This window comes from Micromonospora sp. NRRL B-16802, assembly GCF_001279555.1.
Lineage (GTDB): Bacteria > Actinomycetota > Actinomycetes > Mycobacteriales > Micromonosporaceae > Micromonospora > Micromonospora profundi.
In genome coordinates, this window is sequence record NZ_LGEB01000121.1 from 1 (window position 1) to 230686 (window position 230686).

At 70.4% G+C, this 230686-nt stretch carries 180 protein-coding genes and 2 pseudogenes (1 of these 182 cut by a window edge); 78 read left to right on the plus strand and 104 right to left on the minus strand.

Annotation, left to right across the window (positions count from 1 at the left end; all coding sequences use genetic code 11):
- From ADK66_RS28230 to ADK66_RS28240, 3 genes are all read right to left on the minus strand, one after another.
- Positions 1-288: endo-1,4-beta-xylanase (locus ADK66_RS28230; RefSeq protein ID WP_197281663.1), on the minus strand; the 288-nt coding region annotated here is incomplete at its 3' end.
- Positions 289-581: 293 nt separating this feature from the next.
- Entirely contained in the window at positions 582-1034 is a 453-nt protein-coding gene (locus ADK66_RS28235) for a hypothetical protein (protein ID WP_053660672.1), read from the minus strand.
- A complete protein-coding gene (locus tag ADK66_RS28240; protein ID WP_231640228.1) occupies positions 1031-1543 on the minus strand; it encodes an anthrone oxygenase family protein in 513 nt (170 codons plus the stop codon). The genes ADK66_RS28235 and ADK66_RS28240 overlap by 4 nt, the downstream gene beginning before the upstream one ends.
- Positions 1544-1738: 195 nt before the next feature.
- Between ADK66_RS28240 and ADK66_RS28245 the strand changes: the two genes are divergently transcribed.
- Both ADK66_RS28245 and ADK66_RS28250 read left to right on the plus strand, forming a co-directional pair.
- Positions 1739-2887 carry a sensor histidine kinase gene (locus ADK66_RS28245; protein WP_157553013.1) on the plus strand — a complete coding sequence of 383 codons (1149 nt, stop codon included), beginning with the start codon at positions 1739-1741 and terminating at the stop codon, positions 2885-2887.
- On the plus strand, positions 2884-3546 hold the full coding sequence (locus tag ADK66_RS28250; RefSeq protein WP_053660674.1) for a response regulator transcription factor: 663 nt from the start codon (positions 2884-2886) through the stop codon (positions 3544-3546). Before ADK66_RS28245 ends, ADK66_RS28250 begins: the two co-directional genes overlap by 4 nt.
- 157 nt (positions 3547-3703) lie before the next feature.
- On the opposite strand, the gene ADK66_RS28255 is transcribed toward ADK66_RS28250, so the two are convergent.
- Positions 3704-4447, minus strand: a complete 744-nt coding sequence (locus tag ADK66_RS28255) for an alpha/beta hydrolase (protein WP_231640229.1) — start codon at positions 4445-4447, stop codon at positions 3704-3706.
- 224 nt (positions 4448-4671) lie between these two features.
- On the opposite strand from ADK66_RS28255, the gene ADK66_RS28260 reads away from it, so the two are divergent.
- Positions 4672-5280 carry a TetR/AcrR family transcriptional regulator gene (locus ADK66_RS28260; protein ID WP_053660677.1) on the plus strand — a complete coding sequence of 203 codons (609 nt, stop codon included), beginning with the start codon at positions 4672-4674 and terminating at the stop codon, positions 5278-5280.
- A gap of 74 nt (positions 5281-5354) precedes the next feature.
- Here ADK66_RS28260 and ADK66_RS28265 read toward each other — a convergent pair whose 3' ends face one another.
- The 8 genes from ADK66_RS28265 to ADK66_RS28300 all read right to left on the minus strand — a co-directional run bounded on the left by ADK66_RS28265 (position 5355) and on the right by ADK66_RS28300 (position 15025).
- On the minus strand, positions 5355-6794 hold the full coding sequence (locus ADK66_RS28265; protein WP_053660679.1) for an NAD(P)/FAD-dependent oxidoreductase: 1440 nt from the start codon (positions 6792-6794) through the stop codon (positions 5355-5357).
- Between the two features lies 1 nt (position 6795).
- On the minus strand, positions 6796-7353 hold the full coding sequence (locus ADK66_RS28270) for a hypothetical protein (RefSeq protein WP_053660681.1): 558 nt from the start codon (positions 7351-7353) through the stop codon (positions 6796-6798).
- Positions 7354-7411: 58 nt separating this feature from the next.
- Positions 7412-7711 (minus strand): hypothetical protein, encoded by a 300-nt coding sequence (locus tag ADK66_RS28275; protein ID WP_053660683.1) that lies wholly within the window; start codon positions 7709-7711, stop codon positions 7412-7414.
- Positions 7712-8028: 317 nt separating this feature from the next.
- Complete coding sequence (locus ADK66_RS28280; protein ID WP_231640230.1) at positions 8029-9132, minus strand: low temperature requirement protein A; 1104 nt, start codon at positions 9130-9132, stop codon at positions 8029-8031.
- A 200-nt stretch (positions 9133-9332) separates the two neighbouring features.
- Positions 9333-10781, minus strand: coding sequence for a multicopper oxidase family protein (locus tag ADK66_RS28285; protein ID WP_053660686.1), 1449 nt, complete (start codon positions 10779-10781; stop codon positions 9333-9335).
- Positions 10782-11011: 230 nt separating this feature from the next.
- Positions 11012-12049 carry a hypothetical protein gene (locus ADK66_RS28290; RefSeq protein ID WP_053660688.1) on the minus strand — a complete coding sequence of 346 codons (1038 nt, stop codon included), beginning with the start codon at positions 12047-12049 and terminating at the stop codon, positions 11012-11014.
- Positions 12046-14013, minus strand: a complete 1968-nt coding sequence (locus tag ADK66_RS28295; protein ID WP_082377713.1) for a CRTAC1 family protein — start codon at positions 14011-14013, stop codon at positions 12046-12048. The genes ADK66_RS28290 and ADK66_RS28295 overlap by 4 nt, the downstream gene beginning before the upstream one ends.
- Positions 14014-14386: 373 nt before the next feature.
- The gene (locus ADK66_RS28300) at positions 14387-15025 is read right to left on the minus strand and encodes a MerR family transcriptional regulator (protein WP_082377714.1); all 639 of its coding nucleotides are present in this window, start codon (positions 15023-15025) and stop codon (positions 14387-14389) included.
- Positions 15026-15704: 679 nt separating this feature from the next.
- On the opposite strand from ADK66_RS28300, the gene ADK66_RS28305 reads away from it, so the two are divergent.
- On the plus strand, positions 15705-16505 hold the full coding sequence (locus tag ADK66_RS28305; protein ID WP_053660694.1) for a helix-turn-helix domain-containing protein: 801 nt from the start codon (positions 15705-15707) through the stop codon (positions 16503-16505).
- Between the two features lie 196 nt (positions 16506-16701).
- On the opposite strand, the gene ADK66_RS28310 is transcribed toward ADK66_RS28305, so the two are convergent.
- The 7 genes from ADK66_RS28310 to ADK66_RS28340 form a co-directional block, all read right to left on the minus strand.
- Entirely contained in the window at positions 16702-18060 is a 1359-nt protein-coding gene (locus tag ADK66_RS28310) for a cytochrome P450 (RefSeq protein ID WP_053660696.1), read from the minus strand.
- Complete coding sequence (locus ADK66_RS28315) at positions 18057-18593, minus strand: flavin reductase family protein (protein WP_053660698.1); 537 nt, start codon at positions 18591-18593, stop codon at positions 18057-18059. The genes ADK66_RS28310 and ADK66_RS28315 overlap by 4 nt, the downstream gene beginning before the upstream one ends.
- A gap of 26 nt (positions 18594-18619) precedes the next feature.
- Positions 18620-19063, minus strand: coding sequence for a thioesterase family protein (locus ADK66_RS28320; RefSeq protein ID WP_053660700.1), 444 nt, complete (start codon positions 19061-19063; stop codon positions 18620-18622).
- A 2-nt stretch (positions 19064-19065) separates the two neighbouring features.
- Complete coding sequence (locus tag ADK66_RS28325) at positions 19066-24870, minus strand: type I polyketide synthase (protein ID WP_053660701.1); 5805 nt, start codon at positions 24868-24870, stop codon at positions 19066-19068.
- A gap of 74 nt (positions 24871-24944) precedes the next feature.
- The gene (locus ADK66_RS28330) at positions 24945-25916 is read right to left on the minus strand and encodes a DUF1702 family protein (RefSeq protein WP_053660703.1); all 972 of its coding nucleotides are present in this window, start codon (positions 25914-25916) and stop codon (positions 24945-24947) included.
- 140 nt (positions 25917-26056) lie between these two features.
- Complete coding sequence (locus tag ADK66_RS28335) at positions 26057-27052, minus strand: DUF1702 family protein (RefSeq protein WP_053660705.1); 996 nt, start codon at positions 27050-27052, stop codon at positions 26057-26059.
- A gap of 138 nt (positions 27053-27190) precedes the next feature.
- On the minus strand, positions 27191-28249 hold the full coding sequence (locus ADK66_RS28340; RefSeq protein ID WP_157553016.1) for a carboxymuconolactone decarboxylase family protein: 1059 nt from the start codon (positions 28247-28249) through the stop codon (positions 27191-27193).
- A gap of 461 nt (positions 28250-28710) precedes the next feature.
- Between ADK66_RS28340 and ADK66_RS28345 the strand changes: the two genes are divergently transcribed.
- The 7 genes from ADK66_RS28345 (at position 28711) to aroH (ending at position 36510) form a co-directional block, all read left to right on the plus strand.
- Positions 28711-29274 (plus strand): DUF5987 family protein, encoded by a 564-nt coding sequence (locus tag ADK66_RS28345; RefSeq protein WP_053660709.1) that lies wholly within the window; start codon positions 28711-28713, stop codon positions 29272-29274.
- The gene (locus tag ADK66_RS28350) at positions 29271-30923 is read left to right on the plus strand and encodes an FAD-dependent oxidoreductase (protein ID WP_053660711.1); all 1653 of its coding nucleotides are present in this window, start codon (positions 29271-29273) and stop codon (positions 30921-30923) included. The genes ADK66_RS28345 and ADK66_RS28350 overlap by 4 nt, the downstream gene beginning before the upstream one ends.
- Positions 30924-31021: 98 nt before the next feature.
- The gene (locus tag ADK66_RS28355; RefSeq protein WP_231640231.1) at positions 31022-32083 is read left to right on the plus strand and encodes a carboxymuconolactone decarboxylase family protein; all 1062 of its coding nucleotides are present in this window, start codon (positions 31022-31024) and stop codon (positions 32081-32083) included.
- A complete protein-coding gene (locus ADK66_RS28360) occupies positions 32080-33810 on the plus strand; it encodes a DHA2 family efflux MFS transporter permease subunit (protein ID WP_053660716.1) in 1731 nt (576 codons plus the stop codon). Before ADK66_RS28355 ends, ADK66_RS28360 begins: the two co-directional genes overlap by 4 nt.
- Before the next feature lie 91 nt (positions 33811-33901).
- A complete protein-coding gene (locus tag ADK66_RS28365; protein ID WP_053660718.1) occupies positions 33902-35119 on the plus strand; it encodes an acyl-CoA dehydrogenase family protein in 1218 nt (405 codons plus the stop codon).
- A 73-nt stretch (positions 35120-35192) separates the two neighbouring features.
- Positions 35193-35990, plus strand: a complete 798-nt coding sequence (locus ADK66_RS28370) for a TIGR03084 family metal-binding protein (protein ID WP_053660720.1) — start codon at positions 35193-35195, stop codon at positions 35988-35990.
- Positions 35991-36099: 109 nt separating this feature from the next.
- Complete coding sequence (gene aroH, locus ADK66_RS28375; protein ID WP_053660722.1) at positions 36100-36510, plus strand: chorismate mutase; 411 nt, start codon at positions 36100-36102, stop codon at positions 36508-36510.
- Positions 36511-36606: 96 nt separating this feature from the next.
- On the opposite strand, the gene ADK66_RS28380 is transcribed toward aroH, so the two are convergent.
- From ADK66_RS28380 to ADK66_RS28420, 9 genes and pseudogenes are all read right to left on the minus strand, one after another.
- Positions 36607-37950 carry an extracellular solute-binding protein gene (locus ADK66_RS28380; RefSeq protein ID WP_053660724.1) on the minus strand — a complete coding sequence of 448 codons (1344 nt, stop codon included), beginning with the start codon at positions 37948-37950 and terminating at the stop codon, positions 36607-36609.
- Positions 37951-38089: 139 nt separating this feature from the next.
- Positions 38090-38776, minus strand: a complete 687-nt coding sequence (locus ADK66_RS28385) for a hypothetical protein (RefSeq protein WP_082377716.1) — start codon at positions 38774-38776, stop codon at positions 38090-38092.
- 2 nt (positions 38777-38778) lie between these two features.
- A complete protein-coding gene (locus tag ADK66_RS28390) occupies positions 38779-40128 on the minus strand; it encodes a dihydrolipoamide acetyltransferase family protein (RefSeq protein WP_197281664.1) in 1350 nt (449 codons plus the stop codon).
- A 2-nt stretch (positions 40129-40130) separates the two neighbouring features.
- Positions 40131-41084, minus strand: coding sequence for an alpha-ketoacid dehydrogenase subunit beta (locus ADK66_RS28395; RefSeq protein WP_255353061.1), 954 nt, complete (start codon positions 41082-41084; stop codon positions 40131-40133).
- Positions 41085-41177: 93 nt separating this feature from the next.
- Positions 41178-42254 (minus strand): annotated as a pseudogene (gene pdhA, locus ADK66_RS28400) (pyruvate dehydrogenase (acetyl-transferring) E1 component subunit alpha); the annotation flags it as partial.
- A 37-nt stretch (positions 42255-42291) separates the two neighbouring features.
- On the minus strand, positions 42292-42507 hold the full coding sequence (locus ADK66_RS28405) for an MbtH family protein (protein WP_053660976.1): 216 nt from the start codon (positions 42505-42507) through the stop codon (positions 42292-42294).
- 29 nt (positions 42508-42536) lie between these two features.
- A complete protein-coding gene (locus tag ADK66_RS28410) occupies positions 42537-44273 on the minus strand; it encodes a non-ribosomal peptide synthetase (RefSeq protein ID WP_053660728.1) in 1737 nt (578 codons plus the stop codon).
- Positions 44274-44406: 133 nt separating this feature from the next.
- On the minus strand, positions 44407-45795 hold the full coding sequence (locus ADK66_RS28415; RefSeq protein WP_082377734.1) for an FAD-binding oxidoreductase: 1389 nt from the start codon (positions 45793-45795) through the stop codon (positions 44407-44409).
- A gap of 49 nt (positions 45796-45844) precedes the next feature.
- Positions 45845-47083, minus strand: a complete 1239-nt coding sequence (locus ADK66_RS28420; protein WP_053660731.1) for an acyl-CoA dehydrogenase family protein — start codon at positions 47081-47083, stop codon at positions 45845-45847.
- Between the two features lie 401 nt (positions 47084-47484).
- Between ADK66_RS28420 and ADK66_RS28425 the strand changes: the two genes are divergently transcribed.
- From ADK66_RS28425 to ADK66_RS28440, 4 genes are all read left to right on the plus strand, one after another.
- The gene (locus tag ADK66_RS28425) at positions 47485-48861 is read left to right on the plus strand and encodes a condensation domain-containing protein (RefSeq protein WP_053660733.1); all 1377 of its coding nucleotides are present in this window, start codon (positions 47485-47487) and stop codon (positions 48859-48861) included.
- A 173-nt stretch (positions 48862-49034) separates the two neighbouring features.
- Positions 49035-50636, plus strand: coding sequence for a 4-hydroxyphenylacetate 3-hydroxylase family protein (locus ADK66_RS28430; protein ID WP_053660735.1), 1602 nt, complete (start codon positions 49035-49037; stop codon positions 50634-50636).
- Between the two features lie 201 nt (positions 50637-50837).
- The gene (locus tag ADK66_RS28435) at positions 50838-52418 is read left to right on the plus strand and encodes an MFS transporter (RefSeq protein WP_053660738.1); all 1581 of its coding nucleotides are present in this window, start codon (positions 50838-50840) and stop codon (positions 52416-52418) included.
- Positions 52419-52783: 365 nt separating this feature from the next.
- Positions 52784-54037 carry an acyltransferase gene (locus ADK66_RS28440; protein WP_053660740.1) on the plus strand — a complete coding sequence of 418 codons (1254 nt, stop codon included), beginning with the start codon at positions 52784-52786 and terminating at the stop codon, positions 54035-54037.
- Between the two features lie 197 nt (positions 54038-54234).
- On the opposite strand, the gene ADK66_RS28445 is transcribed toward ADK66_RS28440, so the two are convergent.
- The 5 genes from ADK66_RS28445 to ADK66_RS28465 form a co-directional block, all read right to left on the minus strand.
- Entirely contained in the window at positions 54235-55008 is a 774-nt protein-coding gene (locus ADK66_RS28445) for an SDR family oxidoreductase (protein WP_053660741.1), read from the minus strand.
- A 95-nt stretch (positions 55009-55103) separates the two neighbouring features.
- Positions 55104-56624: an FAD-binding oxidoreductase gene (locus ADK66_RS28450; RefSeq protein ID WP_053660980.1), complete on the minus strand. Its 1521-nt coding sequence runs from the start codon at positions 56622-56624 to the stop codon at positions 55104-55106.
- A 144-nt stretch (positions 56625-56768) separates the two neighbouring features.
- On the minus strand, positions 56769-57926 hold the full coding sequence (locus ADK66_RS28455; protein WP_053660743.1) for an epoxide hydrolase family protein: 1158 nt from the start codon (positions 57924-57926) through the stop codon (positions 56769-56771).
- 16 nt (positions 57927-57942) lie between these two features.
- On the minus strand, positions 57943-59310 hold the full coding sequence (locus tag ADK66_RS28460) for an NAD(P)/FAD-dependent oxidoreductase (protein WP_053660745.1): 1368 nt from the start codon (positions 59308-59310) through the stop codon (positions 57943-57945).
- Between the two features lie 33 nt (positions 59311-59343).
- Positions 59344-59748, minus strand: coding sequence for an SgcJ/EcaC family oxidoreductase (locus ADK66_RS28465; RefSeq protein ID WP_053660982.1), 405 nt, complete (start codon positions 59746-59748; stop codon positions 59344-59346).
- A 413-nt stretch (positions 59749-60161) separates the two neighbouring features.
- Here ADK66_RS28465 and ADK66_RS28470 point away from each other — a divergent pair, with 413 nt between their 5' ends.
- Together ADK66_RS28470 and ADK66_RS28475 are read left to right on the plus strand one after the other, a co-directional pair.
- Entirely contained in the window at positions 60162-61400 is a 1239-nt protein-coding gene (locus ADK66_RS28470; RefSeq protein ID WP_053660747.1) for a cytochrome P450, read from the plus strand.
- A 42-nt stretch (positions 61401-61442) separates the two neighbouring features.
- Positions 61443-62459 carry an alcohol dehydrogenase catalytic domain-containing protein gene (locus ADK66_RS28475; RefSeq protein WP_053660749.1) on the plus strand — a complete coding sequence of 339 codons (1017 nt, stop codon included), beginning with the start codon at positions 61443-61445 and terminating at the stop codon, positions 62457-62459.
- A 52-nt stretch (positions 62460-62511) separates the two neighbouring features.
- Here ADK66_RS28475 and ADK66_RS28480 read toward each other — a convergent pair whose 3' ends face one another.
- From ADK66_RS28480 to ADK66_RS28525, 10 genes are all read right to left on the minus strand, one after another.
- A complete protein-coding gene (locus ADK66_RS28480; RefSeq protein ID WP_053660751.1) occupies positions 62512-63183 on the minus strand; it encodes a TetR/AcrR family transcriptional regulator in 672 nt (223 codons plus the stop codon).
- A gap of 164 nt (positions 63184-63347) precedes the next feature.
- Positions 63348-63857 carry a hypothetical protein gene (locus ADK66_RS28485; RefSeq protein WP_053660753.1) on the minus strand — a complete coding sequence of 170 codons (510 nt, stop codon included), beginning with the start codon at positions 63855-63857 and terminating at the stop codon, positions 63348-63350.
- Positions 63858-63900: 43 nt separating this feature from the next.
- Positions 63901-65133 (minus strand): ATP-grasp domain-containing protein, encoded by a 1233-nt coding sequence (locus ADK66_RS28490; protein ID WP_053660755.1) that lies wholly within the window; start codon positions 65131-65133, stop codon positions 63901-63903.
- Positions 65133-66122, minus strand: a complete 990-nt coding sequence (locus ADK66_RS28495) for a DMT family transporter (RefSeq protein ID WP_053660757.1) — start codon at positions 66120-66122, stop codon at positions 65133-65135. The genes ADK66_RS28490 and ADK66_RS28495 overlap by 1 nt, the downstream gene beginning before the upstream one ends.
- Positions 66119-67489 carry a TrpB-like pyridoxal phosphate-dependent enzyme gene (locus ADK66_RS28500; RefSeq protein WP_053660759.1) on the minus strand — a complete coding sequence of 457 codons (1371 nt, stop codon included), beginning with the start codon at positions 67487-67489 and terminating at the stop codon, positions 66119-66121. The genes ADK66_RS28495 and ADK66_RS28500 overlap by 4 nt, the downstream gene beginning before the upstream one ends.
- Positions 67461-68174, minus strand: coding sequence for a transglutaminase family protein (locus tag ADK66_RS28505; RefSeq protein WP_053660761.1), 714 nt, complete (start codon positions 68172-68174; stop codon positions 67461-67463). Before ADK66_RS28505 ends, ADK66_RS28500 begins: the two co-directional genes overlap by 29 nt.
- Positions 68171-69352, minus strand: coding sequence for an acyl-CoA dehydrogenase family protein (locus tag ADK66_RS28510; protein WP_053660763.1), 1182 nt, complete (start codon positions 69350-69352; stop codon positions 68171-68173). The genes ADK66_RS28505 and ADK66_RS28510 overlap by 4 nt, the downstream gene beginning before the upstream one ends.
- Before the next feature lie 12 nt (positions 69353-69364).
- Positions 69365-69742, minus strand: a complete 378-nt coding sequence (locus ADK66_RS28515) for an ectoine synthase (protein WP_053660765.1) — start codon at positions 69740-69742, stop codon at positions 69365-69367.
- A gap of 18 nt (positions 69743-69760) precedes the next feature.
- Positions 69761-70021, minus strand: a complete 261-nt coding sequence (locus ADK66_RS28520; RefSeq protein WP_053660767.1) for an acyl carrier protein — start codon at positions 70019-70021, stop codon at positions 69761-69763.
- Positions 70018-71478, minus strand: a complete 1461-nt coding sequence (locus tag ADK66_RS28525) for an AMP-binding protein (RefSeq protein ID WP_197281665.1) — start codon at positions 71476-71478, stop codon at positions 70018-70020. Before ADK66_RS28525 ends, ADK66_RS28520 begins: the two co-directional genes overlap by 4 nt.
- Positions 71479-71705: 227 nt before the next feature.
- Between ADK66_RS28525 and ADK66_RS28530 the strand changes: the two genes are divergently transcribed.
- The 4 genes from ADK66_RS28530 to ADK66_RS28545 all read left to right on the plus strand — a co-directional run bounded on the left by ADK66_RS28530 (position 71706) and on the right by ADK66_RS28545 (position 76576).
- On the plus strand, positions 71706-72296 hold the full coding sequence (locus tag ADK66_RS28530) for a dihydrofolate reductase family protein (RefSeq protein WP_053660772.1): 591 nt from the start codon (positions 71706-71708) through the stop codon (positions 72294-72296).
- A gap of 218 nt (positions 72297-72514) precedes the next feature.
- Positions 72515-73714, plus strand: coding sequence for an aminotransferase class III-fold pyridoxal phosphate-dependent enzyme (locus ADK66_RS28535; RefSeq protein ID WP_197281666.1), 1200 nt, complete (start codon positions 72515-72517; stop codon positions 73712-73714).
- Positions 73711-75081: an aminotransferase class III-fold pyridoxal phosphate-dependent enzyme gene (locus tag ADK66_RS28540; protein ID WP_053660776.1), complete on the plus strand. Its 1371-nt coding sequence runs from the start codon at positions 73711-73713 to the stop codon at positions 75079-75081. The genes ADK66_RS28535 and ADK66_RS28540 overlap by 4 nt, the downstream gene beginning before the upstream one ends.
- A 112-nt stretch (positions 75082-75193) precedes the next feature.
- Positions 75194-76576, plus strand: coding sequence for an FAD-binding oxidoreductase (locus tag ADK66_RS28545; RefSeq protein ID WP_197281676.1), 1383 nt, complete (start codon positions 75194-75196; stop codon positions 76574-76576).
- Between the two features lie 12 nt (positions 76577-76588).
- On the opposite strand, the gene hisC is transcribed toward ADK66_RS28545, so the two are convergent.
- From hisC to ADK66_RS28565, 4 genes are all read right to left on the minus strand, one after another.
- Positions 76589-77641, minus strand: a complete 1053-nt coding sequence (gene hisC / locus ADK66_RS28550; protein ID WP_053660780.1) for a histidinol-phosphate transaminase — start codon at positions 77639-77641, stop codon at positions 76589-76591.
- Positions 77638-78933, minus strand: coding sequence for an ATP-grasp domain-containing protein (locus ADK66_RS28555; RefSeq protein WP_231640232.1), 1296 nt, complete (start codon positions 78931-78933; stop codon positions 77638-77640). The genes hisC and ADK66_RS28555 overlap by 4 nt, the downstream gene beginning before the upstream one ends.
- On the minus strand, positions 78930-79829 hold the full coding sequence (locus ADK66_RS28560; protein ID WP_053660783.1) for a TauD/TfdA family dioxygenase: 900 nt from the start codon (positions 79827-79829) through the stop codon (positions 78930-78932). Before ADK66_RS28560 ends, ADK66_RS28555 begins: the two co-directional genes overlap by 4 nt.
- A gap of 340 nt (positions 79830-80169) precedes the next feature.
- Positions 80170-81039 carry a LysR family transcriptional regulator gene (locus ADK66_RS28565; protein ID WP_231640233.1) on the minus strand — a complete coding sequence of 290 codons (870 nt, stop codon included), beginning with the start codon at positions 81037-81039 and terminating at the stop codon, positions 80170-80172.
- Between the two features lie 194 nt (positions 81040-81233).
- Here ADK66_RS28565 and ADK66_RS28570 point away from each other — a divergent pair, with 194 nt between their 5' ends.
- The 5 genes from ADK66_RS28570 (at position 81234) to ADK66_RS28585 (ending at position 86063) form a co-directional block, all read left to right on the plus strand.
- A complete protein-coding gene (locus ADK66_RS28570; protein ID WP_231640234.1) occupies positions 81234-82460 on the plus strand; it encodes an ATP-grasp domain-containing protein in 1227 nt (408 codons plus the stop codon).
- On the plus strand, positions 82457-83701 hold the full coding sequence (locus ADK66_RS28575; protein ID WP_053660790.1) for an MFS transporter: 1245 nt from the start codon (positions 82457-82459) through the stop codon (positions 83699-83701). Before ADK66_RS28570 ends, ADK66_RS28575 begins: the two co-directional genes overlap by 4 nt.
- The gene (locus ADK66_RS28580; protein WP_053660792.1) at positions 83698-84861 is read left to right on the plus strand and encodes an aminotransferase class V-fold PLP-dependent enzyme; all 1164 of its coding nucleotides are present in this window, start codon (positions 83698-83700) and stop codon (positions 84859-84861) included. Before ADK66_RS28575 ends, ADK66_RS28580 begins: the two co-directional genes overlap by 4 nt.
- Positions 84862-84940: 79 nt before the next feature.
- Complete coding sequence (locus ADK66_RS31130; protein ID WP_197281667.1) at positions 84941-85363, plus strand: response regulator transcription factor; 423 nt, start codon at positions 84941-84943, stop codon at positions 85361-85363.
- Positions 85275-86063 carry an NAD(P)-dependent oxidoreductase gene (locus ADK66_RS28585; RefSeq protein ID WP_053660794.1) on the plus strand — a complete coding sequence of 263 codons (789 nt, stop codon included), beginning with the start codon at positions 85275-85277 and terminating at the stop codon, positions 86061-86063. Before ADK66_RS31130 ends, ADK66_RS28585 begins: the two co-directional genes overlap by 89 nt.
- Positions 86064-86078: 15 nt before the next feature.
- On the opposite strand, the gene ADK66_RS28590 is transcribed toward ADK66_RS28585, so the two are convergent.
- The 12 genes from ADK66_RS28590 to ADK66_RS28645 all read right to left on the minus strand — a co-directional run bounded on the left by ADK66_RS28590 (position 86079) and on the right by ADK66_RS28645 (position 104571).
- Positions 86079-86276, minus strand: a complete 198-nt coding sequence (locus ADK66_RS28590) for a ferredoxin (RefSeq protein ID WP_053660984.1) — start codon at positions 86274-86276, stop codon at positions 86079-86081.
- A 28-nt stretch (positions 86277-86304) separates the two neighbouring features.
- Positions 86305-87543: a cytochrome P450 gene (locus ADK66_RS28595; RefSeq protein ID WP_053660796.1), complete on the minus strand. Its 1239-nt coding sequence runs from the start codon at positions 87541-87543 to the stop codon at positions 86305-86307.
- Positions 87540-93668 (minus strand): non-ribosomal peptide synthetase, encoded by a 6129-nt coding sequence (locus tag ADK66_RS28600; protein WP_053660799.1) that lies wholly within the window; start codon positions 93666-93668, stop codon positions 87540-87542. The genes ADK66_RS28595 and ADK66_RS28600 overlap by 4 nt, the downstream gene beginning before the upstream one ends.
- Before the next feature lie 12 nt (positions 93669-93680).
- Positions 93681-94124: a nuclear transport factor 2 family protein gene (locus tag ADK66_RS28605; protein WP_053660801.1), complete on the minus strand. Its 444-nt coding sequence runs from the start codon at positions 94122-94124 to the stop codon at positions 93681-93683.
- A complete protein-coding gene (locus tag ADK66_RS28610; protein ID WP_157553022.1) occupies positions 94121-96295 on the minus strand; it encodes an aminotransferase class III-fold pyridoxal phosphate-dependent enzyme in 2175 nt (724 codons plus the stop codon). Before ADK66_RS28610 ends, ADK66_RS28605 begins: the two co-directional genes overlap by 4 nt.
- Positions 96296-96344: 49 nt before the next feature.
- Positions 96345-97352, minus strand: coding sequence for a proline dehydrogenase family protein (locus tag ADK66_RS28615; protein WP_053660805.1), 1008 nt, complete (start codon positions 97350-97352; stop codon positions 96345-96347).
- Positions 97349-98491, minus strand: coding sequence for a fatty acid desaturase family protein (locus ADK66_RS28620; protein ID WP_053660807.1), 1143 nt, complete (start codon positions 98489-98491; stop codon positions 97349-97351). The genes ADK66_RS28615 and ADK66_RS28620 overlap by 4 nt, the downstream gene beginning before the upstream one ends.
- Before the next feature lie 472 nt (positions 98492-98963).
- Entirely contained in the window at positions 98964-101090 is a 2127-nt protein-coding gene (locus ADK66_RS28625) for a radical SAM protein (RefSeq protein ID WP_053660809.1), read from the minus strand.
- A 10-nt stretch (positions 101091-101100) separates the two neighbouring features.
- Entirely contained in the window at positions 101101-102498 is a 1398-nt protein-coding gene (locus ADK66_RS28630) for a TfuA-like protein (RefSeq protein ID WP_053660811.1), read from the minus strand.
- Positions 102491-103657 carry a YcaO-like family protein gene (locus ADK66_RS28635; RefSeq protein ID WP_082377719.1) on the minus strand — a complete coding sequence of 389 codons (1167 nt, stop codon included), beginning with the start codon at positions 103655-103657 and terminating at the stop codon, positions 102491-102493. Before ADK66_RS28635 ends, ADK66_RS28630 begins: the two co-directional genes overlap by 8 nt.
- A gap of 27 nt (positions 103658-103684) precedes the next feature.
- Positions 103685-104059, minus strand: a complete 375-nt coding sequence (locus tag ADK66_RS28640) for a class IIb bacteriocin, lactobin A/cerein 7B family (protein WP_053660815.1) — start codon at positions 104057-104059, stop codon at positions 103685-103687.
- A 149-nt stretch (positions 104060-104208) separates the two neighbouring features.
- The gene (locus tag ADK66_RS28645) at positions 104209-104571 is read right to left on the minus strand and encodes a hypothetical protein (protein WP_053660817.1); all 363 of its coding nucleotides are present in this window, start codon (positions 104569-104571) and stop codon (positions 104209-104211) included.
- A 368-nt stretch (positions 104572-104939) separates the two neighbouring features.
- On the opposite strand from ADK66_RS28645, the gene ADK66_RS28650 reads away from it, so the two are divergent.
- Positions 104940-105686 carry a MerR family transcriptional regulator gene (locus ADK66_RS28650; RefSeq protein WP_053660819.1) on the plus strand — a complete coding sequence of 249 codons (747 nt, stop codon included), beginning with the start codon at positions 104940-104942 and terminating at the stop codon, positions 105684-105686.
- A gap of 7 nt (positions 105687-105693) precedes the next feature.
- Here ADK66_RS28650 and ADK66_RS32045 read toward each other — a convergent pair whose 3' ends face one another.
- The 7 genes from ADK66_RS32045 to ADK66_RS28685 form a co-directional block, all read right to left on the minus strand.
- Positions 105694-108726, minus strand: a complete 3033-nt coding sequence (locus ADK66_RS32045; protein WP_197281668.1) for an ATP-binding cassette domain-containing protein — start codon at positions 108724-108726, stop codon at positions 105694-105696.
- A 26-nt stretch (positions 108727-108752) separates the two neighbouring features.
- Complete coding sequence (locus ADK66_RS28660) at positions 108753-110936, minus strand: NHLP family bacteriocin export ABC transporter peptidase/permease/ATPase subunit (protein ID WP_053660821.1); 2184 nt, start codon at positions 110934-110936, stop codon at positions 108753-108755.
- Complete coding sequence (locus ADK66_RS28665) at positions 110933-111742, minus strand: HlyD family efflux transporter periplasmic adaptor subunit (RefSeq protein ID WP_053660823.1); 810 nt, start codon at positions 111740-111742, stop codon at positions 110933-110935. Before ADK66_RS28665 ends, ADK66_RS28660 begins: the two co-directional genes overlap by 4 nt.
- The gene (locus ADK66_RS28670; RefSeq protein WP_053660825.1) at positions 111739-113190 is read right to left on the minus strand and encodes a SagB family peptide dehydrogenase; all 1452 of its coding nucleotides are present in this window, start codon (positions 113188-113190) and stop codon (positions 111739-111741) included. The genes ADK66_RS28665 and ADK66_RS28670 overlap by 4 nt, the downstream gene beginning before the upstream one ends.
- Positions 113191-113242: 52 nt before the next feature.
- Positions 113243-115513, minus strand: coding sequence for a TOMM precursor leader peptide-binding protein (locus tag ADK66_RS28675; RefSeq protein WP_053660827.1), 2271 nt, complete (start codon positions 115511-115513; stop codon positions 113243-113245).
- A 132-nt stretch (positions 115514-115645) separates the two neighbouring features.
- Positions 115646-116674, minus strand: a complete 1029-nt coding sequence (locus ADK66_RS28680) for a hypothetical protein (protein ID WP_157553028.1) — start codon at positions 116672-116674, stop codon at positions 115646-115648.
- 151 nt (positions 116675-116825) lie between these two features.
- Positions 116826-119705, minus strand: a complete 2880-nt coding sequence (locus ADK66_RS28685) for an AAA family ATPase (RefSeq protein ID WP_082377721.1) — start codon at positions 119703-119705, stop codon at positions 116826-116828.
- A gap of 805 nt (positions 119706-120510) precedes the next feature.
- Between ADK66_RS28685 and ADK66_RS32510 the strand changes: the two genes are divergently transcribed.
- The 6 genes from ADK66_RS32510 (at position 120511) to ADK66_RS28715 (ending at position 126364) form a co-directional block, all read left to right on the plus strand.
- Positions 120511-122100 (plus strand): ABC transporter substrate-binding protein, encoded by a 1590-nt coding sequence (locus ADK66_RS32510; protein ID WP_053660834.1) that lies wholly within the window; start codon positions 120511-120513, stop codon positions 122098-122100.
- Complete coding sequence (locus ADK66_RS28695) at positions 122070-123089, plus strand: ABC transporter permease (RefSeq protein WP_231640236.1); 1020 nt, start codon at positions 122070-122072, stop codon at positions 123087-123089. The genes ADK66_RS32510 and ADK66_RS28695 overlap by 31 nt, the downstream gene beginning before the upstream one ends.
- Positions 123082-123960, plus strand: coding sequence for an ABC transporter permease (locus ADK66_RS28700; protein ID WP_053660835.1), 879 nt, complete (start codon positions 123082-123084; stop codon positions 123958-123960). Before ADK66_RS28695 ends, ADK66_RS28700 begins: the two co-directional genes overlap by 8 nt.
- Positions 123957-124961 carry an ABC transporter ATP-binding protein gene (locus tag ADK66_RS28705; protein ID WP_231640237.1) on the plus strand — a complete coding sequence of 335 codons (1005 nt, stop codon included), beginning with the start codon at positions 123957-123959 and terminating at the stop codon, positions 124959-124961. Before ADK66_RS28700 ends, ADK66_RS28705 begins: the two co-directional genes overlap by 4 nt.
- Entirely contained in the window at positions 124958-125626 is a 669-nt protein-coding gene (locus ADK66_RS28710; RefSeq protein WP_053660837.1) for an ABC transporter ATP-binding protein, read from the plus strand. The genes ADK66_RS28705 and ADK66_RS28710 overlap by 4 nt, the downstream gene beginning before the upstream one ends.
- 144 nt (positions 125627-125770) lie before the next feature.
- Complete coding sequence (locus ADK66_RS28715; protein WP_082377723.1) at positions 125771-126364, plus strand: sigma-70 family RNA polymerase sigma factor; 594 nt, start codon at positions 125771-125773, stop codon at positions 126362-126364.
- A gap of 231 nt (positions 126365-126595) precedes the next feature.
- Here the strand turns inward: ADK66_RS28715 and ADK66_RS28720 are convergent, their stop codons facing one another.
- Entirely contained in the window at positions 126596-127777 is a 1182-nt protein-coding gene (locus ADK66_RS28720) for a cytochrome P450 (RefSeq protein ID WP_167944308.1), read from the minus strand.
- A 326-nt stretch (positions 127778-128103) separates the two neighbouring features.
- On the opposite strand from ADK66_RS28720, the gene ADK66_RS28725 reads away from it, so the two are divergent.
- Positions 128104-128679: a sigma-70 family RNA polymerase sigma factor gene (locus ADK66_RS28725; RefSeq protein ID WP_053660839.1), complete on the plus strand. Its 576-nt coding sequence runs from the start codon at positions 128104-128106 to the stop codon at positions 128677-128679.
- Between the two features lie 109 nt (positions 128680-128788).
- Here the strand turns inward: ADK66_RS28725 and ADK66_RS28730 are convergent, their stop codons facing one another.
- Positions 128789-130111 (minus strand): BTAD domain-containing putative transcriptional regulator, encoded by a 1323-nt coding sequence (locus tag ADK66_RS28730; protein ID WP_167944310.1) that lies wholly within the window; start codon positions 130109-130111, stop codon positions 128789-128791.
- A gap of 507 nt (positions 130112-130618) precedes the next feature.
- Here ADK66_RS28730 and ADK66_RS28735 point away from each other — a divergent pair.
- A complete protein-coding gene (locus ADK66_RS28735; RefSeq protein ID WP_197281671.1) occupies positions 130619-131056 on the plus strand; it encodes a thioesterase family protein in 438 nt (145 codons plus the stop codon).
- Between the two features lie 183 nt (positions 131057-131239).
- A complete protein-coding gene (locus ADK66_RS28740; protein ID WP_053660845.1) occupies positions 131240-133396 on the plus strand; it encodes an MMPL family transporter in 2157 nt (718 codons plus the stop codon).
- Between the two features lie 79 nt (positions 133397-133475).
- Here ADK66_RS28740 and gdhA read toward each other — a convergent pair whose 3' ends face one another.
- The 5 genes from gdhA to ADK66_RS28765 form a co-directional block, all read right to left on the minus strand.
- Positions 133476-134822 (minus strand): NADP-specific glutamate dehydrogenase, encoded by a 1347-nt coding sequence (gene gdhA / locus ADK66_RS28745; protein ID WP_053660848.1) that lies wholly within the window; start codon positions 134820-134822, stop codon positions 133476-133478.
- 282 nt (positions 134823-135104) lie between these two features.
- Positions 135105-136112 carry a methylmalonyl Co-A mutase-associated GTPase MeaB gene (meaB, locus tag ADK66_RS28750; RefSeq protein ID WP_053660994.1) on the minus strand — a complete coding sequence of 336 codons (1008 nt, stop codon included), beginning with the start codon at positions 136110-136112 and terminating at the stop codon, positions 135105-135107.
- A gap of 11 nt (positions 136113-136123) precedes the next feature.
- Complete coding sequence (gene scpA, locus ADK66_RS28755; protein ID WP_053660850.1) at positions 136124-138349, minus strand: methylmalonyl-CoA mutase; 2226 nt, start codon at positions 138347-138349, stop codon at positions 136124-136126.
- Positions 138349-140205 carry a methylmalonyl-CoA mutase family protein gene (locus tag ADK66_RS28760; protein ID WP_053660996.1) on the minus strand — a complete coding sequence of 619 codons (1857 nt, stop codon included), beginning with the start codon at positions 140203-140205 and terminating at the stop codon, positions 138349-138351. Before ADK66_RS28760 ends, scpA begins: the two co-directional genes overlap by 1 nt.
- A 123-nt stretch (positions 140206-140328) precedes the next feature.
- Positions 140329-140559, minus strand: coding sequence for a hypothetical protein (locus ADK66_RS28765; protein WP_053660852.1), 231 nt, complete (start codon positions 140557-140559; stop codon positions 140329-140331).
- Positions 140560-140728: 169 nt separating this feature from the next.
- On the opposite strand from ADK66_RS28765, the gene ADK66_RS28770 reads away from it, so the two are divergent.
- From ADK66_RS28770 to ADK66_RS28790, 5 genes are all read left to right on the plus strand, one after another.
- Positions 140729-142021 (plus strand): sensor histidine kinase, encoded by a 1293-nt coding sequence (locus ADK66_RS28770; protein WP_082377727.1) that lies wholly within the window; start codon positions 140729-140731, stop codon positions 142019-142021.
- Positions 142009-142668: a response regulator transcription factor gene (locus ADK66_RS28775; RefSeq protein WP_053660854.1), complete on the plus strand. Its 660-nt coding sequence runs from the start codon at positions 142009-142011 to the stop codon at positions 142666-142668. Before ADK66_RS28770 ends, ADK66_RS28775 begins: the two co-directional genes overlap by 13 nt.
- 112 nt (positions 142669-142780) lie before the next feature.
- A complete protein-coding gene (locus ADK66_RS28780; protein ID WP_053660855.1) occupies positions 142781-143554 on the plus strand; it encodes an ABC transporter ATP-binding protein in 774 nt (257 codons plus the stop codon).
- 3 nt (positions 143555-143557) lie between these two features.
- Positions 143558-146080: an FtsX-like permease family protein gene (locus ADK66_RS28785; protein ID WP_053660857.1), complete on the plus strand. Its 2523-nt coding sequence runs from the start codon at positions 143558-143560 to the stop codon at positions 146078-146080.
- A gap of 330 nt (positions 146081-146410) precedes the next feature.
- A complete protein-coding gene (locus ADK66_RS28790) occupies positions 146411-147238 on the plus strand; it encodes an SAM-dependent methyltransferase (protein ID WP_053660999.1) in 828 nt (275 codons plus the stop codon).
- Positions 147239-147394: 156 nt separating this feature from the next.
- On the opposite strand, the gene ADK66_RS28795 is transcribed toward ADK66_RS28790, so the two are convergent.
- Entirely contained in the window at positions 147395-147925 is a 531-nt protein-coding gene (locus ADK66_RS28795; RefSeq protein ID WP_053660859.1) for a MarR family winged helix-turn-helix transcriptional regulator, read from the minus strand.
- Between the two features lie 161 nt (positions 147926-148086).
- On the opposite strand from ADK66_RS28795, the gene ADK66_RS28800 reads away from it, so the two are divergent.
- The 5 genes and pseudogenes from ADK66_RS28800 to ADK66_RS28820 form a co-directional block, all read left to right on the plus strand.
- Entirely contained in the window at positions 148087-150390 is a 2304-nt protein-coding gene (locus tag ADK66_RS28800) for an LLM class flavin-dependent oxidoreductase (RefSeq protein ID WP_053660861.1), read from the plus strand.
- Positions 150380-151462: an LLM class flavin-dependent oxidoreductase gene (locus tag ADK66_RS28805; protein WP_053660863.1), complete on the plus strand. Its 1083-nt coding sequence runs from the start codon at positions 150380-150382 to the stop codon at positions 151460-151462. Before ADK66_RS28800 ends, ADK66_RS28805 begins: the two co-directional genes overlap by 11 nt.
- A 121-nt stretch (positions 151463-151583) precedes the next feature.
- On the plus strand, positions 151584-153107 hold the full coding sequence (locus tag ADK66_RS28810; RefSeq protein WP_053660866.1) for a GMC family oxidoreductase: 1524 nt from the start codon (positions 151584-151586) through the stop codon (positions 153105-153107).
- Positions 153108-153594: 487 nt separating this feature from the next.
- Complete coding sequence (locus ADK66_RS28815) at positions 153595-153891, plus strand: DUF1540 domain-containing protein (RefSeq protein ID WP_053660868.1); 297 nt, start codon at positions 153595-153597, stop codon at positions 153889-153891.
- Positions 153892-154018: 127 nt separating this feature from the next.
- Positions 154019-154786 (plus strand): annotated as a pseudogene (locus ADK66_RS28820) (DUF2470 domain-containing protein); the annotation flags it as partial.
- Here ADK66_RS28820 and ADK66_RS28825 read toward each other — a convergent pair.
- Positions 154734-155861: a Gfo/Idh/MocA family protein gene (locus tag ADK66_RS28825; protein ID WP_053660870.1), complete on the minus strand. Its 1128-nt coding sequence runs from the start codon at positions 155859-155861 to the stop codon at positions 154734-154736. The pseudogene ADK66_RS28820 and the gene ADK66_RS28825 sit on opposite strands and share 53 nt — an antisense overlap.
- Positions 155831-156541, minus strand: coding sequence for a ThuA domain-containing protein (locus tag ADK66_RS28830; protein WP_053660872.1), 711 nt, complete (start codon positions 156539-156541; stop codon positions 155831-155833). Before ADK66_RS28830 ends, ADK66_RS28825 begins: the two co-directional genes overlap by 31 nt.
- Positions 156542-156733: 192 nt before the next feature.
- Between ADK66_RS28830 and ADK66_RS28835 the strand changes: the two genes are divergently transcribed.
- The 5 genes from ADK66_RS28835 (at position 156734) to ADK66_RS28855 (ending at position 161563) form a co-directional block, all read left to right on the plus strand.
- The gene (locus ADK66_RS28835; RefSeq protein ID WP_053660874.1) at positions 156734-158275 is read left to right on the plus strand and encodes a phenylacetate--CoA ligase family protein; all 1542 of its coding nucleotides are present in this window, start codon (positions 156734-156736) and stop codon (positions 158273-158275) included.
- Complete coding sequence (locus tag ADK66_RS28840; RefSeq protein ID WP_053660876.1) at positions 158272-158718, plus strand: hypothetical protein; 447 nt, start codon at positions 158272-158274, stop codon at positions 158716-158718. The genes ADK66_RS28835 and ADK66_RS28840 overlap by 4 nt, the downstream gene beginning before the upstream one ends.
- Positions 158715-159797: a hypothetical protein gene (locus ADK66_RS28845; RefSeq protein ID WP_053660879.1), complete on the plus strand. Its 1083-nt coding sequence runs from the start codon at positions 158715-158717 to the stop codon at positions 159795-159797. The genes ADK66_RS28840 and ADK66_RS28845 overlap by 4 nt, the downstream gene beginning before the upstream one ends.
- A complete protein-coding gene (locus ADK66_RS28850) occupies positions 159794-160690 on the plus strand; it encodes a hypothetical protein (RefSeq protein WP_053660881.1) in 897 nt (298 codons plus the stop codon). The genes ADK66_RS28845 and ADK66_RS28850 overlap by 4 nt, the downstream gene beginning before the upstream one ends.
- A gap of 69 nt (positions 160691-160759) precedes the next feature.
- Entirely contained in the window at positions 160760-161563 is an 804-nt protein-coding gene (locus tag ADK66_RS28855) for an SGNH/GDSL hydrolase family protein (RefSeq protein WP_053660883.1), read from the plus strand.
- Positions 161564-161656: 93 nt separating this feature from the next.
- Here ADK66_RS28855 and ADK66_RS28860 read toward each other — a convergent pair whose 3' ends face one another.
- A complete protein-coding gene (locus ADK66_RS28860) occupies positions 161657-163390 on the minus strand; it encodes a cellulose binding domain-containing protein (RefSeq protein ID WP_053660884.1) in 1734 nt (577 codons plus the stop codon).
- Between the two features lie 542 nt (positions 163391-163932).
- Between ADK66_RS28860 and ADK66_RS28865 the strand changes: the two genes are divergently transcribed.
- Positions 163933-164973: a LacI family DNA-binding transcriptional regulator gene (locus ADK66_RS28865; RefSeq protein WP_053660886.1), complete on the plus strand. Its 1041-nt coding sequence runs from the start codon at positions 163933-163935 to the stop codon at positions 164971-164973.
- 8 nt (positions 164974-164981) lie between these two features.
- Here the strand turns inward: ADK66_RS28865 and ADK66_RS28870 are convergent, their stop codons facing one another.
- Positions 164982-165431, minus strand: coding sequence for a MarR family winged helix-turn-helix transcriptional regulator (locus ADK66_RS28870; protein ID WP_053660889.1), 450 nt, complete (start codon positions 165429-165431; stop codon positions 164982-164984).
- A 56-nt stretch (positions 165432-165487) separates the two neighbouring features.
- On the opposite strand from ADK66_RS28870, the gene ADK66_RS28875 reads away from it, so the two are divergent.
- Positions 165488-166582 carry a bifunctional NAD(P)H-dependent oxidoreductase/GNAT family N-acetyltransferase gene (locus ADK66_RS28875; protein ID WP_053660891.1) on the plus strand — a complete coding sequence of 365 codons (1095 nt, stop codon included), beginning with the start codon at positions 165488-165490 and terminating at the stop codon, positions 166580-166582.
- Positions 166583-166668: 86 nt separating this feature from the next.
- On the plus strand, positions 166669-167358 hold the full coding sequence (locus ADK66_RS28880; RefSeq protein ID WP_053660893.1) for an alpha/beta fold hydrolase: 690 nt from the start codon (positions 166669-166671) through the stop codon (positions 167356-167358).
- Positions 167359-167732: 374 nt separating this feature from the next.
- On the opposite strand, the gene ADK66_RS28885 is transcribed toward ADK66_RS28880, so the two are convergent.
- The 6 genes from ADK66_RS28885 to ADK66_RS28910 form a co-directional block, all read right to left on the minus strand.
- Positions 167733-168971, minus strand: coding sequence for a hypothetical protein (locus tag ADK66_RS28885; RefSeq protein ID WP_053660895.1), 1239 nt, complete (start codon positions 168969-168971; stop codon positions 167733-167735).
- Positions 168958-169491, minus strand: a complete 534-nt coding sequence (locus tag ADK66_RS28890) for a SigE family RNA polymerase sigma factor (RefSeq protein WP_053660897.1) — start codon at positions 169489-169491, stop codon at positions 168958-168960. Before ADK66_RS28890 ends, ADK66_RS28885 begins: the two co-directional genes overlap by 14 nt.
- Positions 169492-169597: 106 nt before the next feature.
- Positions 169598-171553, minus strand: a complete 1956-nt coding sequence (locus tag ADK66_RS28895) for a translation factor GTPase family protein (RefSeq protein WP_053660898.1) — start codon at positions 171551-171553, stop codon at positions 169598-169600.
- A 277-nt stretch (positions 171554-171830) separates the two neighbouring features.
- A complete protein-coding gene (locus ADK66_RS28900; RefSeq protein ID WP_053660900.1) occupies positions 171831-172667 on the minus strand; it encodes a TIGR02452 family protein in 837 nt (278 codons plus the stop codon).
- A gap of 141 nt (positions 172668-172808) precedes the next feature.
- Positions 172809-173174 carry a DNA polymerase ligase N-terminal domain-containing protein gene (locus ADK66_RS28905; RefSeq protein WP_053660902.1) on the minus strand — a complete coding sequence of 122 codons (366 nt, stop codon included), beginning with the start codon at positions 173172-173174 and terminating at the stop codon, positions 172809-172811.
- A 91-nt stretch (positions 173175-173265) separates the two neighbouring features.
- Positions 173266-176454, minus strand: a complete 3189-nt coding sequence (locus tag ADK66_RS28910) for a penicillin acylase family protein (RefSeq protein WP_053661001.1) — start codon at positions 176452-176454, stop codon at positions 173266-173268.
- 438 nt (positions 176455-176892) lie between these two features.
- On the opposite strand from ADK66_RS28910, the gene ADK66_RS28915 reads away from it, so the two are divergent.
- Positions 176893-178248, plus strand: coding sequence for a glycosyl hydrolase family 18 protein (locus ADK66_RS28915; RefSeq protein WP_053660904.1), 1356 nt, complete (start codon positions 176893-176895; stop codon positions 178246-178248).
- A gap of 46 nt (positions 178249-178294) precedes the next feature.
- Here the strand turns inward: ADK66_RS28915 and ADK66_RS28920 are convergent, their stop codons facing one another.
- Positions 178295-178570 carry a DedA family protein gene (locus tag ADK66_RS28920; RefSeq protein WP_053660906.1) on the minus strand — a complete coding sequence of 92 codons (276 nt, stop codon included), beginning with the start codon at positions 178568-178570 and terminating at the stop codon, positions 178295-178297.
- Between the two features lie 233 nt (positions 178571-178803).
- Between ADK66_RS28920 and ADK66_RS28925 the strand changes: the two genes are divergently transcribed.
- Complete coding sequence (locus tag ADK66_RS28925; RefSeq protein ID WP_231640238.1) at positions 178804-180027, plus strand: MFS transporter; 1224 nt, start codon at positions 178804-178806, stop codon at positions 180025-180027.
- 76 nt (positions 180028-180103) lie between these two features.
- Here the strand turns inward: ADK66_RS28925 and ADK66_RS28930 are convergent, their stop codons facing one another.
- From ADK66_RS28930 to ADK66_RS28940, 3 genes are read right to left on the minus strand one after another with little or no spacing between them, the layout of a single operon-like run.
- Positions 180104-180562 (minus strand): hypothetical protein, encoded by a 459-nt coding sequence (locus ADK66_RS28930; RefSeq protein WP_053660908.1) that lies wholly within the window; start codon positions 180560-180562, stop codon positions 180104-180106.
- A gap of 25 nt (positions 180563-180587) precedes the next feature.
- The gene (locus tag ADK66_RS28935) at positions 180588-182225 is read right to left on the minus strand and encodes a thiamine pyrophosphate-binding protein (protein WP_053660910.1); all 1638 of its coding nucleotides are present in this window, start codon (positions 182223-182225) and stop codon (positions 180588-180590) included.
- Between the two features lie 12 nt (positions 182226-182237).
- Positions 182238-182999: a cyclase family protein gene (locus tag ADK66_RS28940; RefSeq protein WP_053661003.1), complete on the minus strand. Its 762-nt coding sequence runs from the start codon at positions 182997-182999 to the stop codon at positions 182238-182240.
- 477 nt (positions 183000-183476) lie between these two features.
- Here ADK66_RS28940 and ADK66_RS28945 point away from each other — a divergent pair, with 477 nt between their 5' ends.
- Together ADK66_RS28945 and ADK66_RS28950 are read left to right on the plus strand one after the other, a co-directional pair.
- On the plus strand, positions 183477-185918 hold the full coding sequence (locus tag ADK66_RS28945; protein ID WP_369814850.1) for a non-reducing end alpha-L-arabinofuranosidase family hydrolase: 2442 nt from the start codon (positions 183477-183479) through the stop codon (positions 185916-185918).
- 206 nt (positions 185919-186124) lie between these two features.
- Positions 186125-187414 (plus strand): ricin-type beta-trefoil lectin domain protein, encoded by a 1290-nt coding sequence (locus ADK66_RS28950; protein ID WP_053661007.1) that lies wholly within the window; start codon positions 186125-186127, stop codon positions 187412-187414.
- A gap of 114 nt (positions 187415-187528) precedes the next feature.
- Here the strand turns inward: ADK66_RS28950 and ADK66_RS28955 are convergent, their stop codons facing one another.
- Complete coding sequence (locus tag ADK66_RS28955; protein WP_231640239.1) at positions 187529-188017, minus strand: MarR family winged helix-turn-helix transcriptional regulator; 489 nt, start codon at positions 188015-188017, stop codon at positions 187529-187531.
- Between the two features lie 8 nt (positions 188018-188025).
- On the minus strand, positions 188026-189273 hold the full coding sequence (locus ADK66_RS28960) for an NAD(P)/FAD-dependent oxidoreductase (protein ID WP_053660914.1): 1248 nt from the start codon (positions 189271-189273) through the stop codon (positions 188026-188028).
- Between the two features lie 118 nt (positions 189274-189391).
- Between ADK66_RS28960 and ADK66_RS28965 the strand changes: the two genes are divergently transcribed.
- The 3 genes from ADK66_RS28965 (at position 189392) to ADK66_RS28970 (ending at position 198808) form a co-directional block, all read left to right on the plus strand.
- The gene (locus ADK66_RS28965) at positions 189392-192382 is read left to right on the plus strand and encodes a helix-turn-helix transcriptional regulator (RefSeq protein ID WP_053660916.1); all 2991 of its coding nucleotides are present in this window, start codon (positions 189392-189394) and stop codon (positions 192380-192382) included.
- A gap of 81 nt (positions 192383-192463) precedes the next feature.
- Positions 192464-192616, plus strand: coding sequence for a hypothetical protein (locus ADK66_RS31710; protein WP_157553040.1), 153 nt, complete (start codon positions 192464-192466; stop codon positions 192614-192616).
- A 15-nt stretch (positions 192617-192631) separates the two neighbouring features.
- Positions 192632-198808, plus strand: coding sequence for a carboxypeptidase regulatory-like domain-containing protein (locus ADK66_RS28970; protein WP_053660918.1), 6177 nt, complete (start codon positions 192632-192634; stop codon positions 198806-198808).
- A 100-nt stretch (positions 198809-198908) separates the two neighbouring features.
- On the opposite strand, the gene ADK66_RS28975 is transcribed toward ADK66_RS28970, so the two are convergent.
- Entirely contained in the window at positions 198909-200435 is a 1527-nt protein-coding gene (locus ADK66_RS28975) for a methyltransferase (protein WP_053661009.1), read from the minus strand.
- 116 nt (positions 200436-200551) lie between these two features.
- Positions 200552-201331, minus strand: a complete 780-nt coding sequence (locus ADK66_RS28980) for an SDR family oxidoreductase (protein WP_053660920.1) — start codon at positions 201329-201331, stop codon at positions 200552-200554.
- Between the two features lie 216 nt (positions 201332-201547).
- Here ADK66_RS28980 and ADK66_RS28985 point away from each other — a divergent pair, with 216 nt between their 5' ends.
- Positions 201548-202369 (plus strand): helix-turn-helix transcriptional regulator, encoded by an 822-nt coding sequence (locus ADK66_RS28985; RefSeq protein ID WP_053660922.1) that lies wholly within the window; start codon positions 201548-201550, stop codon positions 202367-202369.
- A gap of 25 nt (positions 202370-202394) precedes the next feature.
- Here ADK66_RS28985 and ADK66_RS28990 read toward each other — a convergent pair whose 3' ends face one another.
- Complete coding sequence (locus ADK66_RS28990) at positions 202395-205244, minus strand: BTAD domain-containing putative transcriptional regulator (RefSeq protein WP_197281672.1); 2850 nt, start codon at positions 205242-205244, stop codon at positions 202395-202397.
- Positions 205245-205687: 443 nt separating this feature from the next.
- Here ADK66_RS28990 and ADK66_RS28995 point away from each other — a divergent pair, with 443 nt between their 5' ends.
- Positions 205688-206170, plus strand: a complete 483-nt coding sequence (locus ADK66_RS28995; RefSeq protein WP_167944377.1) for a sigma-70 family RNA polymerase sigma factor — start codon at positions 205688-205690, stop codon at positions 206168-206170.
- A gap of 53 nt (positions 206171-206223) precedes the next feature.
- Here the strand turns inward: ADK66_RS28995 and ADK66_RS29000 are convergent, their stop codons facing one another.
- The gene (locus ADK66_RS29000; RefSeq protein ID WP_053660928.1) at positions 206224-206970 is read right to left on the minus strand and encodes a DNA polymerase beta superfamily protein; all 747 of its coding nucleotides are present in this window, start codon (positions 206968-206970) and stop codon (positions 206224-206226) included.
- Entirely contained in the window at positions 206967-207641 is a 675-nt protein-coding gene (locus tag ADK66_RS29005) for a DNA polymerase beta superfamily protein (RefSeq protein ID WP_053660930.1), read from the minus strand. Before ADK66_RS29005 ends, ADK66_RS29000 begins: the two co-directional genes overlap by 4 nt.
- 347 nt (positions 207642-207988) lie before the next feature.
- On the opposite strand from ADK66_RS29005, the gene argS reads away from it, so the two are divergent.
- Entirely contained in the window at positions 207989-209707 is a 1719-nt protein-coding gene (gene argS / locus ADK66_RS29010) for an arginine--tRNA ligase (RefSeq protein WP_053660932.1), read from the plus strand.
- Positions 209708-209729: 22 nt separating this feature from the next.
- On the opposite strand, the gene ADK66_RS29015 is transcribed toward argS, so the two are convergent.
- A complete protein-coding gene (locus tag ADK66_RS29015; protein WP_053660934.1) occupies positions 209730-210107 on the minus strand; it encodes a hypothetical protein in 378 nt (125 codons plus the stop codon).
- A 164-nt stretch (positions 210108-210271) separates the two neighbouring features.
- Here ADK66_RS29015 and ADK66_RS29020 point away from each other — a divergent pair, with 164 nt between their 5' ends.
- The 7 genes from ADK66_RS29020 (at position 210272) to ADK66_RS29045 (ending at position 215536) form a co-directional block, all read left to right on the plus strand.
- Positions 210272-210517, plus strand: a complete 246-nt coding sequence (locus ADK66_RS29020; RefSeq protein WP_157553043.1) for a hypothetical protein — start codon at positions 210272-210274, stop codon at positions 210515-210517.
- Positions 210511-210660, plus strand: coding sequence for a hypothetical protein (locus ADK66_RS31715; protein ID WP_157553046.1), 150 nt, complete (start codon positions 210511-210513; stop codon positions 210658-210660). The genes ADK66_RS29020 and ADK66_RS31715 overlap by 7 nt, the downstream gene beginning before the upstream one ends.
- A gap of 123 nt (positions 210661-210783) precedes the next feature.
- A complete protein-coding gene (locus ADK66_RS29025) occupies positions 210784-211116 on the plus strand; it encodes a hypothetical protein (RefSeq protein ID WP_231640240.1) in 333 nt (110 codons plus the stop codon).
- 1 nt (position 211117) lies between these two features.
- Positions 211118-213550: a DUF4132 domain-containing protein gene (locus ADK66_RS29030; RefSeq protein WP_053660939.1), complete on the plus strand. Its 2433-nt coding sequence runs from the start codon at positions 211118-211120 to the stop codon at positions 213548-213550.
- A 194-nt stretch (positions 213551-213744) separates the two neighbouring features.
- The gene (locus ADK66_RS29035; protein WP_053660942.1) at positions 213745-214287 is read left to right on the plus strand and encodes a GNAT family N-acetyltransferase; all 543 of its coding nucleotides are present in this window, start codon (positions 213745-213747) and stop codon (positions 214285-214287) included.
- A gap of 83 nt (positions 214288-214370) precedes the next feature.
- Entirely contained in the window at positions 214371-215234 is an 864-nt protein-coding gene (locus tag ADK66_RS29040; RefSeq protein WP_053660943.1) for a TIGR03620 family F420-dependent LLM class oxidoreductase, read from the plus strand.
- A 113-nt stretch (positions 215235-215347) separates the two neighbouring features.
- A complete protein-coding gene (locus tag ADK66_RS29045; protein WP_053660945.1) occupies positions 215348-215536 on the plus strand; it encodes a hypothetical protein in 189 nt (62 codons plus the stop codon).
- Between the two features lie 178 nt (positions 215537-215714).
- On the opposite strand, the gene ADK66_RS29050 is transcribed toward ADK66_RS29045, so the two are convergent.
- Positions 215715-216212 (minus strand): LURP-one-related/scramblase family protein, encoded by a 498-nt coding sequence (locus ADK66_RS29050; RefSeq protein WP_053660947.1) that lies wholly within the window; start codon positions 216210-216212, stop codon positions 215715-215717.
- A gap of 290 nt (positions 216213-216502) precedes the next feature.
- Here ADK66_RS29050 and ADK66_RS29055 point away from each other — a divergent pair, with 290 nt between their 5' ends.
- Positions 216503-217489 (plus strand): carboxypeptidase-like regulatory domain-containing protein, encoded by a 987-nt coding sequence (locus ADK66_RS29055; protein WP_231640241.1) that lies wholly within the window; start codon positions 216503-216505, stop codon positions 217487-217489.
- Positions 217490-217989: 500 nt separating this feature from the next.
- Here ADK66_RS29055 and ADK66_RS29060 read toward each other — a convergent pair whose 3' ends face one another.
- Entirely contained in the window at positions 217990-218652 is a 663-nt protein-coding gene (locus tag ADK66_RS29060) for an MOSC domain-containing protein (RefSeq protein WP_053660949.1), read from the minus strand.
- A 162-nt stretch (positions 218653-218814) separates the two neighbouring features.
- Here ADK66_RS29060 and ADK66_RS29065 point away from each other — a divergent pair, with 162 nt between their 5' ends.
- A complete protein-coding gene (locus tag ADK66_RS29065; protein WP_053660951.1) occupies positions 218815-220074 on the plus strand; it encodes a glycoside hydrolase domain-containing protein in 1260 nt (419 codons plus the stop codon).
- 146 nt (positions 220075-220220) lie between these two features.
- On the opposite strand, the gene ADK66_RS32050 is transcribed toward ADK66_RS29065, so the two are convergent.
- On the minus strand, positions 220221-220388 hold the full coding sequence (locus ADK66_RS32050) for a hypothetical protein (RefSeq protein ID WP_167944397.1): 168 nt from the start codon (positions 220386-220388) through the stop codon (positions 220221-220223).
- Positions 220389-220737: 349 nt separating this feature from the next.
- Between ADK66_RS32050 and ADK66_RS29070 the strand changes: the two genes are divergently transcribed.
- From ADK66_RS29070 to pflA, 4 genes are all read left to right on the plus strand, one after another.
- Positions 220738-220947: a hypothetical protein gene (locus tag ADK66_RS29070; RefSeq protein ID WP_053660953.1), complete on the plus strand. Its 210-nt coding sequence runs from the start codon at positions 220738-220740 to the stop codon at positions 220945-220947.
- A gap of 299 nt (positions 220948-221246) precedes the next feature.
- On the plus strand, positions 221247-223649 hold the full coding sequence (locus ADK66_RS29075; protein WP_053661011.1) for a phosphoketolase: 2403 nt from the start codon (positions 221247-221249) through the stop codon (positions 223647-223649).
- A 98-nt stretch (positions 223650-223747) separates the two neighbouring features.
- Positions 223748-225985, plus strand: coding sequence for a formate C-acetyltransferase (gene pflB, locus ADK66_RS29080; RefSeq protein ID WP_053660955.1), 2238 nt, complete (start codon positions 223748-223750; stop codon positions 225983-225985).
- The gene (pflA, locus tag ADK66_RS29085; protein WP_053660957.1) at positions 225985-226737 is read left to right on the plus strand and encodes a pyruvate formate-lyase-activating protein; all 753 of its coding nucleotides are present in this window, start codon (positions 225985-225987) and stop codon (positions 226735-226737) included. The genes pflB and pflA overlap by 1 nt, the downstream gene beginning before the upstream one ends.
- 112 nt (positions 226738-226849) lie before the next feature.
- Here the strand turns inward: pflA and ADK66_RS29090 are convergent, their stop codons facing one another.
- The 5 genes from ADK66_RS29090 to ADK66_RS29105 form a co-directional block, all read right to left on the minus strand.
- A complete protein-coding gene (locus ADK66_RS29090) occupies positions 226850-228115 on the minus strand; it encodes a PHB depolymerase family esterase (RefSeq protein WP_053660959.1) in 1266 nt (421 codons plus the stop codon).
- Between the two features lie 148 nt (positions 228116-228263).
- Entirely contained in the window at positions 228264-228644 is a 381-nt protein-coding gene (locus ADK66_RS29095; RefSeq protein ID WP_231640242.1) for a hypothetical protein, read from the minus strand.
- A gap of 27 nt (positions 228645-228671) precedes the next feature.
- Positions 228672-228917 carry a DUF1028 domain-containing protein gene (locus tag ADK66_RS32795; protein ID WP_369814851.1) on the minus strand — a complete coding sequence of 82 codons (246 nt, stop codon included), beginning with the start codon at positions 228915-228917 and terminating at the stop codon, positions 228672-228674.
- 35 nt (positions 228918-228952) lie between these two features.
- Entirely contained in the window at positions 228953-229561 is a 609-nt protein-coding gene (locus ADK66_RS29100; protein WP_053660961.1) for a response regulator transcription factor, read from the minus strand.
- A gap of 93 nt (positions 229562-229654) precedes the next feature.
- A complete protein-coding gene (locus tag ADK66_RS29105; protein WP_197281673.1) occupies positions 229655-230500 on the minus strand; it encodes a helix-turn-helix transcriptional regulator in 846 nt (281 codons plus the stop codon).
- Between the two features lie 102 nt (positions 230501-230602).
- On the opposite strand from ADK66_RS29105, the gene ADK66_RS29110 reads away from it, so the two are divergent.
- Positions 230603-230686, plus strand: partial view of an SDR family NAD(P)-dependent oxidoreductase gene (locus ADK66_RS29110; protein ID WP_053660963.1) — the beginning only. It continues 597 nt past the right edge of the window; the window shows 84 of its 681 coding nt (coding positions 1-84); the start codon lies at positions 230603-230605; the stop codon falls past the right edge of the window.

Here is a 230686-nt window from a genome sequence, read left to right on the forward strand (position 1 = left end):
ACGATCACCACCGGAATAGCTGAACCGACCCTGCTGCGGCTCGGTGGCATCCCACTTCATCTCATTCTCAGCCACCACACTGTTGAACTCGCGGTTCAGGATCCCGACGTACTGGCTGTCGGAGAGCTTGCCCGTCGCGACGGCCGCACCGAAGTAGCGGCCCTTCTCGGCGGCGGCCTGTTTGAGGGTTGTCCCGGCGCTGGCGGTGGGGGCCATGGCCACCGCCATGCCCGCGGTCAGGGCGACGGCGAGTGTCGCCGTCGACAGCAGAGTTCTCAGGGGTTTCATGTCGTTCCTTCTCACTCTCGGAACCGGTGGTGGTCTGCCAGAGCCGGGCGCGGCGGAACCGGCGCCGAGACGGAGCCCGGATCGTGACGTGACGTCCACATGCCCTGGGGGACGCCGTGCTCGAAGGTGCCAGCGGGCTCGCCCGGTGAGCCACAGCTGCGCCATCCTCGACATCGAGAGTGAGCGATAACATGTTGTTCGTCAAGACGTAATGAATCGCCCCTTGCCTATGCCTTGAAGCTGCGCTCCATCCGAAGCCCCACCATCAACGCCACGGCACCGAACCGTCACTGTTACCGCTCACACACAGAGTGCGAGCGCGGCGGCAGCAGCCGGCTCAGCGCCGCCGCCACCGCCCCGGTCACCACTCCGACGAGCACGCCGGTGACCAGGCTGGAGAACACCGCCGCCACGCGCAGGATCCCTTCCTGCGCCCGGGGATCGACCTCCCCGAGGCTCGGCGCGACTCCGTCGAACGCCTGGTTCCACAGCACCTGGTGGCCGACGGCGAGAAGGACACCGTAGATCCCCCCGATGACCACAACGGTCAGGAACGGACGCGGCGGACGCCGCCACAACACGGCGGCCACCCAACAGATCGACGGTACGACCGCCAGCAGCACTGTGGCGACGCTTCCTTCCTCCACGACGTGCAGGTCGTGCAGGACCACCCGCGGCGCGGCCAGCGCGGCGAGCGCCACCAGAGCAGGCCAGGAAAAGCCGAGGGTACGACGTCCGAGGCTCATCGCTCGACCCGCGCCGGTGCGGTGTCCCTGGTGAAGCGCAGCAGCGCGGTGAACGCCAGCGCGGCAGTCACCGCACCGCCGGCGACGCGCACCCAGTGCCCGGCGACGAACTCCTCGGCGACCTGGCGCAGGTACTCCGGCGAGTGCGTGCCGACCGGGTCGACGAACATGATCTCGTTGCGCGGCCAGAAGAACACCACCGAGAACAGGAACTCGCAGACGATGAAGACCGCTGCCGCAGCGGCGACATACCAGCGCAGCCGGCGGTTGCGCCAGGTGAGGACGGTCGCGGCGAGGCTGGTCAGCACCACCGAGGCGCCCAGCGGCGGGAAGTAGTCACTCGGACCGCCCGCGACCAGGAACTCACGGGCCCGGTCCAGCGACGCGGGTGCGTCGCCGAAGACGTTCGGGTAGAGCATCACGGTCTCGGCGGCGACCCCACCAAAGGACATCATCGCCGTCCAGACGAGCACGATCAGGACGATCCACGTCAGCTTGATACGGGACACAGCAGCACTTCTCCTTGGTTTCCGCCCTCTGCGGGCACGGTCTGTGATGTCGCTGTCGACGCTAGGTCGCCACATGGGGGTCGTCTGCCGCGCAGACGCGCGAGCTGGTGTCGCTTCTCGACGTACGTGCCGGGGCGCGGGATGATGCCTGCGGACGGCAGCGGCCCGGGCCAGCGCCGACCTAGGCTCACAGACGTGCAGGCCACACCACCCACCCGTACCGAATGGCTGCTGGCCGTGGCCATCCTCGGCCTGATCACGGCGGCGGTCGTGACAGATGACGCGTCGGCCGCCCACGCGGTGATCGCCTGCGGTTTCGGGGTCGGGTTGGCCGCACTGCTGCTGGTGGCCCGGCGTTGGCCGGTTCCCGCGCTGCTGGCGACGGCCGCCGGCATCCTCGGCTACTACGCACTGGACCTGCCGCCGGTAGGCGTGGCCGCCCCGGCCGCCGCCATCCTCTACGTGGTCGCGGAACGCGGCCGGGTGGTCCCGGCGGCCGTCGTCGGCGGAAGCCTGCTTGCCGTTTCGGTGGCCGCCCGGCTGGTCGAGGGCGACGACACCTCCGTCGTGATCGGTGCCGGCCTGGGCTCGGAGGCGGCGCTGATGCTCGCCGTCATCGCGCTCGGCGACGCCGTTCGCAACCGGCGTTCGCTGCGCGCGGCGCTGGCCCGGCAGGCGGCAGCGGCGGCCGAGGAGCGCCGACGGGAGGCCGCCCGGGAGGTCGAGGCGGAGCGGATCCGGATCGCCCGGGAGGTGCACGACACCCTCGGACACACGATGTCGGTGATCACCCTCCAGTCCGCGGTGGCGCGGGAGGCGCTCACCGACGCCGAGCCCGAGCAGGTCGACACGGCCCTGGCCGCGATCCAGTCGGTGAGCGGCAGCGCCATGGCCGAACTACGTGCGACGCTGGGTACGCTGCGTCGCGAGCCTGGACCACGCGCACCGGCCCCCGGCTTCGCCCAGCTGGGCACGCTCGTCGACGGCGTCCGCCGCGGCGGGCTCCCGGTCGAGTTGCGCGTCGACGGCCCGGTCGACGCGTTGCCCACGGTTGTGGGCAGCACTGTCTACCGGATCGTGCAGGAGGCGCTGACAAACGTGGTGCGACACGCGCAGGCCACCCGCGTCACTGTGACGATCCGGGCGACGCCCGCCCGACTGTCCGTGGAGATCATCGACGACGGCCGCGGATCCGCCACCGGCGCGGCAGGCGAGCCCGGTGAAGGGCTGCGGGGCATGTCGGAGCGGGTCGCCCTGCTCGGCGGAACCCTCGACGCCGCCGACGTCGCCGGGGGCGGCTTCCGGGTCTCGGTCCGCCTGCCACTGGCCGGGGCAGCCGCATGAGCGACGTACGTGTCGTCCTCGTCGACGACCAGCACCTGGTGCGCACGGGCCTTCGTGCACTGCTGGAGCGCGCCGCCGACATCACAGTGGTCGGTGAGGCGCAGGACGGCGGGGCCGCCGTTGCGGTCACCCGCGACCAGCGGCCCGACGTAGTCCTGATGGACGTTCGGATGCCCGGCGGCGACGGTATCGAGGCCACCCGGCGCATCCGCACCGATCCGACGCTTGCCGACGTCCGGGTGGTCATGCTCACCACCTTCGACGACGACGAGTACCTCTTCGAGGCCATCCGCGCCGGCGCCTCCGGCTTCCTGCTCAAGGACACCCCGCCCGACGCGCTGCGCGACGCCGTCCGCGTGGTGGCCGGCGGGGACGCGCTGCTGTCGCCGGCGGTGACCCGGCGGGTGATCGCCGCGGCGGCCCGCTCCCCCGTTGCGGATCCGACGCGGCTCGCCGGCCTCACCGGACGGGAACGCGACGTCCTCGCCCAGGTCGGCACCGGACGGTCGAACGTCGAGATCGGGGCGGCGCTGCACCTCAGCCCGGACACCGCCCGAACCTACGTGAGTCGCCTCCTGCACAAGCTGAACGCCCGCGACCGCGCCCAACTCGTCGTCATCGCGTACGAGAGCGGGCTTGTCCGCCCGGGTGACAACTGACGCGGAGGCGGGCAGCATTGTCCGCCGCTGTTAATTGCCGACACGCAATCCAACGGTGGCGACCTTGGAAAACACCGTCAGCGGCGCACTCGCCGATTCGTCGGCGAAATGGCGATCACGGGCCCGGCGCTATTCCCGTAATGGCCGGACCGGTCGACTAGCTCGCCGTGGCGCTGGCGGCGGTGTCGATGAGGTCTGCGACGACGCCGGGCTGGGAGACCGCCACCGCGTGCGACGCCTCGACCTCCACCACAGTGGACCCGGCGCGTTCGGCGACGAAGCGCTGAAGGTCCGGCGCGATGGCCTGGTCCTGCTTGGTGATGAGGGTCCAGGACGGGATGGTCTTCCACGCGGCCTTTGTCACGCCGTCCTGTTGGGCGTCCGCCGAGGCCGGTCGCTGCGTGACAGCCATCACCTCGGCGGTCCCGGTGTCCACGTCGGCGGCGAAGACCTCGGGGAACTTGGCCGGATCGACGTACTGGTCCATGCCCGTGCTGCCGTCGGGAAGGGTGAACGGCACGCCCTTGATGGCCTGGAAGAGCTTACTGACGGCGAACTTGGCCCCCAGCGTGGCGACGCTCTCGCCGGTATCCGGGCTGACACTGGCGACGTACACCAGTGCCTTGACCTTGGAGACGCCGTCCGCGGCCTCGGTCATCACCACTCCGCCGTACGAGTGGGCGGCCATGACGACCGGCCCCGACACGGTGTCCAGCACAGAGCGCACGTATGCCGCGTCGTTCTGCACACCGCGCAGCGGGTTGGCGACAGCCAGGACCGGATAACCCCGGCGCTTGAGGTCGGCAATGACGCCGTTCCAACTCGACGATTCGGCGAATGCGCCATGGACCAGAACAATTGTCGGCTTGCCCTGCCCGGACATATCAGAAGCGACGCTCATGTGGCGGTCCTTTCGAGAGGCCCCACTGCCCGGGAACACGGGTCGGCGAGGACGGTCGACGGGCGATTCACCGCAGCACGCACCGGCCCGCATTTCCGGCCCCGGTGCGGCGTAGCCTCCAATATTCAGCACGGATAAGGCTGCTGTCAGCGGGACGCAGAAACGGAGTGGATCATCAACCGTGTAGCGGCTCAGACCGAACGTTCTATCGCTAAGATGGGTGCATGACTCGCGGCGCACCCGAACCCCGGCCCTCCGAGGCGCGGCTCCGGCTCCTGGCCACCGCGACCAGGATCTTCTACGCCGAGGGCATCCACTCCGTCGGTGTCGACCGGATCATCGCGGAGGCGAAGGTGACCCGGGCCACCTTCTACCGGCACTTCCCCAGCAAGGACGACCTCATCCTCGCCTACCTGCGCGAAATCCACGGGATGGAACGCGGCAGGGTCGAGGCGGCTCTCGCGGCCGACCCGTCGCCGGCCGGCGCTCTCCTGGCCATCGCCGGCTCGATCGCTGAGAGCATCCAGTCCTCCGGCTTCCGCGGATGCGCGTTCCTGAATGCCGCAGCGGAGTATCCCGACCCGAACCATCCCGTGCACCAGGAGGTCATCGGCCACCGGCAGTGGTTCCTGGACACGCTCACCGCGCTCATGGCGCAGGTCCACGAGGAAACGGCCGGTCCTGCCGCGCGCCACTTCGTCATGCTCCGCGACGGGGCAATGGCGGCCGGGTGCCTCTTCGATCCCGCGTTGGTGTCGGAGACGTTCCTGCGCGGGGTCGAGGGACTTCTGGACATCAACTCCGAGCGTCAATCGGCGCAGTCACACCGCTAGCCTCCAGGCCACAGCGGGGGCGAGAGCGGCGATGGCCGGCCGTTCGGGACGGCCGGCCATCGGTACGACCCAGGTCAGCGGCCGTACGCCTCCAGCAGGCGCAACCAGACCTCGCTGACCGTCGGGTACGAAGGGACGGCGTGCCACAGTCGGTCCAGCGGAACCTCGCCGACGATGGCGATCGTCGCCGCGTGCAGCAGTTCCGCGACGTCCGGGCCGACGAGGGTGAAGCCCACTATGACGCTGCGGTCCTCGTCGACGACCATCCGGGCGTGCCCCTGATAGCCGTCGGCGTGCAGCGCGGATCCCGCCACGGCCGCCAGGTCGTAGTCGACGACCCGGACCCGCAGCCTGGCGGCCTCGGCGGCGGCTGCGGTCAGCCCCACGGAAGCGACCTCCGGATCGGTGAAGACGACCTGCGGCACGGCGCGCTGGTCGGCGGTGGCGACGTGCCGGCCCCACGGGCCGTCCTCGACCGCTTCGCCCTTGGCCCGTGCCACGATGACGTCGCCCACCGCGCGGGCCTGGTACTTGCCCTGGTGGGTCAGCAGCACGCGCCGGTTGACGTCACCGGCCGCGTACAGCCAGCCGTCGCCGACCAACGCCCCGGCGTCGTCGACGACCCGCAGCGTGTCGTCGACGGTGAGCCAGGCGCCGGGCTTCAGCCCGATCGTGTCCAGGCCGATGTCCTGGGTGTTCGGCGTACGGCCGGCAGCGACAAGGACCTCGTCGGCGTCGACCTGCTCGCCGTCGGTGAGCGTGATGTGCACTGTGCCGGCGTCGTCCCGGCTCACCGACGTGGCCTCGACACCGAGACGTACCGTCACGCCGGCTTCCCGCAGGGACTGCGTGACCCGCTCGCCGACGAACGGCTCCGCCTGTTGCAGCACACCGTCGCGGACCAGCACCGTCACAGTGGATCCGAAACTGGCGTACGCGGTAGCCATCTCCGTGGCCACCACTCCCCCGCCGATGATGGCGAGGCGGCCAGGGACCTCGCTCGCGGATGCCGCCTCACGGCTGGTCCACGGCGTCGCCTCGGTCAGACCGGGGACGTCCGGCACCCGGGCGCCGCTTCCGGTCGCGACGACGACGGCGTGTCGAGCGGTGAGCGAGATCGTGACACCCTCCGCGCCGCTCACCTCGACGACCCGGTCGGAGCTGATCCGTCCGTGGCCGCGATACAGCGCGATCCCCGCGGAGTCGAGCCAGGACACCTGCCCGTCGTCCTTCCAGTTCGAGGCGAAGGAGTCGCGGCGGCGCAGCACGGCGGCCACGTCCAGGTCGCCCGTCACCGCCTCGCGGGCTCCAGGCAGCCGACGTGCCGCCTGGAGCGCGGTCTGACTGCGCAGCAACGCCTTTGTCGGCATGCACGCCCAGTAGGAACACTCACCACCGACCAGTTCCCGCTCGACGATGGCGGCGGTCAGGCCGCCCTGCACGACGCGGTCGGCGACGTTCTCGCCGACCGGCCCCGCGCCGATGACGATGACGTCGTACGTGGCGTTGTCCATGTCAGTTTCCCTTCGCACCGCGGCTGAGGCGGATGGCGGAGATCAGAAAGAAGATGGCGCCGGGGATCGCGTAGCCGACCGCGTTGGTCAGCACCGGGTTGTCCGCGGAGGCGGCGGCGATGAACGACCCGCCGGCGAGAACGGAGATCCCACCACTGATGATCATCGGCCACTGCCCACCCATCTTGCGTCGGCTGACGGCCACGAGCAACTGCACAAGGCCGGCCACAACCGCCCAGGCGCCCCAGACACGCAGGGCCGCCGGGATGCCGGACGTGCCCGCGACGGCCAGGCCGACGGCGGCGAGCAGGCTGATCGCGACGTTCACGTACAACAGGGTGGGTGTTCCGGTGGCCCGGGAGGACCGGGCGTCGACGACGGCGGCGGCCACGTCGAACAGCGGGTAGATGACGAGCAGCGCCACTGTGAGCGGGGTGAGGTCCCTGGCGAGCGGGAACGTCACGGCGGCCCAGACGATGGCGAACGCGAAGCGGCCGAAGTGCAGGCGACGCAGGGCGTCCGCCGTCGTCGAGACGCCGGAAGGGGCAAGGGTGGTCATGTCATCCTCTCGAGATCACTTAACGAACGGCCGTCGACGGGAGTGGCGTGGCACGGGGCTACTCGATCTCCGAGAACAGCCCCGTGATCTCCACCTGAGCGCCTTGGAGCCCGCCGAAGACGGCGCCGGCGGCGGGCGTCGCGACCGCGGCGGACGCGTCGTCGTAGGAGGCGAAGTAGAGGTCGAGCGTCCGGTACGCAGGGGTCGGCGTGCCGTCCTCCTTCGGCCACACCTTTGCCGATTCGACCCGCTGGAGCTTCGGGAACGCCTCCGCGGCCCGACGCACATCGGCGTAGACCTTCTCGAACTCGGCGGGGTTCGCGGGGTTACCAACGATCAGCGTGATCTTGGTGGGCAACGGCCTTCTCCTTCGATGCTTCTCTACGCGGGAGGGAGTGGCACGGCGCCGAGGAGGTGAACTCCCCGCTGCTCAGGACCACACTCGCACTGCCGCCGGAGGCGTAACGAACGTTCTGTCTCGTCGTACGCTACTGGCGCGGAGCACTATCGTCAAGACCGATCGTTCTACCTACTGCGGCGCAGGGACCTCACGCCTCGCTGACGCGCCCCCGGGCGCTTCCCGCCCGATCGGCGAGGCGGGGCGCTCCACCGGCCGTCCCCGGCTCCGCAGGGCGTCGAGCAGCGCGACCAGGGCAAGCACTCCGGCCACCACGCTCAGCCCACCATCCGCTCCGAGCTGGCCAACGCCGGCGTCACCAGCAACAGAGCCACGAAGCCGATCACCTTGGGGTGGGAAACCCGGCCGAAGATCTCGTAATCCAGCCGAATACGAGCGACGAGGAAGAGCATCGGACCGCCCACCACGAAGAGAAGCCAACTGAGCTTCGGCGGCCCGTACGGATGGTCGATGACCAGCTCGTAACCGACCGAGGTGACAAGCACGCTGAGCACGATCACCAGATGCGTCCGCTCCGACGCCGCGCCCAGCCGACCGGGCGTCGTCGCCTGCTCCAATGCCTCGGTCAGCAGCAGACCGGCGCGGTAGAAGTAGATCCGCCAGAGCAGCGCGCTGGTGGCGAAGGCGACAGTGAAGGCGGCGGCCCTTTCCCCGGAGTAGTCATTGCCGCTGAAGACCACGCCGATGACGAGGATCGATTCACCAAGTGCGATGAGGAACATCTGCTGATAACGGTCGGCGAGATGCGTACCGGCGATCCGCCAACGTCCCACCTGTGAGGCCCCGAGCCGCGGCAGGGGCCAGCCGAGGGCCCACGCGAGGTAGTCGACGGCGAGGGCGGCAGCCCAGAGCGACGTGCGAAGGTGTTCCGGGCCCAACGCGCCGGCCAGCCACAGCGGCGCGCTCGCCGTCGACCACGCCGCCAGCCGGAACGGCACCAACCGCCGCGGATGGCCGCGCAGCGCGGCGGCGACCACCAGCGGCCGCACCACCATCACCATCAGGTACGCGGCCGTGAACGGCAGCGCCCGCTCCTCCATCGCGCGTGGCAGCGCCACCGCCATGACCAGGCCGGCGAACATGGTGCCGACCACCACGGCCTGGATGATCGGCTGCTCCGGCTCGTAGCGACTCGTGATCCAGGCGGTGTGCGACCAGATCAGCCAGAGCGCCAGAAACAGCAGCAGGGTACGACCGAACCCGGTGACCAGCGCCCAGCCGGTCTCGTCGTGCAGGCCGGCGAATCGTTGCGAGACCCTACTGAGGGCCACCACGAAGGCCAGATCGAAGAACAGCTCCAGGAACGTCGCGCGGCCCGAACTCGCGGGGGGACGTAGCAGCTCGGCCCGCGCTGCCGCCATCGTCCGCCCCCGCCTACCTCCGTCCGCCCCTTGTCGCACCAACGAGCACGCCGCCGGACAGGTTGCGTCGGCCCTGACGGCGCACAGTCACGCCGCGCCGCATGGGCAGCTAGCCGACGATCCGACAGCGCTTCTGTGGCACGGCAGGCGGCCCGCCACCGCCGCGGCCGTGGCGGGCCCTCCGCACGCGGAGACAGCGCTCAGGAGCCCGGGGGGACGACCTCCATCTGGCCCATCATTCCGAAGGCGGAGTGGTCGAGCATGTGGCAGTGGTAGAGGTAGCGGCCCACGAACCCGTCGAACGTGGCCTGCACGCGGACGGACTCCCCCGGACGTACGTAGATGGTGTCCTTGAACCCCGACTCCCCGGGTGACGGTGGGGCACCGTCGCGGTCCAGCACCCGGAACTGCGCCAGGTGCATGTGGAAGGTGTGTTCCAGATTGAGGCCGGCGTCCCCGTTGACGATCTTCCAGATCTCGGTCGTGCCCCGCGTGATTGTCGTGTCGACCCGTGCCGGATCGAACGCCTTGTCGTTGATCAGGCTCGCGAAGGTGACCGGGTCCACTCGCATCACGAACAGCCGCTCCGCGGTGGCACGCGGCATCGGCGGCAGCGGTCGCAGCTGCGGGGGGACGCGACTCGAGTCGGTGGCACGCCGTACGACGTCGAACCGCACCAGCGGGCCACCGGTGGCGTCGGCCAGGAAGACCTGGTCACCGATTGCGTTACCGGAGAAGTCGATTACCACCTCGGCGCGCTCGGCCGACCCGAGCAGGATCGACGTGCGGGGCACCGGTGCCGGCAGCAGGCCACCGTCTCCGCCGATCTGGAGCAGGGTCGCCCCATTCGCGTGGACCTCGAAGGTCCGGTGGGTTGAGGCGTTGAGCAGGCGCAGCCGATAACGCCGGGCCGCCACCGGGAAGTACGGCTGGTGCCGATTGTTTGCCAGAAGCGTGGTGCGGCTGAACGGATCGGCCTGGTTCCACACGAGCGTGCCGTCCTCGGCGAAGAGCGAGTCACGCAGCGCGATCGGGATGTCGTACTGCCCCGACGGCAGGCGCAGACCGGCCTCGTCCGAGCCCTCGATGAGATAGAAGCCGTAGAGCCCGCGGTAGACGTGCTCGGACTCGGTGTGATGGCTGTGATCGTGGTACCAGAGCGGGGCGCCCGCCTGCTGGTTCGGGTAGTCGTACACCCGCTCCTGTCCGGGCTGGATGAGGTCCATCGGGTGACCGTCGTCCGCGGCGGCGACGTGGCCGCCGTGCAGGTGCACGTTCACCGGCTGGTCCAGCCGGTTGCGGTAGGTGACCCGCACTCGGCGGCCCTGTCGGGCGCGGATGGTGGGGTTCACCGCGTGGCCGCCGTAACTGAGCATCCGGCTGCGCAGCCCAGGAACGATCTCGACGTCGGCGGTGGTGACGTCGAGTCGGTAGTGGTCGGTGGTCGCCGTGACGGCCACCGGCCGCAGAACGGGCGGCACCACCAACGGACGAGTGAACGGCTCGCCGGTGTCCGCCGACGGCACCGGGCGCGACGGGCGGCGGTGGTGGTGCCGGGGATGGCCGCCCGGCGCGGCGACCGCTGGTTCAGTCGTCTCGGCGGTGGGGATCACCAGCGCGACGCCGGTCGCACCCCCCAGCGCCAGCATGGCTCGTCGGTCCACAACGCCCCCGAATCGTCGGTTGCGGTCGACCACCTCCCCGGCCGTCCGCGTCGCGGTTGATGGTGGCACCCCGTCGACGTCGAATCTTCTCCCAGATTGCGCTTCCGGCCTCCGCTGCGGCGCCTCGCGAGCGAGGGTGACGTCGACAGATGCGACGACCGCGCCGGCCCCGGTGGTCCGCCCTAACAGGGCGGTTCCGGAGCCGGCGCGGCGGATCAGCGCGAGGCCGTGGCCAGTGTGGCTGGCACGCCCGGGGAGACAGGTGCCCGCCGGTCACGCCGCCGCTCGGTCCACCAGACGAACCACCAGTAGAGGCCGCGGATCAGACAGACGATGGTGACCGCGAAGAACAGCGTGTAGACGATGTTGAACACCATCAGCACCCCGTAGACGATGCCCACCGACGACCCGAACATGAACTGGTTCTTGAACGAGGTCGGGGTGGTGCCGGGGTCGGTGATCATGTAGTTCGTGAAGAGGACGAACGCCACACCGGTCATCGGGACCAGCGCAGCCCAGAGCGCGACGTCCCAGACGAAGTGTCGAATGAGCGCCTGGATCACGAACGCGCCGACCCAGCCCATGATCAGCGGAACCTTCTTGGTGAGGACCGCGTTGAGCACCGTCCCGGAGGTGATGATCACCAGCGGCACCACGATCCGGATCACGTCCGGCACGTTCTCGGTGAAGTGGTACGGCGGTGCGATGTTCACCCAGGAGAACGCCAGCAGTGTGATGGTGATGCCGAGGTTCGACGGGTTCATGTAGTGCCGCATCCGGCCGCGGATGGGCGCCTGGAGAACCGCCTTCTGTCCGATCGCGACCACCACAGCGAACGCGATGGGCCAGAAGTTGTCATTGGCGTACAGGAGCATGTTCGCCGCGAGCGCGGTGATGTGGGTGGGGAGCAGGAAGGTGTAGAGACCCCACATCCCGTTGCCGCGATAGGCCGGGGCGCGCCTCCGCGACCACGCCACGATGGCCTCGATCCCGATCTCGGCGGCGTAGCCGACGGCCAGCGCCAGGAACGGCCAGGTCCAGGGCTGCTCGAAGCCGAGGACGGTGTAGCCGAGGATGTTGAAGATGCTCATCGAGATGGCGAAGTTGCGCAGCGCGATGTAGCGGGGATCCTTGGGGTCCACCCGGGGCGGGGCGCCACTGGTGGCCTGGGTGGAGCCCGCCGGTGCGGGGGTGGTGGTCGCCGACGCCGGCACCCCGACGGCTGTGGAGCCGGGTTGATAGGTCTGCGTCATGACGGCTTCACCTCCTGAACCTGAGTCGTGAGCATGAGGTCGTGCCAACCCGGGGAGAGTTGCAGCTGCTGGCGGTGCGCGACGCCGTCCAGGTCGCGCCAGCAGATCTCCGCCGAGACCGGCTTTGCGCCGTTCTGGCCGAGGCCGAAGAAGACGTCGAAGCTGCGCTTGCCGGAGTGGCCGCCACCACCGTCGAGCTGACCCACACGGGTGCTCCCGTCGGCGAGCGTGAGCTTCACCTGGGCTCCGTACGCGGGTGTGCCGACCGGTCCGGCGCCGCCGGCGGTGGCGCCGAGCGCGGGACGGTGGAGCCGCAGCCCGAGGAAGTCGCCCCGCTTGTCGCTGGTGTTGCGGTAGTACGCCGGGGGACCCCACTGCCGGGCGATGGCGAAGTCCTGACCGCCGTCACCGTCGACGTCGGCTACCGCGACGCCCCGGGTCGGGATGGGCGCGTCCAGCTTCAGCTCGTGGCTGAGATTGACGAACCGCCCGTTGTCCTCGCGGACCCAGAAGCCGACCGGCTCGGAGCCGGCGATGTCGTCCCCGGGCACCGCCTTGGGCCACATGTCCGGCTCGCGGAGCATCAGGTCGTTGCTCATCGCGAGTTCCTGGAGCCAGTTGAATCGGTTGATCTCGCCCTTGACGAACCCGCTCGCCTGCACGACGGACAGGTTTCCGCTGTTGTCGAAGTCCGCCATCTTGGCGTCCCAACCCCAGCCGATCCAGGCCATGTTGAGCCGGGCCGCCTTGTTCTCGAACGGCGCCCGGCCCGCGGCGAGCTGGGTGCGGGCGTCGGCGGCGTCCTTGGCGGTGTTCTGCCAGACGAAGTTGCTCTCCTCCAGGCCCCAGGAGACGGTGATGTTGCTGACGAACATGTCGAACCGACCGTTACCGGATAGATCGGCGAAGTCGATCGACATGCCCTTGAACGAGTCGTGGCCGACCACAAGCGACTTCGGCGTCGCCGGCCCGCGACTTCCCTCCACGAGGGAGAAGCGGATCTGGCCGGGAGTGGAAACGTTGTGGAACAGTCGGTCGTTGCCGAAGTCGTTGGCCAGGTACAACTCTGGCAGCAGGTCACCGTCCAGGTCGGCGGACGCCGCGCCGAGGGTCCACCCGGTCGCCACCTTCGGGTCCAGGGCGAGCTGCTCCTCGAAGAGGACCGAGTCGGCCGACGCGGACTTCCACCGCAGCAGATGCGCCCCGCCGCCGTTGCGGGCGGTCGACATGGAGTGGTTCATCTCCACGTTGGGCTGACCCTGCGGATTGAGCACCTCGCTGTCCCGGAAGTAGTTGAACACTCCGAGATCCGGGTGGCCGTCACCATCGAAGTCCGCTACCGCCACGGCGTTGGTGTTCCACAACTTGCCGTGGTACTGGCGGTCCGGCGTGGGCTGCTCCGGCACGATCTCCACCGGACGGAAGCTGGCGAGGCTCAGTTCGGCCTGGGTCGCGCGGTTCAGGAAGAGCACGGGCGTCCGGCCCCAGTAGTAGACGACCAGGTCGTTCCACCCGTCGCCGTTGAAGTCACCGGGAACGCAGCCCATCGGCGCCATCGTGGTGCTTGTCGGCAGCGGGGCCGGGTCGAGCACGAACGGCTCGTAGGTGCCGCCGCTGCCCGGGGCGGGGGTCACGATCGCCGCGTCACTGCGGGTGTCGACCAGGCAGAGGTCGTTTGCCACCCCACCGCCGTCGAGGTCGTTGACGGCGACCGCCGCGCCGACCGACGAGACCCACGACTTGATGTGCTCGTACTTGGGGTTGACCTCGCGGACCGTCCGCTCGGGCAGGCCGGGCGGCAGGGCGATCGGCAGCTCGGTGAACCCGAACCGGGACGCCAGGGTGGCACGGTCCGCGGCCGACGCCTCCGGCAGGCGTGCCACCTGGAACAGTGCCGCCAGGAGCACGAGCACGAAGATGGCGGGAGCGAGGCGGCGGAGCTTTTCGACGGGTTTTGTTGGCATCGATTCCCCTTGCTTAGACGGCGTGCGGCACGTCCGGCTTCCGCTGCCCGGTCTCCGACCTGAGGCCTGACGCGCCGGCCGGCCGGGCTACCACCAGGCGGTGCCGTGGGCACGGCACCGCGCCGGCGACGACGCGGCGGATGGACGGGAGTCGGCACTGGATGACCGGGGCGGATCACCGCCACCCTGCCGGAAGTGCCGACGGACGACATCGGGACGAATTGCGGTCCTGACGCTGGTTATCCTCGGGCCCGGCCACTCGGCATGTCTTCTCGATAATTGCTCTGCAAACCTCGGTAACGGCTGTTTCGCAATTCTGGAGAAACGTTTTCGGTCGTGACGGCCCGTCGGCCGGACCGAGCTGGTGCGCCGTTCAGCGCTCGGGAGAGTCGCCCTGGTCTGCCTGGCGGGCGGCGAGGCGGTGCTCGTAGGCCATGCGCCTCATCACCGCGAAGGCCACCTCGAGCAGCACGGTGCGGGCGACGACAGTCGCGGCCGTGGACTCCGGAGGCACGTTCTCGGTGCTGCGAGCGAGGCGTTCGGCGGCCTCGGCGTACGGTACGAACGCCTCCGCCCCGCAGGAGCAGCCGAGCCCTTGGAGGGCTGCGAGAACCTGGGCGAGGGTGTCGCGCTCCCGGGCGTCGGCGGAGATCTGCCAGCCGACGGTGTCGATGAACTGATCGGCCTGCTCCCGAGCGGTGCGCAGCGACCGCGCCTCCGCGTCCGGCAGCGGGTGTTGCGGCAGCAGACGGTCGTTGACGACCCGGGCCAGATCCTGCGGGGACAGGCAGTTGGCATCGATCGCCACAAGCACCTCCCGCACCGAGGCGAGGCTCATCATCCCGATCCCGGTGAGCAGGCGGATCAGCCGAAGCCGGACAAGGTGCGACTCGTCGTACTCGGCCTGGTTGCGGGCTGTGGGCGTGCCAGGCGGAAGGAGCCGCTCACGGAGGTAGAACTTGATGGTTGCCACGGAGACACCGCTCTGCCTGCTGAGATTCGAGATTTTCATCGAACTCCATCAGTTGTTCAGCGATGACCTTGGCTCATGTTGCCACACCCTACCTGGGAGCGACAGGGCTGCCGAAGCGTCGCCCTCCCGACAGCATCCGAGGGGAATTCCGGACACTTGACCAGTAGCGGCATCATTCGCCTTTAACCCAAGGTCGCTGCACTAGCACTGTGCGTAACTGCCGCGAAATGCCTGCTCAACGGGCACGGCACGCCACCTCAACGGAAGTTGCACGCAGTCGCCAAGAAGATCGAGCGTCACGCTCCGTAGAAATTACCGGATAGTGGAAATTGCCAACTTCTCCTTTCTGAATGATTGCTCTCTTTGCCTGCTGCGCACCCCCACCAGGAGGACGTTTTCCCAGCTCAGAAGGGACTCGGGCGGTCCGGCACCCACGCGCGGCCAGTCCCGCCTGCGGGTGTCCCGGATGAGCTATTGCCGCCGAGGGCCTTCGCAACTAACATCAATTTCCGTCACTCGGCGCTACGACGGGGGGAAGAACGTGCGCGTGGCGTTTCAAGGACCACCCACGCGCCGCACTTCATCCCCAGGGAATAGGGCCAGCAATCCGGCAATTCGTCAGTGGATCCCCGCTGGAATTGCACGGGCTGCGTTCGCCACTGGCTCGCCTTATCCCCCGCCGTTGACACAGACCTTTAACTGGGGAGGTACAGAGGTCATGGACAAATCTGCAGAAAAAGCCGTCGAGCGCGTCATCGCCGCCATGCACGACAACCTCGGTGAACAACTCACAATCGACGACATGGCCCGCGTCGCGATGTTCAGCAAGTTCCACTTCTCGCGAATCTTCCAGCGGGTGACCGGGGTGTCCCCCGGCAGGTTCCTGTCGGCCCTTCGACTCGAACAGGCAAAGGAACTGCTGACCTCCACATCATTCAACGTGTCGGACATCAGCCTCCGGGTGGGTTACACAAGCGTCGGCACGTTCAGCTCCCGGTTCACCCGAAGCGTGGGGCTCTCCCCGACCACCTATCGCCGGATGCGGGGCATCGCGCCCCAGATCCAGCCCGAGACCGACCTCGACCCGACGAAGACCACAGGCGTCGTCCGGGGCACCGTGACCCCCGCCGACGCGGACCGACCCGGCCTCACATTCATCGGCCTGTTCCACGAACGCATACCGGAGGGCCGACCGGTGAGCTGCACGGTGCTGGACGAACCGGGTGGGTTCCTGCTCGACAAGGTGCCGCCAGGATCGTGGTACCTGCTCGCCCACTCCGTCGAGGAAAGCGCCGAGCAGGCCGTCGAGGCGGTGTCGTTGCGCGGCGTGGGCCTGGCCGCGGGCACGGTCGGCCCGATCAGCATCGGGCATTCGACGGTCATCGAGAACGCCGACCTCGCCCTGCGACCGATGCGCTCCCTCGACCCGCCCGTGCTGCTCGCCCTGCTCGACGTACGCAAGACGGCCCTCGCACGGGCCGGTCGGACGCTGCCGGAGCGGTACCCCCTGGCGGCCTGACCACCCGCCGGCGCCCTGTGGGCCGGCCACCGGTTCTCCGGTGGCCGGCCACACGCGTGTCTACCCCACACGGCGGTCGAGCTGGGCCGAAAGCTGGCTGAATGCCCGCAGCGGTACCCGAGGGTCCAACGGGCGCGACGGGCGGACAACGACGTGGCCGGCGCCCGTAGGCGCCGGCCACGTGCGGGTCCAACCGTCAGTGCACCGGTCGGACCGTCATCGGCAGGCCGCCCCGCACCCGCAGGGACAGCATCGGCTCGGCTGTCACCGGGTAACCCGGCTTCAGGACCAGGTCCAACTCGCGCACCAGCATCGCGATGACGAAGGTCGCCTCCATCATCCCGAGGTGATTACCCACGCAGAACCGGGGCCCGGCGCCGAACGGTATGTAGGCGTACCGGGGCCGGTCGGTCGGCCGATCCGGGTCGAAGCGGTCCGGGTCGAACCGCTCCGGCTCGTCCCACAGATCAGGGTGCCGATGCAGGGTGTACGGGCTGATCAGCACATCCGATCCGGCGGGCACGTGGTAGCCGTTGACCTCGTCGTCCTTCAGCGCGAGGCGGGGCAGCAACCACACCGGCGGGTACAGCCGCATAGCCTCCTCCACCACCGATGTCGTGTAGGGAAGACGGTGCAGGTCCTCGTACGTGGGCGGCCGGTCACCGAGCGCGGACGTCACCTCGGCCCGCAACCTCTCACGGACCTCGGGGTGCTTGTCGACGAGGTAGAGCGTCCAGCTCAACGTGCTGGCCGTCGTCTCGTGCCCGGCCAGCATCAGCGTGACCAGCTCGTCACGCAGCCGCTGCCGCCCGACCCGCCGGTCCTCCTCGGCCGCCGTGGACACGACGAGCCGGGACAGCACGTCGTCACGCCCGTCGCCGGCGGGGTCGCGATCGGCCACGAGCCGGTCCACGACCCGCTCCAGGTCCCGACGGGCACGCCGAAACCGCACCTGTCGCGGTAGGGGAATCCACGTGGGAACGGCACTCAGCGTCTCCAGCTCGAACATCGCCTGATCCTGCACCGCGGCGAAGGACGCACCCACCGACCCGAAGGCACTGGCGTCCGCGTCCAGCAGAGCCCGGCCCAGCACCCCGAGGGTCAACCCGGTCATCTCCTGGACCACGTCCACCGGCCCCTGCCCCGCGTACCGACGCAGACGCTCGACGAGCAGCGCCCCCTCCTCGGCGATCACCGGCGCCATGGCGGCGACGCGACGGCTCTGGAACGTCGGTTGGATGACGCGACGCTGCTTGCGCCAGAGCTCACCCTCACTGGTGAGCAGGCCGTCGCCGAGCGCCCGCTTGGCGTGTCGCAGGCCGACGCCCTTGTGGTAATTGGCGCTGTTGTCGGCAAGCACGTGCTTGGCGTGGTCAGGATGGTTGAACAGGTAGAGGGTGATCGGCCCGACCGGCAGCCGGACGGCGTCGCCGTACTGTGCCGCGGCGGTGGTGAGCATGCTGAGCCGGTCCCGCCGCATCGCCGCGAGCAGACGCAACGTCGCGGTCCGGGGTGGCCCCGGCGGTACGCGCCGGCGTATCTGGTCGAGAGTCATATCGCCACATCGCTTCGCTTGGGTTCGACCTGCCGGAAGCCGCCGTTGACGAACAGCAGCGCGTCGTTCTCGAGACTGCGGTCCATCGACAGCAGCTCCCCCAGGAAGATGCTGTGGTCGCCCCCCTCGTACGTCCGCCGCAACTCACACTCGAAGTGGGCGAGCGCCCCGCTGATCAGCGGGGCGCCCGTCTGGGGTCCGGGCAGCCAGTCGACGCTGGCGAACTGCTCCCGGCCCAGCGGCCGACGGCGGTCGGCGAAGTAGCGCGCCACGGCCTCCTGCTCGGCGGCCAGCACCGAGACGGCGAAGACGCCGGCGCGGGACAGCACCTGGTGCATGACCGCCTCCCGACCCACGCAGATCAGCACCAGCGGCGGTTCGAGAGACACGGTGGCGAACGAGTTGGCTGTCATCCCGTGCGGGGTGGCGCCGCCGACCGTCACCACCGTGACGCCGGTGGCGAACGCCCCGAAGGCCCGCCGGAGCAGTTTCGCGTCGGTCACCTGAGCGGGCGGCCTGGCATGAATATCCATGAGCGCCTCCTATCGGCTCGGACGCCTCACCCGCGGACGGGTGCGCGTTGGTACGGCTCGAGTGCGCGGGCGAGTGCCTCCGGCACCCGGGCCGGAAGGGTTCGAGTGTTCGGGCCGCGCATGCAGGCCACGCGTTGACTGCCGCGGGCGATAAGCGTCTCCGTGCCGTCGGCGTCGAGCCGGACGTAGTCGAAACCGAACTCGATCTGCGTCTGCGCCAGCTCGACCAGGCGCATCCGGATGGCGAGGTCGTCGAAAGCGGTGATCTCGGCGAAGAACTCGCAGTCCACCCGGAGGGTGAACAGCTTGAGATCGTCCTGAAGGTCGGCCAGGATCGCCGGGGCCCGCTCCCGCAGGAACATCTCCCGGCACCGTCCCTGCCAGCGCAGGTAGTTGACGTAGTAGACGTTCCCGACGATGTTCGTCTCCTCGAACCCGACGGTGTGCCGGATCTCGTAGTAGCTCTCCACGGTCAGTGGCTCCCCTCGGTCAGCACCGCGATCACGACGGGTCCGCCGACGTCGCGCAGGGTCGTCGCCGTCACGGCGATGCGGTGGCCAGCCGCGGCGAACACCGTCCACCCCGGACGTGGCGTGGACAGCAGCGTCAGCGGCTCCCGGTTGGTGTGGCCGACCTTCTGCAGGCACTCGACGGCGGTCCAGGCACGGGTGGCGGCGGTCGACAGGTCCTCACCTGTCGCCTCGCGGATCGCCTCCGCCAGCGCGAGGTGCTGCCCGAGCAGGCCCTGCCATACCGAGTCCGGACGCTCCTCGACCAGTTCCAGGTCGCAGGCGACGGGACCGTCGGCCACCACGGCCAGGGTCACCCCGGCGCCGTGGCTGCTCGACACCACGCGACCATCGTCGAGCTCCGGCCGACCGTCCGGCCGGTATCGCACCGGCACCGGCTCGCCGCAGGCCCGGCTGACGGCCGTCGCGGTCTGCGCCCGACGGGCGGCTACGAAGTCGCCGGACGCCGCCTCGCCGTCCGGCTCCACGGCGGTGGCCACGTCGACCCCGAGGAGATCGGCCACCGTACGCTGCAGGTAGGGGCCGAGCAGCGGCGGCGCCCACGGTCCGCGGCCGTCGTTCTTGCGTACCGCCCGCAGACGCAGCCCCTCCCAGCGCTCCAAGGGTTTCCCGGCACCGTCGCGCAGCACCACGTCGTAGACGTAGGTGTCCCCGTCACGCTGCCGTTCGGTGGCGCAGAAGCGCAGCCCTTCGGCGTCGAACACGGCTGGCCCGGCCGCCTGGACCCGGGCGATCCCGGCCGGCAGCAGGGTCGCGTCGGGCACACAGACCTGAAGTCCGTGCATCAGCGCGTCCCGGGTGCCCGGGTCGCCCAGCAGGAGCCGACCCGGCAGGAACCCGGCGAACCAGTCCGTCGTCGGGTCCACCGCCACCGCAACGTCGACGTCGCGGGCGGCGACCCGGTGATAGCGGCGCAGGCGCTGGAAGCGGTCGCCCTGGAACAGCACCGGGCCGTACAGCTCGGCGGCCGGGTCCAGAGGCACCGTCGGCAGTTCGTCGTGGACCTGGGCGGGCGGCCCGTCGGCGACGGCGACGGCGCCGGTGCGCAACTGTGCCCGGAAGTGGTCGACCACGAATCCGGTCTCCTCGCTGTGCAGCGCCACCTCCACCGTGTCCGGGCCGGTCACCACCGCCGCGATCCGGATCGTGGTGGTGCCGTCCGGTGGCACCACCACCGGACGGAGGAACTCGGCCCGCTCGATCACCGGCACCGCTTCGTCGCCGGTGAGCGCGGCGGTGACCTGCGCCATGGCCTCCATGCCGAAGACCGCCGGGAAGAGCAGGTTGCCGTCGAGCAGGTGGTCGGCCAGGTAGCGGTCGGTGCCCGCGTTGAGCGCGACCTCGGACACCAGCTCCACCCCGTGGTAGCGGATCAGCGGACGTTCGACGAAACGCAGCAGCGGCAGCTCGGGCAGGTCGTACCGGACCGTGTCGACGCCCTCCGTACGGCCACTGATGACCACCCGGTCCGGGCTGTCCTGGTCCGACAGGAGCCGGCGCAGGATCGCGATGCCCTGGTCGGGAGTGATCGGCGTGACGCCGTCGCGGGTCAGCGACTCCACCACCGACAGCCGCTCCCCCATGCCGACCCCGGACCAGACCGACCACTCCAGACACCGGGTACGGCATTGCGGGTGTTCGCGACCGAACTCTCGGGTGAGGTCGGCCAGCCACTCGTTCGCGGTGGCGTAATGCCCCTCGCCCCGCAGACCGGCACGACCGATGATGCTGCCCAGGGTGACAAGCAACCGCAGCCGGGCCGGGTCGACGGCGGCGAGCACCGCGCGCAGACCGTCGATCTTGGGAGCGAAGGTACGCCGGAAGGCGTCGCGGTCCAGCTGCGTGATCGCCGCCGGCTCGTTGCGTCCCGCGCCGTGCAGCACGCCGGTGACCGGACCCAGCTCCGCCACCATCTCGTCGACGGCCCGCTTGACCTCGTCGGCGTCGGTGACGTCGGCGCGGGCGTACCGCACCCGCACGCCGGCATCGGCCATCCGCTTCAGGTTCGCCTCCAGCTCGGCGTCCTGCGCCGGGTCGCTGCGCCCGAGCAGCGCCAGCGCCGCACCGGTGTCGACGGCGACGGCGAGCGCGCACTCGGCGGTGATGCCCTTGCCGCCGCCGCTCACCAGCAGCACGTCAGTGGCGGCCAGCGGCAGGTCGGTACGGGTCGGCTCGACGGGCAGCACCCGCAGCGTCGGAACCCGGCGAACCCCCGCCTCGTCGTAGTACGCCTCGGTGAACTCGCCCGTCGCGGCCACCTCGGCAACCACCCGCTCGACCTCGGCGTCGCCGACCGGCAGGTGCACGATTGTCACCCGCAGCCGTGGCGCCTCCAGCCGCAGAGTCTTGGCCAGCCCGGCCGCGCCCCGGTCCCGCTGGACGAGCACGAACCGGTCGCCCGCGACGCCGGCCAGCGCTGCCTTCGCCCCGTCGAGCGCCAGCCCGACCTGGTCCTCGGTGCACCCCGACGGTAGGCAGACCAGCACTCCGCCGCCGACCCCGGCCGACTCCAGCGCCGTACGCAGCGCCGGGCCGAGCGGATCTGACGCGTCCGCGTACATCTGCCACGTGCCGCGCTGTCCCGTCGGGACCGGCGGCGGCAGTGGCACCTCGTCGAGGTCGACCGACCACGGCCGGGCCCACCCGGCGGCGCCCGCGACCGGCGCGCCCGCCGCCGCGTCGCCCGGCTGCGCCGTCTGCGCGAGGGTGTCGAGCGCCTCGGCCAACTCCCGCACCGTGGCGGTGGCGAAGTTCGTCGGTGTCTGCGCCGGCGGCACCGCGAGCTGCGCCGCGACCTGGTTGACGACCTGGCCGACGGTGATCGAGCTCAGGTGCAGGTCGTCGAGGAGCCGGCTGTCCTGATGGACGAGTTCCAACGGCAGCTCGGCGCGCTCGGCCGCGAGACGTCGGAGCAGTTCGATTGCCGGTTCCGAAGCGCCGCCGGGCACGGGTGCCTGCGCGATACCGGGCAGGGACGCCGTCGTTTCCGTCGCCGCCCCGAGCGGCCGGGTACGGGCCGGCAGGTGGACCGGCGGTGCGGCCGAGCACGGGCTGGCGAAGAAGCTGAACTCCTGCCCCAGCCGCAGCGGACGCACCAGCCGGCCGTGGAACAGCGGGGCCTCGTTCACCGGGGCGCCGACCACGTACGCCGCGCCGACCACCCCGAGCAGCCCGGCCAGCGACTCGCTGTCGGTGTCCAGGGCGACCGCGGGGGTGTCGGTGATCGCCGTGGCCAGCCCCGTGAGCACCCGGCCTGGGCCGACCTCGACGAAGAGGTCGATGTCCTTGGCCGCCACGGTCACGGCCTGGGCGAACAGCACCGGGTCGGTGATCTGCCGGTGCAGCAGCGCCCGCACGTCGGTGTCGGCCGACAGCGCGTCACCGGTCACCGTGGAGACGACCCGGCGGGTCACCGGACCGAACCGCTCGTCGGCAAGCGTGGCGGCGAACGTGGCTGCGGCCGGCGCCACGAGCGGGGAGTGGAAGGCGTGCGAGACGTTCAGCCGGGTCGCGCCGACGCCCGCCTGCCGGGCGCGCTCGCACACGGCCTCGATCTCGTCCACCGACCCGGCGACCACCGTCTGGTTCGGCCCGTTGTGCCCGCCGATCACCACCGACGTGCCGGCGATGAGCTGCGCGACGGCGTCCGCCGAGGCGCTGATGCCGGCCATCGTGCCGGACGCGCTGTGCCGGCTCATCGTCGAGCCGCGGACGGCGGCCACCCGCAGCAGGTCCTCCTCCTGCATCGCGTCGGCCCAGTGCAGCGCGGACAGCTCGCCGAGGCTGTGCCCGACCGCCACCGTCGCCTCCAAGCCCAGGGTGTCCAGCACCCGCAGGCCGGCCATCGAACCGGTGACGATGCGCGGCTGAGCCACCTCCGTCGCCACCGCGTCGGCGCCCACCGGCAGGGCAGCCCGCACGTACACCTCCTCGGCTTCGGCGAAGCGTCGCCGCAGCGCGCCTCCGCTGAGGCCGCGACCGGAGCCCTGCCCGGGGAAGAGGTAACCGATCCGGCCGGGGCCGGTGGCGTGGCCGAGGAAGCACCGGCCGTCCGAGCCGAAGTAGCTCGTCTCACCGGAGGTGATCTTCTCGCGCAGTGTCCGCAGCCGCCGCTCGGCGTCCTCCGGTGAGGACACCACCGTCGCCGCCCGGAACGGCAGGTCGCGCAGCTCCTGGTGCAGGGTGGCCGACAGGTCGGCGAGCTGGCCGTACGCGACGCCGGGCACGAACGCCAACAGCTGGTCGATCCGCTCACCCAGCTCGTCCAGGGTCGACGCGTCCACGACCAGCAGCTCGACGTCCTGCAGGGACGAGGCCAGCGCGGCTGTGCGGGTGTCCAACCGGCCGCGACGGCGGGCGTCGGTGTTCTCCAGCACGATGTGGGTGTTGATTCCGCCGAAGCCCATCGCGGTGACACCGGCCCGGACCGGCACGTCGGTCGGGAAGGGCTCGGCCTTGCGCAGCACCCGCAGCGCGGCCCCGTCCTCGGTGAGCAGGTCGTGCGGCTCCACGCAGCCGATGGCCGGCGGCAGCACCCGGTGGTGCACGGCCATGGCGGCCTTGATCAGGCCGGCCACCCCGGCAGCCGCCTTGGTGTGGCCGATCATGCCCTTGACCGAGCTGATCGCGGCGGGGGCGGCGGCCGGGCCAGCCGACCGGCGGGCCAGCGTCAACGCCCGTAGCTCGGTGGCGTCGCCCACCGCCGTGCCCGTGCCGTGGCCCTCGAACAGCGCGACGGTCTCGACGCCGAAGCCGGCCCGCTCGTATGCCCGCCGGAGGGCCAGCTGGTAGCCGCTGACCTCGGGGCGGGTGATCCCGCCCTTGCCGTCGGAGGAGATGCCCCAACCGGCGATCGTCGTGTAGATGCGGTGCCCGGCGCGGCGTGCCTCGTCCTCGCGCATCAGCACCACCATGCCGCAGCCCTCACCGGGCCAGAACCCGTTGGAGCCCTGGTCGTACACCCGCATCTCGCCGGTGGCGAGGGCGCCGGTCTTGGCGAAGCCGATCACCTCGAACGGGTCGATCGAGAGGTCGACACCGCCGGCGACGACGACGTCGAGTTCCCCGTCCACCAGACCCTTGCAGGCCGTCGCCACCGACAGCAGCGAGGACGAACAGGCTCCGTCGACGGTGTAGCCGCCGCCCTTGAGGTCGAAGTGGTTGCAGATCCGCCCGGCGATGGTGTTCGACAAGCCGCCGGCCAGGGTGTCCTCGTCGATCTCCGGGAACGGGCTCTTGAATGTGGACTCGAAGTCGTCGAGGAACGTCGTGAGCTGGTCGTCGTCCCAGTTCTGGTCCTTCAGGGCGGCGGCCACCATGCGCCGCACGAAAGGCCAGCGCAGGCGCAGCTGGTTCGCGCGGGAGAACTCGCCGGTCAGACTGTTGCCGACGATCACGCCGGTCCGCTCGCGCGGCACCCCCTCGGCCATCGGGAAACCGGCGTCGGCCAGGGCCATCGCCGCGACGTCCAGAGCCAGCCAGTGGGTCAGGTCCGTGGAGCGGTAGGTGCTGCCGGCCACCTTGTAGGCGATCCGGTCGAACTCGTACCCCTCGATCACGGCGGCGTTGCGGGAGTAGAACTTGTCCGGGGCCTTCGGGTCGGCGTCCCAGTACTCGTCGAGGGACATGCGTTCGTCGGGCATGCGGCGGAAGGCTCGGCGTCCCGCGATCGCGTTTTCCCACAACTCGCGTGGTGAGGTCGCGTCCGGGTATCGGCATGCCATGCCCACGATGGCGATTCTTGTCATGTGCTCAGGACCCTCCTTGTACCTGAACCCGGCCGTCGCCGGCCGGGGTCCTGCGTGAGTCGTCGTACGGGGCGTCAGCACTGCCCGAGCGACACGAACGATGCGGTGATGCGCTGCCGCCAGATCTCCCAGGACGGCAGGGATTCGCCGTCGGGCAGATCGACCAGCGCCTCGTCGGTCACCTTCTGCGCCTGTTCCGCCGACATCCCGCAGAAGATCTGGGTGGCCAGTTCGGTGTGCGGGCCGAGCAACCCGGCCCGTACACGCGCGCCGGCGGCGAACGCGGCCCCCTGGGCTAGCTGTGGCCGGTGCTCGCCGGCGAGGCGCCACAGTGCCCGCAGCTCCTCCTCGTCGCCGCCACCGGCGTAGGTGGCGGCGAGCCCGGTGCCGCTCCAGAGGTCAGCTCGGCGTTCTGGCTGGTACGCCTCGATCATGCGCGCGACCTCGCCGGGGTCGGTGCCGCCGACGAACCACAGTGCCCGGCCGATGCCCTGGTCGATGGCGTGGTCGGCGTACCAGCGGTACTCGTCGAGCGGCCAGGGGAAGTTCTTCTCGCGGTACTGCTGCCGCACGTACCTGTCGGTGTGGAAGTAGGCCTGGTGGAAGCCGTAGCCGTCCAGTACCAGCCAGCGCAGCAACCGGTCCGGGGCGGTGAGGGTGGACCAGCGCAGCCGGGGCAGCCGGGCCATCGCCCAGCCCACCCCGACGTACGCCATGTAGACGTGCGCGTCACCGCGCCCGGCCAGCATCTCCGACACGTACCGGGGTCGACCGAGACGCAGCCCGTCCCGGATCGCGAATCCCATCGCCGCGCCCTCGTAGGCGAATCCGCGGAATCGGAAAGGCACACTTTCCAACTCCCGTTCGGCGTCTGCCACGGCGGACGCCTCGGCGGCGTACCCGAAGCCGCGCAGGAAGCTGGCGCCGACCGTCTCCAGCAGCTCACGTGCCTGCGGGTTCTTGACGTGGAAACCTCGTACGTCGAGTTTCGTCTCCGAAACGTCCGGCGTCAGTATTCGCCGCCTCAGCTTCCCGGACACACCCATGAAACGCTCCCTGCATCGTCGCGCCAATCGGAAAGAGTTTCCGGGGAAATCGTCCCAAGTAATCGACGGAAACTGCTTCTTCGAATGTGCCGAGCAGGCGTTCGGCAATTTCGCGACAACGGCGTGGGGCAAGCGCTCCGTCAGCCGTGCCGCAACGACGCGTCGACCGGCAACCGATCGCGGACCAGGCTGCGCCAGGTCTCGTAGTGCGGCTCCGCGGCCGGGGCGGTGGAATCGACCACCACGTCGTCGGCCAGCGCCCCTGCGGCGTCGGCGGACAGGTCCGCCAGCGCGCGCACGCCGGCCTCGGTGTGCGCGGGCACCGTGCCCGCCCAGGTGCGCGCCTTCGCGGCGAAGACGGCGCCCTGGGCCAGATCCCGCGCGTGCCCACCGGCCTGGCGGCGCAGCGCCGCGAGCCCGTCGGGGCCGCACTGACCGGCGAAGGTGGCGGCGAGCCCGACGCCGCTCCAGAGATCCGCCCGGCGTGCCGCGGCGAAGCGGTCCACGGCGGCGACGACCTGCGGCACCTGTCCACCGTGGATGAACCAGAGTGCGCGACCGACACCCTGGTCCCAGGCGCGCGCGAAGTACTCCGGGTGGCCGTCCCACGGGTACGGCTTCGGCCGGCGCTGCCCGTCGACCCAGCGCGGCGTGTCGAAGTAGGCACGGTCGAAGCCCAGGCCGTCGACGGCCAGCCAACTCATCGTCGGGTGGTAGGGCACGTCCGGCAGGTCGGGCAGCACCCGGGCCCACAGCGGCCGGGGCAGCCGGGCCATGGCGAACCCGATGCCGATGTACGCGAGGAAGATGTGCCGGCGCCCCGGCCCCCGCAGCAGCGCCTCGGTGCGCCGCCCTCGGCCGCCGGCCATCGCGTCCCGGACGGTGCACGCCATCGTGGCGCCCTCGTAGGCGAAGCCTCGCTGCTCCGGGTCGACCAGTTCGAGGCGCCGTTCCAACTCCCACAACTCGCGCACGTCGATGCCCCACTCGAAGCCGCAGATCACCGCCTGCGGGATCGCCTCCAATCGGCGGGTCACGTCCTCGGGCGCCGGGGGGAAGCCCCTACGCTGGAAGCTGACCTCCGCCATGGACGGCGTCATCATCAGGCTGCGCACTGCACCCATTACGGTCGGCATGGTTCCTCCTGCCCCGGTGTCGGGTAAGACGGCCCCATCGTCGTACGCGCCTGCGTGGCGGGGCGTCTCCTGCCGTGCGCTGTGACGCCTCAGGCGGGCTGCGGGCGTCCCGGGTGCGCTCCTCGGCGCCTGGGCCGGTCACCCGGTCGCCCGGTGCCAGGCGCCGACCCGGCGGGCCGCGGCGAAGCTCGCCCAGGCTGTCAGCTCCACAAGGGCGACGTCGTCGGAATGCTGGTCCCGGAAGGCGGTCACCACGTCCTCGTCGACCTGGTAGGAAGCCACGGCGGTGAGCAGGGCGAGCCGTCCGGCCGCACGGTCGGCGGGCTCCAGGTCGGCGACCAGGAGATCGCACCAGCGCCGGCTCAACCCGGTCTCCTCCCCCTGCCAGTCGGCAAGACGATCCAGGACCACCTGTCGGACCGCCGGGGACACCGACCGCGCGCCGGCCGCGTCGAACACGGCGGCGGAACGGGCCACCGCGGCAGCCACCGTGGGGCTGGTACGGGCCCAGTCGGCGTCGGGCGGCAGCGGCGCGTCGGGCAGCAGCGGCACGGACAGTCCGGCGGCGCGCGGCTGCCGCAGCGTCGGACGCAGCACGCGACTGACCCCGCGCTTGAACCGGCGCCGCGCCTCCGGGCTGAGCCGCGGCGGCAGCAGGAAGCTGGACAGGAAGACATTCACCATCCGGGTCAGGTAGTGCATGGCGACCAGGACGCCGACCAACTCCGGGCGGTGCCGGTCGTCGAACGGCGCGGGCAGCGGAGCCCGCCCCGGCTCGGCGGCGGTACGCGCCCAGGCCGCCAGCGACCGCAGGCCCCCGTCGCGCAGTTCCTCGATGCGGTCGGCGACCAACGCCTCGGCGTCGTGCTCGCCGGTCAGGTCGTACATGCCGGTGCTGTGCATGTCGACGCAGTAGGGGCAGATGTTGGCGGTGGAGACGGCAGTCGCCACCGCCTCCTTGACGTCGCGGCCGATGGTGTTGCTCGGCAGCATCGGCTCACGCATGAGCATCCAGTACGCGGCGGCCAACTCCGGCACCGGCGAGTGCAGTTGCACAGGCGGGCTGACCAGGCCCATCTCGTCCGCGGTCTGCTGGTAGACGGTCCGCAGCAGCCCGGTGGCGGCGCCGACCGGCACCGGCGTGACGTACTTGACCTGCCGCTGCGCGACCGACGCCGCGATGCGTCTGGCGACCATGCCGTCCTCCTCGTGCACGGGCCGCGCCGCACTCGGCGCGAGGGTGCCTGTGGACCTGGATACTGGCGGCACGGACGGCGCCGCAAGCGTTCGTGGCGGTCAGAGCACGCTCGGAGAAACACCGGCGTCCGGCGTTTCACGACGACCACTCCCGCTGCCATTCATCGCGTTTACCTGTGTGCTATCCATATCGCTTCGACGTCGGGGAATACCGGCGCGGCCCGGTTACCGCACAGACGATTCCGCGCGCTGTTGCCCGACCGTATTCCTGCGCACGCCGGGAGATGCGTGGCGTGCGACGCCGATCGCACGATGTGGCGGCAGCGGACGGGCTGACGCGCCCCGGCGCCGCCGGGCGATCCACCCACGGCCGCAGGCCGACAGCCCGCCCAGGAATCCGTAGACGGCGGGCACAAACGGCCGGCAGACGCCGGAAAGAGTCCCGTCGAGGAGGTGACGTGATGAGTTCCGAACCCGAATCCCACGGCTGGACGATGACGCTCGAGGCGTTTGCCGACACGATCATTCCGGGCGAGAAACGCTTTCCCGAGGACCGTGCGATTGCCGGGGTTTCCACCGGCGGAGGCGCGGTCGCGTCCGGCGCCCTCGACATGCTCACCCACCCGGCCGGCGGTCTCGCCGAATCGCTGGACGGCCTGGTGGCGCTCCTGAACGGGCACGCGGCGGAGTACGCGGCGGAGCGCGGTCTGGACCTGGACGCCGACCTGCCCGCGTTCGTCGCGCTGGACTATTCGCACCGGGCGGCACTGGTGCAGATCCTCACCGCCCCGGAGCACCCGGAGAAGAGCATCTGGGTGGGGATGGCCCTGTTCAGCAACATGGCCTTCGACAGCGCCGCGCACCTGAGCACGCCGCAGGCCCTCGCCGAGGGTCACCCCGGCCTGATGACCATCGGATACGCGCCGCCCGGGCCGGACGGCCTCTGGCGCTTCGGACAGTTCTCGTACGGACGGCAACTCGCCGCCCTCCACCCGCGGACCACCACGACGGGGAGCCCTTCATGACCAGTATCGAGAGCACCGACGTCGTCGTGATCGGCAGTGGTTTCGGTGGGGCGATCGCCGCCTACCACCTGGCCGCCGGCGGGGCCCGTGTGGTCGTCCTCGAACGAGGACCGTGGTTGGACGCCGACGAGTTCGACCACGACTTCAAGCTGGGCGCCTCGTACACCCGGATCTTCGACTTCGTGGTCGGCGACGGGATGAGCGTGCTCAGCGGCAACTGCGTGGGCGGTGGCAGCGTGGTCTACTTCGCCACCATGCCGCGCGCGCCGCGCTTCGTCTTCGAGCGGCGCGGCAGCATCGGCCGCCGCATGTGGCCTGCGGCCATCAACCGGGACACCCTCGACCCCTGGTACGACGTGGTCACCGAGTCCCTGCCGGTGACGCCGCAGGGCTGGGAGACGGTGCCGTACGGCGGCGGACTGTGGGCGGCGGCCTGCGCACACGCCGGCCGGACGGCCAACCCGGTGCCGTCGGCGGTGAACGTCGACGAGTGCACCAACTGCAACTGGATGATGGCCGGCTGCCGCTTCGACGCGAAGAAGTCGTTGCTGCTCAACTACCTGCCGGGTGCCGTCGCCCACGGAGCGCAGATCCGTCCGCTGCACGAGGTGCAGCACCTGTCCCGCACCGACGACGGCGGCTACCGGGTGCACTTCCGGATCGTCGACGACGAGGATTACCGGGTGTTGCACGACACCGGCGCGATCGACGCGAAGATCGTCATCTTGGCTGCCGGCGCGGGCGCGACGCCGGTCATCCTGCAACGGTCGGAGGCGACGCTGGGCCGCATGCCGCATGCTGTCGGGCGCTACTTCTCCGGCAACGGCGAACGCCTCAACACCGCCGCGTTCGACGAGGACAAGGTCCGTGAGGTGCTGGGGCTGAGCCGTCCGGACGGGGTGCCGTACGAGGCGCACCAGATCGGCCGTGGACCGGTCGTGGCGAGCTGGGACCGGCTCGACCCGGACCTTCCGGAGTACGAGCGGTACTCGCTGGAGCAGCTCTACTTCCCGCCCGGGCTGGGCACGATCCTGGCACAGGCCCCGGACGCCAGCGGCCCCACCTGGTTCGGCGTCGACAAGAAGGACTTCCTTCGCAAGTGGAAGTCCTGGCTCACCATCTTCACGATGTCCGAGGACGACAACGAGGGCGTGTTCGGGGCACCACCGGAGACCGGCAACGCGCGCCGCTTCTCGCAGCAGATGCTCGGCCACGGCCCGCTGAGCTACCGGCCGACGTCCAACACCCTGCGCGGCTGGGGGCTCGCCGACGCCGACGTACGGGACATCCTCGAACGCGACGGCCTCGCGAAGGTCATGCCGTGGACAAATGACCTGGTCGGCGCGTACACCGTGCACCCGCTGGCGTCCTGCCGGATCGGCGACGATCCGGAGACGTCCGCCCTGGACGACGGGCACGAGCTGCGCAACCATCCCGGCATCTTCGTCACCGACGGCTCGGCGGTGCCCGGCGCGCTCACCGTCAACCCGGCACTCACCATCTCGGCCCTCGCCGAGCGGGCCATGCCCGGAATCGTCCGCGCCGCACAGGAACGCGGCGTGCGGGTCACCTACGGGGCACCGCCGCCCGCGCCGGTGGCCAGCTCGCGCGTCGCCGCCGGCTCGCCACATCCGGCAGCGGCCCGCTGATCCCCGCGCGGCGCCCGTGGCCGGGCCACGGGCGCCGCGCCGCACAGGAGAGGACCGCCATGGCTCTACTGATCGCTCGGGCGACTCGGGGCGCTGCGATGAGGCAGATCCGCTACGTCGCCCCGGTGCCACCGCACGCGGCCACCGGCCTCGTGCGCACTGTGTACCGGCAGATGGAGCGGGATTTCGGCATGCTTGCCACACCTGTCGCGCTGCACGCCGCCGCACCGGACGTGCTCGCCGCGTGCTGGTCCCTGCTGCGCGAGACACTGCTCGCCCAGGGGACCGTCAGCCGCGCGACCAAGGAACTCGTCGCGGCGGCGGTGTCGGTCGGCAACGCCTGCCCGTACTGCGTGGACGTACACGGCGCGGCACTGACCGGACTGGCCGGAACGGACCGCGACGCCGCGGTCTTGGCGGCGGACCGGATCGACGACCTCCCCGACGCCGGGACGAGGGCACTGGCCCGGTGGGCGCGGGCCAGCGGCCAGATCGAGGGTCGCCCCACCCCGCCGTTCGCGCCGGCCGACGCGGCGGAGCTGATCGGCGTCGCCGTCGCGTTCCACTATCTCAACCGGATGGTGAACATCTTCCTGCCGGACTCGCCGGTGCCCGCGCCGATGCGCCGGCTCGGCGCGGACCGCTCGCGCCGGATGGCCGCCCGGCTCCTCGGCCCGCTCGCCCGCCGGAGGGTCGTGCCCGGCACCGTTCTGCCGCCGCTGCCGCCGGAAGCCTCGCCACCCGACCTTGCGTGGGCGGACGGGCACGCCACCATCGCCGACGCGGTGGCCCGGACGGCGGCGATCGACGCGGCGGGAGAACGCAGCGTGCCGGTCCGGGTCCGCTCGCTGGTGCTCACCCACCTGGTCCGGGGCACCGCGCCGCCCGGCCCAACTGAACGGCACCGGATCACCGAGGCTGTCGCCGAGCTTCCACCTGGCGACCGGGCCGCCGGCGAGTTGGCCCTGTTGACGGCGCTCGCCTCGTATCGGGTCACCGAACGGGAGGTCGAGGCGTTCCGGCAACAGCAGCCGGCCGACGCCACGCTTATCGACCTGACGTCCTGGGCGAGCCTGGCCGCCGCTCGGCAGGTCGGGCTGCGGCTCCGCGCCGATCTGGTCGCCGTGTCCGAGGCACGGGTCGAGGAGGCCGGCCGGTGAGCGAGCCCGCCGCGCGGCGCAATCCGTGGGTCGCGCTGGCGGTGCTGTGCCTGGGCAACTTCCTCATCCTGCTCGACACGAGCATCGTCAACACCGCAGCACCGCAGATCATGCGCGATCTCGACACCGGCATCGACGAGATCCTCTGGGTGTTGAACGCCTACCTCCTGGCGCTGGCGTCGTTGCTCATCGTCGCCGGCCGGTTGGGTGACCTGCTGGGCCCGCGCCGGGTGTTCGTCGCCGGACTCGCCGGATTCGCGGTGGCCTCCCTGCTGTGTGGGGCGGCGCGGACCCCGGGTGAGCTGATCGCCGCCCGGGCCGTGCAGGGTCTCGCGGCGGCCACCCTGCTGCCCCAGGCGCTGGTGCTCATCTCCGCTATCTTTCCGCCGGCCCGGCGGGGAGCCGCGTTCGGCATCTTCACCGCCGTGGCCGGGCTGGCGGCGGTCAGCGGACCCACGCTGGGCGGGCTGCTCCTGACCGACCTCGGCTGGCGCTGGATCTTCCTGATCAACATTCCGCTCGGCGTCGCCGGGGTGGTGGCCACGCTACGGCTGGTGCCGGATCTGCGATCACCCCGCCCGTCCGGCTTCGACCCGGTCGGCGTGCTGCTCGCCACGGCCGGTCTGGTCGCCGTCGCCTACGCGCTGGTCGAGGGCGAACGACTGAGTTGGGGTCCGGCGATCGGCGCCGTGACGGTGCCGATGATCCTGGTCGCCGGCGTGGTGATGCTGCTCGTCTTCGTCGGCTGGGAACGCCGGCACCGCGCACCGCTGGTGCCGACCCGACTGTTCGGCGACCGTACCTTCACCGTCGCGGTCGTCATCACAATGAGCACGTCGTTCGCGCTCTACGGCTTCCTGCTGGTCTTCGTCATCGAGACCCAGACGTTGCTCGGCATGAGCCCGCTGCTGGCCGGGGTCACCGCGCTGCCGTGGACGCTGACACTCAGCGCCGTGGCCCCCGTCGCCGGTCGCCTCACCGACCGGGTCGGCGGTCGGCTCCTGCTGATGGTCGGGCTGGCGGCGTTCGCGGCCGGGGTGTTCGCGGTGGCCGTCGTCCCGGGGACGGACGCCACCCCGGCGACGTTCGTGCTACCGCTGATGCTGGTGGGGGTCGGGATGGGGGCGGCCATCGCACCCACCACGACCGAGGCGATGCGGGCCGTACCACAAGTGCTGGGCGGGGCGGCGTCCGGCGTGCTCAACACCGCGCGTCAGGTGGGCGGGGTGCTCGGTGCCGCGGTCGCCGGCGCGCTGCTCCAGCACCGGCTGGTCGACGGACTGCACGCCAGCGTCACCGCCCGCGCCGAGCAACTGCCGCCGGAGTTGCGTCCCGCCTTCGTGGACGGCTTCGAACGGGCCGCCGCGCACGGACTGAATCTGGGCGCGGGCCAGCACGGTGGGGTGAGTCCGCCGCCCGGTCTCGCCGCCGGCCCGGCACAGCGGTTCTCGACGGCGGCGGCGGACGCGTTCGCCGACGCCTTCCTGCCGGCGGCGCGGGCGACGCTCACCCTGGTCGCCGTCGTCCTGCTGTGCGCCGCCGTGCTCGCCGCGTTCGTCAGGCGTCGGGCCACGGTCGCGCAGCCACCCGCCGTCGTACCCCCTGTCGCCGTGTCCACAGCCGGTGCGTCCACCCGCGACCAGCGCGATCGTCGACGACCGGCACCGCACCGGCACGTCCGCACGTCGGAAGGTGCGGCGGGAACAGGCCCGGTGCCAAGGTCGTGATGCGGATCGGCGCGCACCGGCCGGCACGGGTTCCTCCGCCACACGTCTTCCCCGCGAAACCCGTCCCGCCCGCCGATCGACGCGCCGCACCATGTCCTGCCCACGCCGTGACCCGAAGGAGCATTCTGTGGATCTCACCAACGCCCCGCCCCGGGCGGAGCTCGTGCGCCGCGCCGCCGAGCTTGCGCCGCTGCTTCAGAAGAACGCCCTCTGGCAGGAGGAGAACCGCCGCCTGCACGACACCACGATCGAGGCGTTGACCGACGCCGGCCTGCTGCGGATGCGGGTGCCCACCCGCTACGGCGGCTACGAGTCGGACATGCGCACCGTCGTGGAGGTGATCGCCGAGATCGCCCGGGGCGACGGCTCGACGTCCTGGACCCTGTCAGTCTGGGCGATCAGCACCTGGATGGCCGGCCTGTTCCCCGACGAGGTGCAGGACGAGATCTTCTCCGTGCCGGACGTGCGGATCAGCGGCATCCTCAGTCCGTCCGCGGTCGGCGTACCCGCCGACGGCGGCATCGTCCTCAACGGCAAGTGGTCGTTCAACAGCGGCGTCCAGCAGAGCTCGTGGAACACCAACGCGGCGGTCCTGGCCCACCCGAACGGCGAGTACGAGCCGATCATGGTTGCCGTGCCGATCTCCGAGCTGGAGATCATCGACGACTGGCACACGGCCGGTCTGCGCGGCTCGGGCAGCGTGACCACCGTGGCGAAGGACCTCTTCGTGCCGCAGGCGCGCGTACTACCGATGGGCCCGGTCCTGCAGGGCGTCCACCGGTCGGTCCTCAACGCCTCCTCGCCGGTCTTCCAGGCGCCGTTCATGCCGACCGCCTGCACCACCATCGGGGCCACCGCGTTGGGCCTCGGCCGCGCCGCACGGGACGCCTTCTTCGAGCGACTGCCCGGCCGCAAGATCACCTACACCAGCTACGAAAGTCAGGCGGAGGCGCCGCTGACGCACCTTCAGGTAGCGGAGGCGACGACCAAACTCGACGAGGCCGAATTCCACGCCTACCGGGCGGCGGACCGGCTGGACGGCAAGGCCGCCCGGTCCGAGCAGTGGACGCTGGAGGAGCGCGCCCGTACCCGGCTCGACCTGGGTGCGACGTGCCAGCGGACCAAGGAGGCCGTGGACATCCTGAACACGGCCAGCGGCGGCTCGTCGATCTACAACACGGTGCCGATCCAGCGCATCGAAAGGGACGTGCAGACCCTCAACCTGCACGCCATCATGCACCCCAACACCAACCTCGAGCTGTACGGGCGGATCGCCTGCGGCCTGGAACCCAACACCCTCTATCTGTGACGGGCCGGGTGGCCTCGACCGGACCGACCCGCCGAGGCCACCGTCCCTGCCCGACGAGCGGAAGGACCGACCCGTGACCCAGCAGGACGTCATTTCCGACCTCACGGCCGAAGGCGACGACATCGACCGTCTCGTCGCCGACCTCGACCCGGCCGAATGGTCGCGCCCCACCCCCGCCCCCGGCTGGACCATCGCCCACCAGATCGCCCACCTCGCGGCGACGTTCCGACTCGCGGGGACGGCGGCGGCCGAGCCCGAGGTCTTCCGGGCGATGACCGCCCGCCTCAGCAGCGACTTCGACGCCAACGTCGACGCCGCGATGGCGCCGTACCTCGCCGAGCCACCGGCGACCCTGCTCGACCGGTGGCGTGCCGAACGCGCCACCGCCGAAAAGGCACTCGCCGCGGTGCCGGCCGGTGAGATGGTGCCCTGGCTGGTCCGGCCACTGCCGGCCCCGGTGCTGGCCGCCGCCGGCATGATGGAGCTGTTCGGTCACGGCCAGGACATCGCCGACGCTCTGGCGGTACGTCGGCAGTACACCGACCGGATCGGTCACCTCGTCGGATTCGCCGTCCGCACGTGGGACTTCGGCTACCAGGCCCGCGGCCTGTCCACGCCGGACGTGCAGTTCCACTGGTCGCTCACCGGCCCGTCCGGGCAGCAGTGGGAGTTCGGGCCCGCCGACGCGGAGCAGCGGATCAGCGGGCCCGCCGCGGACTTCTGCCTCCTGGTGACCCGCCGGCGGCACCGCCAGGACCTGTCCCTGGTGGCCAGCGGACCGGACGCCGACCAGTGGCTGAACATCGCCCAGGCGTACCGGGGCCCGGCCGGAGCCGGCCGCACTCCCGGCCAGTTCACCGTCGGCGACTGACCGCCTCGATCCCGCCCGTCACGGCGCCCGGTTCCGCTCGGAGCCGGGCGCCGTCCTGACGGCCCCTGGCGACGCCGGCGTGCAACGGCCGGCGTGGAGAGGAGAATCCGTGTCCGCGCGCCGCAGCGGTCCGACCGGACCCGAGACCAGGCCGACGGTACGGGCGCTACGCGGCGCCGTGCAGGTGCCCCGCGACAGCCCTGATGACATCGCGCAGGCCACCGTCGAGCTGCTCACCGCAGTCCTCGAACGCAACGGGCTGACCGGGGACGACCTGATCAGCGTCCTGTTCACCGTCACTCCGGACCTGCGCACCGCCTTTCCGGCCACGGCTGCCCGCCGGATGGGCCTGCACGACGTGCCCCTGCTGTGCGCCACCGAGATCGGCGTACCCGATGCCCCGCCCCGGATCATCCGGCTGCTGGCACACGTGCACACCGACCGCCCGCGCGACGGCCTCCTGCACGTCTATCTCGGCGGAGCGGCAGCACTACGCCCCGATCTGCCTACCCTCGCCTGAACCCACCTCACCCGCGCCGCGCGCCGCGGCGCGGGTGCTGGGAGCACAGTCGGTCGCCCGGCGGCGGGCTGCCGCCGGGCGACCGGTGGGTGGAGATCAGGAGACGCGCAGGCAGGGCGGGTTGCGGCGGGTGCCGTCGGCGGCGACGCAGTGGGCGTTGTACTCGTCGAGGAGTCGCTGCGCCTCCTCGGTCGCCTGGGTGAAGCGCTCGGCCGGGTCGGCGTCGTGCAGGAGCACGTCGTGCATGGCTCGCGCGTTCACGTCCTGCATGCCGCCGAAGTCGCCGAAGAGCGCGCCCCGGGCGGCCGGCGAAGACCCGGACGCGGCGAGCTGGTCGACACCGACGCGGGCGTGCGGGTTCTGCGCGAACCAGCCCTCCCGCTCCAGCAGGTCCACAGCGCTGAGGGTGATCGGCAGGTAGCCGCTGACCCGGTGCCGGTCGGCCGCGTTGCGCGGGCTGTTGAGGTACTGCATGAACGCCAGGGCGCCGTCCTGCACCGCCGGGTCGAGGCCTGCGGTGAGCCAGAGGGAGTCCCCGCCGATCAGGTTGCCCACGTACGGCGCCGCCTCGTTGTGCGGCAGTCGGGCGGCAACCACGTCGAAGCCACCGTCCCGGCCGGCTTGCACCAGGTGCGGCGCGGCCACCGAGGAGCTGACGGTGAGCGCGGCCCGCTGCTCGGCGAACGCCATGAAGGTGCCACCCCAGCAGGTGCTCGGGTCCATGTCCTCGGTGTAGAGGAAGTAGCCGTCCCGGTGCAGCTGTCGCCACCAGCCGACGAACGCGAGCATCTCCGGGGAGGACAGGTCGACCGTGCGGGCCCGTCCGGACCGGCCGTTGTCGTGGTCGGCCAACAGGCCGCCCTGCTGGGCGATCGCCTGTTGGAAGATCCAGCCGTGGTTGGGCCAGGTGATGGCGTACTCCGGGCCGTCGGGCAGGGCGGCCACCGACTTGCACGCCGCCGCCACCTCGGCCCAGGTGGACGGGACGGAGGTGACGCCTGCGGCGGCGAGCATCGTGGTGTTGGCGTACAGCAGGGCGGTGGACGCCAGGGTCGGCATCGAGGCGAGATCACCGTCGACCGTGTAGAAGTCGCGGACCCGCGGCAGGACGTCGTCGAGCACTACCGCCTCGCCCAGGATCTCCCGCCGGCCGGCGATCGCGCGGGTGACCGAGGTGAACAGCGGCTGACCCGCCGTGTCCACCATGTCACGTGCCTCCTGGGTGGCGGTGAGGTAGATCTGGGCCACCGCCGGCGCGACACCCCGGTCGGCGGCCTCGGCCACCACCCGCGGCAGGTCGTGGAAGTCGTGTCCGGTGACGACGACCTCGTACTCGGGATGCCGGGCGTTGAAGCTTGCCGCCATTTCCCGGGTCTGATCCAGGAAATGTGGCGTGTTGTAGTAATGGAGCCAGAACTCCACGACGGTTCTGCCGCTCATCGCTGTCGTTCTCCCTTCCGAGGACAGTTGTGCACTGCGTCCGCCCCCGCCGTTTCGGCATTTACGGAATTCGCTCGTTCCTGAGTCATGATTCGGGTCGGCCGGGCGGAGTCGCATCTCTGTGCGTGCGGTGCGGGCCTCACCGCCCGACCGACACCCAGGTGGCCTCCGCACGGGCGGCCACCGCTCCGTCGGCGCCGTACAGCGTGGTGCGCACCAACGCCTTGCGACCCTCGACGCGGACGGCCCGGCCGACCACGAGGCACACGTCGCCGGCCCCGGGCAGACGGTCGACGACGACCGCCAGCCGACCCAACAGGTGGGTCCGACCAGCCTTGATCACGGTCCACCCGCCCGGGCAGTCCAGCGCCGCCCACACGGCGAGCCGGGCCGGCACCCCGTCGACCGGCAGCACCACGGTGGCGGCGATACCGCCGTCTGGCGTCCGCCGGGGCCGGATCCGCAGGCCGTCCGGACGCCGGGGGCCGCAGACGAAGCAGGTGGGCAGGTGGTGCGCCCCGTGCCGGGCCACCCACCCGTCGGCGGCGTCGAGGGGGGCCGGCGGCACCGCGGGGATGTCCTCCCCCCTGGGTACGACAGTGGCGACCAGCCGGCCACCCGAGGTGTGCAGGACGGCTCCCGAGGTGCCCCCGCGTAACGCCAGCGGCACGTGTAGCGGGGCGGGGCTGTGCAGCGTCACCTCCGGCACCGGCGGCGGCGCGGGCAGGGCGGCGGCGACCAGACCGCACGTCCAGCCGCCGTTGCCCGCACCGGGCGGCCCGCCGTAGCGGGGTTCGACCCGCAGCCACCGCGTCGGCCCGCTCACGGTCAACACCGGGCCAGCATCCGGACCGGGTCGGCGAGCAGGTCGGCGACGTCGCGCAGCACACCGGAGGCGAGGTCGCCGTCGACCACGCGGTGGTCGAATGAGAGCGCCAACGTGGTGACCTTGCGTACGGCGAGCGCGCCCTCGTGCACCCACGGCATGTCGCGGATCTGGCCCACCGCGAGGATCGCCGACTCACCGACGTTGGTGAGGGGCGTGCCACCGTCCACTCCGAACACTCCGGTGTTGGTGATGGTGATGGTGCCGCCGGTCAGGTCGGAGGGGGTGGACCGCCCGGCGCGCGCGGTGTCCACCTGGTTCTCGATCGCCGCGGCGAGCGCCGGCAGCCGCAGCGCGTGGGCGTCCTTCACCTTGGGTACGAGCAGCCCGCGCTCGGTCGCCACGGCGATGCCGAGGTGGACGTGGTCGCGCAGGACGATCTCCCGGGCGGGCTCGTCCCACCAGGCGTTGATCATTGGTCGCCGCTCCACAGCGAGCAGCAGGGCCCTCGCCACGAACAGGAGAGGGCTGACCCGCCGCTGCTGGAACTCGGGCATCTCGCGCAGCCGGGCCACCGCCTCGACGGTCGCGGTGACGTCGGTCTGCACCCAGGTGGTCACGTGCGGCACGGTGGCCGCCACCTGGGTCATCGCGTCGGCGGTCGATCGGCGTACGCCACGGACGGGGATGCGCGTCGGCGTGCCGGGCGCGACAGCGCGCCTGATGTCGTCGCGGGTGATCGCCCCCGCCGGGCCGGTGCCGGCGACCGTACCCAGGTCGACGCCGAGGTCACGGGCCAGCCGCCGGGCCGGCGGTGTGGCCTGCACCGCGTTGCCGCCGGGCGCGACCGACGGCCGGGGCCGGTGGGCGCGCTGCTCACCGGGGCCGGCTTCCCCACCCGGGGTGAAGCCGTAGCCGACCAGGGCGGGCGCGCGGTGCGAGCCGGCGCCGACGAGCTCCGCGCGGTCTTCGGCCGGGTCGGCAGCGGCCAGCTCGACCGCCCCGACCGGCGCGGACGCGCGGGACGCGGCCAGCCCGACGGGCGCGGTGGCCGGCTCGACCGACGTGGCCGGTCCGGCCGAAGTGGCGTCCATCTCGGCGGAGTCGACGCTGACGGCGACGGCGATCAGCGGCGTGCCGACGGGCACCGTGTCGCCCTCGGCCACCAGCAGCTCGGCGACGCGGCCCGCAAACGGGCTGGGCAGCTCGACCGCCGCCTTCGCGGTCTCGATCTCGATCAGGATCTGGTTGATGGCTACCGTGTCCCCGGGCCGTACCCGCCAGGTGAGGATCTCCGCCTCGGTCAGGCCCTCGCCCACGTCCGGAAGGTTGAAGTGCCGTAGCTCGCCCATTGTCACTCCGCGGTCATCCGGTCCACCGCGGCCAGGATGCGGTCGACGCCGGGCAGGTAGTGGCTCTCGGTCCGCGACGGCGGATACGGCGCGGAGTAGGAGCCGAGCCGCTCCACCGGGGCCTCCAGGTGGTAGAAGCAGCGTTGTGCGACGCGGGCCGCCAACTCGGCGCCGAACCCGCTGAACACCGGCGCCTCGTGCACCACGAGGCAGCGGCCGGTACGCCGCACCGAGGCCAGCACCGTCTCCTCGTCCAGCGGATTGAGCGAACGGATGTCGATGACCTCCAGAGACGTCGGGGACGCCTCCGCAGCCTCCAGGCAGGTCTTCACCATCGGCCCGTACGTGAGGACTGTGACGTCCCGCCCGGGGCGGACCACTGCCGCCCGGTCGAACGGCAGCGCCCGTCCGAGGTCCGTGTCGACAGGTCCCCGTTCCCAGTAACGGCGCTTCGGCTCGAAGAAGATCACCGGGTCCGGGCAGGCGATGGCCTGCTGGATCAGGGCGTACGCGTCGCCGGGGCTCGCGCAGGTGACCACGCGCAACCCGGGCGTGTGGGTGAAGTACGCCTCCGGCGACTCGCCGTGATGCTCCGGAGCACCCACCCCGCCGCCGAAGGGCACCCGCACCACGACCGGAAGCGCGATCCGGCCGGAGGTCCGGGCCCGCAGCCGGGCGAGCTGGGTGGTGATCTGGTTGAACGCCGGGAAGACGAACCCGTCGAACTGGATCTCGCAGACCGGCCGGTAGCCACGGAGCGCCAGCCCGATCGCGGTACCCACGATGCCGGACTCGGCCAGCGGGGTGTCGAGCACCCGGCTCTCCCCGAAGTCCTTCTGCAGACCGTCGGTGACCCGGAACACCCCGCCCAGCCGACCGACGTCCTCGCCCATCACCAACACCGCCGGGTCCTGCTCCATCGCCTTGCGCAGGCCCTCGTTGATGGCTCGCGACAGCGCCCACGTGCGCGTGGTGTGCCCGGCGACCGGGGGCGGCGGTTCGACGACGACGGCGCGGGGCGGCGGCTCCGCCACGGCATCCGGCCGGTCGGCCCGCACCTCGTCGGCGAGCTGCTGGTGCCCGACGGCGTACACGTGCGACCAGATGACGTCCGGGGCCGGCTCGGCCAGGTCCAGGCATCGCCGGCGCAGCTCCGCGCCCCGCGCGTCGACCTCGGCGTCGACGTCTGCGAAGAAGGCCGGGTCGGCGGCTCCGGTACGGGTGAGGTGAGCGCGGACCCGGGTGATCGGGTCGCGCAGCCGCCACCGTTCCAGCTCCGCCTGCTCCCGGTAGCGGGTGGGGTCGTCGGAGGTGGTGTGCGGTCCCATCCGGTAGGTGACCGCCTCGATCAACGTCGGCCCCTGGCCGGACCGGGCGTTCTCCATCGCGGCCCGGGTGACAGCCAGGCAGGCAAGCACGTCGTTGCCGTCCACCCGGATGCCGGGAAAACCGAAGCCGGCGGCCCGCCGGTACAACGGCACCCGCGACTGCTTCTCGGTCGGCACCGAGATGGCCCACTGGTTGTTCTGGCAGAAGAACACGACCGGCGCGTTCTGCGCCGCGGACCACACGAACGCCTCGTTGACGTCGCCCTCGCTGGTGGCGCCGTCGCCGAAGTAGACGATGGCGGCCTCGTCGACGCCGTCGCGCTGGATTCCCATCGCATAGCCGGTGGCGTGCAACGCGTGGCTGCCGATGACGATGGCGTACGGATGCAGTCGGTGGGCGGCGTGGTCCCAGCCCGAGTGCGCGACGCCGCGGAACGAGGCCAGCACGTCCGCCGGTGGTACTCCCCGGCACCAGGCGACGCCGTGGTCGCGGTAGGTGGGGAAGACCATGTCCAGGGCGGTAAGTGCGCGCGCGGAGCCGACCTGCGCGGCCTCCTGGCCGAGCAGGGAGGGCCAGGCGCCCAGCTCACCCTGGCGGGCCAGGGCGAGCGCCTCGGCGTCGAGGCGGCGCACCAGCAGCAGGTCGCGGTACAGGCCGCGGAGGTCCTCGGTGGACACGTCGAGTCGGTAGTCCGGATGCTCCACCCGGTCACCGTCGGGGGTGAGTAGCTGGACGAGGTCCGGCTCGGGCGCGGGCGCCTCGCCCGTCGGTGTCTCGGGCAGGGGGTCGATGGTCATGTGCCACTCCTCCTCAGGGAACCGGCCGGCGGCGGGTTCAGGCCGGATGGTCGCGGTTCCGGGGCTGGCCGCCGGGCCACGGATCGACCCCGTGCGAGCAGACGTACGCCCGGCAGGTCGCGCGGTCCGTCGGACCGTGCACGGCCGTCCACCCGGGCGGGACGTCGATCGGGTACGGCCACAGCGACAACTCGCCGCCCGGGTTGACCAGCACGGAGAAGATGGCGTCGGAGACGTCGAAAGGGTTGGTCATCATGCTCTCCCGGCTCAGGTTCGCAAGGGTCAGGCCGCGACCGGGTCCAGGTGCCGCGCCAGCGCGGCAGGGCTGGGCGCGTCGAAGACCACGTCGATCGTGACCTCCAGACCCAGCACCGAGCGGATCCGACTGACAAGCCTCATTGCCTGCAGGGACTGCCCGCCCAGGTCGAAGAAGCTGTCGTCCGGACCGACCTGCGGCATGCCCAACACGTCGGCGAAGATCTCGCACAGTGCCCGCTCCCGCTCGGTGGCCGGCGCGCGGCCGGAGGCCGGAGCGGTCAGCTCCGGCACCGGCAACGCACGGCGGTCGACCTTGCCGTTGGAGGTGAGCGGAAGCCGGTCCAGCGTCACGACGACCGAGGGTGTCATGTAGTCGGGCAGCCGGCGGCCGACGTGCACGGTGAGGTCGGCGGTGTCGACGGGATCGCCGGCCGGGACCACGAAGCCCACCAGCCGGCGATCACCGCCCGGCGCCGGCACCGCGAGGACCGCGGCGTGCGCCACCGAGGGGTGCGTCTCCAGGGCCGCCTCCACCTCTGCCAACTCGACCCGGAAACCGCGGATCTTGACCTGGTCGTTGGCCCGGCCGCAGAAGTGCAGCACGCCGTCGGCGTCCCGGCGGACCAGGTCCCCGGTGCGGAACATCCGCTGCCCCGGCGGGCCGTACGGGTCGGCGACGAAGCTCTCCGCGGTGAGGTCGGGAGCGTCGGGGTAGCCCCGGGCCAGGCGTTCACCGGAAAGGTAGAGCTCGCCGACCACACCGTCCGGCACCGGCGCCAGCCGCTCGTCGAGCACCCGGTGCCCGACCCCGTGCAGCGGGCTGCCCATGGGCACCGCGCCGGACGGCGGCGTGGAGGCCGTCATCGGCGCGTGCATCGTGAACAGGGTGGCCTCGGTCTGGCCGTACGTGGCGCGGACGGTGAGGTCGGGGCAGTGTTCCAGGACCCCGCGCACCGCCTCGGCCGAGACGACGTCGCCACCGGTGAGCACCTCGCGTGCCCCGCTCAGGCAGGTCGGGTCCTCGTCGGCGAGGACCCGGAACAGCCCTGCGGTCAGGTGCAACCCGGTGACGCCGTGGTCGCGGATCAGCCGCCGCAGGGTCGCGGGATCCGGCACCCCGGGCGGGGCGACCACGACCCGGCCGCCGCGCAGCAGCGGCACCCACACCTCGTATGTGGACACGCTGAACGCGTGCGGTGCGAGCATCGGCACGACGTCGTGCCGGCCGCTGTCCCAGCACGGGTCGGCCACCAGGTCGAGCACCCCCCGGTGGGTCACCGCGACGCCCTTGGGCTGCCCCGTCGATCCCGAGGTGTACATGACGTACGCGACGCCGTCGGGTCGCGCCGGGACCGCTGGCGGCGCGCCGGCTTCGCTGGTTCCGTCGACGCGCAGCGTGCGGATCCCGATGGGCAGCGGGCGGTCCGCGGTGGCGGCGTGGGTGAGCGCCAACGTGGCACCGGAGCGGTCGAGGATCTGACGGATCCGCTCGTCGGGATGGGCCAGGTGCAGCGGCAGATAGGCGGCGCCCACCCGGAGCGTCGCGAGGAACGCGACCACCACGTCGGCCGAGCGCTCCAGCAGCACCGCCACCGGGGTCTGCGGGCGCGCGCCCCGGTCCGCCAGGCGGGCGGCCAGGCGGTCGGCCTCGGCGTCCAGTTCCCGGTAGCTGACGCGGCGCTGGCCGTCGACGACCGCAATGGCGTCCGGCGTCCGCAGCACCTGCGCGGCGAAACGTTCCTGAATGGAGGTGAATCGCATCACGCACCTCTTTTCCCCGACAGTTTTCAATGGCGCGAATTGGTGTTCCGACTTGCAGAAAGCGTCCCACCTGGATCACCGGGAGACATCTCCCGAATTGCCCTGACGGGGCGGGCGCGGTGGCGGATTCTGATCAGCGCACCGCTGACGCGTTCGGTGCGACGTCGAGGCGAAACAGATCGTCCGGGTCGACCCGGCGGCGGACCCGGTCGACCACGGCGACCTGGTCGGCGTCCAGGTGCAGCTGCGGCTGGTCGACGGTCTCGACGAAGGTAGGTGCCGTACGCCCGGTGTTCCAGGGCGTCAGCGTCCGGCGCACGGTCGCGCAGTGCCCACGGATGTCGTCGACCGTCACCAAACCGAACGGCATGCCCCCGCTGACGTAGGCGTAGCGGGCGGGGAGATGGTCGAGGATGCCGCCGTCCGGGTCGGGCACGGCCAGTGCCCCTCCGAGTTGACGCAGCTCGGCGTTGATCAGGGGGGAACCGGAGTCCGGCCCCACCGAGGCCAGGAACGCCGCCGCACCGGATTCGTCCAGCTCGTCGAGCAGCATGTGGTCGCCGACAAGCGGCACCGGCTCGGCCGGGTCCAGGTGGGTGGCGAGCACGTCGATCGGCCCGGCGGTGGTCCAGCTGTCCTGGATTGTCGGCGCCACGGCGCGCAGCGGACCGAGCAGCTCGTCGGCCACCCGCTGGGCGTCGGGCAGCTCGTCGGCGGTGGCCGCGAGCACCGCGCCGTCGACGCACACCACTGTTCCGGCGGACAGGGCAGACGGGATCACCCCCTCGATGGCCGGCAGGTTCATCACCCGAAACGTGGTCGTCGCCCGGTCCGGTGCGTGCCGGGTCCAGCCTCGCCACGCGTCCAGCAGGGCGGGCGCGTGGGCCGCCGGCCAGAACGCCGCGCCGGTCACCACGGCGGCCACCGGATGCAGCGCGACCTCGACGGCGGTGACCACGCCGAATCCACCGCCACCACCGCGCAGGGCGTGGAACAGCTCCGGATCGTTGTCCGCGTCCACGCGGCGGTACTCCCCGTCGGCGGTGACCAGTTCCACAGCCCGGACCCGGTTCCCCGCCAGGCCCACCTGCCGGCCGTAGAAACTGACTCCGCCGCGCAGCAGATAGCCGACGACGCCGACGGTGGGCGAGGAACCGTGCGGCGCGGCGAGCCCGTACGCGGCGGCGGCCTGCGCCACCTCGCCCCACCGGGTGCCCGCCGGCACCCGGGCCACCCGCGCCAGCGGGTCGATCGACACCCCGCCGGTCAGGCGGGTGCGTATCAGCAGGCCGCCGTCGACCGGCCGCGCGGCGGCGCTGCCGTGGCCCGTCGAGTGCACACGAACGTGCCAGCCGCGGCGGCGCGCGTCCAGGATCGCGGCGCGCACCTGCCCGACCGTGCGGGCGGTCACGGCGGCTGCCGGGCGTACGGGAGCCGCAAGGTTGAACACCTCGACGGCGGCCCGGTATCCGGCGTCCGCCGGGAACAGCGTCAGCCCGTCCACCTCACCGACATTGGTCACCACAGCCTCCAGGGGGTTCCGGCGCGCCGGTGGCCGGCGACGCGGGGTGTCAGCCCACCGCGAAGTGGGCCCGGGTGTACTCGCGGGTGGCCCGGGTGGGAAGGAAGACGGCGAAGCCCGCGTGGGTGTGCAGCATGGACATGTCGCGCCAGATCCGTTCCAGACGCTCACCGTGGCGTACCGCGCTCGAACCGGCCGTCGGGAACAGGTGCCGCTCGACGGCCTGCCAGCACAGCCGGATCACCTGTCGGCAGATGGTGGCCAGGCGCAGATCCTGCTCCCGGGTGAATGCCTCTGGTCCGGCGGCGCAGAGCGCGTTCCACTGGCGGACCGCGTCGCGCAGAGCGGCCTCGGCCGTCGCGATCATGCCGGTGGCCTCGCCGTACCAGATCTGGTAGTCGGGGTCCTCCGCGCGGCCGACGACCGGCGGGAATGCGGTCCGCCGCGACCGCATCAGCTCGCCGTAGACGTCCAGCGCGCCGTACGCCATGCCGATGGCGAGTGCGGCCACCTCGAACACCATGAAGCTGATCGGGCCGCCTCCGTACTGCGGGTTGCCGTGCAGCGTCCGGCCGGGCGTGCCTGCGCTCACGTCGACCTCACTGAGGTGGGTGTCCGGGAGGACGAACCTCGCGGGCAGGTCGGCGTCGACGGTGATGCTGTGCGATCCGCTGCCCCGCAGTCCGAGCTGCCCGCCCCAGTCGTCGAGTCGCCGCCACTGCTGCCGGGGTGCCACGAACAGCACCGGTCGAGGCGGCCCACCGTCGGTCGGCTCGGCCAGCGCGTGCCCGAGGAAGTGCGTGCCGTACGGCGCGCCGGAGCAGTAGTTCCAGGTGCCGGTGACCCTCCAGCGCCCGTCCGGGCCTCGGCGTGCGGTGCCGGAGGGAACGATCGTCGCCGGGCAGACGAAGTCGCCGCCGGCGAAGAGTTCCGCCTGGGCGGGCTCGTCGAACAGGGTCGCCACGGCGACCGCGTGGGTGGCGCCGAGGCAGTACATCCAGCCGGTCGACGGGCAGGCCCGGGCCAGTTCGGTAACCACGGCGAGGAAGGTGCCGATGTCTGTCTCGTAGCCGCCGTAGCGGCGCGGCACCAGCATCCGGTGGAACCCGGCGCGCTGGAACCGGGCGTGCACGTCCGAGGCGTAGAAGGTGCGGTCTTCGGTTTCGGCCTGCCGCTGGACCAGCAGCGGGGCCAGCTCCCGGGCGCGTTCGAGCAGTTCGGTGGGACTCGGGACGGGCTCCGGCGACGAGGCGGGCACCGACCCGGCCTGCTCCCTGACGACCGCCATGGCAGCACGCTCCTTCACCGTCGATCCTCGTCGCGTCCGCCGCGCCGGGTGGCGCGGACGGTCGCCCTGCCGCCGGTCCGCGGCCCGGCCAGCGTCACACCGCGCCGGCCGGACGGTCACCTTCCGGGTTGCGGTCTGCCGCAGGGGCCGGACAACGCCGCCGATGCCGACCGAGGGTGCGACCGCACCGCCGTCCGGGTCGCCCGGCGGCGCTGCGCACGCTGAGAGAAGGGGCGTCCCCGGGCTGCCGGTAGCGTCGATCGCGGTCACCACGGCCGTGCCGGCGCGCGCCCGGCCGTCGGGCCGCGCCGACCGCCACCACAGGCGGTGTCGGCTGGATTCCCCCGCAGGCCCCCGCAGGCCCGCCGAGCCCGGGCCCCGCACCGAAGGAGCCCCTCAGGATGGACACCGCGCCAAGCGTGACCACCGGCCGCCCACTGCTCAGCGGCATTCCGCTGTCGTACAACCAGGAGTTCCTCTGCGGTTTCGACCGCGGCGACGAGGAGGGCCCGTTCGGCCCGCACAACCACATCGTGCACGGCTGGCGGCTGCGCGGGCGGGTGGACGGCCCGACGCTGCGTTCGGCCCTGGGTGACCTGGTCGTCCGCCACGAGACCCTGCGGACCCGGATCGTCCGCGACGAAACCCAGCCGCACCAGGAGATCTTCGCCGCCGTCCTGCCCGACCTGGACGAACGCGAGGAGCGTGGCCTCGACGCCGAGGCCCGGGAGCTGCGGGTGGAGGAGCTGCTCAACGAGATCGAGTCCGGCGAGTTGCCGGTCGGCCGGCTGCCGCTGCTGCGCGCCACCCTGATCCGCTTCGACGACGACGACGCCCTGCTGGCCGTCGTCGTGCACCACACGGCGACCGACGGCTGGTCGGTGCGCGTCCTCGCCCGCGACCTGGCCGACCGGTACGCCGCCCGACGCGGACACCCGGGCCACGACCTGCCGCCCACCACCCCCTACCGGGAGTACGCACGATGGCAGCGGTCGCTGCCTGCGGAGTCGGCGGAGCCCGCCCGGCGGTACTGGCGCGACGAGCTGCGCGAGGCGCGGATCTTCGCGGTGCCCACGGACCGGCCCAAGTCGACCGGCCTGCCGGAGTCCACCGCCGTGTACCGGTTCCTCATCGACTCGTCGCTTGTCGCACCGGCGCTCCACGTGGCCCGGGCCACCCGCAGCACTCCGTTCATGGTGCTGCTGGCGGCCTTCACGGTGCTGGTGAGACGACGGACCGGCGCGGACGACGTCGTGGTGCCGACGTTCTCGCCCGGCCGCGCCGACGACCGGTTCACCTACACCGTGGGCCCGTTCTTCAACCTGCTGCCACTGCGTACCCGGTTCGAGGGCTGCCGGACGTTCCTCGACGTCGTGGCCCGCGTACGACGGTCCTGCCTGGACGGCTACGGCCACGACCTGCCGTTCCCGCAGATCGCCGCCGAGGCCCCCGAGCTGATGCTCCCGGTGATGGGCGACGACGGCGCGGCCTGCGTGTTCCAGGTCTTCCCGTTCCCCTTCGTGCTCGACGACGAGTGGGTGGGCGACCTCGTCTGGACGGAGATGCGTCGACGCCTGCTCTCCCAGCAGGTCGGTTCGGACGTGCCGAACGGCGCACTGTGGACGCTCAACCTCGATCCGGCCGGGGACGTGGTGGGCAGCGTGCAGTACAACAGCAACCTCTACGACGAGCGCACGATCATCGAGTTGGTCCGCGGCTACCGCGAGGTGCTGGCCGAGGTCGTGTCGGCGGCCGACGGCCCGCTGCGTTCGGCCTGACCGATGCCGCAATCGAGAAGACCCGTGGCGGCCGGGACCGCTGCCAGGATGAGGACAACCTCCACTCCGGCCGCCCGACGACGGCCGCGCACTCTCCGACGTTTCCCACCCGCCCGGATCGTGGCGTCGGCGGGCGCCCGCGCGCGAGTGGAGTACGACGCAGGAGGTGCCCGATGACCCAGGCCGCCCAGGCGCGCTCGACGGCCCCCGGCCCGGAGCCGGACGGCGGCACGGCCCGCCGGTCCACCCGCCCGCTCACCGGCGACGAGTACGTGGAGAGCATCCGCGACTCCCGGGAGATCTATCTGTACGGTGACCGGGTCCGCGACGTGACCACGCACCCGGCGTTCCGCAACCCGGTCCGGATGACCGCCCGCCTGTACGACGCGCTGCATGATCCGCAACACCGCGCCGAGCTGACCGGGCCGACCGACAGCGGCAGCGACGGCTGGACACATCGCTTCTTCACCACCCCGCACAGCGCGGAGGATCTGGTGGGCGCGCAACGGGCCATCGCGGCGTGGGCCCGGATGAGCTACGGGTGGATGGGGCGCAGCCCCGACTACAAGGCGTCGTTCCTCGGCACGCTGGGCGCCAACGCCGACTTCTACGACCCGTTCGCCGACAACGCCCGCCGCTGGTACCGGGAGTCGCAGGAGCGGGTGCTGTTCTGGAACCACGCCATCGTGCACCCGCCGGTGGACCGCAACCGCCCGGTGGACGAGATCGCCGACGTGTTCATCCACGTGGAGCGGGAGACCGACGCCGGGGTGGTGGTGAGCGGGGCGAAGGTGGTGGCCACGGGTTCCGCGCTTAGCCACTACAACTTCGTGGCGCACTACGGTCTGCCGATCAAGAAGAAGGAGTTCGCCCTGGTGGCGACAGTCCCGATGGACGCGGCCGGGGTGAAACTGATCTGCCGCCCGTCGTACGGGGCAGCCGCCGCGGCGATGGGCAGTCCGTTCGACTATCCCCTCTCGTCCCGGCTGGACGAGAACGACACGATCCTCGTGCTGGACAAGGTGCTGATCCCCTGGGAGAACGTCTTCGTCTACGGCGACATCGGCAAGGTGCAGACATTCGCCGGCCGGTCGGGGTTCGTCGAACGGTTCACCTTCCACGGCTGCACCCGGCTGGCCGTCAAGTTGGAGTTCATCGCCGGGTTGCTGGCCAAGGCCCTGGAGATCACCGGCACCCAGGACTTCCGGGGCGTGCAGGCCCGGCTGGGTGAGGTACTTGCCTGGCGCAACCTGTTCTGGGGTCTGTCCGACGCCGCCGCGCGCAATCCGGTGCCCTGGCGTAACGGCGCGGTGCTGCCCAACCCGCAGTACGGCATGGCGTACCGCTGGTTCATGCAGATCGGGTATCCGCGGGTCCGCGAGATCATCCAGCAGGACGTGGCCAGCGGCCTGATCTACGTCAACTCTGCGGCGGACGACTTCCGCAACCCCGATGTCCGCCCCTACCTCGACCGGTACCTGCGCGGCTCGAACGGCACGGACGCGGTGGAGCGGGTGAAGGTGATGAAGCTGCTCTGGGACGCGGTGGGCACCGAGTTCGCGGGTCGGCACGAGTTGTACGAGCGCAACTACGCCGGCAACCACGAGAACACCCGGGTGGAGCTGCTGCTCGGCCAGGTGGCCGACGGGCAGCTCGACGGCTACAAGGCGTTCGTCGAGTCCTGCCTGGACGAGTACGACCTGGATGGCTGGACGGTGCCCGACCTGTCGTCGATGGAGGACGTCCGGGCGCACCTGGCGCGCGGCGGTGGGTGACGCCGAGCGCGGTCGGAGGACCACGCGGACCGCCGTCGCGCGACGCGACGCACCGAGTGACGACATCAGCACCATCCGCGCCATCCATGGCGTACGATCGTCCGCATCTTGTGGACGGTGTCCACAAGATGCGGACGTCCCGCTGGCGCCCAGCGCCCGGACGAGCCCCGAGACAGCCCTGGGAACGAGGAAGGAACTCCCATGCACGATGCGACCCTGACGGCCGTGGGCCAGCGGGCAGGACGCCGACAGTGGTTGGGGTTGGCTGCGCTGGCCCTGCCCACGCTGCTGGTGGCCATCGACAACGGCGTCCTGATCCTGGCGTTGCCGAAGCTCAGTGCCGACCTCGCGGTCTCCGGCACGCAGCAGTTGTGGATCACCGACGTCTACGGCTTCATGCTCGCCGGCTGGCTGATCACCATGGGCACCCTCGGAGACCGGGTCGGCAGGCGCCTGTTGCTGCTGGTGGGTGCTGTCGCGTTCACCGCCGCGTCGGTGCTGGCCGCCTACTCCACGAGCGCGGAGATGCTCATCCTCGCCCGTGCGGCGATGGGCATCGCGGGCGCCACGCTCATGCCGTCCACACTGGCTCTGATCATGAACATGTTCGCGGACGCCAAGCAACGCGGGTTCGCCATCGCCACCTGGGCCACCTGCCAGTTCGTCGGCTCGGCCCTCGGCCCCGTCGTCGGCGGCCTCCTGCTGGAGCACTTCTGGTGGGGTTCGGTCTTCCTGCTCGGCGTGCCGGTGATGCTGATCCTGCTGCTGGTCGGTCCGGTGCTGCTGCCCGAGTACCGCAGCCCGGGCGCCGGGCGTCTCGACCTGGTGAGCGTCGCGCTCTCGCTCGCCGCCATCCTGCCGATCATCTACGGCATGAAGGAGTTGGCGGTGCACTCCGGCGCCGAGCCGCTCGTGCCGACCACCGCCATCGTCGTCGGCCTGATCTTCGCCGTCGTCTTCGCCCAGCGGCAGCGCCGCCTGGAGTCTCCGCTGCTGGACCTGAGCCTGTTCCAGAACCGGTCCTTCACCGTCCTGCTGTCCGCGATGCTGTTCACCGGCGCCGCGATGGCCGGTCTCGGCCTGCTCAGCAGCCAGTACGTGCAGAGCGTCGCCGGCCTGACTCCGGGCGAGTCCGGCCTGTCACTGGCCCCGATGGGCATCTCGATCGCGGTCGGCACGATGCTCGCGCCGGTCCTCGTCCGGCGGATCAAGCAGGGCACCGTGATCTCCGTCGGCCTCGCCATGTCGACGCTCGGCTTCGTGCTCATGACCCTTGTGGACGCGACCGGCGGATTGGTCGTCGTGGTGCTCGGCATCGTGCTCATCTTCCTGGGCGACGGGCCGCTTGTCGCCCTCGGCACCGGTCTGATCATGGGCTCGGTGCCGCCGGAGCGGGCCGGTTCCGCAGCCGCGATGTCCGAGACCAGCCTCAACCTGGGCGGCACCCTCGGCATGGCGGTGCTGGGCACGGTGGGCGCCGCGATCTACCGCGGCCAGATGAGTGACGCCGTGCCGGCCGGGTTGTCGGCGGACGAATCGGCGGTCGCCAGGGAGACGATCGCCGGTGCCACGGCCGTGGCCGACGGGCTGCCGGCCGGGCCCGCCGCGCAGTTGCTCGACGCTGCCCGGGAGGCGTTCACCACCGGGCTCAACGTGGCGGCGGCGATCGGTGTCGCCATCTTCGTGGTGTGCACCATCCTTATCGCCGTCACGATGCGGCAGCGCGACAAGGAGACCGTGGCGAGCGAGCCGACCCCCGCGGAGGAACCGGCGACCGCGTAAGTGTGATCGGGCACGAGCCTTCCGGCGTGCACGGCTGAGGTCCCCCCGGTCAGCCGCCGCCGGACTGCGGGCCGGTGGAGTGTGAACACGCACTCCACCGGCCCATTTTTGGTGCTCGGCGCCGGGCGCGTCGCTCGCGGCGGGAATGCGGCGCGGCGGGTATCCGCCCCCGCGCAAGGTGCGCAATCTGAAAGACGTGCGGTCAGTGACCTCGTTGCTAGTTTTCAGCAACCAGTCAGCCGCATCGACCGGAACTGGCGTCGAGCGGTCCTCGCCGGCAGCGCTGACGAACGGGAGCTGCGAGGTCGTACGCCAGGAGCGGTGACGCGGTTCGCCATCCATCCCGCTCCCGAAGGTAGCCTCCCATGACAGCTGGACAGGACGTCAGACCCACCCGGCTTCCCTCCCTGACCGGGCTGCGGTTCCTCGCCGCCCTCCTGGTCTTCATCAACCACGTGCAGCACCTGGGCATCTTCGCCAACGCGTCGGTGCAGAAGGGGTACGTCACGGCCGTCGAGAACGCCGGCCAGATGGGCGTCTCCTTCTTCTTCATCCTCAGCGGTTTCGTGCTGACCTGGGTCGCCCGGCGCGACGACACCGTCGGGTTGTTCTACCGGCGGCGGTTCTTCAAGATCGTCCCGAACCACGTCGTGGCCTACCTGGCCTCCCTCGGCCTGCTACTGGCAGCCGGGGTGCCGCTGATGGCACCCGAGGCGTTTGCCAACCTCTTCCTCATCCAGGCGTGGATGCCCAGCTCCGACTACATCGTGTACTCGATCAACGGGGTCACCTGGTCGCTCTCGGTCGAGTTGCTGTTCTACATCAGCTTCCCGCTGCTGATCCTGCTGGTGGGCCAGCTGCGACCGCGGCGGCTCTGGGCCTGGTTCGCGGGAATCGCAGTCGCGTCGGTGGTCCTCCCGCTCGTCGTCGCGCAGTTCCTGCCCGCCACCCCGAAGAGCCCCTTCGCCGGTCCCGACTCCTGGCCGGTGCTGTGGATCAGCTACTTCTTCCCGCCGATGCGCCTGTTCGAGTTCGTCGCCGGCATGATCCTGGCCAAGATCGTCCTGGCCGGCCGGTTCCCGCGGATCGGCGCGCTGCCGATGGCCCTGCTGACCGTCGCCGCGTACGTCCTGTCCGTCATGGTCCTCCCGCCCTACTCGGCGTACTACGTCTCGGCGCTCTACCTGGTGCCGATGGGCCTGCTCATCGCCGCCCTGGCCGTCGCCGACGACGAGGGCCGACGCACCGCGACCGGCAGCCGGCCGATGGTGTGGCTCGGTGAGATCTCCTACGCCTTCTTCCTGATCCACCTGTTCATCCTCTTCAACACCCACGGCGCGCTCGCCGGCCAGTGGGCGGGTTGGGGCGCCTACGAACGCAAGGCGCTCAGCACGCCGCTGGCGGTGCTGTTCATCCTGGCCGTGCTCGCCCTCTGCGTGCTGCTGTCCTGGCTGATGTACGCGTTCGTCGAACGGCCGATGATGCAGCACTTCTCCCGTCCGCGTCGCAGCGGACACCCCGTCGGCGCCGCCCCCACCGATCCAGCCGCCCAGCCCACCTCGCCCGCACCCGCCGGGTCGTCGGTGAACCCACCGGCGTCCACCTCCACCGGCGCCTGACCCCCTCTTCGTACGCCGCCTCCGCCCCGGGGCTCCGTCCACCGACGGATGACCCGGGGCGGAGGTCTGCCCGCGCCCCGCCCGACCCGACCGGGACGGCCCCGGAAGCGGCCGGTCCCGCAGACCGGACCGTGCCGGCGAACACGGCGAACGGCCAGGCCCCCGGGGGGAACCTGGCCGTTCGCCGAGCGCTGGGCTCAGTGGTGGTGCTCGCCACCGTTGACGTCGAGGCACTGGCCGCTGACCGCCCGAGCCAGGTCGGACATGAGGAACACCACCGCGTCGGCGACGGCGTCCGCCTCGGGCAGGCGGCGCAGGTCGATGTTCGCGGCCACCTCGTCGTACACGTCCTGCACGGATACGCCGCGCTCGCCCGCCAGGTGCGCGAACCAGCCACGCAGGGCGTCGGCCCAGATGTAGCCCGGCGCCACCGTGTTCACCCTGATGCCGCGCGGACCCAGCTCGGCGGAGAGCGTCTGGGCCAGGGCCAACAGGCTCGCCTTCGACATCTTGTACGCCCCGAACAAGGGCTTGGACTCGCGGATGACACTGGAGTTCACCATCACCACCGAGCCGGCGCTCTCCTCCAGGGCCGGAGCGAAGAGCCGGGTCACCCGCAGCGCGCCGAAGACGTTCGTTTCGAAGCCGGCGCGGACCGCGTCGAAGTCGACGTCGTCCAGCCCGACCAGGGGCGGATTGGCGAAGGCGTTGTTGACCACCGCGTCCACCCGGCCGAGGGTGCCCACAGTGGCCTCGACCAGGGCGGCGACCGACGCCTCGTCGGTGATGTCGGTAGGCACCGCCAACGCCCTCCGACCCTCCTTCTCGACCTCCTCGGCCACCTCGGCGAGCACCGACTCGCTCCGCGCGGCCAGCACCACGTCGGCGCCCCGGCGGGCGCTCTGCACGGCGATCGCGCGACCCAGACCGGGCCCGACGCCGGAAACCACCACAACCTTGTCCTGCAACATGCTCGGCTCCTCACGAAATCGGGACGGGACGCGGCCGGCCGTCGACCGGCCGACCGGCGCACCGCCCGCCCACGGCGGGCGGGCGGGTGGACGGGTCAGGCCGGCAGCTCGACGGAGAGGCCGTGCCGGAACACGTCACCCGGGTCGTAGCGCCGCTTCACCGCCTGCAGGCGGGGGTAGTTGCCCTTGTAGTACAGCTCCTGCCAGGGCACACCCGACGTGTTCCAGGCGGGGTCGGCGAGGTCGACGTCCGGGTAGCCGATGTAGGAGCCGTCCGTCCGGTCGTCGCAGACCGGCACCCCGCCGGTCTCGGCGAACAGGTCTCGGTAGAACTCGCGTACCCAACCGATGTGGACGTCGTCCTCGGCGGCGTCCTGCCACATACCGGCACTGCACATGGCCTTGAGGATCGAATCCCGCTGCGGCATGGCGGTGGCGTCCGGCGCGACCGCGCCCACCCGACCGCCGAACCCGGTGAGCAGGATGCAGGCGCTGGGGTTGGCGTAGTCGTCCCGGGTCAGGTGCCGCCACACCGCCGCGAGTTGCCGGTCGGTCAGACCGCGACGCAGGTAGGCCGCCTTGTTCTTGTACCGACCCTTCGGGTCGTTGGGCCAGCTGTACGACGGCATCCACTCACTCATCCACGGCATCACCTGGTCGACCGTCATACTCGGCTCCACACCGCTGCCCGCGCACATCGCTTCGAGCTGGGCGTCGAGCAGCTTGTCGCTGCCCGGAACCGACTCGTCGATCACCGCGGTCATCACGAACATCGGCGCCGATCGGTGCATGACGATGAGGTTCGTCCACATGTGGGCGTACGGGGAGTCCGGGGCGCTGTTGCGCTCGTACCAGGTGCAGTAGTTGCGGATCAGGGTGGTGAGCGCCGACTCGGTCATCGTCTCCCACGACCACATGACGTCCCGCCGCCGCATCCGGGCCGGCGCCTTCGGCAGGACCGCCTCCGGCTCGTCGGACGTCGCGTCCGGGCTACGCATCCAGTAGCGGGTGATGACGCCGAAACTGCCGCCCCCCGCCCCGGTGTGGGCCCACCACAGATCGTGGTGCGGGTCGTCGGGCTCGCGGGTGGCAACCACCGCCTGCGCCCGGCCCTCGTCGTCGACCACGACCACCTCGACGGCGTACAGGTGGTCGACCACGAGACCGTCGCGGCGGGACAGGTGGCCGTAGCCGCCGGCCGAGAAGTGCCCGCCCACGCCCACCTCGAAGCAGGTGCCGGCCGGCACCGTGACACCCCAGCGCGTGAACAGCGCCCGGTAGACGTGACCCAGCTTCGCCCCACCACCGATCGACACGGCGCGAAGCCGCTCGTCGTACGAGATGTCGTCGAGCTGGGACAGGTCGAGCAGCACCTGCGTATCGGGCAGGGCGCTGAAGTTCTCGAAGCAGTGCCCGCCGCTGCGCACCACGATCCGCTTGCCGGCTGTCACCGCGGCCTGGACCGCCTCGACGACCTGCTCCGTCGACGTCGGCACCCGGATGACCTCCGGCCGGGCCACGAACCGGTGGTTGTAGGCGTCGAGCAGGTTCTCGTAGCGCGGGTCGTCGGGGGTGACGGTGGCGGCGCCGGCAATCGTGCCGGGTCGATCGGTCATGGTCATGGAACTCCCTCCGGTAGGCGTTCGCGGTCCACCGACCGTGGCACGGGGCCGATCGGTGGGGCATCTCTGGACGTGCGCTCTGCGCCGGGCGCGACGACCGGAGGCGCCCGGTGCGTGCCCGGGCGCCTCCGGTGCTGGTCACCGCAGCGGTCGGACGAACTCCCGTACGTCACCGACGAACAGTTGGGGCTGCTCCAGGGCGGCGAAGTGCCCGCCCCTGTCGAACTCCGTCCACCGGGCCAACGTGGGCAGGATCGCCTCGGCCCACCGGCGGATCGGGCGCACGGCGTCGTGCGGGAACACCGCCACCCCGACCGGCGCCCGCAGCGGCCACGGGCCGGCCCAGGTGCCGACGAACTCCTCGTCGAGCCGGTTGGACTCGTAGTAGAGCTGGGCGCTGGAGCCGGCAGTGCCGGTCAGCCAGTACAGCGAGGCGTTGGTGAGCAGCCAGTCGCGGTCCGCGGCGTCCTCGGGTCCCTTGGTGGACTCGCTCCACTCCCAGAACTTCTCCACGATCCACGCGAGCTGACCGACCGGCGAGTCGGTCAGGGCGTACGCCAGGGTCTGCGGGCGGGTCGACTGGATCTTGCGCCAGCCGGCGCCGTCCTGCTCAAAGTGCGCCGCGAACTCCAGTCGGGCCAGGTCCTCCGCCGGCAACCCCTCGAATGCGGCCGGGTCCTGCGGCGGGAACGTCGCCAGCATGTTGACGTGCACTCCGAGGACGTGGTCGGGGTCGGCGAGACCGAGTTTGAGCGACACCGGCGAGCCCCAGTCGCCGCCCTGCGCCACGTAACGGTCGTAGCCGAGCCGGCGCATCAGCTCCGCCCAGGTCCGGGCGACCCGGTCGATGTTCCAGCCGGTCTCCCGCGGCGCGCTGGAGAAGCCGTAGCCGGGCATCGAGGGGATGACCAGGTGGAAGGCGTCGCGGGCATCGCCGCCGTGGGCCGCCGGGTCGGTGAGCGGCCCGATGACGTCGAGGAACTCCAGGAACGAGCCCGGCCAGCCGTGGGTGAGCACCATCGGCACGGCGGTCGGCTCCGGCGACCGGACGTGCAGGAAATGGACGTCCACACCGTCGATGTCCGTGACGAACTGCGGGATCTGGTTCAGCCGGGCCTCGGCGGCCCGCCAGTCGTAGCCGTCGCGCCAGTAGCCGGCCAGCTCCCGCAGGTAGTCAAGCGGGACGCCGCGGCGCCAACCCACGTCGGGCAGCTCGCCGGGCCACCGGGTGTGGTCGAGCCGCAGGCGCAGGTCGTCGAGGGCTGCCTGCGGTATGTCGATGCGGAACGGACGCATGGGTCACCTCTCGCGGTCAGACGGTCCGGGGGCGCGACGGCAGGGGCAGCCGCCGCCGTACGGCCTGCCACAGGACGCGGGCCGCGGTGCCGGGGCGCATCAGCGCCGACGGCGGGTCGATCAGGCCGGCGGCCCGGATGAAGGCGTTGGTCAGATGGGCGTCGTGGGCGGCGCCGTCGTGCAGGCGGGACACGTACGCGTTGGCCAGCCGGACCTGGAGCGTCCGGTGACCCTCCACCCCGGCGTAGCCGAGGTCGGCACCGGCGGAGAAGCCCCACGGCACGGCCACTGTGGTGGCGATGTCCCGGAAGAACGCCGCGGCCTGCGGCAGGCCACCCCGGCGCAGGTGGTCGCGCAGCACCAGTGACTCCAGCGCCGCCACCGTCATGCCCTGGCCGTACACCGGGTTGAAGCTGCACACCGCGTCGCCCATCACCAGCAGGCGCTCGGGGAACCGGTCGAGCTGCTCGTAGTGACGCCACACGCTGGCCGGGAACTGGAACGTGACCGGGTCGTCGATGGGCTCGGCGTTCTTGACCGCCTCGTAGATCTCGGTCGCGGGCAGCGACCGGACGAAGGCCAGGAAGCCCTCCGGGTCGGTGGGCGGGTGGTCCCCCAGCACCCCCGTGAGCGAAAGCTCCACCCGGTTGCCCGGCCCCGGCAGGCGGTAGAAGAAGCCGCCGCGCGGGTGGCTGGGCGTCGCGATCGGGATGACCGCGATCTCCTTACCGAACGGGTCGTCCGACAACCGGTAGTGCCGGGTCGTGTAGGCAAGGCCCACCTTGACCCGCTGCTCCGGCGGCCTGGCGTAGCCCAGCTCCGCCAGCCACGCCGGGGTCCGGGAACCACGTCCGGTCGTGTCCAGGACGAGATCGGCGTCGAGCACCCGCTCGGCCTGGTCGTCACCGGAGCGCACCCGCACGCCGGTGACCGCGCTGCGGTCCGCGGTGGTGACCAGGTCGAGGATGTCGTGCCGCTCCAGGAAGGTGACGTTGTCGATTTTCTGGACCCGCTGGCGGACGTGGAACTCCAGCACCGGCCGGGTCGCCGGCACGGACAGCAGGCCGGTGTGCCCCGAGCGGACCCGCCGGCCGTTGAAATACCAGCGGATCCCGCCGCTGAAGTCCCCCGGCGTGACACCCGCGTCGATGAGCTCGGTGGTCAGCCCTGGAAACTGCGCCTCCAGGATCTGCTGCCCCCGGGCCACCAGTCCGTGCGCGTGACCGCCGTGCGGCACACCGCGCCGGACCCCCTCCACCCCGGTCAACTCGTCGCGGTCGACGAGGATCACCTCGGAAAACGACTCGGACAGCACCCGGGCGGCCAGCAGGCCGGCCATGCTGCCGCCGAGCACCACGACCCGGTCACCGACACGGTTAGCCATCGCGGCCCCCTCTCTGCTCTCGCGACCCGTGGCTCAGGCGCCGACGGGGGTGTTCTGGTAGGCGGCGACCAGCCACTGCCCGTCCTCGCGGCCGATCACCCAGGTGGCCCGGATGGTGCGCTCGGGCGCGACCTCGGTCTCGCCCGGGGCGAGCACGCCGCCGCGGGTCACCACCACGACGACGTCCTCGCCGACCGCGCGGACCGACAGCGGCTCGCCGAAGACCCGCGTGCCGCTGTACGGGCCGGCGTACGCCTGCCGCATGAAGGCCCGGATCTGCTCCCGGCCGGTCAGGAACACGTCACCCGGCAGGATCATCGTGCCGTCCTCGGTGAACGTGTCGGCGAATGCGTCGCCGTCGTTCTTCTCCCATGCCGCGACTATCCGCGACGGTACGGCGACGGCTTCCTCGGCAACGCTGAACTGGTTTACCGGCATGTTCTTCTCCTTGTCGACGACTGCGCAAAAAGGCGACGGCAGGGCCGCGATGAGATCCGGTCTGGCCGGCGCCGTGACGCGGTCGGTACGCGCCGGTACCTGCCGGCGGTCCGACCACTGGGAGCCTGGCACCTGCGGATGCGCGGTGGCACCTCCTGGATTGCGGTCCGTTCGACCGGCCCGCCGAACTGCTCCGGGGCGGCGGCACGATGGCGCCTCCGCACCCGGTGCGGCAATTTTGAATAACTGGATCACGGCGCCTGCTGGTTACAGTCGAGCGGGCACAGCGCTGCTGAAGCCGCCCATTGTTCGGGGCCGAATAATCAATTAATCGCCGACCAACCGATACGTGCGGAACCACTCCGCGCACGATGTCGGTGGTCGACGGTCCCCATTTCTCCCGGAGGTTTCGCATGACCGGTCAGGCTGTGATCATCGACCCCAGTGGCAGGGACATCCACGGCGAGGGCGCCCGCATCCGCGCCAACGGGCCGGTCTCTCGGATCGTCCTGCCGGGCGGGGTTCCCGCATGGTCCATCACCGGGCAGGAGGCAGCCCGCGAAGCCATGGCGGACCCGCGTCTGTCCAAGGACCCGCGCCGACACTGGCGCGCGTACACCGAGGGCCACATCGGCGACGACTTTCCGCTGATCGGCTGGGTGCTGATGGAGAACATGACCACCAGCTACGGCCCCGACCACGCCCGGCTGCGCCGGCTGACCGCGAAGGCGTTCACCCCCCGCCGGGTGGAGGCGCTGCGCCCCCAGGTGCACCAGGCGGTACGCGAACTGCTCGACGACCTCGCCGCCACACCGTCCGGCGAGGTCGTCGACCTCAAGCGGCGGTACGCGCACCCGCTGCCGGCGCGGGTCATCTGCGACCTGTTCGGGGTGCCCGAGGAGTCCAGGGCGCAGATTCTGCGCGGCGGTGAGGTCAACGTGGACACCACAATCAGTCCCGAGGAAGCGGCGGCCAACGTCGCCCAGTGGCACCAGGACCTGCAGGACTTCGTGGACGCCAAGCGCGCGGCACCCGGCGACGACCTCACAAGCGACCTGCTTTCGGCGCAGGAGGAGGACGGTTCCCGGCTCAACGAGGGCGAGCTGATGGGCACCCTGCACCTGATGCTCGCCACCGGCACGGAGCCGGTGATGAACCTGATCGCCAACACCGTACGGGCGCTGCTGACCCGACCCGACCAACTGGCTCTGGTGCGGAGCGGGGCGGTGCCCTGGGGCGACGTCATCGAGGAGACGCTGCGGGCGGAGGCGCCGGTCGCGCACCTGCCGTTCCGGTTCCCGCTGGAGGATGTCACGATCGCCGGCGTCACCATCCCGCGCGGCGAGCCCGTGCTGATCAACTTCGCGGCCATCGGACGCGACCCGCAGGTGCACGGCGCGACCGCCGACCGGTACGACGTGACCCGCGCCGACAAGACGCACCTGTCCTTCGGCTACGGGATGTACCGGTGCATCGGCAACCAGCTCGCCCTGCTGGAGGCGTCGATCGCGTTGCCGGCGCTCTTCGAGCGCTTCCCGGATCTGGCGCTCGGCCTTCCGCCGGAGCAGATCGAGCCGCAGGTCACCTTCATCATGAACGGCGTCGCGGAGTTGCCCGTGCGGCTCACCGCCGCGGTGCCGGCGGCGGCCTGACCGTCACCAGTGTCCCGACGAGCCCGAAGAGGTGGTCCAGTGATGAAAGCCGCGGTCGTACCGGGTGTGAAGCAGCGGTGGGAACTGCGCGAGGTGCCGACGCCCCAACCGGGTCCTGGGGAGGTGCTGATCCGGGTCAGGGCCAGCGGGGTGTGCGGCAACGACGTGTGGCTCACCGACGGCACGTATCCGTACCCGCCGCTCGATCCGATGATCGCCGGGCACGAGCCCGCCGGTGAGGTGGTCGAGGTGGGGCCGGGCGTGACGTCGCGTCAGGTGGGTGACCGGGTCGGCGCGACCTGGGTGCAGGGCACCTGCGGCACCTGCGCCTACTGCCGCCTGCACCTGCCGTTGACCGGCCAGTCGGGCATGAACTGCGTGGCCCCCGCGATGACCGGAATGACCCGTCAGGGCGGGCACGCCGAGTTCATCGCGGTGCCGGCGGCCAGCACGGTCCTGCTGCCTGCGGGGCTCCCGTACGAGCAGGCCGCCCCGATGCTCTGCGCCGGCTACACGGCGTGGTCGGCGCTGCGGGCCGCCGATCCGCAGCCGCACGAGCGGGTGGCGGTGCTCGGCATCGGCGGGCTGGGTCACCTGGCCGTGCAGTTCTCCCGGGCCTGCGGGTTCGAGACCATCGCGATGACCCGCAGCGCGGACAAGCACGACCTGATCCGCAAGCTCGGGGCCGACCTGGTGCTCACCGACGGCGACGACCTGCGGGACGCCGGCGGCGCCGACGTCATAGTGGTCACCGGCACGTCGTACGCCGCCGCCGCGCAGGCCCTGTCGGGTCTGCGGGTCAACGGCCGGATGGTGCTGGCGACAATCGACCCCGCCGGCTCGTTCACCATCGACCCGAGCCGGCAGTTCTTCGCGCAGAACCACCGCGTGCTCGGTGCGACCCACAACGGCCTGCCGTACCTGGTGCAGGCGCTGGAGATGGCCGCCCAGGGGGCGGTGACCCCGATGGTGGAGCCCTTCGAGGCGGAGCAGGTCGCCGCGGCTGTCGACCGGGTCGCCTCGGGCGACGTCCGGTTCCGCGCCGTCGTCACCTACTGACACCCGACGGCCCGCGCGCCGGTCGACCCCACCGGGTCGGCCGGCGTCGCCGTCACAGCCCCTTCTCCACCATGTCCAGCAACAGTTGCCCGACGTGGGCGGCTTCGGCGTCGTCCACACTGCGCAACGGCCCGTCGATGAGCAGCGTCGCCAGGCCGTGGACGGCGGACCAGGCCAGGAACTCGGCCTGGGGTCGCCGCCGCGCCGGCAGGGCACCCACCTCCACGAGTTGGTCCAGGGCACCGGCAAGTAGCGCGAACGGGCTGTGCCCACTGTGCCCGCCCTTGTCCGGGCTGGTGGCGGTGGTCAGGTCCGCGGGCACCGAGACGGCGGTGCGGAACAGCCCCGGCTCGGCTCGCGCGAAGCGCAGGTAGCCGGTGCCGACGGCGCGCAGGTGTGCCCGGGCCTGGGCCACCGGGTCACCGTCGGCGGGTACGGCCGCGAGTTCCGTCTCGATCGCGATCGCCAGCGCGGACTGGGCCGAGGAGCACACCGCGTGCAGCAGGGCGTCGCGGTCGGCGAAGTGCCGGTAGGCGGCGTTGGGCGCCACCCCCGCCCGGCGGGTCGCCTCCCGCAGCACGACCGCGTCCGGTCCGCCGGCCCGGGCCATCTCCAGGCCCGCTTCGAGCAGGGCCCGGCGCAGGTCGCCGTGCCGGTAGGTGCTGCGTCGCTGGCCTGGTGACCCGGTCTCCGGGCCCGGCTGTTCGGCGCGCAGACCAGTCATCGTCGCTCCATGTGGACACCGTACACAAGCAGGTGGACCGCCGTGAGCCGGCACTCCGAAACTCCCTGAGCGTAACCGCGCCGCCCGACGCCGCCCCGGCGCGGACCGGCCCCGGACAGACGGATGCCCGCCAGCGCCTCGCGCTGGCGGGCATCCGGATCGACTCAGATCAGCTGGCCCGTGCAGGCGTCGTCGATGTACGCCTGCTTCGCCGCCGCGTCCCGGTTGGACTGCAGGTAGCGCGACCACCCACGGCGTTCGTGCGAGGTGCAGTCCAGCTCCACGACCTCCTGGGTCGGCCGCAGGAAGCCCGGCTTCGGCGGGTACGGCAGGAAGCCCTCCTGGTCCTTGTAGTAGAGGCCCTGCCACATCTCGGTCTTGTCCCGCCACACGCAGACCAGCATGAAGTACTTCGCACCGTCACGGTGCAGCATCACGAAGCCGATCTCTTTGCGAAACTCCAGCCGCCCGGCCTCGACCTCGGCCCGCAGGAAGGCGCGCGCCTCGTCGCTGACCTCGGGCGTGGCCTCCTGGTCGGCCAGGCGAATGTCGTACCACTTGAGATACCCGCCGGGCACAGCCAGGTTCTCGCCGGGGAAGATCTGCTTGTCCTGGTGCTTCCAGTCGCTCGGGTACTCGGCCAGGTCGTCAAGGTGGGAAATCGTCTGGGTCACGGAACCGCTACCGCCTCACTTGTCGTTGCGAACATGTCGGGGATCAGCTGCCGAGGGCGTACAGGTCTTCCTCCTCCCACCTCCTGAGTCGCTGGTAGTCGGCCTCCACCTGCTCGACGTCGGGCGAGCTGAGGTAGACGTAGCCGGGGGACGTGGCCAGGTCGACGGTCGGCCCGATCGGAGCACCCTCCTGGGCGGTCAGCACCAGCTCCAGGAAGGAATCCAGGGAACGGATGCGCTCCAGGCGCTCTCCGGTGGGCGCGACACCGGAACGTGGGTTGATCAGCGTCACGTACCGGAGCCGGCTGAGCAGCCGGTACGACGGCAGCGCGCCGGTGAGCAGGTCCTGCGGTCGGGCGATCGACCGGGCCAGACAGTCGATCTGGTCGGTACCGAGACACCGGGAGACGATGGCCGGCACGTGGGAGCCACCCGCCCGACCGGCGGCCTCGACCAGCACCGGCCCCTCCTTGGTCAGCATGACCTCGGTGTGCCCGGCGCCGTTGCGCACCTCCAGGGCGTCCAGCACCGCCCGCACGTACGTCACCAACTGCTCGACCACCGGGTCGTCCGGCGACACCGGCTCCTCGTAGTCGTACATCAGCGCGCCGCTGTCGAGCTGGCGCTTGTGGTAGCACCAGACCTCCACGAGGTGGTGCACCCCGTTGCGGCTGACCGTATTGACGAAATGCTCGTCGCCGTGCAGGAATTCCTGGCCCAGCACCGTGTCGTTGCGGGCGCTGTACCGGTCGGTGCTGCTCAGCACGCGATCGGCGGCCGCGCGCACCTCTGCCGGCGTCCGGCAGACGGCCACATTGTCGGTCCCGGCGCTGGCCCGGGGCTTGACCACCACGGGCCACTCCCCCAGGTCCTGCGCCCAGGCGACCAGCTCGTCGACGGAGCCGGTGGCGATGCTGCGCGCGGTGGCCAGACCCGCGGCGCGAACCGCCTCGGCCATCTCGTGCTTGTCCCGCCGGGCCTGCGGCCGGCTCATGCCGTTGCCCGGGGTGCCGAGCGCCGACGACAGCGCCTCGGCCAGCAGCACACCCGACTCGGTGCCGGGCACCACGAACTCGACGCCCAGCTCCCTCAGCCGGGCCGCGGTCGCTGCCAGGTCGCCGTCGTGCGCGATGTCGTGCTCGAAGCCACCCGGCTCGTACGGCAGGTGGATGTCGGGGCTGCCCGACTGGACGTGCACGACCTCCACGCCGTAGCGGGCGAGGGCGGCGGGCAGGAACTTTCCGATGCCGCTCGCGTCGACGATGGCTGCTCGCATTACAAACTCCCTGATTCGGTCCGGGCCGGCACACCGGCCGGCACCAGTGGCGTGGATCGGGGTCGCCGTTCGTGCCGGCCCCGGGCGAGCACTCCGAGGCCGACCAGCACGGTTATCCCCACCACGCCGACCAACGTGAGGGGCGAGGGACGCAGGCGCTCGTCCGGCAGTTGCAGCAGGAAAGCCATCGGCGGGGAGAGCGCGGAGATCAACGAGGCGGTGATCGGCTCGGTGTGCTTGATCCCCACCTGGATGAGGTACATGGGCAGTCCGACACCGATCACCGCGACGACCAGCCCGGGCAGGAGGGCCGGCGGCAGCTTGCTCGGGTCACCGACCAGCACGAACCCCCAGGTCGTCACCATCATGAGGAAGAAACGCACAGCGAGGACCGACTGCGGGTCCAGCCCGGCGTCACTGAGCCGCTTGGAATAGATGACGTTGGCGGTGGAGGTCACCCCACAGACCAGGGTCAGTGCGAGCCCGATCACCGCCGCGCCGACGCCGACGTCACCGACCCCGCTGCGCCCGGTCACCGATGCCCACACCAGCAGGGCGAGGAAGCCGCAGATGGCCACCGAGACGGCGACCTCGGCGCCCAGCACGCTGCTGCCCCGGCGCAGCAGCGGACCCATCATCACGGTGAGCACCGGCCCGACCGCCAGGCCCACGACGTTCACCACCGCCGGCTCCAGGTACTTCAGCGCGAACAGCAGCGACAGCCAGGTCACCGCGGTGGAGACGTTGATCGCGATGACGTCGTACCGTCGGGTCCGCAGCGGCGCGAAGGTCGCTGCGGGGCCCCGACGGGCGAGGTCCAGACCGACGAAGAAGATCCCGCACAGGGTGAACGAGACGGCCGCCAGACTCAGCGTGTCGACCTTCTGGAGCTGGTTGCCGGCGTAGACGTCCACCAGGGCGGACATCGCGGCGAAGAGCAACAGCACCAGAATGCCTTGGTTCGTCCGCCGGCTGGCGACCGCCGTCATACAGCCACCGTCCGGGGAATGCTCGCTGCGGCGAGTGCAAGCGTCTCGGAGTCCAACGCGTCGTCCTCCAGGTCACCCGCGAAGTACTTCTGGTAGGCGACCAGGTCGAAGTGGCCGTGACCGGAGAGGTTGAACAAGATGGTCTGCGCGGTGCCCTCCTCCCGGCAGCGGATCGCCTCGTCGACCGCCGCCCGGACCGCGTGGGTGGACTCGGGTGCCGGCAGGATGCCCTCGGCGCGGGCGAACTGCACGCCCGCCTCGAAGCAGCGGGTCTGCGCCACAGCCACCGGCTCGATCAGCCCGTCCTCCACCGTCCGGGTGATCATCGGGCCGATGCCGTGGGCCCGCAGGCCGCCCGCGTGCACCGGCGGCGGAACGAACTCGTGGCCCAGGGTGTGCATCCGGAACAACGGCCCCAGCCGGCCCGTGTCGGCGTAGTCGTAGGCCACCACGCCGCGGGTCATCGTCGGGCAGGCCGCAGGCTCGACAGCCAGCACCCGTACCGGTCGGCCGCCCCGCAACTGCTCACCGATGAACGGGAAGGCCAGCCCGGCGAGGTTGCTGCCACCGCCTGCGCAACCGATCACGACGTCGGGGTAGTCGTCGGCAAGCGCGAACTGACGGATCGCCTCCTGCCCGATGACGGTCTGGTGCAGCAGCACGTGGTTGGCCGCGCTGCCGAGGACGTACCCGAGCGACGGGTCCGCGGCGAACGCCTCCAGAGCCTCCGAGGTGGCGATGCCCAGGCTGCCCGGCGAGTCGGGGTGCTCGGCGAGGATCGCCCGGCCCACCGCCGTCTCCTCGCTCGGGCTCGGTACGCAGACCGCGCCGTAGGTCTCCATCAACGCCCGCCGGTACGGCTTCTGCTGGAAGCTGACCCGCACCATGTAGACCTTCGCGGTCATGTCGAAGAAGGAGGCGCTCAACGCCGTGGCGCTGCCCCACTGCCCGGCCCCGGTCTCGGTGACCAGCCCCGTCTTGCCGGCCATCTTGTTGTAGTACGCCTGCGGGATGCCCGTGTTCGGCTTGTGGCTGCCGGTAGGCGCGACGCCCTCGTACTTGTAGTAGATACGCGCCGGGGTGCCCAGTGCCCGTTCCAGCCGACGGGCCCGCACCAGTGGGGACGGCCGCCACAGCGCGTAGATCTGCCGGACCGGCTCCGGGATCTCGTACTCCCGCTCGCTGCCCGTCTCCTGCTCGATGAGCGGCTCGGGCATTGTGTGCGCCATCTCGTCCCGGGACAGAGGCGCTCCCGTCGCCGGGTTGAGCGCCGGTGCCAGCGGGCCACCCTTCAGGTCGGCCGCCAGGTTGTACCAGGTGGTCGGGATGTCCTTCTCGTCAAGCAGGAACTTGGTTCTCTCCAGCACGGGAGTCCTCCTGTGTCGTTGCCTCGGCCACCAGCGAGCCGGCGGCCGTCGTGTGCGAGTTGGCGAACAGCAGCGGATGGGCCGACCGGATGCCGCCCACCACGAGGTCGTAGGGGACGTCGTCGAACTCGCCCCGCATGCGCAGGAACTCCATGTGCTGCCGGCCCTGCTCGTCGAAGGGGTGGTAGAGGCTGTCGGACAGCCCGTCGAAGTCCAGCGGCTTGATCCGGTAGAGCTTGCAGAGCAGCTTGTTGAACACCGGTGTGGCCTTGACCCAGGCGCCGTTGAGATGGACCGAGGTCAGGCTGTGGAAGCGGAAGATGTCGCCACCGACGAGTTCGCGCAACCGGGGCGAGGCCAGGTGGTTCCGGACGTCGCCGTAGACGATCCGGCTGGGCACCCCGACTGCCCGCAGCGCCGCGGCGTACAGGATCGACTTGTGTACGCAGAACCCGAAGCCGCGCTCGATCACCCCGCTGGCGGTGAGCCCGCGGCGGGACAGGTCGGCGCCGTAGACCTCGTACCGGATGCCGTCGCGGACGGCGTAGTACAGGCGGACCGCCTTGTCGATGTCCGTGCCGTCCGTGTCGTCGCCCAGCGCGTCGGCGACGAACCGCCGCACCGTGGGCGACTCGTGGTCCAGGAACTCGGTGGCCCGGACCAGCGCGGGATCGGTGCCGCTCATGCCTCACGCTCCCCAGTCGTGCTCCGCGCCGGTGCTGTCCGGCCCAGCCCCATGAGGGCGGCGACCCGCTGGCGCTGAATCTCGGAGGTGCCGGAATAGATGGTTCCCGACACCGCGTTACGCAGGTCCTTCTCCAGCCCGTACTCGGTGGTGTAGCCGTAGCCCCCGAAGACCTGCACGGCGGCGAGGGCGGATCGCACGTTGCTCTCGCTGACGACCAGCTTGGTGATGGCCACGTCGGTCGCGACGTTCTCGCCGGCCGCCATCCGCTCGGCGGTGTCGTACAGCCACTTGCGGGAGGTCTCCAGGTCGATGCGCATGTCGACGAGCCGGTTCGACACCGACTGGTAGGACCCGATGGCCGCACCGAACTGGGTCCGCGTGCGGGCGTACTCGACGCACCGCTCCAGGCGGTGCTGCATCTCGCCGAGCACTCCGGCGAAGCCGCACAGGATCTCCCACCGCATCACCGCGTCGAGCACCAGCAGCCCCGCGCCGACCGAGCCGACCACGTGGTCCCGGGGCACCCGCACGCCGTCGAGGAACAACTCGGACAGCGGCGACGTACGCAGCCCCATCTTTCCGACCGGCCCGCCGACCTGGAGGCCGGGTGAGTCGGAGCGCACCAGGAACGCCGTCACGGCGGCAGCGCTGCCGGGACGGCCGGTCCGCGCGTACACGACCACCAGGTCGGCGATGGGACCGTTGCTGACGAACGCCTTGCTGCCGGTGAGAACGAAGTGGTCGTCCTCGGCGACGGCCGTGGTGGCCATGTTGGTCACGTCGGAGCCGCCGGCCGGCTCGGTGATGGCGTGGGCACCGATCATCGTGCCCGCCACGATCTGCGGGAGGTAGCGCTCCCGCAGGGCCGCGCGGCCGAAGCGGTGCAACGGGACGCCGGTGCTGACCAGGTGGGTGCAGGCGGAGAAGATCAGACCGGCGTCCCGGCAGGCGTAGCCCAGTCCTTCCAGGACGTACATTGTGGTGGGCAGGTCACGGCCGAGACCGCCGTGACCTTCGGGAAAGGGCAGGCCGAACAGCCCGGTCTCCCGCAGCCGCTTCCAGCCGTCCCAGGAGAACTCCCCGCGGGCGTCGCGCTCCAGATGGTCTGCTCCGACCGCCCGGCCGGCCTGCTCGGCCGCGTCGCGCAACGCCCGCTGCTCGTCGTTCCATCGCATCCCCTGGCCGCCTCAGTACTCCGAGAATTCGGCGGAGTCCAGGTTGTGCCGCTCCGGACCGATCAGTGGGGGGTTGAAGATGCTGACCAACTCCAGGTCGCTCTCCGGTGCGGCGATGAGGAAGTGGGCGTCGTGCTGGTCGAGCGCGTACAGCACGCCCGCTCGCAGCTCCCAGCTCTGGGAGCCGTCGGCGGTCTGCACCCACCCACGGCCGCCGATGCAGTAACAGGCCTCCAGGTGGCGACGGTACGCCAGCTGTGATTTCGTCCCGGCGCGCACGACGGTGTGGCACACGGTGAAGCCCATGTTGTCGGCCTCGAGAATGAAGCGATAGCTGAGGCCGTTGCCCCACTCCACCGCCTCGATCCGTTCCCTGGTACGAACGATCATCAGTCCAGTCCTCGTGGGTCAGCTGATGGCAGCGTGGTCTCGGGCGGTGATGACGAACGCCGTCATGGCGGCGACCGACTGGAAGTTCTCCGGGGAGATGTCCATGTCGTCGATCGGGATCCGGTAGCGCTCGCCGAGCCAGGCAATGAGCTGGAGCAGCCGCAGGCTGTCCACCACGCCCGTGTCGATCAGGTCGTAGGAAGGGTCCAGCTCCTCCGGGGCGGTGCCGGGCAGGTACTCCGACACCACGTACCGTGTTATCTCGTCGGCAAGGCTCACAACAGCTCCCTCATCAGGTGGTCACGGACTCGGTGGCGGTCGACCTTGTCAGTCGGCCCGACCGGCAGCGGCTCGTCCACCAGTCGGAACGCGTCGGGGATGGCCACCCGGGTGAGCCGGGCGGCGCAGTGTGTACGCAGGGCGAGGCCGCTCGGCCCGCTGTGGACGGTGCGTACGACGGCGTGCAGTCGGGTGCCGGCGCCCGGGTCGGGCAGCGGTACGACGACCGCCTCCACCACACCCTCGTGGGCCTGGATGACCCGCTCGATCTCCTCGACGTTGACCCGTACGCCGCGGACCTTCACCTGCAGGTCGTTGCGGCCGATCAACGTCAGTCGGCCGTCCGGGGCCCGACGGACCAGGTCCCCGGTCCGGTACCACGTCCGCTCGCCGGAGTCGGTGACGCGGCGGAAGAACCGGCCGCCGGGCGCCGCGTCGCCGAGGTAGCCGTCGGCCTGGAACGGCGTCGCCACGACAAGCTCGCCGGTGCCCGGTCCGGTCACCACCGCACCGTGGTCGACCACTGCGGCCTCCACCCCGGGGATCGGCCTGCCCAGGGGCAGCGGGTCGTCCTCGACGGCCTGCTGCGGGCCGAAGGTATAGAGGAAGCTGTCGTTGGTCTCGGTGCAGCCGTACACGTTGTGCAGGGCCGCCCCGGGAAACATCGACGGCAGGCCGGCGCGGACTCGACGTGGGGTGTGGTCGCCGGTAAGCAGGACGTGCCGAACCTCCGGGAACGATCGCCCGTCACTCGCCTCGGTGAGAAGACGGAACAACATCGGTACGGCTTGGACGACCTCCGGCCGCGCGTCGGCGAACAGCTTCAGCAGGTACCGTGGCTGGACCGCCCGGGCAGGGTCGACAAGCACCACCTCGCCGCCGTGGCACAGGGTCGCCCAGACGTCCAGCAGGCAGAGATCGAAGTTGAGCGGCGCGTAGTTGAGCACCCGGGTGCCCTCGGTCAGGCCGAACTGGGCGGCCGCCCAGTCGACGAACCGGCCGATGCCGGCGGCGGGCAGCGGCACGATCTTGGGCAGCCCGGTGGAGCCCGAGGTGGTGAGCAGCAGGCAGGTGTCCGGCGGGAGCGCGGGCGCCTGCGGCGGCGCCGACACGGGCCGGACACGCAGGTCGGCCCCGTCGACCGAGATGACCGCCGCGCAACCCGCCTCGGCGACAAGCGCGTCGAAGACCTGCGGACCGAGGTCGGTGGAGAGCAGGAGCACCGGCTGCTCCACGGTGAGGCAGGCCAGTACGGCCGCCACGGTCTCCGGTGACTTGTCGGCGCGCAGCGCCACCGGAGCGCCGCCGGTCGGCACGCCGGTCAGGTGCGCCGCCGCCTTCGCGGCGAGCTCCCGCAACTCGGTGTACGTGACGGACCGGTCCTGCCAGCGCAACGCAGGCGCTGACGGCGTCCGGATCGCCTGCGCCTGGACACGGGACGCAACAGACACCGCCACCCCCCTCTCCCCTGTGCCGACGGCCATCACCCCCGACCGTTCCGGCGCACCGATCTTCGGGGCCGCCGCAGCGCCCGTGCATCTTTGAAAATGCGCTATCCCATCGACGGGAAGCCGCTCCGACGGAACGCCGGCGTGACACGCTGGTACCTCACCATATGAATGTGTACGGTGTCCACTACATGTCGGTGCTCGGACGCTGTCGCGTCCACTCAGGAAGGGCTGGAATGGCGCGAGTTCTGCTGGATGTCACGATGTCGCTTGACGGCTTCATGGCCGGCCCCAACGTGAGCGTCGAACACCCGATGGGTGAGGGCGGTCTCCGCCTGCACGAGTGGCTCTTCAACACCTCGACCAGCGAGGTGGACGCCGAGATCGAACGCGAGATGTCGACGACCACCGGCGCGGTGGTGCTCGGCCGGCGCACGTTCGACGTCGGCATCAACGTCTGGAACAACACCCCCTACGCGGTGCCCTGCTTCGTGCTGACCCACGACCCGCTCGCCGAACGGGTCGAGAAGAGCGGCACGTTCACCTTCGTCACCGAGGTCCGCGACGCCTTCGACCGCGCCACCGCCGCCGCCGGTGAGCGCGACGTCCGCCTGATGGGCGCGGAGGTCGGTCAGCACTTCCTCGCGGCCGGCCTGGTCGACGAGATCCGCATCCAACTCGCGCCCGTGCTCCTCGGCGCGGGCCGCCGCCTCTTCGAACACCTGGGTGACGAGCGCATCGAGCTGGAGCGCCTCGCCACGGTCGAGTCCCCGTACGTGACCCACCTGCGCTACCGGGTTCGCCGGGACGCCGCACCGCAGTCCTGACCCGCCGGTTCCTGCCCAGGGCGCGATCCTCGCCCGGGCAGGACCGCAATCTGAACGAAGACGACGACCGCCGCACCGCCGCATGCTGGATTCCGCCGTACCGAAATCCCGACGACGGACGAAGGCGAGGCGGTTCCCGTGACCGTTCCCCCATTGCGTGGCTCGGTCCGCGCCGGCCGACCCCGGCACGCCCCGCGACCGGTGCCGTGGAGCACGCGGTGACACCGGCACAACCCGCCCGGGTGGTCGCCGGTTGCCTGCTCGGCGCGACCGACGCAGGCCCGGTCGTACGCCGGCAGGTCGGTGCCCGGCTGTACGCCGCGGACGGCACCGAGTGGCTCGACGCGGCCACCGGCGGGTTCGGCCCCGGGCACCCGGCGGTGACCGCCCGGATCGCGGCGCAACTGCGGCGGGTGGCGTTGTCCAGCCGGGTGTTCGTCAGCCGCCCGCTGGCCGAGGCGGTCACCGCGCTCGACGCGCTGGCACCGGACCCGCTCACCCTGTCGTACCTGTGCAACAGCGGCGCGGAGGCCCTCGACGCCGCCGTCAAGCTCGCCAAGGGCACACACCCGCGTCGGCGTCGGATGCTCGGGATCCGCGGCGTCGGCCACGGCAGCCTCAGCCACGGGCTCTCGCTCACCGTCGGCTCGGCGCTGACCGGGGACGCGCCGCTGAGCCCGGTCACCGTGTCGGCGGACCGCGCGGCCGACCTGGTCGACCTGGTCGACGACTCGATCGCCGCGGTCGTGCTGGCGCCGGCCGGGCCCGGTCGTGCCCTGGCCGATCTGCCGGTGTCGTGGTGGCGTCGTCTCCGGACGGCCTGCGACGAGACGGACGCCCTGCTGGTCCTCGACGAGCGGGTGACCGGCCCGGCCCGGGTCGGCGCGGGCCTGGCCAGCGACCTGCTGCCCATCCGGCCCGACGCGGTGGTGCTCGGTGAGTCACTGGGCGCCGACGCCGTGCCGGTCGGTTGCATGATCACCAGCCGGGCCCGCTACGACCGGGTGTACGGCCGGCGCAACCCGACCGTACAGGGCTCCACCTTCGGCGCGAACCCGCTGTCGGCCGCCGCGATCGCCGCCGTGCTCTCCGTCGTCCGGGACGAGGATCTGCCGGCCCGGCAACGGGATGTGGAGGCCGTTGCCCTCCGGATCCTCGGCGGGCTCGCCGACGACCGAGGGCCGGTGCGGGCAATCGGCGCGGACGGCTCGCTGATCTGGGTACGCACCGACTCGCCGGAGACCGCCGCTGCCCTGCACCGGGGCCTGGCGCGGAAGCGGGTACTGACCCGATCGCCCACCGGTGCGGTGATAGGCGTGCTACCGCCGCTGACCGCCCACCCGTCGGACATCGACGAACTGCTGAACCGGGTGGCCGCCGCCACGGCCACCCTGACCCCGCAGGAGGTGGCGTCATGACCACTGTGGACACCCGCGAGGACGTGCTCGCCGCCCTCGGTCGACACTGGAATCCCACCGCGGCGGCGATGCTCGCGGGCTCCGGACGCCCGATCGAGGGGCACGCCGACGGGACCCGGGTCTGGTCGGAGGACGGCGCGGAGGCGCTCGACCTGGCCGGCAGCTTCGGCGTGTTCCTGGTCGGCCACGGCAACCCCCGGGTCCGCGCCGCCGTGCTGGACGCCCTGTACGCGGCGCCGAACGTACCGCCCGGCGCGGTCCACCCCGCCACCGCCGAGTTGTGCCTGTTGCTGCGTGAGGTGCTGCCCAGCGGGCTGGCGCACTTCGCGCTCGGCTGCTCCGGGGCCGACGTCACCGAGACGGCGCTGCGCGCGGTCCGGCTGGCCCGGCCGGAGCGGCCCCGCATCGTGGTGCTGGAGGGCGGCTACCACGGCAAGACCCTCGGCTCGATGCCGGTGCTCGGCCAGCGGCACCAACGCCTGCAGTTCGAGCCGCTCGGCGGTGAGGTCGTCGTGCTGCCGTACGGAAACGCCGCCGCCGTCGAGGCCGCGCTAGCCGACGGATCCGTCGCCGCGGTGATCGTCGAACCGGTCCTCGGCGGCGGTTACCTGACCGTGCCTCCGGCCGGCTACCTTGCCACCGTCGCCCGCGCCTGCGCCGACACCGGCACGCTTCTGGTGGCCGACGAGATCCAGACCGGGTTCGGGCGGACCGGGCGGATGTTCGCCGTCGACCACGACGGGGTCACGCCGGACATCATGCTGCTGTCGAAGTCGCTCACCGGCGGCACCGTGCCGGTGGCGGTGTGCGCGCTGAGCGGGCAGGTCGTCGAGGACGCCCGCCGTCACCCCGAGTACGACGACAGGCTGCTCGCCGCCGACAGTTGCTCCTCCGCGCTGGCGGTCGCCGCCGCCGTCGCGACCATCATCGAGGTACGCGAGCGCGACCTGCCCGCCCGCGCCGCCGCGCTCGGCGCGCGGTTCGGGCGGGGCCTGGCCGAGATCGTCCGCCGCCACCCTCGGCACGTGCTCGACGCGCCCGCCATCGGCCTGATGGCCGGGCTGCGCACCCGCAATCCGGCGGTGGAGTTGATGCTCACCGTGGGTCTTGCGATGCGGGGCATTCACGCCGGGTTCTCGCTGAGCGAGGAGATCCGCCGGCCGGTTCTGCGCCTCTATCCTCCACTGACGTGCACCGACGAGGAGATCGACAGGGTTCTGGCGACCACCGAGGAGGTGCTCGCCGACCTGGATCGGCGTTCCCGGCTCATGACCACAGTGACGACCTGGCTCCTGCGTCGCCAGTACGGGCGGCACGCCGCCCGGGTCCGTCGGTTGATCGGGCTGTCGTTCCGCCTGCCCTGGTGATCCGTCGGTCGTCTCACCCCCCGCCGACGGCAAGTCATCCACTGTGGACTCGAATTGAGCCGCGCGGCCGGCGGCTTCGGCACTGCCGGCGTAATAGGCTGCCCCAGTGACAATGACCCTCGTGAATTCCCTCCGGGCTGAGCTTGGCGTCGCTGCCGTGGTGACGGACCCGCAGACCACACAACCGTACGCGCGGGACATGATGCCCCTGGCGCCGTCGGGAGTCCCGTTGGCTGTGGTGTTCCCCGCGGACGTCACGAAGATCCAGGCATGTGTCCGGCTGTGCGCCGATGCCGGCGTGCCGATCGTGCCGCGCGGGGCGGGCAGCGGCCTGACCGGCGCGGCGAACGCGATCGACGGCTGCGTCGTGCTGGTCATGACGAAGCTCGACAGCATCCTGGAGGTCGACCCGGCGAACCGGTTGGCAGTCGTGCAAGCGGGGGTGGTCAACATGGATCTCCGCACCGCCGCCGCAGCCCATGGATTGTTCTACCCACCCGACCCGTCGAGCTTCGACTGGTGCACGATCGGCGGCAACCTGGCCACCAACGCCGGCGGACTGTGCTGCGTGAAGTACGGCGTGACCACGGACCACGTCCTCGGGCTACAGGTCGTGTTGGCCGACGGCAGTCTGCTGCGCACCGGCCGTCGCACCGTGAAGGGGGTGGCCGGGTACGACCTGACCCGGCTCTTCGTGGGCAGCGAGGGCACGCTGGGCATCATCACAGAGGCCACGGTGGCGCTTCGTCCGCTGCCGCAGGCACCCGGCACCCTTGTTGCCGCGTTCGAGTCCACCGAAGCGGCGGGCGAGGCAGTCATCGGCGTCGTGCGGGCGGGCGTCATCCCCTCTCTCATGGAGATCATGGATGCCATCTCGATCCGCGCCGTGGAGGCGTACCTGAAGTGTGAGATCGGTACGCCGGGCTGCCAGGCCCTGCTGCTGTGCCAGTCCGACTCGGGCGGGTCGGCGTCGGAGCGCGAGCTGGCGACCATCACACGGATCTGTCAAGACGCCGGTGCCACGACCACCCACTCGACTCAGGATCTGGCGGAGGGCAACCTCCTCCTGCAGGCCCGCAGGGTGTCGCTGACCGCGCTCGAGAGCCAGGGCCACTGTCTCACCGAGGACGTGGCCGTGCCCCGGACACGAATCGCCGACCTGATCAGCGGCTGCGCCCGGATCGGCACGGAACTCGGCCTGCCGGTGGCGGTAGTGGGACATGCCGCCGACGGCAACATGCATCCCACCATCATGTTCGACCCCACGGTCCCCGGTGAGTCCGACCGAGCGCGGCAGGCGTTCGACCGCATCCTCGAACTCGGCCTGGCGCTGGGTGGGACCATCACCGGAGAACATGGCGTCGGGCGGATCAAGCGCGAATGGCTGGCGCGGGAGTTGGGCGATGTCGGCCTGCGGGTGCACCACCAGCTCAAGGAGACCTTCGACCCGCACGGGCTGTTCAATCCGGGGGCGATGTTCCTGCCCCGACACTGACGGGCTCAGCCGCTACGGCCGGAAGCCCTCGGTCGCCCGCAGGAACGCGTCGTTCTCCTCGGGCGCGCCGATCGTGACCCGCGCGCCGTCTCCCGGGAACACCCGTACGATCACCTTCCCCGCCGCGCAGTGCTCGCCGAACTCGACCGCCCTCGGTCCCAGGGGCAACCACAGGAAGTTGGCCTGTGACGGCACCGTCGCGTAGCCGAGGCGCGCCAGCGCCTCCGACACCCGCGTCCGTTCCCGCGTGGTCTCCCGGCACAGAACACGGATCGCGTCCTCGTTGTCGAGTGCCGCGATCGCCGCCGCCTCGGCCAGCCGGCTGACTCCGAACGGAATGCCCACCTTGCGCACCCCTTCCGCCACCAGCGGCGCTGCCACGCAGTACCCGATGCGGACGCCGGCCAGGCGGTGCGCCTTCGAGAACGTTCGTAGCACTGCCACGTTGTCGTGGGTCGCCGCGAACTCCAGGCCGTCGGGCAGGTCCGGGTCGGTGCCGAACTCCCGGTACGCCTCGTCGATCACGACGAGGACATCCGGAGGTACGGCGTGCAGGAAGTCGCGGAGGGCGTCGCGCGAGACCGCCGTACCGGTCGGGTTGTTGGGGTTGCAGACGAACACGACGCGGGTGGCCGGCGTGATCGCCGCGAGCATCGCGGTCAGGTCGTGTCGTTGGTCGGCGTCGAGCGGAACGGCGACCGACGTCGCCCCGACGATCCGGGCGAGGACGGGGTACGCCTCGAAGGACCGCCACGCGTGCACCACTTCGTCACCGGGCCCGCAGACCGCCTGAAGCAGTTGCTGGCACAGGCTCACCGATCCGCAGCCGACCGCGATGCGGGACGGGTCCACCGTCAGCGAGTGCGACAACCGGTCGACCAACTCCGACGACGTCCAGTCGGGGTAGCGGTGCATCGCGGCGGCGGCAGCAGCCACTGCGGTGACGACCGCGTCGGGTGGGGCGACCGGCGACTCGTTGCTGTTGAGCAGGACGGCACCCGGCGGTTGCCGGGGAATGACGTACGGCGGGAGCGCGGCCAGGTCGGCGCGGATGGTGACGCTCACCGCGCGCCGCTCAGCGAGGCGTGTGGGACAGGATCGGTGAGCCGGTACACCGCGTTCCTCATGGCGACGACCCGCCGGTAGTCGGCGAGCACGTCGGCGTCGGAGTCGCCTGCGAAGTACACCCGAAGGGTGCTGGTGAGCAGGTCCACCGTGGGGAGCATCCGATCACCGGGGCGTAGTTTGGGCACCACCAGGCGGACCGTTGGCAGTGCCGCGATGCTCGCCAGGACCTCCTCGTCGACCGCCTCGACCGTGCCGGTCGCGCTCGTCTCGGCGTTGTAGACCAGGGCCGCGCGCCGCCGCTGGTACACGGTCCCGCCGTGGAGCCGGACGAACTCGTCGGGCCGCACGAAGGAGAGCGCGGTGAGGTCGGCCTGGTTGCCGCCGAGGCACAGATCGTGGAACTCGGGGTCCATGTTGCCGTTGAGACGCGCACCCACCTCCACCAGCGCCGGGCCGTCCGCGGTCATGATGACCTCCGCGTGCGCGGCACCGTGCCGGATGTCGAGCGCGGGCAGGACGGTGTCCACGTAGCGGATCAGATCAGCCACCGGCGCCTGGTCCGGCGCGAGCAGGACGTCCTTGTCGTAGAGCCGGCGGCCGTCGCGCAGCGGCTTGTCGTACCGCCAGATCCCGCACACGTGCCGTACGCCGTCGTGTAGCACGACGTCCACGATGTATTCGACGCCGTCGAGGTACGACTGCATGAGCACCTCGGCATTGGGCTGCTCGAAGAGGTTGGTCGTGCCGAGGATCCGGGTCGCAGCAGCCCTGACCTGGTCGGCGGTTCGGCAGATGGCGACCCCGTCGCTCGACGCCGAACTCAGCGGCTTCACCACGTACGGGAAGGACCCGTCGGCCGTCGCCAGGGCGGCGAGTTGCGCGGCATCGTCGGACTTCCACTGTCGCGCGCACCGGATGCCCGCAGCGCGCAGTGCCTCGGTCATGTGGAACTTGTCGCGTCGGGCCAGGGACAGCCGGGTGCCGTTGCCGGCGAGACCAAGTCGTTCCGCGAGCTGGTCGGCGACCGGTACGCCGCTCTCCTGCCCGGCGATGATCCCGGCGACGCCCATCTCGGCGAGCCGCGCGGCGGTGCGCTCCACGCCGTCGTGCACGATGTTGCCGACGTATGGGCTCAGGTCGGGAGCCGGCGTGCAGGTGAGCCACCGGGGTGTGCTCTGAACGTGCAGGACGGCCGCTCCGGCACGGGCGAACGCTGCCGGGAGGAACCTCCCGGCGGAGTAGCCGTCCACGACGGCGAACAACCCGGTGCCGCCCGCCGGCATGCTCATACCATCGCCTCCGAGCTGCGCTCGGCGCCCTCAGCTCCGACCGGCCGGGGCGTTTTGGCGCCGGCCGCGATGCTGACGCGATGCACGGTCCGGGACACCCCGGGCTCCACCTCCGTGGCGACGTGGTAGGTCGTCGCGGTCCGCCAGATCAGGAGGTCGTTCGGTGTCCACCGGTGGACGTACACGTGGTCGGGGTCCTGCACCAGGGCGTCGACGAGGTCGAAGAACGCCTCGTTCTGGTTGGCGTCGAACCCGACAACGGAGTCCATGTACTCCCGGCTCGCGTAGAGATATCGGCGGCCGGTGTGCGGGTCGGTACGGACCACGGGGTGCTCCACCGCCGGGTACTGCACCGCAACGAGGGCCTTCATCTCCGCGATCGAGAGCCCGACGTGCTCGGCGCCGATCCGCTGCTGCTTGGTGAGCGTGTGCCGGCCGGTCCGACCCTCCAGCAACTGCTTCCAGTCGGTGGGCAGACGGTCGTACACGTCGAATGCGCTGGCGAAGAGGGTGTGGCCGCTGGTTGCGGGCACTCGGACACCGTGCAGCATCGTGTAGGGAGCGGGGTCCTGGGCGAAGGACGAATCCTGGTGCCAGAAGTTGCCGACCCGGGGGATGCCGACCGGCCGGTTCCCCTTCACCTCGTTCGACGAGACGAGGATCTGCGCGAACTCCGGGTGCCGGTACTCGGCCAGCATGAACGGCACCGGGTCACCGAGTCGTGAGGCCAGCGCGATCTGCTGCTGCGGGGTGAGGTCGAGGCCACGGACGACCACCAGCTCAGAGTCGTGCAGGCTGGCCGTGAGATCGTCGAAGACCGCGCCGCGCTCAAGGTCCCGGTAGGTCAGATCGGTGTATTCCACGCCGATGAACGACGTCAACTGTCTCTTGTGCATTGCTGCCTCCGATGGTCGCGGCCTTCGACGCGAGCTGGACGTGCTGCGGTGGCAGTCGACCAGGCGTGCCGGCGCACAGGCGTCCACATTGACCGCACTGAATGCCAAATCGTCGCCGTCGGGCCGGTAGGGGCCACCCGGTCACCGGGGAGTCGCAACTCCCGCCGCCGCCACTCCGCCGCACCGATCCACCCGTCGGCACGGGCACACCGGCCGTTGAGTGACGCGCTTGCCGGTCGAGCCAATAGACGAAGCTTTGCCCACTTCCGGTGGTCCTGTCAACGCCGTACCCGACCCTATGCCGATCGTCGGCGATCGGATTCCGTGGGAGCCGGCACAATCAGCGCCGCGGCAGTTTCATCGCACGGATGTCGGCGACGATGTCGGCGACGACGGGTCGCTCGTTGGGTCGCTTCCAGGCCAGCGCCGCTGTGCACTGGAGGTCTCCCGCCAGCGGCACGATCACGACGCCCGCCCGCGCGTAGTGCTGCTCCGTGCTCTCCGAGAGCAACGCGACGCCGGCGCCGGCCGACACGAGTTCGAGGGTCTCCTCCAGCGACCCGGAGCTGACCGTTCCGAGCGGGGTCACATCGAGGATCTGGGGATGCCGGAAGGCGTTCCAGGCCGCGTCCGGTGAGCGCGGCACGACCCAGTGGCGGTCGCCGAGCTCGTCCGGCCGCACCTCCTCACGGCCGGCCAGCGGGTCGGTGACCGGCAGGGCGATCGCTCGCCGATCCGTGGTCACGACCAGTTGTTCCAGGTCCTCGGCCGTGAGTGGCGGCCAGATGATCGCCAGGTCAGTCGTGTCCGAGGCGAGCCCGCAACTGGGGTCGTCGAAGTCGAACCGCCGCAGCTCGACCGGGCGACCGAGACGCTGCTGGGCGATCCGGACGATCTGCCCGGTCACCGACGAGGCGGCCTCCCCCATGAACCCGAGGGTGAGGCCGTGGGGTTCGTCGTCGAGCAGAATGCCTTCCAGCTCGTCGGCGACGTGCACGAGTTGCTCGGCCCGGGACAGGACCCGCAGCCCCCGCTCGGTCAGTGACACCCCACCCAGCTCGCGCTGGAACAGCTTGGTGCCGGCGTGGGCTTCCAGCCGGGCGACAGCGGCGCTCACGGTCGGTTGGCTCACCTGCAACAGGCGGGCCGCCTCACCGAAGGATCCCTGTCCCGCCACGGCCACGAAGGCGCGCACGGACTGGAGCGTCATGACCACGGTACGACAATAGACGATGTCTATCCCCATAGCGATATCTTGGGGCGCGCCGATCCCGGGGGCCGTGGAAGTATCACCACCGAGGCCGATCACTACGCCTGCCCACGTGCGCGAACCTGTTGTTCGGCCTTTGGGACGCCGAAATTAGTCGAGGGGAATCAGCGGTGAAACGTCCTACAGGTGTGTTGGTGGATGCCTACAGCACGGGTAACTTCCTCCCCAGCGCCTTTCGTCGCCTCGGCGTCGCGGTATTCCACCTGCAGAGCACCCCGGAGCTAATGCCGAGCATGCTGGCGCCCGCACGGGACAGCTACGAAGACTTTCTCGTGTACGACAACGAAGAGACAGCGGTAAAGGATCTGGAGAAGATCTCGCCGCTGTTCGTGGTGGCGGGTCAGGAGCCCGGCGTTCCTCTCGCCGACCGGCTCAGCGAGGTGCTCGGCCTCCGGACCAACGGTTCGGCGCTGTCGTCCGCGCGACGCAACAAGTACGACATGATCGAGGTGGTGCGTGCCGCCGGCCTCGTCACGGCCGACCAGACGCTTACCAGCGACGTCGAGCAGGCCCTCGAATGGGCGAACACCGGTGGCCACTGGCCGTGCGTCACCAAGCCCCTCTCCTCGGCGTCGACGGACGGCGTGTTCGTCTGCCGCGACGAGGCCGACCTCCGCAACGCCTTCAGGTCGATCCTCGAATCCAAGGACATCTTCGACATACCCAACCAACAGGTGCTGGTCCAGAGCTACCTGGAGGGCACCGAGTACATCGTCGACACGGTGAGCGCGGACGGTCACGCGTATGTGTGCGGCGTCTGGCGCTACGACAAGCAGCTCCTGCCCAACGGCAAGCCGATCTACAACCGCGATGTGCTGATGAACGCCGACGATCCGGTGTGCGGCCCGCTGATCGCGTACACGCGGAAGGTGCTCGACGCGCTGGGGATCCAGAACGGCCCGGCGCACTCCGAGGTCATCATGCGCGCCGACGGTCCGGCCATCGTGGAGGTCGGAGCACGGCTCAACGGCAACATGCACCCCGGCTTCCACGACCTCTGCCTCGGCGGCAACCAGGCGGATCTCACCGCGCTGGCGTACGCCGACACCGACCGGTTCCTCGACGAGTACGGGGGCAAGGTCTATCAGCGGCGGCAGCCCGCCATCGTCTTCAACACGCCTACCGAGCTGTCCGGCCGGATCACCTCGATCAACGACGACGCGGTGCGCCGGATCCGGGAGCTGCCGTCGGTGGTGGAGCTGACGGTCAAGCGCAAGCCCGGGGACGTCCTCGTCCCCACCCGCGATCTGCTGACCAGCCCGCTGCGGGTCTTCATGACGGCGACCGACGAGGCGTCCCTCGAACGTGACTATCGTGCTGTCGACGACATCCGGGAGTCCGTGTACGGCCTCGACACATGAGGCCGACCCTTCGGGAGAACCTCGCCAGTCTTCGGCCCATCCGCGGCCTCCTCATCTCCGTCGCGGTGGCGCGCAGCTCGGTGATGCTCTTCCCGTTCTACGGGGCCTACCTGGCGGTCACCCGCGAAGAGCTGTCTCCGGCCGGCGTCGGCCTGGTGATCGGCGCGTTCGGCGTGGGCGCGCTGGTGGCCGACCTGGTCGTCAGCCAGCTGAGCAGACGGCTGTCGGAGCGCAGAGTCGCGGTGCTCGGCATGATCGGCGTCGCGGTGTCGGTCGTCGTGGTGGCCGTGATGCCGGGCATGTGGCCGCTGGTAGCGGTGACTGCCGCCTGGGGCTTCTGCTACGAGCTGATCAATCCTGTCTCGTACACGCTTGTCGCGATGATCATGCCGGATTCGCAGCGGCGGTTCGCCTTCGCCGCCGTGCGGCTGGCGGTGAACGTGGGCATGGGCATCGGCCCGGTGCTCGCGGGCGTGCTGTTCAACGTGTCTCCGAGCTTGCTGATCTGGGGCACCGCCGTCGGCTACCTGATCGCCGCCGGCATCCTGGCCCGCGCCAAGCTCGCCGGGATCCAGCAGAGCGTGGTCACCCCGGCCGCAGAGGCGGTCGACGACGCGCCGAGCCATGACCGGCGCGGCAGTGAGGTGAGGTTCTGGTCCTTCTTCGCCTCGATCATGCCGATCCATCTCGCCTACGCGTTGCCGCCCACCATCATCAGCGCGTACGTGATCCAAAATCTCGGCAGCCCGGCGGTGTGGGTGAGCGCCATCTTCGCGGTGAACGCGCTGCTGGTCATCACCTGCGAGATCGGCCTCAACCATCTCATGAACCACTGGCGGCGCCGCACGACGCTGCTGGCCGGTTACGCCTGCGCGCTCGTGGGTTTCGGCCTGATGGGCTTCGGGGCGAATCCCTGGATGCTGCTGCTTGGCACCGCCTGGTGGACCGTCGGCGAGATGATCGTCTTCCCGGCCATGCTGGACCACGTCAGCGCTGTCTCACCGGCCGCCCTGAAGGCTCGCAACATCGGCCTGTACGCCGCCGGTGTGAACGTCGGTGTGCTGGCGGCCCCTCTGCTGTTCCTCCCGCTCCTCGCGGCGACCGACGCCCGGGTCTCCTGGGCGGTGGTGGCCGGCGTCGTCGCCCTCGGCATGATCTCGGTGGCGGCGTTGAGCTCCGTGAAACACCTGTGGACGAGCGATGAGGTGGTGCCGGCCACCCTGGAAGGGACAAGCCGATGAACGCCGTGTCGTCAACCGCCGGGGCCGATCCGCTGCATTTCAACGTCGCCGGTGCCGGCGTACCGTCACCGGCGGTGACCGACGCCATCCGACAGTACCTGGAGCTTGAGGCGTCCTCGGGTCCCTACGAGGCTGAGGCGGCACACGGCGAAGGGCTTGTCGCGGCGGCACGTGCCGGTCTCGCCGGCCTGCTCGGCGCTGAGCCGTCCGGTGTCGCCCTCTTCGACAACGCGACCCGTGCCTGGACGACCCTTGTGGGAAACCTTCCGCTGGCCGCGGGCGACGTGGTCTGGGTGTCGGAGTACGACTACGTCGGCAACCTGTTCCACCTCGCCGAGCTGCGCCGACGTGTCGGCATCGACATCGTCGTCATGCCGTGCACCCCGCAGGGCGACGTCGACCTCGACTGGATCGCGAAGCATCTCAACGACGACGTCGCCCTCGTCTCGGTGTCACACCTGCCCTCCTGCTGCGGGGTGGTGGTCGACGTCGCCGGGATCGGCGCGATCGTCCGGGGATCCCGCGCGCTGTTCGTGGTCGACGGGTGCCAGGCGGTCGGCAACGTCGATGTCGACGTGGCGTCGATCGGATCGGACGTCTACACCGGCGCGGGCCGCAAGTTCCTGTGTGGCCCCCGGGGCACCGGCTTCGCGCACATCTCCGACAAGTACCGCGCCGTCGCCTCGCCGGCCGTGCTGGACGTGCACGCCATGACGGTCTCGGCAGCACTGGACACGAAGGCGCTGATCAGCGACGCGTCGAGCTTCGAGCTGGCCGAACGGAACATCGCCGTGTGGGCGGGGCTGGGCGTTGCCGTCGAGGAGCACCGTGCCCTCGATCCGGTGGAAGCCCAGCGATCGCGGGACCTTTTCGCGGTACTGGAGAGGGAGGTCTCCGCCATGCCGGGCCTCACCCGGCTCGGTCAGGCCAGCCGGAGGTCGGGAATCGTCTCGGTGACAAGCGAGCGGCTGCCGGTCGCCGACATCTACGCCCGCCTTGCGGAGCAGGGCATCAGGGCCTGGGTGGGTCACGGTGCGCACACGCCGTTGTTCGCGCTCGACCGGGGCGCCGACGACTTCCTTCGGATCTCCATGGGCCGCGGGACCACCCCAGCCGATGTCGAGAGACTGGTGACCGCTCTCGCCGACGTGACCCGGTGAGTTCGGCACAGGTGGCACGGCTCTGACCCACAGTCGCATCTGAATCACGGGGGTTCCATTGGTTCTGACCGAGTACAGATTGACAGTCACGACCGTCCTCGAAGAGGCGACGAGCAGGCTCAACCTCTTGACCGAGCGGGAGAAGGACGTCTTCTACGCCCTCGGGTGCGGGATGGCGAACGCCGAGGTGGCCCGTAATCTCACGATCTCCGAACGCACCGTCAAACACCATGTCACCGAGATCATGGCGAAGCTCGGTCTGGAGTCTCGGCTCAAGGTCGGCATCGTCGCCTGCATCACGCTGTTGACAAGTGAGGCCGCCGACAGCCAACAGTCGGCTCCACCGGCCACACCTCCCGCGACACCGCCGGGAGTCGGCGGCCCCGCCGGCACCAACCTGACAGGATGGATCCATGGCCAGGACCCTGGGGACAGTCGCGTTGACAGGCGCGGCCGGCGCTATCGGAACGGTGGTTCGCCCGGTTCTGGCCGAGCACGCTGACCGGCTCGTCCTCCTCGACGAGCAGCCGATCTCCGACGCGGGCCCCACCGAGACGGCACGGATTGTCGACCTACGCGATCCGGACGCCGTCGTCGCGGCTCTGGAGGACGTCGACTGCGTGGTGCACCTCGGCGGTATCGCCGACGAGGCCCCACTGGCCGATCTGCTGAACGTCAACGTGCTTGGCACGTACCACGTGCTGGAGGCCGCTCGTCGACATCGCCTGCGTCGCGTCGTGCTGGCCAGCAGCAACCGGATCACCGGCTTCTATCCGGCTGACGAGTTGGTGCACCCGGACTGGCCGGTGCGTCCCGACGGCCTCTACGGCGTCAGCAAGGCGGGGATCGAGGCGCTCGGTCGTCTGTACCACGACAAGTTCGACACACAGGTGGTCTGCCTGCGCATCGGCAGTATGGAGTCGGCCCCGACCGAGCCGCGCCACGCGGCGACCTGGCTCAGCCCACGCGACTGTACCGGTTTCATCCTGGCCTCCCTGACCGCGCCCGATCCGGGCTTCCGCACCCTGTACGCGGTCTCGGACAACGCCAAGCGATTCTGGGACGACGCCGGATGGGCGGCGATCGGCTACCGGCCCGTCGACAACGCCGCGCGGCACGGATACGGCGACGACCCAGCCGAGGGGGACGACGTGCAGGGCGGCGAATACGCGTCGGCCCCCTACACGCTACGGAACATGTAGCGCCAGCTCGTCCCGTCACTCCTCCCGCAACTCGATCGCCTCCACCGGGCAGACGGACCTCGCCTCCCGCACAGCCTCCACCGAGTCGGCGGAGAGGTCCTGGGCACGTACGGTCGCGATGCCGTCCTCCGGATCCTGGTCGAAGACCTCGGGAGCCGTCAGCACACAGAGACCTGCTCCGACGCACGCGCCGGCATCCACACTTACCCGCATCTCCACAACCTCCGGGGACAGAGTCGGTTCACCACGTCACCAACAACTCGTGCACGCCGTACACGGCCATGTCTGATTTGAACCGGACGGCCTCCAGCGGTGTCGCGAGCCGCAGCCCCGGCGTGCGCCGGGCGACGCCGCCATACACCGCCTCCAACTCGATTCGGGCCAGCGCCTGCCCGATGCACTGGTGGCTGCCGTACCCGAAGGCGAGATGGTGACGGGCCGGCGCGGTGACGTCGAGTTCGTCACCCTGAAGGAAATGGTCACCGTCCCGGTTCGCCACGTCGATTGCGGCGATGACGCCCTCACCGGCACGGACCCGGTGTCCGTTGACCTCCACGTCCGTGGTGGCGATCCGCCGGATGCCGCGCTGCACCACAGTGAGGTAGCGCAGCAGTTCATCAGTCACCCGCGACACGGTCGCCGGTGTCTGGTCGCGACGGAGGTACGCGAACTGCTCGGGATGCTGCGTCAAGGCGAGAACACCGAGGGACATCATGTTCGCGGCGGTGTCGTGGCCCGCCGTCAGCACCAGCAACGCCATCGCCGCGAGCACCTCGCGGGTCACGGACCCGCTGCGCACGTGCCGCGCCGTCAACCGGCTGATCAGGTCTTCCCGTGGTCGCCGGTCACGCTCGCCGATGAGCGCGACAAGGTAGTCGAAGATCTCGCCGCGTGCCGCGGTGGCCTCCGCCAGCGTCAAGCCCACCATACCCATGGTGGCCGTGCGGCTCCGGACGAACTCCGCGTCCTCGTGCGGCACGCCGAGCAGCTCACAGATCACCGACAACGCGGTGGGCAGCGCCACCGTCGCGACGAAGTCGCTCGGACTCCCGGCGGAGATCAGCGCGTCAAGGTGGCCGTCGACCACTCGGGTGATCTGTGCGCGACGTTCCTCGCTGCGTCGGACGGTGAACTCGGGCATCAGCATCCGCCGGTTGGCGGCGTGCTCCTGCCCGTCCATGACGAGCATCGTGGCGCCGACATTCACCTCCGCCGCCGCCACGCCACTGGACAGCGGAAAGCCGGGCCGTGACTTGTCGGCACTGAACCGGGGGTCGGAGAGCACCACGCGTACGTCGTCATACCGGGTGAAGAGCCACGGGTGGCTGCCGTCCCAGATCGTGACGCGTCGGGGGCCGACCGCGCGGAGCGCGCTGGCAGCCGGTGGCGGGTCGAACGGGCAGCCACGGCTCATCGGGTACGTCGGATGGTCGGCCGATTCGGCGACCGCAGCGGTCGCGTCAGGCTGGACAGGGGTCATTCCACTCCTTCGTCCTGAAGATGTCCCTGGCCGTGCAGGTACCCCCAGCACTTCTCGATCAGGTCCGGGCCGAAGGCAGGCAGGGTGACGCCGCGACGGTTGAGGTCCCGCACGGTGGCGTCGCTGTCGAGTCGCGCCCCGCCTCGAACGCCGTCGTCGCCCAGATGGTGCAGATAGGGCAGGGCGGGCAACTCGGTGCCACCAGCCGCAGCCGCACGGATCCGGTCGACCCACACGCTTAGCGGCACCGCGGACGACGTCGTGCCGAACATCCGGTCATGGACCGCCATGAAGGCACCGAGGTCGACGCCGTAGCGCTGGTGGAGGTGCTGCACCGGCATCGGTGCGTCGTCAAGCACCCCGCTGACCACCGCCCGCGCGGCGACGTCCACGGGCAGCAGGTCGGCGCGGGCCGCAGCGCCGGTCGGATAGCACCCCAACCGCCTGGCGGTAAGCAGCAGGCGGCAGAACATGTCGTCGACGTTGACGGCACCGTGGACGGTGTCGCCGAAAACCCGACCCAGCCGGTACACCACCGACTCGGCGCCCTGTGTGGACGCCCTGGCGATCAGGCGCTCGGCCGCCCACTTGCTCGCCGAGTACCCGCGTGCGGGCGAGTGCCGCTCGTCGGCTGTGGAGGACCACTCGTCGACCTGGCGTGCAGGGCCGTCGGCGAACACCGCGGTCGTCGAGAGGTGGTGCAGACGCTTCGCGCGCCCCGCATCGAGCAGGCGGAGGAGTTCGGCGGTCCCACGCACGTTTGTGGGCGCGTTCACCGAATACGGTGACAGGTGGTGTACCCGTGCGCCGGCGTGCACGATGGCGTCGACGTCCGTGAGCGCCTCCCAGGTAGCCGCGGTCGCGCCCAGGGCAGGCGCCGCGAGGTTCCCGACGTCCACCGTGAGTCGTGGATTCGCGACGTCCAGGGCGACCAGGTACCGGTCGGCGACCTCCTGGAGCCGCCGTCTGCCCTCCCGTTGCGAGGTGGCTCGGACCAGACAGCGCACCTCGGCGTCGGTGTGCCGGAGCAGTTCCGCGAGAACGAACATCCCGACCAGTCCGGTGGCGCCGGTGAGCAGCACGTTCCGCGGAGGTACGGCAGGGGTGCCCCGGAAGCGCCACGAGGGGTCGAGCAGGGCTGACTCCTCCGGCACCGCCTGGGCGCTCGCGACGGCTACCCCCTCCCGGCGGCCCTCGATCCGGCTGACCACGGCACCGACCGTGGGCTCTGCGAGGAAATCCCTGATGTCGATGGAGACGCCGGTGACCTCCTCGATCCGGGTGAGCAGTCGGATCAGGCGCAGCGAGTGCCCGCCGACGTCGAAGAAGTCGTCGTCGAGCGATCTCACCTCGGTGTGCAGGATCTCGCGCCAGAGGGCGGCGACCACGCGCGCCGTCGTGGACAGGGTCGGGACGGCCGGCATCGGCCCCTCAGCGGCGGCCCGGTGCTGTTCCCCGCCGGGTCGGTCGGTGCGCTCTGCGGCACGGCGGGCGAGTTCCCTGCGGTCGGTCTTGCCGTTGCCGTTCGTCGGAATCTGTGGCACGGCCATGAACGCCGCCGGGATCATGTAGCGGGGAAGCCTGCGCGCCACGAAGGCGCGCAGCGTGTCGGAGGCGACCTGTCCGACGACGAAGGCCACGAGTTCGGCGTCGTCTCCTTCGCCGGCCAGCACCACGGCGGCCTCGGCGACGTCCGGGTGGCTGGCGAGCACCGTCTCGATCTCGGCCGGTTCGATCCGGAAGCCACGCAGCTTCACCTGGTCGTCGAGGCGCCCGAGGAAGTCCAGATTGCCGTCGGGCAGCCAGCGCACCCGATCCCCCGTGCGGTAGAGCCGCTGACCGCCGACGGCAGGAACGACGCCGAACCGGGCTTCCGTCGCCGCCGGGTCGTTCCAGTAGCCGACGGCCAGACCCGCGCCGCCCAAGCACAGCTCCCCCGGCACCCCGACGGCGGCGAGCTGGCCGAACCGGTCGAGCACGAAGGCCGACGTTCCGGGCAGCGGTCGCCCGATCGGAACCCGGGTCCGAAGATCGTCGGGAAGCACCTGGTGGGTGGTGGCCAGGATCGCCGCCTCCGTCGGGCCGTAGCCGTTGATCACCACGGTGGTGGCGGAGTAGTGGCGTGTGTCGCGCTCGTCGGCGGGTTCACCCGCCACCAGGAGGATCCGTAGCGACGGCAGGTTGGGACGCGCCAGCGCCCGGAGAAAGGAGGGTACGCAGACGAGGACCGTGATGCCGTTGCGCGCGACGAACCGGGTGAAGGCGCCCCGGTCGGCGCGGTGCTCGTCGGAGCAGTAGACCAGGGTGGCACCGCAGAGCAGCGGCATGAACTGCTCGTACGCGGCGACGTCGAAGCCGGGCGAGGTCGTCTGCAGCCAGATGTCGTCGGGCCGGAACGGATGCCGCCGCAGGTTGCCGTACAGGGTGTTGACCACTGCCGCGTGTGTGACGACCACTCCCCTCGGGCGGCCGGTGCTGCCCGAGGTGTAGATGACGTAGGCGGGGGTGTCGGCGTCGCCCACGCCGGTAGGAAGCGGGCTGGCGTCCGGGCCGGCGAACTCCTGCAACTGCCGGATGTCGACAGTGGGGGCGCCGAGGGGTTCGGCACCGAAGAGCTGCTCGACGAGGCCCTTTCCGGAAAGGACGAGGGCCACCTGCGCGTCGACAATCATCCGTGTCAACCGGTCGCGCGGATGCGACGGGTCCAGCGGGACGTAGGCCGCACCGGCCTTCAGGACAGCGAGCAGGGCGACCAACAGCTCCGGCGACCGCTCCAGGCAGACCGCGACGTACGAGCCGGGGCGCAGCCCTGCCGCGCGCAGTCCCGCCGCGACGCGGTCGCTGCGCTCGTCCAGCTCCCGGTAGGTCAGCGTCTCCTGGTCGCCCACCACGGCGATCCGGTCCGGCCCTCGGCGGGCCTGGGCGCGCACCAACTCGTGCAGCGGGCCCGGGGCGGCGTCGACGGCGGGCACCTGGCCGCCGACGGCAAGCGCCGCGAACTCGGTTGGTCCGGCGAGTCGCGCCTGCCGGAGGGGGTCGGTCGGGTGCGCGCTCAGCCACCGGAGCGCGTTCGACAGGTGCTCGCCGAGTTGCCGGACGGTGTCGGCGCGGAACAGGTCCGTGTTGAACTCGACCTCGACGGCGACCCGGTCACCGAGTTCCCGAAAGCCGAAGGACAGGTCGAACTTGGCGGTCCTTCGGGGCGGTGGCGGCACGGCGGTGACCTGGGCGGCACCCAGCCGTAGCGTGCCGCTCGACCGCTGCTGGTAGTTGACGACCGCTTGGAACAGCGGCGCACCGCCGAGGCCGACGTCCTCGGCAACGGTGTGCGTCGGCACGCCCTCCTGCCCGTACAGCTCCAGGCAGACCTCACGAACGTGCCGCAACAGATCGGCGACCGTGGCGTCCGGCGGAGGGTTGATGCGGGCGAGCGACATGGTGACGAAGTAGCCGATGAGGCGGTCGCTGCCCGGGACATCCCGGCCGGCGACGGGCACTCCGAGGGCGAGGTCGTCCCGCTCGGCGTAGCGGGACAGGACGACGTGGACGGCGGCGAGCGCGAGCATGAACCGGCTCACGCCGTGCTGTCGGGCAGCGGCGGCGGCAGCGGCGGTCAGCTCGGCGTCGAGTTCGAGGCGGACCAGGTCACCGTTTCCGGTCGGCGCTGCGGGCCTCGCCAGGTCGGTGGGCAGTTCGAACGGCCCCGGGTAACCGGCGAACCGGCGGCGCAGTGTCTCGGCGACCTCCGCGCGTCGCTCGGCCTGTCGGCGGCGCTCGCGGCGTACGTGGTCGGCGAACTGGAACTCCAACGGTGGCAGCGGGGATTCGTCGAGGTGCTCCCGGTTCTCGTAGAGCGTGGCCAGCTCGAGGAAGAAGATGCCGCACGACCAGTCGTCCGCGACGAGGTGGTGGAGGTTGACGTCGACCATCCACTTGTCGTCGGCGAGGCGGAGCACCTCGATGCGGACGAGGGGCTCGCCCAGCTCGACCTGGCGCGCGGCGGCGGTGTCGATCCGGGTCTGTGCTGCCTGTCGCGCCTCGTCGAACGGCAGGTGCCGCAGGTCGGTAAGGGTGACGGCGGGGCCGCCGTCGGCGGCGCTGACCTGCCACAGCCCGTCCGCGTCATGCGCGATGACGGTCCTGACGGCCTGCTGGCGGTCGGCGAGCGCGCGGATGGCACGCCGCAGGCCGGGCTCGTCGAGTGTGCCGCGGACGATGAAGGTCCGGCCGATGTTGTACCGGCCCGCGCCGGCCAGCCGATCCTCGAACCAGACGCCCTCCTGGCTCGGCAACAAGGGCACCCGCACGCTCGCACCTGGTGCCAGGCGGGTGGTCGGCGAGCCGCTGCCCTGCGCGACGCGGCGTGCCACGTCGCGGACGGTGGAGCCCTCCATGAGGTCCGCGAGGGACAGCGACACACCACACTCACGCCGGAGGTGGGCCAGGATCTCCAGTGCCGCGAGCGAGTCGCCGCCGAGACCGAGGAGGGTGTCGTCGGCCCCGACCACCGGCTGGCCCAGGACACGCGCCCAGATGGCGCCGATCATCCGCTGCGCTCCGGTCATCTCGGCATCGCCGCTCGGAACGCCGGCAGCGGGCACCGCGCCGAGGGCGGCGAGCCGTTGCCGGTCGGTCTTGCCGTTGGCCGTGCGGGGCAGCGCCCCGACGACGGTCACCGCCGACGGGACCATGTGGCCGGGCAGGACGGCTGCGAGTCGGGCCCGCACCTCGGCCGGGGCGAGGTGCGCCCCCGGCACCGGCACGACGAACGCGGTGAGGCGGCCGGCGGGGACTGCCGACACCATGACCACCGCGGCCTCACGAACCGACGGGTGGTCGTCGAGCGCGCGTTCCACCTCGCCGAGTTCGACGCGGTAGCCGCGCACCTTGATCTGGTCGTCCCCGCGACCGAGGTATTCGAGGTTTCCGTCGGGGAGCAGCCGGACCCGGTCGCCGGTGCGGTAGACCCGTTGGCCCTGGCGCGACGGATGCGGTACGAAACACGCTGCGGTCTTGCCCGGGTCCCGCAGATAACCGCGCGCCAACCCCGGCCCCTGTACGCACAACTCCCCCACCTGGCCCGGTGGCACGGGTCTGAGCTGCTCGTCGAGCACGAGGGCCGGACCGCCGAACAACGGCGTTCCGATCGGCACCGACGGCCACGCCTCGTCGTAGCGGGTCATCGGGTGCCAGGTGGCGTAGACGGTCGCTTCGGTGGGTCCGTAGCCGTTGACGACCGTGCAATCCGGCACCGTGGCCAGGACCTCGCGGACCGCCCGCACCGACGCCCGGTCGCCGCCGGACACGAGAAGCCGAAGCCCGCGCAACGCAGCGCGGTGATGGTCGACGACCATCGCCAGCAGCGGTGCCGCTAACCGCAGCACGGTGATCTCGTACCGCACCAGCAGGTCGGCGATCTGGTGCAGGCTCGGACGAGGGTCGGGCGGCAGTACGAGAGTGGCGCCGTTGAGCAGTGCGCCCCAGATCTCGAACACCGACGGGTCGACGGTCAGCGGCGCCAGTTGCAACAGCACGTCCTGCGGCCGTATGCCCAACCGGTCGTGACGTGCCAGCGCCACGACCGAGACGTGCTCGATGAGCACCGCCTTCGGCCGGCCCGTGCTGCCGGAGGTGTACATGGCGTACGCGAGAGCCGTCCCGCCCAGCTTTGGAAGGTCGCGGGTGCCGGCCACCCGGTCGGCGACCGTCGGGCCGTACTGGTCGTCGATCGCCAGCACGTCGATCCCCGGCGGGGCCAGCCGCCGGATCCGCTCCGCGTCCGGCGAGCGCACGAGGACGTGCCGTACTCCGCTGTCGGCGAGCATCATTGCCAGCCGCGCATCCGGCAGCCCGGGGTCCAACGGCAGGTACGCCCCGCCGGCACGCAGGACGCCGAGCAGGGCTGCGACGACCTGGGGCGACACCGTCGCGCAGACCGCGACGAGGTCCTCGGGGGCGATCCGGTGGACCAGGTCCCGGGCCACCCGGTGTGCGCACACGTCGAGGTCCCGGTAGGTCAACGCGTCCGCGCCGCAGCGCAGCGCTACCCGCTCCGGCGACGTACGCAGGACCTGGTCGAATGCTTCCGGAATGCTCACGGCACCGGTGCCGCCGTCCGTCGGCATCGCTCCGACCTCCTAGGCGGGACGCTGCTGACGGGGACCGCTGTCAGTCGGTCCGGCGCTCTTCTGGAGGGCTTCGACCACAGTGGCCGTGTCGTAGAGGTCCAGGTAGCGGACGATCAGCCCGTCGCGGACCGTGAAGACGTTCATCCACTGCGCCTCGTACTCGGCGCCGTTGGCGATCACGTCGGTGCGGCTCACCCCGAGGACGACCACCTCGTCGCCGGCGGCGATGAACCGGTACGGCACACACTCGCGAACCCGGATCAGGCCCCGGACGATCTCGAAGAACCGGTCGAATCCGACCTCCCCGTGGTAGACGCCTGCCCACGGTAGCGACGGCGGCCCGTGGTAGATCCACTCGAACTCCGGGTCGAGCAGCCCTTTGATCGCAGGAAGGTCCCCCTTGTCGAAGAGGTCGAAGAATCGACGCACCACGGCCTCGGGCTGATCGTTCATGTGCCGCTCCTCAGCGGTAGGTGCTCGACGTCCGGTCGGCGGCGGCCACGAAGGGCGGCGAGGCGTTCCCGCACGACGAGCGCGCCGACCTGCCGCAGCATCGTGTACGGGCTTGTCGCGGCCAGCTCGGTGACGCGGCTCGCGAAGTACCGGGCCTCGGCCGTGCTGGCGATCGTGGGAAGGAGGAAGAGGTCGTAGACGACGAACACCCGGGCGTGGAGGATCCACCACAGCATGGTCATCGTCGTCAGCGCGTCGCCGTCCTGGCGTACGAACCGGCGCATCAGGCGAGGTGGTAGCACCTCCAGACGTCCCATCAGCCCGACCACGAACCGACGGCCGATGCTCCTGGATCGCCGGGGCAGGGTGTCGATGCCAGTGGCCACGACGGCGGCGAGCGCCTCGGTCCGGCTCGGTAGTCCGAGGCGATCGACCTGGGCGACGGCGTGCAGCGCGACGTGTGCCCCGAACTGGTCGGCGTGGCGGTTGCGCAGGTCGTCCACGAGGTCCGGTGCGCTCCGGCGGGCCTGCTGGTACACCGACTCGGACACCATCGTGGCGCCGGTCGGAAAACAGCCGTAGCTCAGTGCCTTCGACAACGACACGATGTCCACCTCGGGCAGCCGGCCCTGGAAGGCGAACCGGCGGCCACACCGGTAGAACGACGTCAGCACCTCGTCGACCCCGACCAGGAAGCCGTGGGTCGTACGCTCCCGGGCCACGACGGCGAGCAGCTCGTCGGGGATGGGCTCGTACGCGTCGGAGCTGCCGTGCACGATCTCGATCCAGACGAGACCCACGTCCCCGGTGGCGAGTTCCGCCTGAAACTCGCTGACGACGTCCGGGCCGAAGGGGTCGAGATATCGCACGTTGTCGTAGAGCGGCCCGAAGGGCTCCCTGGTGCGTTCCGCCGCTGTCGCGAGCAGCGAGACCAAAGTCTTGCCGCCGTAGTTGTGCCGGAAGACGATCATCCGGCCGGTGCGCGGTCGGGCGAGCATGGCGAGGGTGACGCCGTTCTCCACGGCGGACGCGCCGCTGACGGCGGGAAAGGATCGGGCCAGCCCCGTCTCCGCGGCCAGCACCTCCTCCAACCGAGCGACGTAGTCCACGTCGTCGTCGTGTCGATCCAGCACGTCGCTGACCAGGTCGTCCGGGTTGTGCCCGTTGACGCCCAGGCCCGCGCCGCAGAGCCCGTCAAGCACCTCGACGCGGCGCCCGGAGTCCAGCTGCACGGTCAGCCGCGAACCCGAGGCGCGTACGACGTGCAGCGCCCCGTACGTCTTGCGGTGCAGTTCCGCCGTGCCCGGATTGACGTGCTCGGCGTAGGCGCGCAGGGTTCGCCCCCAGTCTCGGGCTAGTTCCTCGGACGCCCTGCGGACCGGGGCGTCGGCCGACCACCTGCGGTGCAGCACGGCCATGACCTTGCGCATCGCGAGCGAATTGCCGCCGTAGGTGTTCGAGTGCAGGAAGGCGCGCTTCCCCGACCAGACCGCGAAGAGTTCGGTAGTGCCGACGACCGCCCCGAACGGCACCTCGTGGTCCGTCAGGGACCCACCGACGAGGACGAGATCGGGCTCCACCGCCTCGGCGAGCGGAGAACGCGCCCGGGTGAAGTCGAAGGTGCCGAGGTCGAGTGCGATCGGGACGCCGCGCCGCCGGCACTCGACGGCGAGGCGACCGGCCTGGGCCTCGTCGAGTGCGGTGTCCCGGAGGATGACCCCGCAGTGCTCACCGTCTCGGAGCAGGCGCTCCAACTCGGCGGCCGTGTCGACCACCACGACGCCGGGCACCAGGGCTCTCGCCGGGCCGGCGTCCAGCGGATCGAACCGGCGGGCCAGCATGGGGTCCGGATCCAGCACGACGACCCGGCCGCCATGCTGGTGCGCCCGGTCGAGCCCGTGGTGGCGGAGCAACTTGACCGCACCGTGCAGCGCCTCGAGGCCCGAGTTGGCGAAGAACGTGCGGTGCCGCCGCGCCGGGTCTCGGCGGGTGAGCTCCCCCACCGCCGCGCTCAGCAGGTGGCCCACCTGCGCCGCCTCGGTGGTGACGAACCACGACGGCATGACGAAAATCGGGTACTTCTCCCGGATCAGGTCGGTGAGGATCTGCCGGGTCTCCGGACCGATCCCCCGGCTCCGGTCGGTTGCGTCCCGGTGAGTCGAGGTAGACACGGGCATCCTTTCCTCGTCGGTGCGGCCGAGGACCGCCGCCGTGCGCTCGTCAGCGGTAGTCACGACCGAACTCGATCCGGCGCGGATCGTGCAGGTCTGCCAGGGCGGTGAGGACGTTCGGCGGGTACTCGGCGAGGCGGTGCAGGAAGTGCAGCCACCAGTTCTCGCCGTACACGGTGGCGACCCGGACGGGCACACCCTGGTCGCGCAGGCTGCGGAGGAGATCGGGCCGTACGCCGTGCAGCATCTCCACCTCCTCGACGCGGCTGAGCAGCCCGCGACGAGCGGCGAGATCGTGCACGGCGGGGTCCTGCGAGGCGCAGGTGACCCGGCTCTGGAGGGTGGTCAGTCGTTCGAGGAGGGTTACGTATCGTTCGTCGAGTTCTGGTCCGCGGGGCAGCGCCACGTCGGGCGACTCCCGGTAGACACCCTTGACCAGGCGGAACTTGGCGCCCGTGTCGGCGAGCGACTCGATGTCGTCGGCCGTGCGGTGCAGGTGCGCCTGGAGGGTCAGGCCGACGTTGTCGTACTTACCGGCCAGTTGCCGGAACACGTCGAGGATCCCGTCCACGAATGTGGAGTTCTCCATGCTGATGATGATGTCCATGCCCTTGGTGGCAGCTGCCTCCAGTAGGCGGGCCGTGTTCTCGTACGCCATCTCCGGTGAGATGAGAGCGCCCACGTTGGACAGGTCGAAGCCGAGCTGTACGGGTTGGCTCAACGCCTCGCTGGATTCGCTTATGAGCGCCTCGTACTCGGCCACGACGCCCTGGATCTCCGCGGCGTCCTGGGCCTCCTCGCCGACGACCTCGACACCGACGGCGTAGCCGGCCTCGGCGAGAATCGGCAGTCGGCGGAGAAGGCCCGCGCGGTCCTGCGCGACGATGTAGCGGCTGGCCGCGGGCCAGAGCGTCTCCCGCAGCAGGGCGCTCTCCGCGAACGCGGTTCGGTAGGACAGGCCGGCCGCCAGAACCTTCAGGGCGGCGGTGGCAGACCGCAGGTCAGGCTCCACAATGCTCATGTCGCGTCCGTCCGTGGTGAGGTTCGTGATCGTCATCGGGTCGCACCTTCAAGCTCAGCGGCACGCTGGGTGGCGTGCTTCATGGCCAGTACCTCGGCGAAGGTCGTGGACGCCGTCGCCGGATCCCCGCCTTCGCGCCGCCATCTGCGGTACTTCGAGGCGTAGCTGATCAACGTCTCCTTGTTTCCCTGCCCCGGCGGCCGGGTGACGATGCCGGCCCACATGCTGTCCCAACCCGCGTATGCCTTGTCCTTGAGCAGGGCGGCGTGCGCATTCTTCATATTCCAGAACGGCACACCCGTGTTGAGGTGGTGCACGAGGTGGTAGTTGTCGTGGTGCCGTCCGAGCAGAAAGTTCTCGATGGCCCAGCCGTGCCGGTTGCGGGTCATGAGGACCTGCTTTTCTTCGCTCTCGGGCAGCGGGTAATGCTCAGCGAGCTCCGTCAGCCAACCGATGGCGATGGCGGTCGTGAACATGGGCACGAACCAGAAGAGCAATATAAGAGTTGCCCATCCGAACGCGAATGCGATACCGACGATGGCGAGCCACTGGGCGACGATGATGAGACGCTCCGCACGCAGCGAGATAGGCATGGAGACCTTCGCCTGCGGCATCTTGCAGAAGATGCGGTCGTCGATGACGTACTTGATGTACTGCGGTGTGCGGAAGCCGAGGATGCTCAGCAGGATGTTCTTGCCGAAGAAGACCACATCGGATTCTCGGTGGTCGTACAGGCCGCACTCGACGTGGAACGAGTAGTCGGGATCCTTCTCGGGATCGCCCAGGTAGCGGTGGTGGTAGCCGATGTGCGTGTTCCGGTACGGGTTGTACAGGTGGAGCACGAGATAGCCGGAGAAGATCGTGCCGAGTATCAGGTTGAGCTTCTGGTTGCGGGCGAGCACCTTGTGTGACGACTCGTGCAGCAGGTTGACGAATCCCCGCTGCGTGGAACCGATCAGGATCGCGGATATCGGATAGAACCACCAGGACAGACCCAGACATAGATAGACAGAGAAGGCGATCACTGCGAAGTCGGTGAGTATGGCGAGCGGAGCGTGGTAGTTGTCCAGCTTGCACAACTGCCGCAACTCCTTTCGGACTCCGGCTTCGATGTTGGAGAAATCGAAGTCAACATGACCTGACAAAGCAGGCTCACGAGCAAGGTCGACTGGCATTACTCACTCCCGATTAGCAAGCGCGGCAAAGAATGCCGGCGAGGATGCCCCTGGAGATCCGACTACAGCCAGAGCAGGGGTGCCGAAACAAGAACCGGCGCAGGCCGGTCACAACAGCATCTCGGCATTTACATTGCTCTTGGTCAGCATGTACGCCGCGTCAGGGGGTCGGTACTGTACTAAAGTCCGATCACCGAAAGAGACGGCTCGAATACTTGCTGCCACCAGCAGCTAAACCCATGCTTGGGACAAGGACTGTGACGTATGTCACTGTAATGTCGGTCGATTTGTGCCGTCGCCGCGGCAGCGGTGCGTCGGTGAGCACGACCGCCCCGGCCCCGGCGAGTCGACGCGCCGGAGGCGGAAACGCCCCATCTCGAAGGCAGGTCGGCAGGTCAGGCCCGGGTCGACGGGCGCGCGTGTCGTGTCACCAGCGGTCGGGTCACCAGCGGTCGTGTCACAAGCGTTCGGGTCACAGCCCCGGCTCGGCCGGGAGCCGATGCCGACGGATCAGCCGCTGCTCGATGAAGGTCCGCCACACCCGGTCCGCGACCGTCCGTTCGACGATCCACAGCCGACGCTGCGCCTCGGCGAGGGTGAGCGGCGCGGTGAAGAGATCCAGGAACAGCCGGCTGCTGCGGTTGAGCGCGAACACCTGGCCGTCGGCCCGGCGGAACAGGTGCCGGTCCGCCGGCAGGTCGCCGGGGACGCCGTCCTGGTCGTCCGACCGCATCCGCCGGTACGCCTCTCGGACCTGCTCGTCGTCGTGGTCCACGAAGGAACCGTTGGCGAGGAACTCGGTCTCGTCGTCGCCGTCGTGTCGGACCCGGTCATTGGCGAGCACGCCGCGCACCGCCGTGCCGTAGCGGTCGTGGTAGAAGAACGTGTGCGGGGTGTCGGTGCTGCCCAGCCACGGACGGTGGTAGTGCCCGGGGTTGAGACCGGCCTTGGCCTGGGCGACCTCGGCCTGCGCCGCCTCGGTCACCGGCTCGTCGTACTGGAGGACCCGGACGATGTCCGAGCCCTCCACCGGCCGCACGTTCGTGAGGCCGAACCGCTCCGGCTCCTTCGCGACGATCGCGCCCGGGGTCAGCATGAAGTCTCCGAGCCCGCCGAGGGTCCACAGGTCCGGGTTGTCGCGCAGGAACGTGATGCTGTCCAACGCCTCTTCGCGGGTCTCGGTGGGAAACCCGGTGAAGCCCATCATCTGCACACCGATGTTGGCCTTGGTCATCGCGGTCATGGTGCGCCGTACCTGCTCCGGCTTGGTGCCCTTGTCGATCAGGTCCAGGATGCGCTGGTTGCCGGACTCGAAGCCGACCGAGATGGCGACACAGCCGCTGCGCCGCAACAGCTCGCAGCGCTCGTCCGACCAGTACTTCTCCAACCGGATCTCGGCGCCCCAGCGAAAGTCCAGCCCTCGCTCGACTGCCTGCTCGGCGAAGCGCAGGATCGTCGCGGGCGCGAGCACGTCCACCGAGAAGTAGATGAACTTGGCGAACTTCGACAGCTCCGTGACGTCGGTGATCATCTTGTCCACCGTGTCCTGCCGCCACGGGCTGGTGGGGCCGTCGGTGTTCAGGCCGTAGTCGCAGAACGTGCACTTGTTCCAGTAGCAGCCCCGGGTCGGCGAATAGTAGACGAACCGCTCCGGGCTGAGGTAGAGGTCCCAGGGCAGGCCGGAGAAGTCCGGGACCGGCATCTGCGCCAGGCGCTCGTAGCGCAGGGGCAACTGGCGCTGGCGGCCGTACTTCGGGTGCAGTCGGACGTTGGGGTGCCCCGCCGGCAGCGTCCCGGCCGCCACCGCGTCCAGGATCTCCGTGTACGCGCTCTCCCCCTCGCCGACCACTATCGCGTCGAAGTCGGCAAGCACCTGGAAGACGTACTCGGGTTTGCTTGCGCACTTCCAGACGTCCGAGATCTCCGTGCCACCGGCGACGAGGAAGGCGTCCGGGCAGGCCCGGCGGACGAGCCGCGCGATCCAGAGCGCGAACGGTAGCTGCCACTGGTAGGTGGCGCTGATCCCGATCACCTGGTGCCCAGCGGCGGCCAGCCGTGGGATCAACACGTCCTCGTAGTACGGCTGGAAGGGCCTGTTGAGCCGGGCGAGCATCGCCTCGTCGGTAAGCGCGGCCACCGAACCGATCGAGATCATCGGCGGCGGTTGCAGCCGGAAACCGGCGCGGAACTGCCCGGGGAACCCGACGGCGCCGAGCGCGTCCATCCAGGAGATCACGCCCTCGACGGCGTCCTGGTAGTGCCCGTAGTCGTAGAACAGTGTCGGATCCTGTAGGACCCCGATCGACCGGCGCAGCCGCTCCGGGTCGGGGTCGGGCAGGCCGAGCTGGTTCGCCCGGGCCATCAGCGCGTCCGGGCCGCTGAGGTCGTCGATCGAGAGCCGGGACAGCTCCCGCCGCAGCCACTCGTACGCCGACGGGGTGTGGGAGTGGTGGAACGCCTCGATGTTGGCGTCGATGATGTCCGCCGGCCGGTGACCCTGCGCCCGCGCGTACGAGTCGAGATAGTTCAGGGAGTGGTATCCCGAGGTGGGATCGGTAAGCGGGGGGTAGATCAGTGCCGCCTTCACCGTGCCGCTCATCGACGCCTCCTCAGCTGACCCGGGCCGCGGAACCGGCAAGGGTTTCCTCCTGCACGCGCTGCGCCACCGCCGGCAGCCGCGGGGCGCCGAATGCCTTGACGTACGCCACGAACGGTTCGGCGGCGTACCGGAACGCCGACAGGTCGACGAAGCCCCGGTCCCACGCCGCCGCTTCCAGCCCGTCGACGTCACAGCCCCACAGACTGGCGAAACACGCGTCGATGACCTCGGTGCGGAAGTGGAGCCGACCACCCGGGCGGCGGTGTCCCGTCGTACGCGGAACGACTGTCTCGTTCAGCGACGCGGCGATCGCCGCGACCTGCCGCGCGGCGGCGAGCAGCGCCGGGGTACGCAGCGGCGCCGCGACCATCCACAGCGCCAGGCTGCGGTACGGCGTGGTGCCGAACGCTCGCACCAGCATCCGCAGCACCGCCTCGCGATCGTCGAGGCCCCGTTCCCGGTCGGTGAGCCAGTCCCAGCCGTGGGAGCCCGCTGCGGTCAGTCCTCGCTGACGGGCCACCTCGTGGGCGCGCTCCTCGGCCGTCGGGTCGGCGATGTCGACAGCGGCCAGCCCGGCCAGCACGCTGCGTCGATGCCAGGTCGGCGTCTCAGGGTGCAGCAGCATCAGTGCCGCCGCGGCCTCCCGGTCGCTTACCCAGTGCCCGCCGACAGAAGCCCCGGCGAACCGTGATCGCCAGCTGTCCATGAAGCGGGTGTGCAGATTGTCGATCGGCTGGTCGCCGTCGTGCGCCGGGCACAGCTCGGGCGCGTTGTCCGCGGCCATCGACAGCAGCAGTCGCGCGTCGGCGCCCTTGGCGTCGGAGGGGTCGCGCCGGTGCCACGTCAGGAAACGGTCCACAACGGGCGCCGCCTCGGGCGGCGCGGTGCGCTCCAGCGCGCGGTACGACCGCCGCCGGAAGGGCAGGTCCCGGCACAGGTCCAGCAGCAGCCCGGCTTCGGCGTCGCTGAGCACCCCGTCGACGACGGCGCGGCGCAGCGCGACCCGGATGTTGACAAGCGGCTCGCTCAACGTGCGGTGGCCCTCGTCGGCGGGCCCGTGCACCACTGCCACCTCGTCGTCGCCGGTGACGACGCCGTCGCGGTAGAGCTGGAACACCTCGCCTACACCACGCATCCCGAACGGCCACAGCTCGGCGGCGCGCAGCGCACCCATGCTTGCGGCGCCGGCCACTGTCACCCCACTGTCGAGCAGGTCGAGGATCTCCCGGTGGCGTACCGGCGGGTGTTGCAGGAAGAACCCGTCGATGACGAGGACCCGGTCGCCGGGTCCGACGTCCAGGCGGAGCAGGTCGCCGTGCGCGACGGGCGGCAGCACCACCGCGTCGGGCAGCAGCCGGGCGACCTCGTCCGCCGGCAGGCTCGGACCGATGAAGACGACGTCAGTCACGGGGCACTCCTGGTCGGGTACTCAGGGCCCGCTCGTCGAACATCCGCAGGCCGGGGGCGAACACCTTGCTCACCGGAATGCCGATCTCGTCGTGGGTCAGGTCGACGCTGAACGGCTCGACGCCGGTGATCCGCTGCACCCGCGACGCCAGCTCGCGCAGCACCTGGGTCACGTCTCCGGCCGGCGGGAGGTCCCGGCGGACCGGCCGGACCGGCCGATCGACGGTGGGCGGCGGCACCGGCGGCGCACCGACGTCGTGGTACGCGGTGGCGTCGATGTCGTCGCGGGCTCCGGAGACCATTACCAGCCGCGACTGGGCCGCCTCCGACATGGCCCGCCCGACGGCGATCTCCGGGTCCAGGTGGCAGCCGAAGCCGCCGAAGGTGACAGGCAGGTCCGGCGACCAGATCGAGGCGGCATAGCAGGGCACACCTACCGCGTTCGTGATGTCGCAGACCTCCACCCAGCAGCCGGCGCGCACCAGCGCGTCGTGCACGGTGCGGGTCATCGCGTTCGTGGCGGTGCCCGGGTCGGTGTAGGTGCGCTCGTCCAACGGCGAGGTGCAGTACGGGGCGATGCAGTCCCGCTCGACGACCTCCAGCAGGGCGTGCAGGCTGGCCTCGGCGAAGGTGTTGCCGGTGGCCAACCCGTTGCTGCTGGGAGTGAACAGGGCGCGGTCCCAGCCACGCCGGATGGTGAAGTCCAGTTCGATTGTGGCGCGGGGCACCAGGCAACGCGCGCCGGTCAGCAGCCCGCGGCCGGCCACCCAGTCGAGTTCGACGGCGGAGGTCAGGGGCGACCGTTCCGCCAGGTGCAGCCACCGGATGTCGTACGGCAGGTCGAGCGCCTCGGCCGGGGACCGGACCACGGTCCCCGGCCGGAGGTTCTCGGCATGCCAGGACTCGATGCTCTCCATCACCGCGCTGACCCGGGACTGCGTCGCCGTGGCACCGGTGCCGACGCTCACCGCCATTGTGGCTCCGACGGGCCGGTAGGCGACGTGCACCGGTAGGCCGATCTCGTCGAGCCGGGTGATGTCGGCGACCCGGGTGATCCGGAACCGGTCGAGCATGCCACCGACCCGTTCCCAGGTCTGCTCCACGGTGGCCGTCCGGTAGGTGCCGGATCGGAACGCGATGGTCTCGGTCATGTCAGTCATCGAGGCTCCCGGTGGGGGGTGGGAACGTCAGAGGATGAGGACGGCGATGATGTTGACGTTGTTGTCGGCGACGGGGGCGACGCCACCGGCGACCGACTCCAGCTCGGCCTCGGTCAGCTCGTTGAGGTCGACGAGCGGCACCTCGGGTACGTGCAGCACGTGCCGGCCGGGCGTGCCGGCCCAGTCGTCGACGATCTGCTCCTTGGTGTAGAGCGTGGCGGGCTGGGCGCGGTCGACCTCGACCGTGGCTCCGGCGGCCACCGGCAGGCCTGCGGCGGTCGCGTAGCCGGTCGGGTCGGCGAGGAGGCGTTGCAGTTCCTCGTCGCTGCGCCACACCGCGGTGACGAGTTCCGAGTACTTGGTCACGAACCTCGCGCCATATTCCTGATCGTCGTTGCTCATCGTTCGGTCCTTCCTCGGGGATCACTGTGGGACGGTCGGTTAATTGCCGTGGTGAGAACGCTAGAAAGATCGAGGTTCGGCAATCAAGGATTTCCATCTGAGTGCCATCAGAATCTGCCGCGCCAGCCTGCGGGCGGCAGACATCGGTGTCAGGTGCAGCAGCACGGGCAGCAGCAGGCGCAGCTGGGGTCCAGGCCCGCCACGACGCTGTCCAACTCGTCCTCGGCCAGCTCCGACTGGGCCACCGGCAACAGCGACGGCACGAAGAGCACGAAGGCGCCGGTGGTGCCCGCGCGCTCCCACGACTCGATCTGCACCTCCAGGTCAGGGTCGGTGTCGGCGACGTCCCGGACCACCCGTACCTGCACGTCTTCGGGCAGTTGAAGTCCGTAGCCGGCGAGGAACGCCCGCGGGTCCCGGTCGAGCGCCTGCTCCTTGACGGGGTCGGCCCAGACGTCGGCGACGAGCCGGCTGTACGCGGCCACGAAGACCGCTCGATCGACAGGTGTCATGCCCTGCTCCCTTCGGTGGCCGGCCGCCAGCGGCGACTTCAAAGCGGCGGCGAGAGGCAGCGCGGGAGGTTCCGGGCCGCCGATTTCGCTTCATCGTGGGCCACCTGTCGATCCGGGCCACGCAACGCGTGGGAATTTCATCGAATGTGGCCGCGAAACTGTCGCGCTGCGGCGAAAGCCGGGTAATTGGGAATCAGCGACGTACGGCGGATCGGGGATTCTAATGACTCATGCCACCATCGACAAGTAGTAATTCCTCGACTGTCACCCGCCCGCTTCCCGCACATACGCTGCGATCGTCGACCGCTCGCCGCAACAGCGGTTCGACAGGTGGATGTTCCGTCACCGAGTGCTCCCCGGAGGCGACCGTGACCATCGACGAGGTGACGACGACGCCCGGCGGCCCGGCCGGGTACAGCGTGGAGGAACTTGCCCGCAAGGTCGGGATGTCGGCGCGCAACATCCGCGCGCACCAGGCGCGGCGGTTGCTGCCGCCGCCGGTGCGGCACGGCCGGGCCGCCCTCTACGACGACTCGCACGTCCGCCGGCTGGACGCGATCCTCGCCCTGCAACGGCAGGGCTTCAACCTGGTCTCCATCGAGGCGATGCTCGGGGTCCGGCCCAGCGACGAGGCGCCCGACGGGCTGACCGCGATGCTGCAACGCCTGACCGCCGACCGTCCCGCGCTGGCCCACGCGCTGACCCGGCACGGCGTGATCGGACGCACCACCGACGGCACGGTCCGCACCGTACGGCCACGCCCGCTGCGCGCCGCCCTGGACCTGCACCGGGTACGGGTGGGCACGGTGCCGGCGTTGCAGACCCTCAGCGAGGTGCTGGACAGCCTCCGGCCGGTGGCCGACGAGTTGGTCGCCGCCGTCACGGCGCGACTGCTGGCCCTGGCGCCGGAAGTCGTACGCGGCGGCGCCCGGTCGTCCTGGGCCGACCTCGACAGGGAAACCCTGCTGCTGACCCAGGGTGTGGTCAGCGTGCTCGCCGAGGCGTTCCGGCTCGCCGTGGAGAACCAGGCGGAGGCGCACGTCGCGGAGCTGCTGGAGAACCACCTCGACACGGACGTGTGCCTGGAGGACGGCTCGGTCATCGACAACGGCTGACCCTCCGTCAGCTCGTCGCGGGCTGCCCGTCCGGCTGCCGGCTCTCCACCACCGCGTCGGAGGTTTCCGGCTGCTCCACAAGTTGCCGCCTCGCCAACCTGTGAAACAGTCCCTCGGGTTGGTCCATCAACTCGTCGTAGGTGCCGCGCTGGACGATCCGGCCCGCGTCGAGGACCACTATGGTGTCCGCCGCACGGACCGTGGACAGCCGGTGGGCGATTACCACGCGGGTCGCGGCAAGGGCGGCGGTGCTGCGGGTGACGACCTCCTGGGTGCGGTTGTCCAGGGCGCTCGTGGCCTCGTCGAGGAAGATGATCCGGGGCCGGGGCGCCAGCGCGCGGGCGATGAGCACCCGCTGGCGCTGCCCGACCGACAGCGTGCCACCGCCGAACGGCACCATCGTGCTCATCCCCATCGGCAGCGCCTCCAGGTCGTCGGCGAGGCCGGCCATCCGCGCCGCCTCCCAGACCTGGTCCAGCGGGAAGCTGCCGGCGCCGCAGATGTTGTCCCGTACCGAGCCGGCGAAGAGCTGGCCGTCCTGGAGGACCACGCCACACTGCCGGCGGACCGCGTGTACGTCGAGTTCGGAGAGGTCCTGGCCGTCGTAGAGCACAGCGCCCTGCTGCTGGCGTTCGAAGCCGAGCAGCAGCCGCAGCAGTGTGGACTTTCCGCAGCCGCTCGGTCCGACGATGGCAACGAACTCGCCCGGGCGGACGTGCAGGTCGATGTCGACGAGCACAGGCGGCTCGTCCGTCTGGTAGGCGAAGGTGAGCCGGTGCAGCGCCACCTCGCCGCGCAGCTCGCCCGGATCCACCCGGTCCGGCCGCGCCTCGGGGTCGGCGCGCAGGATCGCCCGGAGGCTGCCCAGCCGGGGCACCGCCGCGATCACCTCGACCCCGCCCGACACCAGGACGAGCAGCGCGCCGAGCAGCATGGCGAAGGCGACGTTGAGGATGAAGAAGTCGGCAGGCGCGACCCTGCCGGCGAGCGGCCCCATCAGCACGGCGAACAGGACCAGTTGACCGGCGACCGGCAGCACTGTGGCGAAGGCGACCAGGCCGGCCTGGCTCTGCCGGACCCGTTGCAGCGCCGCCCGGGCCGTGGCGGCCACCTCGGACCACCGGGCGTGGGCGCGGGCCTCGGCGGACGCAACCTTGATCTTGATGATGCCGCCCAGCAGCTGGTTGGTCATCGCCGCAGCCCGGTGCTCGGCCGGAAGCGCCGACCGCTGCTGACGGACGATCAGCACGGCGAACGCGCCGAAGGTCAGCATGGTGACCGCGACGATCCCCGCCCCCCACAGGCCGAGCACGGGCTCGACCACCAGGAGCATGCCGAGGACCACAAGCACTGTCGCGCCGGCCGAGACGAGCTGCGGCAGCAAAGCGCTCAGCGCTTCACCGACGAACGAGATCCCCAGCATCGAGTTGGCGATCTCACCGCTGCTGCGCCCGGTGAAGAACCGGGCCGGCAGCCGCATGAGCCGGTCCCAGATCGCCAGCTGCGCGCCGGACTGCAACCGCCCGTCCAACCGCAGCAGCCGCAGGTTCTGCACCACGCCGACGAGCACCGCGACGACCGCGGCGCTGAGCATCAGGGCGAGGAACCCGAACAGGCCGTCCACCTCGCCCTTGCGGGCCAACTGGCCGAGCACCTCGCCGGTGGCCAACGGCACGCCGAGGCCCAACACGGCCACGCAGGCGGCGGCGAACAGCAGCCCACGCAGGTCGCGGGACGCACCGACGAGCCCGGCCCGCAGCAGGTGCCGCATCCGGGCCGTGGGTGGCAGTGGCGCCTGCACCTGGGTCGCCTCGGCGGCGTACGTCGCGGCCGTCGTCGCGTCGACCGGACGGTGGGCCCGGGTGTCCGGGTCGACGTGGTGGTAGCGGCCCCGGCGGAACAGCAGCGGCACCGCGACGGCCCGCTCCGGGTCGTCGCCGACCCGCCACCCGACAATCGGCCCCAGGTCGCGCCGCCACCACCGCTCCGGCAGCCGCACCTCGCGCAGGAACAGGCTGGACGCCCGGGACACCGCGTGCACCGCCGCGCGGTCGGACAGCGGCGCGCGGCTGCGGTCCGCCGGCTCGTTCACCGGCGCGCCCATTCCCTCGGTGACCACCCGGACCACAGCGGCCGCCCGCTCGTACCTGTCGAAGCCGGTCTCGATGTCCGGAACCGGCACCGCCCCACCCGCGCCGATCACCCCGATCGACCGGCGGGCCGCCGCGGCGAGCACCGCGGCGTCGATCTGCCGCCGCCGCTCCACAGCGCTCAGGAGGGCCGCGTCAGCCTCCTCGATGCGGGCCTCCACCATCCGCAGCAGTCGGGCCACGTGCTGGTCGACAGCCGTCCGGAGTTGACCACCGACCAGCAGGTCCCAACTGCTGTGGCTCTCCACCGCGCACGGCGACTCGGCCACCACCCAGTCCCGCTCGGCGACCAGCAGCAGCTCCCGCTCCCCCGACATCTCCACCGGGCCACCGTCGTTGCGTCGCAGCTGCCCGCCCGCGCTGCGCAGCCACCAGGCGCCGCCGGTGGAGGTGAGGGCGCTGCCCTGCGCCAGCGACACGATCTCGCGCCCGCGCAGGGTGGACGCCTCCCGGGGCGCCTGCCCCCGACGCAACGCATCCGCGACGGTGACAAGCACCAGGTCCACCGCCGCGACAAGCTCCATCGCAGCCGTTCGCGCCCGCGACGGCGGCCCCTCGTCCACCGGACGGTCGAGCCGGACGTGCCGCTCCAGCAGGGACAGGTGACGCCGGGGCAGCCCACGCAGCTCCGTGCCGGGCAGCGGCACCAGGATCAACTGCCACGCGCCGATCGCCGTGGACGTCGGCACCAGGCCACCTGCGGGCAGCCGGGCCACATGGTGGCGACGAGACGGGCTCATCCCGGCCCGGCGCACCGCGAACAGGTCGGCCTCGCCGCCGGTCACCAACCATCCCGCCACCGGGCCGTCCAGGCGACAGACCTGGCGTACGCCGTCGCCGCAGAAGCCGATCAGGCCGCCGGTCGGGGGATCTTCCACCGCGTCGGTCATCAGCGTCTCCTCGGATTCGTCGGGGGTCAGTGGTCCCGGACCAGGCGTGCGTACGCCCCGTCCCGGGCGACAAGTTGCTCGTGGGTGCCGCGCTCCACCTCCCGACCGCCGTCGAGGACGACGATCAGGTCGCAGTCGCGGACCGTGGACAGGCGGTGCGCCACGATGAGACAGGTGGCCCCCCGACGGCGCAGGTGCATGTCGATGCGGCGTTCGGTCTCGGCGTCCAGCGCGCTCGTGGCCTCGTCGAGCACCAGCACCCGAGGGTTGCGGACGAGCGCGCGGGCGATCTCCAGCCGCTGCCGCTGCCCGCCGGAGAAGTTGCGGGCGTTCTCCCGTACCGGGCTGGCCAGGCCACCCGGGCGGGCCGCCACCTCGTCGTACAGACACGCGTCGGTGAGCGCGGTGACGACGTCCTCGTCTGCGACAGTGAGGTCCCACATCGTGACGTTGTCCCGGACTGTCCCCTCGAACAGCCGCAGGTCCTGGTCCACGATGGCGACGGTGGCCGCCCACAGGCCGTCGTCGGTCCCCGTCCGTTCGACGCCGTCGACAGTGACCCGGCCGGTCCACGGGCGGTAGAGCCCGGCGACCAGTCGGCCCACCGTCGACTTGCCACTGCCGGAACGGCCGACGAGCGCCACCCGGGCACCCGGCGGCAGGTCCAGACTGAAGTTCTCCAGCAGTGGACGGCCCAGCGGGTTGTAGCCGAAGGTGACCTCCTCGATGCGCAGGTGCCCCTCCATTGGCGCCAACGGTCCGGCAGGTCGGTCCTCGGCCGACGGCAGCGGGTACTGCTCCACGTCGCGCAGTCGGTTGAGGTCGGCGCTCATGTCCTGAAGGCGCGAGCCCAGCGCGGTCAGGTTGCCCAACGGCCGGTTCATCGCGATGGCGAGGCTCTGCATGCCGACCAGCACACCGACGCTCATCGCCTCCGCCGCTACCTGCCGGCTGCCAAGCCCCAACAGCACCGCTGCGGTCCCCGAGGCGAGGAACGCCGGCAGGACGGAGAGCACCGCAGTGGGCACCCCCAGCCGCTGCTGGCGGGTGGCGACTGTGGCGTGGCGTGCCGCGAACCGGGCCACGGCGCGTTCCTCTTCACCGCCTGCCTTCACCGTCTCGATCATCTGGACCGTGGTGTAGACGGTCGTCACCAGCTTGCTGCGGTCCGCCTGGAGCCCCGCGACGGCGATCGACCGGGTCGAGGCGACATAGCGCAGCACACTGACGTTCAGCCCGGCGAGGACCACGGCGCACAGCCCCAGCAGCAGGTCGTACTGGCAGAGCAGCGCCCCGTACGCCAGCACCAGCCCGGTGTCGACAACTGTGGTGGCCGCACGGCGGGTGAGCACCTCGGCGACCACCTCGTTGCCACGGACCCGCTGGCTGAGGTCGGCGGCCTGCCGCTGGTCGAAGAAATTCGGCGGCAGCCGCAGCAGATGTCGGAAGAACCGTGCGGCGCTGCTCAGGGCAAGCGCAGTCTCCGCGCGTACGGTCAGGCGTTGCTGGAGCAGGCTGGCCAGGAAGGTAAGCACTGTGGCTACCGCCACCGCCGCCACCAGACCGGCGAGGGCGGCCCGATCCTCCTGCAACAGCACCCGGTCGACGAAGACCTGGGCCATCACCGGGATGGTCAGACCGACCACCGCGATCAGCAGCCCGAGCAGCAGCATCTGCGCGATCGCCGAACCCGGACCGCGCCACCGCTGCGCCAACGCCCGGAGCAGACGGTAGCGGGTGCCGCCCGACCGGAACTCCGGACCGGGCTGCATGGTGAGCACGATGCCGGTGAACGCGCCGTCGAACTCCTCCCAGCTCACCGCGCGGGGACCGGTGGCCGGGTCGTTGATGTGGACCTTCCGGCCGAGCCCTTCCAGCACCACGAAGTGCTCGAAGCGCCAGAACAGCACCGCCGGCAGCGCCACGGTGGCCAGGCCGGCCAGGTCCATCTGGAAGCCCTTTGCCACCATCCCGTACCGGCGGGCGCCCTTGAGGACCGTCGCCGCGGTGGAGCCGTCCCGGCTCACTCCGCACACCCGGCGCAGTTCCTCCAGTGGCACGTGGCGACCGTGGTGGGCGAGCAGGATCCCGAGCGCGGCGGCCCCGCACTCCACCGCCTCCATCTGGATCAGTGTGGGCGTGCGGACCCGTCGACGCCGGATCCTGGGCAGCTCAGGTGCGCCGGCAGCGGCGATCGGCGGCGCGCTCATCGCCGCAGCAACCAGTCGATCGGGTGCTCCTGGTCCACTGTGAACCAGGCGGTGACCTCGCTTGCCGAGTTGAGCTGGAACGGCGGCGGGGACTTGGTCCAGCGCAGTCCGCCCAGGGCTGCCGGGTCGGGTTCCAGGGCGACGGTCACCCGGACCACGCTGCCGTCGGCCAGCAGCCGCCGGACGTCCGGCCCGGTGCCCAGGAAGGCGCGCAGCGAAGCCTCCGTCTCCGGGAAGGCGCCGACAGTGATGACCTGGCCGGCCAGGGTGCCGAACACGTTGCGCGGCGCCGCGGCGGCGGCCACCTCGACGGGTACGCCGGGTTGCAGCAGCGGCGCGGCCACGGCGGGGGCGTACACGACGGCCTGCAACGCGTCCCCGGCGGTGTCGAGGCGTTCCAGGTCGGCCAGGTGCGTACCCGGGGTGACGATTTCGCCCTCGGAGACCAGCCAGGCCACGACGTACGCGTCACCCGGCGCGTTCTCCACACGCACCTTGCCGTCCATCGTGCGCAGGCTGTAGAGGGGCGTGCCCTTCGCCACCCGCTGGTGCGGTGCCGCCCACACCTTTGTGACCTGTCCGCTGTCGAGCGCGTCGAGTGCGGAGATCCCGTTGGAGTGGATAAGCACGCCGGCCGCCTCGACGGTCCGCGGGACGACAGTGCGCACCGACCAGACGCCCGCGGCGACAACGACTATGACGAGCGCTGTGGTGGCCAGCCAGTTCGGCACCGTGGTCAGCCGCACCGCCCGGTCCAGTTGCTCGGGCGCCTCCAGCTGGCGCAGCGCCTGCCGCCGGAACTTCATTGCCGTTCCCCCGCTGCGGCGCACCGCGAACCGAGCAGGAAGTCGGCCACGCTCGGCTCGACCAGAGGGTCGAGCCCGGACAACTCGGCGAACGCCTGGGAGTCCCCGGCGCCGAGGGCGCACGGCGCCAGGCCCATGGCGGTGGCGACGAGATACATCTGCTGGGTCAGCACACCAGCGTCCTTGAGAATCATGGCGTAGCTCATCCCTTCGTACTTCCACATGAGCCGCTGGACCCGGGCGGTGACCACCAGGACGATCTGCGGCGGCCGGGGCATGGCGCCGGCCGCCCTGGCGTACGCCAGCAGCCGGTCGGCGGCAGCTGCCCAGGCCGCGACCGGCTCCAGCCGGTGCCCGACCGCGTCGTAGTGGTAGAGCCCGCTGTCGAGGCCGGCGCAACGGGCGACCAGCGGATAGATCTCCAGTTCGTAGACCCCGCCGCCGCCCGGGTAGGGCCGGTGGCCGATCTCCTGCCCGCCGGCCTCCCCGACGGCAGTGGTGTGCTGCGACCGGTGCAGGAATTCCGCAAGCCGTTCCAGGGGCAGCGGTGCCGCGTCGTCGTGTTCGCGCACTGTGCGCCGGTCCGCGACGACCTGACTGAACGCGGGATCCTCCTTGGCGATCGTCGCGAGGTCCGGCAGCGGCAGTTCGACCACCCGGCCCCCTTCGTACGGGCGGCGCAGCGGTTGCGGGGCGAAACGTTCCCGCATCCGGTAGGTGCCGCCCACCGGCAGCGCGTGCCGGCCGGCGCGGGAGCGGTGGTGCAGCCGCAGCTCCTCCGGCGACCAGTAGGCAAGTGGCGCGTCGTCGCGCTCGGCCTCGAACTCGGCGTCGGTGACCAGGATCCGGGCGGTGGCACACTCGTCGAGCACCCGGCCGGCGGCCTCCGGCGACACGCCGAGCGTGCGGGCCACCGTGTCGGGTCCGACGCCCGGAACCGCGGCGGCGAGCACCGCGCCGACGGCGGCGTCGGCGCAGCCGACGGTGAGGGTGCTCAGCGGCGACGCGGCCACGAGCATGCCCCGTTCGTGCTGGAGGGTGGCGAAGCGGGAGAGCCGGTAGCGGACGCCCGGGGTGTGCGGGCGGCTGTCCGGCAGGCTGCCCCGACCCAGGCCGGTGGGCACCAGGTCGAGCAGCGGCCGGTCGTCGGCCTGGACACGACGTTCCAGCCAGGAGTGGGCGAGCAGCCGGCGCAGCAGCAACTGCGCCGGCAGCACACGGTTCTCCCCCTCCAGGCCGCTGATCAGTCGACCGACCTCGACATCGCTCACCCAGTCGGCGGCGAGCCGCAGCAGCAGCGCCCGACGGCCGATGCCGGGCCGCTCCAGGGTGAGCTGGAAACGGGTCTGCCGCAGGGTCAGCGAGCCGTCCTCGCCGAGGCACAGTTCCGCGTCGCGGCGCAGCCGGTAGGCGTCCTGGATCGGCGGACCGCCGACGGAGCCGCTCACGACGACCGCCGACCGACCGGGTCCACCATGCTCGTCATCTGCGCATCCCTCGCTAGAAGAAGACGTTCAGCGGATTGGCCGACGCCTCGTCGGCGGCGATCGGGTCCCGGCCGAGGCGGGCCGGCACGTCCCACAGCCGGCCCGGACCGAGCCGACGCCAGAAGTGCCGCAGGCCCGGCACGACGACCTTCACCACCGCCAGGTCGACATCCGGACGGGACTGGTCGACGACGATCACCTCCAGGCCGGCCCGCTCGGCGCGGAGTACACAACGTCGTACGTCGTCCCCGACGTCGCCGGTGGTGAGCGCCGGATGGTCCGCGGCGGTGCGCGGCGGCCGGGTCGGGTCGGGCGACAGCCACTGCTGGTCGGCCACCCGCACGGTGCCGAACCAGCGCTCGGTGTCCGGATCGTCGACGCCGTACCGGTTGCGCGCGGAGGTCGGCCCGGAGACGGCGGGCAGGAACTGGTTCACCTCGGTGAGCGCCCGGGTCAGCGCCACCCGCGCGTCCAGGTGCGCGCCGAAGCCGACAAGGACGTCCTCCGGCCCTCCGTCGGTGCGCCGGGACACCGCCGCGAACGCGGGTACGCCGAGGTCGGCGGTCAGGTCCAGGGCCCACAGCTCGCGGCCGAGGGCGGTGGCGTGGTGGTCGACGCAGGCGGCGGTCCACGGGTCGCCGAACGAGGCCAGGTCCACCCCCGGCATCCTGGAGCGGTGGTACCACCACAGGGCCACGCTGTCGCGCTCGACGAGTTCGCAGAAGCCCTGCACGATCGCCTCGGACAGGGTGCCGCCGGCCGCGCAGCCGTTCGAGTCGGCCGAGCACACGCCGAGGCCGGTCAGCTCCGGATGCCCGTACCAGCAGTACGCGGCGGGCAGTTCGCGCGGCGCCTGCCGGGACAGTGACCAGCCAGTGGTCCAGTCCAGTTCCACATCGTCCGGCAGCGGGCGGGGAACGCGGTGCAGGTGCCCCAGGTCGCGGTTGAGCCGGTCCCGGTCGGCGTACTGACGGTCGGAGAACAGCAGCAACTCCCGCAGGTGCACCGCGCGGTCCGGACCGAGTTGCCGGTAGGTGGCCCGGTGCACCGGGCGGTCGCCGCGCCACACCCCGCAGTAGCGCTCCACCGCCTCCCCGATGGCGCTCATCCGGGCCTGAAGGTCGGTCCGGCCCTTGCCGCCGCTCTGCCCGCGCAGGTTGCGGCGCAGAGCGGCGAGCTGACGGGGTTGGGCGAAGTTGTGCCCCGCCGAGTAGGTGTGGGTGACGCCGTTGTCAGAAGCCTCCAGGGAGGTCAGCCGACTCACCACGCCGAGATACCGGCTGACGTGGTGGGCGAGCGCGGCGTACGTCTCGGCGGGTTCCCGGGTGCGGGATTCCCCGGCGCGGCTGGGTTGGGCGCCGCTGGGTGGCAGGTCGATGCGTGGCTCGGCCTTGCCGACGAGGTCCGGGTCGCCGCAGGCGGGGCACTGTGGCTGGCGTACCAGTTGGTGGCTCTCGGTGCTCAGGTCCCGGGTGTCCAGGGCGACCATGCGGCCGGTGAGGCGGGGCGAGGTGCCCCGCACGGCAAGCACGGCGAGTTCGGCGGCGAGCAGCCCGGCGGCCATTGTGGCCAGGCCGGGCAGGACCGCCCGACCGGGCTGCGGCAGCGGGCCGGCCAGGGCCTGCCCACCGAGGTACGCGTTCACCTGCTCGTTTTCCTGCCAGCGTTGCCGCAGGCAGGCCCAGCAGCCGGTGCGGCCGGGCACCAGGTGCGGGCCGAGGAAGACGACGTTGCCGTGCGGCCGGGCGAGGGTCCACGGACGGCCGGCGGCCAGGTGCCGTTCGTTGATCAGGGCCAGCCGTGGGTCGAGCATCGACGACGGCAGGACCAGCAGCTGGGCGGTGCCCGGGTCGGGGTCGTCCGGCCCGACCACCGTCACGGCTAGCCCGAGGGCGCGCAGCGCGTCGGCGGTCTCGGCCGCCCGGGGCGCCCCGAGGTCGACGATTGTCACCGGCCCCCCGGCCATCCACCGCCGCCCTGCCTCGGGCGGAACACCCCGGGCGTCCCAGCCGGCGGCCTCGGCCGGCGAGGTGTGCGCCGGGCCGGACACCAGCAGGCCGTGGTCGCGCAGCCGGGCGAGGGCTGCGGCGACGGCGGAGACCGGATGCCTGGTGGCCAGCCGGGCCAGCACGTCGGCAAGCGGCGCGGCGCCGTCGAGCTGGTCGGCCAGGTCGGCGGCGACCGGATCGTCGACGAGAAGGCTGCGGGTCTCCCCCAGCACCACGAGCGGCCCGTCGGGCAGCCGCACCGGCACGTAGTCCGATCGGAAGCGCGGACGCCACATGGTTCCTCCCGAGCCTGGTGGCCGGACCGCGGCCCCGCCGGCGATCACGGCTACTGCCATCGTGGGGGTCCGCCGCTCCGATCCCGAGTGATGCCACCGGTTTCTGCCGTCGGCGGTGCGGCGCACGGCCGGTCAGCTGGGGGTGACTGTCAACGCGGTGTCGTTGAGCCCCAGCACCGAAGCTCCGGTGGTCTGCGCCGGTACGAGCATCAGGAAGGTCTCCACCCGGGTGACCCGGATCGACTTCCCGCGTACCGCCTCGCGGTGGCCCGTGGCGATCAAATCCGGGCTCTGCGGCACCATCTGGACGGTGGCCGGGCCGCCGGGCGCCGGGCGCAACGTGTCGGTTGCGTGGATCGTCAGGAACGTCAGCGTGCCGGCCTGCACCGCTACCGCGCAGTCCGACCATTCGGCCTTGTCCATCGTGCGCTGCACCGCCGCGCCGACGCCGGCGAGTTGCTGCCCGTAGACCTCCCAGCCGCCAGCGAACTGGCCGTCGAGCAGCGGACTCGACGCGACGAGGGCACGGTTGCTCGTCGTGGTTCCGATGCTGCGGGCGAACACCTCGGCGGCGAGGGCGCGGCGGCTGGTCTCGTCCAGGGCGGTGCCGCCCTCGGTGGCCGGCCTACCGTCGATGCTCCGGGCGACCACAAGCGACGGTTGGGTGACCTGGACGTTGTGGCTGAGCTTCCACTGGCCGTCGGCGTCGAGCACGAACTGGCTGACGTCGGTGGGGGCGAGCTCGGAGCCGGCGAGCTTGAGGGTGGCGGTGGCCAGGAAGCAGGCCGGGTCGCCGGGCGGCACCGCGAAGGCCGGGTTGATGTGCTGGAACGACGGCTGCGGGCGCTGGTTGTAGGCCGACCGGCGGACCGCGGCGATGCTGAGGTCCAGCGCGGGCGGCACCTCCTGGGTTTTCAGCGCCTCGACGTCGCCGGCCACCGAGGCTGCCGAGTCGGCCTGGTCGAAGGCCGTGAGCACCAACGCCGCCCGGTCCCTGCCGAAGGCGGTCGAACCGTCGGGCGCCGGCGTGGCCGCGTCCACCGGCTCGCCACCACAGCCGGTAAGCACGAGCAGCGCCGCCGCCACAGCGGTGGCGAACGGCATCGCCGGCACCGGCGCGGCGAGGATACGCGGGCTCCTGACGGATCTTCTGCCCAGCATCTCGTCCTCCATCCACCACCGGTGCACGGAATTCGCGCCCGATGGAGTCGAGTATGTGAGCGGCCGACGGGCCAGGCCGGTGGCGGCGCGGCCTCGTGCTGCCCGGCCCGTCGGCGTTGCACCGAACGACGTCATCCGGCCTGGATCGTGGTCACCGATCGGTGTCATCGAGCCGGGCGACCCAGGCGACCAGAGCCGACCGGGAGGCGACGCCCGCCTTGCGGTAGATCCGGGTGAGGTGCGCCTCCACAGTGCGCGGGCTGATGTTCAGCTGCCGCCCGATCAGTCGGCTGGTGGCACCGGTCGCCGCCAGCCGGGCGATGTGCCATTCCCGATCGGTCAGGGCGGCGACCTCGCGCGGGCCGACCGGGCGGGCCAGCCGCAGGCCGACCCGTTCCGTCCCGCACCAGCCGGCCAGCTCCAGCGCACGGCGGCGGGCGCGCGCCGCCGTGCCGGCCTGGTCCGCGGCTTCGGCGGCCCGGGCCAGGGAGGCGAGCGCGAGGCTGCGCCGTAGCACCATCCCGCCGGCCCGGAACAGGTCGCCCGCCGTCTCCAGGTGCAGCAGCGCCGCCGGGATCTCACCACGGGCCAACAGCACCTCGCCGTACGCCGACTCGGCGAATCCCCGCTGCCCGGCGAGACCGATCTGGTCCGCCTCGGCCATCGCCCGCTGCGCCTGCCGTTCCGCGTCGGCCACGTCACCCGCGGCGAGCGCGGCGGCGCACAGCAGCTCGTACCACATCGGCCGGAGGGTGCTCTGGAGTCGACTCAGCCGGTTGTCGCCGCCTGCCGAGTGCACCAGCTCGACACAGGTCGCGGGATCCCCCGACAGCAGTGCCGCGGTCGCCAGCGCCAGCACTGCGGTACGACCGCACCAGGTGGCGATGTCGGGGGCGATCCCGACCGCAGTGCGGGCCAGTGCCACCGCCCGGTCGTCGTCGCGAGGACCACCACGCCACGCTGTCGCCTCCGCCTCGAACGCCAGGGCGAAGCTCAGCAGGTGGCGACTGCCGATGCGCCGCGCGACGATGCCCGCCTCGGTGGCCAAGCCGATGGCGGTGGTCAGCTGGCCGCCGTAATAGGCCACCTGGCTGCGACCGAGCAGCAGCAGGCACAGCCCGTCGTCGCGGTGCGAGGCGCGGACGAGGGTCAGCCCTCGGTCGAGGTGCCGCGCGGCGTCGGCCTGCTGTTCGAGGTACAACTCGGTAAGGCCGAGCGCGGTGAAGCAGTCGGGGTGGCCCCGCATGTCCCGGTCCGGCAGTGCGTCGACGATCCGGGCGCCGGCATCGAGCAGGCTCCGCGCCTCGTCGAGTGCGCCGTCGTGCGCGGCGGCAAGGCTCCGGATGGCCAGCAGACCGGCCCGGTCCACACCGGAGCCGCCGGGATCGCCGCCGAGCGCGTCGGGGAGACCGGGCAGGGGGCGACCGGCCAGGATGCCGGCGGCGCCGATCTCGGCGGCGAGGCGGTAGCCGCCGGTGGGGCCGGTGCCGGCCGGCAGGGCGGCCAGCTCGCGCCGGCTGATCGCCGCCGCCTCCGCGTAGTTGCCGAGCAGGCGTTCCACGCGCGCCCAGAGGGCTACGACCCGAGCCCGTCGCCCCTGCTGGTCGGCGGGAAACAGCGGCACGATCTCCTGGAGCAGGGCCCTGCTCTCGGCCAGGTTGCCCGCCTCCCCGGTGATCTGGGCCAGCGCGAGTGACACCTCGCGGCGACGCTGTGCCGAGCTGGCCGTCGGCCGCAGCGCCCGCAACGCCAGCCGCAGCCAGCGGATGGCAAGGTCCGGTGTCTCGCCCCGGATATCCTCAGCGGCCCGACAGAGCACGTCGACGCAACGTTCGGCCCAGCGGCTATTGGGAAGGGCGAGCAGGCGCTCGGCGTAGCGGGCCCGGTCCGCAGGTGGCGCGCCGCGATCGACAAGCGCTGTGAGCACCCGCGCGCAGGCGTCCACCCGCCATGCCGGGTCGGTGTCCTGGGCGACCGCCATCCGCAGCACCGGGTGCCGGAAGGCGAACCGGCCGGTGCCCGGGACGCGGCGGATCAGGTCGAGCCGGGCCAGCCGCCAGCCGGCCTCGACCGCCAGTGGCGTCGGGACCTGCGCGACCTCGGCGAGCAGGTCCGCGGCGAAGGGCGTGTCGACAATCGCCCCGGCCCGCAGGCAGGCCAGCTCGACGGGCGGCAGGGCCACCCACTCGCGCCGCAGCACCGCCATCGCCGTGTCGGACAGTCGGGCACCGGGTACTCTCGGGTTCGGGCCGGTGCCTGCCGAGTCGGGACCGCCCGGCAACGCCGCCAGGTAACCAGGGTTGCCACCGGTCAGGTCGTATCGGACGCGCAACTCCGGCTGGGCGACGTCGGGGTGCAGAAGTGCGACCTCGGCGAGGTCGAGGGGGCGCAGTTCGATCCGGTCGTGTGCGGTCGGTACGGCGTCGGCCTGTCCGTCGGGATCCGGTGGGCCGAACGGCATCGGGGTCGCCATCTGCCGTGGGCGGTAGACGAGCACGAGCAGCAGCGGGGCGGGCACCGGATACCGCAGCAGGTGGGCGATCAGCCCGGCGGAGGGTGCGTCCGCCCAGTGCAGGTCGTCGAGGACCAGCACCAGACCGTCCTGGGCGGCCACTCCGATCAGCCGGCGGGCCAACTGGTAGGTCCGGAACCGGCGGGCGTCCGACGCCCGTTCCTGCGCCGGTGGCACCGGGGCGGCGGGCTCCGGCCAGGCCTCCCTGGCGGACGACCGGGCAGTCAACCCGGGCCGAGGCGGGTACCCCTCGGTGAAAGCGTGCCGGAACACGTGGAAGGGGACGCCTCGCTCATCCGGCGCGCAGGTCCCGATGGCCCAGGGGACGGTGGGGACGCACCGGTCCAGAGCCTCGCGGACGAACCGGGTCTTGCCGATGCCCGGCTCGCCGACGACCTCGCAGACCATCTGCCGGCTGTGGCTCAGCACCGCGGCCTGGGCTCTCTCGATACGCGCCAACTGCTGTCGCCGCCCTACGAAGCGCGGGTCTTTCGACGCATTTCCCAGCCCAGGTGTCATCACGCAGATCAGACGCTTTCCGGCACTGTCAAAAGGGGATTGGCCGCACTATACCGGAGCATCGTCCAATGTCGAATTAGGTGATGCGACCAGCCCTTATTTGACCAGGCGGCACCGGGAGCAGGGGTTCATTCCGACATCGCAGCACAACCCGCAAGAAGGTGCCGGTCACCCGACGGACGGAACCATATCCCTGAAAGCCACTAAATCACCCCCACCCCACTGGCCGACCAGCCCACCTTCGAGGTAGAGCCCGCCGCTGGGACCCCTTGACGCCTCAGCCTGTGGCAGATGAACGATCGTCGAAGGCCAATCACACCATGCTGTCAATAGCCATGAGCGCCTATAAGAACGCCGAAGCGGTCGATTCTCTATCGTGCCTTCACCTGACCCCTCCGAGCCGTTACGGCAAGACTTCCGCAAGGGCGCGTCGGCGACAGGCAAAGATCCGGATCAGAATTGGCTGCTCTCGGCCGATCCTCGACGGGCGAGCATCGCATCCGGAGGCGACCAGCACCCAAGAGGGATGCTGAAGGACAACCGCAGGTAGCCGGCTCACGAAATCGATCGGAGCGCCGAGCCGGCCGAGGTGCCCACGTTTCTTCGAGCATCTCGGCACATCGACCGCCGGGTCACTGCCCGTACGCGCCGGTGCCGTCACCGTCGACCACACGACTGTGATGCACGACTGTGGTAATTGCCAAAGACTTGCAACTGTGTCACCGTGATCAACAAAGGTCGCGGCGCTCGGAGCTGCGCCGACACCTAATGATCTCCCACACCACAGGAGCCTTCTGTGACCCGGATGCGTCCGATCCTCCGGCGCCTCGTGGCGTCGACCGCGGCCACGGGGGCTCTCGTCCTCGCCGGCTGCTCGGCCCCGAGCACCCCCGACGGTTCATCCGGCGGCACGACGCTTGTCGTGGCGACGTCCGACGAGCCGGACGCGTTGAACCCGGTGCTCAACTACGGCGTCGACGGCGCCTCGCTGATCTTCGACGGCCTCGTCGCCCGGGCCGCCGACAACCGGCTCGTCGCCGGCCTGGCAACCGACCTGCCGCTGCTGTCAGCCGACGGGCGCACAGTGACAGCGAAGCTGCGCGACGGCGTGCAGTTCCACGACGGCACGGTGTTGAGCGCACAGGACGTCGTCTTCACCTACCAGGCCGTCCTCGATCCGAAGGTCGACTCGACGCTGCGCTCCGACCTGGACATGGTCGAGTCGGTGACCGCACCCGATCCGGCGACTGTCGTGTTCAGGCTGCGCTACCCGTACGCGCCGTTCCTCCAGCGGCTCACCCTCGGCATCGTGCCGGCCAAGCTGCTCAGCGGCCAGGACATCAACACCGCCGGATTCAACCGGAAGCCGGTCGGAACCGGGCCCTACCGGGTCGACTCCTGGACACCTGGCGACCGGCTGGTGCTCACGGCCAACGAGCGCTACTTCGGCGGCCGGCCGGCGAACGACCGTTTGGTTGTCGCCTTCGTCGCCGACGACAACGTACGCGCCCAGCGGATGCGTGCCGGCGAGTTCGACGCGGCCGAGTTGCCACCGAAGCTCGCTTCCGTTTTCGACACCGATACCGCGTACCAGGTGCAGCGGGTGCCGACCGCCGACTACCGCGGCGTGATGCTGCCGTCGGGCAACCCGGTCCTTGCCGACCCTGCGGTCCGCCGGGCGCTCAACCTGGCAGTGGACAGGTCCGCGATGGTGTCCGGCATCCTCGGCGGCGCGGGCGAGCCGGCGTTCGGTCCGATCCCTCCGACCTCCGAGTTCGCCGAGCCCTCGATCATCGGCAAGCCGACAGCCGACACGGCGGCAGCGGGTGCGCTGCTCGACGCGGCCGGCTGGACCCCCGGCCCGGGCGGCGTACGCGTCAAGGACGGACGGACGGCCCGGTTCACGCTGATGTACCCGGCGAGCGACACGCTCCGCAAGGACCTGGCCCTGGCGGTGACCGCCGACGCGAAGAAGATCGGCATCGAGGTCACCCCGGCGGGGCTCACCTGGGACGCCATCGACCCGCGGATGAAGTCAGACGCCCTGCTGATGGGGTACGGCACGCCGTACGACCCGGACTTCGTCTCGTACAAGCTGTTCGGCTCGCGGTTCGCGGGGCAGGGCTACTTCAACCCCGGCTCGTACCGCTCGGAGGTGGTGGACCGGGCACTGCAGGACGGCCGCGACCAGTACGACCCGGCCCGCCGCAAGGCCGCGTACGCGCGGTTCCAGCAGCAGTTGGCAACCGACGTACCGTGGCTGTTCCTCACCTACCTGCGGCACACCTATGTGCTGAAAGCCTCGGTCCAGGGCGTGACTCCCCGTGTCGAGGCGCACGAGCACGGGGTGGCAAACAGCATCTGGTGGAACATCGACACCTGGACCCGCTCGTGACCCGCTCCCGCCGACTGGCGGGTGCGGGGGCGGTGGTCCGGCGTCGCCTCCTGGTCGCCGTGCCGGTGCTCCTCGCGACGAGCATCGGGATGTTCGCCCTCGGCGCCGCGTCGCCGATCGACCCGGCCAAGCAGTACGCGGGCGCGGCGGCCTTCACCACAAGCGAGGAGAACCTGGCGCAGATCCGCGCCAACTGGGGTGTCGACGATCCGCTGCCGGTGCAGTACCTGCGCTGGATCGGCAACCTGGTGCAGGGCGACCTGGGCTGGTCGACAAGCCGACACGAGCCGGTCGCCTCGGTGCTCGCCGCTCGGGCCGGCTGGACACTGCTGCTGATCGGCGTGGCGCTGGCCCTTGTCCTGGCCGGAAGCCTGCTGCTGGGCTCGTTGGCCGCGTACCGGCGAGGTGGGTTGTTCGACAGGGCGTTGCGGACGGCCGCCTACGCGGTGCAGTCGATGCCGGTCTTCTGGCTGGGCCTGGCCGCGATCGCTGTGTTCGCGCTGGCCCTGGGATGGTTGCCGGCCGGCGGGCTCACCGACGTGGCCGCCACCGGTACGTCGTGGTCCGACGTGGCGTGGCACCTGATCCTGCCGGTCGGCGTGCTGGCGGTGTCCCAGGCGCCGTGGTTCGTGCTGTTCGTCCGGGACGCGGTCGCGGAGAGCCTGCGCGACGACCACGTGCTCGCGGCGCGGGCGCGAGGGCTGCCCGGGCGGATCGTGCTGTTCGGACACGCGCTGCGGACGGCGTTGCTGCCGTTCCTCACCCTGGTCGGCACCCACCTGCCGGAACTGGTCGGCGGCGCGGTGCTTGTCGAGACCGTCTTCTCGCTGCCGGGGCTGGGTGCCGTCACGGTCGCCGCCGCGCTGGGCAGCGACTTCCCGCTGTTGGCGGCGATCACGCTCGTCACCACCGCCGTGGTGCTGGCCGCGAATCTCGCGACCGACCTCGCCTACGCCGCGGCCGACCCGAGGGTACGACTCGATGACTGACCTCGCTGCCCGACCATCGCTGCTCCGGGTGGCCCGGTTCCGGCCGCGACCGGGCCAGGCCGGTGCCGTTGCGGCCGGTCTCATCCTGCTCGTGGCCGTCGCCGGTTCGCTCCTGGCCCCGCTCGTCTGGCCGCTCGACCAGAGCGCTGTGGCGCTGGACCAGACCCGGCTGGCGCCGTCCTGGACCCACCTCGCGGGCACCGACGACCTCGGTCGGGACGTGGCACACCGGGCCGTCTACGGGTTGCGGGTCTCGCTGCTCGTCGGTGCGGTCGCCGCGCTCGTCGCCACAGTCCTCGGCGGCGTGGTCGGCGGGATCGCCGGTACGCTCGGCGGCCCTGTCGATCGCGTCCTGATGCGGATCGTGGACACCATCGCCGCGATGCCGCACCTGCTGCTGGGCATCTTCATCGTCGCGATGCTGGGTCCCAGCCTCGGAGCGGTGATCGCCTCGGTCGGCCTCACCCACTGGCTCTCCACCGCCCGCATCGTCCGATCCGAGCTGCTGAGCCTTCGTACCCGACCGTTCGTCGACGCCGCCATCAGCGGCGGCGCCAGCCGGCGCAGGGTCCTGCTGCGGCACCTGCTGCCGCATGTCCTGCCCCGGCTCGCGCTGGCCACCACTCTCATGATCCCGCACGCGGTGTGGCACGAGACCGCGCTGTCGTTCCTCGGCCTCGGCCTGCCGCCGCACCTCGCCTCACTGGGCAACATGATCAACGACGGTCAGGGGTCGCTGTTGACCGGCGCCTGGTGGGCAAGCCTGGCGCCGGGTGCGGTCATCGTCGTCGTCACCCTCGCCATCGCGGTCCTCGCCGCCCGCTGGCGCGACCGCCTCGATCCCCGGGTCCGAGCGGAGCTGCACCTGTGACCACCACCGAATCGGCCGTCGCCCCGGCACCGCCCCGCAACGTGGCCGGTCGGCCACTGCTCGCCGTGGACGGTCTCGGCGTCCAGTTCCGGCTCCGCGACGCGACCGTGCGCGCCGTCAGCGACCTCAGCCTCACCGTACGGGCCGGCGAACTGCTGGCCGTCGTCGGCGAGTCCGGCTGCGGCAAGTCCGTCCTGGCCCACGCCCTGCTCGGTCTCCTGCCCGGCAACGCCACTGTCACCGGCCACGCCGTGCTGCACGACCCCGATACCGACCCCGTCGACCTCGTCACCTGCGGCCAGCGCCATCTGGCCCGCAAGGTACGCGGCCGACGGGTCGGCCTGGTCCCGCAGAGCCCGGCCACCGCCCTGAACCCGGTGCGCACCGGGCGACGGCTGCTCGCCGAGACGCTGCGGGCGCACGGCCGGGACCGCCAGGACGCCGACCGGCTCGCGGCCGACGTCGGGCTCGACCCGGCGGACCTGGACCGCTATCCCCACGAACTGTCCGGCGGCATGGCACAGCGTCTGGTCACCGCGCTCGCGCTGGCACCGGATCCGTCGCTCCTCATCGCCGACGAACCCACCACCGGGCTGGACCGGCCGTTGGTGGACCACACCCTCGACCTGCTGCGCCGCCGCTGCGACAACGGCGCGGCAGTAGTGCTCATCACCCACGACCTGGCCGCCGCGCGCCGGGTCGCCGACACCGTCGCCGTCATGTACGCCAGCCGCGTCGTGGAGCACCGGGACACCGACCGCCTGTTCACCGCACCGGCCCACCCCTACGCCTCGGCGCTGCTCGACGCCCTGCCGGACCGGGCCTTCCGGCCGGTGCCGGGCGACCCGCCGATGCTCACGGCACTGCCCCCGGGATGCGCGTTCGCACCCCGCTGCCCACGCCGCGCCGACGAATGCGCGACCCGGCCGCTACCGACACCGGCCGCCGGCGGTGGCACTGTCGCCTGCCACCACCCCATCCCCACCGGAGCCGTCACGTGACAAGCGCGCAGCACCTGCTCGCCGACGAGGTGACAGTCGGGTACGGCCGTCAGGTCGTGCTCGACAGCGTCACTCTGCGGATCGACCGGGGCGAGACGGTAGGGCTCCGCGGCCCGTCCGGCAGTGGCAAGTCGACGCTGGTCCGGGTGCTGGCACTCCTGCACCGCCCGGACCGCGGCCGGGTCAGCATCGACGGCACCCCTGTCGACGCCGCCCGCTACTCCGTGCCGGTCGCTGTACGGACCCGCGTCGCCGCCCTCTTCCAGAGCCCCCGCGCCGCCGCCGACCCCCGACTGAGCATCACCGACCTGATCGCCGAACCGCTGCGCGCCACCCGTACGCCCGAACCGGTGGTCCGCGAACGGGTGGCCGAACTCGCCGACCTCGTCGGCCTCACCCCGGACCTGCGCGGCCGGCGGCCGCACGCGGTGTCCGACGGGCAACTGCAACGCGCCTGCCTCGCCCGGGCCCTCGTGCACCGTCCCGACTACCTGCTCTGCGACGAGGCCACGGCGATGCTCGACGCCTCCACGCAGGCGCACGTCGCCGCCGTCATCAGCGACTACCAGCGGACCCAGCGCGCAGGCGTTCTGGTCGTCACCCACGACCAGACCCTGATGGAACGCTGGGCCGACCGGATCGTCGACCTGTCCGGCCTCGTGTGACCTGGGTTACTCCGAGCGCTTGAGGGATTACGCAGAGCGATATTTCGGCCGGCCCACCTGAATCCTGATCCTCCCTGACCGTCGATGTCGACGAGGGCGTAGCGGCGCGCACGCAGCCGGCGCCGCAGCAGAGGAAGGGCATCGATGAGGCGGCACACCGACCACCGCGAGGCGGCGGGCGAGGCTCTGGTCAGGAGCATCTGGCAGAAACACGGCCGGGCGATCCTGGCGTACGCCGGCCAGCTGACACGCGACCACGCGGAGGCCGAGGACATCGCGCAGGAAGCCCTGGTCCACGCGTGGCGGCATCCGGACAACCTGAGTGGAACAAGGGACACCGTCCGAGCCTGGCTACTGGGCGTGGTGCGGACCATCGTCGCGGCTCGGGCCTGCCCCCGGCCGGCCGGAGCGCTCCGGGCTGCCGCGGTGAAGGACGCGGTGACCGACGACCACGCCGAGCATGTGGTCAACGCGATGGTGGTGACCGAGGGCGTACGCCGGCTGATGCCCAAGCACCGGGTCGTGATCGACCTCATCTACCTGCGCGGCTACTCGGTGGCCGACGCCGCCGCCGCGCTCGCTGTCTCCACGGCCACCATCACGACTCGCGCGTACTACGCCCTTCGGGCGCTGCAAGGGATGTATCCGGATCTGGCGCGTCCGGCAATCTACCCGCGACCGTTTGTCGAGGATGCACCGACTGACGCGTCACCGGCCGACGTCATGGTCGGCCGGTGACGCCTCTCAGACACGCACGGCCGGCTCCCGCCGAGACCTCTTCGTCTGAAACGCTACGGGCGCCGGTGCCGGACAACGAAATGCCACCAGACGAAGCCTGCGGTCCGCAGGGTCCAGACAGCCGCGATGGCAAGGAGCGTGGGCATACCCTGACCGACGCGGGTTCGAGGCATCCGTTCGCGGGTGTGAGGTGACGAACTCCCCGGCGGGCAGCACTGTCAGCGCAGGTCCTCAGCTCGACGTCACGAGCAGATCCTCCAGCCCGTGCATCAACGCGCTGGCCCGCCACCGGGGGGTGAACCCGTCGACCAGGCGCAGCTCAGGCATACGCGACACCAGCGTGGTGAGGGCGACCCGTGCCTCCAGGCGGGCGAGTGGTGCGCCGAGGCAGTGGTGGATGCCGTGGCCGAAGGCGAGGTGTGGGCTCCGCTCGCGTGCCGGCTCGAATGCGCCGGGCTCGGCGTACTGCCTGCCGTCACGGTGAGCGGCCAGGATGGACAGCAGAACAGTCGATCCGGCCGGGATCACCTGATCGCCGTACGTGACGTCTTCGACGGCCAGGCGGTGGGTCCCTAGTTGTACGGGGCTCTCGTGGCGCAGCGCCTCTTCGATGGCCTGTGGCAACCGGCCCGGGTCCGTGCGGACCGCATCCCACCGCGCGCGATCGTCGAGTAGCAGCCAGGCAGCGTTTCCGATGAGGTTCGCCGTTGTGTCGTATCCGGCAAGCAGCAGCAGGTACACCGTCGAGACGAGTTCGTCCTCCGTGAGCCGGTCGCCACCGTCCCGCTCGGCGATCAGGGCTGAGGTCAGATCGTCGCCGGGCTGCCGGCGCTTGGTGGCGACCAGGTCACGGATGTAGCCGATCATCCCGATCATGGCGCCCGGCAGCTCGTGGAAGCGGCTCGGACCCGCGACGATGACACTCGCCGACTCCATGAAGCTGCCCCGATCCTCCGCCGGGACACCGAGCAGCTCGGAAATGACAGTGATCGGGAGCGGGAGGGCGAATTCCTCAATGAGGTCGTGCGGTCCCGGCGTGGCGAGGTCGTCGATCAGCTGGTCGGCGGTGGCGGTGATGGCAGGCGTGAGACCTTCGATACGACGGGCGGTGAAAGCGCCCTGGAGCAGTCGGCGCAGGCGGGTGTGGTCCGGAGGGTCCACGGTGAGCATGTTCCGCGCGGTAGCGGCGTAGATGTCGGGAGGCAGCTGCGGCCGGAAGCCGAGCGGGGACAACAGGCCGTCCTTGACGAGGCGGGGATCGGCCAGAGCCTCGCGCACGTCGTCGTAACGGGTCAGAAGCCAACCGGTCCGTCCGTCGGGCAGTCGCAGCGGCGCGACCGGCCGTCGCTCACGGTATCCGGCCAGTTCGCTGTGCACGTCACCCCGGAAGAAGCCCAGAAAGGGCTCCCGCACCGACGGTTGCTGAGTTTGAGACTCCATACCTGTGTCGACGTAGTAGACGTCGACGAGTTCAGGCAGGTCCGGTATCCGTCAAGGCGGCTGCCGCCGGCCAGCCGTGGACCGCTGCTGAACTTTCTCGCCCGGCGCACGTCAGGCAGGACAACGATCTCGGCAGCCTCGGAAACTATCCATGAATAGTGAGTGAACAGCCGCCACGTGCACTGAAAATGCGCCCCGCTGGCCACTCACAACGAAGTAACTGGCAGTTAAGTAGATTTGCACTAGCCCCCAATAGCCTTGCGCCCCGAACCGCTGGAACTGCTAGGGGGGGACTCACCATGACCATCGCGACTGCGATCAGGGGCGCCGAGAAGCTCGACCGCGAGCGCGAGCCGACCGACGCGGAATCGCCAGCGTGCCGCGCCGAGGGCTGCCTCCAGGAAATCCACCGCAATAACGGCCGTGCCCTGCTGCGTTTCCTGCGGGGCCTGGTGTCGTCGGACGCCGCCCACACCGCCGAGGACCTGGTCCAGGAGACGATGCTGCGGGCCTGGCGCAGCATCGACGCGGTGCCGACCGAGCCCGAGTCGCAGCGTCGGTGGCTGTTCACCGTGGGCCGCCGGCTGGCCATCGACGCCTACCGGAAGCGGCAGTCGCGACCGACGGAGGTCGCCCTCTTCGACACCGAACCCGCCGGTTCCGGGAACGGGGCCGCGGAAACGGTGATCGCCAAGCTGACGCTCCAGCAGGCAATCGCCCGGCTGAGTTCGTCCCACCGAGCCGTCCTCGTCGAGTTGCACGTGAAGGGGCACTCCCTTGAGGAAACCGCCGCGCAACTCGACATTCCCGTAGGCACGGTCAAATCTCGTGCGCACTACGCCATGAAGCTGCTCCGTGACGCTTTGCGAGGTTGAATCACCTATCTGGCGGGCGGGATTTCAGACGCGTACGGTAAATCGGCGCAGTGGTCGTTTCTTGCGTCAAACGACGTAACGTTGACCGCTACGTAAACTCTCCCGCACGTCACGCCTTGTCGAGTTCCGAATCGGCGAGATCGACAACGGCGAGGTCTTGCAGGAAGTCCGCCCACACCTCGGCGGCGTTGTCGACCAACCGCCGTTCCGCGATGTCCATGAGCCCGGTAACGCTCGTCACGATGGCAGCCAACACCCCGTCGGAGCGCCGGAACAGTGACTGGACGAGTCGAACGATCTTCGGAGAAGGATATTCGAAACGGGTCACGACATCGATCTCGTCACCGAGAACCAGCTCGCGCAGGAACTTGATCGACACGTCCAGCTCCACAGGCCCCACGCCAGCCGACGCCAACTCCTTGATCGACAGACCGGCATCGGCGAGCGCCGCCCAGCGGGCCCGGATCGCATAGTCGAGATATCTCGAGCTGCGGACGTGCCCGTTGGGGCCGATGTCCTCGGCACCCACAGTGATCGACGCGGTATGAGTCACACCGTCGTAGCGGGATTGCAGCCCTCGATCGGGCGGAGCCACCTCGCGATGTCGTTCCGGGGTGGAGGTCCGCTGACGTCCCTCGTTCTCCTGCGGGGAGCTCTGCTGGAGCACTCGGCGGTACGCCGACTGAAGCTCGGGGCCAGGGTCGACTCCAAGCTCCTCCCGGAGCTTCCGGCGGAGCAGGTGATAGCGGGCGATGGCCTCCGCCTGCTGACCGGAGCCGGACAGCACCATCATCAGTCTGGCCTGGAGCCGCTCGTCGAAGAGGTGGTGCGTTGCCACGCGTCGCAACGTGCACAGGAGGGAACGACCGCCGTCCAGCAGGAGTGACAGATCGGCGGCGTCACTGGCGACCCCTGTGCATTCCTGGTCGACAGCGTTGAACGCCTCGAACTGCTCCGCCAGCAACTCCGGTGCGCCCGCACACGGTCCCCGCCACAGGTCCAGCGCCTTGGTGTAGGCCACCATCGCGGCATCGGGCCGCCCCGCGGCAACCGCCGAACGGGCCTCCAGCGCGAGCCGGCGAAAGGACAACAGATCAAGGTTCTGCTCGTCCACGAGTATGCGATATCCGGCAGCGTCGGAAGCGAGCCAGCGCCCCCTCGCCCGGGGCCTGATGTCCGGCTCGAACAGACGGCGCAGATCACCCACGTACCGATGGACGATGTTGACGGCACTCGTCGGCGGGCTGCTGCCCCACAACATGGAGATCACTTCCCCGGTCCCCACCGGCTGACCGCCACGGACGAGCAGGAGAGCCAGGATCAACCGCTGCTGACGAGGGCCCAGGTCGAGCTCCTGGCCGTGACGCCGCACTCTGATCGGGCCGAGGACCTCGAACAGCAACGGCGGAGATCGGTCACCGTCGTCAACCACTGATATACCTTCCTGCTCGTAGGCGCCCACGTTGCGACAGGTCGCCCTCAGTGGCGACGACCTGCCGACGGCACCGTCCTGGTTCCCGTTTCCGGGCCGATCCATCTTGTCGGCTCTGAGCCGCTGCCCGGCCCGCCGCACGACCGCCCCAGGGCGGCACACTGGCGTTCCGGACGGCAGCGGGCGACACAGACCAGGGCAACCACGATGTTGCTCCTCGTCCGCCGCACTCGGCGCGGTTGGACCCGGCCAGCCCTGATCCGCACAAGCGAGCCCTGACCCACCTCATATCGGACGGGCCGCATCGGCTCAAGCTGGGCCAGTGTAGCGCCGGCCGAACCCGACTCGGCCGCTGAACCCCCGGCGGTGCGAACCGCCCAGGTGGCCGCCGCGTACCAGCACGACGAGGCCGGGCCCGACGGCGTCCCCATTGAACCCTGCTGCCTCGCCCCCGTCAGCACAGGTCAGAGGGCTTCACTCGATGCCACCCCGACGATGGAGACGCCTGTGCCGCACTCGACACACATCATCATCCGCAGCGACGACATCGATTCGAACGGGCATGTTCGCGGCTCCCAGTACCTCAGCTACGCCGTACACGCCCGATGGTCCGCACTCGCCGAGGCGGGACTCTCGGTCAAGAAGCTCGCCGCGGCGGGCTTCGGGCCTGTGGAACTGGACGTCTCCATCAAGTACCGGCGCGAACTCATGCTCGGTGACGAGATCGACGTCGAGACGCGCTTCGAGTACCCGTCGCCGAAGATCGTCAAGGTCGTCCAGTCGACCATCCGCCGCTCCGACGGCACTGTGGCCGCCGAGGTGACAAGCCTGACCGGCCTGATGAATCTCACCGAGCGCAAGCTCGTCGACAACGCGGCCGCCGTCTGGCGCAGGTTTCTCCGTGAACCGTCCATCGTCGACCTGCCGCTCACCGAACAGCGTTGATGCTGTCGACGGTCCCGTTCAGCGGTGGCTGGCCCGGGCCGGGCGGCGCGGCGGCGAATTCGGTGGACCGGTTGGTGAACGTGCCGGGGCGTGGCCCGTCGGCAATGGCATGCGGTTGATTTCGAATCTGGACATGTTGGCAGGCGACTGCGCTCTGAAGCCCGACGCGGGAAGGTTCCGCCGGTGAACCGGACGCTTCACCGGATCGGCGCCATGTGCGCCGCGCGGCCCTGGCTGACCGTTTCCGCCTGGGTCGCCGTCCTGGTGCTGGCCCTCGGGTTGGCCGGCACCGTCGGTGGCACGCCCCGCGACGACTACGACGTACCCGGCACCTCGTCGCAGGCCGGCACGGATCTGCTCCGGGAGCGGTTCCCCAGCCTGTCCGGCACCGAGGCGCGGGTGGTGGTGCACGACCCGGACGGCGGCCAACTGGATCCGGCGCTGCTGGACCGGGTGATCGGGGAGCTGCGCGGCGTGGACCAGGTGGGCCTGGCCAGCCCGGCGCAGCCCTCCGCCGACGGGGACACCGCGATCATCGACGTCCGCTACACAGTGCCGGTGACCGACCTCGATGCCGACGCCATGGACCAACTGCGTGCCGCCACCGGGCCCGCGCGGGACGCGGGCCTCCAGGTGGAGTACGCGGGTCAGGTGCCGGAGGGTGAAAAGCCCAGCAGCCACACTGGCGAACTGGTCGGTGTGCTGATCGCGCTCGTCATCCTGATCATCGCCTTCGGTTCGGTGGTGGCGGCCGGACTGCCGATCATCGCGGCGCTGATCGGGCTCGGCATCGGCTCGTCGGGAATCCTGCTGCTGGCCGCGCTCACGAACATCGGCACCACAGCGCCGACCGCCGCCGCGATGGTCGGTCTGGGTGTCGGCATCGACTACGCCCTGCTGCTTGTGACCCGGCACATCGAGGGGCTGCGTGCCGGTCTGGAGCCACGGGCGGCGGCAGCCCGGGCCACCGCCACCGCAGGCCGGTCCATCCTGGTCGCCGGTGCGGTCGTGCTGCTGTCCCTGTTCGGGTTGGTCTTCTCCGGTCTCGCCGCGTACCGGACCTACGGGTACGCCACGGCGATCGTCGTGGCGACGGTGATGACGGCGGCTATCACGCTGGTGCCGGCGCTGTGCGCGATGAGCGGCCGGCGGATCATGAGTCGTCGGCGGCGCGTCGTCGATGCCGAGCCGCGGCAGCGGCCGCCGCTGACCGCCCGCTGGGCGCAACGGGTGGGACGACGTCCCGCCGGTTGGGCCCTGCTCGCCCTCGCGGTGCTGCTTCTGCTCGGCGCCCCCGCACTGACAATGCGGACCTGGCCCCAGGACGCGGGCAGCCAGCCCACCGAGAACACCGTCCGGCGGGCGTACGACCTCGTCGCCGCCGAGTTCGGGCCCGGCGCGTACGCCCCGCTCGTGGTGGCCGTTGACCTGACAGTGGTGCCGCAGGGCTCCCTGCCGGCGTTGCGGGACAGGATCGAGGCGGTGCCGGGTGTGGCTAGGGTCTCGCAGCCGATTGTGGCGCCCGATGCCACGGCGTCGGTGCTGACCGTGCAGTTGGCGTTCAGCCCGCAGGACGAGCGATCCAGTGAGCTTGTGGACAAGCTCCGCGCGGACGTGTTGCCGGACGGCGCGGAGGTCACCGGGGTCACGGCGGTCTTCGCCGACATCGCCGACCTGCTGGCCGAGCGGCTGTGGCTGGTGGTCGGCGTGGTGGTCGGTCTGTCGCTGATCCTGCTGACAGTGGTGTTCCGCAGCATCCTGGTGCCGATCAAGGCAGCCCTGGTCAACCTGCTCAGCGTCGCCGCCGCGTACGGGGTGCTGACAATGGTCTTCCAGTGGGGCTGGGGCAGCCAGTTGCTCGGTGTCGACCGAGCGGTGCCGGTCTCGACCTGGGTTCCGCTGCTGCTCTTCGCCGTCCTGTTCGGGCTCTCGATGGATTACGAGGTGTTCCTGCTCTCCCGGATCAGGGAGGAGTGGCTGGCCACCGGCGACCCGTTCCAGAGTGTGGTGCGTGGTCTGGCCGCCACCGCGCGGACCATCACCGCCGCAGCGTTGATCATGGTGGTGGTGTTCGCGGGGTTCATGACGAACGCCGACATCGTCACGAAGATGATCGGTGTGGGGCTGGCCACGGCGGTCGCCCTCGACGCCACTATCGTCCGGCTCGTCCTGGTGCCGGCGACCATGATGCTCTTCGGTAAGGCCAACTGGTGGCTGCCGGGGTGGCTGGACCGGCTGCTGCCGACCCTCGGGCGGGGCCGGGTCATGCCCGACGCGCTGGCTACTGAGGATGCGGCGACCGAGGCGAGCCGTCCACCGGAGCCGGTGAACGCCCGCTGATCCGGGGCCCTTCACCGTCCCGGGGGCAACAGCCCTCGGGACGGTGAAGGGCCGCGCCGGGTACGGCCGTGTCGACGCCTCAGATGAGGCCGTGGGCGAGCATCGCCTCGGCGACGAGCCGGAAGCCGTCGATGTTGGCGCCGGCGACGTAGTTGCCGGGCATTCCGTACTCGTCGGCGGTGGCGTGGCAGCGGGCGTGGATGGTCTGCATGACCTCCCGTAGCCGCTGCTCGGAATACTCGAAGGTCCACGAGTCGCGGCTGGCGTTCTGCTGCATCTCCAGCGCGCTTGCCGCGACTCCGCCGGCGTTGGCCGCCTTGCCGGGAGCGAACCGCACGCCGGCCTCGGTGAAGTTCCGGACCGCCTCCGGGGTGGTGGGCATGTTGGCCCCCTCCACCACTGTGGTGCAGCCACCCGCGATGAGGCTTAGTGCGTCGGTGCCCGTGAGTTCGTTCTGGGTCGCGCAGGGGATCGCCACCTGGCAGGGCACTTCCCAGATCGGGCGGCCGGCGACGAACGTGGCGTGCGGATACGCCTCGGCGTACTCGTCGATCCGTGCCCGGCGAACCTCCTTGAGGTGCTTGAGCACCTCGACGTTGATTCCCTTCGGGTCGTGGATGTAGCCGGAGGAGTCCGAGCACGCCACAACGGTGCCGCCGAGTTGGTGCACCTTTTCGATCGCGTAGATCGCCACGTTGCCCGAGCCGGAGACCACCACCCGCTTGCCGTCGAGGCTGTCGCCGCCGTCAGCGCGCAGCATCTCCTCGGCGAAGAACACCGCGCCGTAGCCGGTGGCCTCACGGCGTACCTGGGCGCCGCCGTAGCTGAGGGCCTTACCGGTCAGCACTGCGGACTCGTACCGGTTGGTGATCCGCTTGTACTGCCCGAACAGGTAGCCGATCTCCCGTCCACCGACTCCGATGTCGCCTGCCGGCACGTCCGTGTACTCGCCGATGTGCCGGTACAACTCGGTCATGAACGACTGACAGAACCGCATCACCTCCCGATCCGAGCGGCCCTTCGGGTCGAAGTCCGACCCGCCCTTGCCACCGCCGATCGGCATGCCTGTCAGCGCGTTCTTGAACAGTTGTTCGAAGCCGAGGAACTTCACGATCCCCAGGTAGACCGACGGGTGGAAGCGGAGACCACCCTTGTACGGCCCGAGGGCGCTGTTGAACTCCACCCGGAAGCCGCGGTTGATGTGGACCTCACCGCGATCGTCCTCCCACGGCACCCGGAAGATGATCTGGCGTTCCGGTTCACAGATCCGCTCGATGATCTTCGCTTCGGCGTACTCGGGATGCCTCTTCAGGGCCGGGGCCACGCTGTCGAGCACCTCTCGCACCGCCTGGTGGAACTCGCCCTCGCCAGGGTTGCGTCGCACCACGGACGCGAAGATCGATTCGAGCTTGTCCTGTATCAGCACTGTTTCTCCTCATGTGCGACCATGGCCCGGTTTGCCCCACGCCCGGAGACCCACGAGTCACCCACACGGCACGACCGAGACAAGAGCGCCGTTGCGTGAGCAACGACCTGCCCCGGCGCGACTGCTTCGGCGCGTTGAGCGGGAAGCCTCGGAAGGACGGGTCCACTCTCTGACCCTGCCCTGCCGGCGCTTCGTCGTCGTCAAGTCTGGCATTCCCAGTTGCTGGTAGACCGTCGGCTGCGCGGGTTGCCCAGGTGACGGGTGTGCCCCGCGACCTGCCGTTCAGTCGACGAGGTCCGGTGTGACTGTCGGATCGGCGAACCCGGCCAGCAGCCGCTCGGCGGCGACCGCCGGGGTGAGGGTCCCGGCGAGAACGTCGCGTTCGATCTCCGGCGTGAGGGCTCGCACCGTGGGATGGCTGCGGAGCCGGTCGAGGAGTTCGGCCCGCACCATCGCCCAGACCCAGCCGATCTGCTGACGTCGTCGCCGCTCGGCCAGCTCGCCGGACGCTGCCAAGGTGTCCTGGTGGTGGCGGATCTGCTGCCACAGCTCGTCGAGGCCGGTCTCCTCCAGGGCGCTGCACGTGACCACCGGGGGTTGCCAGCCGCTTTCGGGCGTATGCAGCAGCCGCAACGCGCCCGCCAACTCCCGGGCGGCCCGGCGTGCGTCGGTCTGGTGCGGCCCGTCGGCCTTGTTGACGGCGATGACGTCGGCGAGTTCCAGCACGCCCTTCTTGATGCCCTGCAACTGGTCGCCGGTGCGGGCGAGGGTGAGCAGCAGGAACGAGTCGACCATCTCGGCGACAGTGGTCTCGGACTGGCCGACGCCGACGGTCTCGACCAGGACCACGTCGTAGCCGGCAGCCTCGACCACCACTATCGCCTCCCGGGTGGCCTTGGCGACGCCACCGAGCGTGCCCGCCGTCGGCGAGGGCCGTACGAACGCGGCCGGGTCGACGGCGAGACGGGCCATGCGGGTCTTGTCGCCGAGGATGCTCCCGCCGGTGCGGGTGGACGACGGGTCGACAGCGAGCACCGCCACCCGGTGCCCGTCGCCGGTCAGCCGGCAGCCGAGCGCGTCGATGAACGTGGACTTGCCGACCCCGGGCACGCCGGTGATGCCGACCCGGCGGGCGCCCCCGGCGTACGGGGTGAGCGCGGCCAACAGCCCCTGCGCCGCCCTGCGGTGGTCGGCTCGGGTCGACTCGACAAGGGTGATGGCCCGCGCGATCCACGCCCGCGAACCCGCGCGCACCCCGTCGACGTACGCGTCGACCGGAGGGGTGCGCATCGCGGCGCCGCTCACGCGCCCGGGTGGCCGAGCCGCCGGGACAGCTCGGTGAGCAACTCCCGGGCCGCCTCGGCGATCACGGTGCCGGGCGGGAAGATCGCCGCCGCGCCGGCCGCCCGCAACGCGTCGAAGTCCTGCGGCGGGATCACGCCACCAACGATGATCATAATGTCGTCGCGGTCGAGCGCGGCCAGTTCGTCGCGCAGCGCCGGCACCAGCGTGAGGTGCCCGGCGGCGAGGCTGGACACCCCGACGATGTGCACGTCGGCCTCGACAGCCTGACGGGCCACCTCGGCGGGGGTCTGGAACAGCGGACCCACGTCCACGTCGAAGCCCAGGTCGGCGAACGCCGTGGCGATCACCTTCTGGCCGCGGTCGTGGCCGTCCTGGCCCATCTTGGCCACCAGGATGCGGGGCTGGCGGCCCTCGGCGACGGCGAACTCCGCGGTGGCGGCGCGGACGCTCTCGATCGCCGAGACAGCGCCGGCCTCGTCCCGGTACACGCCGGAGATGGTACGGATCTGCGCGGCGTGCCGCCCGTACACCTTCTCCATCGCGTCGGAGATCTCCCCCACCGTTGCCTTCGCCCGCGCGGCGTCCACCGCCAGGGCGAGCAGGTTGCCGTCCAGGCCCGGCCCCCGCGTGCCGTCGAGCGCGGCACCGGCCGCCCGGGTCAACGCGTCCAGGGCCGCCACGCAGGTCTGCTCGTCGCGCTCCTCGCGCAGCCTGCGCAGCTTCTCGATCTGCTGCGCGCGTACCGACCGGTTGTCGACCTTGAGGACGTCGATCGGCTCGTCGGCGTCCGGGCGGTACTTGTTGACGCCGATCACGGGCTGCCGGCCGGAGTCGATGCGCGCCTGCGTACGCGCGGCGGCCCCCTCGATCCGCAGCTTCGGGATGCCCTCGTCGATGGCCCGGGCCATCCCACCGGCGGCCTCCACCTCCTGGATGTGCTTCCAGGCGCGGGCGGCCAGATCGTGGGTGAGCCGCTCCACGTAGGCGCTGCCGCCCCACGGGTCGATGACCCGCGTGGTGCCCGACTCCTGCTGGAGCAGCAGCTGGGTGTTGCGGGCGATACGCGCGGAGAAGTCGGTCGGCAACGCCAGCGCCTCGTCCAGCGCGTTCGTGTGCAGGGACTGGGTGTGCCCCTGGGTGGCGGCCATCGCCTCGACGCAGGTGCGTACCACGTTGTTGAACACGTCCTGGGCGGTGAGCGACCAGCCGGAGGTCTGGCTGTGCGCCCGCAGGCTCAACGACTTCGGGTTCTTCGGCTGGAAGTCGCGGACCAGGCGGGCCCACAGCAGCCGCGCCGCCCGCAGCTTCGCCACCTCCATGAAGAAGTTCATCCCGATCGCCCAGAAGAACGACAGCCGGGGCGCGAACGCGTCGATGTCCAGGCCGGCGTCCCGCCCGGCCCGCAGGTACTCCACGCCGTCGGCGAGGGTGTACGCGAGCTCCAGGTCGGCGGTCGCCCCGGCTTCCTGGATGTGGTAGCCGGAGATGGAGATCGAGTTGAACCGGGGCATCCGCTCGGAGGTGAAGGCGAAGATGTCGGAGATGATCCGCATCGACGGCTGCGGCGGATAGATGTAGGTGTTGCGGACCATGAACTCCTTGAGGATGTCGTTCTGGATGGTGCCGGAGAGCTGCTCCGGCGCCACCCCCTGCTCCTCGGCCGCGACGATGTACAGCGCCAGCACCGGCAGCACCGCGCCGTTCATGGTCATCGACACGCTCATCCGGTCCAGTGGGATGCCGTCGAAGAGCTGCCGCATGTCGTAGATGGAGTCGATCGCCACCCCGGCCATGCCCACGTCCCCGGCGACCCGGGGGTGGTCGGAGTCGTAGCCGCGGTGGGTCGGCAGGTCGAAGGCGACCGACAGCCCCTTCTGACCGGCGGCCAGGTTGCGCCGGTAGAACGCGTTCGACTCCTGCGCCGTGGAGAAACCCGCGTACTGGCGGACGGTCCACGGCTGCGTCGTGTACATGGTGGGGTACGGGCCCCGCAGGTACGGGGCGATGCCCGGGAACGTGCCGAGGAAGTCCAGCCCGTCCCGGTCGGCAGCGGTGTGCAGCGGGGCGACGTCGATGCCCTCAGGCGTCTGCCAGGTCAGCTCCTGCGGGTCGCTGCCGGTCTCGGCGCGCACCGCGTCATGCCACCGGCCCAGGTCCGCGTCGGCAGCGGTGGCCGGCCCGCCCAACTCGACCTCGGAGAAGTCGGGAATCCCCACGCCCATCACGCCACCTCCAGGTCGTCAAGCGTCGTCTCCAGCACCGCGACCGCGTCGCAGCCCGCATACAGGTAGCCCTGCACGCCGGAATGGTCGGCCGGTTTGCCGGCGAGCCACACCCGGTCCGCGCCCGCGTCGATCAGCGCCTGCGCCACCGCCTCCGCCGACTGCGCGTACAGCCGGTCGGTGGAGCACAGGCAGGCCACGCGGGCGCCGCTGGCGGTGAACTCGGCGGCCAGACGGGCCGGATCGTCGGTCCCGACCGGCGGCCGGACGGTCGCGATCCCACCGGCGGCGAAGAGGTTCGCGGCGAACCCGGCGCGGGCGTTGTGCGCGGCCTCCGGCCCCAGCGTGGCGAGGAAGACAGCGGGCCGCGTTTCCGTGGCGGTCGCGTGGGCGTCGGCGCGGTCCCGCAGCGACTCGTACGCCTGCGCGTACCGGCGTCGGGGCAACCCGCCACCCGACGGGGCCGGCGCGGGCGGGCGGGCCGGCACCCGCTCCCCCAGGTCGGGAAACTCGCTGACCCCGGTCAGCGGGTCCCGGCGGTGCGCCAGGTTGTCGGCCCGCCGCTGCCAGGTCGCGGCCAGCCGGTCGGCGACCAGGCCGCTGTCCAGCGCCGCAGCCATCCCGCCAGCCCGCTCGATCTCGGTGAACCACGTCCAGGCTGCCCTGGCCAGTTCCTCGGTGTACCGCTCGACGTACCACGAGCCGCCGGCCGGGTCGATCACCCGACCGACGTTCGCCTCCTCCAGCAGCAGCGACTGGGTGTTGCGGGCGATCCGGCGGGCGAAGCCGTCCGGCAGTCCCAGGCAGTGGTCGAACGGCTGCACTGTCACGGCGTCCGCGCCACCCACGCCAGCGGCGAAGCAGGCAAGCGTGGTGCGCAGCATGTTCACCCACGGATCGCGGGCGGTCATCATGGCCGTGGAGGTGACGGCGTGCTGGCGTTGCGCGCCGTGCTCCGGCACGCCGCTCACCTGCGCCACCCGTGCCCACAGCCGGCGGGCCGCCCGCAGCTTCGCGATCGTGGCGAACTGGTCGGCGGTGGCCGCGTACCGGAACTCCAGCTGGCCGAACGCGGCCGGCACGCCCAGCCCGGCCGCGGTGAGATCCCGCAGGTAGGCGACGCCCGTCGCGACGGCGCAGCCGAGTTCCTGCGCGTCGGAGGCACCCGCGTCGTGGAATGCCGTCGCGTCGACAGTCAGCGCCCGCAGCCCCGGGAAATCGGCGGCGCAGGTGCGGGCCCACTCGTCCGCCGGGCCTTCCCACCGCTGCCCGGTGCGCGCCAGCCACCCGAGCGGGTCCACACCGAGGTTGCCGCGCACCTCGGCTTGCGGCACCTGCCGCTGGTTCAGCAACGCGAACCACTCCGGCACCGCCTCGACCGCGGCGGCCCCGGCGTCCAGCACGACAGCGGCCAGGTCCAGGTAGACACCGTCCAGCACGGCCGCCAACCCGGCCGGCGGCAGGCCGTCGTCGCCGAGCACCAGCCACAGGGAGGTGGCGCCGTTCTCCAGGTCCGCGACGACAGCCTCGGCGGTGACCTTCGGGTCCGGGTCGGCGTGCCGCTGCCGGAGGTCCCACCCGGCCGTCACCGCGCCGGCCGCCCGGGCGCCCCTGGTGTACGGGAACAGCCCCGGGGGCCCGGGCATCGGCGTCGGATCGTCGCCCGCGTACAGCGGCGCCAACGTCACGTCGTCGTAGCCGCTGTGGGCCAGCAGATCCTCGACCGCGTCGGCCGGGGTGTCCTCACCGGCGAGCCCGGCTTTGCGCAGCACCCCCAGCGCCAACCGTTGCCACTGCTCACGCGTGGCGGCAGGGAAATCGGAAGCGAGGGGAAGCGTCTCTGACGGCACCGTCATGCCGGGATGGTAGAGGCAGCCGGGCGCCACCGCACCGAAGGTGTGACGACATCAACTGAGCCGCCGGGAGGTCGTCCTTCGACGGTTGACGATGGTGTTGTGCCTGCTTACGGGCCTTCAGGCCTACGCGCGGTGCCGGTAGTGATGCACGACGAGCCCGACAGCGGCGGCCAGGGTGATCAGTCCGAAACCGCCACCGACGAACACGTTCTGACCCGTGATCGACATGGTCGCGTTGATGACGGCGCTGACGATCAGCACCAGCCACAGCACGGGACGCAGCAGCTTGCGCCGGTCGGCGCTGTCGGACGTGCTGCCGGTCGCGACAGGGGCGGTGCGGTTGTGGTCTGTCATGACTACTCCCTCAGTGGTGGTTGACGACTGATGGCAACGCTATGCCGAAGATCAATCAGCGACGATCCAGCCACCAGGCCAACCGAGGTACAGCAGGCTGTACCAATGCGCCCCGACGAGGCCGGATCCGCATTCGGTCGCCTATCGTCTCTGCCGGGGAGGTGCGCACATGCAGGGCGAAGACGCCGGTTCCACAGTGCGGGGGCCGGCCGGACCGGAGCGCGGGCACGCGGTGCGCCAATATCTCCGGGAGCGCGTACGGATATCTGTCGACGCTCTTGAGCACCTCGTCGGTGGCCTCGGTACGTCGATACTGGCGCTGACGGCGTTCCTGCTGTTGTCAGTGGTGGCGCTCGCGTGCGTGGTCGGCGTCGGCTTCGTGGTGGTCCCGTCGGTGTTGAAGGTCGTGCGGTCTGCCGCCGACCGGGAACGCGCCCGACTGTCGCGGTGGGCGTTCGACCTGCCCATGCCGCCGCCGGTTCCTACCGGACTGCGCGCCGCCTTGCGCGACCCGTGGGTGCGCCGCGAGTGCGCGTTCGTGGCCCTCCACGGCACGTTCGGGTTCGTACTGGGCGCTGTGGGGCTGTCGTTGCCGCTCACCGCCGTACAGAATTTCCTGTTCCCGCTCTACTTCTGGATGCTGCCGCCGGACATGGGCGGCCCCGGCTTCATCTACTGGCGCATCGACGGGCTGCTCGACGCGCTCGTCGTCGCGTTGATCGGCGTCGGCTGGCTCGCCGTGGCCGTCGCGCTCGGTCCGCGGATGGCCGACCTCCAGGCGCTGCCGGGGCGACGGTTGCTGGCGCCGCCGCGCGACGTCGACATGTCGCTGCGCATCGCCGAGCTGACCGCCACCCGCGCGGGAGCGCTCGACGCGCACGCGGTCGAGCTGCGCCGCATCGAGCGGTCCCTGCACGACGGAGCGCAGAACCGGTTGGTCGCGGTCACCGTGCTGCTCGGCGCGGCACGTCGCGCGCTTGCCCGTGACCCGGCGCAGGCGGCGCAGGTGCTGGACCGGGCGCAGGACGCCGCCGAGTTGGCGCTCGCGGAACTCCGTACCGTGGTGCGCGGGATCCTGCCGCCGGTGCTCGATGATCGTGGGCTCGCCGGTGCGCTGCACGGCCTGGCTGCCGGCTCCGCCGTGCCGTGCACCGTGGAGGTGGACCTGCCGGGCCGATGCGCCGCGTCGGTCGAGGCGACGGCGTACTTCGTGGTGGCGGAGGCGTTGACGAACGTCGCCCGGCACAGCGGTGCCAGCGCGGCGGCGGTCACCGTCGGACTTACTGCCGGCCGGCTGCACCTGTCGGTGTCCGACGATGGCCGTGGCGGTGCCGACGAGGGCCACGGCTCGGGTATCAGCGGCATCCGCCGGCGGGTCGAGGCTCACGACGGCCGGTTCACACTGACCAGCCCACCCGGTGGGCCGACAACGATAATCGTGGAGCTGCCGTGCGGATCGTGATCGCCGAGGACGACGCCCTGCTGCGGGAAGGGCTGGCCCTGCTGCTGCGGGCCGAAGGGCTCGACGTGGTCGCCACCACGGACTCACCGGACACGTTCCTGTCCGCTGTGGACGAACTCCGGCCCGACGTGGCGATCGTCGACGTCCGGATGCCGCCCACCCACACCGACGAGGGCATCGTGGCCGCCGTCGAGGCCCGACGCCGTCACCCCGACCTCGCGGTGCTCGTCCTTTCGGCGTACGTGGAGCAGGCGTTCGCCACCGACCTGCTCGCCGAGGGTGCGGTACGGCTCGGCTATCTGCTCAAGGAGCGGGTGGGTCGGGTCGAGGAGTTCCTGGGCGCGCTGCACCGCGTCGCCGGGGGCGGCACTGCCATCGACCCGGAGGTCGTCGCCCAACTGTTCGCCCGCAGCCGCTCCGACAGCACGCTGAGCCGGCTCAGCGTACGGGAACGTGACGTGCTCACCCTGATGGCGGAAGGGCTGGGCAACACGGCGATCGCGGAGCGGCTGTTCGTCACCGAAGGGGCAGTGCACAAGCACATCCGCAGCATTTTCGCCAAGCTCGGCCTCGCACCGGACGACCGCGCCGACCGGCGGGTGACGGCGGTCCTGCGGTATCTGAAGGACACTCAGCGCCGGATGTAGTACAGCCTGCTGTACCCCGGTTGGCCCGCACGCTGGATCGCTCATTGATGGCCGCCGCCATAGCTTTTCCGTGTACTCGAAACTGTCGAGAATTACGGAAAGGCTGAGACTCATGGCCGTCAACGTTGGACGATCCGCCGAGACGGCGGTCCGCGTCGGACAACTCACCCGCACCTACGGCACCGGCCCACAGGCGGTCACCGCGCTCGCCGGCGTCGACGCGGAGTTCCACCGCGGCACGTTCACGGCGGTGATGGGACCATCCGGTTCCGGCAAGAGCACCCTGTTGCAGACCGCTGCCGGCCTGGACCGGCCCACCTCCGGGCAGGTGTGGATCGGCGCCGAGGAATTGTCGCGGCTGTCGGAGACGAAATTGACGAAGCTGCGGCGCAGCCGGATCGGTTTCGTCTTCCAGGCTTTCAATCTGATCGGTGCGTTGAACGTCGAGGAGAACATCCTGCTGCCTCTGCGGCTGTCCGGCGTCCGTCCCGATCCCGCGTGGCTCGAGCAGGTGATCGGGCGGGTCGGGTTGGCCGACCGGTTGCACCACCGTCCGGCCGAGTTGTCAGGTGGGCAGCAGCAGCGGGTGGCGATCGCCCGGGCGCTGGCGACCCGCCCCGAGGTGATCTTCTGTGACGAGCCGACGGGTGCGTTGGACACGCAGACCGCGTCGGAGGTGCTGTCCCTGTTGCGGTCGGTTGTCGACGAGACACAGCAGACGGTGATCATGGTGACCCACGATCCGGTGGCGGCCTCGTACGCCGACCGGGTGATGGTCCTCGCCGACGGCCGGATCGTGCACGACACGCCGCAGCCGGGTGCGCAGCGGATCGCCGAGCAGTTGGCGCTGCTCGGACGCCGTCAGCTCGCCACGCAGGGGAGCTGAACCATGCTGAGACTGGCCGCACGGATGCTGCGCCACCGGATCGGAAGCGCGGTCGCCACCCTCCTCGCGCTCACCGTCGGCGTCATGATCCTCATGTCGATGGGCCTGCTCGTCGAGTCCGGAATGCGCTACGAACCCACACCCCAGCGGTACGCCGACGCCGACATCGTGGTCGCGCAACGCGAGATCAGCATCACGGGCCGGGAACTCGACGGTCAGACCACCACTACCACTGTGCCGCTGCTGGCAGGCGGAACGGTTCCGGTCACGCTCGCCGAGCAGTTCCGGCAGGTGCCGGGGGTGCTGTCGATCGCCGTCGACCATTCGTTGCCGGTGGTCGTGCCGACTGCGGCGGGGCAGGAGACCGTCGCGCACGGTTGGAGCAGCGCCGCGCTGACGCCGTTCCGGATCGTCGCTGGAAGCCAGCCGGCCGCCGACGACGAGGTCGCCGTCGACAACCGCATCGCTACTGTCGCCGGCGCCGAGGTACGCCCTGGCGACCGGATTCCGGTGCTCGTCGCCGGTGGCGTCCGCGAGTACCGGGTCAGTGGCGTCGTGGAACGCGCGGTCGCCGGCGACTGGCCGTCCGCGCTCTTCTTCACCGACAACCACGCCGCAGCGCTGAGCCCGCAGCCGGGCCGCGCCGGGGCCATCGGGATCATCGTGGCCCCCGGCGCGGACTCCCCCGCCACGGTCACCGAGGTACGACGGCTGGCCGCCGAAGCCGGGGCGCACGTCTACACCGGCGCCGAACGCGGGAAGCTGGAACAGTCCGAAGCCCTTGTGGCACGCGAAATGCTCATCCAGCTCGGCAGCATCTTCGGCGGCTACGTCGCGGGGCTCGTTATGGTCGTCGTCGCCGGAACCGTCGGGCTGGCGGTCCGCCACCGCCGCCGCGACCTCGCCCTGCTGCGGGCGGTCGCGGCGACGCCCGGCCAGGTGAGGCTGATGATCCTCGCGGAGGTCGTACAGCTGAGCATCATCTCGGTGGTGCTGGGCGTGCCGGCCGGACTGCTCGTGACGAACTGGGTGCACAGGCAGTTGGTCACGCGCGGGTTCATTCCGGACGGCTTCCCGATCAGCGGCGGCATACTCTCCGCCGTGGCGGTGACAGCGGCGACGCTCCTGGTGGCCGCAGCGGCGGCGTTGCTCGCCGCCCGCCGCACGGTGCGCATTCGCCCGACCGAGGCACTCGGCGAGGTCGCCGTGGAGTCGTCCCGCAACAGCCGGATCCGGTTCGTCGCCGGCCTGCTGACGCTCGGCGCCGGTGTCACGCTCACCATGCTCACCACGGCCGTCCGCGGCCAGGCCGCAGTGGGCGCCGCGCTCGGCATGCTGTACGTCTTCGTCCTCGCCGCCGCCCTGCTCGCACCCTGGATCAACAGGTACGCCGCGAGGGCGCTCGGCCCGGTGCTGCGGGCGGTATGGCGCGACAGCGGATATCTGGCCGCCGCGAACCTGCGGGCGAACGCGCAGGGCATGGTGACCGTGCTGACGGCGCTGGTGCTGTCGGTGGGCTTCGGCGGTTCGGTCTGGTTCCTCCAGGACAACCTGCAACGACAGACGATCAGCCAGAGCCGGGACGGGATGCTCGCCCAACAGGCGTTGGTGTCGGCGGTCGGGCTGCCGGAGACCGCGGTGGCGGACGCCCGCAAGGTGCCCGGCGTCGTCGCCGCGACGGGCATCCGGCGTACCGAGGTCATCACCCGCGTGCTGGGCGAGCCCCAGGCCGTCGGCGCGCAGGGCATCGACATCGAGGGCGTCGACAAGACCATGGACCTCAAGGTCACCGAGGGCAGCCTCGCCGACCTGCGCGGCGCGACAGTGGCGTTGTCGACCCTGCAGGCGTCGTCGCAGGGGGCGAAGCTCGGCGATCAGGCCACGATGTGGCTGGGCGACGGCACCCAGTTGACGTTGCGGGTCGTCGCGCTCTACGAACGCGGGCTCGGCTTCGGCGACGTCACCCTCAACCGGGAGACTGTCAGCGGCCACACAGCGACGAACCTCGACGACCAGGTTCTGATCCGGACCGAGGCCGACGCCGACCTCGCCGGCCTTGTCGACAGTTACCCGGGCAGCGGTCTGATCGATACGAGCGCCGTCAACGGCCAGTTGGAGAAGGACCTGGCGCTCAACGCCTGGCTGAACAAGATGCTCATCGGCGTCATGGTCGGTTATGCCGCCCTGGCAGCCGCCAACACGATGGTGATGGCGGCGCTGGCCCGGGGCCGCGAGCTGGCTCTGCTTCGTCTGGTCGGAGTTACCACGCGCCAGGTCAAGCGGATGGTGCACGCCGAACAGGTTGGTCTGCTCGGCACGTCACTGCTCGTCGGCGGCATCATCGCCGCTGTCACGTTGATCTCGGTGGTCCGGACGCTGACCGGGCAACTGGTGCCCTACGTCCCGACGGTCGGCTGGATGTCGATCATCGGAGGCGCCGCTCTGCTCGCGCTTGCCACCACAGTCCTGCCCATCGGCGCGCTCCTGCGTACGCCTCCGGTGAACGGCATCGGGATCAAGGAGTGAACGCCGGCGGCACACGGCGCTCCAATCGGGTGCGCGACGGGGGCGTCCGAATGCTCGAGGTGTTGTCCGCCGGCCGATAGGCGTACCTGATCCGGGGGGGGATCCGCCGCCCCTGCGTGCCGCGTTCAGCGTCCACGCAGGGGCGGCGGAATGCCGTCCGGAGCCACCTTTCGGCGTGCCGTCCGATGAATGTCCTGGTGACGGGCGGGTTCGCTGGGAGCGGTACCAGTCGGGGCGGAAATCCAACCCTCCCTATCGCTACACTCGCCGCAACGCCGGAGTCGTCAGCAGATTCTGGCTGGCGCTGATCCGTTCTGAATGGAGACGTCTGTGACCCGCGATGAGGCGGCACCGCCCGGCATCGACCCGAACATCCCCAGCGTGGCCCGGGTCTATGACTTCTTCCTGGGCGGCAAGGACAACTTCGAGGCCGACCGGAAGGTCGCCGAGCACGCTCTGCGGATCACTCCGGACGGTCCGGCGGCCGGTCAGGCGAACCGGGCCTTCCTGCGTCGGGTGATCCGCTTCCTCGTCACCGAGGCGGGCATCGACCAGTTCCTCGACATCGGATCGGGGCTGCCCACCCAGGGCAACGTCCACGAGGTCGCCATCGAGCACAACCCGAAGTCCCGGGTGGTGTATGTGGACAATGACCCGATCGTCCTGGCGCACGGTCGGGCACTGCTCGCCGCCGAGGGCACCGCGACGGTGATCCAGGCGGACGTCCGGTCGCCACAGCAGATCCTCGACGATCCCGACGTACGGCGGTTCCTCGATTTCGACAGGCCGATCGGCTTGCTGCTCTTCGCGATCCTGCACCACATCGGCGACGACGAGGACCCGCGGGCGATCGCGGCGACGTTGATCGACGCGCTGCCCTCCGGCAGTTACGTGGCGATCTCGCACTTCCGTGACCCTGGTGAGCGCGACCCGGAAGGCTCCCGTAAGGCCCGCGAGGTCGAACGGGTCTTCAACGAGTCGCTGGGCACCGGCCGCTGGCGCACCGACGAGGAGATCCTCGCCTTCGCCGACGGGCTGACCGTGCTGGAGCCGGGGCTTGTGCCGCTGGCCGAGTGGCGTCCGGAGCCGGACGCTGCCGGACCGAACCAGACCGACACCTACCACACCTTCGTCGGCCTCCTGGCCCGCAAGCCGTAGGACACACGCCGTCGGCGGGGTCACCCCGCCGACGTTCGGCGTACGCCGTCGCGGCGGAGGTATTCGCCGCGATCGGCCACAGCCCCCTACCGGCGGCAGCCCCGACGGGCCACAGCCGCGCCCGGCGCCAGCCACCATCGGCCGGGCGGTATGACGTCAGGAGGCGGGCTGCTCCGCCGGAGGTAGGACGCTGATCACCGCCACGCAGGGGTCCGTGCCCGGTGCGGCGGCGTGGATGGCCTCGGCGGCGCGCTCGGCGAAGTCGCGGAAGGCGTCCCGCTGGTCCTCGGGCAGGCCGCCCAGCACGTGGTCCTCGACGTGGGCCACCCGCCGCTCGGCATCGACGAGTGCCTGGCGTCCTCGTTCGGTGGCCACGATCCGACGGGCGCGTCGGTCGCGCGGGTCCAACTGCCGCTCGATGAGACCAGCGTTCTCCAGGTCGTCGATGACATAGGTCAGGACGCTGCGGTCGATCACCAGGCGGGCAGCCAGAGCGCCCTGCGTGGGCACCTCTTCGTGGACGACCACGGCCAGGATGTGGTAGCCGCGGCTGCCGTGCGGCAGGTCCTTCAACGCCTCCTCGACGTGCTCATGCCAGCGGCGCAGCACCATCCCGAGGGACCAGCCGAAGTTCGAACCGCGTCGACGGTCGGCTGCCAGTTCGCAGTGGTCAACGGCGTCGGGCATCCCTCGATGCTAACAGCCGATGTGTTGATCAAACACTGTTTGTCCCGTCAGACCATGCTCCGGCGAGGGGAATGCGTCGGCCCGACAATATGTTGCTGAGCATAAGATGCGTCCGACAGACGATGTGTCTGGACAACAGTCATCGAGGATTGGATGAGGAAATGCCTGATTACGGCCATGAACTTCTGTTAGGGACGTTCCTGACGCCGAGCGCCCGGGATCCCGACCAGGTGATGGCGCTGGCCGAGCTGACCGAGGCGGCAGGGCTGGATCTCGCCACCTTCCAAGACCACCCGTACAACCCGGACTTCCTCGACACCTGGACCCTGCTCAGTTGGGTGGCCGCCCGCACCGAGCGGCTCCGCGTCTCCGCGAACGTCCTGAACCTGCCGCTGCGTCCGCCCGCAGTCCTGGCCCGCGCCGCGGCGAGCCTGGACCGGCTCTCCCACGGCCGGTTCGAACTCGGCCTCGGCGCCGGCGCCTTCTGGGACGGAATCGAAGGCATGGGTGGACGCCGGCTGACCGCCGGCCAGGGCGTCGCGGCGCTGCGCGAGGCGATCGACGTCCTGCGTGGCGTATGGGAAGACACGTCGGAGCCGCTGCGCCGCGACGGGACGTACTATCCGGTCCCCGGCATGCAGCGCGGCCCGACGCCGGCGCACGACATCGGCATCTGGCTCGGCGCCTACCAGCCGAAGATGCTGAAACTGACCGGCCAGAAGGCCGACGGCTGGCTGCCGACACTGGAGTACCTCCGGTCGCCGGACCGGGTCACCGCCAACCGGCTCATCGACGAGGCGGCGGTCGAGGCGGGCCGGGACCCACGCGAGATCCGGCGACTGCTCAACCTGTTCCAGGTCAGCGCGTCGTCGCACAACCGTGGCTTCCTCCAGGGTCCACCCGAGCAGTGGGTCGACCAACTCCTTCCGCTGGTCCTCGAAGAGGGGTTCAGCTCCTTCCTGATCGGCCGCGACGACCCACGACTCATCCAGACCTTCGGGCAGGAGATCGCCCCCGCGCTGCGCGAGGCCGTCGCCAAGGAGCGCACGGGACATCACACCGAACAGGGACCGGTCCGGTCGGCCGTCGCCCTCGCCCGACGCCAGCCCGGCGTCGACTACGACGCACTGCCCGAGTCCCTGGCCACCAAGGCCGTCGAGCCCGGCGATCCGCAGTACGAACGTGTGCGCCACAGCTACATCCGGCAGGGTGCGCCAGCCCTGGTGATCCGCCCGGCCAGCGCCGCCGACGTGGTGGATGCGGTGGCGTACGCGCGGACGCAGGACGTACCGCTGTCGGTGCGCAGCGGCGGCCACGGCATCAGCGGCCGGTCGACGAACGACGGCGGGATCGTGATCGACATGTCGGGGATGAACAAGGTGGAGGTGCTCGACCGGGCCACCCGCCGGATCCGGCTGGAGACGGGTGCCCGCTGGGGGCACGTCGCCCAGGCGCTTGCCCCGTACGGCCTGGCGATGAGCTCGGGTGACTACGGCGACGTCGGCGTCGGCGGCCTCGCGACCACCGCCGGTATCGGATACCTCGTCCGCAGGTACGGGCTGACCATCGACCACATCGTCGCCGCCGAGATCGTCACGGCGGACGCCACACTGGTCCGGGCTGACGCCGAGCACCACCCCGACCTGTTCTGGGCGATCCGCGGCGCCGGCGGCAACTTCGGTGTGGTCACCGCGCTGGAACTGGAGGCGTACGAGGTCGGCGATGTCGTCTTCGCACAGCTCACTGTCGACGCGAGCGACCCCGCCGGCGTGCTCCGTCGCTGGGGGCGGCTCGTCGAGGACGCGCCGCGCGAGATCAGCAGTTTCCTCAGCCTGTTTCCCGGCCGCCGTGGCAACCCGCCGATGGCCCAGGTGACCCTCGTGCACGCCAATGACGACGTCGAAGCGGCGCAGGCCGCCCTGGGTCCGTTCCTGGAGATCGGCCCGATCCTCGACCAGCACGCCCAGCTCGCGCCGTATCCGGCGATCGTCGCGCCGCCCGGCAACCAGCATCGCGGGCAGGGCCTGAGCGACACGCACAGCGGGCTGTTGCACCACGTGACCCCGGAGGCGGCGGATGCCATGGCGGCAATGATCCGCTCCGGCGACGTGATGATCATGCAGTTCCGGTCCGTGGGCGGCGCCGTCAACGACGTCGACCGGGACGCGACCGCCTATCCGCACCGGGAGCAGAACTTCTCGGTGATCGCCGCCACCGTCGCGGACCGCAGGCCCCAACTCGACAAGCTCTGGGCCGACCTGCGCCCGCACCTCGACGGCATGTACCTCAGCTTCGAGTCCGACACCGACCCGGAGCGGCTGCTCGACGCCTGGCCCGAGCCCACCCTCAGTCGGCTGCGTGCCATCAAGGCCACGTACGACCCGGACAACGTCTTCAACCGCAACTTCCCGATCCCACCGGCACCCGCACGGCAGACCAGAGAGGAGGCCGACGATGTCGTTTGAGATCGGCCTGATCACCTTCGGCGAACTCACCGCCGACCCGGCCACCGGTCAGCTTCCCGAGCCGCACCAGCACCTGCGTCACGTCATCGAACTCGCCGAGGTCGCCGACCAGGCGGGCCTGGACGTCATCGGCGTCGGCGAGCACCACCGTTCGGACTTCGTGGCGACAGCGCCACCGATGGTGCTGGCCGCGATGGCGCAACGCACCAGACGGATCCGTCTGACCAGCGCCGTCACGGTGCTCAGCTCCGACGACCCGGTCCGCGTCTGGGAGCAGTTCGCCACCCTCGACCTGCTCTCCAGCGGACGCGCCGAGATCATCGCCGGGCGCGGCTCGTACACCGAGTCCTTTCCGCTCTTCGGCTACGACCTCGCCGACTACGCGGACCTGTTCCGGGAGAAGCTCGACCTGCTGCTGCGGATCCGCGAGACGAACCCGCTCACCTGGTCGGACGGGCGCTTCCGCCCACCGTTGCACGAGGCCGACATCGCGCCCCGGTCCCTTCAGAAGGAGCTGCCGATCTGGGTCGGCGTGGGCGGCACGCCGACCTCCGCCGTCGAGACCGGCGCCCGAGGGCTGCCCGTGATGCTCGGGGTCCTGCTCGGCACCGTCGGCAGCCACTCCCGGATCGTCGACCTCTACCGGTTGGCGGCCGAGCGGGCCGGGCGCGATCCGGCCACCCTGCGGGTCGGGCTGGGCGTGCAGGGTCACGTCGGCCGGACCAGTGCGGGGGCGCGGCGGACGATGTACCCGCACTTCACCGCAGGCTTCCGGGACAACAACCACAAGCGGGGCCAGGGATTCGTACTCAGCCCGGAGAAGTTCGACGCCTTCACCGGTCCGCAGGGTGCCCTCGTCGTCGGCAGCGCCCAAGAGGTGATCGACAAGGTCGCGGCCTACCACGAGGTGTACGGCATCAGCCGGTTGCTCCTGCACGTCGGCTTCGGCGGAATGCCCCAGGCGCGGATCCTCGACTCCGTCGAGCGGCTCGCCACCGAGGTCGCCCCGGTGCTTCGCCGGGAGCTCGCCGTCCCGACCGTCACCTACGCGGGTGCCACCGACAGGCGCTAGACCAGCTGTTCCCGGTTCAGCCGATGTGTTGATCTAAAAATGTGTTGTCGCACAGAATATTTGGCGAGCACACTACAAGGGTGCCCGGCTCGACCGGCCCTGAAATTTCGGAGAGGCAAACATGACAACCATCGAAAACGCCGACGTCGTGGTCGTCGGTGCCGGAACAGCCGGCTCCGTCGTCGTACGGCGGCTCGTCGACGCGGGACACCGCGTCGCGGTCATCGAGGCCGGCCCGACGGACGGGCGGCCGGAGATCGCCAGCCCATTCGGGGCGGGGGCCCTCTTCGCCAGCGAGGTCGACTGGGCGCTGTCCACCGTGCCGCAGTCACACGCCAACGGCCGCGTCCTCTACCAGCCGCGCGGCAGGAGCCTCGGCGGCAGCACGATCCTCAACGGCATGCTCTACATCCGCGGTGCGCGCAGCGATTACGACGCGTGGGCCGCCGCCGGCGCCACCGGCTGGTCCTGGCCGGAGGTTGAGCCGTACTTCCGCCAGCTGGAGAACTACGACGGCCCGACCGACGGTGCCCGTGGCACCCACGGCCCGCTCCCGGTGCACCGCAACACCGACCCCGACCCCCTGGTGACATCCTTCGTCGACGCGGCGGTGCAGGCCGGGCACCCCTACAACGACGACTACAACGCCGGGGACAGCCGTGGGGCAAGCTACGCCCAGGCCACTGTCGACAAGGGCGAGCGGGTGACGGCGTGGCGGGCGTACGTGCAACCGGTGGTCGACTCCCCACTGCTGCGGGTCATCACCGACGCGCTGGTCACGAAGGTCGTCATCGAGGACGGCCGGGCGGTCGGAGTCGAATACCTCCAGGACGGCGCGCGTCGCGTGATCCGGGCCACGAAGGAGGTCGTGCTGTCAGCTGGCGTCTTCGGCACACCTCAGCTCCTCATGCTGTCCGGCATCGGCGCCGCCGACGAGTTGCGCCAGCACGGCATCGAGGTGGTCCGGGATCTGCCCGGCGTCGGGCGTAACCTCCGCGACCACGTCGCGAGCCCCATCGTGTGGGAGAGCCGCCGGACAGTCCCGACACCACGGATGACCGGCATCGAGGCCCAGTTGATCACGGACTCCGGGGATGCCGGAGTGATCCAGCCCGACAGGCAGGCGGTGTTCGTCAGCTTCGTGTACTCCACCATCACCGAGAACCTGCCCGAGCAGGGCTTCACCGCGCTCGCCATCCTGCTGCACCCGCACAGTCAGGGCCGGGTGCGACTGCGCTCCGCGAACCCCGCCGACGCGCCCCTCATCGACCCCGGCATCCTGTCCGACCCCCGTGACACCGAGGCTCTCGTCGACCACCTCGAATCACTGCGGAACGTGGCCCAGCGGCCCGCGCTCACCGAATGGATCAAGTCCGAGGTCTACCCCGGTCCGGAAGGCACGAGCCGCGACGGGCTTCGCGACTACGTGCGGGCCTCGGCCGACAGCGGCCATCACCAGGTGGGTACGGCGCGCATCGGCACCGACCCGCTGGCGGTCGTCGACCCGCAACTCCTCGTGCACGGCCTGGCCGGGCTGCGGATCGCTGACGCCTCGATCATGCCCACCACTCCCGCGGGCAACACCGCCGCACCAACCCTCATGATCGGGGAGCGGGCTGCCGACCTGATCCTGGGCAACGGCTGACCGTTCTCGATCTGACGAGAGCGTGGCCGGACCGTGCCGACGGTCCGGCCACTCGCATTCCGTGGCGTTCGCGCGGTCGTACCACGAAGGTGGGATCGGTTCGACAGCCACCCGACGCCTTCCACGTTCGTGAAATAGCGCCGAGCAGCCGAAAGGCGCCGTTGCGCAATTGCGGGATCTGCCGAACTTCCTCTCCTTTCCGCGACGCGGTAATGCGGGCCGCCAAGCGCGCACAGGGCCGTCCAGCAGGTAAGGGAAGACTTACCTAACAATGTGGCCTGACCCCCGACGCAACCGTCAAGGACAACGAAAACGCCGGTGCGGGCAACTGTGCGCTGCTAGCGTGATGTCGTTCGACACTTTGATTCGAGGTCCCGACCGGTGGCGGGTTTGCCGCCCACCTGCGTGGCAAATACGGACTGACATTTGAGTACGCCGGCTCGACGAGTTCTTTACCGCGCCGGCCCTTACGGTTTGGGAGAACATCATGAAAACTCTGCTCCAGTCGCCCCCCGTGCGTGAATGTGCCGCCACCGCGTGCAGCTTCAACGCCAAGGGCTGTCACGCTCCAGCGATCACCGTGGCCTCGACGGGCGACGCCGCGTCCTGCGCCACGTTCGTGGAGTCGTCGATGCAGGGCGGCATCCCCGAGGTGACAGGGGCGGTGGGCGCGTGTGCGCGCTCCGAGTGCACCTACAACACCAACCTCGCCTGCACTGCCGAATCCATCACCGTCGGCCCCGGCGCCACCGTCAGCGACTGCCTCACCTACCAGCCCGCCTGACGGCCACGGGCGCGTGCCGACGTGACATCACACCCACGGCACGCACCCGCTTGGCAAAGGTTAGCCTTACCTACTACTGTCACGATCCGAGGCCGATTCACCTTCACTACGGGCCAAGGGGACTGACATGCTGTTCCACCCAGCCGGGCGACCGACGGAGCTGGCGCATCCCGCGCACGCTGCCGTACCGGCTGATCGGGCCGCTGTGACGGCACGGTCTGCCCTGGCCGCTGCCCCGTCCCTGCGGCTCCGGTTGGGCGACGCCTGCGCCGACCTCATCGAGTCGCACGCCGTCCTGCCCGACGGCACGGTGATCCTCGCGGTGGATGCGATGAGCCGGACCGGCGGACTGCTGGTCGCGGCTCGCGGTCGGCCGGGCGCGGTACGGCTCGACGTGACGCAACTCGTCCCGGTCGCCGTACGCTCCCGCGTGCGGGCCAGGGTGTGGATGCAGGGCACCGCGCGCCGGTTCGACTCGGGCATCCTGGACTCCTGCGACTGCGACACCGTCATGTCCCTGCTCGACCTGCCCCCCGTCGCGCTGTGGGCTGTCGAACCCGTCGAGATCGGCCTCACCGACGACATCGGCGACACCAGCGTGAGCGTCAGCGCCTATCGCGGCGCGCGGCCGGACCCGCTCGCCGCCGACGAAGCCGTACACCTGCAGCACCTCACCGACCGGCACGGCGATCTCCTCGACCAGCTCGCCGCACGTGTCGACCCCGCGTTGACCGCCGGGTCGACGCGGGTCGTACCGGTTGCCGTCGACGCCGACGGCATCGTGCTCCGCGCCGAGGCACCGGCCCGGCACACCGACGTCCGGCTGCCGTTCGCCCACCGGGTCACCAGGAGCGCCGACCTCGCCGAAGGGCTGCGGATGCTGCTCGCCGAGGCGTGAGCGGCACTGGTACGGGTCGCTCCACCACCGTCGTCAGCTCCATCCGCCGGCCCTCGGCCGCCGACCGGAGCAGGGCGGTCATCGTGTCGAGTACGTGCAGCGCGACGTCGCCTCCGGCGCGCGGCGGACGCTCACCGTCGGCGGTGACAAGGTCGATCAGACCGACGCCCCGGGACGCCTCCGCGTAACCGGCCAGCGGTTCGACAACGCGCCATTCGGTGCCTCCGAGCGCGCAGAGCCGGACCGGCCCGTCGAAATTGTTCGGGTCGGGTACGGCGAGAGTGCCGGTCTCCCCGTGCACCTCGATCGGTGCGGCAGTCGTCGCGACCCCGTCGAAGCTCATGGTGATGGTGGAGAGAGCACCGTTGACGTGTTCGAGCACGCCTGTCACGTGGGTGTCCACCCCAACCGGAATCCGCTGGCCGAGACGCGGGCCCGAGCCGATGACGCGCTCGGGGCGCAGGCGGCTGACGGTTCCGCCCACCGCGTGAACCGGCCCGAGCAGGTGGATGAGCGTCGAGATGTAGTACGGCCCCATGTCCAGCAGCGGGCCGCCGCCCGGGGCGTAGTAGAAGTCGGGGTGGGGATGCCAGCGCTCGTGCCCCGGCGTGACCATGACGGCCGACGCGGACAACGGGCGGCCGATGAGCCCGCCGTCGATCGCCGCCCGCGCCGTCTGCGTACCGGTGCCCAGAACGGTGTCCGGCGCGCACCCGACGCGGACGCCGGCCGCCGCGGCGCGTTCGACGATCGAAAGGCCGTCCTCGAACGTCACGGCGAGCGGCTTCTCGACGTACACGTTCTTGCCCGCGTCGATCGCGCCGAGCGAGATCTCGGCGTGCGCCGCGGGGATGGTCAGGTTGAGCACCGTCTGCACGTCCGGGCGGGCGAGCAGACGCTCGACGGTCAACGCCTCGGCGTCGGGGATGGTGGCCGCCGCCGCAGCAGACCGGGCAGCGTCGAGGTCGGCCAGCGCGGCGATGCTCACCGCCGGGTGGTTCGCGAGTGTGTTCAGGTACGCGCGGGAGATGACCCCGAGACCTACGACGCCGACGCGGTGCGGGTCGCCCACACCATCCCCCTCTCGATGACGGTACGGACGCCCGGGTGCTCCAGCACGTCGAGGCTGTGCCCCGGGGTGGTCACGACGACGCGCCCGGCACCCCAGAGTCGGGTCCAGATCGCCGGCGAGGTGACCGGCCGGTGCCACGGATGCCACTCCTGCGTCGGGTGGGTCGTCACGGCCAGGACGTCGATGAGGTCGTCGTGCAGCACCCAGTACTGCTCGGTGACCAGGTCGAAGTCCTCGATTCCCGTGGTGATCGGGTGTTCCCGGCCGAGGTCGGTGATGCGCACGGTGTGCGGCAGGAAGTTGTCCTCCTCGCCACCGTGACGCTCGCACGGCTCCCGACCCGGGTGGGTCGCGAACTGGCCGCCCACCAGATGCAGGTACTCAGAGGACGCGCGGAACGAGTCCACGATGCCGCCGTGCCAGCCGGTGAACCCCGTACCGGCGATGACCGCCGCGCTGAGGCCCGCCGACTGCTCCGCGGTGATCTGCGACATCGTCATGCACTGCACGACGAGGTCGGTGCCGGCCATCTCGGCGGCGTCGGCGTAGATCTCCGTCGACTCCTCGACCCGTACGACATAACCACTTCGTTCGAGGAAGGGGATGAACAACTCCGTCGCCTCGACCGGCCGGTGCCCCTCCCAGCCGCCCCGGACCACCAACGCTCTCCGCTGCGCCACCCTCGCTCCCTCCGTGCCTGTCGAGAACCGACACCGTACTCGCGGTTGCCGCCTCGGACCATTGACGCGGAGTACGCTTCGGCCGTCGCAGCGGAAGACCCGCCCGGTGGGCGCCTGCTGGGTCGGGATACTCAGGACGGCCGAGTATCCGGCATCAGGCGCCCCACTCGAAGATCCAATAGCCTGGGGCGCGTGGTGACATTCCTGCGCCGATGGACGTTGCGCTTCGCGAGCTTCGCCCTGACCTGGCTCTACACGCTGTACCGGATCCATCCGGCGATGTGGCGGCTCACCGCGCGTCAGTATCGTCCGTACATGGGTCGCTTCGCCCGGCTGCACGCCTGGATGACCTGCCAGTTCGCCGCCATCGACGTGCCCGCGTACGGCCACTACCTCCGTGCCAACAACTGGCGGTTCCGGTGGTTCGACCTGTCGTCGTACCCGCCCACCGACAAGCGGTCCTACGTGCAGGCGTACCCGGAGGCGCAGCGTTGTTGGCACGGTGAGATCGAGATCGCCGGCAGTGTGGTCGACGAGTCGTCGGGCTCGTCCGGTCAGCCGTTCAACTGGATCCGCAGCCGCCGGGAGTTGCGCTCGGTCCACAAGAACCTGGCCGGCTACGCCACTATGGTGTTTCCGTCCAAGCGGCGGTTCGTCATCAATGCGTACTCGATGGGTGCCTGGGCCACCGGGACCAACACGGGCATCGCCATGTCCACGATCGCCATGGTGAAGAACACCGGACCGGACCTGCAGAAGATCGTCGACACCCTGCGGTACTTCGGGCCTGGCTTCGACTACATCGTCACCGCGTACCCGCCGTTCCTCAAGCATCTGCGCGACAAGCTCGACGCCGAGGACTTCCCGTGGGCTGAGTACCGCATCAGCGGCCTGGTCGGCGGTGAGGGGATGACCGAGGCGCTGCGCGACTATCTCCAGGAGCGGTTCGTCAAGGTGCGCTCCGGCTACGGGGCCAGCGACCTCACCATCGGCATCGCAGGTGAGACCGACTTCAGCGTCTGGGTCCGCCGGCGTCTGCGTACCGACGTCGCGCTGCGGACCGCCCTGCTGGGGGCCGACGAGCATCGGCTGCCGATGGTCTTCCAGTACAACCCGCTCGAGACGTACCTGGAGACCACCTCGGACCAGGAGGTGCTCTGCACGATCAACTCGACGGCGCTGCTCAGTCCCCGGGCCCGCTACAACATCGGCGACGAGGGCCGACTGGTCTCGTACCCGGACGTCGTGGCCGCCATCGCCGACCCCGAAGCGCGGGCCGAGGCGGAGCGCGCCTGGCAGGTCGACCGGATGCGGCTGCCGTTGCTGTTCCTGTACGGCCGCAAGGACAGCACGATCTCGTACATGGGCGCCAACATCTACCCGCAGGACGTCGAGTACGGCCTCTACACAGGCAATGCGCAGGCGCACCTGCTGCAGAGCTTCTGCCTGGAGTTGACCGAGCAGGCCGACCTGGAGAGCCGGCCGGTCGTCCACCTGCAACTTCGCGAGCACCTGGCGCTCGACCCCGACCAGCGTCGAAGCCTTGTGGACACCTGTCGCGCCGGGGTCCTGCGTCACCTCGCCGAGGTCAGCCGCGACTTCGCCGAGTCCCTCGCCGAGGATCCGTCCGCCGCCGACCTGCGGGTGGAGGTCCACGAGTTCGGCACCGGCCCGTTCGCCGACGCCGCCTCTAAGATCAAGAACGTGTACCTGGTGAAGGGCGTGACGGTGTGAGGACCAGCGACTTCTCGGCCGCGCCGCCGGTGGGCCAGGCGACGGCGATGTTCGTCGGCGCCACCCGTTACCGCGGGCCGCGCTCGATCCTCACGCTCACCCGTGTGTGGTTCAAGATGGTGCGGCAGATGAAGCGGATGGACGGCTACCGCTGGCACACCGTGTATTACCAGTTCCCCTTCACTCTCGGCACCATCGCCTTCTTCAGCGACCGCGACGCGCTGCTGAAGTTCGCCCGCAGCCGCCACCACCGCGACCTCATGTGCTGGGTGACCGATCACGGCACGAAGAACGCGACAGGCGGCTACATCCGCCTGTACAACGCCGAGCCCCAGGGCTACAGCAACGGCATCTGGCGGGCCGAGTCCGACGGCATGGCACACATACCGACCTTCACCCCGCTGTCCACCGAGACGTCCGGCCCGACGGTGCATCGCGGATGAGACTGGTTCCCGTGCAGTCGAGGGCAGACCTGCGGACGTTCGTCGACTTCCCGCTCCGGCTCCACCCGACCGACAGGTACGTGCCCCTGCTGTCATCGGTCATCGCGAACCACCGCCGCAGTGCCGAGCTGTTCCTGGTGCGCGATCGACACGGCGCCGTCGTGGGACGCACGAGCATGCACCGCAGCGCGGCCTTCGACGCCAAGGTGGGGCCTCGGCAGTTGTTCGGGCACACCGAGTTCGTCGATGACGACGACGTCTTCGCCGCCATCATGGACGGCGTCGAGGCCAGGGCCGGCGGCCGACCGATCTTCGGCCCGGTGGCGCTGCTGCCCAACCAGACCGGCGGGGTGATCACCTCCGGTTTCGCCGACCGCGGCTTCGTGGACTCCGCGTGGAACCCCGCCTACTACCCGACGGTGTACGAGCGGCACGGCTTCCACCGTCGCTTCGAGGCGGACACCTGGCTTGTCGACCTCGACGGTACGGCCGCCGCCGACCCCGATCACGGGTTCGCCTTCGACGACGCCCGGATCGCCGCCGAACAGCTCGTCATCCGGTACGGCTCCCGGTGGCGCCTGCGCAGTCAACTGCCGATCCTGCGGCAGATGCTCAACGCGAGCTTCGCCCAGCTCGGCTACTACACCACCATCTCCGCCGAGCAGTTGGCGGAGCAGACGGACGGCCTCGCCTTCCTGCTCGACGAGTCGCTGCTTCTCTGGTTGGAGAAGGCGGGCCGTCCCGTCGCGTTCGTCGTCACAGTGCCGGACATCTCCGAGTACCTCATGAGCATCGGCGGCCGGCTCGGCGTCACCAACCAGGTCCGCCTCCTCGCCACCCGCAACCGGTACCGTCGTGACGCCGTCCTCATCATCAAGGGCACGGTGCCCGACGAGCAGGGCAAGGGGTACCTGACGCTGCTGTCCCGGGAACTGCACCGCAACCTCGCCAGCAACGGGTACCGCACCTTGCGCAGCACCTTCGTCGAGCGGACGAACGACGCCTCGGCCGCCCAGTACCGGCGCGCGGGCGGACGGCCGCTGCACGGGTACACCTTCTACGAGAGGGCGGCGGCGTGAGCTGGGTGCAGCAGTTGCGGGCCAACGAGGCGATCTGCAACCGGGCACCGAGCGCGCACAACACGCAGCCGTGGCGACCGGAATACCACGCCGACAGGATCGTCATCGATGTCGACGCCGCCCGCAGCCTGCCCGACTCCGACCCGACCGGCCGCGATCTGGCCCTCGGCATCGGCGCCTTCGTGGAGACCTGCCTCATCGTCTCCGCCGAACTCGGTCTCTCCGTCGCCGCAGCCCCCGGCCCGCAACTGATCCCCGCGGCGAACCGCTACCGGACTCCCTTCACGATCGCCGACGTCGAGGCCCGCCGGGTCGCCCGTGGTCCCTACGAGCCCGGGTACGTCGACGCTGACGTCATCGCCGACCTGGAGCCAGGCATCGCGCACGTTCTGGCCCGGGATCTCGCACCGGATCTGGAGGTCGCCGACCGCTGGATGTTCGGCACGCCAGCCGTCGCTGTCGAGTTGCGTGACTGGCTGCGCCTCAGCCCACGCCATCCCCGGTACCACCTCGACGGGCTCACCGACCGGGCGCTCGCCCTGTCCCGCTCCGAAGCATGGGCCCTGTCCACAGCGCTTCGCGCGTACCGCGTCACCCGCCGGCTGGGCCTTGCGGCCCTGCTGGCCGCCAGCGGCCGCGGCCTGCTGCGTTACGACGGCAGCGTCCTGGTCCTGCTCGCCGACGGCGACGACCGCATCGCCGCGGGCAGGCGCCTTCTGCGGACGTGGCTGACCCTCGCCCGGTACGGCCTGGCGGTCCATCCGCTCAGCCAGCTCCTCGACTGCCCGGCGACGGCCGCTCGGCTCGCAGAGCGGGTGGGCGGCCAACCCCTCGCGGTGTTTCGCGTCGGTCACCCTCTCGCCGAGCCGGTCCGCTCAGCACGACGCATGTAGGAATCTTTCCTGCATCAATATTTAGTGGTATCTATTTCACACCGATCCTCCTAACCACCGGAGAGCGACGTGTGGAGATCCCGCCTGGCAACTCTCGCCCTGAGCCTGGCCACCGCCACGGCTGCCACCCTCACCCTGACAGCGCCCGCACAGGCTGCGCCCGCCGACCACTACGTCGCCCTCGGCGACTCCTACTCCTCCGGAGTGGGTGCCGGTAGCTACACCGCCGAAAGCGGTTCCTGTCAGCGCAGCACCAACGCCTACCCGGCGCTGTACGCCACCAACGTGCGACCCGCGTCGTACCGCTCGGTCGCCTGCTCCGGTGCCACCACCACCAGCGTGATCAACACGCAGCTCAGCGCGCTCAGCGCCACCACCACCCTGGTCAGCGTCACGGTCGGCGGAAACGACGTCGGCTTCGCCAACATCATGACCACCTGCGTGCTCTACGGGACCACCGACTGCGTGGCAGCCGTGCAGGCCGCCGAGAACAAGGCCCGCGCAGACCTCCCCGCCCTGCTGCGCGCCGTCTACAACGGAATCCGCACCCGCGCGCCCTCGGCCCGCGTGGTGGTCGTCGGCTACCCGGTCTTCTACCAACTGGGTACGACGTGTGTGGGGCTCAGCGCCACCTCCCGCGCGAAGATCAACGAGGGCATCAACCTGGTGGTTGACATCACCCGAAGCGCCGCCCTGGCCGCCGGCTTCACCTTCGCCGACGTACGGTCGAAGTTCGTCGGGCACCAGTTGTGCAGCTACGGCGAGAAGTGGTTGCACGCCTTGAATTTCGCGAACATCGGCGTCTCCTACCACCCGACTGCGGCAGGCCAGTCCGGCGGCTACTACCCGGTCTTCCGCTCCGTCGCCGGCTGACGCCGAGGGCGCCTGACCGGCCGGGCCTGTGGGTGCGGCTGATGAACCGCACCCACAGGCCTGACCGGATGGCGACGAGCCCGGTGAGCTGCCTCAGAGGGTGAAGACGAGGGTGGAGATGCTGCGGGCACCCACGTTGATGGTGGCCTGACCCCCGTTGACGGCTGTCGGCTGACTGGCGGCGTTGGCGTTCTGCGAGGTGAGGTAGTGCTCCGCACGGGTGACGTTCTGCGGAGCCTGGACCACCGCGTTGTTGACCGCACTGTTCGACCTGTTGAGGATCACCAGAGTGATCTTCCCGTCGCCCTGGAAGGCGGTCACCTCCAGCGGTGACGCCTTGGAGCTCTTGGTCAGGGCGACGCGCTGGTAGCCGGGGCGCACGTACTTCGCGTACTGCGAGAAGGCGTACCCGCGCTTGAGCGGAGCGCCCGCGACGGTCCCGTACGCGGACTCGCCGTCACCGATGAACGAGTAGTAGCGCTTGCCGTACCACCAGATGTAGGCGCTCCAGTTGGCCTCCATCGACTTGTGCACCGTACGCATGATGTCGTCGAGCGTCTCGTCCCAGACTGCCTGGTTGGCGGGGTTGCCCCAGATGTTGGAGCCGCTGCCGTCGGCCTCGTGGTGGTTCCACTCGGTCATCCACACCGGCTTGTTGTACTGCTCGGCCAGGGAGTACGGCCGCAGCCGGCCCGACTCCTCGGTGCCGTAGAGGTGCCCGCCGATGTAGCCGATGTTGTTGCGGGCTGTCGCGTCGTTCAGGGTCGGATCGGTGAAGTTGTAGTTCAGGTTCACCGCCTCGGCGACCATCAGCTTGGTGTTCTGCACCCTGGCGCCCTGGTCCCGGACGAACGTGCGCAGTTCGGTGCCGCTCCAGTCCATCGAGTCGTAGTCCGGGTGCCAGTCCGGCTCGTTCTGCACCGATGTCACGTCGATTGTCACACCCTGGCCACGCATGTACTGGACGTAGCTGTTCAGGTGATTGGCGTAGTCGTCGTAGTAGTCGGTCCTCAGCTTGCCGCCGTTGACCCGACTGTTGTTGGTCTTCCACGCCGCAGGTGCCGTCCACGGCGAGGCGAGGATCTTCACGTTCGACCCGGACGCCTTCGCCGTCTTCAACGAGTTCACGTGCGTCGCCCACTCACTGGACACCGGCGAGAGACCGGTACGCACTATCGACAGCCCCAACTGGTTGGGTCCCATCCCGACCAGAGTCTGCGTCTCGGCAGTCGACCACGCGCTACCCCAGATCGACTGGGCGGCACCGAATCCGTCGACCGTCTGGTACCTGGTGGCGCTGTTCACGGTGATGTCCGCCGGCCCGGTCGGCGGTGGGGTGGTCGGGGGCGGAGTGGTCGGCGGCGGGGTCGTCGGCGCGGGAGTCGTCGGCGCGGGAGTCGTCGGCGTCGTGCCGCCGGTGCAGGCCACCCCGTTCAGCGCGAAGCTGGTCGGAGCCGGGTTGCTGCCGGTCCACGAACCGTTGAAGCCGAACGACGCCGTCCCGTTGGTGGGGATGGCCCCGTTGTAGCTGACGTTGGTGGCGGTGACTGCCGCGCCGCTCTGGGTCACCGTCGCGTTCCACGCCTGCGTCACCGTCTGGCCGGCGCCGTAGGACCATGTCAACGTCCAACCCGACACCGCATCACCGTGATTGGTGATGACGACGTTGGCCCCGAAGCCTCCCTGCCACTGCGACGACACGGCGTAGTCGACCGAACAGCCGGCGGCAGCGGCCCCCGCCGGTAGGGCTGCCGCCACCGCCGTCGATGCCAAAAGGACGGCACCCGCCGACATCATGGCCATCGTGGTCCTTCTCGGTCTTCTCATCGACAATCTCCTAGGTGTTCGGGGCCGCCCGGATCAGAGGCGGGTACAGGTGAGGGACGGTCGTCGCCGTCAGTGACGGTGCGCCCCGATTGGCGTGGAGGCACCCAGCCGTCCAGGTCCTCGATGGAGACGTTCCGGGTGCTGCCGCCGGGTGCGTTACGCCCACCCCGGAGCTGGGCTGTGATGCTCTGCTGCGAGGAATCATCGTTAGCGCTAACAGGGCGGCCCGTCGCACCCGGCGCTGAAGTCGTCGATGTCTGGCGGCGTCCGTGCTCCCAGCCGGAGCGCCACCATGCCCGCATCGACTTTCGTGGATTGAAGGGCTTCTCGTCAAGATGCGGCGATGAGGTTTCGCGAAAGTGATTTCTTGCACCGCGCTGGCGTGGCACCGCCCGACCTCCGGCGCAGTGACAGCCGAGGGTCGCCGGCGGAGCAGCAGTGCACGAAATGTTGTCGCGAACATTTCAGTGGGGCTGGCTGGTAGGCGACTGCGGCGTACCGGCTGACCGGGCGGGGCCACGGTCCACCCGTAGAATTCGTTCGTGATCGATGAAGGCCACGGACGCCAATCCCGCAAGCCTTGGCGCGGTGACCTGCCCATCGCCACGATCGCCGAACTGGCCGGGGTCTCCCCACCGACGGTCTCCAAGGTCCTCAACGGTCGAGGTGGCGTGGGCGAGCAGACCCGACTGCGGGTGGAGGCGCTGCTACGCGACCACGGTTACCGCCGACGGCAGGCCAGCGGCGCGGCCCGCTGCATCGAGGTGGTCTTCCACCAGATGCTGCCCTCGATCGCCATGGAGATCCTTCGAGGTGTGCAGGAGGTTGCCGGCGCGAGGGACTACACGGTCGGCTTCAGCGATGTCCGGCGGCGCATACTCGCGGGCCAACAGTGGGTGGAGCCTCTGCTCATGCGCCAGCCGGCCGCCGTCATCACCGCGTTCTCCCTCATCACCGCCGATGACGGCAAGCGGTTCGCCGCAGGCGGCATACCGCTGGTCGCCATCGATCCGACAAGCGACCTCTCCCCCACGCCCGCGGTCGGGGCGAACAACTGGAGTGGTGCTCTCGCCGCCACCCGGCACCTTCTCGACCTCGGCCACCGGCGGATCGGTGTGATCACCGGGCCGGTCAACGACCTGTCCGCGCGGGCCCGCCTGGACGGCTTCCGCGCCGCGTTGGACTACGCAGGCGTGCCGTTCGACGAGACCCTCGAACGACGTGGCGTCTTCAGCTTCGACGACGGCAACGAACTCGGCGGTGAGCTGCTTGCCCAGGACGCACCGCCGAGCGCCGTCGTCTGCGGCAACGACCTACAGGCGTTGGGCCTCTACACCGCGGCCCGGGCTCGTGGCCTGCGGATTCCGGAGGATCTCAGCGTCACCGGCTTCGACGACATCGATCACGCGCCATGGCTGACCCCGCCCCTGACCACGGTACGACAGCCCTTCGGTGAGATCGGTGCCACCGCCGCCCGGCTGGCCCTGGCCCTTGCCGAGGGCGGTCGCCTGGCCCAGGAACGGTACGAACTCGGCACGACCCTCGTCGTCCGTGGCAGCACCGCACCGCCGGCCGCCCGATGATCCGGTGATCAGTCCGGCAGGTCGGCGACCCGGGTCGACAGTTTGCGCAGCACCGCGAGTTCGTCCGGGCTCAGATGATCGAGGAAGCGCGCTCGTACGGACCGAAGGTGGTGCGGGGCGGCTTCGTCCAGAACCGTCAAGCCTTCATCGGTCAGGTGCAGGATGCAGCCTCGGGCGTCCTGTGGGTCGGGCTCCTTGTCGATGAGTCCCCGAGCCTGCATGCGGGCCGCGTGGTGGGACAGCCGGCTGCGTGACCACTCCATCTTGGCGGCGAGGTCCTTGAGCGCCCAGCGCCGGTTCGGCTTCTCAGAGAGAGTGCTCAGCACCTCGTAGTCGGCCGGCGACAGACCAGAGTCGCGGGCCAGGTCCCGGCTGAGCCGCGCCGGCAGCGCTGTCAACAGTCGCCGGAAAGCGCGCCACGCGTGTTCCTCGTCCTTGCTGAGCCAGGGGGTGTCCACCTGGCCACAGTACTACTCGTTGACATGTCATAGAAACCTCGGCTAGCTTCTGTGACATGTCAACGAATACAGCGGCCGCATCCCTGCACGTACTGGTCATCGTCGCGAGCACCCGCCCCGGACGGCTGGGCCCGGCGATCGCCGACTGGTTCGTCCAGGCGACCCTTCCGGCAGCCTCTTCCACCGGGGTCACTCTCGACATCGCGGACCTGGCCGACATCGGGCTGCCGCTGCTCGACGAGCCCGAGCACCCCTCCAGCGGCGTGTACGCGCACGAGCACACCCGGGCGTGGAGCCGACAGGTTGCCGCCGCTGATGCGTTCGTCGTGGTGACGCCCGAATACAACTACGCAATGCCTGCGGCGTTGAAGAACGCCTTCGATTTCCTCTACCACGAGTGGGCGTGGAAGCCGGTGGCGTTCGTCAGCTACGGCAACACCTCGGCCGGCACCCGCTCCGTGCAGATGGCCAAGCAGGTCGTCACCACTTTGAAGATGATGCCCGTCGGCGCCACCGTCGCTCTGCGCATCGCCGATAGCACCAGCAACGGTCAGGTGCTGCGATCGGCAGGACTCGACGAGACCGCCCGCAGAATGCTGCTTGAACTGACCCGGGTGGCCTCAGCGATGCGGCCCCTGCGTACCGAACCCGAGAGTGAGGTCACCGGGCCTGTCGACGGGCTGAGGCTGACCACAGCCCAGCCCGACGACCTGGCCGAACTGCTCGTGCTCCAGCGGTGCTGCTGGGTGCAGGAGGCCCTCGCGAACGACACCCTCGACCTGGCGCCGCTGCGGGAAACGCTCGACGAACTGCGCGAGTCGATGTCGACCTGGCACCTGTGGTGCGTACGGCGGCATGGGCGCCTCGTGGCAGCGGTGCGGGCGCGGGCGCGTGAGCGCGCGTGGCTGATCGGCCGCCTCATGGTCGCTCCCGACCAGGCCGGCAGCGGCATCGGCACCTGGCTCCTCTCACACGTCGAGCAGCAGGCCCCCCAGGAGGCCGCGCACTACGAACTGTTCACCGGCCGCCGCAGCACCCGCAACATCAAGCTGTACGAACGCGCCGGCTATGCCCTCTCCCCCGCTGAAGGCACCCCGCACGACGCCGTCCGCCTCACGAAACAGCGGCAACCGGTCGCCCGTCTCGGGTGAGGTGGCATCGGCGCTCCGGGCAAGGTGGGCTCTGCCCACGGCGGAATGTATTGCGGCCAGAGATGACGGTTGGAGAGGCTAAGGAGGTGCCTGAACTCATGGACATCATGGTCGGAAACGTGCGCCTCTCATTGCGGCTGTGGCCTGCCGTCGACGAGGACAAGCCGCCCACCCTGCTGCTCCACGCCATGGGCATGACCACAGGCGACTGGGATGTGATCGCCTCGGGCCTTCGTGTAGACCGCAGCGTGTACGCCGTTGACCTGCGGGGCCACGGTGCCAGTGACTGGCCCGGCACGTACACGATGGATCTGTTCGCACACGATGTCATCGGCGTCCTCGACCGGTTGGACATCGGCGCGGTGGACCTGGTCGGTCACTCCCTCGGCGGCTTGGTGGCCTGCCGGGTCACCGCCGAACGGCCGGGGCTCGTCCGAAAACTCGTCCTTGAGGACATCGGATTCCTCCACCCCCGACCGCCGCGGCTTCCCGAGCGGCCCGCAGGGGATCTGCCGTTCGACTGGCACATGGTCGAGCAGATCCGGCCACAGATCGACGACCCGGATCCGGGATGGGCCGACATCGTCGCCCGGATCACGGCACCAGCGCTGCTCATCGCCGGCGGTGCCACCAGCCCTGTCCCCCAGCAGCACATCGCCGAGCTCGCCGATCGCCTGGCCGACGCGCGGCTGACGACGATCGCGGCAGGCCACCTGATTCACGAGGCTGCTCCAGCCGAGTACCTCAGGACGCTGACCGCCTTCCTCACCGCCTGATCGACGCCATCCGCCCTTGTCGCCGGTCAGGCAAGCGGCTCAAGGCCCTTTGTTCGCGCCGTTGGGATGGTAACCGCGTCCACCGAGGGCTGATGTGTGCTACATGAGCGGCGTCTACTCTTCGTCACGAGATCGAACAACTTCGCCTGCAGCTACGTCGTCTCTTCTCCGTCGGCGGCGATCGACTACCCGTACCGAAACTCGAACTCGGGTAAGACTGCGATCACACATTCACGATCATGCCGAGAGAGTTGTCGCCTCCGCAGACGGTCGCGGGCAACTGCCGAAACTGCCGGCAGTTGCCCGTGACCACGTTGTGCCATCCCGGAGCCGAGCGACGGTAGAGAGCCGCCCGTGGTGTCCGGTGCTGGGTGTTACGGCTGGAGCGCCTTGGCCGCAGGGGTCCAGGTCGACTCGTCATTGACGTCGGCGACCGTGATCCCCTTGGCGATCTTCTCCAGCTCGGACTGCGACAGGGCGTTGCCGAGGCCACCGGTGCTGACCTGGACGACGACCTTTCCGTCTGCGCTCCACACGTTGCAGAAGCCGCCGACTTCGGGGCCGCCGCCGTCGCCGACAGGCCGGTTGGAGGCGTTGTGGCACTTCGTCGTACCGGGCTCCGGCGACTGGTTCGAGCTGGTGCTCGGCGTGACGAAGATGTGGAACCCGTCCTTGATGGTGCCCTCGCCCTGGTCGTACGGTGCGGTCAGGCCCGAGAGGGGCGCGGCCGGCTTGGTGTACGTCGCGCCGCCGTAGTCACCGGCGCGGGCCGTGGCGATGCCGCTGAGACCGGGCAGGGCGTGCGTGCCGATCTGCAGCGGCTTGTAGCCCCGCGGCACGTAGCCCACCGTGAACGGCACCGGGGCGGGCGTCGGACGGCTGGGCTTCAGGCCCTCGACCAGGCCGCCCAGGTCCTCGAAGCTCGGGGCGGCCTCGTCGGTGGAGACCGACGTGACGGCGGCCCAGGCATTGTCGGCGTACTCCCAGGCGAACAGCTTGTTTCGCGGGTCCAACTCGTTCTGCGGATCGAGGCCGACCGGCAGTGTCGCCTGCACGGCCCTGCGCCCGGCCACTGTGACGTTCCTGCCGTCCTTGATCCCGGCGGGGTCGAAGGCGCCCGGCCGGTAGACGGTCAGGTACGCCCACAGGCTCGGCTTCCCCCCGGCCTTCTTCTTCTGCTCGATGGTGTCGCCCTGAGCATCGGCCTCCTCTTTCGTGAGGGGCTTGTCGTTCGAGGTGTGGCCGTCGGAGTAGACGGAGGCGATCTGGTATGCGGTGGACACCACGATCGGGTCCTGCACGTGCAGGGTGCCCGCGTCGTACCCCTTGAAGGTGAAGGTGAACGGCGCGGCATCGGACCACTCGGCCGCGCCGTTCCCGGACGCCGCCGTCCCCGCCGGGGCCGGGGCCGGGGTGCCCTGCTCGGCGCCCAGGACCGGCAGCAGGAACGCGCCGGCGACCGCGACCACGACGAGACCGGCCGCGCCGGCCGACGCGAACCCGGCGCGACGACGCCGCTCGGCCCGCCGGCCCGCCAGGATGATGTCGTCGACGGTACGGGCCGTCGGTGGCTCGTCGCCGGTCACGGCGTCCACCAGGTCATGCAATTGCATTGGTCCACTCCTCCATCGGGTTCCCGTTGAGATTGATGCGCTCGGCGGCCAGTGACTCGCGCAGCTTCGCCAGGCCCCGGGAGACCTGGCTCTTGGCCGTGCCCACAGTGCAGTTGAGGACGCCGGCCGTGTCCTCCAGGCTCAGACCCAGGTAGTGCCGCAGCACGACCGCTGCCCGCTGCCGGGCCGGCACGGCGTCGAGCGCGGCCCGCAGGCGCATCCGCTCGTCGGCCGCACTGACCGGGTCCCCTACTGTGACCTCCGGCATGGCGTCCCCTGCCGACCGCTCGCGCCGCCAGGGCCGCCGGGTCTCGTCGATCGCTGCCCGATAGACCATCGTCTTTACGTAGAGATCGGGCCGCTCCAGCTTCCGCCAGCGCGGGTAGAGCTTGATGAGCGCGTTGGCCACGGCGTCCTCTGCCGTGTGCCAGTCGCCGCAGGTCACATACGCCAGCTTGCGCAGCGACGTCATCTCTGACGTCACGAACTCGCGGAATGCCTGCTCGTCTTCGGCTTTCACGTCGATTGCCTCCCCTGTGACGGAGGTAGAACGGAGCCACCCACCCCAGGAGTTGCACGGCCCGGAGAAGTAGTTGTGTGATCACCCCCCGGTTGCACGCACACGTCTATCTCGGTACAGCCCGGAACCACGCCTCCCGGTCGTCCGGGTCGGGTCCGCGCCGGGGCAGCGTCGGCGGTTCCTCACCGGTGACGGGCGCGTAGTGGTCGAAGGTGGTGGTCAGGACCGCCTCGCCGCCGGTGAGGTCGGGAAGAGCGGCGACGACCCCCGGAACCCGTGCGGACGGCAGCGTGCCACTCACCTCCAGGTAACCGCCGGTGACGGCGGTCTCGTGGACGACCGCTCCGAGCCGGCCGAGCAGCGCCAGCACCTTCTCCACCGCGGACTGGGGAAGGTTGACGTCGAACCGTTCGATCGGCTGGCACACCCGGGTACCGGCCTGGCGCAGCGCCGCGGCGACCACCACCGGGGCGAGATTGCGGAAGTCCGCCGCCACTGTCGAGATCGACTTGTCGAACTTCTGGTGCGGCCTGCTCTGTCGGGGCCAGTACCGGGAGGCCGTCATCGTGACCGCGCAGTCGGTGACCGGCCAGCCGTACCGACCCTGCCGCAGCGCGGCCCGCACGCCCTCCTCCGTGGCGGCGACGAACGCCGGAGGCAACCGCCCGGGCTCTACACCGGGGCGGAACTCGACGCCGTGCCCGACCGGGGCGGCCTCGATGCGCAAACCCAACCCGGCCAGGTAAGGGTTGCCGCGTTCCTGCACCCGCTCCTCGGCGGCGCCTGCGCCGACGACCCGTTCGATGCAGGCGGTCAGCGTGCCGGAGAACCGAACCCGGACGCCGTACCGGTCCTCCATGAGGGCGGCCAGCACCTCCTTCTGGACCTCGCCGTGCAGGCGGACCACCGCCTCCGCCCGCTGCTCGTCGAGGCGCAGGTCCACCAGCGGGTCCTCGTCGGCCAGTTCGGCCAACCCTGCGAACATCGCCAGGCGCTGCTCCGGCTCCACCGGCTCGACGACCGCCTGCCGGGTCGGCGGAGGGAACCGGTAGCCGTGCCGCCGCGGCGGCTCTCCGATGTGCTGGCCGATCCGGGCCGACACGCCGCGTACCGCAGCGATCTGACCGGCGGACACCGAGGAGCGCACCAGCGCACCCTCGGGCTCGATGACCGCGATCTGGGTCACCGGCTGCGGGCGGCTCTCGCCGAGCCGCACCCGATCGCGTACGCGCAGACGCCCGGACCACAGCCGCAGCCAGACACGCCTGCCGTGCCCGTCCCGGTCGACGGCGAAGACCGTGCCCGCCAGGGGGCCGTCCGGCGCCTCTCCGTACGGCAGCAGGTCAGCCAAGATGTCGCACAGCTGGCGTACCCCGGCCCCGGTGATCGCCGAGCCGCACGCCGCCGGGATCAGTTCGGCGCGGCCCACCGCGCGTCGAAGCGCCCGCCGGACGTCGCGGACGCGTACCTGCTGATCGGTCAGCCACCGCGCCGCCACCGCGTCGTCGGCCTCCGCCACCTCCGCCACGACCGGTTCGGCGTCGAGGCTCACGGCCCGCACCCGGGCCTCGCGACCGCCCTGGCCGGCGACCGTGGTGAGCAGGACCGGACGCGCCCCGAGCCGCTGGCGCACCTGGGCCAACACCCGGACGACGTCGGCGCCCCGGCGGTCCACCTTGTTGAGGAAGATCACCGTTGGCACGCCGATACGACGCAGCGCCCGCCAGATGGCGACGGTCTGTGGCTGGACCCCCTCCACACTCGACACCACGAGCACGGCGGCGTCCAGCACTGCCAGCGAACGCTCGACCTCCGCGATGAAATCGGGGTGGCCGGGGGTGTCCAGCAGGTTGATGCGCAGGTCACCGACCGTGATCGACGTGACGGCCGCCCGGATGGTGATGCCACGCCGACGTTCCAGCTCCATCGAGTCGGTCCGCGTCGTGCCGGCGTCGACGCTGCCGAGCTGGGACACGGCGCCCGCCTCGTAGAGCAGGCGCTCGGTCAGGCTGGTCTTTCCAGCGTCAACATGGGCGACGATTCCGAGGTTCAACAAGGCCAAGGCAGAGCTCCACGGTAGGACGGGAAAGGGTCCGAAGCGTGGAAGCTGCTCGCATTGGCACTCCTCGTTCTGATGGTGGTGGCGGGCGTTCGCCGCCTGGTGCAGTCCTACCTTGCACGCCCGCCGCGACCTGCACCACCGAATTCGGGCAGCTTCGAGCGACCCGGCCTCCGCTCATCCCACAGTCTCGACAACCCGACCGTGTCGACCGACGCCCTGGTCGGTCCGCCGGTCGTACGCGTAGCTGAGCTGCTCGTCCCGCGGGCGCCTGCGACGCTCACCATCGACCTGGGTCACCGGCCCCGTCCACCGCGGTTGGTGTAAAGCGTTGCACGAACGCGTGATACACGGGTGTGCCCGGCAGGCCGTCGCGGATCGCGAACACCACGTGGTCGAACCGGTCGACCACCTGGAGCGCCTCGGCGAACGCGTCGGCAACCGTCGCGGGATCGTTGCGGAAAACCCCGCACCCCCATGCGCCCAACACGACTGTTCGGCGCCCGTGCGCGGCCGCGACCTCCAACACCCGCCGCGCACGCCGGGCCAGCACCACCGGCACGTCCGCGGTGTGCTCGGGCTGGTTCCGGACGATCGCGCCGAGGTTCGGCGCCGCAGCGGTCAGAAACGACGTCGTGTACGGCTGGTCGAGCAGGTTGCCCTTGTCGTCCCGGAACACCGGCACATCCGGCGAGTAGATGACCCGGTCGCTGTACCGCAGATCCCGTTGCCCGCGGTGGAAGGCATAGAAGTCCGGCGCGGCAACGAGACACGGGTACAGCGCCGACGCGCGGGCGACACTCTCCTCCTGCGCCTTCGCCCCGCCGAGGAACCCGCCACCCGGGTTCTTCGCCGACGCGAACACCAGACACGCCGCATCGGACCCAACCCGGTGGGCCGCCTGCAACGTCGACTCGTACGTCACCTCCACCGTGCCGGCACCGGGCTCCGCGCTTCCCAGTGCGAGCACATCGTCCGGTAGGTGATGACGGGTGCCGGCGATCGCGGCACGTACCGCCCCGCCGAGGACGACCTCGTCCCCGGCGTCATTGCGATAGCGCCCCGACTCCGCGATCGCCACCGTCTGCCGGGCGATCTCGCGTAGACGACCGCTCACCGGTGCACCGGGAGGACTTGAAGGTGAAAGGCACGCATAGCCAGCAGGCTAGGCAGGCAGTACGCCAGCGACAAGCAGTTTCCCCACCATGCTCCAACGCTCCGGGCCAGCAGCCCGGCCTGCGGAGTGCGGGCCGACCTTCTAACCGCGCCCGTCCGAGGGCTGCTCTTTCGTGAGGTGGAGCAGCCAGCCCTCACCGGTGCGGATGAGCGCGTACCGCCGACGACCGGTGCGGCCGTTCAACGTGAACAGCATTCGACGCTCGGTGCGGTCGTGCTCCTCCCAGGTGCCGATGTCGGCGATCGACTTGTCGGCGTCCTCGTAGGTGAGGTGATCGAGGTGGTGGTCGGGCACGGCGATCGCGAGCCGGTTGTCGTCGGGGCTGTCCGGCAGGCCGCGGGGCACCGCCCAGGAGCGCAGCACACCGCCCTCCTCAAGCCGCAGGTCGAAGTGCGGGCGGGGCTTGCGGTGGTGGTGCAGGACGAACGCGGGTTCCACAGGCACCATTGTCCGCACCTGCCGGCCCCACCGCCCGCCGATCGACGCGGATGCCCGAAGGGCCGGCGGATGGTTGGCCGCCGGCCCTTCGGAGAGGTCATCACCGTCCGTAGAGCTCGAATTCGTAGAGCGAGAACCCGTACGAGGTGGCCCGGCTGACCCCGTACACCCGCACGTAGCGGGCGGTGACCGGGGCGAAGGTGACGTTGTCGACGCCGCCGTTGCCGGTGGTGGTGGCGAACACCGGCGTCCAGGAGCTGCCGTCGCCGGAGACCTCGATCCGATATGCGGTGCCGTAGGCGGCCTCCCACCGCAGCACGGCCCGGCTGACCGTCCGGGCCGCCCCGAGGTCCACCTGGAGCCACTGGTTGTCGTTGTAACTGCTGGCCCACCGGCTGCCGAGGCTGCCGTCGACCGCCTTGGCCGGGGTGTTGCTGGTCAGGAACTGGGTGCTCGACGCGGTGGCCGGCCGTCCCTGCGCCAGGTTGGTGATGTTGTCGCCGCGCCGCGCCGGGAACGAGACGACCTGCTGGTAGGTGGGACGGTTCTGCCAGGCGATCACCGGGTGGGTGATGCCGCCGAGCCCGGAGTGGGCGATGGAGTCGGCGCACCACTGGTCGCCGGCTCCGCAGGACGAGTCACCCGGGTAGACAGTCGTGGCCGGCGCCGCCGCGGCGCTGCCGAGGGTGTCGAGCAGCACCTGCCGGCACGCGCCGAGGTTGCCGTTGCCGCAGTACGCGCGCCCCGGCCCGCCGGCGACGGGGTCGCCGAGCACGGTCCGCACGTCCTTGTCGACGTAGCCCCACCAGCCGTACTGGAACGCCGAGCCCTTGTGCGCCTGCCCCTGCGGCGCCCAGCTCACTGTGCCGTCGCGGCCTCCGTTCTGGCCGCCCGACGGCGCCTCGTTGACCTCGATGGCGTCGACGAGCGCGGCGTAGAGGTCCGGCCCGAGGCCGGGGCGGAACTGCGCCGAGGCGAGCAGCGGCCACCAGGCGTCGAAGATCCGGATGGCGTCGGCGTGCTGGTAGATCTTCGAGCCGGCGGACGTCTCCACCCGGCGCGCGCCGGCCTGCTGCCACGCCCGCAGCTTGCCGATCGCGTCGGCGAGCGCCGGATCGGTGACAGGCGTGCTGTCCAACACCCGCAGCAGGTTCCCGAGAACCTGCTGGCCGCGCAGGTCGGTCACCGCCGCGTCGGCCGTGATCTTGACGACGTCGGCGCGGCCGAGCTTGCGTTGGGCGATCGCGGCGCGCACCGGGCCGTCGAGCAACTGACCCCGGTGTACGGAGCCGAAGCTGAAGTTGCCGTCGGCCGCCCCGAAGTCCCGCGCCTGCTTGTTGTTCCAGCTGACGTAGTAGTCCTGGTTCACCGACTGCGGGTGGGCCGACGTCGGGATGTAGGTGGCGTCGTTGGTGTCCGGGTTCCAGCCTGTCCACTCGTACGCCGGTTCGGCCTTCGCCGGAAGGTTCGGGTCGAGCCCGGACGGGCGGACCGGGTTCGAGCCGGAGTTGAAGTACGCCGCCTCGGTCGAGTTGACGTAGAACCAGTTGAACGCGTACCCGACGTTGGCGGCGGAGGCCTGGAACGCCGCAGCGCTGCCCATCGCCGACGGGTCGTTGTACGCCTGGAAGCCGATCGCCGACTCGGCCTCGTGCCGGTAGGTCGAGCGCAGCTTGGTGAACGCCGTCGGCTTCCCGTCCACCATGCCCCGGTAGGCCACCAGTCCGTACTTGGTGCGCAGTGCGCGCAGCGTGTACGCGCCGGCCGGTGTGGAGTCGGCAAGCGTCGGCGACCAGGAGTTGCGCTTCTCCAGCACCTCCATCGCGAGGCACTGGCCGCGGTAGAGGTAGCGGTTGGAGCGCAGCGTCGCGGCGCTGCCGTCGGTGGTGCACAGCGGCACGGCGTACGTGTCGGTCAGGTCCTGGGACGCGGAGGTGGCGCTCCAGGCGTAGTCCTGACCACGACCGAGCAACACGTACAGGTTCAGTCCGGCGAACGCGGCGCCACGCGCGCTGATCCCCGGCCCCTGGAGTTCCTGGAGCATGAGCAGCTGCGGGGCGAAGTAGCCGGTCTGCGGGCCGAACACGGCGACGGGGTTGCCGGTGGTGGTGTGACTTCCGGAGACCACCACCGCGTTGGACATGCCGTGCGCGCGCAGGTTGGACAGGCCGCCGAGCAGTTCGTTTGTGGCTTTACTGGCACCGGCGCGGGCGGCGGCCCCGCCGGTGGCGTCGTACGCGAGGGGTTCGGCGACGACAGTGCCGGCGTCGGGGAGCACCGCGCTTGTCGCGCCCGGCGGTGTCGCGCCGTACGGGAAGCTCTGCCCGTTGTGCAGCGTGAGCACGGTCTCCGGGTCGTTCTGCGAGCGGAACCCCTGCCAGACCCGGTCGCCCTCGGTGGCGCCGTACTTGGCCCGGGCGGCCACGCGGACCAGCGCGGACTGGATCTCGCTGCCGCCGCCACCGCCGAAGAGCCCACCAACGACACCGGCGGTGGCGATCAGATCGGTCATTGTGAAGTGCGTCGGCTTGCCAGCCCCGGTCAGCACGTACTCGCCGGGGTAGTTGTCGTCGGCGATCGACTTGTCGATGTAGGCGTTGATGCCGGCGATGTAGTCGACCACGTCGGTGTAGAGCTGCTGGCCCCTGGCGCCCTTGAGGCGCAGCGCGTCCACCTGCGCCTGGAGGTCCGCCTCCGAGTAGGGCGAGTTGGCCCAGATGCTCTGCTCCAACTCACGGTTGCCCGGCGCGCCGCCGGCGAACGAGGTGAGCGTGCCGCGACCGGCGTGGCGCAGCAGGTCCATCACCCACAGCCGGTCCTGGGCCCCGGCGTAGCCGGCGCCGAACATGGTGCCGGCGCGGGTGGTGCCGGTGACATGCGGAACTCCTGTGGCCTTGTCTCGAACGATCGTGACGTCCGACCGCGGTGAGACGGTGCTCTCGACCTGCGCGGCGGGGACACCGAACGAGGCGTCGTTGAAGAAGTGGGCGATCTGCTCGTCGGTGAGCCCGGCGTAGTTGTAGACGAGGTTCGCGTACTCGTCGAGCTGGTCGCTGGAATGCGCCGGGCGGGTGCCGAGCGCCTGGTGGGCCAGGATGGCGACAAGCGTGGCGTTACCGTTCTGCCCGGGCGGCAGGATGTCGGCGCACTGGCCGAGGCAGTAGTCGTCGGGGGTGAAGGTGCTGGCGGCGAGCGCCGGTGACGGCGGGGTGGCGACCGTCAGGACGCTCGCGGTCAGGACGGCGGCGGTAAGGGCCGCGAGCCGAGCACGAAGGGCGGGTCTGAGCATGGGGTCCTCCGGGGACGCGGAGTCGGGCCGTTCGTCACGCCCGGCTGCCGGTGCCGACCTCTCGCCCTCCGCGCCCGGGCGTTCCACCCGGAGGTGAGAATGACTCACGTCGATTCGAGCAATGATCGACGCAGGACCGCCGCCCGGGATAGCCGTCGTTCACCAGGCGCCAATGCCGACGTTTCGCCGTCTACCGCAACCGGCGTCGAGCACGACGGGAGTGGCGTAGGTGCCGCCCAGCCGGCGGGCCGGAGGCCGGAGCGTTGCCGCGAGGTCCAAAGTGGTCAGAGTCAAGGGCTCTGGACCCGGTTCGGCACCAACCACCTCGGCCACTCCGCACTCCCCCAACTTCCCGCTTCTGTAAACAATCCTTGATATTAGCCTTCACGAACGTCAATATATGGAGGTCGCGGGACGCCGAAGCCTGGGGAGTTGGCCATGAGAAGCCGTCGGATTTTCGCAGTGGCAGCCGGGGCGGCGATGACCCTCACGGCCGCCGTCGCCTTCGTCCCCAGCAGCATGGCGGCCGTGTCCTCGGCCAACGCCGTCGCGATGGTCGCCTGCACCGCCCCGGCGTGGGCCGAGGGCAACACCTACCAGACGGGCGCCCAGGTCACCTACGGCGGCCGGCTCTACCAGGCACTTGTCACCCACACCGCGCACCCCGGCGCCGGCTGGAACCCCGCCGCGACCCCGTCGCTGTGGCGTGACCTGGGCGCATGCTCGGGAACCACACCGCCACCCACCACGCCGCCACCGACGACCGCGCCACCGACGACTCCCCCGCCCACCACGCCGCCACCGACCACGCCTCCCCCCACCACGCCGCCACCCACGGGTGGGACCTGCGCGGTGAAGTCACGGCCCACCGGCAAGGTGTTGCAGGGCTACTGGGAGAACTGGGACGGCGCCTCCAACGGCGTCCACCCCGGCCTCGGCTGGATCCCCATCACCGACAGCCGGCTGAACCAGCACGGCTACAACGTGATCAACGCGGCGTTCCCGGTGATCCGCTCGGATGGCACGGTCCTCTGGGAGAACGGCATGGACGCTGGCGTGAAGGTGGCCACCCCGGCCGAGATGTGCCAGGCCAAAGCCGCCGGCGCCACCATCCTGATGTCGATCGGCGGGGCCGCCGCGGGCATCGACCTGAGCTCCACCGCGGTCGCCGACCGGTTCATCGCGACGATCGTGCCGGTCCTGACGGCCTACCACTTCGACGGCATCGACATCGACATCGAGACCGGCCTGACCGGCAGTGGCAACATCAACACCCTGTCGACGTCGCAGGCCAACCTGATCCGGATCATCGACGGCGTGCTGGCCCGGATGCCGTCGAACTTCGGCCTGACCATGGCACCGGAGACGGCCTACGTCACCGGCGGCAGCGTGGTCTACGGCTCGATTTGGGGCTCGTACCTGCCGATCATCAAGAAGTACGTGGACAACGGCCGCCTCTGGTGGCTGAACATGCAGTACTACAACGGCAGCATGTACGGCTGCGCCGGCGACTCGTACCCGGCCGGCACCGTGCAGGGCTTCACCGTGCAGACGCAGTGCCTCAACAACGGCCTCACCATCCAGGGCACCACCATCCGCGTGCCGTACGACAAGCAGGTCCCGGGTTTGCCCGCGCAGATCGGGGCGGGCGGCGGCTACATGTCGACGTCTTTGGTCACGCAGGCATGGAACTCCGTGCCCGGCCTCAAGGGCCTGATGACCTGGTCGGCGAACTGGGACGGGTCGAAGGGGTGGACCTTCGGCGACAACGTGAAGCGCCTGCAGGGCCGCTGACGGGTGATGGTGCCGGCGTACCGGTGGCATTCGAGCCGGCCGCCGGTCAGTGCGAGCCAGATCGGCCGCGCCGGGCCCGCAGCCACACCCGCAACGCCACGCCGGCGACGATCAGGGTCAGAAGGGCCCACTCGCCGATGCCCAGTTCCCGCTCCAGATAGCGGTAGGAGGCGCCGCCCAGGTAGCCCAGCAGCGCCACGGCTGTCGACCACACCAGCCCGCCGGCCAGGTTCGCCCGGAGGAACACCGGCCAGTGCATCCCACCCGCGCCGGCGATCATGGGGACCACGCCCCACAGCGGCAGCGCACCACCGTGGGCCACCAGACCACCGATCAGGATCGCCGTCTCCCTCGGTACGACCAGCCCGAGACATCTGCCCCCGTGATCCTGGTCTGCCTCGCGACGTTCTGGCTCCCGGTGCCGCCGGGCTACCTGGCCTTTCGGCTCCTGGCCCGCCGCCGGCTGCTATGACCACCAGGCAGGCCCCCGAACGGAGGGGGCGTCGGGGCCCTCCATTACGGTGACGACGAACGGGGGTGGCCACGGTGCCGGAGGTGTCGCTACGAAGGGCGAGGGCTGTGCTCGTCGCGCTCTCCCTCGCCGCGTTCGCGTTCATCACGACCGAACTGCTGCCCGTCGGCCTGCTGACGCATATCGCACCCGACCTCGGCCGGTCCCGCTCGCAGATCGGTCTGCTGGTCAGCGGGTACGCCGTCGTGGTCGTACTGTCGTCAATACCGCTGACCCGACTGACCCAGCGGATCCCCCGGCGTCAACTGCTCGCCGTCACGATGCTCCTGTTCGCCGCCGCGAACGCCACCGCCGCGCTCGCGCCGACGTACACGGTGCTTGCCGGCTCCCGCCTCGTGACGGCCCTCGCTCAGGCGGTGTTCTGGTCCATCGCCACGGCGACCGTGGTCGGCCCCTTCCCGGTCGCGGTGCGCGGCCGAATGGTGGCGCTGTTCGCGACCGGCGCGACGCTCGCGCCGGTCCTCGGCGTACCCCTCGGGACCTGGCTCGGGCAGCAGGCCGGTTGGCGTGTCGCGTTCGCGGTGCTGGCCGGGGTCGGTCTGGCGATCGCCGCCGTGGTGTTCGTCCTCCTTCCCTCCTATCCCCCGGCCGCTGGCGGCGCCGCACAGGGCACCGCACCGCACGGGCGGCGCTTCGCCCTGTTGCTGATCGCGACCGCCCTCGGCATCGGCGGCTTCATGACCCTGCAGACCTACGTCACACCGTTCCTGCTCGACGTCAGCGGCTTCACCGACGCGGTGCTGGCGCCGCTGTTGTTCGTCTCCGGCGCGGCCGGCGTCGTCGGCACCCTTGTCGCGGCCCGCACCCTGGATGCTCGGCCGATCACCTCCCTGCTGACGCCGCTGGCCATCGGCACTGCCTCGCTGTTCGGCCTGTACGCGCTCGGCACGCTCCAGCCCGGCACTGTCGCGCTCCTCGCCGGGATCGGCCTCGCCTACGCGGCGTTCGCCTCCGCGGTGCAGAGCCGCATGCTGCAGCTGGCTCCGGGCAGCACCGACATCGCGTCGGCAGGCGTCAGCACCGCCTTCAACGCCGGCATCGCCGGCGGATCGCTGCTCGGCGGTGGCCTCCTGCCCACCATGGGGGCACGCCCGCTGGCACTCGCCGCCGGGGTGCTGACGCTTGCCGCCCTCGCCCTGCTCGCCTTGGACGCGCGCCGCAGCACCGCGTCGCCGGGCCAGCGCCGACCCGCCGACCGTCCTCCGACCAGCCCCGCACCTACGCGGCGGGTCACCCCGTCGACCTAGCGCGCGGAGCCCGGCCGTCGGAGCGCTGGAGCAAGACATCCACGCCTGCTGGATCCGGGCTGTCCGGAGGCAGCGTTCAGCGGCCACACCAGGCCCGGGCCGACGAGGTACGCACCAGTAGCCCGCCGGCCAGCAGGGCAAGCAGCGCCAGCAGACCGCACGCCATCGCCGCGGCGATGCCCGGGTCGAGCTCACCCGAGCGCAGCGCCCCGGAGAGCGGCCCGACGCGCAGGAGGTTGCCGATCCCCAGCAGGAGCGCGGCGGCGACCGGCGCAGCGAACCAGTGCATCACCCGCCAGGCGGTCGGCCCGCCGCTCCAGAGCCCTCGGAGCACGGCAGCGACAGCCACTGTGCAGGCGGCCAGGGCTAGCCAGTTTCCCGCGCCACCGACGTGGGCGAGCAACGCCACGTCCACGGCGATCGTGTACGCCCACCAGAACGCCAGCAGCGACATGCTCGCGACGATGCTGGGCGGTCGCCGCAGTGGCCTCCGGACTGTCGGCAGGGACTCGCGGTGCGACGGTTCGGAGATCATCGACGGATCCTCGCACGGCGGTGACTCAGTGGCCCCGGAACGCCTCCTCCAGCCACCACGAGCCGCGCGAGCCGCTGACCTTGGCGTCGACCACCAGCGGCCGGGTACGCCGACCAGCGAGCCATTGCCGTACCGGCCCGAGATCGTCGACGGTCCGGACCGTCACCCCGTCGCAGCCGTAACCACTGGCGATAGCGGCCAGGTCGGTCTCGGGGAAGGTGACCGTCTCCAGCGGATGCCCGTCGGGGCCGAAATGGTGCACCTCGGCACCGTACGCAGCGTCGTCGTAGATCACCACGAGAAGCGGTAGCGCCAGCCGGACGGCGGTGACCAGTTCGGTAGCCGACATGAGGAACCCGCCGTCACCGACCGCGGCGACGGTGAGCCTGTCCGGCCGGGCGACCGCCGCGCCGAGCGCACTTGCCAGGCCGAGCCCGACCGACTGGAACGCCTGGGTGAAGCAGAACCCGGCCACGTCCGGCACGTCGAGCCACATCGACGGGTAGCCCATGAAGTTGCCGGAGTCGACCACCACCGTCCGGTCGGGCGGCAGCAGGTCGTCCAGGGCGGCGGAGAGCGTCCTCGGGTCGATGGTCGCCGGCGCGCCGCCGCCCTCATCCTGATACGGAACCGTCCGCCACCGGCCGTTGTCGCGAATCCGTTGGGCCAACTCCGGCGTACGCCAGCCGCCGTCCACGGACCCCGTGACGTCCTGCCCGAGCCGACCGAGCACCGCCTCGGCGACAGCAGTCACCTCGCCGGCCACTGTCAGGTCGACAGGGCGGTTCACACCGAACGCCGCAGGGTCGTGATCCACCTGGACGACGACGGCGGAGGGCGGGATCAGTTCGCCGTGCCTGGTGGTCCACATGTTCAGCGTGCTGCCCCACGCGACGACAAGGTCCGCCGCGCCGATCAGCTCGGCGGCCAGCGGGGTGGCGAAGCCGCCGGCCACGTCGAGGTTCCACGGGTTCCCGGCGAACAGACCCTTCGCCGCCGCCGAGACCGCGAGCAGAGCGCCGCACCCGTCGGCGAGCCGGATCAGCGGTTCCCGTGCGGCCCGGGCGCCCCGACCCGCGATGAAGACCGGTCGACGTGCTGCCTGCAGCGCTGCCAGCAGCGGCTCGACCTGCGGGGCGGTGACCGGTGTCGACTCGACCGCCGGGACCGGGCCGGACCACGGTTCGGCCATGGCGCTCTGCACCTCCAACGGGAGGCCCAGCACCACAGTCGCGCCCCGGGCGGCGGCCCGGTACGCCGCGCCCGCGTCCTGCGCCGCGTGCGTCGCGCGTACCCGATGGAAGTCGGCGCCGACCGAGGCGGCGAGTGCCGGCAGGTCGATGAAGAAGTTCGACCGGGGCGCTGTCGCCTCCGGGGCCAGGACCACAATCGGTGTACGGCTCTTCGCGGCCTCGGCGAGGCCGGTGAGCGCGTTGGTGACGCCCGGCCCCTGGTGCACCGAGAGCACGCCCACCGTCCCGGAGGTGCGGGCGTACCCGTCGGCCATGCTCGCCGCACCGCCCTCGTGGGCCGCCGCCACGAACCGGGCGCCGGCCGCCACGAGGGCATTCGTGACATGGAAGTTGCCGCTGCCGACCACCCCGAAGACGTACCGTGCGCCGTGTCCGTAGAGGACCCGGCCGACCACCTCGGCTACCCGCATCGGTTGCCGGTCCTACCGTTCGACGAGCGCGAGGACCCGGCACGGACTGCCGGACCCGGAGACGATCGGCAGTGGACCGGCGATCACCACAGCGCCGGTCGCCGGCAACTGCGCCAGGTTACGTAGCTGGGTCAGGCCGTACTTGTCCTTGCCGAGCAGGAACGAGTGGCACGGGAACGGTGGGTCGAACGAGTGCGCGGCGCCCGCGTCGGTGCCGACCGTCTCCACGCCGACGCCCTGGATGGGCGACTCCTCGGCCAGCCAGCGGGCACAGTCGACGGAGATGCCCGGGGTACGCCCGGCGTTCGCGTACCGTTCCGGGTCGTCGCCGTGCGCGTCCCAGCCGGTGCGGTAGAGCAGCCAGCCACCGGCGGGCAGGGCACCGTGTTCCGCCTCCCACGCCTTGACGTGCGCGACTTCGAGCAGGAAGTCGGGGTTATCGGCGGCGTCGGCGGAGTGGTCGATCACCACTGCCGGGGCGATCAACTGGCTCACCGGGACCTGCGACACGTCCGCGCCCTGTTGGCCGGTGACCCAGTGCACCGGGGCGTCGAAGTGGGTGCCGGTGTGCTCGCCTGTGGAGAAGTTGTTCCAGTACCAGGCCGGACCGCGGTCGTCGTACCTGCTGATCTCGCTGAGCTGGAACGGCCAGGTCTGGCCGAACTGCTCGGGCAGACCCAGGATCGGCGTCTGGTCCGAGAGCGGGGCGGTGAGGTCGACAACCTGGATCCGGCCGCTGGAAAGAGCGGCGACAAACTCCTGCAGCACCGTCATGCGGCGACGGTACATCCACGCAGGCCGTCGTGCTCCTGGCCGAGTGGTCGAGGCTGTCCCACGCGGCCACGGGCAGATCACGAAGCCTGCCTCCCGACCCGTAACAGGCCCGAAACTACCGGTTGAAAAACCTGGAACTTTCTGCCAGCCTGGTAGTCCATCGATCAGTGTGAACGTTAACAAGATCACTTCAGCACCGGAGGCGCCTCACGCGACGTCAGGCCCACCCACCTGCCAGGTGAGCACGTCCACCACCGAGAGCCCTGCGCCCGCACCCAATTCCCGGCGGGTGATCAAACCACTCACGCAACCCTTCACACGCTGGTCAGGTAGCCCGAGCCGAGTCGCAACGGGGGACGGACGCCTGAGGCGGGCCGCAGCCCGCCCAGGCGGACTCAGCATCGGGCCGCCGCCGTACGAGCGGGGCCTCCCACTGGAACAGCACCAGGAACTTCCATCCACCACTGGAGGATCAGCATGATTTCCCGGACCCGTCCCCCCAGCCGCACCCGGCTGCGAACTCTCACAATTTCCGGAACAGCCGCGATAATTGTGGCTCTCGTTGTTTCGCTGGTGCCCAATCTCGCCCAGGCCGCTGAGACCACCCTCGGCGCTGCCGCAGCCCAGTCCGGCCGTTACTTCGGTGCCGCAGTGGCCGCGAACAAGCTCAGCGACAGCGCCTACACGACGATCCTGAACCGCGAGTTCAACAGCATCACCCCCGAAAACGAAATGAAGATCGACGCGACCGAGCCGCAGCAGAACAACTTCACCTTCGGCAACGCGGACCGGATCGTGAACCACGCCCTCTCCCGGGGCTGGAAGGTCCGGGGCCACACCCTTGCCTGGTACTCGCAGCAGCCGGGCTGGATGCAGTCCATGGAGGGCACCACGCTGCGCAACGCGATGCTCAACCACGTCACCCGCGTGGCCAGCTACTACCGGGGCAAGATCGACTCGTGGGATGTGGTGAACGAGGCGTTCGAGGACGGCAACAGCGGCGCCCGTCGCAACTCGAACCTGCAGCGCACCGGCAACGACTGGATCGAAGCGGCGTTCCGCGCCGCCGACGCGGCGGACCCGAACGCCAAGCTCTGCTACAACGACTACAACACCGACAACTGGACCTGGGCCAAGACCCAGGCCGTGTACAACATGGTGCGCGACTTCAAGTCCCGTGGGGTGCCAATCGACTGCGTGGGCTTCCAGTCGCACTTCAACGCCAACTCGCCGTACAACAGCAACTACCGCACGACGCTGTCCAGCTTCGCCGCCCTCGGCGTGGACGTGCAGATCACCGAGCTGGACATCGAGGGATCCGGCACGACGCAGGCAAACACCTACCGCAACGTGGTCAACGACTGCCTTGCCGTGGCTCGCTGCAACGGTGTCACCGTGTGGGGCGTGCGTGACTGCGACTCGTGGCGCTCCAGCGGCACCCCGCTGCTGTTCGAGTGCAACGGCAACAAGAAGGCCGCCTACAACTCCACCCTGGAAGCTCTGAACAGCGCTGGCCCCGGCACCACCCCCACGCCCACCACGCCGGGCCCGACTCCCACAGTCCCGCCGGGCGGCTCGGCCAGTGAGATCGTCGGTAGCCAATCCGGCAGGTGTATCGACGTACCCAACGCGTCGACCACCAACGGCACCCGGGTGCAGCTCTACGACTGCAACAAGCAGACCAACCAGGCATGGACCTACACCTCAGGAAAACAACTCCAGGTGTACGGCAACATGTGCCTCGACGCCGCGGGCACCGGCAACGGCGCGGCGGTACAGATCTACAGCTGCCACAGCCAGACCAACCAGCAGTGGAACGTCAACTCCAACGGCACCATCAGCGGCGTGCAGTCCGGACGGTGCCTTGACGTCTGGAGCACCGCCAACGGCGCCCAGGTCCAGCTCTACGACTGCAACGGGCAGACCAACCAGCAGTTCCGGCTCGCGTCCCTCGGCGGCGGTACCACGCCGACGCCGACCCCGACGCCAACGGCGACCCCGACGCCGGGTGCCTGTGATCTTCCCTCGTCGTACCGCTGGTCGTCGACTGGCGCGCTGGCTCAGCCGAGGTCGGGTTGGGTGTCGCTGAAGGACTTCACCCACGCGCCGTACAACGGCCAGCAGTTGGTCTACGCCACGACGCACGACACCGGTACGACGTGGGGCTCGATGAACTTCGGTCTCTTCTCGAACTGGAACCAGATGGGATCCGCGTCGCAGAACCAGATGCCGTTCGCGGCGGTGGCACCGTCACTGTTCTACTTCGCGCCGCGCAACGTCTGGGTGTTGGCCTATCAGTGGGGTCCGACGGCGTTCTCGTACCGCACGTCGACCGATCCGACCAACGTGAACAGCTGGTCATCGGCGCAGACGCTGTTCACCGGAAGCATCTCCAACTCCAGCACCGGCCCGATCGACCAGGCAGTCATCGGTGACGACCAGAACATGTACCTGTTCTTCGCCGGGGACAACGGCAGGATCTACCGGGCCAGCATGCCCATCGGGAACTTCCCGGGCAGCTTCGGGTCGAACTACACGACGATCATGACCGACTCGACGAACAACCTGTTCGAGGGCGTTCAGGTCTACAAGCTCCAGGGCCAGAACCGGTACCTCATGCTCGTCGAGGCGATCGGCGCGAACGGGCGCTACTTCCGCTCGTTCACGGCCACCAGCCTGGGTGGCACGTGGACGCCGCAGGCCGCCTCGGAGAGCAACCCGTTCGCCGGCAAGGCGAACAGCAGCGCCACCTGGACCAACGACATCAGTCACGGCGAGCTGATCCGCAGCAACGCCGACCAGACGATGACCGTTGACGCCTGCAACCTGCAACTGCTCTACCAGGGGCGTTCTCCCAGCTCCGGCGGCGACTACGGGCTCCTGCCGTACCGGCCGGGTCTGCTGACGCTGCAACGCTGACAACCGGACACCGCCGGAACGGGCAGGCTCGGCACGCAGCCGAGCCTGCCCGTTCCGCACTCCCCCACCACCAGGAGGCACCGACAGTGCGAGAAAACGGACACCACCCACCGCCCTCGGGGACCACCAATGCCGACCGAGTACCCGCCCGTTTTCGGGGACGGGTGTTGAAGCTTGCCGCGGTAGGGATCGCAGCCGTGGTCGGGATGTTCACCATCACCGTTGCGACCGGTTCGGCATCCGCCGCCGACAATCCGTACCAGCGGGGCCCGGACCCCACCCAGAGCAGCGTCACCGCCGTGAACGGCCCCTTCGCCAACACGTCGGTGAGCGTCCCGACCGGGTACGGCTTCAACGGCGGCAGGATCTACTACCCGACCGACACCAGCCAGGGCACCTTCGGGGCCATCGCCATCTCGCCGGGTTACACGGCGTTGTTCTCCGCCGAACTGGCCTGGATGGGTCCTTGGCTGGCCTCCCACGGCTTCGTCGTGATCGGCATCGAGACCAACAGCCGCAACGACTTCGACACGGCCCGGGGCACCCAGTTGCTCGCCGCGCTGGACTACCTCACACAGCAGAGCCCGGTACGCGACCGCGTCGACCCCACCCGCTTGGCGGTGGCGGGTCACTCCATGGGCGGCGGTGGGGCGTTGAGCGCGGCCATGCGGCGTCCGTCGTTGAAGGCAGTGGTCGGCATCGCGCCGTACTCGCCGTCGTCGAACCTCGCCAACGACAGGGTGCCCACAATGATCCTGTCTGGGCAGGCGGACACGGTGGTCACGCCGTCCTACGCCACCGGCCTGTACAACAGCCTCCCGTCCACGACGGAGAGCGTCTACCTTGAGGTCGCCGGCGCGGACCATGGATTCATGGTCGGGCGACCGAACCCGGTGATGGTCCGGACCATGCTGCCGTTCGTCAAGATGTTCGTCGACAACGACGCCCGATACAGCCAGTTCCTCTGCCCGCTGCTGGACTCCAGCGGAGTGGTCACCTACCGCAGCACCTGCCCGCTGCTGCCCACGACGCCGACCACCCCGACGCCCACCACGCCGGGGCCCACCACGCCCGGGCCAACCCCCACCGTGTCGCCGAGCGTTCCGCCCACCTCCGCCGGCGAGATCGTCGGTACGCAGTCCGGCCGGTGCATCGACGTACCCAACGCCTCACGCAACAACGGCACCCGGGTACAGCTCTACGACTGCAACAGGCAGACCAACCAGACCTGGACCTACACCTCAGGAAAACAGCTCCAGGTGTACGGCAACATGTGCCTCGACGCCGCAGGCACCGGCAACGGCGCGGCAGTGCAGATCTACAACTGCCACAGCCAGACCAACCAACAGTGGAACATCAACTCCAACGGCACGATCAGCAGCGTGCAGTCCGGACGGTGCCTGGACGCCTGGAGCACCGCCAACGGCGCCCAGATCCAGCTGTACGACTGCCACGGACAGACCAACCAGCAGTTCCGGCTCGTCGCCCGGGCGTGACGACCAGAAGGCCTGACTGAAACGGGCGGGCTCGGCGTGATGCCGGGCCCGCCCACTCGTACAGCTGATCACCACATCGCGGCCCACACCTGCCCGACGTCACGCGACGCTGGCTCAGGCAGACCGCTGCGCGGTGTCGCCGCAGCGGAGGCTGTCCAGCTCGGCGTGGTACATCGCCTGCATGCGGTCATAGTGCCGAACCAGCAGCAGGACCTCCTCGGCGCTGTAGCCCTCGATGAGCCGCGCCGCCCGCTCGGCGAACCGCTCGTACGGTCGCGTCAGCTCGGCGATCCGCTCCGGCCGCAGGGTGACGATCACCCGCCGCCGGTCCGCGGGGTCGCGCTCGGCCGTCACGTAGCCCGCCTGCTGAAGCCGGCGGAGCATGCTGGTCACCGCCCCGGTGGTGAGGTTGGTCCGCTCGGCGACCTGCCCGGCGGTGGCGGATCCGACGTCCGCCAGGTAGTCCAGGCATTCCAGGTCGCTCACTGTGAGGCCGAGCCGCTCCGCGATGGCGTACCGGAACACCATGGACAGCCGCGACATCTCCCGCCCGGCGCGCATGAGATCGGCGATCGCGGATGTACGGGCCGGATCGTGGGACATGGCCGCAATCATGCCTCCGGCACTGTGACCCGGTGCAGTCGAGGTAACACGCGGGTCAGCACCCAGTGTGGCGCTGCCGCGTCTCCGGTGAGGCGGCGCATCAGCCGGGCGGCGGTGTCGACGGCACGGAAGGCGTACGGCACCATCTCCTCCTGGTAGCGGGCGATAGCCTCCTCCACCGGCGCGCCGCTCGCCCGGGCCTCGACAAGCTTCCTGCCGAGCAGGGCGGCGTCGCGCAGCGCGGTGTTGCCACCGTGGGCACCGAACGGCGGCATGACGTGCACGGCGTCGCCCATCATCGTTGCCCGGGGCACCGCCCACCGCTGCGGGCGTTGGCCGGTGGCGAAGAGGTTGAGAACCGTGGCGTCCAGTTCGGCGGTGCCGACCAGTCGCCGGACGAGCGGGTGGAAGTCCCCACTCATCAGGCTGGCCTGTCTCCACAGCGCCAGCAGGTCGCCGCGGATGCCGATGGGCACCTCCTCCTGCCGCAGCAGCAGGCCCCACATGACGTAGTCGTAGCCGGTGGGCGCATAGCTGCCCGGGGCCAGGCGCGCGAACGCCTCCTGCGGATTTTCTCCGAACCGCATGGAGGTGAAGAAGAAGGCGCGGCCCGGCCGGTCGCCGATGGCAAGGACCCCGCTGGTACGCAGCGCGTCCGGGATGACGCTCTGACCGTTGCGCTCCAGGGGCGACCGGCCGTAGATGCCCGCCATCGGGGTGTTCGCCGGGTCCGCGTCCGGCATGAGCTGCGCCCGCAGCGCCGAGCCGACGCCGTCCGCGCCCACGACGACGGTGGCCGGGGCGGCCCCGCCGTCGGCGAACCGCAGCCGCAGCCCGGCCGGACCGCCGTTCTCCACCGCGACGGCCTGCTTGCCGTAGTGGATGCGTTGGTGCAGCCCGGACTGCAGGATCGACCGCAGGGTCAGCCGGTCGACCTGGCGGGTCGCGTACGGATCGTCCTTGAAGGTGATGCTGAATGCGTCCCGCAGCCGACTGTCGGTGAAACGTAGCTGCCCGCCGGGCTCGTCACCGGTGGTGAGCGCGAGGTTGTAGAGCGGGCGGGGCAGGCTCTCGCGCAGCGCCTCCAGCCCGTACCGGTCGAGGATGATCCGGTAGCCCTGCCGCCGGACGAAGGGGCCCGGGTCCCGCTCGTAGACGTGCACGTCGATGCCGGCGCGCATGAGGTACTGGGCGAGGCAGAGGCCGGAGAGGCCGGCACCGGCGATCGCCACGGAGATGTCAGTCGATACGCCCATGCAGTTATCTTAATGACTAAGATGATTTGAGCAAGGCCACAGCACCGCGGTGGGGATCCCGCGACGCGAGTCGCCTGGCGGTCTTGTGTCCGGGCAGGGAAAAGCGAGATCATCACGCATGCTCGACCCCTCGCCCGAGGACGACGGAACCTCACCTACCGTTTCCACGCCGCGTTTCGTCGGCCGTGATCGGGAGCTGGCGGCGCTTCGGGGCGCCCTGGCCCGTCCACCTGCGATCGTGCTGGTGGAGGGCGAGGCGGGCATCGGGAAGAGCCGACTGCTGCGGGAGTGGTTGGCGGCGCCGGATCAGCACACCACCCTGGTCTCGGTGTGCCCACCACTTCGCGAGTCGCTGACGTTGGGACCGATCGTCGACGCGTTCCGTGGGATCGACCGCCCGGTGTCGCGGTTGCGGCTCACCGAACTCGCTGGTGCGTTGCGGCCCCTGTTTCCGGAATGGTCCTCGCACCTGCCGCCCGCGTTGCAGTCCCTGGGCGATGCGAAGGCGGCACGGCATCGCCTGTTCCGCGCCCTGGACGAGCTGCTGCGGGCTCTGCGTGTCGACGTCCTCGTGCTCGAAGACGCTCACTGGGCCGACGAGGTGACGTTGGAGTTCCTGCTGTTCGTCAGCTCCCGACAGCAGTCGGACGGACCGAGCCTGGTGATCTCCTATCGGCCGGAGGAGGTCGACGTCGGATCGCTGTTGCTGCGGCTGACGTCCCGGTTGCCCGCCGGCGTGACCCAGCTGAGGATCGCGCTGGCGCCCATGCGACCCGACGACACGGCGGCGCTGGTGTCCTCGATGCTGGACGGCAACCCGATATCGCAGGAGTTCACGACGTTCATGCACGAGCGGACCGGCGGCGTTCCTCTGGCTCTGGAGGAGTCGGTCCGCCTCATGTGCGACCGCGCCGACCTCGTCTTCCGCGACGGACAGTGGGTCCGACTGAAGCTGCGTGAGCTACAGGTGCCGCCAACCGTGCGCGACTCCACCAGGGAACGGGTGGGCCGTCTGTCGCCGACGGCGCAGCAGGTGCTGCGCGCCGCGGCCACATTGGCCGAGCGGTCATCGGTGGCCACGATCGCGATGACCGCTGGCCTGTCACCGGCTGAATGCCGGGGCGCTGTCGCGGAGGCGGCCAGCGCCGGCGTCCTGGACGGAGACGACCGCGGCCGGTGGCGGTTCCGCCATGTGCTGGCCGCCACGGCTGTCTACGAAGCGATCCCGTTGACCGACCGCAGGCACTTCCACCTGCTGGCCGGCCGGGCTCTGGAGGGCATCCGTCCGCTGCCTGTGGCACGCCTTGCCCACCATTTCCGGGAGGCGGGCGAGACGCAGTCCTGGGCACGGTACGCCGAGCAGAGCGCCGAGCTGGCCATGGCCTCGGGTGACCACAACAAGGCCGTCGACCTGCTTGTCGACCTGTTGTCATGGTCCAGACTGCCGCCGACGGACCGGGCACGGGTCGCGCGCATCGCCGGAGTAGCAGCACTGGGCCGTCGTGAACCAGTCGACGAGGTCTACCACCGTGTGATCCGTACCCTGCGCTCGGTGCTGGAGACCCCCGGCCTCTCCCCCCGCCAGCAGGCCGAGATCCGCAACCCCCTGGGCCGGCTCCTGATCACCGGAGGCGAGGCGCAGGCGGCGCTCAGCGAACTGGAGCAGGCGGTGGCAAACCTCGACCATGACCCGGTCGAGGCGGCCCGGGCGATGACCTACCTCGGGTGGGCGTACGCGGGGCCGTGGCCGGCAGCGACCCATCGGCGTTGGCTGGATCGCGCCGCCGAACTCACCGCCGCATTCGATTCGCCCGCGGAACGGCTGAACCTGGCCGGCAACCGGGCCGCCGCGTTGCTCATGCTCGGCGAAGAGGAAGCCTGGGACGTCGTCGCCGGCCTGCCCGTCGACGGCGCGACCTCGGCGGAGCGTCTCGACGTCGCCCGCATCCATGCGAATGTCGGGACCGGCGCGCTGATCTGGGGTCGGTACGCCGACGCGGAGGAACACCTCGCCGTGGCCCTGCGCCTCGCCGACGTCGAGCGGGCGTCCCGGTTGCAGCACAACGTCCGACTCGAACAGGCCAACCTGGCGTGGCTCACCGGCCGGTGGGAGGGTCTCGCGGACGAGAGCACGGCACTCGCCGATGCCGACCGGGACCGGCCTGCGCACTACCTCGGCAGCGTCCGCCTCGCGGCCCGGCTGGCGGCGGCGGCCGGACGGCGGCGCGCGGCGGAGGAGCAGTTCCGGCTGGTGCTTGAGGAGTCCGCCCGTCTCGGCGCAGCCGACGACACGATGGAGGCCGCCGCCGCACTCGCCCGACTGTGGTTGACGGACGGGAACAGCGGCCGGGCGCTGCAGATCACGAACGAGCCGATCGACACCGTCCGGAAAAAGGGCATCTGGGTCTGGGCGACGGACCTCGTCCCCGCCCGGATCGAGGCGTACCTCGCCGCCGGCGACCTGCGGGCCGCGGCACGCCTGGGCGACCAGTTCGCCAGAGGACTGCGTGGCCGTACGGCGCCCGCGCCCCGCGCCGCGCTCGCCACGTGCCGTGCCCTGCTGCTCGCCGCAGCCGGAGACCACGCCCGCGCGGCGACTGCGTACGCCCGGGCGGCGCGTGCCTGGGACGCGCTGCCGCGCCCCTACGACGCCATGCTCGCCCGCGAACGTCAAGCCGAAGCGCTCATCGCGCAGGGCCAGGTCGAAGCGCACGGCCAGGTCGAAGCGCACGGCCAGGTCGAACAGGGCCGTGAGCTGCTGGCGGCACAGTACGAGCAGCTGTTCAGGCTGGGGGCCCGCGGCGATGCCGACCGCGTGGCGCAGCGGCTTCGCGAGCACGGCGCAGAGGTCCCGCGACTGTGGCGCGGTGGCCGACGCGGGTACGGCGACCAGCTCTCACCTCGCGAACTCGACGTGGTCCAACTGGTCGTGGCCGGCAAGACGAACCGGGAGATCAGCCGGATCCTGGCCAAGTCCCCGGCCACTGTGGATCAGCAGCTGCGGGCGGCGATGCGCAAGTTGAAGGTGACCTCCCGGACCGCGCTGGCGGTCAAGGCGGTGGAGGCCGGAGTGTTCGCAGAAGACGAATCCCTCGACAACATTTCGTGAAAATTGACGTATCCGCTGGATAGCTAAGGTCACTCGTCCGCACCGAGCATGGCTGCATGATCCATAGCCATTGGGCGATGCATGCCTGAGCGACCTGCCGCGCGCGACGGCTCCGCCAGCGAGCACGAGCCACCTCTCGATCTGTCGCGGGAGCCGCACGACAGCGCCCGCGACGACTCCGACGCCGACGGTGCCGACGGCCACGAGAGCCACGACCCCTACCAACCCCTGTAGGCCGAAGGACCCCCCATGAGATTCAAAGCCCTCGCGGCTTCGCTGGCCGTTGTGGTCGGTCTGAGCATCATCCAGCCACTACCGGCGTCCGCCGCTGAGCCCGATCCCGGCGCGGCCGACAAGAAGATCGAGTCGAGCCTGAAGGACCGCTTCCGCACGGAACCGACTTCCGACTTCTGGATCAGGTTCGACACCCCGGCCGACCTCGCCCCGGCGAAGAAGATCACCGACTGGGCCGCCCGTGGTCGGTTCGTCTACGACGCGCTGAACGCGGCGGCGAAGACCTCCCTGGCATCCGTCTCCACCGAGCTCGACCGGGCAGGCGTCACATACACCTCCTACCCGGTCGCCAACGTCGTGCTCGTCAAGGGAGGCACCGAGAAGCTCGCCCTCGACGTGGCCTCGATGACGCAGGTCGCCGAGATCCACGCGACGCCGCAGGTCGCGCTGGTCAAGCCCGTGGACGAGAAGAGCCCGGCTGAGCAGGCTGCCCGCTCCGCCGCCCCGAACGACGGCACGATCCCCTGGGGCCTGGAGGCCATCCACGCGCCCGAGGCATGGGCCATGGGCGCCACCGGTGCGGGCATCACCGTGTCCAATCTCGACTCGGGCGTCGAGTTCGACCACCCCGCCCTGGTGAACCAGTACCGCGGCACGAAGCCCGACGGCACCGTCGACCACAACTACAACTGGATGGCCGGCCGGGGCACGTGCACGGGCGTCCCGTGCGACGACAACGGACACGGCACGCACACCATGGGCACCATGGTCGGCGACGACGGCACCAACCACGTCGGCGTCGCCCCGGACGCGCAGTGGATCGCGACGAACGGCTGCTGCGACAGCACTGGCGTCGAGTCGTTGCTGCGCTCCGGCTGGTGGCTGCTCGCCCCGACCGACACCCAGGGCAACAACCCCGATCCGTCCAAGCGCCCGCACGTCGTCAACAACTCGTGGGGCCAGACCGTCGAGCACAGCTTCGACGACTTCTTCAAGGCCATCGACGAGGCGTGGACCGCCGCGGGCATCTTCAGCGTCTGGTCGTCGGGCAACACCACGCCGTACGCGGCCTGCGACACCGTCTCCTCGCCCGGCTCCGCCGAGAGCGCCTACTCCGTGGGCGCCTACTCATCGGACGGCAGACTCGCGTTGTTCTCCCGCAAGGGCGAAGGTGAGGGCGACCGGATCAAGCCCGAGATCTCCGCTCCGGGCGACGGCGTCCTGTCGTCGTACCCGGGCAACAGCTACGTCGAGATGTCCGGCACCTCGATGGCGGCACCCCACGTCGCCGGCGCCGTCGCGGCGCTGTGGAGCTACGACCCGACCCTTATCGGGCGGGTCGAGGAGACCCGCCGCCTGCTCGGCGAGTCGGCCGTCGACGTCGACGACACCGAGTGCGGTGGCACCGCCAAGGTCAACAACAAGTACGGCGAAGGCCGGCTCGACCTCGTCCGCCTGCTCGAACTCGCGCCCCGCGAGGGCGGCACACTGACCGGTGTCGTCACCGCCAACGGCGCCCCGGTCCCCGCGGCCGAGGTGACGATCAGCGGGCCGTTCAGCCGGTCGATCGGCACCGACAAGGACGGCCGGTTTACCACGAACCTCCCGGTCGGCGACTACCAGCTCAGCACCAAGGTCTTCGGCTACCTGACCGCGACCACCAACGTCACGATCACCCTCGGCCAGGACACCTCCGTCAAGCTGCCGCTCACGGCCGCCACGAAGCACGACATCGGCGGCCGGGTCGTCGACGACAAGAAGCGGCCCGTCCCGAACGCCGACGTCTCCGTCAAGGACACGCCGCTGAAGCCGGTACGCACTGACGCCAACGGCGCGTTCACGATCACCGGCGTCCCCGAGGGCGGGTACGCGCTGACGGTCAAGCCCAACGCCTGCTTCTCGCCCACGACGGTCCCGCTTACCGTCGGCGCGCAGAACGAGTCGCGCGAGATCCCCGTCGGGCTCGTCGTCGACAAGGGCGGCTACAGCTGCGCCGTCTCCGAGGGCGAGTACCTGCGCGGTACCGACCCGGTCGCGTTCACCAGCGGAGTGTGGGCCACGGTGAAGCTGCCGTTCCCGGTCGCGCTCTACAACGGAAGCCACGACAGCCTCGGTATCGGCCTGCGGGGCGTGATCTCCCCGGACACCACCACCGGGCCCGGCACCGGCGGCGCGGGCATCTTCCCGTTCTACGTGCAGAGCCCGGTCGAGTTCGCCTCCGGCGGCGGAGTCTTCACGGCGGCCACAAAGGTCGGCGGCGAGGACGCGTTCGTCATCGAGTACCGCAAGGCCAAGCTCTGGGCCTATCCGATCCGGTCGGAGTACACGGAGCCGGTCAGCTTCTCGGCCACGCTCACCCGCTCCGGCACGGTGATCTTCGGGTACGGCGACGGCGTCGGGTCCGACGACCCGGTGACCGCTGGCGGGCACGCCATCACGGGCATCCAGGGCTGGGCCGGCGTCGACGGCATCCGGTTCTCCGAAAGCGCCCCGGTGCTGCGCGACGGGATGGTCGTCACCTACGACATGCCGGACTTCGGGTACCTCGACGCGACAGTCGTCGACCAGAACGACGGGCTGCCGGTGGCCGGTGCCAAGGTCTCGTTCACGAACAAGCTCGGGCTCGTGGAGACCGTCACGACAAACGCGACGGGTCTCGTGCATCGCCAGCTTCCGGTCGGCGACTACACCATGACCGTCGACGCGCCGAACTACACGACCGCGGCGTACCCCTTCTCCCTCGACAAGCTCTACGCGAAGGCGAAGATCGACGCGCGTCTCGCCACTGGTGTCGCCGGCCTGAAGGCCGACGGCCTCGACGCGCTGTTGGGCACCGACCAGAACGGTGTGGGCTCACTGACACTGACGAACAACGGTTCCGCTCCCCTCACGTACAACCTGGGCGAGGCCGCGCGTCACCCCGACCTGGACGCCTCCGGCGCCACCACGCGCACCGGGAAGGGCGCGGCCAGCACGATCGACCTCGCCGCCTGGAAGGCCGGTGCGAGCGGCATGAAGCCGTCGAACGTCGACGGCATGGCGGCGACGTCGAGCGCCGCGGAGGCACAGGCGGCCGGCAAGGTCGGCGCGACCTCCGGCGGAGACGTCATCACCCGGATCCCCATCCCCGGCAGGATCGAGGACAAGGAGCCCACCGGCATCGGGTACGACGGCGACGTCTGGGTCCACGACTACAACAAGCGGACCAACACCGCCTACACGGTGACGGGCAAGCCGACCGGGAAGGTCTTCGACGCGTCGTGGAACCCCGCGTACCGGGCGTTCGACATGGCGCTGGACACCAAGACCGGTGACATGTGCCAGATGGAGGACAGCCCGGCCAGCTTCATCCACTGCTTCAACCGGGAGACCGGCAAGGAAACGCGGCAGATCACTGGTGACTGGTCGACGCTGCAGCTGACCGGCCTCGCCTACAACCCGATGCGGGACGTGTTCTACGTCGGTGGTCGGGCGAACGGCATGATCGGAACCGTCGCCGGCACGTCGCACGACAAGCCGGGTGCGCTGCTGTCCTTCTGCGCCCCGCCGCTGCCCGAGGTGATGGGCCTGGCGTACAACCAGGCGTCCGACACCATCTGGTACACCGACCTCACCTTCAACAGGCCAACCCGCCTGCTGCAGGTCGACCCCGACGACTGCTCGCTGGTCAACGCGTGGTGGTTCCCGGGCCAGAAGGCGACCCAGGGCGGCGGCCTCGAAACCGACTCGACCGGCGCGCTGTGGGCGGCCGACCAGGTCGCCGACGACGTCGTGCTTGTCGACGTCGAGGACGACCTGCTCACCGACCTGCCGTGGCTGTCGCTCTCGTCGAACGGCGGCACCCTCGCCCCGGGTCAGTCGACGACCGTCAAGGTCTCCCTCTCCTCGAAGGGCGCCAAGCCGGGGACTCTTGGCGCGAACATCGTGGTGAGGTCCGACTCCGGACGCCAGTCCAAGACCTACGTGCCTGTGACGCTCACGACCACGAAGTACCAGGTCGGCGTCAACGCCGGTGGCGCGAAGTTCACCGACGGCTCCGGCTACACCTGGCTCGGCGACCAGGCCGCCGGCACGAAGGCGTGGGGCTACGAGGGGAAGACGAAGGTCGCCTCCACGAAGACCGCGATCGCGGGTACGACGGACGACGCCCTGTTCCAGTCACAGCGCACCACGCCCGACAAGCAGTTGTTCTACCGCTTCCCCGACGCGCCCAAGGGCACCTACGCGATCGATTTCGGGTTCGCCGAGATCGAGAAGGTGGCCAAGGGCAAGCGGGTGTTCGACGTCCTCGTGGACGGAACACTGACGGAGTACGCGTACGACCCGGCCGCGGCCGTGGGGCCGAACGCCGCCGACTGGCGTACCGCCGTCGTGAAGCACGACGGTGGTCCGCTGACGGTGGAACTGCGGGGCTCGAAGGGTCTGAAGCCGCCGACAATCGCCGCGCTGCGGGTGACGCTCGATCCGCGTGCGGACGCGGCGGAGCCGGAGCCCCAACCCGAACAGCCGGAGCCGGGTCCGGTGCCGGTGGCCCCCGCCGGCCGCTCGTACTCGATGAAGGTGACCGACGGGCTCTACCGCCAGGGCACGCAGGAGTCCGGGTGGCACGGCGACGACAGCTGCGGCGTGCTGTGGTTCGACTCCAGCTTCCTGTTCCCGTTCTACGACACGGCCTGGGACGGCGTGTGCGTGACGACGAACGGCACGCTGACCTTCGACCGCGCCAGCACCTTGGGGAACAACACGGCGCTGCCGTCGTCCAGTCCGATCGACGCGATCTATCCGCTCTGGGACGACCTCATCGTCGACGACGAGGCCGGCATCTACTTCGGCACCACCGAGGTGGACGGGCTGGTGGCGCAGGTCATCGAGTGGCGCAACGTCGCCTTCTACAACGACCGGACGGCCCGTGTGAGCTTCTCGGTCACCCTGATCGCCGACGGACGGATCCAGATCGGGTACGGCGACGGCGTCGGCGGCGACAACCCCCTCACACGAGGGTCGTCGGCGACGGTCGGCGTGCAGAGCCTGACGCGCAACCCCGCGGGCCAGTACTCCTTCAACCAGCCAATACTGAAGGCCGGTCTGGGGCTGGAGTACACCCTCCCGGCCTCGGGCACGATCGAGGGCACGGTCACCGACAAGAACGACGGCAAGCCGATCGAGGGCGCGATCGTCACGCTCACGGGGCCCAGCGGTGAACGGGTCATCACCACCGACGTGAAGGGCCGGTGGAAGGCTCAGGCGCTTGTCGGCGAGAACACTGTGCAGATCTCGGCGCCGAACTACGTCACCGCCAGCCACCGGGTGACCATCGCCAAGAAGGATCAGGCCGAGGTGGTCGACAGGGCGTTGACCACGGGCATCGCCACCGTCACCGCGGGCAACCTCGACTGGCTCCTCGACAAGGGCCAGAAGGCGACGGCCGACGTGACGGTGACCAACACCGGCTCCGCCCCGCTGGAGGTGCGGCTCAGCGAGCAGAAGCGCACCGGCGACGGCGGGCACGAGGCTGCCGACCTTGGATGGCTGGCCCTCACGGGTGCGGCGGCGACCGGCACTGTCACCCTCGCGGCCGGACAGTCCACAACTGTCACGGCGACGGCCGACAACGCGGGCGTCGCGCCCGGCGTACTCGTCGGGGATGTGCTCGTGGCGTCCAACGCCGGCAAGGGCGAGGCCCAGCTCAAGCCGGTACGCCTCGCGACCTCGGCCTACTGGAAGGGTGTCGACGTCGGCGGAGCCGGGCACGTCGGCGCCGACGGCTTCGTCTGGTTGCCCGACCAGGCGCTGGGCTCGCGACCGTGGGGCTACGTCGGCGGCAAGCCGCGTGCCACGAAGGCCGACATCGCCGGTACGCAGGACGACGCGCTGTTCCGCACCCAGCGGACCGGTGAGACGTTCAGCTACGTGTTCAAGAACGCGCCCGCCGGGACGTACCGGATCGGCCTCGACTTCGCGGAGATCGAGAAGGTGAAGGCCGGCAAGCGTGCCTTCGATGTGCTGGCCGACGGCAAGGTGGTGCTCTATGACCACGACGTGCAGGCGAAGGTGGGTGCGCTGACCGCGGACCTGAACACGGTCACCGTCGAGCACGCCGGTGGCGATCTGACGATCGAGCTTCGCCGCGAGAAGGGCGAGGGCGACCCGATCCTCAACGCCCTCAAGGTCCAGCAGGACCCGCGCCTGTGAGATAGCCGGACCTGTCCGCCATCAGTGGCCAGAGCCTCCACGGGAAGCATCTCCGTGGAGGCTCTGGCCCTGCGTGGTCGCGTCCCGTCAGGGCGAGCGCTCACTCATTCCAGGGTCGGTGGGCGACGGTGAGGATGTGGGTCGTCGGCCAGTCGAGGGGCCGGCCGTCGAGGTCGGCGAGAGAGGCTACCGGCGCGATCCGGTTGTCGATCACCCAATCGTTGCGGACGGCGGTGGAGGCAGGAGCGATCTCGAAGCCCGCTTCGGTCAGCAGCGTTGTCCAGTCGGCGAAACTGAGGCCACAGAACTGTTCCTTCGTCTCGGAGAGCCAGCTGTCGATGTAGTCCTTGCGGGTCAGGTAGTCCATCGCGGAGCCCAGTTCAAGGCGTACCGAGCCGTCGGGCAGGGCCTCGTAGTCGAAGGGGAACGCGAAGTCGACAGCGAACTGATCCAGCCGCGCCCGCGTCGACAGTCCGCCGACATGCCGCCTGACCTCGGCGGAGTCCAGGCTGGCGAGATCCCGGCGCGGCGATGCCGGGTTGTCGCCGTCATCTGTCACGAGTCGCAGGATCACCGGCCGGTGGGGATCGTCCGGGCCGCACACGTCGCTGTTGATCCAGACGCCACCGGGCACTGTGTGGTCGTGGATGCGGCGGGCGAACTGCAACAGTGACTCCCGCTGCCGCCCGTACGACCAGATCTCATGGGTCAACGCGAAGGTGAGGGTGGTGTCCACCGAGCGGTCCTTCAGGACCGCGCCACCGAGGACGTTCCGGTGGAAGAAGTACACGTTGGCGTTGCGGAACACGCCCTGCGCCTTCTTGTGCAGGCACTCCTGAAAGAGGTGTCGGGCGACCTCGACGCCGATGAGGTCGCTCTCGTGCAGGCCGGGTTCCCGATCGGCCAACTCCAGGACCGCCCCGGCGCCGCAACCGATATCGACGATGCGGCCGGGTTGCACGTACTGACGGACGGCGTCCCACTTGCGCTCGGCTGCGCCGGCGAAGGCCTCCACGTACGTCCGGTAGTCGCGGGTGACGGTGAGGCCACCCTCGTCGCCGACGAGCGGGTCGTTGACCACCATCCGGATCTCGTCGACCAGGCGGTAGCGCTCGAAGACGTCGATCGTCGCCGGGTGCGTCAGCTCGCGCCACGTGTCGTCGCCCGCGGCCAGGCGTAGCAGGACATCCCACGGCCGTTCGGGCGTGGTCCGTAGCTCGGGATCGGCCTCGACCTGCGCGATCGTGAAACCGAGCCGCTCGTACAGCTTGGCGACCTCCGGCGTCGAGCATGCCACCAAGGTGTCCCCGGGAGTGAGTTCGAGTCCGGTGGCTACCGCGATGTTCTTGAGGGTCACCTCGGCGAAGTCGTCGGTGTACGCGGTGTCGAAGATCGGCACGACCAGCGAACGCAGCCCGCTCAGCACACTGAATCGCTCGATCGCGGCTTCCCGACGGTGGTACGGGACCGGATTACGCTTGGTGTTCTCGTGGTTGGCGGAGGTCACCGCCCAGACGATCGTGGCAGCGGCGTCCTCGGCTAGCCGCCGCAGGTAGTCAGCCTGGAAGCGGGTCAGCAGGTGATGGCGCCCTGGAAAGAGCACGAAGCGGGTGGACGGGCCAGCCATGATCACCCCACGTTTGTTCCGGCCGGTGTACGGCCCGCGATGGTAACGGGTCGGTGCCTCCGCCAACCGGGCGGGCTGATTGCCAGCGCCGATCGCCTTCCCACAGGGCTGGGCCGTCAGTTGCCGCGGTACCGGGACGCCAACTCCGGGCTCTGCGCGTTGAAGGCGGCCAGCTCCGCGGAGAAGATCGCGTTCAGCAGGCTCGCGTCCTCCACGCCAGGGGCCACCACGACCTCACCCAGTTCCAGCCCGCGCAGGCTCGCGGTGACGACGTCGTCGGCACTCATCCGTCGTACGGCGCTGAGGTCCATGCCCTGACGCTCGTGGAACTCGGTAGCCACCACGCCCGGGCACAGCACCTGGACCCGGACACCGGTGCCGTCGAGTTCGGCGCTGAGCGTCTGCGACATGGCGACCGCGAAGGCCAGACCGCCTGCGTACACCGCGCGCCGCGGCATCACCGAACTCGGCGCGGGACCGCTGAAGGCGATCATGCCGGCGACGTTGACGATGGCGCCCTCACCGCGGGCCTGCATACCGCCCACGACCGCCCGGGTGAGCATGGTGGGCGCCACCGTCTTGACATGGGCCAGCTCGCGGGCCTTCTCGGCGGACAGGTCGGCCAGGGGCATGTAGTGCGCCACACCGGCGTTGTTCACCAACAGCGTGATGTCCTCGGTCGCGCAGACCTTGGCGATGGCGTCGATCCCGGCGTCGGTGGACAGGTCAGCCGCGATGCCACGGACGTTGACCTCCGGGTGGGCGGCTACGAGTTCCTTCAGCCGTTCCTCGCGACGCCCGACGATGATGAGGTCGTAGCCCAGCCCGGCCAGCCGTTCCGCGAAGGCCCTGCCGATGCCCGACGTGGCCCCCGTGACGAGTGCCCGCTTGCTCATGATCGTTGGTCCTTCCAGTTGGAGATGTCCCCGCGGCGATCACCCGTCGGCGTCTGGCGCACGCGACGCCGCCGGCGGTGAGGGCCGCACCACCAGCATCAACCGGCGGCGACGAGACAGGCAGTGCCGCCTTCTTCCTGGTATCGGCACTCCCAGGCACCGGCGACCCGGCAGTCCTGGCGGCCCGCGCCTCGGCCCGTGGCTAGCATCGACCATATGGCCGAGGACCTGCTCGCGGGCTACTTACGGGCACGTCGGGGGCAGCTCCGCCCGGGTGACGTCGGATTGCCCGAAGGGACAGGCCGACGACGCGTGGCGGGTCTGCGCCGCGAGGAGGTGGCCCTGCTCGCGGGCATCAGCGCCGACTACTACCTGCGTCTGGAACAGGGCCGCGGAGGGACACCGTCGCTCCAGGTCATCCGGGCGCTGGCGCGGGCGCTACGGCTGGACGACGCGGCCACCGCCTATCTCACGAGCCTGGCAACACCGGCGACGACCGACGCGGAATCGGCGAACCAGACCGACGAACGGGTCCCGTCCAGCGTCGAGAACCTCGTCCGGCTCCTGCCCCTGCCCGCGTTCGTGACGGGACGCAACTTCGATGTCCTCACCGCCAACCGCAACGCCTTCCGGATCTCTCCGGAGCTGGTGACCGGGAAGAACCGGCTGCGGTCGTTCTTCCTCGTCGACTCCGAGCGAGACCTCTACCGGGACTGGCAGACGACGGCTCGCCGTTTCGTGGCTGTCGTGCGGGACACCGTCGGCCGGGGCGCTGCCCGTCCCGACTTCCTGGCGTTGGTCGACGAACTGTCGGAACGCAGCGAGAGCTTCCGCCAGTTGTGGGAGCGACACGATGTCGTCACACGTGACACCGAACTCGCGCTGCTGCAACACCCGGTCGCGGGGCCCCTGCAACTGCACCTGGAACGTCTGTCCGTCGCCGGAATGCCCGAACAGGGCTTGGTGATCTACCACCCCACGGCCGGCTCGGAGGACGCCCGGCGCCTCACCCGGCTTCTGGGCAGCGCGGACAGGTAGACGGCCCGTCGTGCCCCGCTCGAGGTCAGGCCGCCGCGCCGTGGCTGAGCTTGGCCAGGCGACGCCGGATCTGTTCCTCCTGCTGCGCGTCCGAGTCGTTTCCCAGAGCGAGCGCCTGGAGCCATGCCGCGCGGGCGGCGGGCCAGTCGTTCATCGCGTAGGCGGTGTCTCCGAGGCCCACACTCGCGCGGACCATGTGCACGCGGTGGCCGACCCTCTGGGAGAGCTCCCGGGCCGCGGTCCAATCCGCCAAGGACTCAGCGAACTGCCGTTCGCGCAGGTAGAGGTTGGCCCGCCGCAGGTGACATTCGCTGCGGCGGACGTCGTCGGCGAGCTGCTCGCTCAAGGTCAGGGCTCGGTCGATGGTCTCGAAACTCACGGCGCGGTGGCCGAGCTCGTACTGCGCGTCGGCGAGGCGGCACAGCACATCGGCCTGAGCCGTCCGGTCCCCCAGCGACTCCGCCATGCGCAGAGCCCGGTGGTGGCAGGCGACGGACCTGTCGTAATCGCCCACCGCGAAGCTCACCTCGCCCAGATTGCGTAAGGTCAGCGCCTCGCGGGACGCGTTGCTCAGCTCGGTGAAGATCACGAGAGCCCGTTCGAGCAGAGCCAGCGCGGAGTCGCTGTCGCCGAGGTGGAAATGGGCGCCGGCCAGACTCCGCAGCATCTCCGCCGCACCGGCCAAGTCGCCGGCGCGTTCGGTCGCGTCGAGGCATTCGCGCACCACAGTCGCCCACTCGTGCCACCAGCCCTCCCGCTGATAGAAGCCCTGCACCGTGAGCTCCAGCTGCCAGGCGTCGTACACCCGGCCCCTGTCGTTCGCCTGACGCATGACCGCCTTGAGCACCTCACGCTCGGCGGCGAACCAGTCGGCGGCTTCCCGGCCGTCCCGCGGACTCTCGTCGACGACCCCGTCGGGCACCGCGGGTGGGTCGGCGTCGATCTCGGCATTGATGAAGAGATTGGCCGCGTACGCCGTCCGCCGATAGAGGCCGAGCAGCCGGTCCGCGGCCGCCTCGCGCTCCGGGCCAGGCTCGGCGTCGAGCATCAGTTCCCGCGCGTACGCGGCGATGAGGTCGTGGGCGCCGTAGCGACCGGGCAGCCGTTCGGTGACCAGCCGGCTGCGCACCAGCTCGCCGAACACCTCGCGGGCGTCGCGTGCGGACAGGCCGCCGAGGCTCGCCGCCGCCGCGCGGGTGATGTCCGGGCCTGGATGCAGTGCCAGCAGGCGGAAGAGTCGCGCGGCAGCAGGGTTGAGGCTGCGGTAGGACCAGGAGAAGATGGCGCGCAGGTCGCTGTCCGGGTCATCGGAGCCAAATCCGTCGAGACTGCCCTGAGCCTCGTGCAGTTCACGCGCGACATCCGACAGCCGATATCCGGGTCGGGCCAGGGCCCGGGCGGCCACCATGGCGAGTGCCAGCGGAAGGCCCCCGCACAGGTCGACGATCTCGTCCAGCGCCCGCCGTTCGGCCAGAGCACGGGCGCGCCCGACGCGCGAGATCAGGAGTTCGCGCGCCTCGTCGGTCGGCAGGACGTCGAGCGTGAGCACGTGGGCCCCGTGTGTCGTGGCGAGACCGGCCAGGCTGTACCGGCTCGTGACCAGGACGAGGCTGCCGGGAGCGCCGGGCAGCAGCGGCCGGACCTGATCGGCGTCGCGGACGTTGTCCAGCACGATCAGCACCCGCCGCTCGGCCAGGACACTGCGGTAGAGCCCCGACCGGGCCAGGTAGCTCGCCGGGATGTCGGGTCCACGGACGCCAAGTGCGTGCAGGAAGTCCTCCAGCACCTCTCCCGGTGTCAGCGCGGCGTCCGGATCAAGGCCCCGGAGGTCGACGTGGAGCTGACCGTCGGGGAACTCGTCGGCCACCAGGTAGGCCAGGTGGGTCGCCAGGCTCGTCTTGCCGATGCCGGGGATGCCCTCGATGGCGACGATCCGCAGGGCGTTCCCGCCAGCTCGGCCGTGGATGAGCGCCAGTGCCCGGCGCAGGCTCTTGTCCCGCCCCGTGAAGTGAGGCAGGTCGGGCAACAACTGCGCCGGGCGGACGAAGAAGCCGTCCGCCGACGGGTCCTTGGAGGGCAGTGGTGCTTCCGCCCGCTCGGCGGGGCCGGGATCGCCGTTGCGCAGGACCGTACGGTAGGCCTCCTGGATCTCCCGGCCCGGATCGATCCCGAGGTCGTCGGCGAGCCGGCCGCGCAGTTCCTGGTAGAGAGCGACCGCCTCAGCCTGCTGCCCGACCGCGGCCAGGGTCAGCAGCAGTCTGGCCTGAACGGCCTCGTCCAGAGGACGTTCCTGGGCCACACGCCGCAGCATCGGAAGCACAGCTCGCCCCGCGCCGGCGGACAGCGCCAGGTCGGTGGCCTCCCGCACCAGATCGGCGTACTCGTTGTCGACGGCCTCGAATTCGGCGATCGGGCGACTGATCAACTCCGGCGCTCCGGCGCACGGCCCGCGCGACAGCTCCAGCGCTTCGACGTAGGCCGCCAGTGCCTGCGCGGGATCGTCGGCCGCCCGCGCCCGCTGCGCCAGGCGTCGAAATGTCAGCAGGTCCAGCCCGTCGGCGTCGACCACGATGCGATAGCCGGACGCGTCACTCACCAGCCACCTGCCGGACGCACGAGGGCGCAGGCCGGGTTCGAACAGCCGCCGGAGCCGACCCAGATAAAGGTGCACGATGTTCGCGGCGCTGCGCGGCGGTCGCTCGTCCCACAACAGGGCGACGAAATCCGCGAGGCCGACCGGCTGGCCGGCCCGCGCCAGAAGCAACGCCAGAATGAGGCGTTGCTGGCGCGACCCGGGATCGACAGGCTGCCCGCCGCGCCACACCTCCACGGGGCCTAGCACCGCGAAGCGCACGTCGTCCTGCGCCCCGGTCACGGAATCGACCCCCATCAGTGTCGCCGTCGGCCAGTGATCATTGGAAGCTTAGGCGAGCAGTTCGGACGGGACCGCTGGTACCGGCGGTTGCGGCCGGACGCTTGTGAACTCCGACCACCCGGCCCCGTAGTACAAGGCGTGATGTCATCCCGTGAACCGCTGGTCGGACGCGAAGTGGAGACGCATCTGGCTCGCCTTCGGCGAGAAGCTGCGCCGCCACGGAGCCTTTCGCGGCTCCACGTTTCCCACCGTACGGTCAATGCCCATCTCTATCGAGTTTTTCCGAAGCTCGGAATATCGGCTTCGTGACGCCTTTCCTCGCATTGTCCGGAGCAGCGGAACGGCTAAAGTAGGAATTAACAGGCCGGCTCCTACCCTTCCCTCGAACTGTTGAAGTCGACGGGGGGAACACGATGCCGACGTCACCTGATACCGAGGCGCACATGCGGGAGCTCCACCGGGCCAACGGCGGCGCGCTGCTCCACTATCTGAGGAGACTGACCCCTGCAGGCGCATCCTGCACTGCCGAGGATCTGGTGCAGGAGACCATGGTCAGAGCCTGGCGCAACCTCGACAAGATGCCCTCCGGCCCGGAGCCGCAGCGACGCTGGCTGTTCAAGGTCGCGCGGCGCCTCGCCATCGACGCGCACCGCAGACGGCAGACGCGGCCCGTGGAGGTCGGCCTGGCCGAGACGGACCTGTCGCCGCCGGTGAACGCCGCGGCGGAAACGGCAATCGCATCGCTGACCCTGCGGCGCGCCGTCGGTGAACTGGCCCCTGCCCATCGGTCCGTGCTGATCGAATTGTATGTGAAAGGCCACTCTGCCGGCGAGGTCGCCGACCGACTCGGCCTTCCCGTCGGCACCGTGAAATCACGCGCGCACTACGGCGTGCGGCATGTGCGCAACGCGCTGACGAGCCGCTGAACGACAAGGTGTCGGCACGCGCCGGCCATCTCGGAAGGGACCGGTCGGCGACCTCAGCCCAATCGGGTACGCACCACCAGGTCGTGCAGGGCGTCCACCGCCGTCGGGTCCACCTGCCCGGGCAGCTCCGAGGAGTCCCGGGCAGTCTCGAGCTCGGCGCGCAACCGCGGCACGTCAGTGGCGAGGTGCTGCGCAGCGCCTGCGGGGAGTGGTCCGTGCTCGGCCTCCCGCTTGGCGGCGATGAGATCCGGCACGTACGGCAACCTCGCTCCGAGCACACCGAGGTCCGCCTCCAGGAGGCCGGTCCGCATCAGGTGGATGCCGGTGAGCAGGACCCGCAGCGTGTACAGCGCGGGCTTGAGCTGCCCGGTCCTGGCGTACAACTTCTCCTGGGTGGCCGCGAACCCGAGGTAGTGGTGCGCGTGGTGCCGGGTGACCAGTCGCGGGGCCAGCGAAACGAGCTCGGCGTGCACCGCGCTGGTCACGACCACCAGCGGCGACAGCACCTGCTCCAGAACGTAGCCGTTGCGGCTGTTCAACAGCTTGGCGAACTTCAGCAGATCGTGGCTCACCACGTCCAGCTCGACACCGTCGCGCACGCCCATGTGCTGCAACGTCTGCGGTCCGGTACGCAGCCCGACCACCTCCTCGGGCGAGAGCAGGTGCGCGGCTCGCAGATCCAGGTCGGAGTCGATGGACGCGAACCCGTACAGATGCGCACCGCTGACGGTGGCGAACAGCAGCGGGCGAGGCAGGGCGCGGACTGCCTCCGCGGCCCACGACGGCACGTCGATGGTCACTGCAGGTTCCTCCGCCGTACGGCCGTGAGCAGCTGATCCACTTCATCCCGGTCGGGCTGTTCGGGAAGCGCGGTGGTGGCGGCCGCGTCGGCGAGCTCGACGAGCAGGTCGGCGCCCCAGGCGGCGACCTCGTCCCAGGACAGCTCACCGCGCCGCACCGCCAGCAGCTGCTCACGCAGGTGGCGAACGTCGACCAACACGTCCCCGGTACGCAGCACGTGCACCCCGGCGACCAGCAGCCGGATCATGTGCATTGCCTGTTTGTGGTTCGTCTCGCCGGTACGCGCGCGGCGGGCGGCCACCCGGTTGAGCTGATCCCGGGCGTAGCTGCCGTAGGTCTCCGCCACCCGCCTCGACAGGAACGCCTGCCGCGCCGCCAGTAACCGTTCCCCGTCCACGGTGACCGTCTCGACCAGCGGGGACCAGAGCACCTCCAGAACCGTCGGGTTGCCCTGCAGGGCAAGCACGCAGAAGCGTTCGAACTCCCAGGAGAACTGCTCCGCCGCCGGACCGTCGAAGTGGGTGGGCGGCTTGTCGAGACGCCAGAACGCCTGCGTGGGTGCCACGTACACGCCACGCCGGTCGTAGTCGGAGTCCGGGCCGTGCAGCCCGTACGCCCGTGACCCGACCACAACGGCGAGGGCCGTATGCCGTTCGACAAGCTCGATCACGCCCGGGAGGCTACCCAAGCACCGGCCCGCATGCGTCATCCTTTCCAGGCAACCGGCGCAGACACCTGCACGGCCTGAGATGGGCATCGGTCGGCCGGCTAATGACGTTGCGCCGCCGATCCGCCAGGTTAAGCTGACGGCATGATCAGCTCGCCCGCGTACCCGATGGCGTCCCCCGACGTCCTGTTCGGCGCGCGGCGACGCCGGCGGCACCACGACCGCCTGCGCTGAGCAGTCTTCTCTGCGATCGGCGGATCGAGCCGCCGGTCATCATCGATCGTCCTCGGTCCGCCCGCATCCTCATCCGGTGATCCGCGCCGCGGATCCGAGCGAGATCGGCGTACCCCATGGATTTGGAAAAGCTTCTGGCCGACCGGCTGGCGCCGGCGTTCGCGACGGTGGCGGGCGAGCGGGTCGACCCGGTCGTACGGCGCTCCGAGCGGGCTGATTTCCAGTCCGACGCGGCGCTGGCTCTGGCCCGTCGGCTCGGCCGGCCGCCCCGCGTCATCGCCGCCGAGGTGCTGCGGCACGCCGAGCTGGCCGACCTGTGCAGTGTGGCGGAGCTTTCCGGGTCGGGCTTTCTCAACCTGACCGTCTCCGACGCCGCCCTGGCCAGCATGGTGTCCGCGCTGGCCGGCAGCTCGCGGCTGGGAGTGCCGGTGGTCGCCGCGCCAGAGACGGTGATGGTCGACTACTCGGCGCCCAATGTGGCGAAGGAGATGCACGTCGGGCACCTGCGGTCGACGGTGATCGGCGACGCGGCGGCGCGCCTGTTGGAGTGGCTGGGGCACCGGGTGTTGCGGGCCAATCATCTGGGCGACTGGGGTACGCCCTTCGGCATGCTGATCGAGCATCTGGTCGACCTCGGCGGGGCCGACGCGGCGCAGGAACTGTCGATGGGTGACCTGGACTCGTTCTACAAGGCAGCTCGGGCCACGTTCGACGGCGACGAGGCGTTCCGGGAGCGGTCCCGGCGGCGGGTCGTGGCGTTGCAGGGCGGCGATGAGGCGACGTTGGGGCTCTGGCGGTTGCTGGTGGAGCAGTCCGAGCGGTACTTCCTGACCGTGTACGACCTGCTGGACGTGACCCTCACCGAACGGGACTTCCACGGTGAGAGCAGCTACAACGACCTGCTCGGCGCGGTGGTCGAGGACCTGGACCGACTCGGGCTGCTGCGGGAGAGCGAGGGTGCGGCCTGCGTGTTCCCGCCGGGTTCCGTCGGTCGGGACGGCGAGCCACTGCCGTTGATCGTCCGTAAGTCCGACGGCGGGTACGGCTACCCGGCGACCGACCTGGCGGCGATCCGGCACCGGACCGCCACGTTGGGCGCGACCCGGCTGCTCTACGTGGTCGGGCTGCCGCAGCGGCGACACTTCGAGATGGTGTACGCCGTCGCCGCGCAGGCCGGATGGCTGACCCCGCCGGCCCGGGCCGAGCACGTCGGGTTCGGCTCGATCCTCGGTCGGGACGGGCGGATGCTGCGGAGCCGGGCCGGCGGTTCGGTGAAGCTGGTGGGGCTGCTGGAGGAGGCGATCGCTCGGGCCACCGCACTGGCTCGGCAGCGGAACCCGGAGTTGGGCGAGGCTGAGGCGGCGGAGGTGGGCCGGGCGGTGGGCATCGGCGCGATCAAGTACGCGGACCTGTCCAGTGACCGGCACCGGGACTACGTGCTCGACTGGGAGAGGATGCTCTCGCTGGACGGCAATACCGCTCCCTATCTTCAGTACGCGTACTCGCGGATCCGGTCGATCTTCCGGCGGGCCGGGGTGGCGGCCTGCCCGGAAGCGGAGATCTCGCTGGCCGACCCGGCCGAGCGGGCACTCGCCTTCGAGCTTGTCGGCTTCGCCAGAGTGGTCGACGAGGTGGCCGTGAGCCTGGAGTTCCACCACCTCGCCGGATACCTGTACCGGCTGGCCGCCACGTTCAGCACGTTCTACGAGCGGTGTCCCGTGCTGCGGGCCGACGACCCGGTCCGGGAGAGCCGTCTGGTGCTCTGCGACCTGACCGCCCGGGTGCTCCGGCAGGGGCTCCACGTTCTCGGCATCCGGACCCCGGAACGGATGTGAGCAGGCCCGGTGTCACCCCTCGTCATCGCAGCATCGCCCGCCACCGGGGAAAGCTCAGGCCAAGTTCGGTCGCCATCAGCCGGCTCAGCGTGCGCTGGCTGGTGGCCAGTGCCCGCGCATGTTGAGCGAGGCCGCGTTGATCTGCGGGTTCCTGCCGCAACGTCTCGGCCAGCGCGACAAGTCGCGGGTCCCGGGGCTCGGGTAGCCGCAGGCACGATCTGGGCGTCGGTCCCCTCGACGCGAGTTCCTGCACGAGGACCGCGTGCAGCGCGGGCCGCTCGGTTCCGTCACGGTGGTGGTCGACGAGCGCTGGGACGACGTGTCGCGCCAGTTCGGTGAGGAAGACGAGCGTGGGTTCGCCGGTCTCCGTCAGGGTCGACGGCGCGTCGACAAGGAGCACTGTGGCGACGACGCTGCGGGTGTGCGCCAGATGGCGTGCGGAAGCCCGGCCGGAACGAACGGCAGACCTGAGTACGCCGACTCATGCCCGGCCGGGTTGATCCGTCCAGGCTGGACCGCGTGATGGCTGAAGGGGTCGGCACAGCTCGGCGAGGCGGCCCGATCGTGGGACTCCTGGTCCTGGTCTGGGTCTGCGGGCTGATGGCTGCGGCCGGGTGGTGGGTGGGCATCGGCTTGGAGCAGTGGAGCGTCAGCTACGGCGACCAGCCCGCCGAGTTCGCAGACCTCAGACGTCGGGCGAGCGTGGCCCTGCTGGTCGTCGCGTTTGTGGCGACCGCAGGGCCGGCCGTCATCGCGCTCGTCGCGTACCAGCTGCGGCGGGTGCGCACCGCAGTTGTTTCCTGGTGCTGACCGTCGTGATCGCCGTGCCCGCCGCACCGATCGCCGTGCTCACCGTCCGGGACCTCGATCCGGCGCCGGCACCGACCACGCCCGGCCCGCCGGGGCACTGCGTGGAACACAGCGGCGGGGACACCCGCTGCCCGGGCGGCTGACGGAGCGGTTCGTCAGACCAGCGTGCATGATGCCGCTCATCTCAAGGCAAGGAGCACAGCCGGATGGCCACGGTGACGGTTCGGGATGAGACAGCGACGGGCAGGGCGATAGATCAGTGGCCCTTGACCGGGCTGCCGGAGCGCATCTCCGCGCGGGAGCTGGTTCGGTTGCGCGTACGCGAGGAGGTGGCGCGGTTCAACGCCGACCAGGCCGAGGTCTTCCGGGGCCTGGTGCGACCCACCGACGCGGAGGCGACGTTGAACGGCTATCGGGTCGGTCGGGGCCGGCGGCTGGACTGGGAGCGTCAGGCGGACGCGGCGTGTGACGCCTTCGCCCGTAACGGGTTCGTGCTGCTCGTGGGTGACCGCCAGGTCGAGGATCTGGACGAGGAGATCGACCTGCTCGCGGATCCCGAGGTGGCCTTCGTGCGACTCGTCCCGCTGGTGGGTGGCTGACGTGGGCGACTGGACGTCGTTGCTTCCCGCTCTGACCGCGTCGGAGCGTCGGGAGGTGGAAGCGGGGCTGGTGGAGGCCGATGCCCGAGTTCGGCCGCTGCTCCAGAAGACGGCAGACTATTACTGGGCAGCGCAGGTGACAAACACGCCGGAGTGGGCCGTCACCGAGTCGTGGCCGCCCGAGCTTCGCCGCCGCGCCGCGCTGGCCATGCATCTGGAGGCGGCGACCGGTTCGGTGCCGAGCGCACTGAACTACGTCGTGCGGAGTCTCGCCGACGGCGTGCAGGACTGGACCCGGGCGGATCTGCTGTGGTGCCTGGATGTCGCCGGGCGGGGATGGGGCTACCAGAACGCCACCGACCTGGAGTTGCCGGCGGTTATCGCCGGGTGCCTGTCCCCTGCGGACCTGGCCGACCTGGTCCCGGCGCTTTCAGCCCTGTTCGACGAACTCGCCACTGACCATTTCGTCTCGGCTGGACCTCGACTGCGGGTCGTCACGCTGCTCGGGGACGCGCTCGACCGCGCCACCGGTCGCCGCGTGCCGTCCCGGTTGCTGCACAACGGGGACGAGTTCGGTCCCCTCGTCCGCGCCGGCCTGGAGGACGTCCTCGCCGCGCCGGGCGTACCCGAGTTGCTGGTGCACTGCGCCTCGCTCGACAAGCCGGTGGCGCCTGCGGGGTGGCTGCGCGGCCTCGACGGGCAGCTCGCGACCGCTACCGAAGGGGCGAAGGCGATCCGCCGGGTCCTGGAGGCGTTCGCCGCCCACCGGCACTCAGTGCACGACGACTCGGACCGACTCCTGCGTGGCCTGGTGTGGGCGCTGTCCCGGGAGTCGGACGACGACGCGACGGAGCTGCTGGCGAAGGTCACCGCCACCGCCGCGGCCGCTCCCCGGCACGCGTCCGGTTTTCCCCACGCGCAACGCACCGCGATCGCCGCCGTGCAACTGCTGGCAGGGCGCGACGGTGAGGTGCCGGTGCGGACCCTGGCGCGGCTCGCGGTGACAGTGAAGAACAAAGCCGTACGCGGTCGCGTGCACACCGCGTTGGCCCGCCTCGGCGCCCTGCGGGGATGGTCACTCAGCGAGGTGATGGAACTCGCCATCGACGATCACGGGCTCGACACCGATGGGAGCCGACGCACCCAGGTCGGCCCGTACGAGGCGACAGTGCGGGTCGTGGGCGAGAAAGCGCGTCTGACCTTCGCTCGCGGTGACGTCGGGCTCAAGGGCGTCCCGGCCGCGGTCAAGGAGACCCACGCCGCTGAACTGAAGCAGCTACGCGACCTGGCGAAGGGCATCAACGCGACACTGGCCGCCGAGCGTCAGCGGGTGGAGTCGCTGCTGTCCGAGGAGCGCACCTGGGCGTACGCGGACTGGGTGTCGCGCTTCCTGGACCACCCGATCACCGGGACGTACGGGCGGCGGCTGCTCTGGGAAACCAGCGCCGACGGGCGCGGCTGGACGGCGGGCCTGCCCCGCGAGGACAGCGACGGGTGGACAATCGCCGGTCTTGACGGGCGGCCGGTGCGCGGTGACCGGTTCCGGCTGTGGCATCCCCTCCGCGCCGGGGTGGACGAGACCCTCGCCTGGCGTGAACGGGTGCTCGCTACCGGCCTGACACAACCGTTCAAGCAGGCGTTCCGTGAGGTCTACCTGCTCACGCCGGCCGAGGAGCAGACCAGTTCCTACTCCAACCGGTTCGCCGCGCACATCCTGCGCTACCGGCAGGCGAACGCGCTCATGCGCGCCCGTGGCTGGCAGGCCAGCTACCTCGGCAGGTGGGACGGCGGGTACGACAGCCAAGCCACGAAGATCTTCGGCGGTGGTGCGTGGCGGGCGTCCTTCCACCACCAACTTGTCGACACGGACAATCTCGGCGACTACGACGTCCAGTACTGCTCCACAGACCAGGTGCGCTTCGCCCGACAGGAGGGCACGACCTGGCGGCCCGCACCTGTCACGGACGTGCCGATGTTGGTGTTCACCGAGGCGATGCGCGACGTGGACCTGTTCGTCGGCGTCACCTCGATCGCCACGGACCCGCAGTGGGCAGACCGTGGCGAGGACCGGTTCCGGGACTACTGGCAGACCACAGTGGTCGGTGAGTTGACCCCGTCGGCGCAGGTCCGCCGGGACGCCCTGGCCCGGCTGCTCCCCCGCATGGCCATCGACGACCGGGTCACCCTCGAAGACCGTTACCTGCACGTACGCGGGAACCTGCGCGGCTACCGGATCCACCTCGGCTCGGGCAACATCATGATGGAGCCCAACGACGCCTACCTCTGCATCGTCCCCGCGCCTGGGGGTACCGGGCGGCTGCACCTGCCGTTCGACGACGACCCGATGCTGTCGACGATCCTGTCGAAGGCAATCATGCTCGCCGCCGACGACAGGATCACCGACCCCACGGTGCTGAGGCAGCTCACCTCATGACCACCATCACGCCGGCCGGTCGCCGTCCAGCGACGCCACTTTCCGTTCCGCGCGTACCTTTAGCCGCGGGCCGGCCGGCGTCGCGGCAGGTTGTCGGTGGGGAGTGGCATAGTTCTGCCCGTCAGCGGGGAGGGCGGGCGCGGCGGCGATGCGGGATCGCCGCACGTGCCCGGCAGGAGGGAGCGGAGCGACAGGTGAACGAGGCTGGGACCGCACCGATCTCCGAGGCGCACCCCACCACCAGCGGACGGTTGCTGCTGCGTGCGCCCACGGCCGTGGACCTGGCGGACGTGTACCGGATCCACGGCGACCCTCGGACCAACCAGTTCAACCCGGACGGCCCACACGCTGACGTCGAGGCCAGCAGGGAACTGCTCGACGGCTGGCTCGACCACTGGCGCACGCACGGGTTCGGTTACTGGGCGGTGCAGTCGACGACGAGCGGTGAGGTGATCGGCTTCGCTGGTCTCCGTCGCGGCCAATGGCTCGGTCGTCCCATCCTGAATCTGTACTACCGCTTCGCCCCTCCCCACTGGGGGCACGGCTACGCCACCGAGGCGGCACGACACGCCGTCGAGTGGGCCGCCGCGCACACGCCGGACCTGCCCGTGCTGGCCCGCACCACCGCCGACAACCTTCCGTCCATCCGGACGGCACAGGCGGCGGGTCTGATACGGCGGCCCGACCTCGACGCGGCCGACGACGGGGTGTGGACTGTGGTGCTGGCCTCGCGCTGACGGTCGGCTCCTGACCTACGCGGACCTCTGCGAGCCGAAAGGCCCGGAGGGCTCATACCGGAGCCGGTGCGTAGTGTTCCGGTATGGCACAGCGACTGGTCAGCGTATGGCAACCGTTCTTCCTTGGTAGCGCGAGTCGGGGCGCGGCCATCGATGCCGCGACGGAGTTGGAGGATCTCGGCTACTCGCGGCTCTGGTTCTCGGGCGGCTTCGGGGAGAACGTCGCCCCCCGCTTCCGGGAGATCCTGGACGGGACCAGGCGCATCGGGGTCGCGTCAGGGATTGTGAGCATCTGGCATTCGTCGCCCTCTGAGGCGGCGGCGTTCGCACAGGACGCGGAGCGGGCCCATCCCGGCCGGTTCCTGCTCGGTCTCGGCGCCAGCCACGCAGTGGTGGTGGAAGGCAGCGGCACAACCTACCGCAAGCCGTATTCGAGAATGGTGGAGTACCTCGACGGTCTCGACGCGGCCGGGCTCCCTCCCGAGCGGCGGATCCTGGCCGCGCTCGGCCCACGGATGCTTGAGCTCTCCCGCGACCGTTCGGCCGGGGCGCACCCGTATTTCGTCCCTGCCCAGCACACCGCCGAGGCCCGGGCGGCGATCGGGCCCGACCGGTTGCTCGCCCCCGAGGTCGCGGTGGTCCTCGACGCAGACGCCGCCGCGGCGCGCGCCACGGCTCGGCAGTACACGAGCGGATACCTCGCCCTGCCGAACTACACAAACAACCTGCGGCGATTCGGCTGGACCGACGAGGACTTCGCCGCAGGCGGCAGTGACCGACTCGTCGATGCCCTGATTCCCTGGGGCACAGCCGAAGAGGTCGCTGCCGGGCTGGACAAGCACTATCAGGCCGGCGCCGACGAGGTGGCGGTCCAGGTCCTCAATGGCGGCGACGCCACGACATTCCCCGCCGACGCGTTCCGCGCTCTCGCCGCAGTCCTGATCTGACACCGTGAAGTGCCGGTGGTGGGAGGCACCGGGCCGCCAGGACAGGTCTGTGGTCGGTTTCCCGGCCGGTTGTTCGGGTATCGCCGCTGGTCAGGGCCAAGGAAGGGACACACATGACCGAGCACGACGAGCGACGTGGCGGGGAGCAGACCGGGGTGCCGCAGGACGAGGATGCCCGCAGCACCCGGGCGGCGCAGGACGCCCACGGCGGCAGCATGGCACCGGGGCTTGTCGACGACACGGGCCACCCGGTGGCGCAGGCCCCGGCCGACCGGTTGGCCGAGGCCGAAAACGCGGACTGAGCCGCGAGTGGCGGGCCAGGTTGCGCTGCTTGTCGAACGTCGGTGGCCGGCCGCCGAGGCTGCCACGCCTGCGGCGGTCGGCCGACCGGGCGGATGGAGATCTCCACAAGCCTCACCACCGCCCCGGCCGCTCCGACAACCGCATGGGTGACCCCGACTCCTGTCCGCCAAACAGCGGTCAGTCCTCGTCGGCCTTCTTCTTGTCGCGCTCCATGGCCAGATCGAGCGCGAGGACGCTGCCGATGATGAGCAGCGGGTCGACGCCGGCAGTGACCTGCACGGCGTAGGTGTCCCGGATCGTCAGCCACCGCTTGGACACCACGGCCACCTCGGTGCCGTCGCGTTCGATCACGTACTCGTGGTCGAGCAGGTCACCCTTCATCTCCAGGTCGTCTGACCCGGGCACGTCGATGGTGAACTTGTCGCGGAACGGCGTGATCAGTTTCTTGCGGACCTCTGCGGCCTTCTCACCGCCGATGCGGATCTCGTACGTGGGGCGTAGCGCCACCAGGTGCCGGTGCAGCGTGGCGACCTCCTGGCCGGAGGCGTCCTCAATGACGATCTTGTTGCGGACGCTGAGAACCTTGCCGTCGACGTGGAAGACCTTGGTGCCGTGCTCGTCGATCACGTCGAAGTCGTCGCCGATCGAGAAGAACCGCTCCTTGATGACAAACATGGTTCGATTCTCCCCCACCGCGCGCGGAAGTGCCGGCCTCTGGTGGGCGCCAGCCACCAACTGGTGCATCACGATGAAACTGCTCAATGGATATGTCCGGCCGGCCAATCCGCTCAAGTCCCGCCCTGGCATGACTGGGTCCTCCGACCGGAGGTCGGAGGTGGGATCGCGCAACCCGTCCGCACAGGGCATAGTGGCCGGCGGCACCATCGACCGATGTTGCCTGCCCTTGGTGAAGGTGGATGGAAGTGACGACGCGCTTACGTGTCCGATGGACCCGAGCGGCCGCATTGATCACGCTGACCGCGGGGACGCTCGCGGTGTCGGCGGCGCCCGCCACTGCCGCGCCGGAGACCGTCCGCATCCTGAGCGTGTCGGCGGAGAACGTGAAACCCAACGAGACGGTACGCGTGCAGTATCGCGTCACCAACAACGGAGGCCGGGCCGAAACGGCCATCGTCGTGGTCGGCGGCGGCTTGCGATGCACCTCCGGATGCCGGGTAGAGCCGAAACTCGGTCCTGGCCGGAGCCAGACCTTCGACACCACGCTCGTCGCCCCCGCAGCTCGCCCGGGTGAGACAACCGGCCTCAACATCTCGATCGGCGTGCGGCTTGCCGGGCAGAACACCTACGCCCACAAGATGGTCTACGTCCACGGCCCAGGTGCGTCGTCGCCCGGCGGCGACAAGCCGGCGGCCGGGGTGAGCGGGGTCTCCGGGAGGGTCCGCGACGCTGACGGAAAGGCGATCGGTGGCGTGGCTCTGACCATTCGGGACAGCGCCGGGCACGAATACCGGACGACCAGCAGCCCCAGCGGCCAGTTCTCGGTCACGGCCAGCGCCGGCAAGACGATCGCCGCAGGACCCATCACTGTCCGCGCGGTCAAGGACGGCTACCGCACCGCTCGCACGACAGTACGGGGCAGCGCCGGTGGCGCCGCGACCGTACGGCTGACCCTCTCCGCGGTGGCGACGCCCGCCAAGACGTCGGCGGTACCGACGGCAGAGGCAAGCCCTCCCGCCGCGGCAGGCGACGGCACCCCCGAGGCCGCGCCGCCCACGCTCAAGGCCGTCAGCGACGAGGGGAGCGGTTCGTCCCTGTTCTTCCTCCTGGGCGGCTTGCTGTTCGCCGCGGGCCTGGGCGCGCTCGCACTGGTGGTGATGCGTCGAAGGAACGCACCGGAGGCGGATGTTCCCCCGACCCAGCCGTTGGCACCGGCCGGTAGGGGCATGGCCGACGCTCCGACAGTTGTCCTGCGGCCGTTGAAGCCTCTATAGATCGTCGGGCCACCAGTGCGGATCAAGGCTCCTGCCGTGACCGTGAGGGCATCGTCCGTAGCCCGTGTTTGAGACGCTCCAATGCTGGCGGCAGTACGGGGCGTCGCACTGGCTGCACAGGCCGGCGTCGTCGTAAAAGCCAGCGGTGGTTACGGCCGCGTACCGGTACGGCTGGGCGAAAGCATCGGCGATCCGTTCCGCCTGCGCCACGTCGACCGGTTGGCCGGATCCGTTGCCCGCCGCGATCCCGGAGAACAACAGCCACCACTGATCGCCTCCGCTGCGCTGCCGGGCAGTGTTGTAGGTGTTGCGCTGCGCCGACGGCCAGCGCTGCCAGTCAGCAGGTCGGGTGCCGGGTGGGACGAGTTCGACACGTGCTGACGGTCGCCCACACACCGCGCACGGCGGCTCCGCTACGAGGGCCTGGAGCATGGGTCATCATTCCGTCCGTCGCCACCTGGTGCCTTGGATGCACCTCGTCGCGACCACTCGATCACGAGCTACCGTCGTCGGGGAAGGCGCTCCGCGAGGGTCTCGCGCAGATCGTCGGGCAGCCCGTCGACCTCGACCAGCTCAGGCAGCAGTTCCGGCTCGGTCATGTACGCGCGAAACGCCATCGCGATCGACACGCCGTGCGACGGACGGTCCTCCACGGTCACCGGATCGCCGGCCCGCACCTCGCCCGGCTCCAACACCCGCAGGTAGGCGCCCGGACGGCTCGCCCGGGCGAAGGTCTTCACCCAGCCCGGCTCCCCCATCTTGTGCTGGAACGTGGCGCACGGAATGCGACCGAAGGTTGGCTGCAGGACCAACAGTGCACCGACGCGCCACCGCTCGCCGATGACCGCGCCGTTGACGTCGACTCCCTCGGTCGTCAGGTTCTCGCCGAAGAGGCCATTGGGCAGCCGCCGGCCCAGCCGCGCCTGCCACCAGCCGTAATCCTCCAGCGCGTACGCGTAGACGGCCTGGTCGTCACCGCCGTGATGCTCGACGTCGAAGATCCGGTCACCGACCAGGCCGCTGTGCAGCCCGGTCGTCTTGGGCCCCGGCGCGCGTACGGTGACCGCGTGGCCCACCGGCTGCTTGTTGATGCCCGTGACACCAACGCCCTTGGCCGGGTTGGGCTCCGGCACTGCCAGGTTTACCGAAACGATAGTGCTCACATCCGGCAACCTAGCCGCCCTGACCGCCCCACGCCGAGCGCATTTCTCCGCAGTGCTCGATCGCGTCGAGCGCCTCGGCCCTCTATTGCCATCCGTCGATTCGTGGTAGAAATCCGTCACACAGGCCATCAACGGCCAAGGTTTTCTTCACATGGAGGCGACGTGCGGGTCTTCGCCGGGTGGCTTGTGGGTCTCACCGTTGCCGCAGGGGTCGTGGCACCGGCCAGTCCGGTAGCGGGTGCCGCGACATCCGCAACAACCTCGACCGCCGTGGCGCCGATGGCCGTCGGCCCGCAACCCGGCACCTTCACCGGCCGGGGGTTCGACACCTGCACGGCACCGTCACAGGCCGCCATGGACACCTGGCGAACCAGCTCGCCCTACGGCGCGATAGGCATCTACATCAGCGGGGACAGCCGCACCTGCTCCCAGCCCAACCTCACCGCCACGTGGGTGGCAAACCAGACGAACAACGGATGGCGACTGCTCCCCATCGAGCTGGGTTACCAGGCACCGTGCGGCACCCGCGCTCCGAAGATGTCCGCCGATCCCACCACCGCCCGGTCACAGGGCGTCTCCGCGGCGAACAGGTCCGCGAACGCCGCCCAGGCACTGGGCATCGGCAGTGCGAGCACCATCTACAACGACATCGAGCAGTACCCGTCCAACGCGTCGTGCCGGGCCGCGGTGCTGTCGTTCCTGTCCGGCTGGGTCGAGCAACTGCACGCGCGGGGCTACCTCGCCGGCATGTACTCCAGTGGCTCGTCCGGAATCAAGGACGTCTGCGATGCGTACGGCAACCCGAGCTACACGCGGCTCGACCAGATCTGGATCGGCTGGTGGAACGGGGTGGCCGACACGCGGGCCGGCAGCTACTGCCCCGACTCCTACTACGCGAACCAGCAGCGCGTGCACCAGTACGCCGGCGACGTCACCGAGACGTGGGGCGGCGTGACGATGAAGATCGACCGCAACTACCTCGACGTGAGGGTCACGCAGACCCCGCCGCAGCAGTGGACCACGACCATCGACAACAGCACCTCGGGCGGGTTCACGGCGAGCACCGCGTGGGGCACCTCGGCCTACTCCGGCCAGCGGTACGGCACCGACTACCGGTTCGCGAGCCCGGTGTCGTCAAGCGACGTCGCCTGGTTCCGGTCGACCATTCCGGCAACCGGGAACTACGAGATCTCGGTCTGGTACCCGGCCGACGCCGGCTACAACGATCAGACGCCGTATCTGGTGGCGACCACCACCGGGAACAGGTCGGTGTCGGTCAACCAACGGACCAATGGCGGCCGATGGGTCTCGATCGGTGTGTTCACCCTGGCGGCCGGCACGGGCAACACGGTCGGCGTGAGCCGCTGGACCGGTGGCACAGGGCTCGTGGTCGCCGACGCGGTACGGATCACCCGGGCCTGAACTCTCACGTCGGGTGCCGGCCCGCAGCAGGGCGCCGCCGGTCCGCCGCCGGACCTCAGGCGCGGGGACGGGACGGCGGGCGGTCAGCTCCGGCGGCGTCGGATCCGTCTGACACCTCGCGCTCGGACCGCCCGAACCGTCACCGGCTAGGCCGGCTCGCGCACACCGTCGTCGCCGTCATCCGGCATCGGTTCGACAGGGGCCTGCGGCAGTTCGTCGGGCGTGTCCGGCAGCAGCTCGCTGGCGTCGTCCGGTACGGGCTCACGCGGGTCGATGGGCGGATACTGTTCGGGGTCGAGGTCCGGTCCAGTCATCCAGCGAGTATCCGTCACCTTCGGCGCTGCCGCTCGCGGGACCGAATCGCCACGCCCCCGCCGTGGCCCCAGCCGCATCGATGACAGAAACGGGAGTGCCAAGTTCGACGGTACGGAGGTCCCTACGCTGGTGCGCTCGATCTCCACCGAGCGGAAGGTATCCACTGTCCACAGCCGACGACGTGCACACGGCGGCCGTCGCGACCGACCCCAGCACTGGAAGCTCATGCGGTTCGTGCTCTGGAACGGCCCACCCACCGCGGCCCTCCACCCCAGGACGGCGTCGTGCTGCTCGACGACACGTCCACGTTCGGTTTCCTGGCCGGTCGTTGGGGTATCGCCGCTGGTCATGACCGAGGAAGGGACGCACATGACCGAGCGGGACGAGAGGCGTGACGGGCAGCGGACCGGGATACCGCAGGACGAAGAGGCCCGCAGCACCCGGGCGGCACAGGACGCCCACGGCGGCAGCATGGCGCCAGGGCTGGTCGACGACACTGGCCACCCTGTGGAGCAGGCCTCGGCCGACCGGTTGGCCGAGACCGAAGACGCTGACTGAGGCACGGACGGCGGGCCGGTCGGGAACAGTCTCGGTCAGCCCGCCGGCCGCACCTCGCCGGCCAGGTGCCCCGAGGTTGCGCCGGTCGTCGGACCGTTCGCCACCAGCGGCATCACCGTCTGCACATCTGGCAGTCGAGAACGCCACGCGCCGGAGTACCCGGTACTCCTTATCGCACCGGCAATGCCCTGGAATTGGGGCCGAAGGTCCTTCCGCTTCCGGCATGCGGCCCCGGGTGGTCGACCCCAGGTGGGCCTAACGTGGGCCCTGACAAGAAGAGATCTGTGAAGGGGACCACCGTGACCACGGTCGTATCCGAACTCCGTACGCTCGACGAACTCGACGACACCGAACTCGCCCGTCTGGACGCCTGGTGGCGGGCCAACAACTACCTGACCATCGGACAGATCTATTTACAGGGCAACCCGCTGCTGCGTGAGCCCCTGGCGCCTGAGCACATCAAGCCGCGCCTGCTCGGCCACTGGGGAACCAGCCCCGGCCTGTCGCTGATCTACGCGCACGTCTCCCGGCTGATCCGGCGTACCGGTCAGCAGGCGATCTACCTCGCCGGTCCGGGTCACGGCGGCCCGGCCCTGGTGGCCGCCGGCTATCTGGAAGGCACCTACAGCGAGATCTACCCGGACGTCAGCCAGGACGAGGCCGGGATGCTGCGCCTGTTCCGGCAGTTCTCCAGCCCCGGCGGCATCCCGTCGCACGTGTCGGTGACCACCCCCGGCTCCATCCACGAGGGCGGCGAGCTGGGCTACGTCCTCGTCCATGCGTTCGGCGCGGTCATGGACAACCCGGACCTGCTGGCCATCGCGGTGGTAGGCGACGGTGAGGCCGAGACCGGACCTCTTGAGGGCTCCTGGAAGGGCGTGTCCTTCCTCAACCCCGAGCGCGACGGCGCGGTCCTGCCGATCCTGCACCTCAACGACGCCAAGATCGCCGGTCCCACAGTGCTGGGGCGCAAGGATCCCGAGGAGGTACGCAGCCTGCTGCGTGGCCACGGTTACGACGTCATCGAGGTCGAGGGCTCCGACCTGCCCGGCATGCACCACCGCTTCGCCGCTGCCCTCGCCACTGCCTGGACGAGGATCCGCGACATTCAGACCGCCGCCCGTGACGGTTCCTGGGACGGAACCCGCCCGACCTGGCCGCTGATCATCCTGCGGTCGCCGAAGGGCTGGACCGGGCCGGACTCCGTCGACGGGATCACCGTCACCGGGACGTGGCGGTCACACCAGGTGCCGCTGTCCGGCGTCAAGGACAACCCGGAGCATCTCGCACTGCTCGAGCGCTGGCTCAAGTCGTACCGTCCGGAAGAGCTCTTCGATCCCTCCGGCGCGCCCGTGGCGATGATCCGGGAGCAGGCTCCCGACGGCGACCTACGGATGAGTGCCAGCCCGCATGCCAACGGCGGGGTGCTGACCCGGGATCTGGACCTGCCGGACTTCCGTTCCTACGCGATCGACGTGCCCCAGCCGGCGCAGCAGCGGGCCGAGTCGACGCGCAAGCTCGGCGAGATGATGCGCGACATCTACACCCGCAACGCCGACCGGTTCCGGTTGTTCTGTCCGGACGAGACAAACAGCAACCGGCTCGGCAGCGTCTTCGAGGTCTCCGACCGCGCCTTCATGGAGCGGGTGACGCCGGAGGATGTGGCGATCAGCCGCGACGGCCGGGTCATGGAGGTGCTCAGCGAGCACAACTGCCACGGTTGGCTGGAGGGCTACAACCTGACCGGCCGGCACGGCATGTTCGCCACGTACGAGGCATTCGCCATGGTCAGCGCCTCGCAGACCGTGCAGCACGGCAAGTGGTTGCAGGAGGCCAAGCACCTGCCGTGGCGCGAGAAGGTGCCAAGCCTCAACGTGCTGCTCACCTCGACGGCGTGGCGCAACGACCACAACGGCTTCTCCCACCAGGGGCCGGGCCTGATCCAGGTGGTGCTCACCCAGCGCGGCGACGTCGCCCGGGTCTACCTGCCGCCGGACGCCAACACCCTGCTGTCGGTGGCCGACCACTGCTTCCGGTCGCGGTCGTACATCAACCTCATCGTGATCGACAAGCAGCCGCAGTTGCAGTACCTCTCCATGGACGAGGCGATCGAACACTGCGCCCGTGGCGCGGGGACCTGGGAGTGGGCCGGCACCGACGACGGCACCAGCGACCCCGACATCGTCCTCGCCTGCGCCGGCGACGTCGTCACAATGGAGACGGTCGCGGCGGCACAGATCCTGCGCGACAGGCTGCCCGGCCTCAAGGTCCGCGTGGTCAACGTGGTCAACCTGATGACCCTGGTCCGGCCCAAGGACCACCCGCACGGCATGAGCGAGACCCTGTTCACCGAGCTGTTCACCGACGACGTCGACGTGGTGTTCTCCTTCCACGGCTACCCCGGCGCGATCCACCAGCTCATACACGGTCGCCCGGACGCGGACCGGTTCCGGGTCCGCGGCTTCATCGAGCAGGGTACGACCACCACCCCGTTCGACATGACAGTGCGCAACAAGGCATCGCGGTACCACCTCGTGATGGACGCCATCAACAACGCCAAGCGCCTCCCGCGCGGCGCCGCCGACCTCAAGGCGTGGTGCCAGAGTCAGCTCGACCGCCACGAGACGTACGTGGTGGAGCACCTGGAGGACATGCCCGAGGTCCGCGACTGGGCCCTCGGCGACTGGGCCGCACGCGGCTGAGATTGGAGGTCCCGGACGGGTCCCGCCCGTCCGGGACCTCCGGCCCTTAACTGCAGGGTCGTCACTCGGCGAGGCTGGGAGGAGATGAAGGAGGGGCCATGGCCACCACATCCCACGAAGCCTGGCGCGGGTTCCGCGGCACCGACTGGCGCGACACGATCGACGTCGGCGGGTTCGTCCACGACAACGTCGAGCCGTACACCGGCGGGTCGGAGTTCCTGACCGGGCCGACGCCCCGTACCGAACGGATCTGGCGGCAGCTTCAGCAGATGTTCGTCGAGGAGCGCCGTCGCGGGGTCTACGACGTGGATGCCCACACCCCCTCCACGATCACCTCGCACGAGCCGGGCTACCTCGACCGGGACCACGAGCTCATCGTCGGCCTGCAGACCAGCGCGCCGCTGCGCCGCGCGATCATGCCCAACGGCGGGCTGCGGATGGTGGAGGCCGGTCTCAGGGCGTACGGCTTCACCCCCGACCCGGCCGTACAGACGATCTTCAGCCGGTACCGCAAGACGCACAACGACGGCGTCTTCGACGCCTACCCGGCCGACGTGAAGGCCGCCCGCCGCTCGCACATCATCACCGGGCTGCCCGACGCGTACGGCCGTGGTCGGATCATCGGTGACTACCGGCGCGTCGCGCTGTACGGCGTGGACCGCCTGATCGCCGAACGCCGGGCCGTCAAGGCGTCGCTCGACGCTCAGCTGTCGTCGGAGGACGTGATCCGCGACCGTGAGGAGCTGGCCGAGCAGATTCGGGCGCTGGACGAGCTGCGATCCATGGCCGGCCAGTACGGTTGCGACATCTCCGGTCCGGCGAGCACCGGCCGCGAGGCGATCCAGTGGCTGTACTTCGCCTACCTGGCTGCCACCAAGGAACAGAACGGCGCGGCGATGTCGCTGGGCCGAACCGCCACGTTCGTCGACACCTACCTTGAGCGCGACATCGCCGAAGGCCTGCTCACCGAGCAGGAGGCGCAGGAACTCGTCGACGACTTCGTCATCAAGCTGCGGATCATCCGGTTCCTGCGCACACCGGAGTACGACCAGTTGTTCTCCGGCGACCCGACCTGGGTGACCGAGGCGCTCGGCGGGATCGGCCGCGACGGCCGCCCGCTTGTCACCCGCACGAGCTTCCGCTACCTGCAGACCCTGTACAACCTGGGTCCCGCCCCGGAGCCGAACCTGACGGTGCTGTGGTCGCCGGCGCTGCCCGAGGGGTTCAAGCGGTTCTGCGCCCAGGTCTCGATCGACACGAGCGCCATCCAGTACGAGAACGACGACCTGATCCGGCAGGCGTACAGCGACGACACCGCCATCGCCTGCTGCGTGTCGGCCATGCGGGTGGGCAAGGACATGCAGTTCTTCGGCGCCCGCGCCAACCTCGCCAAGGCCCTGTTGTACGCGATCAACGGCGGCCGCGACGAGATGACCGGCGAGCAGGTCTTCGTCGCCGAGCCGATCACCGACGACGTGCTCGACTTCGACGGGGTCATGGCCGCGTACGACCAGACGCTCGACTGGCTGGCCGAGACCTACGTCGACGCCCTCAACGTCATCCACTACATGCACGACAAGTACGCCTACGAGCGCATCGAGATGGCACTGCACGACTACCCTGTGCGCCGCTTCCTCGCCACAGGCATCGCCGGCCTGTCGGTCGCCGTGGACAGCCTGAGCGCCATCAAGCACGCCCACGTCAAGGTGCTGCGCGACGAGTTCGGCCTGGCCGTCGACTACGCCGTGGACGGCGACTTCCCGACGTACGGCAACAACGACGACCGCGCCGACGCGATTGCCGTTGACCTGGTCGAACGATTCATGGCCAAGATCCAGCGGCAGCCCACCTACCGGGGCGCCGAGCCGTCGCTCTCGGTTCTCACGATCACCTCGAATGTGGTCTACGGCAAACACACAGGCAACACGCCCGATGGTCGGCGCGCGGGTGAACCGTTCGCTCCGGGCGCGAACCCGATGAACGGCCGTGACACGCACGGCATGGTCGCCGCCGCGCTGTCGGTCGCCAAGCTGCCGTACAGCAGCGCGCGCGACGGCATCTCGCTGACGATCACCGTCACCCCCGACGGCCTCGGCCACACCCGTGACGAACGGATCACCAACCTCGCCGGAGTGCTCGACGGCTACACCGACAGCGACGGCTTCCACATGAACGTCAACGTGCTGGACAGGGCGACTCTCGAGGACGCCATGGCCCACCCGGAGAAGTACCCGCAGCTGACCATCCGGGTCTCCGGGTACGCGGTGAACTTCGTCAAGCTCACTCCTGAGCAGCAACGCGACGTCATCTTCCGGACCTTCCACGGATCGCTGTGATGGCCGCCGCCGTCACGACGCAGGTGACCGGCTCGCTCCACTCCTTCGACATCTCCACTGGAGTGGACGGGCCGGGCACCCGGTTCGTCGCGTTCCTGGCGGGCTGCCCGCTGCGCTGCCTCTACTGCCACAGCCCTGACACCCAGTACCGCCGTTACGGCCGACCCACAGCCGTCAACGACCTGCTCACCGAGATCCGCCGCTACGAACGCTTCCTGAAGGTCGCGCACGGCGGCGTCACGGTGAGCGGCGGCGAGCCGCTGCAACAGCCCGCCTTCACCCGCGAGGTGCTGCGAGGCTGCAAGGAGATGGGGCTGCACACCGCCCTGGACACCAGCGGCCTGCTCGGCGACCGTGCCGACGACGCGCTGCTCGACGCCACCGACCTGGTGCTGCTCGACATCAAGTCCGGCGACCCGGCCACGTACCGGACCGTGACCCGCACCGGGAGGCTGACGCCGACAGTGCGGTTCGCGCACCGCCTGGCCGACCGAGGTACGCCGATCTGGGTCCGCTTCGTCCTTGTGCCCGGTCTCACCGACGACTCCCGCAACGTCGACGCTGTCGCGTCCATCGCGGCAGGCCTGCCCACCGTCGAACGCGTCGAGGTCCTGCCCTTCCACCGGCTCGGCGCTCAGAAGTACGCCGCCCTCGGCCTGCCGTTCCCGCTGGAGGGCACGCCGCCGCCGGATGAGGCGCTGCTGCGTCGGGTCCGTGGCCAGTTCCACGATCACGGGCTGACGGCGTACTGACCGCTTACCGGCCGGGACCTGCCTTTCACCTCGCCGGGCACGGCACTCCTACCGCGCCGAACTCTTGATGCCGGGGCGAGGTGGAGACCCAAGCCGGCACCGCAGGCGGCGATCACCGACGACCGCGGGCCATCCACTGCCAGATGTGGGTGCCGTTAAGGCTCGGGTCGTTGCGGGCCACGTAGATCCAGGACCAGTGGCCGGGGAACTGGTAGCCGTTCCATACGACGTGGTCGTACAGGGTGATCAGTGATCCCGGGATGAGGTTGTGGGCGTGGATCGTGTTGGACTCGGGCGGCACGGTGTCGTCGTCGCGTGAGGTGACCAGCCAGGTCGGGGTGTTGATTCCCGCCAGCTCCGCGTCGGTGATCAGCGGCGGGCCCCCTCCGCCGAGCGGCTCGACGACGCCGCAGATCGGCACCGACGCGGCGAACAGGTCGGGATAGGCGACGGTCATCTCCAGGGACATGTAGCCGCCGTTGCTGCAACCGGCCACGTAGATCCGGTCGGGGTCGACACGCTTGCGGCGTACGAGGTCCTCGACGATTTCGCGGATCAGCGGGGCGAACCGGGGGCCGTCCTCCATCCAGTAGGAGGTGCTCTGCGGAGCGACGACGTACGCGCCGGAGAAGATCCGTTGAGCCTCCGGGGTGGCGAAGCCCAGCGCGCCGCGGTTGGCGCGCAGCGTGGTCTCGTTGTCGTAGTAGTCGTCCGGCAGTGAGGCACCTTCGCCGCCGCCGTGCAGCCACAGGATCAGCGGCAGCCGACCGTGGCGGGGCGAGCGCTCCGGGGAGTACAACCGGTACTTCATACCCGAGCGCGAGACGTGGTGGCTGAAGGCGTCCACCTCGGGGTTCGACAGCCGCCCCTGCACGAAGCGGGTGATGGTGACCGGCGGGCCGTGACGCCGGACGAGCGGTGTGTTCTGCGTGATGGTGTAGACGAGGTCCAGCTGGACGTTGCGGCCCCTGCTCAGGATGTAGCCGAGGGTCCCACCGCCCGGTTGGCCTTCGGCGTGGCTCAGCTCCAGCACGATGTTTCCGTGCCTGTCGAGCCGGGCCGCCGTCACCGTGCGGTCCAGGTCGTACTCGCTGAAGATCAGATCGCCGGGAGCGATCGGGATCGGGCTGGTGGCCTTTGCATGCACGGTGAACGTGCCGGGTGTGAGCCCGGCGGCGTCGATCGACCCGAGTCGGCCGGTGTGGAGCGTGACCGACGTGACCTGCTCACCGCCGTCGAGTGTTCTCGCGTCGAGGGTGAAGCTCACGCTTGTGGGGCGGTGGCCACCGGCGTGGGCGGCGGCGCCGGGCAGCGCCAGGCCGACGGCGGCACCGGCGCCACCTGCCAGGACGGTGCGGCGAGTGACAGACGTTGACATACGGCCCCCGACACCTTGTTACGTAGACGTTTGTCGATAGTTTCAACCTAGTGTCGGCGAGATCCGCTGGCAACCGCCGCCGCCACAGGTGATCAGGGCACGTGCCGAGTGCGGGTCGTTGGTGCCCGGTCGACCTTCGGGCACACCGCTATCGAGAAGGCTGTACGTCCAACGGCGCCGTGATCGCGAAGTTCCTGTCGACCGCGTCAACCAGAGCGGTCCCCCGCTGCTCCAGTCCGACTCGTGCGGCCCATCCGCTGAGGGCGTCGAGAAAGCCGACCAGGTCCCGCTGCGCGCCGGCCAGCAGCCCGGGTAGCGCACGGTGTGGCAGGTCGATGTGGACGCCTGCCCACCGGCCGTGATGCCGGTTCGGGCCGCCGTCCTGCCACACCCGCAGATCGTCGCCGACGACCTCGACCTCCGAAGCCGGGTCATGTCCCAGCCACGGCGAACCGCCGATCGACACCTGAGCCCAGTCCCGCCAGTCCTTGAGCCCGGCACAGCAGCCCGGCGACCTGCCGCACCTCACGACCCGGATCCCGGGCCAGCAGTTCGGTCAGGACGTCCTCCGGCGAGCGGCCCTCGACGAGCAACGGCAGCCCGTCGTACGCCAGAACGGGTTGGGGGTGGTCTGGGTCGCCACCGCTCCGCCGCCGGATTGGACGTGTGCGACGAGCTTGTCGACCGCAGGTCGAGCCGTCAGGGCCGCAACCCCGAGCTGACCGGTACGCGGACACCGCGCGGCGATCGAGACAGTCACGGTCGGCACGTACCCGCACTGACGCCCGGCGTACCGAAGCACGCTCGACAGCTGTCACCGCGACCGGCAGTGGGGCGTCACGTGAGCAGGCGACGGCGATAGCCCTCGGCCACCGCCGAAGCTCGATCACGAACGCCAAGTTTGTCGTAGATGTGCTGCAGATGGGTCTTGATGCTCGCTTCGCCGATGAACAATGCTGTAGCGGCCTCTCGATTCGAATGGCCGTTCGCGACCAGTTGCAGCACCTGCTTCTCTCGGTCCGTCAGTGTGCCGGCGCTGGGCCTCCGGACCTGCCCCATAAGGTGCTGCGTCACCGACGGCGCGAGCACCGATTCTCCACGCGCGGCTGCCCGGACGGCTCGCATGAGTTCGTCGGGCAGCGCGTCCTTCAGGAGATATCCGATCGCACCCGCCTGGATCGCCGGCAGTACGTCGCTTTCACTGTCGAAGGTGGTCAGGATCAGCACCCGGGCAGTCGGGGCCCGCTCGCGCAGGGTTGCGGTCGCGGCGACGCCGTCCATCCTCGGCATCCGAAGGTCCATGAGCACGACATCCGCTGCCAGCAGCTTCGCACGCTCGATGCCCTCGGCGCCGTCCCCGGCCTCACCGACCACGACGATGTCCTCGACACCCGCGAAGGTGTCGCGAAGACCGCCCCTCACGATCGGATGGTCGTCGACGATCAATAACCGTGCTCAATCCCCCATAACCGCATCCGCTGGGCCAGCAACGCCCGGCCACCTGGTCTACCTCAATGAGCAGCCGTACGGCAGTGTGTCCTAACCCGGCCGCTGCTGAAGCTGCTGGAGACCGATGACGCGAAGCAGGTCGAGCTTCTGCTCGTCCTCGGAGTCCGGTACGGCCGTCATCATCACGATCGTCTGGTCACCGGGGCCGCCGGTGAACGTGTCGCAGTCCACGACGATGTCCCCCACCAGCTCCGTGTGCAGGGTTTTGCGGCTGGTGCGTAGTTCTCCGACCGTCCCGGCTTTCCAGCGGCGCGCGAAATCGGGGGAAGCCTTGAGCAGACGATCGATCAGCTGGGGGATGTCTGGATCGTCCGGGTAGCGGCCGGCCGCGGTGCGCAGGTGACCGACGAGGTCTCGCGCGTACGCCTCATCGTCCTCGGGGGTGTGCGTCACGGGGATGGAGCCGGCGAAATACATCCAGGTGACATTGCGCTCCAGCCGGGTCTGGCTGGACGGGTCCCCGAACAGGGCTGCCCAGAGCGGATTCCACAGCACCAGTTCACCGATCGCGGTATGCACCGCCACCGCCACCGGGGCGTTGCGGAACCGGTCCACCATCCGCTGCGCGCTCGCAGTCACCTGTCTGGGCACCAACCCGGTCGGCGGTACGGCCGCACCCCCGACCCGGAACAGGTGGTCGCGTTCCAGGTCGTTCAAGCGCAGCGCCCGGGCCAGCGAGGCCAGCAGTTGCGGCGAGGGGTTACGGGCCCGGCCCTGCTCCAAGCGGACGATGTAGTCCACGCTCACCCTGGCGAGCTGGGCCAGCTCCTCACGACGCAGCCCGGGAGCGCGACGGCCGAGGCCTGGGGGCAGGCCCACATCCTCCGGGCGTACCCGGTCCCGCCATGCTCGAAGAACCTGCGCGAACTCATCCACGTCATCCATGATGCCCGGCACTCAGCGCAGTGGGTGGTACTGCTGGTCCCACCGTCGAACAGGGCCTGCCGGTCAGTCCGTCGGCGGCGCACATTGGGTGGCATGACCACAACCTTGGTGACCGGGGCCAACAAGGGCCTCGGTCTGGAAACGACCCGCCGCCTGATCGCCGCCGGCCACACCGTC

Coding starts and splice junctions, on each gene's coding strand:
- ADK66_RS28675 (WP_053660827.1), bottom strand. CDS start 115,513: ATGTGGCGTCCGCGCTTCCGATCGGACTACGTGCCGGTGCGGCTGCCC.
- ADK66_RS32050 (WP_167944397.1), bottom strand. CDS start 220,388: ATGACTGGACCGGACCTCGACCCCGAACAGTATCCGCCCATCGACCCG.
- ADK66_RS28950 (WP_053661007.1), top strand. CDS start 186,125: ATGTTCACCATCACCGTTGCGACCGGTTCGGCATCCGCCGCCGACAAT.
- ADK66_RS28585 (WP_053660794.1), top strand. CDS start 85,275: ATGGCCAGGACCCTGGGGACAGTCGCGTTGACAGGCGCGGCCGGCGCT.
- ADK66_RS28915 (WP_053660904.1), top strand. CDS start 176,893: ATGAGAAGCCGTCGGATTTTCGCAGTGGCAGCCGGGGCGGCGATGACC.
- meaB (WP_053660994.1), bottom strand. CDS start 136,112: ATGCGCACCCCTCCGGTCGACGCGTACGTCGACGGGGTGCGCGCGGGT.
- ADK66_RS28725 (WP_053660839.1), top strand. CDS start 128,104: ATGACCATCGCGACTGCGATCAGGGGCGCCGAGAAGCTCGACCGCGAG.
- ADK66_RS28580 (WP_053660792.1), top strand. CDS start 83,698: ATGAACGCCGTGTCGTCAACCGCCGGGGCCGATCCGCTGCATTTCAAC.
- ADK66_RS28605 (WP_053660801.1), bottom strand. CDS start 94,124: ATGAACGATCAGCCCGAGGCCGTGGTGCGTCGATTCTTCGACCTCTTC.
- ADK66_RS28335 (WP_053660705.1), bottom strand. CDS start 27,052: ATGCCGACCGTAATGGGTGCAGTGCGCAGCCTGATGATGACGCCGTCC.
- ADK66_RS28590 (WP_053660984.1), bottom strand. CDS start 86,276: ATGCGGGTAAGTGTGGATGCCGGCGCGTGCGTCGGAGCAGGTCTCTGT.
- ADK66_RS28265 (WP_053660679.1), bottom strand. CDS start 6,794: ATGGACAACGCCACGTACGACGTCATCGTCATCGGCGCGGGGCCGGTC.
- ADK66_RS28310 (WP_053660696.1), bottom strand. CDS start 18,060: ATGACTCTCGACCAGATACGCCGGCGCGTACCGCCGGGGCCACCCCGG.
- ADK66_RS28465 (WP_053660982.1), bottom strand. CDS start 59,748: ATGCCGGTAAACCAGTTCAGCGTTGCCGAGGAAGCCGTCGCCGTACCG.
- ADK66_RS28935 (WP_053660910.1), bottom strand. CDS start 182,225: ATGCGGGTAGCCGAGGTGGTCGGCCGGGTCCTCTACGGACACGGCGCA.
- scpA (WP_053660850.1), bottom strand. CDS start 138,349: ATGGGCGTGGGGATTCCCGACTTCTCCGAGGTCGAGTTGGGCGGGCCG.
- ADK66_RS28805 (WP_053660863.1), top strand. CDS start 150,380: ATGTCGTTTGAGATCGGCCTGATCACCTTCGGCGAACTCACCGCCGAC.
- ADK66_RS28770 (WP_082377727.1), top strand. CDS start 140,729: ATGCAGGGCGAAGACGCCGGTTCCACAGTGCGGGGGCCGGCCGGACCG.
- ADK66_RS28435 (WP_053660738.1), top strand. CDS start 50,838: ATGCACGATGCGACCCTGACGGCCGTGGGCCAGCGGGCAGGACGCCGA.
- ADK66_RS28905 (WP_053660902.1), bottom strand. CDS start 173,174: ATGGTGCCTGTGGAACCCGCGTTCGTCCTGCACCACCACCGCAAGCCC.
- ADK66_RS28660 (WP_053660821.1), bottom strand. CDS start 110,936: ATGAGCGCGCCGCCGATCGCCGCTGCCGGCGCACCTGAGCTGCCCAGG.
- ADK66_RS28450 (WP_053660980.1), bottom strand. CDS start 56,624: ATGACCGATCGACCCGGCACGATTGCCGGCGCCGCCACCGTCACCCCC.
- ADK66_RS29050 (WP_053660947.1), bottom strand. CDS start 216,212: ATGTTTGTCATCAAGGAGCGGTTCTTCTCGATCGGCGACGACTTCGAC.
- ADK66_RS28780 (WP_053660855.1), top strand. CDS start 142,781: ATGGCCGTCAACGTTGGACGATCCGCCGAGACGGCGGTCCGCGTCGGA.
- ADK66_RS28985 (WP_053660922.1), top strand. CDS start 201,548: ATGGCCGAGGACCTGCTCGCGGGCTACTTACGGGCACGTCGGGGGCAG.
- ADK66_RS28300 (WP_082377714.1), bottom strand. CDS start 15,025: ATGAAAATCTCGAATCTCAGCAGGCAGAGCGGTGTCTCCGTGGCAACC.
- ADK66_RS28515 (WP_053660765.1), bottom strand. CDS start 69,742: ATGATCGTTCGTACCAGGGAACGGATCGAGGCGGTGGAGTGGGGCAAC.
- ADK66_RS28620 (WP_053660807.1), bottom strand. CDS start 98,491: ATGCCAGTCGACCTTGCTCGTGAGCCTGCTTTGTCAGGTCATGTTGAC.
- ADK66_RS28295 (WP_082377713.1), bottom strand. CDS start 14,013: ATGCCAACAAAACCCGTCGAAAAGCTCCGCCGCCTCGCTCCCGCCATC.
- ADK66_RS28475 (WP_053660749.1), top strand. CDS start 61,443: ATGAAAGCCGCGGTCGTACCGGGTGTGAAGCAGCGGTGGGAACTGCGC.
- ADK66_RS28560 (WP_053660783.1), bottom strand. CDS start 79,829: ATGCACAAGAGACAGTTGACGTCGTTCATCGGCGTGGAATACACCGAT.
- ADK66_RS28600 (WP_053660799.1), bottom strand. CDS start 93,668: ATGCCGACGGACGGCGGCACCGGTGCCGTGAGCATTCCGGAAGCATTC.
- ADK66_RS28445 (WP_053660741.1), bottom strand. CDS start 55,008: ATGTTGCAGGACAAGGTTGTGGTGGTTTCCGGCGTCGGGCCCGGTCTG.
- ADK66_RS28635 (WP_082377719.1), bottom strand. CDS start 103,657: ATGACTGACATGACCGAGACCATCGCGTTCCGATCCGGCACCTACCGG.
- ADK66_RS28365 (WP_053660718.1), top strand. CDS start 33,902: ATGTCCTGCCCACGCCGTGACCCGAAGGAGCATTCTGTGGATCTCACC.
- ADK66_RS28350 (WP_053660711.1), top strand. CDS start 29,271: ATGACCAGTATCGAGAGCACCGACGTCGTCGTGATCGGCAGTGGTTTC.
- ADK66_RS28960 (WP_053660914.1), bottom strand. CDS start 189,273: ATGGGCGTATCGACTGACATCTCCGTGGCGATCGCCGGTGCCGGCCTC.
- ADK66_RS28255 (WP_231640229.1), bottom strand. CDS start 4,447: ATGAGCGTCGCTTCTGATATGTCCGGGCAGGGCAAGCCGACAATTGTT.
- ADK66_RS28575 (WP_053660790.1), top strand. CDS start 82,457: ATGAGGCCGACCCTTCGGGAGAACCTCGCCAGTCTTCGGCCCATCCGC.
- ADK66_RS28845 (WP_053660879.1), top strand. CDS start 158,715: ATGAGACTGGTTCCCGTGCAGTCGAGGGCAGACCTGCGGACGTTCGTC.
- ADK66_RS28785 (WP_053660857.1), top strand. CDS start 143,558: ATGCTGAGACTGGCCGCACGGATGCTGCGCCACCGGATCGGAAGCGCG.
- ADK66_RS28480 (WP_053660751.1), bottom strand. CDS start 63,183: ATGACTGGTCTGCGCGCCGAACAGCCGGGCCCGGAGACCGGGTCACCA.
- ADK66_RS28760 (WP_053660996.1), bottom strand. CDS start 140,205: ATGACGGTGCCGTCAGAGACGCTTCCCCTCGCTTCCGATTTCCCTGCC.
- ADK66_RS29045 (WP_053660945.1), top strand. CDS start 215,348: ATGACCGAGCACGACGAGCGACGTGGCGGGGAGCAGACCGGGGTGCCG.
- ADK66_RS28545 (WP_197281676.1), top strand. CDS start 75,194: ATGACCCTCGTGAATTCCCTCCGGGCTGAGCTTGGCGTCGCTGCCGTG.
- ADK66_RS28680 (WP_157553028.1), bottom strand. CDS start 116,674: ATGCTGGGCAGAAGATCCGTCAGGAGCCCGCGTATCCTCGCCGCGCCG.
- ADK66_RS28390 (WP_197281664.1), bottom strand. CDS start 40,128: ATGGGCGAGCTACGGCACTTCAACCTTCCGGACGTGGGCGAGGGCCTG.
- ADK66_RS28625 (WP_053660809.1), bottom strand. CDS start 101,090: ATGAGCGGCACGGTGAAGGCGGCACTGATCTACCCCCCGCTTACCGAT.
- ADK66_RS28305 (WP_053660694.1), top strand. CDS start 15,705: ATGGACAAATCTGCAGAAAAAGCCGTCGAGCGCGTCATCGCCGCCATG.
- ADK66_RS28505 (WP_053660761.1), bottom strand. CDS start 68,174: ATGAGCGGCACCGATCCCGCGCTGGTCCGGGCCACCGAGTTCCTGGAC.
- ADK66_RS32045 (WP_197281668.1), bottom strand. CDS start 108,726: ATGACCGACGCGGTGGAAGATCCCCCGACCGGCGGCCTGATCGGCTTC.
- ADK66_RS28970 (WP_053660918.1), top strand. CDS start 192,632: ATGAGATTCAAAGCCCTCGCGGCTTCGCTGGCCGTTGTGGTCGGTCTG.
- ADK66_RS28700 (WP_053660835.1), top strand. CDS start 123,082: ATGACTGACCTCGCTGCCCGACCATCGCTGCTCCGGGTGGCCCGGTTC.
- ADK66_RS28420 (WP_053660731.1), bottom strand. CDS start 47,083: ATGGCGGTCGTCAGGGAGCAGGCCGGGTCGGTGCCCGCCTCGTCGCCG.
- ADK66_RS28885 (WP_053660895.1), bottom strand. CDS start 168,971: ATGCAATTGCATGACCTGGTGGACGCCGTGACCGGCGACGAGCCACCG.
- ADK66_RS28875 (WP_053660891.1), top strand. CDS start 165,488: ATGTCAACGAATACAGCGGCCGCATCCCTGCACGTACTGGTCATCGTC.
- ADK66_RS28565 (WP_231640233.1), bottom strand. CDS start 81,039: ATGACGCTCCAGTCCGTGCGCGCCTTCGTGGCCGTGGCGGGACAGGGA.
- ADK66_RS28355 (WP_231640231.1), top strand. CDS start 31,022: ATGAGGCAGATCCGCTACGTCGCCCCGGTGCCACCGCACGCGGCCACC.
- ADK66_RS28980 (WP_053660920.1), bottom strand. CDS start 201,331: ATGAGCAAGCGGGCACTCGTCACGGGGGCCACGTCGGGCATCGGCAGG.
- ADK66_RS28910 (WP_053661001.1), bottom strand. CDS start 176,454: ATGCTCAGACCCGCCCTTCGTGCTCGGCTCGCGGCCCTTACCGCCGCC.
- pflB (WP_053660955.1), top strand. CDS start 223,748: ATGGCCACCACATCCCACGAAGCCTGGCGCGGGTTCCGCGGCACCGAC.
- ADK66_RS28430 (WP_053660735.1), top strand. CDS start 49,035: ATGACCCAGGCCGCCCAGGCGCGCTCGACGGCCCCCGGCCCGGAGCCG.
- ADK66_RS28860 (WP_053660884.1), bottom strand. CDS start 163,390: ATGAGAAGACCGAGAAGGACCACGATGGCCATGATGTCGGCGGGTGCC.
- ADK66_RS28510 (WP_053660763.1), bottom strand. CDS start 69,352: ATGCGATGGAACGACGAGCAGCGGGCGTTGCGCGACGCGGCCGAGCAG.
- ADK66_RS28765 (WP_053660852.1), bottom strand. CDS start 140,559: ATGACAGACCACAACCGCACCGCCCCTGTCGCGACCGGCAGCACGTCC.
- ADK66_RS28965 (WP_053660916.1), top strand. CDS start 189,392: ATGCTCGACCCCTCGCCCGAGGACGACGGAACCTCACCTACCGTTTCC.
- ADK66_RS28940 (WP_053661003.1), bottom strand. CDS start 182,999: ATGACGGTGCTGCAGGAGTTTGTCGCCGCTCTTTCCAGCGGCCGGATC.
- ADK66_RS28270 (WP_053660681.1), bottom strand. CDS start 7,353: ATGACCACCCTTGCCCCTTCCGGCGTCTCGACGACGGCGGACGCCCTG.
- ADK66_RS28290 (WP_053660688.1), bottom strand. CDS start 12,049: ATGACGCAGACCTATCAACCCGGCTCCACAGCCGTCGGGGTGCCGGCG.
- ADK66_RS28810 (WP_053660866.1), top strand. CDS start 151,584: ATGACAACCATCGAAAACGCCGACGTCGTGGTCGTCGGTGCCGGAACA.
- ADK66_RS28795 (WP_053660859.1), bottom strand. CDS start 147,925: ATGCCCGACGCCGTTGACCACTGCGAACTGGCAGCCGACCGTCGACGC.
- ADK66_RS28490 (WP_053660755.1), bottom strand. CDS start 65,133: ATGCGAGCAGCCATCGTCGACGCGAGCGGCATCGGAAAGTTCCTGCCC.
- ADK66_RS28815 (WP_053660868.1), top strand. CDS start 153,595: ATGAAAACTCTGCTCCAGTCGCCCCCCGTGCGTGAATGTGCCGCCACC.
- ADK66_RS28235 (WP_053660672.1), bottom strand. CDS start 1,034: ATGAGCCTCGGACGTCGTACCCTCGGCTTTTCCTGGCCTGCTCTGGTG.
- ADK66_RS28455 (WP_053660743.1), bottom strand. CDS start 57,926: ATGCGTCCGTTCCGCATCGACATACCGCAGGCAGCCCTCGACGACCTG.
- ADK66_RS28380 (WP_053660724.1), bottom strand. CDS start 37,950: ATGAGCGGCAGAACCGTCGTGGAGTTCTGGCTCCATTACTACAACACG.
- ADK66_RS28930 (WP_053660908.1), bottom strand. CDS start 180,562: ATGATCTCCGAACCGTCGCACCGCGAGTCCCTGCCGACAGTCCGGAGG.
- ADK66_RS31710 (WP_157553040.1), top strand. CDS start 192,464: ATGCCTGAGCGACCTGCCGCGCGCGACGGCTCCGCCAGCGAGCACGAG.
- ADK66_RS28945 (WP_369814850.1), top strand. CDS start 183,477: ATGATTTCCCGGACCCGTCCCCCCAGCCGCACCCGGCTGCGAACTCTC.
- ADK66_RS28645 (WP_053660817.1), bottom strand. CDS start 104,571: ATGACACCTGTCGATCGAGCGGTCTTCGTGGCCGCGTACAGCCGGCTC.
- ADK66_RS29070 (WP_053660953.1), top strand. CDS start 220,738: ATGACCGAGGAAGGGACGCACATGACCGAGCGGGACGAGAGGCGTGAC.
- ADK66_RS28325 (WP_053660701.1), bottom strand. CDS start 24,870: ATGACAAGAATCGCCATCGTGGGCATGGCATGCCGATACCCGGACGCG.
- ADK66_RS29090 (WP_053660959.1), bottom strand. CDS start 228,115: ATGTCAACGTCTGTCACTCGCCGCACCGTCCTGGCAGGTGGCGCCGGT.
- ADK66_RS28330 (WP_053660703.1), bottom strand. CDS start 25,916: ATGGGTGTGTCCGGGAAGCTGAGGCGGCGAATACTGACGCCGGACGTT.
- ADK66_RS28345 (WP_053660709.1), top strand. CDS start 28,711: ATGAGTTCCGAACCCGAATCCCACGGCTGGACGATGACGCTCGAGGCG.
- ADK66_RS28975 (WP_053661009.1), bottom strand. CDS start 200,435: ATGGCTGGCCCGTCCACCCGCTTCGTGCTCTTTCCAGGGCGCCATCAC.
- ADK66_RS28250 (WP_053660674.1), top strand. CDS start 2,884: ATGAGCGACGTACGTGTCGTCCTCGTCGACGACCAGCACCTGGTGCGC.
- ADK66_RS29040 (WP_053660943.1), top strand. CDS start 214,371: ATGGCACAGCGACTGGTCAGCGTATGGCAACCGTTCTTCCTTGGTAGC.
- ADK66_RS28555 (WP_231640232.1), bottom strand. CDS start 78,933: ATGAGCATGCCGGCGGGCGGCACCGGGTTGTTCGCCGTCGTGGACGGC.
- ADK66_RS28995 (WP_167944377.1), top strand. CDS start 205,688: ATGCGGGAGCTCCACCGGGCCAACGGCGGCGCGCTGCTCCACTATCTG.
- ADK66_RS28595 (WP_053660796.1), bottom strand. CDS start 87,543: ATGACCCCTGTCCAGCCTGACGCGACCGCTGCGGTCGCCGAATCGGCC.
- ADK66_RS28340 (WP_157553016.1), bottom strand. CDS start 28,249: ATGGTCGCCAGACGCATCGCGGCGTCGGTCGCGCAGCGGCAGGTCAAG.
- ADK66_RS28405 (WP_053660976.1), bottom strand. CDS start 42,507: ATGACCAACCCTTTCGACGTCTCCGACGCCATCTTCTCCGTGCTGGTC.
- ADK66_RS28285 (WP_053660686.1), bottom strand. CDS start 10,781: ATGCTGGCGCTGGGGGGTGCGACCGGCGTCGCGCTGGTGATCCCCACC.
- ADK66_RS28800 (WP_053660861.1), top strand. CDS start 148,087: ATGCCTGATTACGGCCATGAACTTCTGTTAGGGACGTTCCTGACGCCG.
- ADK66_RS28470 (WP_053660747.1), top strand. CDS start 60,162: ATGACCGGTCAGGCTGTGATCATCGACCCCAGTGGCAGGGACATCCAC.
- pflA (WP_053660957.1), top strand. CDS start 225,985: ATGGCCGCCGCCGTCACGACGCAGGTGACCGGCTCGCTCCACTCCTTC.
- ADK66_RS28460 (WP_053660745.1), bottom strand. CDS start 59,310: ATGGCTAACCGTGTCGGTGACCGGGTCGTGGTGCTCGGCGGCAGCATG.
- ADK66_RS28640 (WP_053660815.1), bottom strand. CDS start 104,059: ATGAGCAACGACGATCAGGAATATGGCGCGAGGTTCGTGACCAAGTAC.
- ADK66_RS28425 (WP_053660733.1), top strand. CDS start 47,485: ATGGACACCGCGCCAAGCGTGACCACCGGCCGCCCACTGCTCAGCGGC.
- argS (WP_053660932.1), top strand. CDS start 207,989: ATGGATTTGGAAAAGCTTCTGGCCGACCGGCTGGCGCCGGCGTTCGCG.
- ADK66_RS28280 (WP_231640230.1), bottom strand. CDS start 9,132: ATGGCGGCAGCGCGGGCCGAGCTGCTACGTCCCCCCGCGAGTTCGGGC.
- ADK66_RS28530 (WP_053660772.1), top strand. CDS start 71,706: ATGGCGCGAGTTCTGCTGGATGTCACGATGTCGCTTGACGGCTTCATG.
- ADK66_RS28685 (WP_082377721.1), bottom strand. CDS start 119,705: ATGACACCTGGGCTGGGAAATGCGTCGAAAGACCCGCGCTTCGTAGGG.
- ADK66_RS28440 (WP_053660740.1), top strand. CDS start 52,784: ATGACAGCTGGACAGGACGTCAGACCCACCCGGCTTCCCTCCCTGACC.
- ADK66_RS28715 (WP_082377723.1), top strand. CDS start 125,771: ATGAGGCGGCACACCGACCACCGCGAGGCGGCGGGCGAGGCTCTGGTC.
- ADK66_RS32510 (WP_053660834.1), top strand. CDS start 120,511: ATGCGTCCGATCCTCCGGCGCCTCGTGGCGTCGACCGCGGCCACGGGG.
- ADK66_RS28955 (WP_231640239.1), bottom strand. CDS start 188,017: ATGTCCCACGATCCGGCCCGTACATCCGCGATCGCCGATCTCATGCGC.
- ADK66_RS28260 (WP_053660677.1), top strand. CDS start 4,672: ATGACTCGCGGCGCACCCGAACCCCGGCCCTCCGAGGCGCGGCTCCGG.
- ADK66_RS28665 (WP_053660823.1), bottom strand. CDS start 111,742: ATGAAGTTCCGGCGGCAGGCGCTGCGCCAGCTGGAGGCGCCCGAGCAA.
- ADK66_RS28410 (WP_053660728.1), bottom strand. CDS start 44,273: ATGCGATTCACCTCCATTCAGGAACGTTTCGCCGCGCAGGTGCTGCGG.
- ADK66_RS28540 (WP_053660776.1), top strand. CDS start 73,711: ATGACCACTGTGGACACCCGCGAGGACGTGCTCGCCGCCCTCGGTCGA.
- ADK66_RS28615 (WP_053660805.1), bottom strand. CDS start 97,352: ATGACGATCACGAACCTCACCACGGACGGACGCGACATGAGCATTGTG.
- ADK66_RS28315 (WP_053660698.1), bottom strand. CDS start 18,593: ATGGATATTCATGCCAGGCCGCCCGCTCAGGTGACCGACGCGAAACTG.
- ADK66_RS28495 (WP_053660757.1), bottom strand. CDS start 66,122: ATGACGGCGGTCGCCAGCCGGCGGACGAACCAAGGCATTCTGGTGCTG.